The 230,686-nt window shown below is 48.2% G+C and carries 179 protein-coding genes, 1 tRNA gene and 1 pseudogene (2 of these 181 cut by a window edge); 97 read left to right on the forward strand and 84 right to left on the reverse strand.

Annotated features, from left to right (window positions below; all coding sequences use genetic code 11):
* Positions 1 to 497, forward strand: partial view of a 5-methyltetrahydropteroyltriglutamate--homocysteine S-methyltransferase gene (gene metE / locus ACJJJB_RS01990; protein ID WP_445365627.1) — the 3' end only. Its footprint begins 1,738 nt before the window's first position; only the last 497 of its 2,235 coding nucleotides appear in the window; the start codon falls outside the window, past its left edge; it ends in the stop codon at positions 495 to 497.
* Positions 498 to 594: 97 nt separating this feature from the next.
* On the opposite strand, the gene ACJJJB_RS01995 is transcribed toward metE, so the two are convergent.
* Positions 595 to 2,646: an amidohydrolase family protein gene (locus ACJJJB_RS01995; RefSeq protein ID WP_445365628.1), complete on the reverse strand. Its 2,052-nt coding sequence runs from the start codon at positions 2,644 to 2,646 to the stop codon at positions 595 to 597.
* A 205-nt stretch (positions 2,647 to 2,851) separates the two neighbouring features.
* Complete coding sequence (gene pepQ, locus ACJJJB_RS02000; RefSeq protein WP_444945572.1) at positions 2,852 to 4,153, reverse strand: Xaa-Pro dipeptidase; 1,302 nt, start codon at positions 4,151 to 4,153, stop codon at positions 2,852 to 2,854.
* Between the two features lie 83 nt (positions 4,154 to 4,236).
* On the opposite strand from pepQ, the gene purU reads away from it, so the two are divergent.
* The 4 genes from purU (at position 4,237) to ACJJJB_RS02020 (ending at position 11,033) form a co-directional block, all read left to right on the forward strand.
* Positions 4,237 to 5,076 carry a formyltetrahydrofolate deformylase gene (gene purU, locus ACJJJB_RS02005; protein ID WP_444945571.1) on the forward strand — a complete coding sequence of 280 codons (840 nt, stop codon included), beginning with the start codon at positions 4,237 to 4,239 and terminating at the stop codon, positions 5,074 to 5,076.
* A gap of 591 nt (positions 5,077 to 5,667) precedes the next feature.
* Positions 5,668 to 6,399, forward strand: coding sequence for an AraC family transcriptional regulator (locus ACJJJB_RS02010; RefSeq protein ID WP_020412128.1), 732 nt, complete (start codon positions 5,668 to 5,670; stop codon positions 6,397 to 6,399).
* Positions 6,400 to 6,792: 393 nt separating this feature from the next.
* On the forward strand, positions 6,793 to 9,600 hold the full coding sequence (locus tag ACJJJB_RS02015; RefSeq protein ID WP_445365629.1) for a TonB-dependent receptor: 2,808 nt from the start codon (positions 6,793 to 6,795) through the stop codon (positions 9,598 to 9,600).
* 101 nt (positions 9,601 to 9,701) lie between these two features.
* Positions 9,702 to 11,033 (forward strand): glycosyl hydrolase family 18 protein, encoded by a 1,332-nt coding sequence (locus tag ACJJJB_RS02020; protein WP_282951485.1) that lies wholly within the window; start codon positions 9,702 to 9,704, stop codon positions 11,031 to 11,033.
* A 252-nt stretch (positions 11,034 to 11,285) separates the two neighbouring features.
* On the opposite strand, the gene ACJJJB_RS02025 is transcribed toward ACJJJB_RS02020, so the two are convergent.
* The 9 genes from ACJJJB_RS02025 to argS all read right to left on the reverse strand — a co-directional run bounded on the left by ACJJJB_RS02025 (position 11,286) and on the right by argS (position 41,905).
* Entirely contained in the window at positions 11,286 to 11,630 is a 345-nt protein-coding gene (locus ACJJJB_RS02025; protein WP_157533367.1) for a hypothetical protein, read from the reverse strand.
* Between the two features lie 112 nt (positions 11,631 to 11,742).
* Positions 11,743 to 14,634, reverse strand: a complete 2,892-nt coding sequence (gcvP, locus tag ACJJJB_RS02030) for an aminomethyl-transferring glycine dehydrogenase (RefSeq protein WP_445365630.1) — start codon at positions 14,632 to 14,634, stop codon at positions 11,743 to 11,745.
* Positions 14,635 to 15,377: 743 nt separating this feature from the next.
* Positions 15,378 to 16,640 carry an MFS transporter gene (locus ACJJJB_RS02035; RefSeq protein WP_353376904.1) on the reverse strand — a complete coding sequence of 421 codons (1,263 nt, stop codon included), beginning with the start codon at positions 16,638 to 16,640 and terminating at the stop codon, positions 15,378 to 15,380.
* A 237-nt stretch (positions 16,641 to 16,877) separates the two neighbouring features.
* The gene (locus ACJJJB_RS02040; protein WP_445365631.1) at positions 16,878 to 21,149 is read right to left on the reverse strand and encodes a non-ribosomal peptide synthetase; all 4,272 of its coding nucleotides are present in this window, start codon (positions 21,147 to 21,149) and stop codon (positions 16,878 to 16,880) included.
* Positions 21,150 to 21,159: 10 nt separating this feature from the next.
* Positions 21,160 to 30,897, reverse strand: a complete 9,738-nt coding sequence (locus tag ACJJJB_RS02045; protein ID WP_445365632.1) for a non-ribosomal peptide synthetase — start codon at positions 30,895 to 30,897, stop codon at positions 21,160 to 21,162.
* A 3-nt stretch (positions 30,898 to 30,900) separates the two neighbouring features.
* Complete coding sequence (locus tag ACJJJB_RS02050) at positions 30,901 to 35,985, reverse strand: non-ribosomal peptide synthetase (protein WP_445365633.1); 5,085 nt, start codon at positions 35,983 to 35,985, stop codon at positions 30,901 to 30,903.
* Between the two features lie 1,480 nt (positions 35,986 to 37,465).
* Complete coding sequence (locus tag ACJJJB_RS02055) at positions 37,466 to 38,944, reverse strand: nucleoside hydrolase (protein WP_445365634.1); 1,479 nt, start codon at positions 38,942 to 38,944, stop codon at positions 37,466 to 37,468.
* Positions 38,945 to 39,119: 175 nt separating this feature from the next.
* Positions 39,120 to 40,007 carry a dTDP-4-dehydrorhamnose reductase family protein gene (locus ACJJJB_RS02060; protein WP_445365635.1) on the reverse strand — a complete coding sequence of 296 codons (888 nt, stop codon included), beginning with the start codon at positions 40,005 to 40,007 and terminating at the stop codon, positions 39,120 to 39,122.
* A 161-nt stretch (positions 40,008 to 40,168) separates the two neighbouring features.
* Positions 40,169 to 41,905, reverse strand: a complete 1,737-nt coding sequence (gene argS, locus ACJJJB_RS02065) for an arginine--tRNA ligase (RefSeq protein WP_445365636.1) — start codon at positions 41,903 to 41,905, stop codon at positions 40,169 to 40,171.
* Positions 41,906 to 42,022: 117 nt separating this feature from the next.
* On the opposite strand from argS, the gene sbcB reads away from it, so the two are divergent.
* The 4 genes from sbcB to ACJJJB_RS02085 all read left to right on the forward strand — a co-directional run bounded on the left by sbcB (position 42,023) and on the right by ACJJJB_RS02085 (position 47,012).
* On the forward strand, positions 42,023 to 43,492 hold the full coding sequence (gene sbcB, locus ACJJJB_RS02070; protein WP_445366257.1) for an exodeoxyribonuclease I: 1,470 nt from the start codon (positions 42,023 to 42,025) through the stop codon (positions 43,490 to 43,492).
* 111 nt (positions 43,493 to 43,603) lie between these two features.
* Complete coding sequence (locus ACJJJB_RS02075; protein WP_026304938.1) at positions 43,604 to 44,620, forward strand: aspartate carbamoyltransferase; 1,017 nt, start codon at positions 43,604 to 43,606, stop codon at positions 44,618 to 44,620.
* Positions 44,621 to 44,739: 119 nt separating this feature from the next.
* Entirely contained in the window at positions 44,740 to 46,167 is a 1,428-nt protein-coding gene (locus ACJJJB_RS02080) for an NfeD family protein (protein ID WP_020412144.1), read from the forward strand.
* 77 nt (positions 46,168 to 46,244) lie between these two features.
* Positions 46,245 to 47,012 (forward strand): slipin family protein, encoded by a 768-nt coding sequence (locus tag ACJJJB_RS02085; RefSeq protein WP_020412145.1) that lies wholly within the window; start codon positions 46,245 to 46,247, stop codon positions 47,010 to 47,012.
* Between the two features lie 158 nt (positions 47,013 to 47,170).
* Here ACJJJB_RS02085 and pgi read toward each other — a convergent pair whose 3' ends face one another.
* Positions 47,171 to 48,793: a glucose-6-phosphate isomerase gene (pgi, locus tag ACJJJB_RS02090; protein WP_020412146.1), complete on the reverse strand. Its 1,623-nt coding sequence runs from the start codon at positions 48,791 to 48,793 to the stop codon at positions 47,171 to 47,173.
* 316 nt (positions 48,794 to 49,109) lie between these two features.
* Positions 49,110 to 49,304: a hypothetical protein gene (locus tag ACJJJB_RS02095; protein ID WP_157533369.1), complete on the reverse strand. Its 195-nt coding sequence runs from the start codon at positions 49,302 to 49,304 to the stop codon at positions 49,110 to 49,112.
* A gap of 346 nt (positions 49,305 to 49,650) precedes the next feature.
* On the opposite strand from ACJJJB_RS02095, the gene ACJJJB_RS02100 reads away from it, so the two are divergent.
* Positions 49,651 to 49,800 (forward strand): hypothetical protein, encoded by a 150-nt coding sequence (locus tag ACJJJB_RS02100; RefSeq protein ID WP_020412147.1) that lies wholly within the window; start codon positions 49,651 to 49,653, stop codon positions 49,798 to 49,800.
* A gap of 24 nt (positions 49,801 to 49,824) precedes the next feature.
* On the opposite strand, the gene ACJJJB_RS02105 is transcribed toward ACJJJB_RS02100, so the two are convergent.
* Together ACJJJB_RS02105 and nhaC are read right to left on the reverse strand one after the other, a co-directional pair.
* Positions 49,825 to 50,868, reverse strand: coding sequence for a DUF3549 family protein (locus ACJJJB_RS02105; RefSeq protein WP_445365637.1), 1,044 nt, complete (start codon positions 50,866 to 50,868; stop codon positions 49,825 to 49,827).
* A gap of 19 nt (positions 50,869 to 50,887) precedes the next feature.
* A complete protein-coding gene (nhaC, locus tag ACJJJB_RS02110) occupies positions 50,888 to 52,354 on the reverse strand; it encodes a Na+/H+ antiporter NhaC (RefSeq protein ID WP_445365638.1) in 1,467 nt (488 codons plus the stop codon).
* 326 nt (positions 52,355 to 52,680) lie between these two features.
* On the opposite strand from nhaC, the gene ACJJJB_RS02115 reads away from it, so the two are divergent.
* From ACJJJB_RS02115 to ACJJJB_RS02140, 6 genes are all read left to right on the forward strand, one after another.
* Positions 52,681 to 53,850, forward strand: a complete 1,170-nt coding sequence (locus tag ACJJJB_RS02115; protein ID WP_282951473.1) for a 1-acyl-sn-glycerol-3-phosphate acyltransferase — start codon at positions 52,681 to 52,683, stop codon at positions 53,848 to 53,850.
* Positions 53,851 to 53,939: 89 nt separating this feature from the next.
* Positions 53,940 to 56,078 carry an ATP-dependent DNA helicase DinG gene (gene dinG / locus ACJJJB_RS02120; RefSeq protein ID WP_020412151.1) on the forward strand — a complete coding sequence of 713 codons (2,139 nt, stop codon included), beginning with the start codon at positions 53,940 to 53,942 and terminating at the stop codon, positions 56,076 to 56,078.
* A gap of 93 nt (positions 56,079 to 56,171) precedes the next feature.
* The gene (locus ACJJJB_RS02125; RefSeq protein ID WP_282951472.1) at positions 56,172 to 56,495 is read left to right on the forward strand and encodes a YqcC family protein; all 324 of its coding nucleotides are present in this window, start codon (positions 56,172 to 56,174) and stop codon (positions 56,493 to 56,495) included.
* A gap of 297 nt (positions 56,496 to 56,792) precedes the next feature.
* The gene (locus ACJJJB_RS02130; RefSeq protein ID WP_020412153.1) at positions 56,793 to 57,485 is read left to right on the forward strand and encodes an ATP-dependent zinc protease family protein; all 693 of its coding nucleotides are present in this window, start codon (positions 56,793 to 56,795) and stop codon (positions 57,483 to 57,485) included.
* 54 nt (positions 57,486 to 57,539) lie between these two features.
* On the forward strand, positions 57,540 to 59,072 hold the full coding sequence (locus ACJJJB_RS02135; RefSeq protein WP_445365639.1) for an inactive transglutaminase family protein: 1,533 nt from the start codon (positions 57,540 to 57,542) through the stop codon (positions 59,070 to 59,072).
* A gap of 9 nt (positions 59,073 to 59,081) precedes the next feature.
* A complete protein-coding gene (locus ACJJJB_RS02140) occupies positions 59,082 to 60,086 on the forward strand; it encodes an alpha-L-glutamate ligase-like protein (protein WP_020412155.1) in 1,005 nt (334 codons plus the stop codon).
* 79 nt (positions 60,087 to 60,165) lie between these two features.
* On the opposite strand, the gene ACJJJB_RS02145 is transcribed toward ACJJJB_RS02140, so the two are convergent.
* On the reverse strand, positions 60,166 to 61,326 hold the full coding sequence (locus tag ACJJJB_RS02145) for an acyl-CoA desaturase (RefSeq protein ID WP_445365640.1): 1,161 nt from the start codon (positions 61,324 to 61,326) through the stop codon (positions 60,166 to 60,168).
* Between the two features lie 677 nt (positions 61,327 to 62,003).
* On the opposite strand from ACJJJB_RS02145, the gene ACJJJB_RS02150 reads away from it, so the two are divergent.
* Positions 62,004 to 64,007: a hybrid sensor histidine kinase/response regulator gene (locus ACJJJB_RS02150; RefSeq protein WP_445365641.1), complete on the forward strand. Its 2,004-nt coding sequence runs from the start codon at positions 62,004 to 62,006 to the stop codon at positions 64,005 to 64,007.
* Positions 64,008 to 64,079: 72 nt separating this feature from the next.
* Here the strand turns inward: ACJJJB_RS02150 and ACJJJB_RS02155 are convergent, their stop codons facing one another.
* The gene (locus tag ACJJJB_RS02155) at positions 64,080 to 64,883 is read right to left on the reverse strand and encodes an inositol monophosphatase family protein (protein ID WP_445365642.1); all 804 of its coding nucleotides are present in this window, start codon (positions 64,881 to 64,883) and stop codon (positions 64,080 to 64,082) included.
* A gap of 134 nt (positions 64,884 to 65,017) precedes the next feature.
* On the opposite strand from ACJJJB_RS02155, the gene trmJ reads away from it, so the two are divergent.
* The 23 genes from trmJ (at position 65,018) to ACJJJB_RS02270 (ending at position 90,223) form a co-directional block, all read left to right on the forward strand.
* Entirely contained in the window at positions 65,018 to 65,809 is a 792-nt protein-coding gene (trmJ, locus tag ACJJJB_RS02160; RefSeq protein WP_445366258.1) for a tRNA (cytosine(32)/uridine(32)-2'-O)-methyltransferase TrmJ, read from the forward strand.
* A 105-nt stretch (positions 65,810 to 65,914) separates the two neighbouring features.
* Complete coding sequence (gene iscR, locus ACJJJB_RS02165) at positions 65,915 to 66,391, forward strand: Fe-S cluster assembly transcriptional regulator IscR (protein WP_026304944.1); 477 nt, start codon at positions 65,915 to 65,917, stop codon at positions 66,389 to 66,391.
* Between the two features lie 63 nt (positions 66,392 to 66,454).
* Positions 66,455 to 67,669, forward strand: coding sequence for an IscS subfamily cysteine desulfurase (locus tag ACJJJB_RS02170; protein WP_445366259.1), 1,215 nt, complete (start codon positions 66,455 to 66,457; stop codon positions 67,667 to 67,669).
* A 27-nt stretch (positions 67,670 to 67,696) separates the two neighbouring features.
* The gene (iscU, locus tag ACJJJB_RS02175) at positions 67,697 to 68,119 is read left to right on the forward strand and encodes a Fe-S cluster assembly scaffold IscU (RefSeq protein ID WP_020412162.1); all 423 of its coding nucleotides are present in this window, start codon (positions 67,697 to 67,699) and stop codon (positions 68,117 to 68,119) included.
* Between the two features lie 14 nt (positions 68,120 to 68,133).
* On the forward strand, positions 68,134 to 68,484 hold the full coding sequence (gene iscA / locus ACJJJB_RS02180) for an iron-sulfur cluster assembly protein IscA (protein ID WP_445365643.1): 351 nt from the start codon (positions 68,134 to 68,136) through the stop codon (positions 68,482 to 68,484).
* A gap of 126 nt (positions 68,485 to 68,610) precedes the next feature.
* Entirely contained in the window at positions 68,611 to 69,141 is a 531-nt protein-coding gene (gene hscB / locus ACJJJB_RS02185; protein ID WP_445365644.1) for a Fe-S protein assembly co-chaperone HscB, read from the forward strand.
* 78 nt (positions 69,142 to 69,219) lie between these two features.
* Positions 69,220 to 71,091 carry a Fe-S protein assembly chaperone HscA gene (gene hscA / locus ACJJJB_RS02190; protein ID WP_020412165.1) on the forward strand — a complete coding sequence of 624 codons (1,872 nt, stop codon included), beginning with the start codon at positions 69,220 to 69,222 and terminating at the stop codon, positions 71,089 to 71,091.
* Between the two features lie 50 nt (positions 71,092 to 71,141).
* Positions 71,142 to 71,480 (forward strand): ISC system 2Fe-2S type ferredoxin, encoded by a 339-nt coding sequence (gene fdx / locus ACJJJB_RS02195; protein ID WP_020412166.1) that lies wholly within the window; start codon positions 71,142 to 71,144, stop codon positions 71,478 to 71,480.
* A 28-nt stretch (positions 71,481 to 71,508) separates the two neighbouring features.
* Entirely contained in the window at positions 71,509 to 71,703 is a 195-nt protein-coding gene (gene iscX / locus ACJJJB_RS02200; RefSeq protein WP_020412167.1) for a Fe-S cluster assembly protein IscX, read from the forward strand.
* 203 nt (positions 71,704 to 71,906) lie between these two features.
* Positions 71,907 to 72,335, forward strand: a complete 429-nt coding sequence (gene ndk / locus ACJJJB_RS02205; RefSeq protein ID WP_282951468.1) for a nucleoside-diphosphate kinase — start codon at positions 71,907 to 71,909, stop codon at positions 72,333 to 72,335.
* A 63-nt stretch (positions 72,336 to 72,398) separates the two neighbouring features.
* Complete coding sequence (gene rlmN / locus ACJJJB_RS02210) at positions 72,399 to 73,517, forward strand: dual-specificity RNA methyltransferase RlmN (protein WP_020412169.1); 1,119 nt, start codon at positions 72,399 to 72,401, stop codon at positions 73,515 to 73,517.
* Between the two features lie 272 nt (positions 73,518 to 73,789).
* The gene (locus ACJJJB_RS02215) at positions 73,790 to 75,694 is read left to right on the forward strand and encodes a cytochrome-c peroxidase (protein ID WP_445365645.1); all 1,905 of its coding nucleotides are present in this window, start codon (positions 73,790 to 73,792) and stop codon (positions 75,692 to 75,694) included.
* Positions 75,695 to 76,296: 602 nt separating this feature from the next.
* On the forward strand, positions 76,297 to 78,243 hold the full coding sequence (locus ACJJJB_RS02220) for a cytochrome-c peroxidase (RefSeq protein WP_445365646.1): 1,947 nt from the start codon (positions 76,297 to 76,299) through the stop codon (positions 78,241 to 78,243).
* 368 nt (positions 78,244 to 78,611) lie between these two features.
* Positions 78,612 to 79,391, forward strand: coding sequence for a type IV pilus biogenesis/stability protein PilW (gene pilW, locus ACJJJB_RS02225; RefSeq protein ID WP_040628362.1), 780 nt, complete (start codon positions 78,612 to 78,614; stop codon positions 79,389 to 79,391).
* Positions 79,381 to 80,340 carry a RodZ domain-containing protein gene (locus ACJJJB_RS02230; RefSeq protein WP_445365647.1) on the forward strand — a complete coding sequence of 320 codons (960 nt, stop codon included), beginning with the start codon at positions 79,381 to 79,383 and terminating at the stop codon, positions 80,338 to 80,340. Before pilW ends, ACJJJB_RS02230 begins: the two co-directional genes overlap by 11 nt.
* Before the next feature lie 100 nt (positions 80,341 to 80,440).
* On the forward strand, positions 80,441 to 81,553 hold the full coding sequence (ispG, locus tag ACJJJB_RS02235) for a flavodoxin-dependent (E)-4-hydroxy-3-methylbut-2-enyl-diphosphate synthase (protein WP_020412174.1): 1,113 nt from the start codon (positions 80,441 to 80,443) through the stop codon (positions 81,551 to 81,553).
* A 57-nt stretch (positions 81,554 to 81,610) separates the two neighbouring features.
* A complete protein-coding gene (hisS, locus tag ACJJJB_RS02240) occupies positions 81,611 to 82,873 on the forward strand; it encodes a histidine--tRNA ligase (protein ID WP_445365648.1) in 1,263 nt (420 codons plus the stop codon).
* A gap of 70 nt (positions 82,874 to 82,943) precedes the next feature.
* On the forward strand, positions 82,944 to 83,657 hold the full coding sequence (locus ACJJJB_RS02245; RefSeq protein WP_445365649.1) for a YfgM family protein: 714 nt from the start codon (positions 82,944 to 82,946) through the stop codon (positions 83,655 to 83,657).
* Positions 83,657 to 84,820 (forward strand): outer membrane protein assembly factor BamB, encoded by a 1,164-nt coding sequence (gene bamB, locus ACJJJB_RS02250; RefSeq protein WP_282951459.1) that lies wholly within the window; start codon positions 83,657 to 83,659, stop codon positions 84,818 to 84,820. The genes ACJJJB_RS02245 and bamB overlap by 1 nt, the downstream gene beginning before the upstream one ends.
* Positions 84,821 to 84,961: 141 nt before the next feature.
* Entirely contained in the window at positions 84,962 to 86,356 is a 1,395-nt protein-coding gene (gene der, locus ACJJJB_RS02255; RefSeq protein WP_353376880.1) for a ribosome biogenesis GTPase Der, read from the forward strand.
* A gap of 139 nt (positions 86,357 to 86,495) precedes the next feature.
* Positions 86,496 to 87,959, forward strand: coding sequence for an NAD-dependent succinate-semialdehyde dehydrogenase (locus tag ACJJJB_RS02260; protein ID WP_445365650.1), 1,464 nt, complete (start codon positions 86,496 to 86,498; stop codon positions 87,957 to 87,959).
* 54 nt (positions 87,960 to 88,013) lie between these two features.
* Positions 88,014 to 88,703 carry a tRNA (N6-threonylcarbamoyladenosine(37)-N6)-methyltransferase TrmO gene (gene tsaA / locus ACJJJB_RS02265; protein WP_020412180.1) on the forward strand — a complete coding sequence of 230 codons (690 nt, stop codon included), beginning with the start codon at positions 88,014 to 88,016 and terminating at the stop codon, positions 88,701 to 88,703.
* A 698-nt stretch (positions 88,704 to 89,401) separates the two neighbouring features.
* On the forward strand, positions 89,402 to 90,223 hold the full coding sequence (locus ACJJJB_RS02270) for an MBL fold metallo-hydrolase (RefSeq protein WP_282951456.1): 822 nt from the start codon (positions 89,402 to 89,404) through the stop codon (positions 90,221 to 90,223).
* 376 nt (positions 90,224 to 90,599) lie between these two features.
* On the opposite strand, the gene ACJJJB_RS02275 is transcribed toward ACJJJB_RS02270, so the two are convergent.
* A complete protein-coding gene (locus ACJJJB_RS02275; RefSeq protein WP_445365651.1) occupies positions 90,600 to 91,388 on the reverse strand; it encodes a class I SAM-dependent methyltransferase in 789 nt (262 codons plus the stop codon).
* A 152-nt stretch (positions 91,389 to 91,540) separates the two neighbouring features.
* Here ACJJJB_RS02275 and ACJJJB_RS02280 point away from each other — a divergent pair, with 152 nt between their 5' ends.
* Positions 91,541 to 92,029 (forward strand): GFA family protein, encoded by a 489-nt coding sequence (locus ACJJJB_RS02280; protein WP_026304950.1) that lies wholly within the window; start codon positions 91,541 to 91,543, stop codon positions 92,027 to 92,029.
* Between the two features lie 83 nt (positions 92,030 to 92,112).
* Here the strand turns inward: ACJJJB_RS02280 and ACJJJB_RS02285 are convergent, their stop codons facing one another.
* Complete coding sequence (locus ACJJJB_RS02285; RefSeq protein WP_353376878.1) at positions 92,113 to 93,741, reverse strand: di-heme oxidoredictase family protein; 1,629 nt, start codon at positions 93,739 to 93,741, stop codon at positions 92,113 to 92,115.
* Between the two features lie 1,235 nt (positions 93,742 to 94,976).
* Between ACJJJB_RS02285 and ACJJJB_RS02290 the strand changes: the two genes are divergently transcribed.
* The 7 genes from ACJJJB_RS02290 (at position 94,977) to ACJJJB_RS02320 (ending at position 104,512) form a co-directional block, all read left to right on the forward strand.
* Positions 94,977 to 96,005: a glycosyltransferase family 4 protein gene (locus ACJJJB_RS02290; protein WP_020412185.1), complete on the forward strand. Its 1,029-nt coding sequence runs from the start codon at positions 94,977 to 94,979 to the stop codon at positions 96,003 to 96,005.
* 513 nt (positions 96,006 to 96,518) lie between these two features.
* Entirely contained in the window at positions 96,519 to 98,537 is a 2,019-nt protein-coding gene (locus ACJJJB_RS02295) for a protein-disulfide reductase DsbD family protein (protein WP_445365652.1), read from the forward strand.
* Positions 98,538 to 98,559: 22 nt separating this feature from the next.
* Entirely contained in the window at positions 98,560 to 99,180 is a 621-nt protein-coding gene (locus ACJJJB_RS02300) for a thioredoxin family protein (RefSeq protein ID WP_445365653.1), read from the forward strand.
* Between the two features lie 16 nt (positions 99,181 to 99,196).
* A complete protein-coding gene (locus ACJJJB_RS02305; RefSeq protein WP_245556662.1) occupies positions 99,197 to 99,700 on the forward strand; it encodes a protein disulfide oxidoreductase in 504 nt (167 codons plus the stop codon).
* Positions 99,701 to 99,877: 177 nt separating this feature from the next.
* Positions 99,878 to 100,696, forward strand: coding sequence for an MBL fold metallo-hydrolase (locus ACJJJB_RS02310; RefSeq protein ID WP_445365654.1), 819 nt, complete (start codon positions 99,878 to 99,880; stop codon positions 100,694 to 100,696).
* A gap of 93 nt (positions 100,697 to 100,789) precedes the next feature.
* Positions 100,790 to 101,482 (forward strand): aspartate/glutamate racemase family protein, encoded by a 693-nt coding sequence (locus tag ACJJJB_RS02315; RefSeq protein ID WP_020412190.1) that lies wholly within the window; start codon positions 100,790 to 100,792, stop codon positions 101,480 to 101,482.
* Positions 101,483 to 102,031: 549 nt separating this feature from the next.
* Positions 102,032 to 104,512, forward strand: coding sequence for a TonB-dependent receptor plug domain-containing protein (locus tag ACJJJB_RS02320; protein WP_445365655.1), 2,481 nt, complete (start codon positions 102,032 to 102,034; stop codon positions 104,510 to 104,512).
* 112 nt (positions 104,513 to 104,624) lie between these two features.
* On the opposite strand, the gene ACJJJB_RS02325 is transcribed toward ACJJJB_RS02320, so the two are convergent.
* The 32 genes and pseudogenes from ACJJJB_RS02325 to ACJJJB_RS02480 form a co-directional block, all read right to left on the reverse strand.
* Positions 104,625 to 105,083 (reverse strand): hypothetical protein, encoded by a 459-nt coding sequence (locus tag ACJJJB_RS02325; RefSeq protein ID WP_020412192.1) that lies wholly within the window; start codon positions 105,081 to 105,083, stop codon positions 104,625 to 104,627.
* 84 nt (positions 105,084 to 105,167) lie between these two features.
* A complete protein-coding gene (locus tag ACJJJB_RS02330; protein WP_444902094.1) occupies positions 105,168 to 106,709 on the reverse strand; it encodes an NADH-quinone oxidoreductase subunit N in 1,542 nt (513 codons plus the stop codon).
* Positions 106,706 to 108,283, reverse strand: coding sequence for an NADH-quinone oxidoreductase subunit M (gene nuoM, locus ACJJJB_RS02335; RefSeq protein ID WP_282951444.1), 1,578 nt, complete (start codon positions 108,281 to 108,283; stop codon positions 106,706 to 106,708). Before nuoM ends, ACJJJB_RS02330 begins: the two co-directional genes overlap by 4 nt.
* Positions 108,280 to 110,118 carry an NADH-quinone oxidoreductase subunit L gene (gene nuoL, locus ACJJJB_RS02340; RefSeq protein ID WP_445365656.1) on the reverse strand — a complete coding sequence of 613 codons (1,839 nt, stop codon included), beginning with the start codon at positions 110,116 to 110,118 and terminating at the stop codon, positions 108,280 to 108,282. The genes nuoM and nuoL overlap by 4 nt, the downstream gene beginning before the upstream one ends.
* A 1-nt stretch (position 110,119) precedes the next feature.
* Complete coding sequence (nuoK, locus tag ACJJJB_RS02345; RefSeq protein ID WP_020412196.1) at positions 110,120 to 110,437, reverse strand: NADH-quinone oxidoreductase subunit NuoK; 318 nt, start codon at positions 110,435 to 110,437, stop codon at positions 110,120 to 110,122.
* Positions 110,427 to 110,951, reverse strand: coding sequence for an NADH-quinone oxidoreductase subunit J (gene nuoJ / locus ACJJJB_RS02350; RefSeq protein WP_020412197.1), 525 nt, complete (start codon positions 110,949 to 110,951; stop codon positions 110,427 to 110,429). The genes nuoK and nuoJ overlap by 11 nt, the downstream gene beginning before the upstream one ends.
* A gap of 85 nt (positions 110,952 to 111,036) precedes the next feature.
* The gene (nuoI, locus tag ACJJJB_RS02355; protein WP_020412198.1) at positions 111,037 to 111,555 is read right to left on the reverse strand and encodes an NADH-quinone oxidoreductase subunit NuoI; all 519 of its coding nucleotides are present in this window, start codon (positions 111,553 to 111,555) and stop codon (positions 111,037 to 111,039) included.
* 40 nt (positions 111,556 to 111,595) lie between these two features.
* Positions 111,596 to 112,552, reverse strand: a complete 957-nt coding sequence (gene nuoH, locus ACJJJB_RS02360) for an NADH-quinone oxidoreductase subunit NuoH (RefSeq protein WP_444902093.1) — start codon at positions 112,550 to 112,552, stop codon at positions 111,596 to 111,598.
* A gap of 7 nt (positions 112,553 to 112,559) precedes the next feature.
* Positions 112,560 to 115,397 (reverse strand): NADH-quinone oxidoreductase subunit NuoG, encoded by a 2,838-nt coding sequence (gene nuoG, locus ACJJJB_RS02365; protein WP_445365657.1) that lies wholly within the window; start codon positions 115,395 to 115,397, stop codon positions 112,560 to 112,562.
* A 79-nt stretch (positions 115,398 to 115,476) separates the two neighbouring features.
* Positions 115,477 to 116,751, reverse strand: a complete 1,275-nt coding sequence (gene nuoF, locus ACJJJB_RS02370) for an NADH-quinone oxidoreductase subunit NuoF (RefSeq protein ID WP_020412201.1) — start codon at positions 116,749 to 116,751, stop codon at positions 115,477 to 115,479.
* On the reverse strand, positions 116,729 to 117,295 hold the full coding sequence (nuoE, locus tag ACJJJB_RS02375; RefSeq protein WP_282951440.1) for an NADH-quinone oxidoreductase subunit NuoE: 567 nt from the start codon (positions 117,293 to 117,295) through the stop codon (positions 116,729 to 116,731). Before nuoE ends, nuoF begins: the two co-directional genes overlap by 23 nt.
* Positions 117,296 to 117,435: 140 nt before the next feature.
* Complete coding sequence (nuoC, locus tag ACJJJB_RS02380) at positions 117,436 to 119,241, reverse strand: NADH-quinone oxidoreductase subunit C/D (RefSeq protein WP_445365658.1); 1,806 nt, start codon at positions 119,239 to 119,241, stop codon at positions 117,436 to 117,438.
* 47 nt (positions 119,242 to 119,288) lie between these two features.
* Entirely contained in the window at positions 119,289 to 119,936 is a 648-nt protein-coding gene (locus tag ACJJJB_RS02385; protein ID WP_282951438.1) for a NuoB/complex I 20 kDa subunit family protein, read from the reverse strand.
* A gap of 19 nt (positions 119,937 to 119,955) precedes the next feature.
* Positions 119,956 to 120,369 (reverse strand): NADH-quinone oxidoreductase subunit A, encoded by a 414-nt coding sequence (gene ndhC, locus ACJJJB_RS02390; protein ID WP_020412205.1) that lies wholly within the window; start codon positions 120,367 to 120,369, stop codon positions 119,956 to 119,958.
* Between the two features lie 417 nt (positions 120,370 to 120,786).
* A pseudogene (locus ACJJJB_RS02395) lies at positions 120,787 to 121,010 on the reverse strand (hypothetical protein).
* A gap of 579 nt (positions 121,011 to 121,589) precedes the next feature.
* On the reverse strand, positions 121,590 to 122,210 hold the full coding sequence (locus tag ACJJJB_RS02400; protein WP_445365659.1) for a class I SAM-dependent methyltransferase: 621 nt from the start codon (positions 122,208 to 122,210) through the stop codon (positions 121,590 to 121,592).
* A gap of 561 nt (positions 122,211 to 122,771) precedes the next feature.
* Positions 122,772 to 123,362, reverse strand: coding sequence for a TrmH family RNA methyltransferase (locus ACJJJB_RS02405; protein WP_445365660.1), 591 nt, complete (start codon positions 123,360 to 123,362; stop codon positions 122,772 to 122,774).
* A 794-nt stretch (positions 123,363 to 124,156) separates the two neighbouring features.
* The gene (locus tag ACJJJB_RS02410) at positions 124,157 to 124,360 is read right to left on the reverse strand and encodes a cold-shock protein (protein ID WP_020412212.1); all 204 of its coding nucleotides are present in this window, start codon (positions 124,358 to 124,360) and stop codon (positions 124,157 to 124,159) included.
* Between the two features lie 621 nt (positions 124,361 to 124,981).
* A complete protein-coding gene (locus tag ACJJJB_RS02415; protein WP_445365661.1) occupies positions 124,982 to 125,404 on the reverse strand; it encodes a GNAT family N-acetyltransferase in 423 nt (140 codons plus the stop codon).
* 18 nt (positions 125,405 to 125,422) lie between these two features.
* Entirely contained in the window at positions 125,423 to 125,911 is a 489-nt protein-coding gene (locus tag ACJJJB_RS02420; protein WP_445365662.1) for a hypothetical protein, read from the reverse strand.
* Positions 125,912 to 126,657: 746 nt separating this feature from the next.
* The gene (locus tag ACJJJB_RS02425) at positions 126,658 to 127,254 is read right to left on the reverse strand and encodes a hypothetical protein (protein WP_445365663.1); all 597 of its coding nucleotides are present in this window, start codon (positions 127,252 to 127,254) and stop codon (positions 126,658 to 126,660) included.
* Between the two features lie 817 nt (positions 127,255 to 128,071).
* The gene (locus tag ACJJJB_RS02430; RefSeq protein ID WP_445365664.1) at positions 128,072 to 128,638 is read right to left on the reverse strand and encodes a hypothetical protein; all 567 of its coding nucleotides are present in this window, start codon (positions 128,636 to 128,638) and stop codon (positions 128,072 to 128,074) included.
* A 126-nt stretch (positions 128,639 to 128,764) separates the two neighbouring features.
* The gene (locus ACJJJB_RS02435; RefSeq protein WP_020412217.1) at positions 128,765 to 129,247 is read right to left on the reverse strand and encodes a YcxB family protein; all 483 of its coding nucleotides are present in this window, start codon (positions 129,245 to 129,247) and stop codon (positions 128,765 to 128,767) included.
* A 2,746-nt stretch (positions 129,248 to 131,993) separates the two neighbouring features.
* The gene (locus ACJJJB_RS02440; RefSeq protein ID WP_445365665.1) at positions 131,994 to 132,440 is read right to left on the reverse strand and encodes an SF0329 family protein; all 447 of its coding nucleotides are present in this window, start codon (positions 132,438 to 132,440) and stop codon (positions 131,994 to 131,996) included.
* A gap of 107 nt (positions 132,441 to 132,547) precedes the next feature.
* Positions 132,548 to 132,946: a hypothetical protein gene (locus tag ACJJJB_RS02445; protein ID WP_353376851.1), complete on the reverse strand. Its 399-nt coding sequence runs from the start codon at positions 132,944 to 132,946 to the stop codon at positions 132,548 to 132,550.
* 808 nt (positions 132,947 to 133,754) lie between these two features.
* Entirely contained in the window at positions 133,755 to 134,099 is a 345-nt protein-coding gene (locus tag ACJJJB_RS02450) for a hypothetical protein (RefSeq protein ID WP_445365666.1), read from the reverse strand.
* A gap of 119 nt (positions 134,100 to 134,218) precedes the next feature.
* Positions 134,219 to 134,485 carry a hypothetical protein gene (locus ACJJJB_RS02455; RefSeq protein WP_445365667.1) on the reverse strand — a complete coding sequence of 89 codons (267 nt, stop codon included), beginning with the start codon at positions 134,483 to 134,485 and terminating at the stop codon, positions 134,219 to 134,221.
* Between the two features lie 714 nt (positions 134,486 to 135,199).
* Positions 135,200 to 135,952, reverse strand: a complete 753-nt coding sequence (locus tag ACJJJB_RS02460) for a hypothetical protein (RefSeq protein ID WP_445365668.1) — start codon at positions 135,950 to 135,952, stop codon at positions 135,200 to 135,202.
* Between the two features lie 26 nt (positions 135,953 to 135,978).
* Positions 135,979 to 136,620 carry a hypothetical protein gene (locus tag ACJJJB_RS02465; protein ID WP_445365669.1) on the reverse strand — a complete coding sequence of 214 codons (642 nt, stop codon included), beginning with the start codon at positions 136,618 to 136,620 and terminating at the stop codon, positions 135,979 to 135,981.
* Positions 136,621 to 136,701: 81 nt separating this feature from the next.
* Positions 136,702 to 136,995: a hypothetical protein gene (locus ACJJJB_RS02470; RefSeq protein ID WP_445365670.1), complete on the reverse strand. Its 294-nt coding sequence runs from the start codon at positions 136,993 to 136,995 to the stop codon at positions 136,702 to 136,704.
* A gap of 844 nt (positions 136,996 to 137,839) precedes the next feature.
* Complete coding sequence (locus ACJJJB_RS02475) at positions 137,840 to 138,577, reverse strand: hypothetical protein (protein WP_445365671.1); 738 nt, start codon at positions 138,575 to 138,577, stop codon at positions 137,840 to 137,842.
* 84 nt (positions 138,578 to 138,661) lie between these two features.
* Positions 138,662 to 139,123: a hypothetical protein gene (locus tag ACJJJB_RS02480; protein ID WP_445365672.1), complete on the reverse strand. Its 462-nt coding sequence runs from the start codon at positions 139,121 to 139,123 to the stop codon at positions 138,662 to 138,664.
* 934 nt (positions 139,124 to 140,057) lie between these two features.
* On the opposite strand from ACJJJB_RS02480, the gene csrA (ACJJJB_RS02485) reads away from it, so the two are divergent.
* Complete coding sequence (csrA, locus tag ACJJJB_RS02485; protein WP_282951427.1) at positions 140,058 to 140,246, forward strand: carbon storage regulator CsrA; 189 nt, start codon at positions 140,058 to 140,060, stop codon at positions 140,244 to 140,246.
* A 176-nt stretch (positions 140,247 to 140,422) separates the two neighbouring features.
* Here csrA (ACJJJB_RS02485) and ACJJJB_RS02490 read toward each other — a convergent pair whose 3' ends face one another.
* The 6 genes from ACJJJB_RS02490 to ACJJJB_RS02515 form a co-directional block, all read right to left on the reverse strand.
* Positions 140,423 to 140,815 carry an ABZJ_00895 family protein gene (locus tag ACJJJB_RS02490; RefSeq protein ID WP_211214902.1) on the reverse strand — a complete coding sequence of 131 codons (393 nt, stop codon included), beginning with the start codon at positions 140,813 to 140,815 and terminating at the stop codon, positions 140,423 to 140,425.
* 92 nt (positions 140,816 to 140,907) lie between these two features.
* Complete coding sequence (locus ACJJJB_RS02495; protein ID WP_157533377.1) at positions 140,908 to 141,366, reverse strand: hypothetical protein; 459 nt, start codon at positions 141,364 to 141,366, stop codon at positions 140,908 to 140,910.
* A 560-nt stretch (positions 141,367 to 141,926) separates the two neighbouring features.
* The gene (locus ACJJJB_RS02500) at positions 141,927 to 144,701 is read right to left on the reverse strand and encodes a valine--tRNA ligase (protein ID WP_445365673.1); all 2,775 of its coding nucleotides are present in this window, start codon (positions 144,699 to 144,701) and stop codon (positions 141,927 to 141,929) included.
* A 148-nt stretch (positions 144,702 to 144,849) separates the two neighbouring features.
* Complete coding sequence (locus ACJJJB_RS02505) at positions 144,850 to 145,674, reverse strand: hypothetical protein (protein WP_445365674.1); 825 nt, start codon at positions 145,672 to 145,674, stop codon at positions 144,850 to 144,852.
* Positions 145,675 to 145,698: 24 nt separating this feature from the next.
* The gene (locus ACJJJB_RS02510) at positions 145,699 to 146,121 is read right to left on the reverse strand and encodes a DNA polymerase III subunit chi (protein ID WP_445365675.1); all 423 of its coding nucleotides are present in this window, start codon (positions 146,119 to 146,121) and stop codon (positions 145,699 to 145,701) included.
* 110 nt (positions 146,122 to 146,231) lie between these two features.
* Positions 146,232 to 147,698: a leucyl aminopeptidase gene (locus ACJJJB_RS02515; protein ID WP_282951422.1), complete on the reverse strand. Its 1,467-nt coding sequence runs from the start codon at positions 147,696 to 147,698 to the stop codon at positions 146,232 to 146,234.
* Positions 147,699 to 147,887: 189 nt separating this feature from the next.
* Here ACJJJB_RS02515 and lptF point away from each other — a divergent pair, with 189 nt between their 5' ends.
* Together lptF and lptG are read left to right on the forward strand one after the other, a co-directional pair.
* Positions 147,888 to 149,024 (forward strand): LPS export ABC transporter permease LptF, encoded by a 1,137-nt coding sequence (gene lptF / locus ACJJJB_RS02520; protein WP_020412235.1) that lies wholly within the window; start codon positions 147,888 to 147,890, stop codon positions 149,022 to 149,024.
* Entirely contained in the window at positions 149,011 to 150,072 is a 1,062-nt protein-coding gene (gene lptG, locus ACJJJB_RS02525; RefSeq protein WP_445365676.1) for an LPS export ABC transporter permease LptG, read from the forward strand. The genes lptF and lptG overlap by 14 nt, the downstream gene beginning before the upstream one ends.
* Positions 150,073 to 150,078: 6 nt before the next feature.
* Here lptG and ACJJJB_RS02530 read toward each other — a convergent pair whose 3' ends face one another.
* From ACJJJB_RS02530 to ACJJJB_RS02540, 3 genes are all read right to left on the reverse strand, one after another.
* Positions 150,079 to 150,570 (reverse strand): RDD family protein, encoded by a 492-nt coding sequence (locus ACJJJB_RS02530; protein ID WP_020412237.1) that lies wholly within the window; start codon positions 150,568 to 150,570, stop codon positions 150,079 to 150,081.
* A gap of 76 nt (positions 150,571 to 150,646) precedes the next feature.
* Positions 150,647 to 151,135, reverse strand: a complete 489-nt coding sequence (locus tag ACJJJB_RS02535; RefSeq protein ID WP_020412238.1) for a hypothetical protein — start codon at positions 151,133 to 151,135, stop codon at positions 150,647 to 150,649.
* A gap of 419 nt (positions 151,136 to 151,554) precedes the next feature.
* The gene (locus ACJJJB_RS02540) at positions 151,555 to 152,250 is read right to left on the reverse strand and encodes a class I SAM-dependent methyltransferase (protein WP_445365677.1); all 696 of its coding nucleotides are present in this window, start codon (positions 152,248 to 152,250) and stop codon (positions 151,555 to 151,557) included.
* An 83-nt stretch (positions 152,251 to 152,333) separates the two neighbouring features.
* Here ACJJJB_RS02540 and ACJJJB_RS02545 point away from each other — a divergent pair, with 83 nt between their 5' ends.
* The 4 genes from ACJJJB_RS02545 to ACJJJB_RS02560 all read left to right on the forward strand — a co-directional run bounded on the left by ACJJJB_RS02545 (position 152,334) and on the right by ACJJJB_RS02560 (position 155,722).
* Positions 152,334 to 153,968, forward strand: a complete 1,635-nt coding sequence (locus ACJJJB_RS02545) for a GMC family oxidoreductase (protein WP_445365678.1) — start codon at positions 152,334 to 152,336, stop codon at positions 153,966 to 153,968.
* Positions 153,965 to 154,768 (forward strand): putative RNA methyltransferase, encoded by an 804-nt coding sequence (locus ACJJJB_RS02550; RefSeq protein ID WP_020412241.1) that lies wholly within the window; start codon positions 153,965 to 153,967, stop codon positions 154,766 to 154,768. The genes ACJJJB_RS02545 and ACJJJB_RS02550 overlap by 4 nt, the downstream gene beginning before the upstream one ends.
* A 74-nt stretch (positions 154,769 to 154,842) precedes the next feature.
* Positions 154,843 to 155,298 (forward strand): tRNA adenosine(34) deaminase TadA, encoded by a 456-nt coding sequence (tadA, locus tag ACJJJB_RS02555; protein ID WP_445365679.1) that lies wholly within the window; start codon positions 154,843 to 154,845, stop codon positions 155,296 to 155,298.
* Positions 155,285 to 155,722: an ion channel gene (locus tag ACJJJB_RS02560; RefSeq protein ID WP_445365680.1), complete on the forward strand. Its 438-nt coding sequence runs from the start codon at positions 155,285 to 155,287 to the stop codon at positions 155,720 to 155,722. Before tadA ends, ACJJJB_RS02560 begins: the two co-directional genes overlap by 14 nt.
* Positions 155,723 to 155,727: 5 nt before the next feature.
* Here the strand turns inward: ACJJJB_RS02560 and ACJJJB_RS02565 are convergent, their stop codons facing one another.
* Complete coding sequence (locus tag ACJJJB_RS02565) at positions 155,728 to 156,684, reverse strand: glycosyltransferase family 25 protein (RefSeq protein ID WP_445365681.1); 957 nt, start codon at positions 156,682 to 156,684, stop codon at positions 155,728 to 155,730.
* Between the two features lie 403 nt (positions 156,685 to 157,087).
* Between ACJJJB_RS02565 and ACJJJB_RS02570 the strand changes: the two genes are divergently transcribed.
* Together ACJJJB_RS02570 and ACJJJB_RS02575 are read left to right on the forward strand one after the other, a co-directional pair.
* Positions 157,088 to 158,290 (forward strand): multidrug effflux MFS transporter, encoded by a 1,203-nt coding sequence (locus tag ACJJJB_RS02570; protein WP_445365682.1) that lies wholly within the window; start codon positions 157,088 to 157,090, stop codon positions 158,288 to 158,290.
* 52 nt (positions 158,291 to 158,342) lie between these two features.
* Positions 158,343 to 158,993 carry an SGNH/GDSL hydrolase family protein gene (locus ACJJJB_RS02575; protein WP_353376838.1) on the forward strand — a complete coding sequence of 217 codons (651 nt, stop codon included), beginning with the start codon at positions 158,343 to 158,345 and terminating at the stop codon, positions 158,991 to 158,993.
* A gap of 80 nt (positions 158,994 to 159,073) precedes the next feature.
* Here ACJJJB_RS02575 and ACJJJB_RS02580 read toward each other — a convergent pair whose 3' ends face one another.
* Positions 159,074 to 159,577 carry a lactoylglutathione lyase family protein gene (locus tag ACJJJB_RS02580; RefSeq protein ID WP_445365683.1) on the reverse strand — a complete coding sequence of 168 codons (504 nt, stop codon included), beginning with the start codon at positions 159,575 to 159,577 and terminating at the stop codon, positions 159,074 to 159,076.
* A gap of 95 nt (positions 159,578 to 159,672) precedes the next feature.
* Between ACJJJB_RS02580 and ACJJJB_RS02585 the strand changes: the two genes are divergently transcribed.
* Positions 159,673 to 160,542, forward strand: coding sequence for a LysR family transcriptional regulator (locus tag ACJJJB_RS02585; RefSeq protein ID WP_020412248.1), 870 nt, complete (start codon positions 159,673 to 159,675; stop codon positions 160,540 to 160,542).
* 67 nt (positions 160,543 to 160,609) lie between these two features.
* The gene (locus tag ACJJJB_RS02590; RefSeq protein ID WP_445365684.1) at positions 160,610 to 161,401 is read left to right on the forward strand and encodes a nucleoside deaminase; all 792 of its coding nucleotides are present in this window, start codon (positions 160,610 to 160,612) and stop codon (positions 161,399 to 161,401) included.
* Positions 161,402 to 161,636: 235 nt separating this feature from the next.
* Here the strand turns inward: ACJJJB_RS02590 and ACJJJB_RS02595 are convergent, their stop codons facing one another.
* Positions 161,637 to 162,638, reverse strand: coding sequence for an AraC family transcriptional regulator ligand-binding domain-containing protein (locus tag ACJJJB_RS02595; RefSeq protein WP_282951408.1), 1,002 nt, complete (start codon positions 162,636 to 162,638; stop codon positions 161,637 to 161,639).
* A gap of 1,087 nt (positions 162,639 to 163,725) precedes the next feature.
* On the opposite strand from ACJJJB_RS02595, the gene ACJJJB_RS02600 reads away from it, so the two are divergent.
* The 4 genes from ACJJJB_RS02600 (at position 163,726) to ACJJJB_RS02615 (ending at position 170,501) form a co-directional block, all read left to right on the forward strand.
* The gene (locus ACJJJB_RS02600) at positions 163,726 to 167,031 is read left to right on the forward strand and encodes a DUF5060 domain-containing protein (RefSeq protein ID WP_444945528.1); all 3,306 of its coding nucleotides are present in this window, start codon (positions 163,726 to 163,728) and stop codon (positions 167,029 to 167,031) included.
* A gap of 156 nt (positions 167,032 to 167,187) precedes the next feature.
* Positions 167,188 to 168,192 (forward strand): alpha/beta hydrolase family protein, encoded by a 1,005-nt coding sequence (locus ACJJJB_RS02605; RefSeq protein ID WP_445365685.1) that lies wholly within the window; start codon positions 167,188 to 167,190, stop codon positions 168,190 to 168,192.
* A 586-nt stretch (positions 168,193 to 168,778) separates the two neighbouring features.
* Complete coding sequence (locus ACJJJB_RS02610; protein WP_444945526.1) at positions 168,779 to 169,585, forward strand: hypothetical protein; 807 nt, start codon at positions 168,779 to 168,781, stop codon at positions 169,583 to 169,585.
* A 19-nt stretch (positions 169,586 to 169,604) separates the two neighbouring features.
* Positions 169,605 to 170,501 carry a fatty acid desaturase family protein gene (locus tag ACJJJB_RS02615; RefSeq protein WP_444945525.1) on the forward strand — a complete coding sequence of 299 codons (897 nt, stop codon included), beginning with the start codon at positions 169,605 to 169,607 and terminating at the stop codon, positions 170,499 to 170,501.
* A gap of 121 nt (positions 170,502 to 170,622) precedes the next feature.
* Here the strand turns inward: ACJJJB_RS02615 and ACJJJB_RS02620 are convergent, their stop codons facing one another.
* A complete protein-coding gene (locus ACJJJB_RS02620) occupies positions 170,623 to 171,525 on the reverse strand; it encodes a LysR family transcriptional regulator ArgP (protein WP_445365686.1) in 903 nt (300 codons plus the stop codon).
* Between the two features lie 121 nt (positions 171,526 to 171,646).
* On the opposite strand from ACJJJB_RS02620, the gene ACJJJB_RS02625 reads away from it, so the two are divergent.
* On the forward strand, positions 171,647 to 172,267 hold the full coding sequence (locus tag ACJJJB_RS02625; protein WP_020412257.1) for a LysE/ArgO family amino acid transporter: 621 nt from the start codon (positions 171,647 to 171,649) through the stop codon (positions 172,265 to 172,267).
* Positions 172,268 to 172,433: 166 nt separating this feature from the next.
* Here ACJJJB_RS02625 and ACJJJB_RS02630 read toward each other — a convergent pair whose 3' ends face one another.
* Positions 172,434 to 173,555, reverse strand: a complete 1,122-nt coding sequence (locus ACJJJB_RS02630) for an acyltransferase family protein (RefSeq protein ID WP_282951400.1) — start codon at positions 173,553 to 173,555, stop codon at positions 172,434 to 172,436.
* Positions 173,556 to 173,950: 395 nt separating this feature from the next.
* Positions 173,951 to 174,793, reverse strand: a complete 843-nt coding sequence (locus tag ACJJJB_RS02635) for a DUF4396 domain-containing protein (RefSeq protein WP_445365687.1) — start codon at positions 174,791 to 174,793, stop codon at positions 173,951 to 173,953.
* A gap of 506 nt (positions 174,794 to 175,299) precedes the next feature.
* On the opposite strand from ACJJJB_RS02635, the gene ACJJJB_RS02640 reads away from it, so the two are divergent.
* Entirely contained in the window at positions 175,300 to 175,950 is a 651-nt protein-coding gene (locus ACJJJB_RS02640; RefSeq protein WP_445365688.1) for a class I SAM-dependent methyltransferase, read from the forward strand.
* A 216-nt stretch (positions 175,951 to 176,166) separates the two neighbouring features.
* Here the strand turns inward: ACJJJB_RS02640 and ACJJJB_RS02645 are convergent, their stop codons facing one another.
* Positions 176,167 to 177,192, reverse strand: a complete 1,026-nt coding sequence (locus ACJJJB_RS02645; RefSeq protein ID WP_445365689.1) for a patatin-like phospholipase family protein — start codon at positions 177,190 to 177,192, stop codon at positions 176,167 to 176,169.
* Positions 177,193 to 177,778: 586 nt separating this feature from the next.
* On the opposite strand from ACJJJB_RS02645, the gene ACJJJB_RS02650 reads away from it, so the two are divergent.
* A complete protein-coding gene (locus ACJJJB_RS02650; protein WP_445366260.1) occupies positions 177,779 to 179,722 on the forward strand; it encodes an aconitate hydratase in 1,944 nt (647 codons plus the stop codon).
* A 68-nt stretch (positions 179,723 to 179,790) separates the two neighbouring features.
* Here ACJJJB_RS02650 and ACJJJB_RS02655 read toward each other — a convergent pair whose 3' ends face one another.
* Positions 179,791 to 180,735 (reverse strand): alpha/beta fold hydrolase, encoded by a 945-nt coding sequence (locus ACJJJB_RS02655; protein ID WP_445365690.1) that lies wholly within the window; start codon positions 180,733 to 180,735, stop codon positions 179,791 to 179,793.
* Positions 180,736 to 180,913: 178 nt separating this feature from the next.
* Here ACJJJB_RS02655 and ACJJJB_RS02660 point away from each other — a divergent pair, with 178 nt between their 5' ends.
* On the forward strand, positions 180,914 to 181,633 hold the full coding sequence (locus ACJJJB_RS02660) for a helix-turn-helix transcriptional regulator (protein ID WP_445365691.1): 720 nt from the start codon (positions 180,914 to 180,916) through the stop codon (positions 181,631 to 181,633).
* Between the two features lie 409 nt (positions 181,634 to 182,042).
* On the opposite strand, the gene ACJJJB_RS02665 is transcribed toward ACJJJB_RS02660, so the two are convergent.
* From ACJJJB_RS02665 to csrA (ACJJJB_RS02685), 5 genes are all read right to left on the reverse strand, one after another.
* Complete coding sequence (locus ACJJJB_RS02665; protein ID WP_282951390.1) at positions 182,043 to 182,567, reverse strand: hypothetical protein; 525 nt, start codon at positions 182,565 to 182,567, stop codon at positions 182,043 to 182,045.
* A 137-nt stretch (positions 182,568 to 182,704) separates the two neighbouring features.
* The gene (locus tag ACJJJB_RS02670) at positions 182,705 to 183,178 is read right to left on the reverse strand and encodes a LabA-like NYN domain-containing protein (protein WP_445365692.1); all 474 of its coding nucleotides are present in this window, start codon (positions 183,176 to 183,178) and stop codon (positions 182,705 to 182,707) included.
* A gap of 608 nt (positions 183,179 to 183,786) precedes the next feature.
* A complete protein-coding gene (locus ACJJJB_RS02675; RefSeq protein ID WP_445365693.1) occupies positions 183,787 to 184,149 on the reverse strand; it encodes a hypothetical protein in 363 nt (120 codons plus the stop codon).
* 294 nt (positions 184,150 to 184,443) lie between these two features.
* Positions 184,444 to 184,764 (reverse strand): hypothetical protein, encoded by a 321-nt coding sequence (locus ACJJJB_RS02680; RefSeq protein WP_445365694.1) that lies wholly within the window; start codon positions 184,762 to 184,764, stop codon positions 184,444 to 184,446.
* A 564-nt stretch (positions 184,765 to 185,328) separates the two neighbouring features.
* Positions 185,329 to 185,517 carry a carbon storage regulator CsrA gene (csrA, locus tag ACJJJB_RS02685; protein WP_445365695.1) on the reverse strand — a complete coding sequence of 63 codons (189 nt, stop codon included), beginning with the start codon at positions 185,515 to 185,517 and terminating at the stop codon, positions 185,329 to 185,331.
* Positions 185,518 to 187,227: 1,710 nt separating this feature from the next.
* Between csrA (ACJJJB_RS02685) and ACJJJB_RS02690 the strand changes: the two genes are divergently transcribed.
* The 3 genes from ACJJJB_RS02690 (at position 187,228) to ACJJJB_RS02700 (ending at position 189,001) form a co-directional block, all read left to right on the forward strand.
* The gene (locus tag ACJJJB_RS02690) at positions 187,228 to 187,470 is read left to right on the forward strand and encodes a hypothetical protein (protein ID WP_353376823.1); all 243 of its coding nucleotides are present in this window, start codon (positions 187,228 to 187,230) and stop codon (positions 187,468 to 187,470) included.
* A 67-nt stretch (positions 187,471 to 187,537) separates the two neighbouring features.
* Positions 187,538 to 187,786, forward strand: a complete 249-nt coding sequence (locus ACJJJB_RS02695; protein ID WP_020412273.1) for a hypothetical protein — start codon at positions 187,538 to 187,540, stop codon at positions 187,784 to 187,786.
* Positions 187,787 to 188,326: 540 nt separating this feature from the next.
* Positions 188,327 to 189,001 (forward strand): DUF7822 domain-containing protein, encoded by a 675-nt coding sequence (locus tag ACJJJB_RS02700; RefSeq protein ID WP_445365696.1) that lies wholly within the window; start codon positions 188,327 to 188,329, stop codon positions 188,999 to 189,001.
* A gap of 633 nt (positions 189,002 to 189,634) precedes the next feature.
* Here ACJJJB_RS02700 and ACJJJB_RS02705 read toward each other — a convergent pair.
* From ACJJJB_RS02705 to ACJJJB_RS02720, 4 genes are all read right to left on the reverse strand, one after another.
* Entirely contained in the window at positions 189,635 to 190,207 is a 573-nt protein-coding gene (locus ACJJJB_RS02705; protein ID WP_444945514.1) for a hypothetical protein, read from the reverse strand.
* Entirely contained in the window at positions 190,204 to 190,827 is a 624-nt protein-coding gene (locus ACJJJB_RS02710) for an AHH domain-containing protein (protein WP_444945513.1), read from the reverse strand. The genes ACJJJB_RS02705 and ACJJJB_RS02710 overlap by 4 nt, the downstream gene beginning before the upstream one ends.
* 959 nt (positions 190,828 to 191,786) lie before the next feature.
* Positions 191,787 to 192,854 carry a hypothetical protein gene (locus tag ACJJJB_RS02715; RefSeq protein ID WP_445365697.1) on the reverse strand — a complete coding sequence of 356 codons (1,068 nt, stop codon included), beginning with the start codon at positions 192,852 to 192,854 and terminating at the stop codon, positions 191,787 to 191,789.
* A 541-nt stretch (positions 192,855 to 193,395) separates the two neighbouring features.
* Positions 193,396 to 193,482, reverse strand: a tRNA-Leu gene (locus tag ACJJJB_RS02720).
* Positions 193,483 to 193,660: 178 nt separating this feature from the next.
* Here ACJJJB_RS02720 and queA point away from each other — a divergent pair.
* From queA to secF, 4 genes are all read left to right on the forward strand, one after another.
* On the forward strand, positions 193,661 to 194,734 hold the full coding sequence (queA, locus tag ACJJJB_RS02725) for a tRNA preQ1(34) S-adenosylmethionine ribosyltransferase-isomerase QueA (RefSeq protein ID WP_282951379.1): 1,074 nt from the start codon (positions 193,661 to 193,663) through the stop codon (positions 194,732 to 194,734).
* Between the two features lie 14 nt (positions 194,735 to 194,748).
* The gene (gene tgt, locus ACJJJB_RS02730; RefSeq protein WP_445366261.1) at positions 194,749 to 195,867 is read left to right on the forward strand and encodes a tRNA guanosine(34) transglycosylase Tgt; all 1,119 of its coding nucleotides are present in this window, start codon (positions 194,749 to 194,751) and stop codon (positions 195,865 to 195,867) included.
* A gap of 206 nt (positions 195,868 to 196,073) precedes the next feature.
* Entirely contained in the window at positions 196,074 to 197,942 is a 1,869-nt protein-coding gene (secD, locus tag ACJJJB_RS02735) for a protein translocase subunit SecD (protein WP_020412283.1), read from the forward strand.
* A gap of 11 nt (positions 197,943 to 197,953) precedes the next feature.
* Positions 197,954 to 198,955, forward strand: coding sequence for a protein translocase subunit SecF (gene secF, locus ACJJJB_RS02740; RefSeq protein WP_020412284.1), 1,002 nt, complete (start codon positions 197,954 to 197,956; stop codon positions 198,953 to 198,955).
* Between the two features lie 156 nt (positions 198,956 to 199,111).
* Here the strand turns inward: secF and ACJJJB_RS02745 are convergent, their stop codons facing one another.
* The 3 genes from ACJJJB_RS02745 to pyrC form a co-directional block, all read right to left on the reverse strand.
* The gene (locus ACJJJB_RS02745) at positions 199,112 to 199,366 is read right to left on the reverse strand and encodes a PFL_1563 family small protein (protein ID WP_425411204.1); all 255 of its coding nucleotides are present in this window, start codon (positions 199,364 to 199,366) and stop codon (positions 199,112 to 199,114) included.
* An 84-nt stretch (positions 199,367 to 199,450) separates the two neighbouring features.
* Entirely contained in the window at positions 199,451 to 200,125 is a 675-nt protein-coding gene (gene rnt / locus ACJJJB_RS02750; protein WP_020412286.1) for a ribonuclease T, read from the reverse strand.
* Positions 200,126 to 200,216: 91 nt separating this feature from the next.
* Positions 200,217 to 201,248, reverse strand: coding sequence for a dihydroorotase (gene pyrC / locus ACJJJB_RS02755; protein ID WP_020412287.1), 1,032 nt, complete (start codon positions 201,246 to 201,248; stop codon positions 200,217 to 200,219).
* A 317-nt stretch (positions 201,249 to 201,565) separates the two neighbouring features.
* On the opposite strand from pyrC, the gene ACJJJB_RS02760 reads away from it, so the two are divergent.
* From ACJJJB_RS02760 to ACJJJB_RS02805, 10 genes are all read left to right on the forward strand, one after another.
* Complete coding sequence (locus ACJJJB_RS02760) at positions 201,566 to 202,786, forward strand: argininosuccinate synthase (RefSeq protein ID WP_020412288.1); 1,221 nt, start codon at positions 201,566 to 201,568, stop codon at positions 202,784 to 202,786.
* Between the two features lie 155 nt (positions 202,787 to 202,941).
* Positions 202,942 to 204,396 carry a cytochrome-c oxidase, cbb3-type subunit I gene (ccoN, locus tag ACJJJB_RS02765; protein WP_020412289.1) on the forward strand — a complete coding sequence of 485 codons (1,455 nt, stop codon included), beginning with the start codon at positions 202,942 to 202,944 and terminating at the stop codon, positions 204,394 to 204,396.
* 11 nt (positions 204,397 to 204,407) lie between these two features.
* Positions 204,408 to 205,025, forward strand: a complete 618-nt coding sequence (ccoO, locus tag ACJJJB_RS02770) for a cytochrome-c oxidase, cbb3-type subunit II (protein WP_282951378.1) — start codon at positions 204,408 to 204,410, stop codon at positions 205,023 to 205,025.
* 18 nt (positions 205,026 to 205,043) lie between these two features.
* Complete coding sequence (locus ACJJJB_RS02775) at positions 205,044 to 205,277, forward strand: CcoQ/FixQ family Cbb3-type cytochrome c oxidase assembly chaperone (RefSeq protein WP_020412291.1); 234 nt, start codon at positions 205,044 to 205,046, stop codon at positions 205,275 to 205,277.
* Entirely contained in the window at positions 205,277 to 206,185 is a 909-nt protein-coding gene (ccoP, locus tag ACJJJB_RS02780; protein WP_020412292.1) for a cytochrome-c oxidase, cbb3-type subunit III, read from the forward strand. The genes ACJJJB_RS02775 and ccoP overlap by 1 nt, the downstream gene beginning before the upstream one ends.
* A gap of 139 nt (positions 206,186 to 206,324) precedes the next feature.
* The gene (gene ccoG, locus ACJJJB_RS02785) at positions 206,325 to 207,743 is read left to right on the forward strand and encodes a cytochrome c oxidase accessory protein CcoG (protein ID WP_282951377.1); all 1,419 of its coding nucleotides are present in this window, start codon (positions 206,325 to 206,327) and stop codon (positions 207,741 to 207,743) included.
* An 85-nt stretch (positions 207,744 to 207,828) separates the two neighbouring features.
* Positions 207,829 to 208,353 (forward strand): FixH family protein, encoded by a 525-nt coding sequence (locus tag ACJJJB_RS02790; protein ID WP_020412294.1) that lies wholly within the window; start codon positions 207,829 to 207,831, stop codon positions 208,351 to 208,353.
* Entirely contained in the window at positions 208,350 to 210,794 is a 2,445-nt protein-coding gene (locus tag ACJJJB_RS02795; RefSeq protein ID WP_445365698.1) for a heavy metal translocating P-type ATPase, read from the forward strand. Before ACJJJB_RS02790 ends, ACJJJB_RS02795 begins: the two co-directional genes overlap by 4 nt.
* A 15-nt stretch (positions 210,795 to 210,809) precedes the next feature.
* The gene (gene ccoS / locus ACJJJB_RS02800) at positions 210,810 to 210,989 is read left to right on the forward strand and encodes a cbb3-type cytochrome oxidase assembly protein CcoS (RefSeq protein ID WP_020412296.1); all 180 of its coding nucleotides are present in this window, start codon (positions 210,810 to 210,812) and stop codon (positions 210,987 to 210,989) included.
* 3 nt (positions 210,990 to 210,992) lie between these two features.
* Positions 210,993 to 211,736 carry a sulfite exporter TauE/SafE family protein gene (locus tag ACJJJB_RS02805; RefSeq protein ID WP_445365699.1) on the forward strand — a complete coding sequence of 248 codons (744 nt, stop codon included), beginning with the start codon at positions 210,993 to 210,995 and terminating at the stop codon, positions 211,734 to 211,736.
* A 54-nt stretch (positions 211,737 to 211,790) separates the two neighbouring features.
* Here the strand turns inward: ACJJJB_RS02805 and nadC are convergent, their stop codons facing one another.
* Positions 211,791 to 212,645: a carboxylating nicotinate-nucleotide diphosphorylase gene (gene nadC, locus ACJJJB_RS02810; RefSeq protein WP_445365700.1), complete on the reverse strand. Its 855-nt coding sequence runs from the start codon at positions 212,643 to 212,645 to the stop codon at positions 211,791 to 211,793.
* Between the two features lie 485 nt (positions 212,646 to 213,130).
* Between nadC and ACJJJB_RS02815 the strand changes: the two genes are divergently transcribed.
* The 8 genes from ACJJJB_RS02815 (at position 213,131) to ACJJJB_RS02850 (ending at position 223,579) form a co-directional block, all read left to right on the forward strand.
* A complete protein-coding gene (locus ACJJJB_RS02815) occupies positions 213,131 to 215,515 on the forward strand; it encodes a DUF1631 domain-containing protein (protein ID WP_445365701.1) in 2,385 nt (794 codons plus the stop codon).
* Positions 215,516 to 215,682: 167 nt separating this feature from the next.
* Complete coding sequence (gene ampD, locus ACJJJB_RS02820) at positions 215,683 to 216,243, forward strand: 1,6-anhydro-N-acetylmuramyl-L-alanine amidase AmpD (protein ID WP_444902048.1); 561 nt, start codon at positions 215,683 to 215,685, stop codon at positions 216,241 to 216,243.
* Positions 216,244 to 216,381: 138 nt separating this feature from the next.
* Positions 216,382 to 217,257, forward strand: a complete 876-nt coding sequence (gene ampE, locus ACJJJB_RS02825) for a regulatory signaling modulator protein AmpE (protein WP_445365702.1) — start codon at positions 216,382 to 216,384, stop codon at positions 217,255 to 217,257.
* Positions 217,258 to 217,435: 178 nt separating this feature from the next.
* Positions 217,436 to 218,863 carry an aldehyde dehydrogenase family protein gene (locus ACJJJB_RS02830; RefSeq protein WP_282951371.1) on the forward strand — a complete coding sequence of 476 codons (1,428 nt, stop codon included), beginning with the start codon at positions 217,436 to 217,438 and terminating at the stop codon, positions 218,861 to 218,863.
* 107 nt (positions 218,864 to 218,970) lie between these two features.
* The gene (locus tag ACJJJB_RS02835) at positions 218,971 to 219,957 is read left to right on the forward strand and encodes a threonine ammonia-lyase (protein ID WP_020412304.1); all 987 of its coding nucleotides are present in this window, start codon (positions 218,971 to 218,973) and stop codon (positions 219,955 to 219,957) included.
* Positions 219,958 to 219,959: 2 nt separating this feature from the next.
* Positions 219,960 to 220,550 (forward strand): YbhB/YbcL family Raf kinase inhibitor-like protein, encoded by a 591-nt coding sequence (locus ACJJJB_RS02840; protein ID WP_020412305.1) that lies wholly within the window; start codon positions 219,960 to 219,962, stop codon positions 220,548 to 220,550.
* An 83-nt stretch (positions 220,551 to 220,633) separates the two neighbouring features.
* A complete protein-coding gene (locus tag ACJJJB_RS02845; protein WP_020412306.1) occupies positions 220,634 to 222,001 on the forward strand; it encodes an AmpG family muropeptide MFS transporter in 1,368 nt (455 codons plus the stop codon).
* 300 nt (positions 222,002 to 222,301) lie between these two features.
* Positions 222,302 to 223,579 carry an AmpG family muropeptide MFS transporter gene (locus tag ACJJJB_RS02850; protein ID WP_020412307.1) on the forward strand — a complete coding sequence of 426 codons (1,278 nt, stop codon included), beginning with the start codon at positions 222,302 to 222,304 and terminating at the stop codon, positions 223,577 to 223,579.
* 36 nt (positions 223,580 to 223,615) lie between these two features.
* Here ACJJJB_RS02850 and ACJJJB_RS02855 read toward each other — a convergent pair whose 3' ends face one another.
* Positions 223,616 to 224,032, reverse strand: a complete 417-nt coding sequence (locus ACJJJB_RS02855) for an MGMT family protein (protein WP_445365703.1) — start codon at positions 224,030 to 224,032, stop codon at positions 223,616 to 223,618.
* A gap of 228 nt (positions 224,033 to 224,260) precedes the next feature.
* Here ACJJJB_RS02855 and ACJJJB_RS02860 point away from each other — a divergent pair, with 228 nt between their 5' ends.
* Positions 224,261 to 225,214 (forward strand): DUF481 domain-containing protein, encoded by a 954-nt coding sequence (locus ACJJJB_RS02860; protein ID WP_245556663.1) that lies wholly within the window; start codon positions 224,261 to 224,263, stop codon positions 225,212 to 225,214.
* Positions 225,215 to 225,298: 84 nt separating this feature from the next.
* On the forward strand, positions 225,299 to 226,060 hold the full coding sequence (locus tag ACJJJB_RS02865) for an SDR family oxidoreductase (RefSeq protein ID WP_445365704.1): 762 nt from the start codon (positions 225,299 to 225,301) through the stop codon (positions 226,058 to 226,060).
* Between the two features lie 295 nt (positions 226,061 to 226,355).
* On the opposite strand, the gene ACJJJB_RS02870 is transcribed toward ACJJJB_RS02865, so the two are convergent.
* Positions 226,356 to 226,652: a hypothetical protein gene (locus ACJJJB_RS02870; protein ID WP_445365705.1), complete on the reverse strand. Its 297-nt coding sequence runs from the start codon at positions 226,650 to 226,652 to the stop codon at positions 226,356 to 226,358.
* A gap of 102 nt (positions 226,653 to 226,754) precedes the next feature.
* The gene (cfa, locus tag ACJJJB_RS02875; RefSeq protein WP_445365706.1) at positions 226,755 to 227,900 is read right to left on the reverse strand and encodes a cyclopropane fatty acyl phospholipid synthase; all 1,146 of its coding nucleotides are present in this window, start codon (positions 227,898 to 227,900) and stop codon (positions 226,755 to 226,757) included.
* 143 nt (positions 227,901 to 228,043) lie between these two features.
* Here cfa and ACJJJB_RS02880 point away from each other — a divergent pair, with 143 nt between their 5' ends.
* The 3 genes from ACJJJB_RS02880 to groL all read left to right on the forward strand — a co-directional run.
* Positions 228,044 to 228,514: an FxsA family protein gene (locus ACJJJB_RS02880; RefSeq protein WP_020412314.1), complete on the forward strand. Its 471-nt coding sequence runs from the start codon at positions 228,044 to 228,046 to the stop codon at positions 228,512 to 228,514.
* Between the two features lie 214 nt (positions 228,515 to 228,728).
* Entirely contained in the window at positions 228,729 to 229,022 is a 294-nt protein-coding gene (locus ACJJJB_RS02885; RefSeq protein WP_020412315.1) for a co-chaperone GroES, read from the forward strand.
* 48 nt (positions 229,023 to 229,070) lie between these two features.
* Positions 229,071 to 230,686, forward strand: partial view of a chaperonin GroEL gene (gene groL / locus ACJJJB_RS02890; protein ID WP_020412316.1) — the 5' portion only. Its footprint extends 25 nt past the window's final position; 1,616 of the gene's 1,641 nt are visible here — the first part of the coding sequence; its start codon is at positions 229,071 to 229,073; the stop codon falls past the right edge of the window.

Here is a 230,686-nt window from a genome sequence, read left to right on the forward strand (position 1 = left end):
TCGGTATTATTCAAATAGATGAGCCGGCTCTGCGCGAAGGCGTGCCCCTGAGAGAATCAGAACATGCAGATTACTTCTCGTGGGCGGTGGGTTGTTTCCGCTATACCTGCAGTGAAGTGAAAGCGGAAACGCAAATCCATACTCATATGTGCTACAGCAATTTCAATGCAATTATGGATGCTATTGTTTCCCTTGATGCGGATGTGATTACTATTGAATCTGCGAGATCTGACCTGCGCCTGCTCAGCGCTTTTGCCGACAAGGCCGGTGGTTACCCCAATGAAATTGGACCTGGCATTTACGATATTCACTCTCCCAATGTGCCGGATAGGGGTGAGCTGGTGGAGCGGCTTAAGAAAATTGCACAGGTGGTGCCAGTTGAGAGACTTTGGGTAAATCCGGATTGCGGCCTTAAAACCCGTAACTGGGCTGAGGTGGGGTCATCCTTGCTGAATATGGTAGAGGCTGCGCGTACTGTGCGTACAGAACTGGCTTAGTCAATTTATAAGTAGAAAAACCGGCAATCATTTGGATTGCCGGTTTTTTCTTTTCTGTTTTTTCCGCTTCTGTTTTTTCCGCTACTGTTTTTTTCGCTTATTCGGACTTGTTGGCTACTGTAGTAGTGTTATTTAATTCAAATGGCACTGAAGGGTGGAAAGGTTTAATACCCAAGGCTGTGTAAAGCTCATCTGGGCGATACATATTCTGCCCCTCGAGCACCAGTGCGGTGCGACGCAGCGCGGTAATATCCTCGAGAGGATTTCCCTCCAGTAAAACCAGGTCTGCATTTTTCCCCACCGCAATACTGCCAGTGTACTCGTCGGCCCCCATAACCTGCGCCGGTACCAGGGTGGCCGTGCGCAGCACATCAATATTGGGAATACCGGCTTTGGCATAGAGCTCCAGTTCACGTAACAGGGTAAATCCGGGGATGCCATCGGAGCCCGCGACCATAGTGACCTTGTGCTCGTGTAGCTTGAGCATCATGGCCAGCAGGGCTTCCGCTGAAAGGTCGTAGTCATCCCGGTGTTCCGGCTTCACATCCAGTTCGGCTCCAATAAAAGCGCGCTGGATATTCACTGGAAGGTGGTCGGTAATATCGGCAAATTCAGGATCTACTTTGCCCGGTTGGCGCAGTAACATCGAGCTGAATACGGTGGTGGTTGCGTCTACGACAGTGCCTTTCTTGGCTAGCTTATCCAGGAAAGCAGCCACTTCTTTGCTATCCAGATCCAGCTCGTGGGCGTGCTCCCCGATTTCTGTAAAGCGCAGTCTTTTACGGGTATCTATCTTGCCCATAAAATTCAGGAACAGCATATTGATATGCTGAATTTCATCAAAGCCCGCGTCCACTGCCTCTTCGGCGGTCATAAATGCAGGAATATGACCGGACAAACGCATACCATTTTCGTGGATATGCTTGGCTAAGGGAGCGATCCACTCGGGCTCCATTGAGCTGTAGGTTTTAATTTGCTGATAGCCGCGATCCGCGTACCATTCGACAATATCCTTGGCTTCTTCCAGGCTGTCTGCAGTCTTGCCCATACGCATGGCATTTTCGCTTTCCCGGTCCATAAAGCCCGCGCGGAATAGGTCGCCGCCAATGATTTGCTCTGACTCAAACATCCCTTCAATACGCATGATACTTTCATGGGTATTACCGATGTCGCGAACATTGACAATGCCAGCGGCCATATTCAGAACACCATCGGTAGGGGATAAGTGGGCGTGCATATCCCAGAGGCCGGGGATCAGCGTATGGTTACGGGCATCAATGGTGGTTGCCCCGTTGGCTTTGATCGGTTTTTTACTGATTTTTGCGATCTTTCCATCTTTGATCAGAACATGCTGCTTTCTCTGTAGTTTGCCAGATTCAACATCAACCAGGTTGACGTTGCTGATCAGGATGGGTTGGGTTGATGTGTGGGTATGTTTTTTGGCAATACCTTGCAGGTACTGGTCTGCGGCTGCGACTTGCCGGGTTTTCAGTTCTTCGAGGTGAGATTTATCCCAACCTTTGCGCAGGATGGCGAACCATCCCCCCTCATCGGAGGCAAATAAATCCCCATTTTCATCGTACCAGGCGAGATCTGGGGTAAAGCCCAGGCCACTTACGCCGTAAAGGTGGACCGTTTTCTTTTTCTCGCCTTGTTGCAGGGTCACTTTATCAAGCTTATGGAGGCGTGCTTTTCCCTGCGGCAGTAAATCAATATTTTGATCTGCATCGGCAATCAGTGCTTTTACCAATTGCGCCTGTACGGCAAGGGTGCTGTTCTTGGGAATATAAAATTGAGCTTCGGAAGTTTTTGCACTGCCATGTTCATCGGAACCTTTCCAGCGAGCGACACCATTTTCCAGGGAAAATTCTTCGCTGACTGGAGCACCAAATGGGCTGATCCCTTCAATGGATAGTTGCTCGGGCATTGCCGCCTCACCGATAGTGAAGCTCTCCTTGAGGTTTAGGCGGCGGTTATTCCAGCTGAGCTTTAATTCACCAGATACCTTTGCTCCATCCTGGTGAATAATTTCAGAGCCGGCAATGCCCTCTTTATCGTAAAAAATATATTCGATTGATTTTGCATAAGCGCTATTGGCTGCGGCTAGAACTGTGGCTGCGATAAGCGTTGCCAGTGTTTTTTTTCTCATGAATTGTCCCTTTTCTTGTTGTAATACCGGTGATGGACTTTGGCTTCTTTTGGGTGAGGGGGCAAGCAGCTTAGGGGCGCAAGCGGCGAGAGGAAAAGCGGGAGCGGTAGGGCGTTCTTTAATGTTTTAACTTTCGGAGTAACGTAAAGGTATTGCGAGAGCGCTTACCTGTATGCACTCTCACAATATTGCTTTAGCCTATGAACTAAGGGTTGCGAGAAAGGTTTTCGTTACCGGATGCGTGTACAACAATATTGTCTTCAATGCGCACGCCGCCATAGGGGCGGAAGCTGTCGACCTTATCCCAGTTAACCTCGGCAGCGAGGTCTGAGTCTTTTAGCTCTCCCAATAGGCTATCGATAAAGTAGAGTCCCGGCTCGATGGTAAATACCTGGTTCTCCTCGATAGTTCGGCTGGTACGCAGGAACGGGTACTCGGCCGGTGGGGGTGTCGTGCCTCCATCGGGGCCGGTCTGGTGACCGCCGACATCGTGTACCTGGAGGCCGAGGAAGTGACCCAGACCGTGTGGCAGGAATGGGCGAGTTAAGCCGGATTCCACAGCACTCTCGGCAGAGGTTTTGATAATGCCAAATTGGGCCAACAGCTCTCCCACGTTTAAGTGGCACTGGCGATGTAGTTCCGGGTAAGGCAGGCCAGGTTTGAGGCCGTCTACCAGCTGCAACTGCTTTTCATCCATAGCCGTTACCAGCTCTGCGAACTCATTATCGGCATAGGCGTAGGTGCGAGTGATATCAGAGCAGTAGCCATTGCAGTCGGCACCCGCATCGATCAGGAAGCTTTTCAATTGCGACTCAGGCAGGCGTTCAGTAGACAGGTGGGTGTAGTGCAGGATTGCAGCGTGTTCATTCAGGGCAACAATATTGCCGTAGGGCATACGGTTCTCGCCCTGGCCAGCAGCGCCCAGGTAGGCCTGGTTGATTTCAAATTCACTGGCGCCACTGCGGAAAGCCTGCTCGGCGGCGCGGTGCCCATTGACCGCAATACGGTTCGCCTCACGCAGGCAGGCGACCTCATAAGGCGTTTTATAAGCGCGGGCCCAGTGCAAGCGGTTGATCAGAAGCTCCGGATTTTCCTCCCCCAGTGACCAGCCTTGCAGCTTGTCGCTCTTACCGATAAAAGCAGCATTCTCTGGGCTCAGGAACGCCTGGGCATCGGCCGGCTTGCTCAGTAGCTCGATATCGTAGAAATCGCTCCAGAAGGTCTGGGGTGCCGGCGGTACATAGTGCCAAAAGTCTACTGGGCGGTAGAACAAAAGCTTTGGCTTTTGTCCGCGCTGATAGATAACCCAGCTGTGGGGATTGTCGGTAATGGGAACCAGTGCCTTAAAGTGGGGGTTCACCTTAAACGGGTAGTAGTTATCGTCCAGAAACTGCACCCTGGGAGCGCCACTGAATACGTTGAGGATTTCAAACCCGCTCTGCTCGAGGATTTCGTCGTAGCGGCGGCACAGGGTGGCCATATGATCGGCGTAAAGGTTTTTATCCATGTTCTCCCCAAAATGGATCGCTGAATCTATAAGACGGCATAGTGTATAGTCTGATGTCTGGATATTTGGCCTGAAATTCGACCATGGAAAAGAAGATACTGCTGACCGACTGCCCTGATGATAAGGGGCTGATCGCGAAGATTACCAACATTTGCTACAAGCACCAGCTCAATATCATCAAGAATGACGAGTTTGTAGACCGGGAACAGGGGCGCTTCTTTATGCGTACTGCCCTTGAAGGGATCTTCAATGATGCAACTTTCCTGGAAGATCTGGATATGGCCCTACCTCAAGGTGCTGAGCGGCGCCTGGTTTCGACAGAGCGTAAGAAACGCCTGGTGCTGATGGTTACCCGTGAGCCTCACTGCTTGGGGGATATACTGATGAAATGCTATTCAGGTGCCTTGGATGTGGAAATCACAGCAGTGATCGGTAACCACCCTGATCTGGCGAGCCTGGTACAAAAGTTTGATATTCCCTTCCATTGCGTGCCTGCGGAAGGGATGGATCGTGTGGCACATGAGCAACAGGTTGCTGCGTTGGTAGATGAGTACAACCCGGATTACCTGGTGCTGGCCAAATATATGCGTGTACTCACTTCTGATTTTGTAGCCCGCTATAGCGGTCGCATCATCAATATTCACCACTCCTTCCTACCTGCCTTTATTGGAGCAAAGCCCTACCAGCAGGCCTATGAACGTGGTGTGAAGATCATTGGAGCCACAGCGCACTTTGTTACTGATGACCTGGATGAAGGGCCGATTATTGAGCAGGATATCATTCATGTAGACCATGCTTACTCCGCAGAATCTATGGCAGATGCCGGTAGAGATGTTGAAAAGCTAGTACTTTCCCGGGCCCTGCAATTGGTGTTGCAGGAGCGGGTATTTATCCATGGGAATAAAACCGTAGTGTTTAAATAAGAGATGAAAAAGGGGGCTGAGAGGCCTTTTAGCTGAAATGGTGTATAAATTCAGAGGACAGAATGGGAATGAATAGTACCCGGATTCACAAATTTCCACCCAGACAGAGAACAATAACAGGTCTACTATTTTTTTTGTTGCTTTCAGCTTGTTCTAACCATGGGCCTATTCCCGGGATGGTGGAGTCTTTTCAAACTGAGATCGCCCCCAATGGCGCCAAGCGTTTTACATTCAGCATAAATCGAGAGCGACGTGATATACCTGCGCCTGTTGTGGCGAATACCAGCCCTCAGCGGCGAACGCAAAATGAGTCAGTGAGAAAAGTGGGTTCGACTCGTCGAGTTGAAAGTTACTTTGATTGGGCCCTTGAACAAAAGATGTTGGAAACAGGTTTTTGTACGCAAGGGTATTTTGAGATTGAACGTACTATTTCAGAGTATGGTGGTGAAGTGCGTGGAGAGTGTAGAGAAGGAGCGTTTTAGTGCTTTTTCTGACTTTCGTTCTCCAGATTAGGTTTATTGTTTAAAGAGGGCTTTTTAGTCAGTAGTAAAGCTTGGGTTTCGGTTAGTACTAAAAATGTAGATAAGAATAATGAAGTACGAATCAATTTTAGAGCAAGTCTCTACTCAGCAGATCATTGCAGTATTTGACCTTATATCAGATATTATTTTTTGGGTAAAAGATGAATCCGGCTATGTGGTTCATTGTAACCGGGAGTTTATTGAGCATGTCGGATGCAGGTCCTTGCATCAGGTAGTAGGCCGCTCAGATATGGACTTCTCCCCTTCTTATCTCGCTAAAAACTATATGCGTGATGATAAAAGGGTGATGGCAGGAGAGACTATTACAGATCGGCTGGAATTGAATATTGGTAAAACAGGCGAGTTAGTTTGGTTTACGACATCAAAACGCCCATTAAAGAGTGCCAGTGGAGAAATCATAGGAACCTATGGCGTAGCTCGAGATCTTAAAGAGACAGTTAAGACTCTCTCTAGAATGGACAAACTTAAAAGGCCAGTTGAATACATAAAAAATAACTATAGCCAGCCAATTGCAGTGGAGGATTTGGCAGAGGCCGCGAGTTTATCGGTGAGTGCATTAGAGCGGCGTTTCAAAAAATATCTGGATAAAACACCTATGCAATTTGTTCGGGAAGTCAGATTAGAGAACTCTCGCCGTATGTTAGTGGAAACGCAAAGCCCAATATCTGAAATTGCTTATCGGGTGGGATTTACGTCGCATAGTTACTTCAGTAGACACTTCAAAGGCATGTTTGGACAGCTTCCAGCAAATTATCGTGATGAAGTTCAGTCCAATATATAAAGATCAATTAAGCTGAGTACCCTCAGCGACTCTGGAGAGAGTATTGCGTTATCCTTTCCTGTTGAGTTGATAGCCGCCCATTTCATTCATTTCCGAAAATTCTATACCTAAGTTTGACATAGGTTTTTATTCCTAAAAACAAACAGTTAGCTGACTATTTTTGGCTTTTTGTGACTGTTTATTTTTTTCTTAAAATCTAAGACGCCGATTTTGTTTCATTAGTGTCCCAGTATTGATTACCTCTTCATCAGGGTTTTTTTTTAGGGTTTTAGTGCTCAACAAATGAACTGTCTTTTTGGGGTTTAGGGTCCCCTGACAGTTTTGCGTCAGCCCTCCACTTGGGGGCTGGCACTTTTTGAATCTCGGATAAAAAGAATAGAAAGTTGGGACGCTATGAAATCAATCAATAAGAATAGTCTAAACAAGGTTAAAATTCGGAGTAAGGGGCTTAAGCGCAAGACTATAGCCTCCGCTATTGTTCTAATCATTAGTAACATGGCTAATGCAGAAGAATCCTCCGGTGAGGATAAGCCGATAGAGCACATCGAGGTAATTGGCATCCTTGAAAGTAACACCAGAAACTTGGAGATCAAACGAGATTCCAATGCCATTGTGGATGCGATAACCGCAGAAGATGTAGGCAAGTTTCCGGACAAAAATGTTGCAGATTCACTTCAACGTGTACCGGGAATAACAATTACCCGCAGTGGTGGTGAGGGTAGTAGGGTTAGTATTCGTGGCACCAGTGCTGAGTGGACCTTGACCCAGTTAAATGGAAATTACATTGCAACCTCCGATGGAGGAGCACCATCTCGTAGCTTTAATTACACTTTGTTGCCTTCCAACATGATCAGCAAGGTAGAAGTCTATAAAAGCCCAGAAGCTAGAATTGATGAAGGGGGAATTGGTGGAACAGTTATTCTGCACAGCCGTAAACCTCTGGAAATGGAGTCTGGAGAGGGCGTTATTACGACTGAAACCACTTATTCAGATACCAATGAGCAGTGGGAGCCGCAGTATAGTGCTTTTTACTCCTGGAAAAATGAGAGTGAAACCTTCGGTATTCTGGCTGGCTATACCAAACAGGACAGAACTGTAACCTCTATTGAAAACTACGCGAGCCATTGGCGATTCCACTCAGACACGGTTGAAGGTGCCGAACGCCCGGCAATTGTTGACCAGGAAACTGGCGAAGTTTACAACAATGTTTGGGCGCCCAGGGCTATGGGTATTGGTAATCATGAGCAGGATAGGGCCAGGGATGGTTATCAAATTACCACTCAATGGCGGCCAACTGAGCGCTTGGAATTTTCTCTGAACTATTTCGGTTCCCAGTTGGGATACGATACCCGTAGTCAGAACCTCACCTTAGCTGAATGGAATGATAACCATAACCCCTACTTTGGCGTTGAGCTCGAAGGGGACACCGTAGTTACCTATGGCAACGGTGATAACGGCCTGCTAAATGCGAATAACTGGGGAGATGCTGATGTCAATGGTGGTGTCGAGGTAGAGCGAGGTTTAATGTCTCCGCAATTGACCGGGCAGGATAGCTACGGTGAATCAGAATCTCATACCTTCGACCTCGAAATTCTTTATGAAGGTGACTCTTACACAGCAGCAGTAAATATTGGACGAAGCTCTGCAAAAGGTGGTGTCTCCGAAAGAATCATGGCAAATATGGATGCACGTTATGGTTCCGTAAATAGTTGGCTGTGGTCTATTGCCGATGGGGAACCTAGCTACGAAATCTCTACAGATCTCACCTCGGATCAAGAGGCCTATCCATACTATGATTGGTTTAGTTCTGACGCTACCCAAAATCGGGACAGAGAAGATTATTATCAGCTTGACCTGGGGTTTGACACTAATTGGGGAATAGTCAACAAAGTCTATGTCGGTACTAAATATCGGGATCATGAAGCAAAGTCCCTAAGAGATACTTTCTTGTGGGATGACGGTATCTCGGATAACGGTGGTTATCGTGGGTGGTTGTCGGGTACAGAATGGTTCCACAACCCGGATTTTCATCCAGATACTTCGATCTTACTTGGTAGCGACGTAATCGATAATAGCGCAGGCGATACCGGGGCTATTAACTATCTACCTTTTGATATAGATGCGCTTAAAGCCTACGTGAGTGATAATTTCACCCGGACTGTAGTTCCTGTGTTATCCGGTACCTATACCATCGAGGAAAAAATATTTTCTCTTTATGCCCAGGCGGACTTTGAGTGGGAGGCTTTCCGGGGTAACCTTGGTGTCCGCTATGTTAATACAGACCTAACTACCTCGACATACGATGACATTATTGGTCAAGAGACAGATATTACCAGTGCAAATAATAGAAGTGCTGATAGTGAAAACTTCCTGCCAAGTTTAAATATTGCCTGGGATCTAACTGATGAGCTGGTATTACGATTTGCTGCAGCAAAAACTATGTCTCGAGTCAGTTATGCTGACTTGGGGCAGGCTGAGTCATATGGCCCTCCTGTAAATATAAATTCACCGGATTCTTGGACCGGACGTGGGACCGGTACTTCCGCAAATACTGGACTAGAGGCGATGCTTTCCAATCAATTCGACCTGGGAATTGAATGGTATTACCTTGATGGTTCCGCACTTGGAGCAACATTATTTAGTAAGGATATTAGCAATCTTCCTATAACTACAACTGAAGTCGTATTGCGTGAGCACAGTTGCTGTAATGGTCCCATTGAAGTCGATATGACTACAAAAACAGGAGGTGCTGAGGCAACTTCTAGAGGTGTTGAACTATTTGCACAACATGCGTTTGAAAGTGGTTTTGGTGTAATGGCTAATTATACCTACACTGACACTAGTACTTCGGGAGTATTTGTTAATGGTGTAGAAACTGAAGCAGAAATTCCTGGAACGGCAAAGCATCAATACAACCTTTCCGGTTACTATGAAAACGATTTGTATAGTGTACGAGCATCTTACAATTGGAAGGATGACCGGGCTGGAGGGCTTCATCAGGGATATAATTTGTACGACAAAGCCTATGGGCAACTTGATCTTAATGCCAGCTATACCTTTAATGAAAACCTCAATTTCACGGCATCTATTATTAATTTAACAGAGGAAAAGACAGAGGGGTTCTGGAAACAGGAAAACAGGATGACTTATTATAATTACTCTGGTCGCCGATTATATATTGGTGCAAACTATAAATTCTAACACCTCGTTGATCGTAGTATTGGGTGTAGAGCATACGCTCTACACCATTTTTTTAACTTGAGATGTTAGGCTATAAAATTTACAGAACTACATAATAAAAAATGAGAAAAGATATGAAGCAACCAACACGTAGAGCAATGCAAGCTGTTTGCGCCACCTTCCTATTTCAGGCTGGTGCATACGCAGATATTGAAGTGGTCAATTCGGATGTCTGTCCCTCGGACGCTACAACAGTAAGCTATTCTGAAGCGCTTAATTATCCTGATGAATTTTGTGGTCTTCTCAATAGTGGTGATTTAGTCGGCCTATCAGGTGGGGCTTCAATCGAACATCTGGGGGCCAATTGCCAATTGACGGGTAATGACAGTCGCCAAATAGCGAAGACATTATGTAAGTCTGAACCTTCAGCACCACATGTTGTGAGTGGAAGCAGTTGTTCATCCGATGCAGACCCGGTTACCTATCTTGAGGCACAAATTTATAAAGATGAGCTGTGTTCGGTTCTGGGGGACTGGGAAATTGCAAACCTTGCCGATAATGCCTCCATGGATGGCAGTGGATATGGGTGTGGTTCACGCAAGAATGAAATACGTGAGCTGGGCTCAACACTGTGTAAATCTGATACTCCTCAGGAAAGTGGATCTGCTCCGAAAGTTGCCTACATAGAGGTTAACAGTAATAACCTGGGCAATGCGGGCTGCTTTACAGAGAGCGATGGTAGTCAGTTGTTCGATATAGCTGTTATCTTCGCGGCAAATATTAATTACGATGGCCAGAAAGCTGTTTTGCATTTCAATAATCAAGTGTCAGACCTGCTCAATAACAATTTGAGTACAGTACAAGATTTACAAAACAAGGGTACGAAGGTGGTACTCAGCGTTCTCGGAAATCACCAAAATGCAGGTTGGTCCTGTTTTGCCGATGAGCAGTCCGCTGATGACTTCGCGCAGCAGCTCAAAGATGCCGTGGATCAATATGGGTTGGATGGTATTGATATTGATGATGAGTACTCGCAGTGCAGCCAAACCTATTCTGACTCCTTGGTAAAAGTGACTAGTGCATTACGAGAGAAGATGCCTAACAAAATTATTTCTAAAGCACTTTGGAGTGATACCGATGCTTTTCAGGCTGAATGGAATGGGAAGAAACTGGGCGACCAATTAACTTATGGTTGGGAGATGAGCTATTGGTTGGGCTCAAGCTGTACTTCACGAATTCAGAATTACTTAAATTTGGGGGTCGATAGATCCAAGTTGGGTGTTGGCGCTTCTACTGTGTTGAATACTGCTTCTGCAGCGAGCGCTTTAGCATCGTGTAATGAGAATAATAATCTTGGTGGCGGCACTATGATTTTTAATGTGACTAAAGATTCTAGCAGCTATCTTTCTACAGTATGGCCAGGTACTTCAGAGATCCCTAATTGCCTTAAGTGATTATATAAACCCTGGCTGAGAGCCCCGTGGGAATTGGCATTAGTCGATGAAGCGGGGTAGGTCTTAAAAAAATGGAGATTGAAAAGTAGTTCAAGGGAGTGAAAAAGGTGTACTCAATTATTGACTCTGGTATTTATTCTAAAATTACTATGTTGGGTCAATTGTCATTTCTTTGAGTCAAGCGGGGGTAGCCTGATATCTTTTTACGTTGGTAACAGCAGTGCTTCCCCTACTCAGTACTTAGAAACAACTTTACGAAGCCATTACTACCTTGCCTCCCTCACAGATGGCCCCATTGTTTGGCCGATCATACCAAAACTTAATTGGTATTCGAGCAGCATGAGCAGCTAGAACTACACTTTGAATTTGTTTAATGGACTCGTGAGTTACGCCTTGGGAGTTCCCTACTTCAATATAAATACGTTTGCCACTTCCATCTGTACATGCGGAATTAAAAGCTTGTGGAAAATTAATTTCCAGCCTCCCATCGGGTAGAACACCAACAGTTTCTGGAATCTGGTAGCTGGGCATAGCTACGCTTGCTAATGATGGACTTGATATAGCCAGGAAGGATAGACCGATCACAGTTTTCTTCACTTCAACTCCTTTTCGTGTAGCTTTATAGATTAGTAATTTTTGATTGTGCTTAATGATATAGAAAAGCGGGCATATAGCCCGCTTTTAAATCCACCTGTGAGAGTGTTGGATTTTACTCGGCGTAGCTCTCGATCGGAGGGCAGGAGCAGATCAGGTTGCGGTCGCCGTATACGTTGTCGATACGGTTGGCAGCCGGCCACACCTTGTGTTCTTTTAGCCACGCTGCCGGGCGCGCAGCGATATCACGGGAATAGCTGTGGGCCCACTCTTCGCTCATCACGTCCTCAAGGGTATGAGGGGCATTGTGCAGCGGATTGTCCTCTGGGGTGTATTTACCGCTGGTTACATCTTCCACTTCCTGGCGAATTGTTGCCATCGCTTCGATAAAGCGATCCAGCTCACCCTTGGATTCACTCTCGGTAGGTTCGATCATCAGGGTGCCGGCTACCGGGAAGGACATGGTAGGGGAGTGGAAGCCAAAGTCCATCAGGCGCTTGGCGATATCCTCTTCAGTGATACCGCTAGCTTCCTTGAGCGGGCGCAGGTCAACTAGGCATTCGTGGGCAACAAAGCCATTGGTGCCGGTGTAGAGCAGGGAGTAGTGCTCACCCAGCTTCTTGGCTACGTAGTTGGCGTTCAGGATTGCCATCTCAGTAGCCTGCTTCATGCCCTGCTTACCCATCATGCGGATATACATCCAGCTGATTGGCAGGATACTGGCGGAGCCCCAGGGAGCGGCGGAGATGGTGCCGTTATCCAGGTTGGTTTCCGGTACTTCAGTCACCGGGTGGGCCGCCAGGTAGGGCTTCAGGTGTTCGCCAACAGCGATCGGGCCCATGCCGGGGCCGCCACCACCGTGAGGGATACAGAAAGTTTTGTGCAGGTTCAGGTGGGATACGTCACCACCGAACTGGCCCGGCGCGGCGACGCCGATCAGGGCGTTCATGTTGGCGCCATCAATATAAACCTGGCCGCCAGCCTGGTGTACCAGGTCGCAAACTTCGCGGATACCTTCCTCAAATACCCCGTGGGTGGATGGGTAGGTGACCATCAGTGCGGCAACGCGGTCGCCGTGCTCTTCGATTTTGGCTTTCAGGTCTTCGATATCCACATTGCCTTTATCATCACAGGCAACCACAACCACTTTCATACTCACCATCATGGCGGATGCTGGGTTTGTGCCGTGGGCAGAGGCGGGAATCAGGCAGATATCGCGCTGGGTTTCGCCCTTCGCTTCGAAGTACTTCTTGATAGCAACCAGGCCAGCGTATTCGCCCTGGGAGCCGGCATTGGGTTGCAGGCTAACGGCATCGTAACCGGTACAGGCGGACAGCATCTGCTGGAGCTGGCGGAACATTTCCGCGTAGCCTTCCGCTTGATCTACGGGTGCGAAGGGGTGCAGCTTGCCGAACTCTGGCCAGGTGACCGGGATCATCTCGGCTGTGGCATTCAATTTCATGGTGCAGGAGCCCAGGGGAATCATGGAGTGATTCAGGGCGATATCCTTGGCTTCCAGAGACTTGAGGTAGCGCAGCATCTCGGTCTCGGAGTGGTAGGTGTTGAACACCGGGTGGGTCAGGAATTCAGAATCGCGCACCAGGGCGGCGGGTACACCCAGGGAGCCCTTGCTGGCAATTTCGCTGTCCAGAGTATGCAGATCGATGCTGTGTTCGGTGCCGATAAAGGCATTGATCAGGTCGGACACATCCTGCAGGGTGGCGGTCTCACTCAGACTCACACCCAGGGCGTCTTCACCAATTTTACGCAGGTTGATCTCAGCGGCCAGGGCGCGCTGGTAAATCTCTTCCTGCTTGGCGCCAACGGTGACATTCAGGGTATCGAACCAGCTGTCGTGGGCCAGATTGAAGCCTTCCTGCTGCAGGGCGGAAGCGAGAATATCTGCCAGGCGCTGGATGCGGGCAGCGATGGTTTTCAGGCCTTCGGGGCCGTGGTAAATCGCATAGAAAGCGCTCATTACCGCCAACAATACCTGGGAAGTACAGATATTGGAGTTGGCCTTCTCGCGGCGAATATGCTGTTCGCGGGTCTGCATAGCCATGCGCAGGGCACGCTTGCCTTTGCTGTCGACGGAAACGCCGATAATACGACCCGGTGCGGAGCGCTTGTAAGCTTCGCGGAAGGCGAAGAAACCAGCGTGGGGACCACCGTAGCCCATGGGGATGCCGAAGCGTTGGTTACAGCCAACAACTACGTCTGCACCCATATCACCCGGTGCTCTCAGGGCTACCAGGCTCATCAGATCTGCGGCCACGGTTACCAGGGCGTTGGCTTCGTGCACCTTGGTGATGATATCGGTCAGGTCGCGTACGCGACCGGTGCTGCCGGGGTATTGCAGCAGGGCGCCGAACAGCTCGGCGGGGATATCTTTCTCCACATCGCCGACAACGACCTCGAAGCCGAAGTGCTCGGCGCGGGTTTTAACTACGGCGATGGTCTGCGGGTGGCAGTCCCGGTCCACAAAGTAGACGTTGGATTTGTTGCGTTTGACCTGGCGCTTACACATGGCCATGGCTTCAGCTGCTGCGGTACCTTCATCCAGCATGGAGGCGTTGGCCAGTTCCATACCGGTGAGGTCCATAATCATCTGCTGGAAGTTCAGCAGGCCTTCCAGGCGGCCCTGGGCAATTTCCGGCTGGTAAGGGGTATAGGCGGTGTACCAACCCGGATTCTCCAGCACGTTGCGCAGGATCACATTGGGGGTAATGGTGTCGTGGTAACCCATACCAATAAAGGTGCGGTAGATCTTGTTGCGCGCCGCGATATCTTTCAGCTCTGCGAGGGCCTCCACTTCATTGATCGCATCGGCCAGATCCAGCTCATCGGTCTTGCGAATGGCTTCGGGCACGGTTTTTTCGATCAGCTCTTCGAGGCTGGCAACTCCGAGGGTTTCCAGCATGGCCTCTACCTGTTTGGCATCGGGGCCAATATGGCGATGGATAAAGGCGTCGTGTTGTTCCAACTGCTGCAGCGATGGTTGGGTCATAAACTTCGTTCCTGTAGTCGCAGGGAGTCGTCGCGGTGCGCTCGCGGTTAAAAATAGCACCTGGCCTCGGTACCGCTTTTCCTGTGGAAAGCCTCGGGCCTCCGCATTGCGGATAGGCGAGGGTAACGCTTGGGAGAATCGGTTTGCTGGCAGCCCCAGTGTTGCAATACGGAACCAGAGGGGAAGCCGGGCCATAGCGGCAGGCGCGCATCTTAGCAATCGGCGCGAGTAGGGGCAATCTGCGGGTTTTGGGCGGGGAAACTGCTAAATTTTGGCGCAAAAAGTGGGTTAAATCCTGTGAAATGGGGGCTGGGGAGATTTTGTTCTACATATGGCTGAGCAGATTTGAAGTCTGCCTATTTCACTATTAGGCCGCTCACTGCTAATGGAATGCTGAATGCCGTGCTTCTTCCCTACGTTTTTTCTTTTTTTCTCAATAAGCACACCATCTCAGCTCCTTCTACAGATTAGCCAACACCTTATTGAGAGCGACGTATCAGCCACCAAGAATTGCGATATGGGTGTAGTCAAAGCGACCATGGATGCCGCTTATGGAATGAGGCTTATATTAGATGTCGTTTAGCCCGGGTGCTGAATCTTTAAATCCACGAATGACCGGTTATCTGGGGTGAGATAGAGGAATGTTCAAAATAGAAAGAAGTTTTGACGATATAACCATCCTAAGGAATTCAATCGCTTTCCTGCAAGTAGGTAATCCCCCCGAAGGGGGATGAGACTGGACGCTAACCTTGCTCTATCATTCGCCTGTCTTTGGCTATTACTTTGGGGTTAAATTCCGGGCTCAAAAATATACAACTGCCACACAGCCCCATGGCTGCTAGCAATAACCAGGTATTGTTCAATCCCATTACGGCTGCGCCAAAACCACAAACCAGTGAACCAATAACACCGCCAAAGCGAGTTGTTAATGAAAAGATGGAATCAACAGTTGACCTGACTTCGTCCTCCACTGCTTCATGTTGTAACTGGGCAGAGGCAGAAAGCCCCAGACCGATACTAAAATTAAACAATAAGAATAAACTTACAAACAGTAACAAATCTCCAGACAGCGCCAGTAACATCACTAAAGATAATTTTATCAGGCTGGCTATCAAAAGTACTTTCCCCAATTGATGGTTCAAAAATTGAGTCATCCAGGTAGTAATTCTCGCTGACAGACTGCCTAATAGCATGATCAATGCCATTAATAATCCGTACAGCCAGCCCACGGACATATCGCCTGATAAGGCCTCTAAGCGTACCGGCCAATATTTTTCGATAGCACTGGCTATTGGAGTCAGTAATATAACAGTCAACAACAAGCGCCATAGTGATGGCGAGTAACAGGCTTTAATACCTAAACTGAGCTGGCTGGGTATTTGACTGATATTTGAAAGTCGAAAACGATCAAATACACGATTCTCTCTGATCTTTGTCTTGGTGAAGGCGAACAAGAGTAAACTACTTAGCAACGCCAAAAATATAAGTCCCCGATATAGATCCAGATCATGATGTCCGAAATATTCCCCACTTCCTACGACCAAGGCGCAGCATAGTGCACCTAGGGCTCCGATGAGTCCGGCACGAGTCGCGATACGCGCAAAACCCTCCTGTAGACTCATTGTACCTTCAGCTTGGTTAAAGCATTCTACAAACCAGGCATTTAAAGATCCTGAAAATAATGCCTGGCTAGCTCCCCATAAAAACATCGCCACCAAGGCTCCATAGAAACTTTGCCAAACCAATAGCACCACGTAACAAGTCATAGCCATTGTCAAAGAGACTAAGTATACCTTTTTCCGACCGATCTGATCCGCCAAGCTACCAGTAGGTAATTCAAAAAGCATCACTGACAACCCCATGACTGCCAGTATCATCCCCAGCTGCGGCATAGACATACCCATAGCTAAAAACAAAGGCGTTAATATAGGCAATATTAAATAGGTGGAGAAAAAACCCCATCCCATTTGAAATCCGTATAAACGGATTAATTCTATTCGCTTCATAAACCCATCCTAAGGAACCCCTGAAAAACTCTGTAATACCCCTGAAAGCCCCGGCGGATATCAGTTGTAGGGCAATCATACTTAATGAAACATATTCAAGTATTAGATAGATGTTGGAAATAATTTAGAGATTGACTGAATTTAAACATAATTTTAAGGCTCTACCAGAATCATAATTTCCTGTTTAGGGGAATTCGTACTCTGTAAAAGACGAATCCCCCCCTGGAAAAATCAGGTTTACATTTCTGTAGTTTGAGCTTCTGGTGCTAGATACGTTTGTTGTCCAGCAGATAATTTACGGTTAATTGCCATGGCTATAGTATTCAGCGTCTCATCTTCGATCATGACCCGCTCGTGTTTGGCTTTAATAGAAATATAATCGCAATTTAATAACAGATCTTTGAACCCATTTTTTGGTGTTGAGAAGCCCTTTTTAAATACGCCTTGAATGTCAATATAGTCATTGATCAAAGCAAGGGTTTGTGTCGGGGTTGCTTCATCAGAGACACTGCTACCTTCAAAGAAAATCGCAGGTCCGCCATAGGGTTGGAGTGATTTAACATATTCGGCATAAAATAGAAATGTATCAACCATTTCCGCTTCAAAACGGCCACATTCGAGTAATCTGGAATCTTGTTTTATAGTATCAATCATAGTTTGTTCTATGGTGATTACTACAGGATCAATTAAAAACAACATTTCAACTTGCTCCCCTAAAGCTTCCAGCTTTTGAGCAATACCGAGAGAAACCATGGCTCCTTCGCAGTAGCCCCCTAGAAAATATGGTCCACCCGGCTGCTTTTTACGTATCACGGCTAAATAGTAATCAATCAAATGGTTCAATCTAATTTGTCGACCGCTGTACACCTGTATGTTTTCCAATAATTGGACCGGACGATCGATATCAAGCTTTTCCACCAGTGGGATAAAAGTTTCTGGCCCTGCTGCCGCAGGAATCAAAAATAAACCAGTTTTATTACTATCACCATTGAAAGTCATAAATTTTCTAAACTCATTATAATCTTTCAAAAAGTCAACAATTTCATTTTCTGTGCAGGATGAAAAATTAGGTATAGATTGTGATTTTATCTTTTCTGCCAAGCCCCTAATGGTTGGTTGTTCATTAAGTAATTTAGGCGAAACCCGGATATTACTGCGACTACAGTGATGATAAACTTTAAGTAGCAATATTGAGTCTCCGCCTAAATCAAAGAAATTGTCAAGTACACCTATGGTCTCTACACCTAATAGCTTCTCCCAAATTAAGCACAACTCGCGCTCTAATTCATTTTCTGGTTCAACATATTCTGCTACGGTGGTAAAATTGGGAAGTGGCAGTGCGTTTCGATTTAGTTTTCCGCTAATTGTCAACGGCAAAACGTCAAGCAAAGTAAAGGTTGTTGGTATCATATAGGCAGGTAAGTGAACCGAAACAAAAGCTTTTAACTCATCAATAGTTGATTCTTGTTTTTCACTTAGAACCACATAAGCAGCAAGGTACTTATTCTCTTCTTGGCACCTGTCTATTACTGCCACCTGCTGCACCCTGGGATGTTGTGCAAGAACAGCTTCAATTTCACCTAATTCAATGCGATAACCCCGGATCTTCACTTGAGAATCATTTCGCCCCAAATACTCCAGCTCGCCATTAGGTAACCAACGGACTAAATCACCAGTTTTATAAAGTCGAGTATTAACCTCGTCCTCTGGTGAAATAAATGGATTTTTAATAAATTTTTCAGCTGTGAGCTCCGCCCTATTGAGGTACTCCCTGGCCAATCCTGCTCCCCCTATATGTAATTCACCCGGGGCACCGATAGGTAAAGGTTTTAATCTACTATTGAGAACATATGCCTTCATATGTTTTAAGGGCCGCCCAATGTTGGAACGGCTGGTATCTTCATCGACTGTCAGCTCTTTGTAAGTTGCAGTCACGGTTGTCTCTGTGAGGCCATACATATTTACCAGCCTAATTGACTTACTACCATTGGTATTCCACCACTCTTTAAGTTGTTCAATATTTAATTTCTCCCCACCCAAAATCACCAAGCGAAGTAATACAAGAGGTTCACCAGTGAACCTCAATGTATCAACCAGGGCATAAAATGCAGCCGGCGTTTGGTTTAACACCGTCACTTGCTCTTGCTGACACAGGCGGACGAATCCGGGAAGGTCCGTCTTGATTTCGGTTGTCGGTACTACCAGCTTTCCGCCTGTGGTCAGGGCTCCCCAAAGTTCCCAAACACTGAAGTCAAAGGTATAGGAGTGATATAAGACCCAGGTATCGTTATCATCGAAGCTCAAATCTGCCCGGGTGCTTTCTAACAGCCGCATCACATTTTCATGAGTTTGTAGCACTCCCTTAGGTTTGCCTGTCGTACCTGAGGTATAAATTACGTAAGCCAAATCTTGAGGCTCAATATCGCTGACAGGTATGAGGCTGACGTCATCAGCTAAGGGTACAGAAGCATCTGCAAATACTAATACGGGTGTTAGCTCAAGTTCGCCAGAGAGTGCCGTAAAGGTACCAGTGTATTTATTGTCGGTGATGACTATGGGTACTTCAGTATCCTGGAGGATATACAAGGTTCTGCTTGATGGGTAATTGGGAGAGATGGGTACGTATGCGCAACCCGTTTTAAGAATTGCAATAATACTAATCACCATTTCCATGCTATGATCGAGGAAAATACCGATCAGCGTGCCGGATTTAAGGTGCTCTCCATATGCTGATTGATAATCAGCCTGGAGCTTTAAAGCGAGTTGGTTAGCTCTATTATTTAATTGGTCATAACTTAACGTTTGCTGCTTAAAAGTTAACGCGGGTTTATCGGCAAATGACCTAGCCTGGATTTCAAACAATTGGTGAAGACATAAATTTTGTGGGGAGCATGGTGTGGTTTTGACCCAGTCAACCAACAAGGTTTTCCTCTCCTGTTCACAAATCAAGTCCATATCGGCAATAGGTTGCTGTACATCAGCAACTATCTCCGCCAGTATCCTTTGATATAAAGTGGAGAATCTAGTAATTGTCTGCAGGTCAAATAAACTAGTAGAAAAATTAATAAAACCGTCAAGTTCAACCTGCCCGTCATTAATATGTAAACTTAAATCAAATTTAGCAGGGGAATACTCTTGATTATACTGCATGCCCTCTTGTGATTCGTCATCTGAAAGTCCTTGGTTAAGCTCACTTAAGGACTGCTGAGTAAATGGAAGGTTTTTATCTTCTTCGCGGATCTTCGACGAGGTATTCTCTAGGCTGAATACGACCTGAAACAGAGGATGACGGGAAGCGTCCCGTTCCACATTAAGCAGTTTAACTAAGCGTTCAAAAGGTAGCTCCTGGTGAACTTTGGCCCCTAGAACAAGCTGATGAACTTTATATATCCATTGTGCAATTGTGAAGCTCTCATCTATTTCTCCCCTTAACGCTAATAGGTTAACAAAAAAACCTATCACGCCCTGAGTTTGTGCATGGTGACGATTTTCTGACGGTGTGCCGATAACTAAGTCTTTCTGGCCGCTTAAAGTCGAAAGTAACAGATAAAAACCGCTAAGCATTAGGCTATACAGTGTTGTCTTCTGTTCTCGGGCTAACAGTCTTAATTGGTGTGAAAGCTTTGTATCCAAAGAAAATTTCAAAATCTGCCCACGGTAATCGAGTTGGGGCGGACGTGGTCTATCTGTGAATAAATGAAGTGAGCTGTAACCATTCAGTTGCTCAAGCCAATAATTCTCTAGATTTCGTAATTCTTCTCCTTGTAAAAATGCTCTTTGCCATACGGCATAATCGCTGTACCGAATGTCTATCTGTGCGAGCTGTGGCTCCTGCCCAAGACAGTAAGAAGAATAGGCATGAGATAATTCGGTAAAAAAAATCTGTGCTGACCAGCCGTCAAATGCAATATGGTGCCAGACAAAAAGTACAAAAGCTCCTTGGGGAGAATCAAGTCGAATAACCCTAAACGGTCTTCCTTTGGCCAGGTCAAAGTCCTGCTCTATGGCTTCTTGCAGCCCATTTAACAGAGCAGCATTGTCCTTTTTTGATATACAGCGAATAGTTAAGGGGGTATCAAGGACCTGCTGGTAAGCATCACCATTTTCATGAAGGCGATAAATGGTGTTGAGTATGGGATGGCGCCTAACCATATACTGAATGGCGTCTACTAATGCCGGGTAGTTAATATCATCGGATAGTCGAATCAGGTGCGGGATATGATAGGCATTACTTCCTTGCTGCCACTGATGAATAAATAATAACCTTTCCTGGGCAAAACTAAGTTCAGACTTCTCTTCGGGTGTGGAAAATATTATCCTATTGATAAAGTCGCCTTTACTGTAAATATGATTAAATTTCAATAGGCGAGTTAATGACGATTTTTGCTCTTTGATTAACTCTAATAGATCGCTGTTCGATAAATCTTTTTTGCTGTTGAGGCGCAGTTGTTCTCCATCCAGCCAAATTGCGACTTGATTGGTTTTTATTTTGCTGATTAATTGATTCATTTTATTATCCCTATAAGACCATCTCAAATTCTTGAGTTTCGTCCTGGTTTGATGCTGCGTCTTGCTGTAACGAAGTACTTAATTTTTCAATTGTTTGATTTGCAAATAACATTGCTAGTGGGATGTCTATACCAATTATCTGGCGACTTTTGGCCCCAAGACTGATGGCTTTGATTGAATCTCCTCCGATACTAAAGTAGTTATCGCGGATACCAACCTGGTCCAATCCCAAGACTTGTTGCCAAACCTCGCATAACTGGCGTTCGAGTTGCGTACGTGGTGCCAGATAATCAGTCTGGGAAACAAGTTTGGGAGTTGGCAAGGATTTTTTATCCAGTTTACCGCTTAAATTGACAGGTACTTTATCAATCCAGTTAAAGCTTGTCGGAATCATATAGTCGGGCAATACCGATGTTAATGTAGCTTTTAATAGATCAAGATCTTTGGATTCCCCGGAATCTGGTACTAAATAGGCTGCCAAGTATTTTTGATTTTGATATTCATGATCCGTTACTACCGCTTGCTTAACTCCTTCCAGGTCATTTAAAGCCGCTTCGACTTCACCTAACTCAATACGGAAACCTCTAATTTTGACTTGTAAGTCATTGCGACCGATATAATCCAGCTCACCGCTGGGTAACCATCTGACCAGATCGCCAGTTTTGTAAAGTCTGGTATAACCTCTGGCTTTATCTTCCTCGTTGGCAAAGGGGTTTTTTATAAAACGCTCTGCTGTCAGTTGAGGTTGGTTCAAATAGCCCCGGGCAAGGCCGGCTCCGCCTATGTGCAACTCACCAACGGCCCCTATTCCTAATAACTGACCTGATTTATCGAGGACATAACTTTTGTTATTGGCGATGGCCCTGCCTATGGGGATCTGGTTGTCTTCTGATTGAGGTGGACAATGATATTGATGGCTGCTGATAGTCGCTTCTGTAGGTCCGTAGACATTAATGAGTTTATCCCCCAAATCACTGGCCAGCTTGGTTGAGGTCACTTCGCCACCCGAGATGACTCGCTTCAAGCCATGCTTTTCCCCAAGCTCCAATGCCAGTAGGAGACTGGATGGTGCATCCAGGTGAGTAATGGACTCTTGCTCAATCAACTGCTCAAGATGACTAAAAGACTGGATATCGGCTTGACTGATAATTACTAGCCGCGAACTACTAAGCAATGCGATAAATATTTGCTCTATTGAGGCATCAAAAGTGTAGTTAGCCAGTAATAACAGAGACTCATCAGAAGAAATCTCATACGCTTGTATATTATGCTGCATCAAATTTACGCAACTACGATGCTCAATCATCACACCTTTAGGCATGCCAGTGGTACCGGATGTATAAATCACATAAGCCAGGTCGGATGGTGATGTCAGCGCAGGTAAATTTTCTCCACTTATTGCTTCATTCAGAAGTAACTCTTGAGTTACACAGAATATGAATTCTTGACGTTCAAGACCGATGATTTTTCGGAGTTTATCCTCAATACTCTCTCCTGTCAGGATCATCGGGCATTGACTGTCAGATATGATATAACGCAGGCGCTGCTCGGGGTAATCTGGAGAAAGCGGCAAATAAGCTCCACCGGCTTTTAGTACTGCTAAAATAGCAATGACCATATCGATACCGCGTTCGAAATATAGTGAAATAAGGGTATCTGGAATTATCGATTGCCCGTAGGCTGATTGATATTGTTTTGATAGGATGCGGGCCAGGCGGTTGGCCCTTTCATTAAGTTGACGATAAGTAATCCGCTGCTGTTCAAAGATCAGTGAAATGTTATTTGGCGTTTGCAGGGCTTGCTGTTCAAATAAACCATGTAAGGTTTGTCCCTCAGGGAAGTCAATTCTAGTATTATTCCACTGACCCAGGATTAGTTGACGTTCAGTTTCACTAACTCGGTCAATCTGATCTATACATAACTTCGGTGTTGCCAACAAGCTTGTGAGTAGGTGTTGATACAGGTTGGCAATGCGAATGATGGTATTTTCATCAAAAAGGCTGATTGCATAATTAAAAGTTGCAGTAATTTCCTCACTACCATCATTTAAAAATAGACTTAAATCGAAAATTGCCGGTGAATAAAGAGAAGTTTCTCCATCAAGTTCAGAGGGTAAAAAAGGAAAATTTTCATTAACATTTTCTTTCTGAACAAAGCTCTGTACGCCGAACATGACTTGGAAAAGTGGGTGGCGCGAGGTATCACGTTCAACATCAAGTGCCTCGAGCAGGCGTTCAAAAGGCAGTTCCTGATGCACTTTAGCCTGAGTAACGGTCTGATGCACCTGGGCTATCAAATCCTTTACAGTCATTTTAGTATCAAGAATAGCTCTCAATACTAGAGTGTTCACGAAAAATCCAATCAAGTCTTGAGTTTGGGCATGGTGACGATTATCTGAGGGTGTGCCTACAAGAATATCTTCCTGCCCGGATAAGGTTGCGAGGCAAAGATAAAACCCAGTTAGTAATAGAGTATATAAGGTAGTACCTTCAGCTCTTGCAAAAGCGCGTAACTGCGCTGACATATTTCTGTCTAGGATAAAGTGATAGTGCTTACCTCTTTGATCAGCCTTTGGCGGCCGTGGATGATCTAGTGGCAGTGCCAAGGGTTCATAACCGGACAACGTTTTTTGCCAGTAATTCAGCAGATTTTCCAGTGTCTCACCTTTGAGATGGGCTCGTTGCCAAACAGCATAATCATGATATTGAATTTCCAGCGACGGTAATGATGCTTGCTGCCCCTCACAAATAGCATGATAGATTTGTGAAAATTCTTTAATGAAAATGCCAGTAGACCAGCCATCAAAAGCAATATGATGCCAAAGAATCAACAAGTATCGTTGTTTTCCTAACTGGTACATATGTAAGCGGACGGCACCCTCATGGTTTAGATCAAAAGGGTGATTATTTTCCCTTAGCAGGGCAGTCTTCAATTGAGCTTCATCATTAAGCTGGTGCTTGTTTATTTTTATCTCCCTGGGCTGAACTTCTTGTAGGCTGACACCATGTTTGTCAGTGTAATAGATACTGTTGAGTACAGTATGACGTCGTACTACCTCACATATTGCCCGTTCAATATTATTCAGCGATGCCTGCGGCTTGAGCCTGACTAAGTAGGGAATATGATATGTACTTGCCCCGGAGTCGAATTTCTCGATAAAGAATAAACGTTCCTGTGAAAAAGACAGGGGATAAGGGCCGACTTTTACCGAAGGAATTCTTAGTAGAGGCTTCTCCTCAAGCCCTTTGGAGAGGGCAGCAATATTTTTTTTCTCAAACAGAGTTGCTAGGGGAAGTTCAATACCTAATTCCCTGCGAATGGTAGCTATGAGTTGTACCGCATTGATCGAATGTCCACCGATTCGAAAAAAGTCATCCGCAATACCTACACGATCAAGTCCCAATATCTGCTGCCAGATCAGGCAGAGATTTTGTTCAAGATTGGTGCGGGGAGGGAGATAGTTATCATTTATAATCAATTGTGGATTTGGTAACGCACGATAATCCAGTTTTCCATTAGGGGTTAATGGCAACTTTTCTAGAAAAATATAGCTTTCAGGGACCATGTATCCCGGTAAATTAGTGGATAGAGTTTGCTTTATGGTTTCCGGTGAAGTTTTCTCTCTTGACTTAAGTACTATATAAGCAACTAATATTGTATTTTCTTCATGGTGAAAAGTAGTCACTAGTGCCTGTTTTACTACGTCAATTTCATGTAGGGCTGACTCGATTTCTCCTAATTCGATCCGGTAGCCCCGTATCTTAACCTGCTTACCAATGCGCCCAAGGTACTCTAAATTTCCGTCTGGTAACCAGCGAACCAAATCCCCGGTTTTATATAGCCGGTCATATCCCCTTTCTCTATCTTCATCACTGGCATAAGGATTATTAATAAAGCTCTTAGCTGTCAGCTCTTTCTGATTAAGGTAGCCGTGAGCAATACCTGCACCGCCAATATATAGTTCCCCGGAAGCCCCGACAGGCGACAGCTGGCCACTTTTATCTAAAACATACAATTTCTTATTATACAGTGGACTGCCAATAGGCAGTTTTCTCATCTTGGTATTCAAGTGACAAGCAGTAGCAAAAACAACCGTTTCAGTAGGGCCATAAACATGTGTGAACGAAATTTCAGGGTGGTCGTTAACTAGCTGGTGAAAAGTTCCTGCATTGGCCTTTTCTCCACCAAACAAAATATTTTTTACCTTCAACCCGTTTAACAGATTCTCTTTGGCCAAGACATTCAGTAATGCTGTTGTGATAAAAAATGAATCAATATGATGGCTATTTAGATAATTTATTAAGTGTATAGGAGATTGGATTACGTCCTGCGTAGCGAGATGCATACTACAGCCATTAAGAAAACTGTAAAATAAGTCAAATATAAAACCATCAAAAGCATAGGAGGACAAACTGGCTATATTGGTCACCCTGGAGGCTTCCAAATAACGATTATTACAAGCAAAGGCTGCTACTGCATTATGTGGCACTAAAACGCCTTTAGGCTTACCTGTTGTCCCTGAGGTATAAATCACATAGGCAAGATGATTGCTACCTGATGTTTCTGGTAAATTATCGTAATGATATTCGGCGATTCCCTTATCATCATCAACTACCAGAGTTGATGGGGCCTGGTACTCGCCAGCGTCAGATGCGGGTAGTGCCGATAAGCTCTGCTTATCACTCATTACTAACGAGACTTGGGCATCCTCCAGCATAAATTTGATACGTGCTTGAGGGAGGTCTGGAGCAATTGGCACATAGGCAGCTCCAGCTTTCAGCACAGCCAAAATGGCAACCACCATATCTGCACTACGTTGAAAACATAATCCTACTAGAGTGTTGGGTTGTATTGTCCCTGCGGCGCTGGCCCTATATTTATCTAAAAGCGCACGTGCAAGACGGTTGGACTTTTGATTAAGCTCCCGATAGCTAAATCTGTATTGCTCAAACACCAGGGCAATACGATCAGGTGTCTGCCTGACCTGTTGTTCAAATAATCCATGTATAGTGTCTCTGTCGGGATAATTAACCTGGGTATCATTCCACTGGTACAACGTTTTCTGCCGATCAGCTGCACTTAGCTTTTCTATTTGTGCTATCGGAAGGTCTGGCCGAGAAAGGAGACCGGAAAGCATTCTTTGGTAAAGGCTGGATATACGCACTATGGATTCTTTATCAAAAAGACTTACCGCATAGTTAAACCCCGCTGTAATTTCATCGCCACAATCATTTAGGGATAAACTTAGATCAAATTTTGCCGGTACATATAAGTTGCTTTCATCAACTAATTTTTCAGGAATGAAAGGTAATTTCTCGGAATCACTGATTTCCTGCCCATTATTCTGTAGACCAAACATTACCTGGAATAAAGGGTGGCGAGAACTATCTCGCTCTATCTTCAGCTCTTCCACTAGACGCTCGAATGGGAACTCCTGGTGTACTTTGGCCGAAGTTACGATCTGGTGCACTGTAGCGAGTAGTTCTTTTACCGACATTTCGGGCTTGATTACAACACGCAGAGCCAGGGGGTTAACAAAAAAACCGATCAAATTTTGAGTCTGGGCATGATGACGATTATCCGACGGTGTGCCCACTAAAATATCTTCTTGCCCAGACAGGGTTGTCAGGCATAGGTAGAATCCACTAAGAAGTACCGTGTATAGGGAGGTTCCTTGATCTCTTGCTAATGTTCGTAACTGTGCTGAGATTTGACTACCTAGAGTGAACCGATAGTATTTACCTCGGTGATCAGCCACTGTGGGTCTGGGGTAATCAAGTGGTAAAGCCAAAGGTTCATATCCGGACAAACGTTGTTGCCAATACTGTAGCTGCTTCTTTTGCTGCTCTCCTTGCAGATAGTCGTGTTGCCAGGCAGCATAATCACGATATTGAATATCCAGTTCGGGTAGGTGAGCTTCTCGCTTTTGACATATGGCTTGGTAAATTTCTGAAAGCTCTTTAATGAAAATCCCGCTAGACCAGCCATCAAAGGCGATGTGGTGCCAGAGTATCAGTAGATAATCCACTTCCCCTAATTTATATATATGAAGTCGAATTGCCCCTTCCTTTTCAAGGTCAAAAGAACGCATACACTCTTTTCTAATTAATAGCGTTAATTGTTTTTTATCCGCAGCTTTGTGCATTTGTAAAGTGACAGGAGTAGAGAGCACTTCTTGCCGACTAATCCCCGTGTTATCGGTATAATAGATACTGTTAAGCACAGTATGCCTACGAATCACAGCGTTTAGTGCTTGTTCAAGCTTGTCCAGCGATGTCTTGGGCTTTAGCCGGGTAAAATAAGGTATATGGTAAGCACTGCTTCCGGATTCAAATTGTTCAATAAATAGCAGTCTCTCCTGAGCGAAAGACAGTGGAAATGCGGTTGCATTTGAGCGTGGGATTGTCAAGAGTTCCTGTCTTTTTAATCCTGAAATCAGAGTGGCTATATTTTTTTGTTCGAACAAATCTTCCAGTGAAACTTCTATAGCCAGTTCTTGGCGAATAGTAGCAATTAGTTTCACTGCATTGATTGAATGGCCACCTATACGGAAAAAATCATCCTTAACGCCTACTTGTTTCAGCCCCAGTACACGTTGCCAGATCTGACACATCTGACTTTCTAGTTCGGTTCGGGGTGCAAGGTAGTTATCCTTAGAAATTAGTTCTGGGGTGGGTAAAGCACGATAGTCTACCTTACCGTTGATGGTTAGCGGGATCTGATCCAAGTAAGCATAGCTCTCCGGTAACATATACTCAGGTAAGCTAAGAGCCAATGTCTCCCGCAAGGCTTCTGATGAAATATCTTGTGCTAGAAGAGGTACTATATAGGCTATCAGTAAGGTACTACCCTGATGATGATAAGTTGTCACCAGTGCCTGCTTTACCGCTTCTATGTTGGTGAGCGCAGTTTCGATTTCTCCTAACTCAATTCGGTAACCCCGAATTTTAACCTGCTGTCCTATGCGTTCCAGATATTCCAAGTTTCCGCTGGGTAACCAGCGCACCAAATCGCCGGTTTTATATAGGCGATCATACCCCCTGCTTTTATCTTCATTATTGGCAAAAGGGTTATCGATAAAACTCTGTGCTGTCAGTGCTTCCTGGTTTATATAGCCTCGGGCGACTCCTGCTCCACCGATATATAATTCCCCTGGAGCCCCGATGGGTACCGGATAACCTTTTTTATTAAGTACGTAAGCCTTAACATTATTGATAGGGCGCCCTATACATCGATTATTATTTTGCTGATAAAAGTTCAGGCTTTGAATGGCTGTTACCGTAGCTTCAGTTGGTCCGTATTCATTAATAAGCTTGTCTTTCCAAATATTTACCAACTCCGGTGAACAAGATTCACCGCCAAATACCACTCTTTTTATTTGCTGTTTGTTTTTGATATCACCTAAAGTCAACAAATGAGCAGGAGATGCTACCAAGTGTGTAACCTGATGTTTGGCTAATAAGCCGATGATTTTTTCCGGTTGTTTTAATATTCCTCTTTCGGGTAATATCAACTTCCCACCATTCAACAGAGCCAAATAAAAGGGCTCAACTGAAGCGTCAAAAACATAAGACAACAGCCAAAGTACACGTTCTTGATTGTCAAAATTAAATGCTTCGCTTTGTGCTTTAATTAGATTAACAACGGATTTATGCTCTACCATTACTCCTTTAGGAGTACCGCTTGTGCCTGAGGTATAGATTAGATACGCCAGGTTGTTTCCTTGCGGACCATGACTTAGGTTTTCGATAGAATACGGCGCAGTTTCTACTTGGTTATCTACTGCAAGAAATAAAGGTGGGGTAGGGATTTCCTCGAGTAAAGAGCAGAGTTTATCTAGCTTGAAACTTTGACTTAATACCAGAGCAGATTTACTGTCTTCTAATTGAAATTTCAGACGTTTTTGAGGTGCATCACAGGCAAGGGGCAGGTAAGCTGCGCCGGCTTTTAGCACAGCTAATATCCCTATTACCATTTCCAGGCTTTGCTCAAAATATAGGGCAACGATAGTATCAGGTCTTATCGTATCTCCGTGTTTATTTTGATAGTTATGCTGTATTGCTCTTGCTAACCGATTAGCTTTTTCATTTAACTCTTGGTAAGTTAATTGTTGTTTTTCAAAACTAACCGCGATTGAATCATGATTTATTCGGGCTTGAGTTTCAAATAGATGTGATAAACTTAGCTCATTACCACCAGGTGAGCTTGTCTGATTCCAATCAATTAAAACTTTTTGGCGATCCCTATCTGACAAACTATCAAAAGTATTGATAGATCGTGAGGGCTGCTCCAGCATCTGTACCAAAATTTTTTGATAGACTCTACTGATACGAATAATACTGTCTTCATCAAATAGACTTACGGCATAACTAAATATACCTTTTATCTGGTTCCCACTGTCATCGAGAGTTAGACGTAAATCCGCTTTTGCAGGCGAATATAATGGGTTTTGAGGATCTGTTTCTACCGGGGTAAACGGCAATTCATATAGGTTTGTCAAACCAAAACTTTGTACCGTAAACATTACCTGAAACAATGGATGGCGGGACAAATCCCTTTCTACTTCCAGTGTATCAATGAGAGACTCAAATGGCAGATCTTGGTGAGTTTTAGCCGCAGAGACTACCTGATGTACTTGCCTGATTAATTCATCAGCTGTTATATCTGCATTTAACTTTACTCGTAGCGCCAGTGAGTTGACAAAAAAGCCAATTACGTCTTGGGTCTGGGCATGATGACGATTATCTGACGGAGTACCTATCAGGATATCTTCTTGCCCTGATAGGCTAGACAGTGTTGCAAAAAAAGCACTGAGGAGGACGGTATATAGAGTAGTTTCCCTTGTTTGGGCATAGTGCCGCAATTTCAAGGATAGTCCAGTCTCTAACGTAAAGTAGGTAACTTTTCCTCGGTAATCCATTTTTTTGGGGCGAGGGCGATCTGTTGGTAAAACTAAAAGTTCATAACCGCATAAGGTATTATACCAGAAAGACTTTAGCTTGGAGAGATTCTCTCCATTTAGGTAATCCCTCTGCCATTGGGCATAATCGCTATATTGGATAGATAGGTCTGGTAAGCGTACTTCCTGACTGTTAAGTAGAGACTGGTAGATGCTAGATAATTCCCGTAAGAAAATATCCATTGACCAGCCATCAAACGCAATATGATGCCACATAATTAGCAAATACAGCTTTTTATTGACCTCATAATATTTCAGGCGCATTGGTGGATCTTGCGACAGATCGAAGGGACGCACTATCTCATCTTTTACCGCCGGTAGTAACTTTTCTTCTGTGCTTAATTGGTTTGTCGAAATTTTAACAGGGTCAGATAATATCTGGCTGATATTCCGGTTATCAGACTCAATATAGACTGAATTGAGCACGGGATGGCGTATTGCCAAATGTGTAAAAGCACTTTGTAGAATATCTAATCGGGCATCTTGGTTCAATTGCACTAAATATGGAATGTGATATGCACAGGTTTCAGGCTGTAAACGTTCAATAAATAATAGTCGCTCCTGAGCAAAAGACAGGCGGTATTGTATGAGTTCCTCAAGCTTGGAAAACTTTTTCTGTGAGTCAATTTCTCTTTTTTGTAAATACTTAACTAACTGAGACTTTTCTGCTTTCAATCGTGTTAGTAGTTCTTGCGGTATTTCATCACCGCTACTTGCCAATTTAAGAATATCTCCACTGACCCATACAGCCAGTTTATTTTTCTTGAGTTCTTTTAATAACGCCAACATCAACTAAATCTCCATTACAAACTGATTATTAGCCGTAGGCTTATCAGCCAGCTTGGGAATGACCATGCTTTGCTGGTTTTTTAATGCAAGTGCTAATCTGGCAATGGTGCTGTGCTCTAATAGTAGGCGTAAGGGAATATCTATCCCGCTTAACTTTCGGCTGACAGCTGTGAGCTTTACTGCATTGATGGAGTTGCCACCGATACGGAAGAAGTTATCCTCAATCCCGACCTTGTCCAGCTTCAAGACTTCTTGCCAAACTGTACACAAATGTCGTTCAAGCTCATTTCTTGGCGCTTCGTAATTATGCTGCGTGACCAGTTCTGGCTCAGGTAACAGATTGGGGTCAAATTTGCCATTGATATTAAGGGGGATGACATCTATTAAATTATATGAATCAGGCACCATATAATTGGGTAGGCTCGATTGTAGAAATGACTTTATTGCGTCGCAATCCAATACTACATCATGTGTTGAAACCAAATAGGCTGCCAAGACTTGATTACCCTTTAACTCCCGTTTAATAACAACTGCCTGCTTTATTTCAGGGTGAGTGCACAAGGTGTTTTCGATTTCACTTGTTTCTATTCGATAACCACGGATTTTTATTTGGCTGTCGTTTCGGCCAAAATACTCTAGAGAACCGTCAGGTAACCAGCGGACTAAATCACCAGTTCTATATAATCTATCGTAACCTTTATCCAGATCTTCCTGTGTTGCAAAATAGTTGGGAATAAATCGCTGTTGCGTTAAGGTTTCTCTATTTAAATATCCGCGAGCCAGACAAGCTCCACCTATATATAATTCGCCAATAACACCAACAGGTGAATAATGTCCATATTCATTTAATACATAAAGCCTCACATTATCGATTGGTTTTCCTATGTTTATTTGGTCAGGTTTCTCTATTTTTTGCTGTGTCACACATACCGTGGCTTCTGTCGGGCCATATTCATTAAATGTGAACTCGGCAGGTAATACTGCTAATGGACTTAAATTGTCACCACCTGTGTGAACTAATGTTAATGTGGAATTCCTTAGTTCTTCCGCAATTTCATTGAGTATTGCAGTTGGAATAAATGCCTGGTTAATATTATTCTCATTGATATATGAAATTAGCCTTTCACTCTCAACTCTACATTCATCCGAGGCAACATGGAGTTCCGAGCCAGATAAAAGTGCTGGAAATATTTCAAAAACACTGGCATCAAAAACATAGTTGGAGAACTGCAAGATCCGTTTTTCAGTATTCAACTGATGACTTTTGATCATGTATTGAGCCAGATTTACTACACTTTGGTGCTCTATCATCACCCCCTTGGGTTTTCCTGTAGTGCCGGAGGTGTAAATCACATATGCAAGAGCTTTGGAATCTAGCTTAATAGCGGGAGATGCTGACGATTGAGTGAGTAGCAATTCAGGTATGTCAACAGAAATAAGTAATGGAATATTTTTAAATTCTGATAGTTTTTTATCAATCGCAGTAAAGTGGTGCCGTTGCGTTAGAATAATCGGAGCTTGACTGTCTTTAAAAATAAATTGAGTACGTTGCTCTGGGTATTCTGGAGAGATGGGTAAATAGGCTCCGCCAACTTTTAAAACGGCTAACATACTAATAATCATGTCCAGGCTGCGATCTAAATACAGCGCTACTATTGTATCTGGCATTAACTCATGGCCGGTTTGAGCTCGATACTGAGTGAGAATAACCTGGGCAAGTTGATTAGCCTTCTTATTAAGCTCCTGATAGCTGATAACACTATCCTGATACACCAGGGCTGTATTTTTGGGGGCTTTACTTACCTGGGATTCAAATAATTCAACCAAAGTTCTGCTCGCTGAATATTCGGTATCGGTATTATTCCATCTGGCAATCTGTTGATTCAGTTTAGCATCAGCTATATCCAAATCTGATATTTTACTGGCATCCCCCTGCAGGATTTGGGTCATTACTGACTTAAATGAGGCCATCATATTCTGAATAAACCAAGGGGCATGTCGTTCCTGATTGAACTCCCATAGTACGGTAACAGGATCGCCACTACCTTCCTGCCCGATCCTGGGTATAACCACAATATTTAAATCGAACTTTGCAGATTTGCTGCCGATGGCTTCGACCAATTGCATCTCTGAGATGCCAGGCAATGTCATTTTGGGTAATGGAGAATCATGAAAACTAAAACAGACCTGAAATAACGGATTTAATTCTTTAATACGTTCAGGGTTTACCAAATCAACTACAGTTTCAAATGGAAGTTCCTGATTTTTTTGTATTTCTTGTGTCGTATCAAAACATGTATGAATAAAATCATTGATTTCTTGTTTTGAGTTCTGTTTTATTCTCGCAACATTGGTTGCCACCATCATTCCGATAGTGTTCTCTACTCCTTGATAATTACGGTTCGCAGTGCCAGTGCCGACGCAAATATCGGTATCGCCGGAGTACCGAGATAATACTAAGTTGACGGCCGCCAACATAAAGGAAAATGGCGTTACTCCCTGTTTCTGACAATAATTTTGTATCTCATGCCAGAAATTCCGAGGGATCTTCATTTTTTTAGTGTCTCCTCCCTTTAAATCTCCCGTGGCGGTCTGAGGTAAATTGATTTTAGTTGGGGCATCTTTGAGCTTTTCATACCAGAATAGTTTCTGTTTTTCAGCTGCTTCGCTCGTTAGCCAGTTGTTTTGAAAAACAGCAAAGTCGGCGTACTGCCCAACATGATTAAGAGTTATATTTTTTCTGCCCTCGAGTCTTTGCTGATAGCAGGAGAATAAATGCTCAAGAAATATATTTGAGGACCAGCCATCATGGACAAGGTGGTATTCAATGTGAATAAGAATATGTTCTTTGTCTGTTAATTTTACTAATCCCCAGCGTACCAAAGGTAGTTGGGTAATGTCGAATACCTGATTCAGACCTTCTGCTATTAAATAGTCAACCTGCTGTTGAGCCTGTTGATAATTCATGGAGCTAAAATCATATCTGGCTAACTCAACCTGGTAGTTTTCATGGATGTATTGGCAGGGTTCTTCCAAAGAATAGGAGCTTCGGTAAATCTCATGTGCATCGACTACATCCTGGATAGAGTGAGCAAGAATGTCTGGATCGATTTCACCTTTTAGAATCAACTTGCTCTTTGCATGATATGCTCTATTTCCTGGGTTGGATTTTGTCAAAAACCATATGGCTCGCTGCTGAGAGGATAAAGGTGAAATAGTTCGATATTTATTATCCCTGGTATTGATACTGAAACCTTGCTGGCAGCGAGGTAATTCCTGCCAGATATTTTCAGGTGTGCGCTCTGTATAAATTAACTCAACTGGAATATTTACAGATATTTCTCTGGCGAGTTTTGAGCATAATCGAATGGCTGAGATTGAGTCGCCACCAGCGGCAAAGAAGTCTTCTTTCCATGCCAAAGGTAACGCTGTGTATTCATTTATCCAGGCTAGAAACGTCGCCTGTTCAGAATTAAGATTCACATCCACCATCGCAGATGTGTCGTGTGTTGCCATCGATAATAAAATCGATTTATCTATTTTTCCATTCTCTGTCAGCGGAAGCTCAGGTAGAATTAGAAAATGCTCAGGTACCATGTGAAGTGGCAAATGTGCCTTTAGGTGTGATGCGAGCTGTTGTATATCCAACGAGACTTCTCGCTTGAGTACTGCATATGCATGCAACGATTGTTTGTTTCCTGTATCGCTTACAAGTACACATGCCAAGGCAATGCCATTTAGAGTTTTTAGACAATTTTCAATTTCCGAAAGCTCTATTCGGTGGCCTCGTATTTTTACTTGCGAGTCATTCCTGCCTATAAACTCAAATTCGTCTCCTTGGAGGCGTCGAACTAAATCTCCTGTTTGGTATATGCGTTTATAACCGTCGCGGCTAATTTCCGATGGTAGTAAACTACCGCTGATAAATTTTTCGGCTGTTAATTCTGGTTTTCTCCAGTAGCCACAGGCAATGCCTGTACCGCCAAGATATAGTTCCCCAATATCTCCGATGGCCACCTGCTGTAAATTACTATCTAACACCCAGGCTTCGGTATTCTTTAACACTTTGCCGATATTATTTGCTGAATCCCCATGTGTAAAAAGGTGTGCGGTCGCGCAAACAGTAGTCTCTGTCGGTCCATAGGCATTGAATATTTTGCTTTGCCTGTTGAGCTTTTGCATCATATCTAGTGCCGGTGCTTCACCAGCAACAACAATACTTTGTAAGGAGTGAAGTTTTTCTTCCGGTAATAACGCTAGTAATGATGGTGGTAAAGTGGCAAACTGTATTTGATTGTCTCGGATTAGGATCGCAAGTTTATTGTGATCTTTACGTTCCTCCTCGCTAGCAATATAAATCGTTTGCCCCAAAAATAGACTGGCAAATATCTCAAATACACTGGCATCAAAAACATAAGATGCAAACTGTAATGTCCTTTGATAATTAGCTAGTGAAAACCTTTCAATTTGAGCCGAAGCGAGATGAAGGATATTCTGATGAGTGATCATGACCCCTTTAGGGTTGCCTGTTGTTCCAGAGGTGTAGAGTACATAGGCAAGATCATTAAGACAGTTCTTCTTAGCTTCACCTATTGAAGGGTCGGTTTCAGTAGTATCTTTAGTGTCGGAAAAGAGTAAAGTTGGCTGGTTATGAGATGAGTTGAGCCAGCTCGTCAGCTGAGCATCATGATGAGTTTGAGTTACAACCACTCTGGTTTTGGTATCCTGAAAAATATATAAAGCCCTCTCTCGTGGATACTCTGTAGAGATTGGAACATAGGCAGCTCCGGCCTTTATTACTGCCAACATGGCTATTATCATGTCCAAGCTTCGATCTAAATACAGTGCAACCAGATTTTCCTCTGAGTTTTCTTCTTTAGCCAGCGTGTGGCTAATTAGAGTCGAAAGTGACTTTGAGCGCTTATCAAGTTCTTGATAACTAATACTTATTCCTTGATATACAAGAGCTGTTTTATTTGGATTTATACTGATTTGCTTTTCGAAACAGCTATAGACCGACTGGGCTTTTGAATTGAAATTCTCGCTGTGAATTTTTGGTGAATTAAATATTTCATTGATTTCCATCATCAGTACTCCATTATTATTTTTTGAATTAAATTTGTATCAATTGCAAATGTTGAGAGGTTTAAGCTCGGGTGCTTTATCCGGTTTGTACTCTTCTTTAATGACTTTCAAATATTATAAATATGGCAGTTTTATGACTTTCTATATGGTGTATATGATCGATCAGGTCTGATAAGCCCCTGGATCAATAATTGCTTATTGCCTAATAAGCTAAGATTTCCATCTCTTGATGGACGGGGCGGTAGATGCTTTGGGTGGGGCTAAGTAAATTAATATCGAATATGAGAGGCGTGCGCCAACAAAAGATAGTTTTTCAAATAATTTAAAATAAATAATTTGAAGCGAAAGTCGTTGTTTAATTTGAGGCTGCTTATCTCTTGTTTGTTTAAAGTGAGATAAGAGTGAAGTAATAAATAGAGCTAGGCGTTGATGGTAATATACATTTTTCATAGTGCCGACTTCCATGTTTATCTGTCACTACAATCCTGCGCCAGGACGTTATCAGAAATAATTCTGCGTATCAACGGCAAAATACATTGAATGAATTTATGTTGAATTTATTAATGATTATTTGTTTGTTGGTACATTTATGAATAGCGGTACAAATCGTACTTTTTGTATGGTTATGACTTCATGCGTTATAAGTTGTAGAGGGTTGTATCATTATCAGGTGACATGAAATGTTTCATCTGGCGGTTTTAAATATGTATATATCCTTTTTACCCATATAGATGTGGGTTTGATAATACTATTTAATGGGTGATTCATTGCGCATTCACTGTGTAGGCTTGCTTAAATCTTTTCAGTTTAGTGATAGTGGATCATTTTCGATGAACAATCTGTGCTAACTATTGCTAGAAAGGTATTGAATATCGTATTCTGAAAAATTTTCCCCTCAAGTCCTTGTTGATTGTTGGTACCTATTTTTTAGGTTGGTCTTTTTCGACTTTATCGAATTGAGCAATTTGGATAAGTAGAAGGCTTTCTCGAATTCTTCGATAGTGATAATGCAATGTCTCAATAACGGATGATGTGGGCTTTCCTGCATAGTCACACTAAATGAGACTGAATAGCCTAATTTTTAGACAGATCTGGTCGTAGTGAAAAGTCCAAAGGCAAAGATGTTTATTTGTTTACTTAGATGAATTTAAAAATGAAAACAGCTTCTGAATTGTGCCGCTTAAAAGTATATGGAAATTTTAAAGTTGAGCTTGAGAAGAAGTGGGTGCATACCCGGCTCTGTCGGGACATTTTTTGACTAAGAAAAAATTGTCTTTGGTATTTGCATTAAATATTACTAAGGGTATCCCTATTTTCAGGGTTTATTAATTTATAGTTCGGTAAAATACCTGATCTCATGAAATCGTGTGGTGTAAGGGAGTATTGCTGGGTCTATAGTTTTGCCTAGGCAAAGGACCTTTTAATGCTTTTGCAGTTATTCTGCATTAAATTAAAAGGTTCCTTAATATTAAGACATCGTAGATTAGTGTAGTTTAGCCCGGCACCTAGGGCCCTTACGTGCACTATTAAAGCCATCACGCAGGCGCTCAATCATTGCTGTACGGGCGGCATCATGATTGATTCCCATAACCACATTAACTTCCAGCCCTTCACCGCTTTCAGTAATTGTGGTTTTACCCACGGTAGGGTCGAAGGTGATGGGGTCGTAGGGAGTCATACTGTCGGCCAGGCCGGCATTTAGCTGGTCTACTTCGATAAACCCAGGTACCAGGTCCATCTCCAGAGTTTCAGGCTCCAGCAGTACCAGTGCGGCGATAATATCCCACAGGCGGATGACGGCATCCATAGCGAAGTCACCATTACCTTGGAAATCTCCACCTTCAAATTCACGAATAGAGCTGAGAAGTTGAGACGTGTAGCAGGCTTCCGGCGTTGCGCGGCGTTTAGCCAGGGTTTCGATGGTGCTGCCCTGTACCTTGGCCATATCGGTAGAGTTGGTGGGTACCAGATAAGTTTCAATATTACTTTCGCTCAGGGCGTCAAAGGCCCACTGTGCACTCAAGGGGTCGAGCAGAATATTGAATTCCTGGTGGGTACTGAAGTCGCTGTCACAGCCGAAGCTTGGGTGGGAGAAAATATTGCCACCCAGGTTGCGAGATTTGTCGCCAAAGCAGGCCGCCTCGTGATCTGCAGTAAATGGCTGGTAATTTTCAAAGCCGCCACCCATCATAATAACGCGATCAATTTTATCCAGCTGCTCTTCGTTGGCTTTGCCAAGTACCCGGGCCAGGGTGGTGAGTTTGCCGGTGTTGAAAACTACTGGGGGCTTCTCCAGGTTATCCAGGGTGTCAAGAATAATATCCTCAGCTAGCTCGAAATTAAAGGAAACACCATTGTTGCCCTGGTAGCGATAGTGCGCCTGCTTTGCGCGTGGGATTAGATGATCGGTGCCATATAGGGTGGAGCCGTTGTCGCGCCAGGGGCCGGGCACATACTGGCCGTAAAGGTTAATCCCCATGGCGTTGCGGCGTTCCAGGTTCCAGGTGCCGGTGGTGAAATCCGAGGAGTTAGGCAGCTGATAATCATCGCGGCCTGCTACAGCTTTGTCGTCATTTACCGGAGTGCTGGAAGCCTTGCCATTAGCTCCGTAGGCGACCTCTTCAGTGGCAAAGTAGGCACCGCGAATTACTTTGGTATCGTTGTTGCCCAGCCACTCAAGTATGTTGTAAACCGTATTGGCTCCATGCGCTACAGTATTGAAGGAGTCTTCGACGACTGCCAGTTCCAGGGTATAGCGGGGGTCTTTGGCAATCAGCATCAGTGCCACGGCATCGTCAAAGTTATTGAAATCGCCAATCCAAATAATGGATTGGGCATCTTCGTTTTTGCTGGCCTGATACAGCTTATTACCGTGGTGGCCACTGTCTGCGTTGCAAGAAGCGAGTGTGGCAAGACTGCCCAGTAGCAAAGCCCCTGCAGAAAACCAGTGTTTTAATTTCATCAATTCTTCCCTAATTTTCGAATGGTTTAATCCTGGAACCCAATAGGTCTTCCATGATCTATTCGGTTGCCACTTTTGTAATACTCGTGGTTTATGTATTGAGATATTGCAAAAGAGATGCCGATTTTAATCGGCAGCGATACATCCCTGTTGAACCAATTGAAAACTGCCTACATCAATTTCCAATAAATGGCTTTAAATTTCGAGCCAGCTGTTGCTTTAATGGTTCCTTGCCTTGAATGCCTAAGTCTGTAAGGCGTGATTTATCCAGTTGGCAATTGTATGGGCGCGGTACAGAAAAATTGGGTTCACTATCTGCACTGATATGATCGGCCCTTAATTCGCAGGCTTCGGCAATAATGTGAGCGAGCTCATAGCGGGTGCAGGCGGTATCGCCGCTCCATTGATAAATGCCTTCAAACTTGGTGTTACAGCAAATTTTTAACAGACATTGCTCCAATACTTCTGCTACTTCCTCCACACTGGTGGGAAAGCGAACTGCCCAGTGGTCCAGTGTGACCGGTTTTTGTTCTCTCAGTGTATCCAGAAGGGCAGTAATACCGGATTCCTCCAGACAGGCGACGGGTCCAAACAGCCAGGGCAGTCTTAATACCCAATGGTTAGCGTTTTTCAGTACCGCTTCCTCTCCGGCTCGCTTGCTGCGGCCATAGAAATTTACAGGATTGGGGATGTCATCGGAACTGTAGGGTGCCGCTGTTCCATCAAAGACATAGTCGGTGCTGATATACACTAACTGTGCATCGATTTCGCTACATTGTTTTGCCAAAAGCTCTGTGCTGCTGACATTCAGTTGCCAGGCAGTATCTGGGTTTTCGGCACAGCGGTCTGGCCAGCGCTCGGCGGCACAGTGGATTACGACATCGGGCTTAATTTCTTGCAAGCAAGTTTTTACTGCGTCGCTATCAGATAAGTCCAGGTGAATGAGGTTTTCATCTACGCGGGAAAAAGCGGTACCAGCTACGGTAAAAGCCGGGTTGCTGTAAAGTTGTTTAAATACACTGCGGCCTAATAGGCCGGAGGCGCCGGTAATCAGGATTTTCACGGGTTACTTTCCTTTAATCAGGCCAGTGGGAGAAATGTGACCCTTATAGAGCAATTGATGATGCAGGATGGGTGGGCAGGAAGCGGAGAAAGCTTACCTGCTCAAGCTGCCCGGCTCGCCAACCTGCATATTTGCTGGAGGTGTGGCCGGGCAGGAGCCAATTACATTTGCTCCATCACCTCAATGCCGAGTAAACCGAGGCCAGTAGTAATAGTGCTGGCGACGAGGTTACACAGTTGAAGGCGGCTGTGCTTCTGCTCTTCGCTGACGCCTTTTTTCAGTACCGGGCAGGCTTCGTAGAAACTCATATAGGCACTGGCCAGCTCGTACAAGTAGGTGCAGAGTACGTGCGGAAAGGTATCTTTGGCTACCTGATCGAGTACCTCCCCAAATTGGCTTAGTTTAATGGCCAGGGCGCGCTCTTGAGGGCTCTCCAGGCTGATGTCGCCCTTGAGTTCGTTCGGCTCAATACCGGCCTTGCGGAAAATACTGCGGACACGGGTATAGGCATACTGCAGGTAGGGGGCTGTGTTGCCTTCAAAGCTGAGCATGGATTCCCAGCTGAAGATGTAATCGTTAGTGCGGGTTTTGCTCAGATCGGCATACTTTACTGCGCCGATGCCCACCTTACGCGCGATTTCCGCACAGGTTTTTTCATCCAGCTCAGGGTTTTTCTCGGCTACCAGTTTCTCTGCCCGCTCCACCGCTTCGTCCAGCAGGGCTGCCAGTTTTACGGTACCACCGGTGCGGGTTTTAAAAGGTTTGCCGTCATCGCCCATCATGGTGCCAAAGGCGCAGTGCTCAAGAGAAACGGATTCCGGCAGGAAGCCAGCTTTGCGTGAGGCGACGAAAGCCTGCTGTAGGTGCAGGGATTGACGGGCATCTACTACGTAGAGGATGCGGTCGGCTTTGAGCTGGTTGGCGCGATAGCGGATGGCTGCCAGGTCGGTGGTAGCATACAGGTAACCACCGCCTTTCTTCTGAATAATCATCGGGCTGGGATTGCCCTCTTTGTCGGCCATCTCTTCCAGGAACACTACGATAGCACCTTGGTCTTCTACGGCGATGCCGTTATCCAGCAGTTCTTTAACCAGCACCGGCAAATCGTCGTTGTACTGGCTCTCGGCGTAAACGTCCTCCTGTTTGAGGGTGACATTCAGCTTGGAGTAGATTTCTTCACAGTGGCTGATAGATATATCGATAAACTGCTTCCAAAGCTTCAGGCACTGCTCGTCGCCGCCTTGCAGCTTTACGACGTATTCACGGGCGCGGTCGGCAAAGCCTTCTTCGTCGTCGAAGCGCACTTTGGCTTCGCGGTAGAATACTTCCAGGTCGGCTAAGGCCACCTCTGCATCACTATCCGCCAGCTTGTCAGACAGGTGAGCCAACAACATACCGAACTGGGTTCCCCAGTCACCCATATGGTTTTGACGGATAACCTTGTGGCCCTGGAACTCCAGCAGACGCGCCAGGGCATCACCGATAATGGTGGTACGCAGGTGGCCCACGTGCATTTCTTTGGCCAGATTGGGGTGGGAGTAGTCGATAACTACGTTCTTCGGCTCTTCAACAGCGGCGATATTCAAACGCTGATCCCCATTCGCGGCCAACAGCTGCTGGCTCAGCCACTGCTCGCTCAGGTGGATATTCATAAAGCCGGGACCGGCGATCTCGACCTTTTCGATCATATCGCCTTTTTCAAGATGTTCCAGGATTTTGCTGGCCAGCTCGCGGGGGTTGGTACCGAGTCGCTTGGCTGCACCCATAGCGCCGTTGGCCTGATAGTCGCCAAATCCGGCTTTTTTCGCAGGTGCCACGATGGGGCCGCATTCTTCGGGGGTACCGGCGGCGAGCATGGCGGCCTGGAATTTATCGGAGAGGAGTTGGCGAATATTCATAGAGGGATATAGCTGTCTTAAATTCGTGGAAACGCCGAATTTTAATGGGCGGTGGCGGCTTTGCAACCAACCTTCGCTATAGAGAGGTTTAAATCTGGATGCAAGTGTCCAGACGGCATGGCGCTCAGTGGTATGATGCCGCCAAATTATGGAGGTACCGTGAGTTCTACCACACTTTATTGGCACGATTATGAAACCTGGGGTACAGACCCGGGGGCTGACAAGCCGGCGCAGTTTGCCGGTATCAGGACTGACGAAGAGCTGAATATCGTCGGCGAGCCGTTGATGATTTACTGCCGCCCCTCAGTGGACTGCCTGCCGCAGCCGATGGCGAGCCTGGTGACTGGAATCAGCCCGCAAAAGGCCCTGGCCAATGGCGTGCCGGAAATAGAATTTATCCAGCGCATCCTCGCCGAGCTGGGTGCGCCCGGCACCTGTGGGGTGGGCTATAACAGTTTGCGTTTTGACGACGAAGTTACCCGCTACACCCTGTATCGCAACCTGTTAGATCCCTATGAGCGCGAGTGGCGCTCCGGCAACAGTCGCTGGGATATTATCGACATGGTGCGACTCACTTACGCCCTGCGTCCTCAGGGCATCCAATGGCCGACCCGAGAAGACGGTGCGCCGTCCTTTCGCCTGGAAGAGTTGACCGCTGCTAATGGTATTGCCCACGAGGGTGCCCACGATGCCCTGTCGGATGTGCACGCCACGATTGATATGGCGAGACTGATCCGTAAGCAGCAGCCGAAATTATACGATTATGTATTCCGCCTGCGTCGCAAGCAGGAAGCTGCCAAGATGATTGATATGCGCGAGCGTCGCCCGCTGTTGCATATCTCCGGCAAAGTGTCTGCAAATCACGGGCATTTGACCTATGTAATGCCTTTGGCCAGCCATCCAGTTAACCGCAATGCGGTCATTGTTGCCAATCTGGCGATGGACCCCGAACCGTTGCTTAATTTGGATGCGGATACCCTGCGCGAGCGCCTTTACACTGCCCGCGACCAGCTTGGTGAGGGCGAACTGCCTGTGGGTCTGAAGTTGGTGCATTTAAACAAGTGCCCGGTTCTGGCCCCGGCAAATATGCTTGATGACAAGCGCGCCACTGAGTTAGGTATCGACCGCGCAACCTGCGAGGCGAATTGGCAGAAGCTCAAAGATGTTGACCTGACTGAAAAGCTACACAGCGTATTCCTGGATCGGGAGTTTCCCAAGAAAGATGTGGAGGCCGATTTATACGGTGGTTTCCTCAGTGATGCCGACCGCGATATCTGCCGTGAGCTCCACCGTGGGCTGGCTGCCCGAGGCCCCGAAGCGTTGGCCGGTGAAGTGCCTTTCAGTGACAAACGCCTGCCTGAGCTGCTGTTCCGCATGCGTGCGCGCAATTTTCCCGAGACCCTGTCTGAAGAGGAACATCAGCGTTGGCAGATCTGGTGTTTCCAGCGTTTAACTGACCCTACCGCTGGGGCTTCTATCACGCTCGAAGATTATTTTCGCCAGTTGTCCGATTTACGGATACAGCACCCGGAGCGGATCTCGCTGATTACCGAGTTGGAAAACTGGGGCGATAGCCTGCTCGCCTAATGTATCGAATCACGCCGGCGGTTATTCTTCCTCTGGGCTCTGCTGCAGTGCCCAAGTAGAATGCCGCTCGCGAACACCTGGCGCCCACAAGGCGCAACCACTGGAGTAACCATGGACTTTATCGGAGCCAATATTCTGTCCGTCAGCCAGTTCGAGCGTGCCGACATAGAGCGCGTGTTCGATGTGGCCGACGCCATGACCCCTTACGCCAAGCGCGAAAAAGTAACGCGCGTGTTGGAGGGGGCGATTCTCGGCAATATGTTTATGGAGCCGAGCACCCGCACTCGACTCAGCTTTGGCGCGGCTTTTAACCTTCTGGGTGGTACCGTGCGTGAAACCGTTGGAATTACCGCCAGTGCCATGGCAAAGGGGGAGTCCCTCTACGATACGGCGAGAGTGCTCTCTGGTTACAGTGATGTGATTTGCATGCGTCACCCACAGGAGGGCTCTGTGGCAGAATTTGCCGCGGCGAGCCGCGTGCCGGTGGTCAATGGTGGTGACGGTGCCAATGAGCACCCCACCCAGGCGCTGCTGGATCTCTATACCATCCGCAAGGAGCTGGCCGCCCACGGTCGCACTTTGGACGATTTCCGTATCGCTATGATTGGCGATCTCAAGCACGGGCGCACCGTACATTCGCTATGCAAGCTGTTGTGTCTGTTTGGCAAGGTGCAGGTGGTTCTGGTATCTCCGCCGGAGCTGGCTATGCCGGAAGGGGTGGTAGAGAAGCTCCGTACCATAGGGCATGATGTGACGGTCACCGATCAGCTGGAAACCTCTATTACCGATGTGGATATTGTCTATTCCACCCGCATCCAAGAGGAGCGTTTCGCCTCCCAGGAAGAGGCCAACCTTTATCGCGGTCGCTTCCGTCTAAATCGTGAAATTTTCACCCGTAACGCCCAACCAAATACGGTGATTATGCATCCGCTGCCCCGGGATTCCCGCGCGGAAGCCAATGAGCTGGATACGGACCTAAATGAGCACCCGAGCCTGGCAATTTTCCGCCAGACAGATAATGGCCTGCTGGTTCGTATGGCATTGTTTGCTCTGTTATTGGGGGTGGAAAACCAAGTGGACAAGTACGCCCGTGAAGTGAACTGGCACAGTCGCCGCAACCCGGTTTAATGCTGATTGGTTCCGTTTTCAGATAGCGCCGCTTTTTTCTGTTAATCTGATTGAGTTAGCCTGGCCAGTATTGATCTATCTGGTTCGGGTGCCTCTGCAATCGCATCAGGGAAAGGTGCATGTTGAATCAGATTTCGCCTGCGGTTTTCTCTCGCAGCGTCGCTTTTCTGGCGCTGTTTTTTTCCGTATTAATTTGTAAAAGTGCCGCGCAAGAAGGCGCTTTTCCCCATGTGGCACTTTTAACTATCGATGGCGCCATTGGCCCGGCTACTACCGATTATTTTAAGCGTGCCACAGAGGAAGCGGGAGAGCGGGGTGCAGAATTAATTATTTTGCACATCGACACCCCCGGCGGCCTTGATGCCGCTTCGCGCGATATTATCCAGCACATCCTTTCTTCCCCAATTCCAATTGCAACTTATGTCTACCCATCTGGCGCCCGTGCGGCCAGCGCCGGTACTTATATCCTCTATGCCAGCCAAATAGCAGCCATGGCTCCAGCTACCACCCTTGGCGCCGCTACACCGGTACAAATAGGGGGCCCGCCAGGAACACCCACTCCGGGAGGTAAGCCCCAAGAGAATGAAAAAAAAGAGGAAAAAGAAAAGGAAGAAGGTGACGAGAAAAGCGAAGAGGAAAAAGAGGAGAAGCCTCTATCCGGTACTGCGATGGAACGTAAGGTGGTTAATGATTCGGTCGCATTTATCCGGGGACTCGCTCAGCGCCATGGGCGCAATGCGGATTGGGCAGAAAAGGCGGTGCGCGAAGCGGCAACTCTGACGGCTTCGGAAGCACTTGAAATGAATGTGGTGGATATTGTTGCCAAAAATGATCAAGACCTGTTAAAGCAGATTGCAGGGCGCAAGGTCTCCCTTGACTCCGGCGAGATCACTCTATCAACAGAAATTGCGCAACTACCCATAGAAAATTATGAGCCGGATTGGCGCAATGAATTACTGGCGCTGATTACCAATCCGCAGGTCGCCTATATTCTTCTGCTTATTGGCATTTATGGCTTGATATTTGAAGGCTATAGCCCCGGAGCCTTTGTACCCGGAATTGTCGGAGTTATCTGTTTATTATTGGCATTTTACGCATTACAGGTCTTGCCAATTAATTATGCAGGCCTGGCCCTTATTATTGTTGGCGCACTGCTGATTGTTGCGGAAGTATTTATGCCCAGCTTTGGCGCTTTGGGTATTGGCGGGATTATTGCGTTGGTGATTGGCTCGGTAATGTTGATTGATACCGATGTTCCCGGCATGCAGGTCTCGAGAAAGCTGATTGGCGCAATTGCCGGAGTAAGCGGGCTCTTTTTGTTGACATTTTTCCTGGCTATCGGCCGAAGCTTGCGTACGCCGCGGGTGCCAGCTGACCAAGCCCTTGTAGGGCGCTCCGCGGTAGTTAGTGATGTCACAGAAACGGAGGTGCTGGTGCACCTCGATGGAGAGATCTGGAAGGCCCAATGTGAGACACCATTGGAGCCGGGGCAACGTGTACGGGTAATCGCACAGCACGGTTTACTTTTATATGTAGAGCCTGGTTAATTGTTTTGAATTTATCAACCTGTGAGCGTACTTGCATGCTTGCAGATTTCAGGTGGTGAGAACAGGGAGAGAGGAAAATGGTCAGTTATTTTATTGGTCTACTAGTGCTCGCGGTAGTGCTGCTGCTGATGTATGCCATCCGCATCCTGCGAGAATATGAGCGCGCGGTGGTATTTTTTCTCGGGCGTTTCCAAACAGTTAAAGGCCCAGGCCTGATCATTATTATCCCCATCATCCAGACTATGGAGCGTGTGGATTTACGCACCGTGGTAATGGATGTACCCACGCAGGATGTTATCAGCCGCGATAATGTCTCAGTGAAAGTTAATGCAGTGGTTTATTACCGCGTAATCAACCCACAGTCTGCAATTATCAATGTAGAATTTTACCACGAGGCAGTAAGCCAGTTATCCCAGACTACTCTTCGCTCTGTGCTAGGTAAACACGAATTGGATGAGATGCTTTCTGAACGCGATAAGCTTAATGTGGATATACAAAATATTTTGGATGAGCAAACGGATGCCTGGGGGGTAAAGGTAACCAATGTTGAAATTAAGCATATCGATCTCGATGAGAGTATGGTTCGAGCTATAGCTCAGCAGGCCGAAGCTGAGCGGGCGCGGCGCGCCAAAGTTATTCACGCAGAGGGTGAAGCCCAGGCGGCTTTGAAGCTCACTGAGGCGGCTGATCAACTTTCCAAAAATGCAAATGCAATTACCTTGCGTTATATGCAAACTATGATTGATATTGCCGGAGCCAATAACAGCTCAACATTGGTATTTCCGCTGCCGCTTGATTTGATTGAGCCGCTTCTTAAGCGAGGTTCACAGGCTGGTGGTTCCTAAATCTGGGGCCGCTTGCTTTTAGGTGTGTTATTATTTTTATAAGAACAGGTGTGAGAGGAATAAGGAAATTAACTGTGTAAAATCTAAGATAAATTAAAAAGGCCGCATTATAACCGCGGCCTTTTTTGTTGAGTAATACCTTTCTGCCCTAGGATTTTCTACAGTAGTTTTTCCATCAGAATACGGGTGGAACTATCCCAATCTTCCGGTACTTCGCTATCGGCCGCCTTATGAATTTTTGAACTCAGCTGTTTGCCAAGTTCCACACCCCATTGATCGAACGGATTGATACTGAGCAAGCAGCCGCCCACATAAACTTTATGTTCGTACAGCGCCAGCAGAGCCCCTAAGTGATGAGGGTCCAGCCTATCAAGGATCAAGGTATTACTTGGGCGGTTACCTGGGATTACTTTATGTGGGGCCAGTGCATGGGCTTCGCGATGGGTATAGCCGGCCTCTTCAAGTTCCTGGCGCGCTTCATGCAGGGATTTACCACGCAACAAAGCCTGGCTCTGGCTGATGCAACATGCCAGTAGCCAACGGTGCTGTTCATGTAATTTAGAAGTTGGCTCTTTCACCGCAATAAAATCCGCGGGGATCAGGTCGGTACCTTGATGTAGCAGCTGGTGAAAAGAGTGTTGGCCATTAGTGCCTTCGGTACCCCAGATTACACTGCCGCTCGGATAGTCCAGCGCTTGACCATTTTTATTTACGCTTTTACCCAGGCTTTCCATGTCTAACTGCTGCAACCAGGCTGGGAATTTTGCCAAACGTTGAGCGTAGGGCAGAACAACCTGGCTGCTGGTATTCCAGCACTGCCGATACCAGAATTGAATAAGGGCCATTATCACTGGCAGGTTATCCTGCAGAGAGGTATTGGCGAAATGCTGGTCCATAGAGTGAGCGCCTTGCAGCAGCTGCTCGTAAACTTCATAACCGCAGGCTAGAACGATCGGCAGGCCAATGGCGGACCACAGGGAATAGCGGCCACCCACCCAGTTCCACATTGGGAATATATTCTCAGGGGCGATGCCGAAGTCCTGTGCCGCAACAATATTGCTGCTTACGGCAACGAAATGTTGAGCAAGTTTCTCTTCATCACAGCCAGCAGCTACTATCCAGCGGCGCGCAGAGAGAGCGTTCTCGCGGGTTTCCAAGGTGGAAAAAGATTTGGAGGCGACGATAAACAGGGTTTCCTCAGGGTTAAGACCCCGAAGGGTATCACTGAGATCAGCACCATCCACATTCGCTACAAAGTGAATCTGGAAATCTTCCTTGTACCATGGGCTAAGTGCCTCCACTACCATGCGTGGACCAAGGTCAGACCCACCAATACCGATATTAACAATATGGCGAATTGGCTTTCCGCTGAATCCTCGCCAACTTTGGTTGTGGATATTTTTGGCAAATTGCCTCATCTGTGTGCGGCAGTCAGCCACTGCGCGTTCGTGATCATTTTGTGGTTCACCCTGGAAGCGCAGGGCAGTATGTAGGGCCGGGCGGTGTTCAGTATTATTGACATTGGCGCCGCTAAGGAGTGCTGAGATCTGATTGCCTAGATTCTGCTCTTCGGCGTAATCGAGTAGTAACTGGAAGGTATCCTTGCGTAGGTGATTCTTACTAAAATCCAGGTAAATACCTGCGGCTTCACAGCTAAAGTTTTTTGTACGTTGCGTATCGGTAGCGAACAGCTCACGCAGGGACCATTTATGTTGTTTAAAATGAGACTGCAATTGTTGAATTGCTGCGGCTCGGCTGAATGCCAAAGTTTCACTTGTCATGGTGATTGCTGATTAACTCTCTTGTGAGCGGTTTCTTATTGCGAATATCACACAAGCTTATGGTGCATGATTGAAAAAAGCGGGTAATGCTAACGCATTCCAGTCTGTTGGCTGGCGCCCGAAGCGTTACAGTGTATTACAGTGGATAGTTTCCGGTAAGAATGAACTGCTCAAAAGACAAATGCCGCTCGTAAAAGCGGCATTTGGTGGTGATTCATACTAAATAAAGCTTTTCAGAGTAGGTGTCTGTCAGCTCCGATTTGGTCAAAACCTCATTTAGTATGAATCACCACGCTGGTTCTGCTTGAAAGTGATTTTACTTCACCACTTTCATGCAGCGTACTCTATCCGAAGCCATCCAGCAGTCAGCATCTGCGGGGCAGGCCATTGAAAGAGGAATTTGTTCAGCGCCAGGAGGGCAGTAAGCTGGAGGTGCCGGAGGGCTACAGCAACCTGCTAGAACCAGTGCACTGATAATTCCGATTAAGTACTTGGCTGGAGTGAAATTCATCCCCTAACTCCTTTCCGTTGATGTAGACATTAGCATAGCCAATAAAACGTCACCTGTTGGTCAGCTTTGTAAAATGCTCTCTACAAAGATACCGCCTAGTTGAGTGTAATAGGCGCAGGGATTAAATAGCTGCCAAGATTAAAGTCTGGAAAAAAGTCGTGCCAATTTATTGTGTTTTGTGCTTTAAAAAGCGAGTTTTTTGCCAGTTTAGGGCGTGTTTAAATTAACGGGGTGTATTTATTTTTTTTGCTTCTTCCAAGTTGGAAAACTTGCTCAAAAGAGAGATTAATTTTAGATGGTTTTTTAATTTTATTTTGAGGGTTTGGGGAAAAGTGGCGGGAAATAAATGATGAAAGGGTGGTTGTTAAAGGAGGATGAAGCAGTGGGAATTGCTGGAAATTTACAACAAGTCTTCAGAGTGAGTCACTCTGTTAGAGGTTGGGAAGAGCTTTTTATTGGTTCATTTAGTGAATTGGTTGAGATATGGCAGCTTTAAAATTATAAAACCGCCGTATTTGAATCAATGAGTGGGTTTGGGCCCATGAAGAAAATTACCAAAGGTCTGAGCAAGGGTTTCTTCACGTGCAGGGTCACGTAATGCGATTAGCAGGGAGTTTCGTATCTGGGGAATGAACATTAAGTCCGATAGTAACAGGTTAAATGTGCTTTGATCTCCAGTGTGCGCCAAGTTGGTGAGCCAGAGCTTGGCCAGTTCTGGGTTCTCCAGATCAAGTGCGCAGCGACTGCCAATTGCTGCGAGTACTTCTTTGTTCCTAGCCGCGTTAGAGGATTGCAGCAGTTTTTGTAGGAACGACTGGCGCAGCCCTTTAGCTGGCGAGTTTGAGATACCGCGTGCGGCGGCGCAAACCACATTAAAGTCAGGCGTACTATCGGCGAGTAATGTATTGGCTCGAGTGATGATGGCTTCTGCCAGTTGATGGTCGATAGTTTCGTTTTCCAGGCAGTGGCACAAGCTGACAAATACTGGCGCAGCTATCTTTGAAATTTGGCACATAAGGAGCGCCTTTTCACTTTCCCAGTGAGCGGCAAGGTCAGCAATGCCCTGCAGTGCCAGGTTGTCCCAGCGGGACTCCTGCGGGTTGCGGAAGTAACTGAGTACCGTTTCATAATGAGCGCTGGGCTTGTGTTTCAACAGCAACCCGGTATGGGCATGAAATGCAGCCTGTCGCTCGGTAGAAGGGGTATAGAGAAGGCCGCTCTGTTGTAGCAATTGATCCAGCTGCGCTGCGGATTCAGCGGCAGGCCCCCTTAATTCCTGTGCCAGCGCACGCAGTAGACCATCGCGAGCCTGTAACCGTAATTTACCCTGTTCATCGAGAGGAAAACGCAGGAACCATACCGCTGGCTCGCCGCCTTCGGCGGGTTGCAGTAAAAGCCCGGTCCAAGCCTGGCGCAAGTAGGGGGAAGGCCAGGGCTTTTGACCCGCTTCAAAGGCTTCGGCTGTGGATTTGGATATAGACTGCAGGCGCCGGCCCAGGTCGAACCAGCGCAATTTAAAGTTAGCCTCTTCGATAAGGCTGCTCAGGGTACCGCTTTCACTCATGGGTGACTTATCTACTTCTTTAGGACGCAGTGGCTGCAATAGAGATGGGTTTTTGCTTAAAGTGCAACCAGCCGTATGCAATTGCCAGCAGCGGGCAGATGATATTGAACAGGGCGTAGGGCAAATAATTCCAGGTTCCAATACCGAGAGTTGCGGCCATAAAAGCGCCACAGGTATTCCACGGAATCAATACGGAAGTGATGGTGCCTGAATCCTCTAAGGTGCGTGACAGGTTTAGCCCGTGTAACCCCTTTTCCTTGAAAGCTTCGCGGAACATACGGCCAGGAATAATAATCGCCATATATTGATCGCCAGCAGCTAAGTTCATGCCAAAACAGGTGAGTACGGTGGAGGTCACTAGGCCGCCGACAGTTTTAACGAGTGATAAGACGCCAGTGACAATCACTTGCAGGAAGCCTGCGCGCTCCATGGCTCCACCGAAAGCCATGGCGGAGGTGATCAACCACACGGTATTAAGCATGCTACTCATACCGCCCTTCGATAGCAGTGCGGCCACGTTTTCATTACTGGAAGTGGACTTGTAGCCGTCGAACAAGCTGTACCAGGCGCCTTTAAGGGCTGCCAGGGCACCCTCTCCACCGCCCAGGCGGCGTGCGGCTTCAGGTTCAAAAATCAGGGCAATCGCACAGCCAACCAGGGAGCCGATGATCAGGGTAGGGAAGGCTGGGACTTTGCGCCAGGCCATGGCCAACAGCAATACGAGGGGTAATAAGCTGATAAGCGAGATCTTAAATTCGCTTTTTAGTGCGGCTAACAACGATTCGATATCACTGGCGGAGGCACTGCTGGCTTCAGAGGTGAAGCCGAGGAAAGCAAAAGCGATCAGGGCGATTGCGAAAGCCGGGATAGCGGTGGACATCATGTGGCGGATATGCTGAAACAGGTCATTTGACGTTACCGCTGCGGCCACATTGGTGGTGTCGGAGAGGGGGGACATCTTGTCGCCAAAATAGGCGCCTGAAATCACTGCGCCAGCGGTAACTTCCAGGGACAGGCCGAGGGCGCCAGCGATCCCCATCAGAGCTACGCCCAGGGTGCCGGCGGTAGTCCAGCTGGAGCCAATACTGAGGCCTACGACGGCACAGATAATACAACTGGCGGCATAGAACCATTGGGGGGAGAGAATCTGTACGCCGTAAAAGATCATAGAGGGTACAGTGCCGGCCAGTATCCAGCTGCCGATCAGGGCGCCCACTGCCAGTAGAATTAGAATAGCGCCAAAGACCAGGCCGATGCCGTGCAGCATGCCGCCTTCCATATCGTTCCAGCTGTGACCATTCTTCATACCCATCAGGGCGACCACACAGGCGCATAACAGCAACGCAATCTGGTTCGGGCCGTAGGAGGAATCGGCACCGTAGAAATAAACAGACAGGGATAACAGGGCGATCAGGATCCCTAGTGGGATCAGCGCATCCAGCAGGCTGGGCTTGCGCGGTTCATTATTGGGGCTGGCTTGAGACAAGGTGAACTCCTGCTTGACTGCGTGGCTAGTGCCGTTTTCGTTATCGTTGTTTTTGCCGTCGGCGACGGTTGATCCTCCTATTCTCTCGGCTTGGGGCGGTGAAGTCTACTTTGAATAGAGAACTGAACAGGAGGACCTTTTCACTGACTGACCCGTCTAAGCATGCTTTCATCACTCTCATCAGGTATCTGGTTGGGAGAGGTGCTAGCAGTTCGGCGAGGCTTCCGGTATGTTCTGCGCCGATTTCTTATCCCGGCTAGCCTTAGCCGCACAATAAAATGAGCCAGGGCCACTTGAAGTTAGCAGGTCCGGCAGGTAGTGATTTCATGAGAGCAAGTGAGTTAGACCCCGCTCAATTCGAGGATATGCGCCCCTATCGCGATGATGAGGTGCGCACTGTACTGGACCGGTTGATTGCCGATCCAGAAATGTCCCATGCCGTAGCGCATTTCCTGATTCCTAAGTTGGCGCGCCTTGAAGGTCCGCTGGCTTGGTTGGTACGTCAATTTCTACGCTTTGAATTCCGCAATGTACACGATGTGCGCGGCGTGCAAGCGATTGTGGATAAATACATTGACAAGGTGGTGAGCCGTACCACCTCTGGCTTGACTATCTCTGGGTTGGATACTCTGCCCAGGGATCGCGCCTGCCTATTTGTGAGCAATCACCGGGATATTGCCATGGACCCTGCCTTTGCGATTGTGTCCATGTATAAGGAAGGGCATGAGACCTCTCGAATCGCTATTGGCGATAACCTGCTCAGCAAGCAGTTTGCCAGTGACATTATGAAGCTCAATAAGTGCTTTACGGTCAAGCGCAGTTCCGGCAGCCGTCGCGAGAAGCTGGCAGCGGCGAGCCAGCTATCCAATTACATTTATTACTCTATCGTCAACGAAAACGAGCATGTGTGGATTGCACAGCGCTCGGGCCGTGCCAAGGATGGGTTGGATCGCACCAATCCGGCCCTCGCAGCCATGTTTGCAATGACCAAGGATCGGGATACGCCTTTTGCCGAGTTCTGGAAGAAGCTGCACATTGTGCCGTTGTCCATCTCTTACGAATGGGATCCCTGTGATGGCCAGAAGGCCAAAGAACTTTACGTCACTGAGCACAAGGAAGAGTATAAAAAGGCCAAGAATGAAGACCTTGCCTCCATCGGTAAGGGGGTTATTGGCCAGAAGGGGCGCGTTCATACCGCTTTTGGCACCCCGATCGAAGGAGACTTCGACGATGTAAACAGCCTGGCTGAAGAGATTGACCGCCAGATTGTGGGCAACTATGTCCTGCACCCCACCAATTTAATCGCCTATGAGATGCTTTATGGTGATGTATGTGGCTTGCCGGTGGGTTACCCATCAAAGCCATGGGATCCCAGGGATTACGAGGAAACCCGAGAGAAGTTCAAGACGCGTATGGCCAAAGTTGATGAGCGCTGGCGCGACAAAGCTATCCAGGCCTATGCCAATCCGGTGGTATCCCGTCTGGCATTTGAATGATCACTGGTTGGGTGGAGTGGTGGCGAGAGTGTGCTTAGTGGATAATAGCGCCCCTTGCGCCACTCACTAGCGAATAGATTCCACTTCCTGTGCTCAACGACAAACACAAAACCGCCATCCAGGCCGCCTATAGCCAATTCCTGTCCAGCCGTGGGCTTAAGGCCCGTTACGGGCAGAAGCTAATGGTGGCGGCCATCGCCCGTACGCTTGGGGCTATAAGCCAGAATGCCAGCGGCGAACGCGATGTGGAAAAGAGCGATGGTGAGCATATTTGTGTGGTTGAGGCTGGTACAGGTACGGGCAAGACAGTGTCCTATCTCCTCTCAGCTATCCCTCTGGCTCAGGCCCAGGAAAAGACCCTGGTGATTTCTACTGCCACTGTGGCTCTGCAAGAGCAGATTATCTACAAGGATCTGCCTGAAGTTGCTCGCCATAGTGGTCTGAAGTTTGAATACAGTCTGGCAAAGGGGCGAGGTCGTTACCTATGCCTGTCTAAGCTGGACCAACTACTTTCCAGTTTCTCCGCAAGTGGCACCGGTATTTCCCTCGGCCTCTATGAAGACGAGTTACCCCAAGTGGAAGCGGAGAGCATTGCCCTCTACCAGAAGATGACCGACAGCCTGGCAGCCGGCAGCTGGGATGGTGATCGTGATAACTGGGCAGATGCGATTGAAGCCGATGACTGGAGCCGGGTGACTACAGACCACCGTCAGTGCAGTGGCCGTCGATGCCCTCATGTAACTAACTGCAGCTTCTTTCGCGCTCGAGAGAATTTGGGCAAGACCCAGGTAATCGTGGCCAATCATGACTTGTTGTTGGCAGACCTGGCTCTGGGGGGGGGCGCTATATTGCCGCCGCCGGAAGAGACAATTTATGTACTCGATGAGGCCCACCACTTACCAGATAAAGCACTAAATCATTTTTCCCACCACAGCCGGGTTGGTGCCTCCACTGGTTGGCTGGACCAGGTCAATAAAGTACTGGGGCAAATGCTGGGGGAAATTGGTGATGGTGCGGAATTGGATCGCTGCGGTGAACAGCTGCCAGCGGTACTGACCTCGGCCAAACAGGGCCTTGAGCAGATGTGGCCCTTGATTGAGGAGTTGTGCGAATTTGAGGATGAACGCGGTAACACCACCCGCCACCGTTTTGAGGGCGGTGTGGTGCCGGAGACCATGGCACAGCTTGCAGAAAAATTGCGCGAGGATTTCGACGAGCTGGAGAGCTTGTTCAATAAAATGCTGCAAACAGCCCAGAGAATGCTGGAAGATGCACATTCACCTGTGCCGATTGTGGACTTGGAGCGCTGGTATCCACAATTGGGCAGCTGGTATGGCCGTGCCGAAGCCAACCTGCAGCTCTGGGCCAATTATGCCCGCCCCGATACTGGCGGTGCCTTGCCGCAGGCGCGGTGGGTAACCCTGGTGGACTGGGGTGGCTCTACTGATTTTGAGGTGTGCAGCTCACCGATACTCGCGGGTAAAGCTCTGGAGTACAGCCTGTGGCGACGTTGTTACGGTGCGGTGCTTACCTCAGCCACGCTGACCGCATTGGGTAAGTTTGACCGTTTGCGCATGCGAGCAGGTACCCCGGACAATGCCAGTTACCAAGTGGTACCTAGTCCCTTTGATTTCTCTCGGGCCACTTTGCAGGTTCCTGCCAGCGCAGTGGATGCAGGCAATGCAGACCGCCATACAGATGCGGTGATTGATGCCTTGCCGGAACTACTCAATGGCAGTGGTGGTTCTCTGGTGCTGTTTTCCTCTCGCAGGCAGATGGAAACTGTTTACGAGTCGCTGCCAGGCACCTGGCGCAATCGCATACTGATGCAGGGGCAGAAGTCCCGCCAACAGTTGCTGGATAGCCACCGAGAAATAATCGATGGAGGAGGTAACAGCGTTCTGTTCGGGCTCGCCAGTTTTGCCGAGGGGGTTGACCTTCCCGGTGACTACTGTCGCCATGTAGTGATTGCCAAGTTGCCTTTTGCCGTGCCGGATGACCCAATTGAGGCTGCACTGGCAGAATGGATTGAGGCCAAGGGTGGTAACCCCTTTATGCAGATTACTGTGCCCGATGCGGCCTTGAAGCTGGTTCAGGCCTGTGGTCGCCTACTGCGGGCTGAGGGGGATAGCGGTACTGTCACTCTGCTGGATCGGAGAGTAGTTACCCGGCGCTACGGTCAGGCAATACTTAACTCACTACCGCCCTTCAGTCGCCGAATCGAGTAATCTCTTATAAGTACTCCGACTTTCTCTGTCAGTGTGTGCGGGGTGCGTGAATCTTATTGCTGCGCAAATTGAGCAGCTCTGGTATTGGATGATATGCAAGCTATTTATTCTGAAGTTGCCGATCAATTATTGATTCTTGAGGCGGAGCTGCGCCGCATGGAGTTGTGGCAAAGTGAGCCGCCGCCGGCGGAGGCACTGGCCAGTTCGGAGCCATTTTGTGTTGATACCCTGACTCTGCCCCAGTGGTTGCAATTTATCTTCTTACCGCGCATGCGGGTGATGATTGAGCAGGAAATGCCGCTTCCCCGGGAGTGCAGTATTGCCCCCATTGCGGAGGAGTTTTTCAAGACCCGCGGTGGTGCCGAAGAGCTGATAGTAATCCTTGAGCAGATAGACCAGCGCTTACGGCTTGGCTGATACAAGTAGGAGCGATACCCATCTCTGCCTGCCGGGTGTCGCCACTTCCATTCCTCCATGTCTTTCTGATGCTGACTGTCTGTTGTCCCTATTTGGATTGCAAAGATCTGGCGCATGTCACATTGTGGCGCTTGCATAGCCCGGCTGGATGGAGATCCCTGTTCACTAGGCTCTGTCATAGGCTAATATCGACTTTTTGCTTGGCGTGGGGAGGAATTTCCCCACGTTTTACCGTGAACGCTGCTGAGACGGTATGGTCGGATTGAAATGCTAATGGGGCTAGAGGTAATCGTTAGGATGCAGAAATTTTCCCTTCTGTGGTTATTGGTGGCGGTCCAGCTTTTGGCGGGCTGCCAATCTGTATTGTATCCCGGTAAGGAGCGCACTCAACCGGCGTCAGTGGGAACACAGCAGACAGAGCCGCAGGGTGAATTGGTACAGTGCCCTGAGCCCGTGGAAGTGATTTGTGCCGAACCGGAAGTCAGGGTTGTTGAGAAGGTTATCGAACGAAGCGTTGAAAAAGTAGTCGAAGTGCCCGTTGCCAAGGACAAATTGGTGCTCGGAGCAGTGGAACAAGTCTCCGTTGAGCCCTCTGGCCTGGTAATAGAATCCATTGTCGATACAGGTTCACCGACCTCCACTTTGCGCGCCCAGGCGCTGACCCGCTTCGAGCGAGACGGCGAAGACTGGATCAGAATCCAGCTGACCAGGGCCGATGGTGATGGCAAGGCCAGGCCCGTGTCTGTGGAGTTGCCGGTCAAGCGGCATATCCGCGCTACACGGCTCGGTTTTCCCAGCCAGCGGCGTCCGGTGGTGGAAATGAACCTCACCGTGGGGAGTATCACCCATATGGTTGAGGTCAGCCTGACAGACGAGGGCGGCACTGATGTTTTGATGCTGCTGGGACGCAATTTCCTCAAAGACGCCGCAGTTGTCGATGTGAGCCGTCGCAATGTTCAGGGCCCACCCCAAATATCCGGGGGCAAATAGGCCGAGTTGAAAGTTAGGTTCCGATTGGAACCGTAGATTTACGGGGAAGGGCGAATGTCGCCGCGTGTCCAAGTTTATGTCATTGCGGCATTGCTCGCATTGATCGGAGCGGGTCTTACCGCATACAAACACTTCGAATTAGGTTTTCCACTACTGCCGGGCGAATACCGCACCGTTTGGACCATTGAGGCCAAAGTGGGCTTTGATGCGGAGGGTGGGCCTGTCAAGGCAGCCCTTACACTGCCCCGTGAGCAGCGCAATATGGAAATTCTTGGGGAGACATTCAGCTCTTCAGGTTTTGGCTTTTACATTGCCCGTGAAAACGATGAGTACCGGGCAATCTGGACACGCCGCTCGGCAGAAGGGCCCCAGTCCCTATTTTACCAGTTGGATGTTTATCAGACTCCCGGTGCTGCCCTTGAACAGCCCCTGAATCTCAGTACCGAAGTGCAGAAACCCTTCCTCGGTGCGCGAGAGCAAGAGGCCGTGCGCCTGGCTATCAATTCTTTGGTACAGCAGGCCCGTGAGCGCTCCTCCGATGTGGAATCTTTTACCACCCAGCTGCTGTTTGAGCTGAATGATGACGGCAACCAGGATCGCAACCTGGTCTTTCGTCATTATGCTGATAGCTCCCTGGTAGATGTAGCTCTATTGATGCTGGCTACTGCTGATATTCCCGCGCATCGAATTCGCGGTCTCTATCTTGAAGATGACCGGCGCCGGCTGACACCCGAGGACCTTCTAGAAGTCTACGATAGCAGGCGTTGGATCGTGTTTGAGCCCAACAGTGGCATGCCCGGTGTGCCGGAAAACTTTTTTATTTGGCAGCGTGGCGGCAAGAGCCTGCTGGACCTGGAGGGTGGGCGTAACTCTCAAGTGACTTTTTCGGTGATTGCCAATGATGTACCCGCACGAGATGTTTCCATGCGCAGTACCAGCCAGGATAAAGAGGCCCTGGTTGATTTCTCTATCTACAGCCTGCCCATTGAACAACAGAGTATTTTTAAACTGATTCTGCTGGTACCCGTAGGGGCCTTGGTAGTGGTGCTACTGCGAGTATTTGTAGGGTTGCGCACCTCCGGTACCTTTATGCCGGTGCTGCTGGCGATTGCCTTTATCGAGACCCAGCTGATTACCGGACTCTCCATCTTTGTGCTTATCCTGGTGCTGGGATTATGGGTGCGTTTCTATTTAAGCCGGCTCAACTTGTTATTGGTGTCGAGGATCGCCGCCGTAGTGGTAACGGTGGTGCTCATAATGGGAATGATCAGTGTGGTTAGTTTCAAGCTCGGTATCGAGCAGGCGCTGACAGTCACTTTCTTCCCAATGATTATTCTGGCCTGGACCATCGAGCGTATGTCAATCGTGTGGGAGGAAGACGGCCCCTATGAGGTGATTGTCCAGGCCGGTGGTAGCCTGCTGGTGGCAGTGCTGGCCTGGTGGGTGATGACCAATCGATATGTTGAGCACTGGACATTCAACTTCCCTGAACTGTTATTGGTGCTGTTGGGCTTTATTCTGGTGATAGGTAATTACACCGGTTATCGCCTCAGCGAACTGATGCGCTTTCGGCCTCTGGTCAGGTAGGAGGTTGTTATGCTTCACTTTTCGTTCAAGCATATGATCAATAAGGTACGCGGTGGTGTAGTTTCACCGCTGACCTTGAACGATATCGGTGTGCTCGGTATGAATGCGCGTAATATTAATTACATCGCGCGTTACAACGACCGTAAAAAATATCCCATCGTTGATGACAAACTGAATACCAAGCACGCCGCAAAAAAGGCGGGAATCCCTGTGCCTGAACTGATTGAGGCCTTTGAGACTCCTGCCAGTCGCAAGCGGGTTATGGAAGTGATTGACCCCCTTTGGCAGTTTGTGATTAAGCCGGCACGTGGATCCGGGGGCAAAGGCATCCTGGTGATTGCGGGGCGCAATGGTGACAAATACAAGAAAATTTCCGGCTCGGAAATCGAAGCATTGGATATTTTGCGCCACGTTAATAATATCCACAGCGGCCTATACAGTCTCGGCGGCAAGCCCGACCGGGTAATGGTGGAGTCTCTGGTGGATTTCGATCCGGTCTTCCAAAGCTACTCCTTTGAAGGCGTGCCGGATATCCGTGTGATTGTATTCCGTGGGTTTCCGGTGATGGCGATGCTGCGTTGCTCCACTCACGACTCCGATGGTAAGGCCAATTTGCACCAGGGGGCTGTTGGAGTTGGCATCGACCTGGCTACCGGAAATAGCTGTCACGCTGTGCAGCGGGGTCTACGGATTAATCGTCACCCGGATACCGAGGTGCATTTCGATCAGTTAAAAGTACCGGGTTGGTATGATCTGGTGCGTTTGGCGGCAAGTTGCTATGAAATGACTGATCTAGGTTACCTGGGTTGCGATATTGTCCTGGACCGTGCGCGGGGCCCGCTTCTCTTGGAAGCTAATGCTCGTCCCGGCCTCGCCATTCAGGTAGCCAATGGCGTCGGTCTGCGACGGCGCCTTAAGTTTATTGAGGAGCTGGATGAGGATATGCTCAATAAAAATGTGGATGAGCGGGTGGCTTTTTCTATGCGCGAATTTGCGGCTGACAAAGGGTTTTAGGGGGAGTCTTGCCACTTGAAAATTTTGATCCCGGCAATGCTAATGCTTGCCGGGATTTGTAAATGAAGCAGGCTGCCCTCTAGGTCGCTGTGAGAGGGCATAAGTGAAATTGATTCATCACCATCTTTAAGCGTTTACTCTGCATTTTTAGGGAATATTCTAATTCCCGGATTTTTGTCTGGATTTCTTTCAGTTCCCACCGGGGTGGGGGCTCTTGCCGCGCTTTATTATTTCGACGGATTTGTAAGTTGCTCCACTTGCTGTTTACGTCGGCAAGATGCTGTTCCTCCTTCGCTAGCCATTTTTGCCAAAACTCTCTGTATCGGGAGTCAGCCAGTCTCTGTCTGGCTTCTTCAAACAAAGTTGTGAGGTGTGCCTTATAGGCCTGAATCGTCGCTGTTTTTTTCAGATTTCGGGTAATACCGACCCAGCTCAGCACCTTGACCATCCACTTGGTTGGGTCGTACTGGTACCAGCGAATACCACTTCGATAGTCAATCTGGAATGTGTGATGGTAGTTGTGATAACCCTCACCAAAAGTAAACAGGTTGAGGAAGGGGTTGTCCCGTGCAGTGATGTCTGTGCGAAATGGGCGCTTTCCCCACATGTGTCCGAGGGAATTAATCATAAATGTGGTGTGATGATTAACGACTACACGCAATACCCCGGCAAGCAAAAACATACCAATAATATCGCCGGTCAAAGCTCCCAGTGCGATAGGTAGGCCGATATTCATTGCCAGGGTAATGGGTACGTAGTGGTTGAACTGCCACATAACGATCTTATCGCGTTTCAGGTCATTCACATTTTTGTAATCCAGGCGACCACTCGGGTAGTCGTGCATCATCCAATCGATATGGGAGAACCAGAAGCCGCGTTTGGCTGAATAGGGGTCTCGATCATTATCGTCAATGTGGCGATGGTGATGACGGTGGGCGGCACACCAGTTTAGCGTGGTGTTTTGCAGTGCAGCGGCAGTAAATAAGGCAAATAAAAGGCGTAATGACCAGTGTGCCTCATAACTCCGATGCGACCACATACGATGGTTGCCTGCAGCAACCGAAAAACTGCATAGGGCGCCGTACACGGCAAAAACAAGCCACTGATACCAATGGTAGCCATGGATCACACCATAGATAGGCACCGCAGTCAGCGCTAAAAAGCCGGTACTGGAAAAAAGTATTGTGGGAATCCAAAAGCATTTGCGTTTATCTGAGTTAACGGTAGAGGCTGTGCGCATGTTTTGTTCCGGTTCAAACTGCTCCAGGTAGAAATGGTGAAATTGACGCTCAGTTCCATGGAAAAATCTGCCTTGGAACCCCGCTTTATCGCCACCTTGTTAGTCACATTGATTCAAAGATAGTCGTTGAGCGAGTCGGAGGTTGGCGGTTAATTCCCAATCTGCTGGTTGATAGGCTGAGTTATGATTCCCAGTGGCGAGAGATGCCTAGAGGTTGGTATCTCACTTCAGTAAGTGTTATTCGGTAGGATCTGGTGCACTATTCTGGCGCAAAAGAAGAAGCTGAAGTCACTTATTGGTTCACGATTGTCAGGATATTAATTAAGGTGCTGGACTATCGGCCCCCGAGATATTGGAGTTTCAATAGTTGGCATGGCAATTGCTTTGACTAATTGTGCGGGAAGCATGACCCGCACTTCGGGAAGAATGCACGAGGTTATGGCAAACCGTCTCCTCTGAGTAACTTCCCGTTTTCTCTCATCATCGCTGATTACGGCCCCGCTTTGCGGGGCCTTTTTTATCTGTCACAGCATTTCCGTTTGAAACAATTCTTTAAGTTTGTGACCTCTTGTAGAATTCCCGCAGATGTTATTGCCGGGTGAATAGACGCCCTTTTTACTACTCGGTATAAATGACCCATTTCTACCGCAAGCGAATACCAACAAATTGAGCGCAGTGTGTCCGAGTCACAAGTTTCAGGCCAACCTCCCCTCCTATTCCAGCTGGCTACCTCCGATGAGCTGCACACTTTGGATGCTGCTCGGCTTACCCGACAAGCTGCGAACCTGCAGGGATTATTGCAGGATGTAGATTGCGGGCTGTGGGAGTGGCATTTGAAAACCGGTGCCCAGAGAGCCCAGGGAGATATTTGGCTCCTGTTTGCAGACAGCGCCCGCGGTGCATTGGAATCCCTTTGGACTGGCAGTGAGCTGCGCCAGGTCCATATAGACGAGCGCGATCGTATTTTTGCTTTGCGTGAGCAAATTAACGGTGTTGGTGGCTACTTTGATACTTGTTTCCGCGCTTATGATGTCTCAGGCCAGTTGCGTTGGCTGAGGGTATGGGGCAGGACGATTCACAGCAGTGATTCCAATGGAACAATCGCTATCGGCAGCTGTGCCGATTACAGTGAAGCCCTATCACAGAGCTATCTTTCAAACCTACCGGCTGAGCGTCCCTTACAGGCTCTCTCTGGTGTTGGCGATGGCTTGTGGGAATGGGATCTGCGTGCAGATGAGATGGTGTTAGACGATGCCTGCTGGAGCATACTCGGTTATGAGGTGAGCCCCATTCGCAGTATCGGGCGTTCGGCTGCGGCACAGTGGAAGGCCAGGGTGTTGTCTGAAGATGCTTCCCGGGTCGAGCAGGCCATGCAGGACCACGTGCGTGAGCGCCTTCCCCTTGATGTTGAATTTCGCCTGTGGCGTTCTGATGGAAGTATTGTCTGGGTGCGCTGCCGGGGTAAGGCCCAGCTCAACAGTCGCGGCCAGCCGGTACGGGTATTAGGTACCCTGCAGGATATCAGTGGTAGCCGCGAGACTTTATCGCGAGTGGAGCGGGAGCTACAGCAGCAGCGCGAAGAGAATGCGCATCGTGCAGATCTGCTTTTTAGTCTGAGTCACGAACTGCGTACCCCACTGAATGCGATACTGGGCTATAGCCAGATGGTGGAACTGGACCAGACCCTCAATTCGGACCAGCGGCAGAGGCTGGGAGAGATTCGTCGCGCCGGCCAGCATTTGTTGCACTTGGTTGGGGATGTGCTCGAACTGGCTCGTATTGATAGCCGGCGCCTCGGTCCGTCAATGGAATCCATTCGCCCTGCGGAGCTTGTAGCCGAGTGCAAGCGTCTCCTTGAGCCCCTGGCTGAAACTCGCCGGGTGAGCCTTGTTTTTGAGCCTCTGGGTTGGGAGTCCGCATATATTTGCGCGGATCCGGTGCGCTATAAACAGGTGGTTCTCAATCTCGCCGGCAATGCGGTGAAGTACAACCGGGAAAATGGTCGCGTCATTATCAACTTTGCCCCAGAGGCTGAAGGCTGGTTACGCTTGAGTATCCTCGATACGGGTAAAGGTATCCCACCGGAGCGGCGTACCGAAGTGTTCGAGCCATTTAATAGGCTGGGCGAGGAAAAAGGTCATATTGAGGGCACGGGTGTGGGGCTTGCGATTGCCAAGCGCTTGACCGAGGCCATGGGTGGGCGCATTGATTTTGATAGCCAGGAGGGGCAGGGATCGATTTTTTGGATCGAGTTTCCCATGATTGATGCTCCTGACGCGCTGATGTCTTTTTCTGCCCAGCCGGAGGTGCCATCACATTTGCCTGAGGGGCGCCTATTGCTTGTGGATAACCGCCCTACAGCTGCGAGCAGGTTGAAAGAAATGTTGAAAGATACCCCGCAGATCCAGTGCCTGGTAGCCACTGATGTTGTGGAGGCGATTTTTATTGCGCGAACTATGCATCCCGAAGTGTTGCTGTTTCACAGTGAACTGCCGGGTATGTCTGCGGCGGACCTGGTGCGTATCCTTGAGGAGGATATTTCCACTCGGTCGACGCGTTTTGTTTTGATTGGTGAAAATCCTACAGGGGAGAGTCACCCAATGTTGCCGGATCAATTCGATTTTGTGCAGCTTTCGAAAGTGCTGGCGGAGAGCCTTGTGGGTGCAGGCCGATCTACCTGAAATGCACTCAGGTTGTACTGAGGAAAAGTTGTAAATTACCCGACCATTAGCCGGGTAATTTACATCGCGGGGTTAGCGGATATCACCGAGGTGCTTGCCCACGATTTGTATCAGGGGCTTGAATACTTTGGGGGTGGCGCACACCAGATTGCCGGAATCCAGGTAGTCTTCCCCACCGCGGAAGTCGCTGATCAGGCCGCCTGCCTCTTTTACTAGCAGGGAGCCCGCGGCGATATCCCAGGTGTTCAAGTACATTTCCCAGAAACCGTCAAAGCGACCAGCTGCAACATAGGCCAGGTCCAGGGCTGCGGCGCCTGGGCGGCGGATACCAGCGGTCTGCCCGGCGATTTCTTTCAGGGCGGATAGGTAGGGGTCGATGTTTTCCAGGGCCGGGCCATTAAAGGGCAGGCCAGTACCGATCAGCGCTCCGCGCATGCCCTGGCGCGGGGATACCCTGATGCGGCGTCCGTTCAGAGCAGCACCGCGACCACGACTTGCGGTGAATTCCTCTCGTTTAATCGGATCCAGCACCACGGCATGTTCAATGCGACCGCGATAGCGGCAGGCGATGGAAATCGCAAACTGGGGTACGCCATGGATAAAGTTAGTGGTGCCGTCGAGAGGATCGATAATCCATTCGTAATCGGGTTCCGCACCCTCCAGCAAGCCGCTTTCTTCAGCGCGAATGCTGTGTTTGGGATAAGCCTTGCGAAGGTGATAGATGATCTCCTGCTCGCTGGCTTTGTCCACTTCAGTGACGAAATCGTTGCGCGCTTTCTCCTCGAATTTCATCAGGTCGCCGCGCTCCCAGGCCCGTTCGATCAGTTCTCCGGCCTTGCGCGCCGCGCGCAGGGCAATATTTAGCATGGGTTCCATAACTATTCCGCACTAAGTGGTTGAAGGGGTTAAAAAGCAGACTGCGAGTTGACCGCAGCGGACGCGATTGTAGGGATTCCCATCCATTTTTGCTACACTCGCGCGCCCCCATGACACCGATTTATTACTTCAGTATGGCCAAGTCCCCTTTAGATACGACTCCGCTCAATGCGCTCGACAATGTGCGCGTGGTTTTGGTTAACAGTGCCCACCCCGGTAATATCGGAGGTGCGGCGCGCGCGTTAAAGAATATGGGCTTGAGCCAACTTTACCTGGTGGCTCCGCGTGAATTCCCGGCGGCCAACGCAATTTGGCGCGCGGCGGGGGCGGCGGAGTTGCTGGATAGCGCTGTGGTTGTAGATACCCTGGAGGAAGCGGTAGCGGATTGTGGTCTGGTGGTGGCAACCAGTGCCCGAGAGCGCCGTATACCCTGGCCACTGCTGACCCCGCGCCAATGTGGTGAGCGAGCGGTCGCGGAGGCGCCAAACCACCCGGTGGCGCTGGTCTTTGGGCGCGAAGACCGTGGGCTTACCAATGAAGAGCTTCAGGCCTGTAACTTCCATGTACATATCCCGGCAAACCCGGAATACAGTTCCCTGAACCTGGCAACCGCTGTGCAGGTACTGGCTTACGAAGTGCGTATGGCCGCCTTGGAGGCCGAAAAGGGGGAGCCGCTGAACTATGCCGACTGGGATCGCCCCCCAGCCAAGGCCAGCGATATGGAACTGTATTTTGATCACCTGCAGGAGTCCCTCGGCGAGCTGGGCTTTATCGACCCTGACAATCCCCGTCAGACTATGACCCGCTTGCGTCGACTATTTAGTCGAGTGCGCCCTGATGATATGGAACTGGGTATCCTCCGCGGCATGCTGACCTCTATCCAGAATTACATCCACCGCACAGGAGGTAAGGGACGCCCCGACTAGGTAAATACCCGAGTTGGGCGGGGGGTTATATACTTGACTGTAGTGCTGGGTTATTCCATACTCGCGCCCCGATCGGAAAAGGCTGTACATCAGTTTGGAGCTGATATGCGTTTGACTACTAAAGGCCGCTATGCGGTCACCGCCATGCTGGATCTGGCGTTACACGCAGAGCGTGGGCCGATCAGCCTAGCGGATATTTCCAAGCGCCAGGGTATTTCCCTGTCTTATCTGGAACAGTTGTTTTCCCGCCTGCGCCAATCTGGTTTGGTTTCCAGTGTACGTGGTCCCGGTGGCGGCTATCGCCTGGCCCGTGACGGCGAAGAAATTTATGTGGCACAGATTATCGATGCGGTAAATGAATCTGTGGATGCCACCAGTTGCGGTGGCAATGCCGATTGCGCCAATGGCGAACAGTGCCTGACACACTATCTCTGGTCTGATTTAAGCGACCAGATTCACGGTTTTCTGAGTGGTATCAGCCTGGCCAACCTTGTGGCTCGTGCGGAGGTGCAGGAAGTAGCGCGTCGACAGGATATGCGTGAGACACCGGAAGAGCGCATCGCCGTACTTGGCGGACTATAAGTGCCGGCCCGGTTGGGGCCGGGACGGGGTATTAGAGATTTATTGAGCGGAAACGGTATGACTATGAAGCTTCCCATCTATCTGGATTATTCAGCTACCTGTCCGGTGGACCCGCGCGTCGCCGCAAAAATGGCGGAACAGCTGACGATGGAAGGCAATTTCGGAAACCCGGCCTCCCGTTCCCACCTGTTCGGCTGGAAAGCGGAAGAGGCAGTGGAAAATGCCCGTCGACAAGTGGCGGAGCTGATTAATGCGGATCCGCGTGAAATTGTCTGGACAAGCGGTGCCACCGAGTCCGACAACCTGGCTATCAAGGGTGCGGCCCATTTCTATCAGGGCCGTGGAAAGCACATCATCACCTCAAAGATCGAGCACAAGGCGGTGCTGGATACCTGCCGCCAGCTAGAGCGTGAGGGCTTTGAGGTCACCTATCTGAACCCGCGTGAGGATGGCATCGTTTATCCCGAGCAGGTGGAGGAAGCACTGCGTGAGGACACCATTTTGGTGAGCTTAATGCACGTCAATAACGAGATTGGTGTAATCAACGATGTTGCCGCGATTGGCGAACTGTGCCGTGCACGCAAAGTAATTTTCCATGTGGATGCGGCGCAGAGTGCCGGCAAGTTGCCGATTGACCTGCAGGAAATGAAGGTCGATTTGATGTCCTTCTCCGCCCATAAGATTTACGGCCCCAAAGGGGTCGGCGCCCTGTATGTTCGCCGCAAGCCACGGGTGCGCCTGGAAGCACAAATTCATGGTGGTGGGCACGAGCGCGGTATGCGTTCCGGCACCCTGCCCACTCACCAGATTGTGGGTATGGGTGAAGCTTTCCGCATTGCCAAAGAGGAAATGGCGCAAGAAGGAGAGCGACTGCTGGCCCTGCGCAATCGCTTCTGGAATCAAATCAAGGATATGGAAGAGGTTCATATCAACGGATCTGCGGAACAACGTGTGCCCGGCAACCTGAATGTCAGCTTTGCGTTTGTAGAGGGCGAGAGCCTGATTATGTCCCTGCGCAACCTGGCGATCTCTTCCGGCTCAGCCTGTACATCCGCCAGCCTTGAACCGAGCTATGTGCTGCGTGCCCTGGGTGTGAACGATGAACTGGCACACAGCTCACTGCGTTTCAGCTTCGGCCGCTTTACCAGCGAGCAGGATGTAGATACTGCTGCTACCGAAGTGCGCAAAGCGGTTGAGAAGCTGCGCGAACTGTCGCCTCTTTGGGATATGTACAAAGACGGCGTAGACCTGAACAAGATTGAATGGGCCGCTCACTAAGCGCGCGCAAGAGTTAGGAGAACAGTCATGGCCTATAGCGATAAAGTAATTGACCATTATGAACATCCCCGCAATGTCGGGCGAATGGATGACAAGGCGGACAACGTCGGAACTGGAATGGTTGGGGCACCTGCCTGCGGTGATGTGATGCGCCTGCAAATCCAGGTAAGTGAAGAAGGGGTCATTGAAGACGCCAAGTTCAAGACCTATGGCTGTGGTTCTGCTATTGCCTCCAGCTCCCTGCTCACCGAGTGGGTAAAAGGGAAGACCATTGATGAGGCAGAGCAGATCAAGAATACCGCTATCGCTGAAGAGTTGGCCTTGCCCCCGGTAAAAATTCACTGCTCGGTACTGGCGGAAGATGCGATCAAGGCTGCGGTGCGCGATATTCGTGAAAAGCGCGGTGAATCTGCCAATGCTGGTGAAGCAAAAGAGTCCGCCGCAGGTTAATTCTACTGGGCTATGTGCCCTACAGCAGTGAAGGTATTGTTTTGGCTATTACCATGACCGAGGCCGCCAAGGCTCACATCAAGAGTCAGCTGGCCAAGCGCGGCACAGGTATCGGTATCCGGGTAGGAGTTAAGACCGCCGGGTGCTCAGGCTTGGCCTATGTACTGGAATTTGTCGACTCGACAGAAGCCGAAGATGTGGTGTTCGAGCAGGACGATGTAAAGCTGATCGTCGACCCCAAAAGTTTGGTTTACCTCGATGGAACCCAACTGGACTTTGTCAAAGAGGGGCTAAACGAAGGCTTTACCTTCTCCAACCCTAACGTGAAAAATGAGTGTGGCTGCGGAGAAAGTTTCCACGTTTAATCGGAACTCGCCGCAGCGAGGCCGGGTGCACTGTGCATGCCGGCCTTTTTATTGGTCCGGTAGCGACTGCCGGGCGGGGGCGCCGCCGCCCAGTTTTTAAGGCCCAGTGCCGGTAGGTGAACTGAGATGGCAACCAACCTGACCCATTTCGAAATATTCGGGCTTGAGCCCACCTTTGAACTCGATCGCAACGCCCTGGCAGCGCGCTATCGGGAATTGCAGAGGGAATTCCACCCGGATAAATACGCTTCCAAATCTGAGCGTGAGCAGCTGCTGGCTATCCAGATGGCGGCACAGATTAATGAAGCCCACACCGTTCTGCGCGACCCGGTGCAGCGCGCCGCATATCTACTTAAGTTGGCCGGCGTGGAAGTACCGCCGGAGCAGACTACCGCCGATACGGAATTCCTGATGCAGCAGATGTTGCTGCGTGAACGCCTCGAAGAGGTACGGGAGCAACCCGATCCAGCCTCCGCCCTTGAAGAGCTTGCCGTTGAAGTGCAAGGCCTATTCCACAATGAGCAAAAGCAATTTGCTGAGGTTTTTGATGCTGGCAAGTTGGTTGAGGCCGAGGGCTCCCTGCGCAAACAACAGTTCCTGGTGAAGCTGCAGTCGCAGATTGAAGAACTGGAAGCCGATCTGTTCGGTGATTACTGAGCGACAATTGATAATAACTTGGGATATGGCACTGATTGTGCCGTGGCAACGCCACCCTGACGATAGAAGAGATTAGCAATGGCATTACTGCAAATTTCCGAACCGGGACAGAGCCCCGATCCTCACCAGCGCAAGTACGCTGTGGGGATTGATCTGGGGACCACCAACTCGCTGGTGGCGACTGTGCGTAGTGGTTCAGCAGAGGCCATCGCCGACGAGCAGGGCAGAGTGATACTGCCCTCGGCGGTACACTACGGCAGCGAGACTATCACCGTGGGTGCCAAGGCCCGAGCACGGGCCGCGCAGGACCCATACAACACCATGATCTCCATCAAGCGCTTGATGGGGCGTGGGGTGGCAGATGTCAAAAGTCTTGGTGAGCAGTTGCCTTACCACTTCGCTGACAGCGATGGGGGTATGCCTTCCATCGAAACTGCTGCCGGCCCGGTAAACCCGGTACAGGTATCTGCGGAGATTCTAAAAAAGTTGGCTCAGCGCGGCCGCGAGGCTCTATGCGGCAAGGATGGCGGTGAGCTGGATGGTGCGGTGATTACCGTGCCGGCATACTTTGATGATGCCCAGCGTCAGGCCACCAAAGATGCGGCCAAGCTGGCAGGTTTGAAAGTATTGCGTCTACTCAATGAACCTACGGCGGCGGCTGTGGCATACGGCCTGGACAGGGGCGAGGAAGGGGTTATAGCAGTCTATGACCTCGGTGGTGGTACCTTCGATATTTCCATTTTACGCCTGTCCCGTGGTGTTTTCGAAGTGATGTCGACTGGGGGTGATACCGCACTCGGTGGTGATGACTTTGATCGTACCATCGCTGCCTGGATAGCCGAACAGGCAGGTCTGGGTACGGACCTGGATGCCGCTACCCAGCGCCAGCTCCTCGATAGTGCCTGTGCGGCGAAAGAAGCCTTGGCCAATGCCGAACAGGCGGAGGTGAGCCAGGGAGATTGGCAGGGTGTATTCGACCGGGCAACTATGGCCTCACTGCTGGATCCCTTGATTGATAAAACCTTACGCGCTTGCAAGCGCGCTCTACGCGATGCTGCCATCGACGTTGAGGAGGTGCAGGAGGTAGTGCTTGTAGGTGGCTCTACCCGTACCCTGCGGGTGCGTGAGCGGGTCGAGAATTATTTCGGCCGAGCGCCTCATGCAGAAATAGACCCGGACCAGGTTGTTGCTATTGGTGCGGCCTTGCAGGCGGATATGCTTGTGGGCAACAAATCTGATGATGAGCTGTTATTGCTGGATGTGATTCCCCTATCGCTTGGAATCGAGACCATGGGTGGCCTCACTGAAAAATTGATCGCGCGCAATACGACGATTCCGGTGTCTAAGGCTCAAGAGTTCACCACTTTTAAGGATGGTCAGACAGCGATGGCTATCCATGTAGTGCAGGGAGAGCGGGAGCTGGTGAGCGATTGCCGCTCACTTGCGCGCTTTGAGCTGCGCGGTATCCCGCCGATGGTGGCAGGTGCGGCTCATATCCGTGTGACTTACCAGGTGGATGCGGATGGCTTGCTGTCAGTTAGTGCCGTGGAGAAGAGCAGTGGTGTCAGTGCAGATATCACAGTCAAGCCTTCTTACGGGCTTGAGGACAAGGATATCGCCCGTATGTTGCAGGATTCCTATACCCATGCTGCAGAAGATATTGCCCTGCGCGCCCTGCGTGAGGCACAGGTAGAGGCAGAGCGTACCTTGGAAAGCCTGCTAGTTGCACTGCGTGAAAATGGTGCTCAGTTGCTGCAGGAAAATGAATTAAACGAGCTGGAACTTGCTATGGAGGCGTTGCGTCTGGCCCATAACGGTGGCGATGCAGAAGAGATTCGTCGTCGTATGGAAGCTCTGAATAAGCTGTCGGAACCCTTCGCTGCCCGGCGAATGGATGCGTCGATTAAGCGAGCGATGCAGGGCCACAGCCTGGATGAATTCGATAAATAAGCGGCTGGGGCACAGCCCCGTCGGATTGAGACCATAGAGAGTCAGTACCCATGCCGAAGATTGTATTTTTACCCCATGCCGAAATTTGCCCTGAGGGTAAGGTCGTGGAAGCGGAGAGTGGTGTCAGCGTAATAGATGCAGCGCTGGCCAACGATATTGAAATTGAGCATGCCTGTGAGAAGGCCTGTGCCTGTACCACCTGTCATGTCATCGTACGCGAGGGTTTTTATTCCCTTGAGGAGCCTGATGAGCTGGAAGAGGATCTGCTGGACAAGGCCTGGGGGCTGGAGCCCGAATCTCGTCTCTCCTGTCAGGCCATCGTTGAGGATGAAGACCTGGTAGTCGAGATTCCCAAGTACACAATAAACCAGGTTTCGGAAAAGCACTGATCGGTGCGGGTATTGGGGGAGCCAAATAATGAAGTGGACTGACATTCACGATATCGCCATTGAACTTTGCGACACTCACGAAGAGGTGGACCCACTTACCGTTAACTTCGTCGATCTGCGTAACTGGGTAATGGCGTTACCGGGGTTTGATGATGACCCTGATCGCTGTGGCGAGAAGATCCTGGAGGCGATCCAGGCCGCTTGGATTGAAGAGCGAGAGTAGTTGAGTGGAGTTAACCGAGTATTGGTAATGGAGTACAAAAGTCGATCAATACCCCGTATAATCCGCCGGCCGCGAAATGCGGTGATCAAAATTTGAGTACCCCCGGCCCGGTGGGTACGGAAGGAATATCAGGAAAGAGCAACTGTGCAGGTTGCTCTTTCTGTATGTAAGTTCAGTAACGAAAAATCACATTGGAGATAACCATGGCCCTGGAGCGTACCCTTTCCATCATCAAGCCGGACGCAGTAGCCAAAAACGTAATCGGTGAAATCGAGAGCCGTTTTGAGAAAGCTGGCCTGAGCATTGTTGCCATGAAGATGGTGCACCTGTCCCGCGAAAAAGCTGAAGGTTTCTACGCTGAGCACAAAGAGCGTCCTTTTTTCAAAGACCTGGTTGATTTCATGACTTCCGGCCCGGTTGTTGTACAGGTTCTCGAAGGCGAGAACGCTATCCTGGCAAACCGTGAGCTGATGGGCGCTACCAATCCGAAAGAAGCTGCTGCTGGCACCATCCGCGCTGATTTCGCTGACAGCATCGACGCCAACGCAGTACACGGCTCTGACTCCGCAGAGTCCGCTGCCCGCGAAGTAAGCTACTTCTTCGCTGACGACGAAATCTGTCCGCGCGCTTAATTTGTGTGCTGAAATCGCACTGGTCCGTCTGGGCCGGTGCAGTTCTTCCCCGAGGTGAAATGAATGACCGCTGAGAAAACCAACCTGCTCGGCCTTTCTGTTGAAAAGCTGGCCGCCTTCTTTGAATCATTGGGCGAGAAGCGTTTCCGCGCTATCCAGGTTTTAAAGTGGATTCACCAAAACGGGGTGAGTGACTTTGCTGAAATGACCAATGTCAGCAAGGCACTGCGCCAGAAACTGGCAGAAGTTGCTGAAATTCGCGCTCCGGAAGTATTGGAGCAGTGGGATTCTGCCGATGGTACGCGCAAATGGCTCATTAAAGTTTCTGGTGATAATGCCATCGAAACCGTTTATATCCCCGATGGGGATCGCGGTACTTTATGCGTATCCTCCCAAGTGGGCTGCTCCTTGGATTGCAGTTTTTGTGCAACCGGAAAACAGGGCTTCAATCGGGACTTAACTGCTGCTGAAATCATTGGGCAGGTGTGGATTGCCTGTAAGTCTTTCGGCCAGCTACAGCCGAAAGGTCCACGCAAGGTAACCAATGTAGTGATGATGGGAATGGGTGAACCCCTGCTCAACTTCGACAATGTAGTCGATGCCATGAACCTGATGATGGAAGACAACGCCTATGGCATCTCCAAGCGCCGCGTAACCTTGTCTACCTCAGGTGTAGTACCCGCATTGGATCGCCTTGCGGATGTTACTGATGTAAGCCTGGCGATATCCCTGCATGCGCCCAACGATGAACTGCGCAATGAGCTAGTACCGATCAATAAAAAATATCCGATTGCGATGCTGTTGGATTCTGCTAAGCGCTATATCGACCGCATGCCAGACACCCATCGTAAGATGACCATCGAATATACGCTGATGCGCGAGGTTAATGATCGCCCTGAGCATGCTGAGCAACTGGCGGAACTACTGCGCGATGTGCCAGTAAAAATTAATTTAATCCCTTTTAATCCGTTTGAGCTTTCCGATTATCAGCGGGTGAGTAATAACGCTTTGCGACGCTTTCAACAGATTTTACTCGACAAAGGTTATACCGTAACCGTCAGAACCACTCGCGGTGATGATATTGATGCAGCTTGTGGTCAATTGGCAGGAAGTGTGAATGACCGGACCCGCCGCTCTGAACGCTATCGCAACGCTGAGCGCCCTGTCCGTATTGTTGGCTGAGTACCAATTTAACCTGAGTGTCTTGAGCTGGCGATTAGCTGGGATGCCAGGTGGTCCTAAAACATCTTCTTCCGATCTGGGTGGCTTAGAGCTGCAGTTTTGGTAGAAGATAGTTTTTAAATCTTTTATTCCTCTCTAAGTGGTAATTCCTCGCACGCCTTGCCTTCGATTTGGTGGTGCCTTTTTTTACTCCGCAGTCAACCAACCCGCAGGGTAACGCGTTAACAGTCCAGAACTTTTTAAAAAGTAGATGGAAGGGACTGTTAAATTATATGAACGTTCAGAAACTGGATTTAATGCTATTTTCCAGAGCCTTATTACGGCTTTTTTTTCTAACACTCGTTTTGATAATGCTTGGTTGTGGCTCGGGGTCGTCCGGTGGTGAGGATCGCTCGGTTCCGGATATTGTAGGGGGTGATCCCGATCCCGATCCCGATCCCGATCCCGATCCCGGTCCTGCAGAGGGAAGCTCACCTGCAGAATTGATTGGTCATGCTTACTCTGGAACTAGTATCGGCCTTGTCTGGGAGCGGGATGGTGAAACCTATTTCATCTATCGTAATGGAAAAAAAATAGCGGAAGCCAGCAATAACTTTTTTATCGACCAGAGCTTATCGGTAGATACTGAGTACGCGTACTCTGTCAATACCGTTGATGCGGCCAGCGAGCTGGAAGCCTCCCAGATCATCGTTAAAACATTAGTCAATGATACGAACGAGGGGCTGAATAACGGCACAGAAGATGATGTTTTAAATGAGCGTATATCCGCTTTTGAGGAATGTAAAAATGCTTCCAGTGCGGTGGACTTGCTCGAAGAAGACCTGGATAACTGTTTGGCAGCTATGCTCAAACTCAACCGTATGGCCCCTCTTGTCGAAGACATACGCGCTTTTGCCGCACGTGTTCGCAGTGAGCAGGAGCCTGCTTTGGTGGAGCTGGGAATGCGCCTGTTCCACAACAAATCCTTAAGTGCAAATCAAGATGCCTCCTGTTCGTCCTGCCATCATCCCGCGATTGGCTGCGGTGGGGATGACCTCTCAATGCCGGTGGGTATTAATGCTATAGATACCGCCCTGCTGGGGCCGGGGCGCTCAGATGGTGTTAACGAAGTACCTTTAGTGCCAAGGAACTCACAGGCTATTTGTAATGCCTCACTGTGGTCTCGGGGCCTGTTCTGGGACAATCGGGTTTCTTTAAGCCCTGATGGTGTCCTCAGAACAGACTCGAGAGATGTTACGAATAATACCGTCAATGCTGTAGGAACTGGCTCGTTGGCACTGCTTATGGCACAGGCACATTTTCCGGTAACTGCTCCGCCTGAGATGGGGGATATCACCGACTTTGGATATGATGATTCTGTTGATGAGAATTTTACTTCCTATCGCGAGGATATATTAGCAGCCAGCCTGGATACTGCAGCTTGGGGGGCCTTGTTTACTTCCGCTTTTGGTGATCCCGAGATAAATTTCAGCCGTATTGCTCAGGCAATTGCGGCTTATGAAGCCGTACAGATATTTATCGATAATCCATTTTTTGAATATGTCGAGGGGAATCTGGAGGTGCTCAACGCTGAAGAGAAGCGCGGTGCAATCACTTTTATGTCAAGAGATGCCGGTTGTACTTTCTGCCATAAAGGGGCTTTCTTTACCTCTGAGGCACTGATGGCTGCCAATTATCCTCAAATAGGCATAGGCACGGATGCAAGCGGAAGTGGTGCGGATTTGGGGGGAGAGGGGTCTTTGGGGCTTGGAGCCTTCCGTGCGCCTACTCTGCTAAATGTAACTATCACGGGCCCTTGGGGGCATAGCGGGCAATTTGGCACTCTGAGAAGAAATGTCGAACACTACAGCGACCAAGGAGCTTCCATCCTTAGATATTTTGAAAATAACGAGATGTGTGATCTTGACCAATTTAAAAATCTGCAGGATTGTCCGAGCAAGGTGGCTCCCAATGGTTTGGCTCACTCCCAAGATATTCTCGATGGGAACGATGGAGGAGGCATCAACCGTTTGACCGAAGACGAAATTGACTTTGTTGTGACATTCCTGGGTACGCTTACTGATCCGAATGCAGCGGATATCAGTTCCAATGAGATTCAGTTCCTGATACCTCCAAGAGATGGCGGCCCAGACGGTAAGCAGCTGGATGCAAAAGACCAGAGCGGAGAAATCTTATAAGTTTCAGTTAGATTTTTCCCGGACTGCATAAAATATTAAAAATAATATGGCGAGTATAGAGGGTATGGTTCCTACAGCTCTCTATGCTCAGCAATCATAGCAATCCTAGTATTGTAGAAGCAGCATGCTCTTGCGAATGGCAATTGTAAAAAATATCTACATTGACTGGTACTGCCATTGTGTCGGGCTCGGGTTAAAAATAACAGATAATTCTTGCCCCCGAAGATCACCTTAACCGCACTGACAGTTTGCGACCCCCTCAACAGAAATTGTCGGGTAAAGGCGCTAAATTGTTTACTCCTATGGCTGAAGCGACTGGTAGTTAAATAGCCAGGCTCTGTGGCCAGTTGGCCATCAAAGTAGAATCAGTTTTTTGTTAGCAACAATTGCCACCAAGGCAGTAGATATTGTTTTGGGTTTATTCAAACGGCCAAGGCAAGAGATAATTCAGATCTTTATCCTTTGAAATTAAAAAGGACTTTTGTTGAGTTTCAGCAAACCCTGGGGATGTTAGCTTTTGGTGCCGCAAGGGGCACTAGTTCGCTTATTGCCTGTCCAGAGCTTCTCAAATGAGGTTTTAGTGGCGGGGTCGGTCAGATTTTATGAAAGTTCATAGTAAAAATTCGAATGTATCGATCATGGTATTGCTGCGACTGTTGATCCTGCCACTGTTTGTGTTGGTAGCGGGTTGCAGCTCGGGCTCTTCCGGTGGGGATGACAATCCGTCCTCTGATCCAGTTGCAGATGGCAGTGGCGGAGATATAGGCACTGGTGGAGATGTAGGTGGTGATGGCGGCTCGGACACCAGTACAGGCGGTGATAATGATACTGGGGGTAGCTCCCAACAGGGAGGTGCTCCCGCAAAGTTAATTGCTAATGCTTTTTCCGGTACCAGTATCGGACTCTCGTGGGAGCGTGATGGGACAACCTATTCCATCTATCGTAACGGTGAAAAAATTGCTGAAACGAGTAATCACTACTTTGTCGACCAGGGGCTTTCGATAAATACAGAGCACACCTACACAGTGACTGCTGGAGACGTCGATAATGATAGTGACATCGCCCGGGTCAGTGCAAAAACCTTGCTGAACAATACCAATAGCGGGCTCAGCAGCGGCGCGGATATTGAGGTGGACAATGATCGCATTTCTAATTTTGCAGAGTGTAACAATGCACGCAGTGCATTGGATCTGCTTGATGCAGATTTGGATTCCTGCCTTCAGGCCATGCTTGAGCTGAATGGTATGGCCTCTCACTTGGAGGATATACGGGCATTCGCCGCCCGAGTCCGCAGTGAGCAGAGCCCCGCAAAGGTGGAGTTGGGTATGCGCTTATTCCACAACAAAAGCCTCAGCGCCAATAACGACACCTCCTGCTCGTCCTGCCACCAACCGGTTATGGGTTGTGGAGGCGATAACCTTTCTATGCCTATTGGAGTAAGCGCGCTCGATCCGGCTCTAGTGGGGCCGGGGCGGTCAGATGGTTTTAATGAAGTGCCTGTTGTGGCGAGAAATGCCCAACCGATCTGTAATGCCGCACTTTGGACTCGAGGGCTTTTCTGGGATAACCGTGTGGCAATTACAGATCGGGGGCTGAGAACAGACTCCCGCGATGTCAGTAATAATACCGAAGCGGCAGTGGGTATTGGTACCCTGGCTCTAATGATGGCCCAGGCACATTTTCCCATTACCGATGCTGCAGAAATGGGGGACATTACCCAATTCGGCTACGACAATACTATTGAAGGTGGATTTACCGCCTATCGCGAAGAGATAATTGCGGCAAATCTGGAGAGTGCCAGTTGGAACTCGTTATTCAGCGCTGCTTTCGGTGATCCTGAGATTAATTTCAGCCGTGTTGCTGAGGCTATAGCTGCTTATGAGGCAGTACAATTATTTATCGATAACCCCTTCTTTGATTATGTGGATGGTAATCCGGATGCTTTGGATAACGATGAGAAGCGCGGGGCTATTACCTTTATGGCGGGTAATTCGGGCTGCACTAACTGTCATGGCGGCGCCTTCTTTACTACCCAGGGGCTTAGGGCTGTAAGTTATCCACAAATAGGCGTTGGTAAGGATGCTAGCGGTAGTGGTGCCGATCTGGGTGGTAATGGTGCGGGTAGTTTTCGTATTCCAACACTACTCAATGTCGCCATCACAGGCCCTTGGGGACACAGTGGCCAGTTCGCCACGTTAAGGAGAAATATCGAGCACTATCGCGATCGATCAGGTTCCATTACCCGATATTTTGCCAACAGCGAAATGTGTGATTTGGAGCAATTTGTGGGGCTGCAGGACTGTGCCAATAAAGTGGCTCCCAATGGCCTGGCTCATACCCAGGATATTCTCAGTGGGAACGGCGGGGGCGGAGCCAATAATCTCAGTGATACAGAGATCGACCTGGTGGTGAAATTCCTTGGAACACTCACTGATCCGGATGCTGCCAATGCCAACTCTAATGCGATTCAGGCTCTGATGCCCCCTCGGGATGGTGGCCCAGATGGCCGGCAGCTAGAGGCGAAAGACCGCGAGGGCAACGCGCTATAAATGGGAGCCAGGAGAATACTATTCCGCAGAATATTATTAGCTCTGTGATATCCGCACTTTTTCTCTCCTGTAAGCCCGCGACAAGTCGGGCTTAGTAACTGTTAATTGGAATTCATTGGGGTTATGGAGCTGCAACGGGCTGTACTTTACGGCAGTATAGGGCCCGGGAAGCACAGGTTAGGGGTTACGACCGGTTGATGGGACGGCAAATAGTGACTGGGTTTGTGTTGAAAAATTAATCAGCCCTGGGCGTATAGCGAATTTCGGTTGACGGATGTAGCAGGTCTTACGCCGCCTAGCTGGGGTTGACTGCGCCCAAGGTGCTTCCGCTAGATGGACAGATAAAAAATAAATTTACAGGTGATGTTGTGTCTGCAAAATCTTTTGGCCTGCCGTTTTTGGGGCTGTTATTTACTGCTCTGTTGGGGGGCTGTGTAACGACTGGGTTGCCTGAGCGCCAGGAAGTGAACCTGGATAAGGCCCTGGAAACTCACGTGCAGTTGGGGCTGCGCTATCTGCAAAGCGGTGATAACCGTGAGCTGGCCAGGCGTCATTTCAATAAGGCTCTGGAATTAGGCAGGAAAAACCCACTAGCCCACCATGGCCTGGCTTTGTTATATCAGGCAGATGGCGAGCTGAAGGTGGCTGAATCCCACTTCAAGAAAGCCCTGCGTTATGGCGATAACTTTTCCATGGCGCGCACCAATTTCGGGGTTTTTCTCTATAAGCAGGAGCGCTACAAAGAGGCGCTGGAGCAGTTTCGCCACGCTTCAAAAGACCTGACCTATAACCGTCGCTTCTTCGCCCTGGTTAATTATGGCCGCACTGCCAGCCGACTGGGTATGCTGGAGGAGGCTGAACAAGCCTACACTCGCGCTTTGGCCCTGAATGCAAATCTACCTGTGGCCCAGCTTGAGCTGGCTGAGTTGAAGTTTGAGGCTGGCGATTATGCCGTGGCCAAGCAGTACCTGGATAAATACAGCGAAAATAACCGCCAGACACCGCGGTCCCTGTGGCTGGGTATCCGCATCGAAAAGGTGTTTGGGAATCGTGACAAGGAGCTCAGTTACGCGCTTGCCTTGAAGAATTTGTACCCGTACTCTGCGGAAACACTGAAATATCAGGAGTTGAGTGGTAATGACGGATAGTAGTTCCGCGCACCGCGATAGCGGTGAAGCCGTACCCCCGACACAAACGTCCCCAGTTTCTCCAGGTAGCATCCTGCGTGCAGCGCGTGAGGATGCTGGCCTGTCCCGTGAAGATTTATCCCGGCGCTTGTGTATTATCGATAACACGGTGGAATGGCTGGAAGATGATATTTTCGAGCGTCAGCCCGAGATAGTTTATGCACGTGGCTATATCCGCAATATCTGTAGGGAGCTGGGTGTTCCTTCAGAGCCAGTACTCACCGCCTATGATTCCGCACGACCTCAGCCGCAACCACGCAGTGAAGGCCGCCGTATAGAGGTGAAGGCCGATGCCCTGCGTCCTGCCCGTCGAAAGGGACATGGAGTGTTGGCAATATTGCCTCTGCTTGCTGCCGGGGGCGTCTTTTGGTGGCTCTATGGCGGTCCGGTAAATATTCCCTCTGTACCAATGCCAGTGGCACTGACGGAAGAAGTTTCCCAGGCTCCTGAGGAGATACCAGGGCAAAGTGCGGCAATTCTAAAGCAGGAAAACAGTGCAATAGAGCAGGGTGATTCTACTTTTGTATTGCAGGAAAGCCCTGTTGACCTCAATAGCGAGCAGATTGCCGTTGAGGCCCCCACTGTTGCTCTCGCGGCTCAGTCACAGGCGACTTCTGCCGAGCCCTTATCGGAGCTTCCCGCCGAAGTGGCGCAACTGGATCAGCAACTGCAAGGTGCCTTACGGCTCAGTTTTGATGAGGACTCCTGGATTGAGGTGAAAGATGCAGGTGGTGTAGTACTCTTAGCCGGAGTGCAGGAAGCGGGCACTTCCAAAGAGCTGGATGGGCGCGCACCTTTTGAGTTGATGCTGGGAAATGCCCGCGCGACCAAAGTGGTTTATCGCGAGCAAACGATAAATAGCGACCCTATTGGAAACCGCCGCACTCGACGCCTGATCGTTGGTGATTGAAGTGATTCCCTCAGTTTGGGCGCGAATACTGTAGGTTTGCGCCCAATCTCTCTATAATCTCCCCTCGATTTTTTAGCAGCAATACTGCCAGGTCAGCCCTATGCAATTTGAATCTCCCATTGTTCGCCGCAAGTCGCGCCAGATCATGGTAGGAGACGTACCGGTCGGAGGTGATGCCCCGATATCGGTGCAAAGCATGACCAATACTGAAACCTGTGATGTAGCCGCTACAGTGGGGCAGATCCAACGTTTGCAGAAGGCCGGTGCCGATATTGTGCGGGTATCCGTGCCTAGTATGGAGGCCGCTGAGGCCTTTGGGGAAATTAAAAAGCAGGCCGATGTACCGCTGGTTGCGGACATTCATTTTGATTACCGCATCGCCCTGCGCGTGGCCGACTTGGGGGTGGACTGCCTGCGCATTAATCCCGGCAATATCGGCCGAGAGAAGCGTATCCGCGCCGTGGTTGATAAAGCCCGCGATCTGAATATACCGATTCGTATTGGAGTAAATGCGGGCTCCCTGGAAAAAGATCTGCAGAAAAAATACGGTGAGCCAACGCCTGATGCACTGGTGGAGTCCGCCCTACGCCATGTGGATATCCTTGATGGTCTGGACTTCCAGGACTTCAAGGTGAGTGTAAAAGCCTCGGATATCTTTATGGCAACAGCTGCCTATCGCAAACTGGCCGAGCAAATTGAGCAGCCCTTGCACCTGGGGATCACTGAAGCCGGTGGTCTGCGTGCGGGCACGGTGAAATCTGCGATTGGCCTCGGTGCCCTGTTACTCGATGGTATCGGCGATACGCTGCGTGTGTCCCTGGCGGCGGACCCTGTTGAAGAGGTCAAAGTGGGCTGGGACCTGCTCAAAAGCCTGCGCTTGCGCAGTAAGGGTATTAACTTCATTGCTTGTCCCAGTTGTTCGCGCCAGAATTTCGACGTGGTGAAAACCATGAACGAGCTGGAGACACGCCTGGAAGATATCACTACACCGCTGGATGTGGCTGTGATCGGTTGTATCGTCAATGGTCCTGGAGAGGCGAAGGAGGCGGATATCGGCCTTACCGGCGGCACTCCCAGCCATGCTATTTATGTAGACGGTCAGCCGGATCGCAAATTTAAGAATGAGAACCTGGTGGATGACCTGGAACGCCTGATTCGTGACAAGGCTGCAGCCAAGGCTGAGCGCGAAGCGGATATCATCGCCAAGGCGTAGCGGGCTCCAGCCTGCAAGCACCATCCGAATAGTTGAGTTAAATATTAAGGAACAGCGTTGAAACAACTTCGCGCAATTCGAGGCATGAACGACCTGCTGCCGGAACAGTCCCCGGTTTGGCAGTATGTGGAAGCCACTCTCAGTGAACTTTTTACCCGCTATGGCTATAACGAGATTCGTACGCCCACGCTGGAGGCGACCCAGTTATTCAGCCGCGCGGTGGGTGAAGCCACCGATATTGTCGAAAAGGAGATGTACACCTTTGAAGACAAGAGCGGTGACAGCGTTACTCTGCGCCCTGAAGGTACCGCCGGTACTGTGCGCGCAGCGATTCAGAATAACCTACTGATCCAACCCCAGCGTTTGTGGTACTTTGGTCCCATGTTCCGCTATGAGCGCCCACAGAAGGGCCGCCTGCGCCAGTTTCACCAATTTGGTGTGGAAGTGTTCGGTATCGAAGGCCCGGATATCGATGCGGAAATGCTTATTATGACTGCGCGCCTGTGGCGCCAGCTGGGTATCAGTGAGCATGTGACCCTGCAACTCAATTCCCTCGGTAATTCAGACAGTCGTGCGGCCTATCGCGATGCATTGGTGGCCTATCTCAGCGAGCATCGCGAGCAACTGGATGAAGATAGCCAGCGCCGCCTCGAGCGCAACCCGCTGCGTATTCTCGATAGTAAAAATACGCAAACTCAGGAACTGCTCGCCGACGCCCCCTGTCTACTGGACTTCCTTGATGAGGAATCTACCGCCCACTTCACCCAGCTGCGCGCGCTACTGGATGCCGCAGATGTGAAGTATGAAATCAACTCTAAACTGGTACGCGGTCTCGACTATTACGGTAAAACCGTATTTGAATGGGTGACTGATAGCCTCGGTGCCCAGGGCACAGTCTGTGCCGGTGGTCGCTATGATGGTCTAGTAGAGCAGATGGGGGGGAAAGCCACTCCAGCGGTTGGTTTCGGTCTTGGGGCTGAGCGCTTGGTGCTGATGCTGGAAACCCTCGAAGTTCTGCCGGATAGCCTGGCGCAACAGGTGGATGCCTACCTGGTGGCGGTGGGTGATGTACAATCAGCCGCCTTAGCTGCTGCAGAGCAGCTACGGGACGAGCTGCCCTGGTTGCGCTTGCAGGCGCACTGCGGTGGCGGAAGCTTTAAGAGCCAAATGAAGAAAGCCGATAAAAGCGGTGCCGATTATGCACTGATTATTGGCGAGGATGAGGCCGCAAATGGTCAGATAACAGTGAAATACCTCCGTTCTGAGCAGCAACAACAGACCCTCCAGCTGAATGAGCTGGCCGCACTGTTACAGGGCTGATCAAAATACTCCGGGGGGCGGAGGCCCCCGTCGGGAAAGTTAGAAAACCACAGGAAAGGCGATTTACCCAATGTCTGAGCATCTTACCGAACAAGAACAAATAGAAACGCTGAAGCGCTGGTGGGCGGAGAACGGCAGGGGCATTGTTACCGGCGTGGTCCTGGCTCTCGCCGGCTACTTCGGCTATCAATGGTGGCAGGGTGACCAGCGCGGCAAGGCTGAAGCAGCTTCTGACCTGTATCAAAATTTTGTTGAGGCGGTATCCGCCAATAACAATCAGCCGGACAATAAACAGCTGACGACCGCAAAAACACTGGCGGAGCAGCTCAAGAACGAGTTTGGCAGTCGTATTTATGCCAGCCAGGCGTCACTGCGCTTGGCTGCCATCGCTGCAGATAACAATGATCTGGAAGCAGCTCAGCAACAGTTGCAGTGGGTGATCGATAATACCGAAGAGACTGCCCTGAAGCTGTTGGCCAAGCGCCGACTTGCCTCGGTAATCGCTGCGCGCGGTCAACCCGATGAGGCTCTGAAGCTGATAGAAGGCTCTGTGCCGCCAGCGTTTGCTGCTCTCTACTCTGAAACTCGTGGAGATATCCTGAAGCAAAAAGGGGATAATGCCGGTGCGCGTGCAGCGTATGAGAAGGCAATTTCTGAGTTGCTGCCGGAGCAGGCTGGTAGCACCCAACTGCTTCGCCTCAAGGCTGATAGCTTAGCAGTAGTGAGTGACGAAGCTGTGCAGGAACAGAATCGAAGTGAGCCAGCACCAGAGGGAGATGAGTAATGGGATTTCTCAATCGCGCTGCGGGGCGTACAGCTGCAGTAGCCCTGGCAATCGCCCTGGCTGCCTGTGCCTCCAACGATGAAAAGGAAGATGTCGAGCCGGTTGAGCTGGTGGATATCAATACCAGTGTTGAGCTGCGTGAGGTCTGGTCAGCGAGTATTGGTGATATCGATAAAAAGCGCTATGCCATGCTGCAGCCGGGTCTGGCTGATGGCAAATTGGTTGCGGCCAGTAGTGATGGTGAAGTTACCGCATTTGAACGCAGTACCGGCCAGCCTCTTTGGGAAACTGACCTGGATATCGAGTTAAGTGGTGGTGTTGGTGTCGGTCTTGGTATTGCGGTTGTAGTGGACTACCGTGGTCGGGCCATAGTGCTCGACCTGAACAATGGTGCAAAGTTGTGGAATTACCAGGTCTCTGGAGAAGTGGTTTCTGCCCCTGCGGTCGGTTCCGGGGTTGTGGTTCTGCAAACTGTCGACGGCAAGCTGGTTGGCCTGGATGCAGGTACCGGTGAAGAGCTCTGGAGTCATAATACCACCCTGCCAGTATTAACTCTGCGCGGTACTGCGGCTCCCGTCATCAGCGGTGGCTTGGTGCTCGCTGGCCTGGACAACGGTAAACTGATCGCCCTGGATGCCCGTGATGGCACTCCCCGCTGGGAACAGCGAGTTGCTATACCCCAGGGCTCCGCTGAGTTGGAGCGAGTTGTGGATATCGATGGCTCTCCGGTTGTGCGGGGTGATCTGGTATTTGCGGCGAGTTATCAGGGCAGGGTTGTTGCCCTGTCCAAAGATGGCGGCCGGGGCTTGTGGGCCCGCGACGCCTCCACACATCATGCGGTAGCGGTTGGTGGTGGCCATGTCTACCTTAGCAGTGTCTCTGGTAGTGTGTACGCCTACAATGTGGGCAATGGCCAGATTGTCTGGACGAACAATGAGTTGTTGCGCCGAGAGCTTAGCGGCCCGGCTTATTTCCAGGGTGTCATTGTTATCGGTGACTTGGAAGGTTACCTACATGTTCTCGATCCAAACACTGGACAGTTTATTGGCCGTGAGCAGGTAGATGGCGATGCGATTCGTATCCCCATGCTGGTGGATGGCGATCTATTGTTTGTCCTTTCGGATGACGGTGAGCTGGTTGCCCTGCGCCTAGCTCAGGGCTAAAAAACCTCAATATTGATGGTGGACAACTGTCTACCACTGGGCCTCAGGCCCGCAAAAGGAGCCTGCTTAGCAGGTGAATTGAAATCGCCCGCCTCGAGCGGGCGTTTGTATTTATTTATTAGGCTAAAAGCCAGAATTTGTATGCTGCCAGTAATCGCCCTGGTCGGGCGCCCCAATGTGGGCAAATCCACCCTGTTTAATCGTCTTACCAGGAGCCGTGACGCCTTGGTGGCCAACTATGCAGGTCTTACCCGTGACCGCAAATATGGTGAGGCGGAGATCGACGGGCGCAAAGTACTCCTGGTTGATACCGGTGGTATTAGCGGCGGGGAGGAAGGTATTGATGCTGCCATGGCGCAGCAATCTATGCAGGCTATAGAAGAGTCGGATATTGTCCTGTTCCTGGTGGACAGTCGTGCCGGGCTCACCCCTGCAGACCAAATGATCGCCGAGCGACTGCGTACTCGCTCCAAGCCCACTTTTCTTGTGGCCAACAAGGTTGATGGAGTCAACCCGGATATTGCCTTGGCTCCGTTCTATGAGCTGGGTATCGGTGAGCTGTTCCCAACTACTGCAACACAGGGGCGTGGCGTTCGCTCATTGATGCAAAGAGTGGTGGAAGATCTACCTGAGGTGATAGAACCCGAAGAGGTTGATGAGGCCACCGGGATCAAGATTGCTATCGTCGGCCGACCCAATGTGGGCAAATCGACCTTGGTCAATCGACTATTAGGCGAGGATCGTGTAGTTGTTTATGACCAGCCGGGAACCACCCGCGATAGTGTCTATATCAATTATGAGCGTGACGAGAAACCTTACACCTTGATCGATACTGCGGGAATCCGCCGGCGCAAGAACATTAAGGAATCGGTAGAGAAGTTCTCTATCGTAAAAACCTTGCAAGCGGTGGAAGATGCCAATGTGGTGGTTCTGGTGATTGATGCCCGTGAGGGCCTGGTGGATCAGGATATGCACCTTATGGGTAGTGTGATCCAGGCTGGGCGTGCCTTGGTTGTGGCTCTGAACAAGTGGGATGGCTTGGAAGCGGATCATCGTGAATACGTGAAAGCAGAGCTGGAGCGCCGCTTGCGCTTTGTTGATTTCGCCGATGTGCATTTTATTTCTGCACTGCATGGCACAGGTGTCGGTCATTTGTACGACTCTATCGAATCGGCCTATCAGAGTGCTACAGACAAACTCTCTACCAACCATCTGACTCGTATTCTCCAATGGGCAGTAAGTGAGCACCAACCACCATTGGTGCATGGCCACCGTATCAAACTGCGTTACGCGCACGCAGGTGGACAGAATCCGCCGGTGATTGTGATCCATGGCAACCAGACAGAGCAGGTACCGGCCCACTATGTGCGCTATTTGGAGAAGACCTTTCGCAAAGCCCTGGACCTGCAAGGGACTCCGGTGAAGATTGAGTTTCGTACCAGCGCCAACCCCTATGCCGATAAGAAAAACAAGCTGACGGACCGGCAGAAGGCTAAGAAGCGCCGTCTGATGAAGTTTGTGAAAAAGAAAAAGTAAGGCTTCTAGCGCCAGTCAATCCAAGTGTCGCAAATCCCCTCATAGTGTTGCACTTTGAGGGGATAATTACGGGTTAATATCCTAAGCAGTTGATTCCCATTGCAATGGGAATCGGGCAAGAGACCATAAGGAGATGGCGATGCTGGAGCTGAACAACCCTGCGCTGCTGCGCACCCAGTCTTACATCAATGGCCAGTGGATCGATGCCGATTCCGGTGCAACTTTTGATGTCATAGATCCGGCTACTGGCAAAGTTGTTGCCAGCATCGCCGACCTTGGGGGAAACGAAACACGTCGTGCCATTGAGGCTGCCGCTGCCGCGTGGCCGGCCTGGATGGGAACACCGGTCAAAGAGCGCGCCAGGATACTGCGTCGCTGGTATGACTTGGTTATTGCCAATACCGAAGATTTAGCCAAAATACTGACTGCCGAACAAGGGAAGCCCCTTTCCGAGTCATGCACTGAAATTGTCTACGGTGCCAACTATATCGAATGGTTTTCCGAAGAGGCTAAGCGTGTTTATGGTGATGTGATAGCACCGCCTGCCAGCGACCGCCGTATAGCAGTAATCAAGCAGCCGGTGGGTGTTACCTGTTCCATCACTCCCTGGAATTTCCCTAGTGCCATGATTGCCCGCAAGATGGCCCCTGCTTTGGCCGCTGGTTGCCCCTTTATTGCCAAGCCTGCTCAAGAGACCCCGCTCTCCGCACTGTCCCTGGCTGTGTTGGCTGAGGAGGCAGGTATTCCCGCCGGTATCTTTAATATTGTCGCTGGACAGAATGCACCGGCTATCGGTGCCGAGATGACTTCGAATCCCCTGGTGCGCAAGTTCACTTTTACCGGTTCAACCGCTGTAGGCAAGCTGTTACAGGCCCAATGTGCTCAGACCATGAAGAAAACCTCCATGGAGTTAGGCGGTAACGCGCCCTTTATTGTTTTTGACGATGCGGATCTGGATGAGGCGGTAAAAGGAGCCATCATCTGTAAATACCGCAATGCGGGCCAGACCTGCGTCTGTGCCAACCGGATTTTTGTGCAGGAGGGGGTTTATAAAGCGTTTTCACACAAGTTTATTGAAGCGGTCAATAAGCTAACCCTGGGCAACGGCGTAGATGACAAAACCGATGTTGGGCCCATGATTACTACCAAGGCCGTTAAAAAAGTAGAGTCTCTGGTGGAGGATGCCCTGCAGAAAGGTGCGCAGACCCTGGTTGCCGGAGGGCCCAGTTCTATAGGAGATCACTTCTATTCCCCTATGGTACTTGGTAATGCCACGGATCAGATGCATCTATTTAAAGAGGAGATTTTTGGGCCTGTTGCGGCCTTGTATAAGTTCTCCACTGAGGAAGAGGTTGTAAGGATGGCCAACGATACTGAATTCGGCTTGGCCTCCTACTTTTACTCCAGGGATATTGGCCGTGTTTGTCGAGTATCTGAAGCCCTTGAATACGGCATGGTGGGCGTTAACGAGGGCATAATTTCCAATGAGATGGCACCGTTTGGTGGAGTGAAGGAATCTGGCCAGGGACGAGAGGGGTCCAAATACGGTATTGAGGACTACCTGGAGGTAAAGTACTTGTGCATTGGCGGCATTGATAAATAAAAAACAGCAACTGGTTTAAAATGTCCGGCTCATTAATGGTTACTTGGAATTTCCATGGTTGTTGAGCCTATAGGGCGTGTACATTCCTGCTTTGGTGAGAAATTTGGTGTGCCCCGGCAGCCAATGCTTGCCGACGCCAGTCGTGCAAGTATTGAACTATTATCACCATTGAATGTAGCGGATGCGGTAGCGGGTCTGGAGGAGAATAGCCATATATGGGTGGTATTTCTGTTTCACCAGGCAGCTGGGCAGTGGTCTGCCAAAGTACGTCCCCCGCGATTGGGTGGTAATAAAAAGCTCGGCGTACTCGCTACCCGCTCACCATTTAGGCCAAACAATATTGGCCTTTCTGTAGTCCGTTTGGTAGAAGTGCGAACCTCACCAAAAGTTGAATTGGTTGTTGCTGGGGCTGACCTGGTAGATGGCACCCCGGTATTGGATATCAAGCCCTATGTGCCCTATGCCGATGCATTACCATCCGCAGAGAGTGCTTTTGCCGGTGCCGCTCCTGAATTGACCCCTGTGTTTATCCCCGAGGAGATTCTGCACCAGGCAAGGGAGTTCTGCGATGACTGGGGAACAGATTTACCACGGTTAATTGAACAAGTACTGGCCCAAGACCCCAGGCCTGCTTATCAGCGGACAGATCCTAAGCGTGTCTATGGGATGAAGCTGTGTGGTTTTAATCTTTGCTGGCGCTATACCGGGAAGGGAATAGAAGTGGTCTCCTTAGTTGCTCTGTAAGATGCCTTAAATTTTCTATCTTAGGGTGTCCCTATATGTCTGGTAAAAACAGGATATCCACTTTCAGTTATTTCAATGTAGCTGCCAGCGTTGGAGTCTAATATAAGTCCAATACATGAGTAATACTATGCGGAATCAATTTTACTTGGAGATAATTTGAGGGTGATTTTTAGGTTAACTTGAAAATAGGGGCCAGAATGTATGCAATCGTTTTCTAAAATTAGGTGCACAATTTTTAAAGGCACTTAAAAGAGTTCTTCGCGGTTTGAGTAAATAGCTTTCTAGGCGATTGTGGCAATAGTGAAATTATAACCGTAGCGGAAAATATAAATATTTATAAGGTTCTGCCTGGGAGTTTTTTCTTTTAGGTAAATATTTACCTATATGCTAATGGCTCGATTGTTTGGGTGAGGCCTGCGTGTGATTTACTTAAATCATTTATTTTTTGTCCCTTATAGAAAGGGGGTGTTCTTAAAAATTACTTTACACGAAAAAAATGCTCAAAAAATCATATGTAATAAGTCAACTCATGATGTGACTGTTCGGGCATGCTTTTTTCAAGTGTATCCAAAAGCATGTCGTTGGATTTCTCTGGTTACCTTTGAAGTAGTAATATGTCACGTATTTTCAGGGAAATTGCAATTTCCTCTTTACTATAACCACATAAGAATAGCGCTCATTGATTTAGAGGGTACCCCATGTCTGTACGTGAATCCTTTCGCTACCAGGATCTTGATGCGTTGCGAGTTGGCCGCTTTAATATGGGAGTCAACACCACTTTTGTTGTATATCGGCTGAATGGCACAGTGATTGACACAGGGCCCAGTAATCAGTGGCGCTATGTCAAACCTTTTATCCAAAGTGGTCCCATCAATCAGCTTTTGCTCACCCATCACCATGAAGATCATAGCGGTAATGCTGGACTTATCCACCGCCTGACCGGTGTCCAGGCTTTGGCTCCTGAGCAAACCATTAGTATTCTCAGGAAGGGGTTTCGCATACCGCCCATGCAGAAACTCTTCTGGGGTACTGCGGGCAAAGCAGAAGTGGCGCCGCTGCCCGGGAATATCTTTATTGGTAAAGAAAGAGTTGTACCTCTGTTTAGTCCAGGGCATGCTAAGGATATGACTTGCTATTTAATACCGAATCGCGGTTGGCTATTCAGTGCGGATCTTTATATTGCCAATTACCTCAAATTTTTGCGGATAGATGAGCATATCCCCACTTTACTGAAAAGTATTAAAGGGGTACTTGATCAGGAGTTCGACGTAATTCTCTGTCCGCATCGAGGAGTGGTAGAGAATGGGTGGAAGCAGCTTAATGAGAAATATGAATTCCTGCTAAACTTAACTGGTGATGCACAAAATTTACAAAAAAAGGGTCTGTCCCTGGAAGAAAGTACTTTGCGTCTGCTGGGTAAAGAGGGTTTGGTTAGCAAACTCACCGGTTATAATTTTTGCAAGAGAAACCTCATTGCTTCCTGTTTGAATGTTAATCTTGATGAAATGCCTCGATTTTAATGCCTCTCTAAGAAATTTTTAATGTCCTTAGTATAATAGTTTTTAGGTCGGCTTGGTTTCATTGACTTGATTGCCTTTGAGGGGTTAATTAAGTTGCTTTGGATTTAGGTGCGTAAAGGCCTCTACTGCTATTTTGATTTTTATAGTTGTTGGTTGGAATTATTTTCACTTCGCATACACTGGAGGTGGTCGGTGCTCAATATAGTAGTTTTGGATAGCATTGCACTGGGTATATGATCAATAATCAGTGAGGAGGGGTTATATCTGGTGTTGGTCGCAAGCTAGATGGTGGCAAGGTTTCTTGGGGCGCCAGGTGATGAATGAACGATATACCTTGTTTTTGGTCCGGAGTACTGTATGTAAATCTGTTTTTATATTATTTTTCTGCTTCAATAATAAATCTTTTGATTCTTATTCCTGCATTTTTGCGAGTCTTGGGCTCTATCTTTTTAAAATATTTACTCATGACTTGATGAGAAAACTTTTCTCTTTGCGGGGGCTGCAAATGTCTAAACTGGGGTACCCAAGATAAGAAAAACGCTGTGAGCGTGTCTCGGGTCCCAAAGTTTTCCACATGATGAATTTCATCAATCCTGGGTAGGTAAAATCCTGACCCTTCGATATAATTGCGCATTTCGTTGAGCGTATAGTGGTTGTAGGGATCGAGAAAACTCTCAAAATATGGTTGCCAGTCATTATCGTGTTGGAATTCGTATACTGTATCCCAGAAATTTTCATGACCAACCTGAAAACCGACCACAATCTTGCCATCTTCCTTTAAGTGCTTATAGAAGCCATCCCAGACCTTCTTCTGGTCTGCCACCCAATGTAGGCAGCTGAAGGAAAAAATAATGTCGAACTGCTCATTGAACTGAATTTCGTCGGCACTCATCTGCTCGAAGGAAAGATTGGGTATGCCAGTGTGGGCTTTGCGGGCGTGGTGAATCATATCTTCAGTGAGATCCACACCGATAATTTTACCATTCTCAAGGCGTTCGGCTAGATGATGGGTGATTCTGCCATCGCCACAGCCGACATCGAGAATGGCACTGGCCTTTTGATAGTTGCAACGTTGTATGGCTTCCATTGCATGGCGCCACTGCATGGCGGACGCCTTTACATATTCCTGAGCCTGCCATTTATCGTGTCTGATGGGCTTATCCATGGTTTTGGCACCCTGTTACTTATTCGGTGGGAGTTTCTCAGTCTAGCCCAAATACAATTACAGGAAGGGATAACCGCGAGTTGCTTTTCTGTCGGTAAAAGCATATCTGTAAATTAGACTTGATCAGGGATGAAATTTCAGGGAGGGATATCGTGAAACTTAAAGGTTCTTGTCATTGCCAGTCGGTGCAGTTCACCTTGAACTCCGAGCAACCCTATCCTTTCAATCGTTGTTACTGCTCAATATGTCGCAAGACTGCTGGGGGAGGGGGCTACGCAATAAACTTGGGAGGAGATTTCAATTCCATGAAGGTTGATGGCAAGGAATTTTTATCGGTTTATCAGGCTAGAGTAGAGTGCCCTGAGCGGAGTGAGGTTTTTGAAAGTCCAGCTCAACGCCATTTTTGTTCCAGGTGTGGCAGTGCACTTTGGCTCTGGGATCCACGTTGGCCAGAGCTGGTACATCCCTTTGCCTCAGCTATAGATACCGAGTTGCCTATTCCTCCTGAGCGGACCCACATGATGTTGCAGTATGCCAGGCCTTGGATAGAGCCAGATATTCACGAGAGTGATCAAAGCTTCGACGCTTACCCCGAGGAATCCCTGGCAGAATGGCACAAATGCCGTCATCTTAATGTGTAGGTCATTACCCAATGATGATATTAAATGAAGAGAGGCGGAGCGAGCCATTTGGCCGCCCCGCTTCATTGTGTTGTTCAGGCAAGTTATTCTGGGGCTAGGTAGAGAACCAGGTTATTGAGAAAGCTCAGAAGGTCGGCTTTTTCTGTATCACTCAATGCATCAAACTGTTCTTTACTGGATTGAGCTTCACCACCGTGATAGAGAATGGCTTCGGTCATCGTTGTTGCGCGTCCGTCGTGTAAGTAGGGGGCTGTAGAACCTACGCCCCACAAGTTTTCCGTTAGGAACACTGATGCGCCTACATTGCCCTCGTCGAACTCCTCCGCCATGGCCCTACCCATATCGTGCCGTTTAAGGTCGCCATATAGACGTACAATAGCCCCACCATTTTCAGATTCTTCAAATTGTCCCAGGGTTTGTCCTGAGGCGAGTTCCTGAGGGTTATCGAGAATATCAGTCAGTAGGTTGAACTGTAGTGAAGTTGTCGGCAGGCCGGCAATGTCTCCTGCTGGGTATGTCTCGTCACGGAAGCTGGCATGCTTGGAGGGCTCGTAAAATATTGGTGATGCCACTTCCATTTCAGGGCTGTGGCAGGAAGCACAGTCAATAGAATTAAAAATTACTTCACCGTTTTGAATGCCGGCAATATCAGCTTCGCTAAGTGGTAGACCGTAAGTCTCCTGTTCCTCTTCACTCAATGTGCTGATTACACTATTGAGTTCAAGCTTGGTAACGGGACGAGGTTGGGCGGCATTATAAATGGCCAGTGCAGTGATATCCCCAACACTGAGTTCGTTGGTTACTGAGTCAAAATCGCTATCGGCATCCCCCACCAGCTCTGTAGCTTGCATGCCAAGTTCCTGGTGAGCAGCTCCACGTACAAAGGCGCGGACATAACCCGTGAGCCCTTTCCACTCAAAAGGACGAACAACCAGGTCTGTATCAATGCCATCGAGATTATCGTAATTTACATTTCCACAGGAGACACTGATTTCACCAAAGTTAACCCCCTTGGTTATCATTTCCACTATATGACTTTCTCCTGAGTTACAACTTTCGGAGATGGCGTCGTCGCGTAGTGTATGCAGTTCCGTGGTCATTTCTTCAGCAACTAGCTGTACCGCCCCCATGCCAAAGAGGTGTGGCGATTGACGCTCGATAAAGCCTTTTTGTTTACGTTCCGGGTCCATACGGATCACATTGTCATTCACACCACCACCGCCATCGGCCACGGGTACATTGTGGCAACTAATACAGGAGTCACCATTTGGACCGGTGGTCCTGTGCGGTAGGATATTGGCCCAGGCCATGGGGCCTTTTAGATCCGGCCTTGGAAAACTGGTAAAGCGTTTACCATTGCCGACGTTGACCCCAACTCCGTCTAGGGCGTTGTAATTCATTTCGAACAGTTCATCCCCCTCCTCAAAGGCGTGCACATAGGCCTCTATGGGATCCATGGCTTCCAACTCCGATTGCTCCAGGTGGCCACCAAGGTGCCTCTCTACAGCACCGGCCTCGAGGATTTGCACAGTATTAAAGATTTCACTGAAATCAAAGGGCTGTTGCCGGGATGGTCTGGGTCCTTTTCTGGCATTCTTGGGAACTCGGTTTTTATCGTGTTTGGAACCAAAGTCAGCCAATATGGGTACCGGGGTAAACAATAGGGCTGATAGTGCCATTGAAATAGGTAATAGATGCTTTTTGGAAATCATTAACTGTATCTCCCGATTCTGATGAGACATGGATGGAGCGATTATGTCTATGCAGATACGCTTGATATGAGACTGAATTGACTACTTTCCTGTGGCTAAACAGTCAGCTATAGGAATAATTGCCTATTCATTGAAAATTTAAATTTTTCAGTCTCATTAGGTGCACTTTCATAGAACTAAAGTGCATCCATGCAGGCCTTGAAAAAAAAACGTTCGAGACCTTAGGCTTAAAAATCGGGAAATATAATTGAGAAGACCCATCTTTTGCCCAGGATTGATTATTACTTCCAGCCCAGGCTCCAACCCCGAATATTTATTTTTGCCCATAACCCGTTGCGTGCTTGCACAACGCTGTTGTAATTGTCTGACATGTCTTAGTTGTCATGTTTTGTCCTGTAGTTCCGTGATTCTGAATAAAATTTTCCAAATGTAAATCTTCAAGTTGGCAGTGAGTGGGGAGAATCTGTGAGGTGTGAATGCGAAATGTGTAAAAAATAAGGATGCAGGAAGCAGTGAGGGGATTGCTGGGAAGATTGTGGCTCACAGGTATCTTAGGCCTCAACATTTTGGCGTTCTTTCCTTCTTTTGGAAAGCTGTGAGCTAATTAAGGTGATTAGTGGTTTAGACTAGAAATCTGTTAAAACTGGAGAATGGCGTAAATTACATCAATGTGGCGTAAATTATTGCTTCTTTGACATATATTTCAATAAGTAAAGAGTGAGATAGTTTTACCTGTTCTGACTGCTATAGTTCCGGGGGCATGGTACATGCTCAAGGTTATCTAAATTATGGGATTTAGTGATTAATAAAGTTTGTTTGATTTATAAGTGTGTGAGATTTTCAGGCTGGTTGTGAAGTAGGGTAGCCCAACTGGAAGAGAGTTTTGCTTTGGTTTTATGAAAAAAAATAAAAGAAAGATTAGTTGAAAGAAAACACAGGCTCTTGAGCTGGTATATTAGAGGTATTGTCGCTCAATATCCAGTTTGGGTCTGTCTGAAGTGAGTTCGTTGGGGAAAGTGTTTTTATTATTGGAAGTAAGTTGCTGGAATAGATTCTGATACACAGAAAATTGAGCATCTAAAGATAAATAGGGAATTTCAGAAAATATGTTCGTAATTTTAATTGAAAAAATATCCTGTTTATATCACCGTTGTCTATTTGAAGTAGTGTCAAATAAGGGAGTGCAAGGTTTGAGTAGCAACTTTGTTGTATGTTGTAGTTAAGGAGTATCAGATATGAAGATATTAATCGCCACTGATACTTACCCACAGCAATTAAATGGTGTTTCCAGAGTTCTTGATAAGACTTATAAAGAACTCACCTTACGCGGGCATGAGGTTAAAATATTATCAGCTGATGATTGTATGGCCTTTCCATGGCCAGGATACCAGGAAATAAAAATTGCAGTTTTTCCTGGGCAAAGAGTAACCCGGATTGTGGATGAATTTTGCCCTGATGCTATTCATATTATGACAGAGGGCCCGGTGGGATGGGCGGTGCGAGGTTATTGTAAACAACGCGGTCTAAGATTTACTACTTCTTGGCTTTCCAGACTTTCAGAATATATATCAATCCGAGTAAAAATTCCTGTCAGCTGGTTACATAATCTTTTATTGCGGTTTCATCAGTCAGCGGCGCACACAATGGTAACAACAGATGGCATGGCATCTGAAGCTAAGGCTATGGGGATTACCAGGGTAAGACACTGGCGGCGTGGAGTGGAGTTGGATAAATTTCGTCCAGTAGAGTCGACAGTCTTCGATGGTTTGCCTAGGCCTGTTATGTTGAATGTGGGGCGTGTTGCCGTTGAAAAATCACTGGAAAAATTTCTCTCGCTTGAGCTTCCGGGAACTAAGGTTATCGTAGGGGATGGTCCCCAATTAAATATATTAAAAAGAAAATTCCCATCAGCAATTTACATGGGGGTTCGTGAGGGGGAGGCGCTGACAGAATGCTATAGCAGTGCAGATGTTTTTGTATTTCCCTCCTTAACTGATACTTTTGGCCTGGTTAATCTTGAGGCATTGGCCTGTGGTTTACCTGTTGCTGCTTACCCAGTTACTGGCCCAAAAGATATTATTGGTGATGCTCCTGTAGGAGTAGTGCATGAAAACCTGAAAGTGGCGATTGAGCGCGCTCTTTTACTTAAAGGAGAAGATTGTATTGCGCATGCCAGAACTTTTTCGTGGGATGTTGCTACAGAAGACTTTCTCTCCGGGTTGGTGCCTGTCAGGGTGGAAGAGCCGGTTGCTGTGGAGTTCTAGTTTTCATTCATACCACAGGGTGAATTTTTTCTAATTTAAGAGGCAGGTTTTCGGTAAATTTGATCTGTAGTGTTTAAGTATAAACTAATAGATCGGCCATTATATATGGTTAGACATTTACCATCTCAATCATTTGGTGTTTCAATTTTATTATATCGATCACATCACCTTGAGCTGCAATCTGTAAAACCTCGGTGTAATTTTCAATTATTTTTTGGATATAAGCCGTTATATTCGCTTGTACAGCATGGATCTCCTGGAATCTCAGGATGGCTATTAGGGCTTTATCGGTGTGCGAATTTGCTTGGCGTCAGAGAATTGATCATTCAAAATGATTAGAGAGGCTTAGGGGACGCCATCAATATCACAAGCAAGGAAATGTCCGCCATACACTTATAATGAGAACATACGACACCTGAGTCAGGTTATGTCATAGTTTGTGACTTAATCCCAGACTGTCGGAGTATGTGTTGTAACAATTCCAGGAACAATGCCGCCGAGGAAGCGACAATTGTGATTGATAGAAGAAATTTTTTAATAAATATCCTGGGTTTTTTACTACTGGCGGGAAGTACACATCTCATTGCCCAGGAAAGTATATCTGGAGACCATGTTACTGTTCGTTGGTTGGCGCCTTCAAGTTTTGTAGATCGAGCCAGTGAAAAAATCGGTTTCTACTTTGAAGTTGACCCTGGCTGGCACGTTTACTGGCGTAATCCCGGGGACTCGGGGGCGGCACCGCGATTCACCATAACTCCAAATGGAGCCGAGGTAGGGGCAATTGAGTGGCCATTCCCCTCTCGTCTCAAGATAGAGCACCTGACCAACCTAGGGTATGAAGGGAATGTCGCCTACCTGTTCGATTTAACTCCTGACAGGGGAGGCAAGGTAATTGCCTTAAGCGCCGAGCTTGAATGGCTTGTGTGCAAAATAGAATGTATTCCCGGGTTTGGCACTATGACCTTAACCCGCCCGGTATCAGATGAGACTCGCTGGTCTTCAGCGAACCTGGATTTGCGGAATCACTTTGCAAAGAGGGTTCCCCAGTCAAGTGTGTATAGCCCCTGGAAACCGATTTCTCTGGCGGCGCAGGGCAAAGATCGAATTCATCTTTTACTCGAGTCGGAAACGGCATCTAAAGCACCTAAAGTATTCCCCATAAATGGCGACCTATTTTCCGCGTCAAAGCCGAAACTTCAGCGGGAAGGAAAGACGCTGGATTATACTTTTGGGCGCCAACCTGGTGCTGCCTTGAGTGAATCTGCGGATTTTGTGTTAACGGATGGTACTCGTGCCTGGCGCCTGGATAGAGTTTCGTTTGGTACAGCAATGCCAGAAGCACAGTCGCGCCCTCTATGGCTTCTGGTCCTCGCTGCCCTAGCAGGTGGGATTATTTTGAATTTGATGCCCTGTGTTTTTCCCGTACTTTCCATCAAGTTATTGGGATTGGTAAACGAGGGCTATAGCGAGAGTGGCAGGTGGCGAGAGGGGCTTTTATATGGCGCTGGGGTGCTTACTACATTTATCGCTTTGGGAGTATTGCTTCTGGTACTTCGCTCATGGGGTGCGGCTATCGGCTGGGGGTTCCAATTGCAATCCGCTCCGGTGGTAATGGCGCTGATAGCACTTTTCTGGCTTATGGGTTTGTCGTTCAGTGGTGTCTTTGAGTTCGGGCACCGCCTGGTAAATCTAGCTGGCGTCAGCCGGGGGGGCTCTTTTGCAACTGGGGTGTTGGCTGTATTCGTAGCGGCTCCTTGTACAGGACCTTTTATGGGAGTTGCATTGGGTACCGCGGCTGTATTGCCGGCGGTTGAAGCACTGCTTATTTTTCTAGGATTGGGTATGGGTCTTGCCGCACCTTTTGTCTTACTCTGTGCCAGCCCAGTCCTTTTAAAGCGGTTGCCGAAGCCCGGTCCATGGATGGAAAAGCTGCGCCAATTCCTGGCTTTTCCTCTCTACGCGACTGTCATCTGGCTGCTTTGGGTGCTGGGGAGGATTCTGGGGGAAAGCGGTTGGTTAATCGGTGCCTTATTATTGTTGGCAGTTACTTTCACTTTATGGCTCGGATATAACTTTTCACGTATCGGCCGTATTATTGCATGGATATTGATGCTGACTTTTTTGGTGATTGGCTATTCGACCTTAACCCCGAAAGAGAAGACGTTTTCCAAGGTTGCTGCCGGTTGGCAGGAGTATGATCGCAGTTTATTGGATCAGGCCTTGGAAGAGGGACGCCCAGTATTTATCGACTACACTGCGGCATGGTGTATTACCTGTCAAGTGAATAAAAAACTAGTTTTGGATACGCCTGAAGTACAAAGATTATTCCATAAGAATAAGGTTTTGCTACTCCGTGCGGATTGGACCAGGCAGGACCCAGAAATCACAGAGGCTTTGGCTGCTTTGGGACGTAATTCTATGCCGGTCTACGCCTGGTATCCAGCTGGATCCAGAGAACCGCAGCTTTTGCCACAAATATTGCAGGAATCCATAATCGTCGATTTATTCAATGAAAAAAGAAAAACCAAATAGAAAAGGGCAACTGGTCATGGGTATGAAGATTATAAATAGCAGCCTCTTCTCGATAGGCTGCTTATGGTTTTTTTTATTGCTCTCATCCAGTGTGGCGGCAACTGCCGTACCGGGCGAAAAGGCGCCAGATTTCTTAGTTGCTGATGCTCAGGGGGATAAGCATTCATTGGCAGATTATGCGGGTCAATGGCTTGTAATTGAATGGTTTAACAAAGATTGTCCCTATGTAAAGAAACATTATGGCAGTGGTAATATGCAATTCCTGCAGAAAAAATATACTGAGCAGGATGTTAGATGGTTAACAGTTATTTCTTCCGCCGAAGGCAAGCAGGGATACCTGGAGCCGGCGGAGGCACTTAGTGTGGCCAAAACCCATAATTTAAGTGCCAGTAGACCTTTTTTATTGGATACCAGTGGTGAAATGGGGCGTGCCTTCGGTGCCAAGACAACACCACATATGTTTATTATTAATCCTGAAGGGAAAGTGGTATATGCAGGGGCAATTGATGACAATGACTCAGCAAATCCCTCAGTTATCGCCAATTCCCACAATTATGTCTCTGCTGCCCTGGATGCATCCCTCAAAGGAAAAGTCGTTCCACGGTCATCATCCAGGGCCTATGGTTGCAGTGTAAAGTATTAGAGAAGAGGTGGTAGAGGTGCGGGATCACTGGGTTCGGCTGGCGGGAAAATTTGCAGTCTTCGCCTTGCTTGCGATTCTGGTGACAACAGCAGTTGCTTACTATCAGCAGCGAGATGTACCAAAAGAGCAGGCACCTCCCCTTAAGGGGGAGTCACTTCACGGCAATCTCCTCGACCTTCAGCAGATGACAACCCAGGGACCGGTACTTATCTATTTTTGGGCAACCTGGTGCCCCTACTGTCGTATAGTTTCTCCAAAAATTTCTGAGTTGGCCCGTGAGCACCAGGTTATTGGTATCGCTATGCAGTCTGGGTCAGAGGAGGTGGTGGAAGAGTATATGCAGCGCTACAACTTAAAATTCCCCACGATCAATGACCCCGGAGGAGTTACCAGTGCCCTTTGGGGGGTCAGGGTTACACCGACTATGGTTATTGTAGGGAGTGATGGAAAGATAGCCTGGGTAACCAGCGGCACTACTACCAAGCTGGGACTGAAGCTGCGTTTGGAGTTGACTGAATAGCAGGCTTATTCTGGCTGGATTCGGTTTTTCTTTAGAGCGAGAGCCGGAATGTCGTCTGAAGAAAATTTGCTGATTTAACGATTTACTGCACTCCAAACAGGATAATCAGCAGGATGGCACGATATGCCTTTCCTGAGGTGAGATTTCAATGCCTACTTTCCATTGCCGGAGGGTTGTGTGTCGGTTATTGATTCTTTTGACTATAAGGACCTGGATGCACAAAGGGTTGGCAGGTTTGACTTTGGAATCAATACGACGTTTATCGTATATCGATTGAAGGACACCATTGTTGATGCTGGTCCCAGTAATCAGTGGAAATACGTGAAGTGGTTTGTTAAGAATAAGCCTTTCAAACAACTGTTGTTAACTCACCACCATGAGGACCACAGTGGTAATGCCGGCTCCATTTATAAACTTACGGGTATTCAGCCTCGGGCTCCCAAAGCAACTGTCGAAATCCTAAAGAGGGGTTTTCGCATACCGCCAATACAGCGTCTGATATGGGGGGCTGCGGGATTGGCTGAAGCTGCAGAATTACCGAAGGATCTGCGCATAGCTGGTGAGAAAGTAATTCCCATACCAGCTCCAGGGCATGCGAAGGATATGACTTGTTATCTGATGCAGGATCGCGGCTGGATTTTTACTGCGGACCTCTATGTTGCCAGCCATCTAAAGCTGTTGCGCAAAGATGAAAGTATCCCGACCCTAATGCAAAGTATCCGTAGGGTGCTTGAGTATGATTTCGAACTGATTCTCTGTCCGCATCGGGGAATGGTTGAGAATGGAAAAAAGCGTCTGCAGGATAAATATGACTATTTGTTGGAACTGTCCAGCGCAGCACAAGAACTCGGTCGACAAGGGCTGCCACTCAAACAGATTACCAAAAAGCTTCTGGGGCGCGAGAATTTAATGGGTTTGTTGTCCGGATATAATTTCAGTAAAAGAAATCTGATCGCTTCATGTATGGCATTTGATCCATCCAAGTATTCCAAATAGATTTCTCTTTAAGTATGAACGATAGAGTGTCTTGTGGGTGAGTCTCAGCCGTGTTAAAAAAATCAATCTTATAAAAGTATAAGGAATAGGAATTTGAAAAAGTTGGGATTACTCGGTGGTATGAGTTGGGAGAGTACCCAGACTTATTATCAATTGATTAATCAAGGGGTTAATCGTCAGCTTGGAGGACTGCACTCGGCTGAGATTATTCTATACAGTGTGGATTTTGCGGCAATTGAAAAATTGCAAGTTGCTGGAGAGTGGGAAGAATCAGGGCAGTTACTGGCCAGATCTGCTCAGAGGATCCAGGCGGCGGGCGCAGACTGTGTATTGATATGTACCAACACCATGCATAAAGTGGCCAGCCAGGTAGAGCTATCGATTAACATTCCGTTGTTACATATTGCCGATGCCACGGCCGAGGTTCTTGTCCAGAAGGGAATGAAAAAAGTTGGATTGCTGGGTACTGCATTCACAATGGAGCAGGATTTTTATCGGGAGAGAATCCAGAGAAAATATGGGGTAGCAGTTATTGTTCCTGAAAGCAGTGATCGAAAAAAGGTACATTCGATTATCTTCGATGAGCTTTGCAAGGGAGACTTGCGTGAAGATTCCAGAAAAGAGTATCTGAGAATTATTCAATCTTTGTCAGATAAGGGGGCTGAGGCTGTGATTCTTGGGTGTACTGAAATAGGCTTGTTGGTCACTCAGGATGATATCGAGGTTACTCTCCTTGATACTACTCAAATTCATGCGGCTAAGGCAGTTGAGTTTGCTCTTTCATAACTAAAAAGCCGATTGCAACGTTGAGAATTACTCAATTTAGTGCTGGGTGATTCTTAACTATTGCCCACTAATGTAATTTCTTTTCAGAACTTCACTCTCTTTAGGATGGCTTGTTTGATTATCGAATCAAATTATTCTGGTCTTGTTGATTTCGCGATTCCGAATAGAGGTTCATTCTTTTTTGTTCCATAACCGATTTAAATAAAATTTAAATTGATCCAGACATATGTCGGTTGTTACGAATGACATAAATGTCGATTTAATCAGATAAGGCATGATTTAAATTGTCAATATCTGTTATTTAGGTATTTTAATTTCTCATTTTTACTGGCACTTTCTATTTGTGTCACGCTTTTTGCAGTGATCATTAATGATGATAATCTTCGGTCGGTATACGAACTCCTGCAGTATGTTGTCCGTTGTAGTGGTGGTCAGCTTTAAATGTATTTTTTTCTAATAGTGATTTTTCGCTAGCAATATATTTTGAGTGTCAGGTAGGTTGGGTAGTTTGGCTAGGAAGATAAAACAGATAATTAACAGGGTAATTTCATGAAAGTAAACAAGAGGCGTTGGTTGGCATCTTGTAGCGCTCCATCGCTGTTGGCGATGGCGGTAGCTGCAGTGTCCAGCCCCGTTATCGCTGAAGATGCACTTATAGAGGAAGTAATCACAATAGGTACTCGAGTTGAAGGCCGCTCGGCTACAGACTCATCTGCACCGATTGATGTTGTCACTGGCGATGAATTTGTGAATCAGGGAGATGGCGATCTCAATAACCTGTTGCGCAACGTCGTGCCTTCCTACAATGTGAATGCTAAGCCAATCTCTGATGCTGCATCGATTGTGCGCCCTGCCAACCTGCGCGGACTACCACCGGATAGCACCCTGGTTCTGGTAAACGGCAAGCGCCGTCACCGAGCTTCTGTGATTGCTTTCCTCGGCAGTGGTGTATCTGATGGCGCCCAGGGGCCTGATATTTCAGCCATTCCCGCAATTGCCCTGAAGCAGGTGGAAGTCTTACGTGACGGTGCAGCTGCACAGTACGGGTCTGATGCCATTGCCGGTGTGATTAACTTCCAGCTGAAGGATGCTGCTGAGGGTGGCTCGGTGGAAGTCAAGCATGCGACTACTGCTGAGGGTGATGGTGATCAGAGTATGGTTGCCGCCAACTTTGGCCTGCCATTGACTGATTCGGGCTTTGTGAATTTCAGTATGGAGTATCGTGAGCAGGACTCTACTAGCCGAAGCACTCAGCGGGATGATGCTGCTCAGCTGATCGCCGATGGCAATACTTTCGTTGCTGACCCTGCACAAATTTGGGGGCAACCAGAAGTTAATGATGACACCAAGTTCTTTATCAACAGTGCTATTGAACTGAGTGATAAGGCGGAGGTATATGCTTTTGGCAATTATGCCAGTCGCTCCACAGACGGTGGATTTTATTTTCGTAACCCGGAAACTCGGTCAGGTGTTTACGCGGATGATGAGGGAAATCCACTGATCGGTGATCTCGATCCAACGAATGGTACCGATAGTTGTGAGAGCGTTTCGGTATCCGAAGCCCATGATTTAGATGAATGTTTCTCTTTTACGGAAATACTTCCCGGCGGCTTTACGCCTCGTTTTGGTGGTGATTTAGAAGATTATTCTATGGTCTTCGGCCTGCGGGGTGAATTTGCCAGTGGTATTGGTTATGACGTTAGCGCCAGCAGAGGGCATAACAAGGTAGATTTCAATATCTACAATACTGTAAATGCCACCATGGGGCCGGACACCCCAACTAAGTTCAGCCCTGGCGGTTATGCACAAACTGAGACAAACTTTAATATCGATCTCACTAAAGCTACAGAGATTGCTGGCAAGACATTGTATATGGCTGGCGGTTTTGAGTGGCGAGAAGAAGAATTTGAAGTTAATTTGGGAGATGAAGCCTCCTGGTACAAAGGCCCCTTAACCGAACAGGAATTTTCGATTGGATCAAATGGATTCCCAGGTTTTGGACCGGAAGTAGTGGGTACTTTTGATCGCGACAATATCGCGCTTTACACCGATTTTGAACTGGAGGCGACAGATAGCTTACGTCTTGGCGCGGCGCTGCGCTGGGAGGACTTCTCTGATTTTGGTGACACTTCTAACTTCAAGTTGTCTGGGCACTATGAAGTTAATGAGATATTGGCGTTGCGCTCTACAATCAGTACGGGTTTCCGAGCGCCTACGCCAGCCCAATCAAATATCAGTAACGTAACTACAGCCTTTACTGAAGGGCAACTTCAAAATAAAGGCACTATCCCACCCACTAATCCCATTGCTGAATTGAAAGGCGGTAAGCAATTACAACCGGAAGAGTCCGAGAGCTTTACTCTTGGCGCTATTGTTTCAGCTGGGGACTGGGAAGTTACCCTGGATTATTTCCAGATTGCCGTAAGCGACCGTATTACGCAGTCAGCTGACCAGAAGTTGAGTGATGATGAGCGTGCTCAGCTAGTGGCAGATGGCATTAGCGGCGCTGATTCTTTGGACTTCTTCCGCTTTTATACCAATGACTTTGATACCAAGACCCGTGGCATTGACCTGGTTGCGACTTACCCTCTGGGTGAGGCCACAGACCTGAGCTTTGCTGCAAACTGGACTGATACTGAAGTAACAGATTATAGGGAAGAGACGATTAGTGATATGCGTCTCAGGCAACTGGAAGATGGACTACCAAATGTTCGTGGTAATGCCACGATTAATCATGTAGGTGATGGCTGGCGCGGTCTAGTCCGACTGAACTACTATGGCAGCTACTGGGAAGCGCATCTGGATGACTACAGCTTGCCTATTGATGCTGGTGATGAGTGGACAGTAGATATTGAGGGTGCTTATGAGTTTAGTGAGTCTCTGTCCCTGATTGCGGGGGCTGAGAATCTGTTCAACAATTATCCCGATAAAAATCCCTGGTCTGGTGTTGCTGGCGCTGAATACCCAGAAACTGCGCCTATGGGCTTCAATGGTGCACTTTATTATTTACGTGCACAGTATGATTTTTAAAGTCAGCAGTGGTGTAGTTAAGCCCGTATAAATATTAGACTCAGTCGATTAATCGGTTGAGTCTAATAATCGGATTCTTATTAAATAAAAAGTCCACTGTAAAAATTAGCACTTACATATCCCAAAGGGAGTTAGTGGCCATTGAAAGGGTGATACGCTCTTTATCCTGGATCTGTTTGAGGTCTTCGAATATTTCCTTTACCTCCATTGACTCTATAGCTCCATAAACCGCCTCGTACAAGCTGGAGAAGTAACGGTCCACCTCACGGCCCATATTGTTAATTTCTTTGATTGTTGGTGGATTACTTAACGGTAGGTGGCGAATAAAGTCCTTTGCACTCTCCTCGTGGGTGTATTGCAGCCACGTTTTCATCACTTTTTGTTGCGCGACTTCGCCATAGTTGGCAAGGTTTCTGGCCATCCGTTGCTCATGCTCGAGCATGTGTTTCAATAATAGTTGGGTTCGGTAGTCGTCTGATTTCTCAAGCAGATCCTCATAGAGGCTCGCCATGTCCAGGTGAAATTTCTCAGCGTCTTCGATAATTTCAAATGCCTGTTTGAAAGTTTTCATAATTTTGCCCTTTGGTACCTGTTGGCTTTTTATTGGGCGGAAAAAACAGGTCGTGCGCTTGTACGGCCATACCCTTAAGTATCGTTATAGTGCATTTATCCAGTTGATCAAGAGTTGGGGAAATATACCAAATACAAGTAAAGCCCCAGTCAGAATAATTAATAGTAAATTCCCGGAGGTGGCGATTTGCACGCTTCCACTGGGTTCTTCGGTAACTATATTATCTCTTTGTACCATGATCAGTAGAAGGCGCAAGTAGTAAAATAGCCCCAGTGCACTACCAATAACTACACTTGCTAGAAGTATCCACAATTGCCCCTCTATACCAGCGGTGAAAATATAAAACTTGCCAATAAAGCCAATAGTTAATGGGATACCGGCAAGGGATAAAAGCATTGCCGCCATGCAGCCGGCGAGCCAGGGGGAGCGCCATAAGAGCCCCCGATAAAAATCGCACTGATATGGATTTTCTGAATTTAGAGTGGGATTTTCAGGGTATTCACCGTTGAGAACCTTCTCTTCAACTGAATCTGCAATTAGACCTACCACAGCGAAGGCACCTAAGGTGGTAATGATGTAAGCTACAAGGTAATAGATAACAGCTTCGGTGCCAAAAGTGCTTTTGCCGATAATAAATGCGACTATCAGGTAGCCAATATGGCCTATGGAAGAGTAGGCTAATAGCCGCTTGATATTAGTTTGCATTAGGGCCAGGAGATTCCCCACCAGCATACTGGCCACAGCCGCAATAGACAGCATATCAATAAGTACCTGGCTTTCATAAAGATCCAAAGTACTAAAAAAGCGCAATAGGAAGCCGATAACGGCACCTTTACCCACAGTGGCGATAAGCGCTGTAGTTGGTGTCGGAGCACCCTGGTAAACGTCTGGAGTCCAAATATGAAAAGGCACCAAGGATAATTTAAAGGCTACTGAAATTAGTAGGAGAGTAACTCCGGTTGCAAACAAAGTGGAAGTTTGTGAAAGCTCCGTCATGTGGGATGCTATTCCACTAAAGCTTAAGGAGCCGCTGGCACTGTAGATCAGGGCGATACCAAATAGCCCCAAAGCTGTGGATAAAGCGGATAGGAGCAAGTACTTAATTGCTGACTCTAGAGATTGCAGCTGCTCTTTTTGTGGGGAGAGGTCACCATTTACGGCAAATCCAAGCATAGGATATAAAGCCAGGCTGATCAGCTCGAGTCCGAGGAAGAAAGTAGCAAAATGGCTTGCGAAAACCAGGGTGGTGGCCCCTAGCATCGCCAGTAACAGGAGGATATAAAACTCCTCCGGATAACTGCCGGAATTTACTTTTGGGTTGCATCTCATGCGTAAGTAACTGTATCCCATGATAGATACAGCAATTGCTGTCAAGAGTAACAAAAGGGCGAAGAAAAGTGAGGTGTGGTCTACCAGTAACAGTCCAGTTACTTGGATAGAGCTGGCTCCAGTGGACAAGGTGCCAGCTACCCAGAAGCATGAAATGCCGGCGAGCACCAAAGTGATAATAGTGGTCGCTAGTGCTCCGACATGCCCTCGCCAGAATGATACCTGCAGCAAGAGAATGACAATTCCTGCACTTACTAACAATAGAGGTAGTATTCCAAATAGTTCCTGTGCATTCATGGAGACTTATCCCCTGTTGAAATTAGGATTTCCTGGCGCTGCGATTTGGAGGACAGGAGGTTTTGATCTGGAGCCACTGCTTTAATCTCGGCTATTGCCTGGGTAACAGTGGGTTCAGAAATATTAAAAATTGGCTGTGGGCGCAGCCCTATCACAACTAAAAGTAGTGCGAGAGACAGCAGGGCACAGGATTCTCGAAGGCTGAGGTCAGCTGTATCTCCACTCTCTGAAGGTGATTCAAACTGATTTCTCAGTTTCCCGAAGAAAACCCTCTGCATCATCAACAATGCGTAAAGTGCAGCCCCAATCAGGCCGATAGCGGCGAGTGCGGTGATCCAATGGTTACTACGGAAACTGCCCACCAGTACAGTAAATTCAGCAACGAAGTTCCCCAGCCCCGGAAGTCCGAGAGAAGCGATTGCGAAGAATAGTGCTACTGCTGACAATTTCGGCAGGATGGCCCAGACTCCGCCCAGCTGTTGCATATCCCGTGTATGCAGTCGATGCTGCAATGCACCAACAAGTGCAAAAAGAGCTGCGGTGCTCAAGCCATGTGCAATCATCTGCATCACGGCACCTTGCACCGCGATGGTATCCAGTGCATAGAGACCGAGCAGTACAAATCCCATATGGCTGACACTCGAGTAAGCAACCAGCCTCTTCATATCTCTTTGTGCAAATGCCAACATGGCGCCGTAGATAACACTGATTGCTCCAATAGTCATAGCTACCGGGGCGAATGCCATAGAACTCTCGGGAAACAATGGTAAGTTGAAGCGCAACAAGCCATAAGCCCCGGTTTTTAAGAGAATAGCTGCCAGTAGGATACTACCAGCGGTTGGAGCTTGGGTATGGGCATCTGGCAACCAGGTATGAAATGGTAATGCCGGTAATTTCACAATAAAGGCGATAAAGAACCCGAGCATCAGCCAGTAGGCGGCATTGGCTGTAAGTTCTGCGCCGAGCAACTCGTTGTAGTTGAAGGTAAGCTGGCCGGAGTTCCTATAGTGGATATAAGCCAATCCAACTATAGCGATAAGCATCAACAAGCTACTAGCTTGGGTAAAAATAAAAAACTTAATGGCGGCATAGATTCGCTTTTCATAACCCCATACAGCAATTAAAAAAAGCATGGGAATCAGCATGACTTCCCAGAAGAAAAAGAATAAAAAAAGATCAATAGCCGTAAAAACTCCTACAACTCCAGCAAGTGTCCAAAGAAAATTAAAATAAAAAAATCCACGACGAAAATTAATATCGTTCCAGGTCATGACCAGTCCAAAGATACCCATCGCTATCGTCAGGGTAAGCATCAGGAAACTCAGGCCATCAACTGCGAGATGAAAACTAATACCAAACCTGGGAATCCAGGCTGCTTGTAAGCTGTCCCACCATGGTCCACCTGACACTGATTGTGGAGTACCCAGATAAGACCAATAATTAACAAGAAGTAACGCTGCTAATAAGAGGCTGACCAAGCTAATCCAGCGCCCACCCTTTTGAAGATAGCGCTCAGAGAGCCAGGCAATGATACCTCCCGCAAATAGAATAATTATGATTGCCAGTAATGTCATAGGGCCACCAAGAGAGCGAGGAACAGAATGGAACCAGCTGCGAAAGTTGCCAGATACCAGCGTATCTGGCCATTTTGGGAAGAGCTGAGCAGGCTATTCAGTTGTTGGCTGAACGCGGCGGTGCCTTTATATATGCTATCGATTATGTCCTTGTGATTTAGACGTGCCAGGTTTCTAAATGGCTTGGCCAACAGGTTTTCGTAAAGCCAGTCAAAACCCCAGCCGCTAAACCAAAATTGCATAATCGGAGAGCGCTTTTCGCCAGTCTTTTGCTGCTGCCGAGAGAGTCCCCAAGCTATCACAAGCCCGATGAGTGGCATAGCAATGGCAATCCCCTCTACCCAGGCAGCTGGATGCTCCCATGTTTGTGTTCCAAATACTGACTGAAGTGGTGGCGCCAACATCCCACCAAAAAGCGCGAGCGTGGCGAGTATTGCCAAGGGCACACGCATTACTGTGTTATTGGCATCTTTGCAGTGGGATGAGGATGAACCTTCACTCCCTGCGAATACAAGGAAGAGAACCCGGAAACTATAAATTCCAGTGACCAGGGCACCTAAAATGCCGGCTAACCACAGACTGTTAAAACCGTCATGGAACTCCCATGCACGTAAAAGAATCTGGTCTTTACTATAAAACCCAGAAGTAAATGGCAGTGCCGCCAGGCAAGCGCATCCAATGGCGAAACAAATAAATGTAAATGGAATTCTTCGGTAGAGCCCACCCATGGTAAAAATATTCTGCTCATGATGCAGGCTTAGAATCACAGAGCCTGCAGAGAGAAATAGTAGTGCCTTGAAGAAGGCGTGGGTCATCAGGTGAAAGATAGCTCCAGACCAGGCACCTACGCCGAGTGCAAGGAACATATATCCAATCTGGCTGATTGTGGAATAGGCGAGTACACGCTTGATATCGCTTTGTGCAATAGCACTGAAGCCGGCCAGTAGCAGAGTTAGCGCGCCCACCACGGCAACAGCCGTCATTGCAGTCTCTGAGAGCATGTAGAGCGGATGCATACGGGCAATAAGGTAGACTCCAGCCGTCACCATTGTGGCCGCATGTATTAAGGCACTGACTGGTGTTGGGCCAGCCATGGCATCAGGTAGCCAAGTCTGCAGTGGTAGCTGGGCTGATTTACCAACTGCACCACCCAATAGCAACAGCGTGGCAACTGTGATTATTTGTGAATTTGCCCCGGAGCTATCTGCAGCGGAAATGAGTTGCGGGATATTGAGAGTGGAAAACTCAAAGAAAAGCAGAAACAGTCCAATGGCCATGGCGGTATCGCCAATGCGAGTGACGATAAATGCCTTTTGCGCAGCTGCGCCGTTGGCTGGATTTTTGTACCAGAATCCAATTAACAGATAGCTGCATAGACCGACTCCCTCCCAGCCCAAATAGAGTAAAACCAGATTGTCAGCCATTACCAGAATCAGCATGGCGCATACAAAAAGGTTCAGGTAGGCAAAGTAGCGGCGAAAATCTGGATCTTCACGCATATACCCTGCTGAGTAGAGGTGTATCAAAAATCCGACACCAGTAATAATCATCAGCATAACCAGCGTAAGCCAGTCTACATGAAAATTGAAACCCAGCTTCAAGTTATCTACCAGCATCCACTGCCAAAGGGCGATATTCACGACTTCCCCAGGGTTCTGCCAAAAGACAGTTGTCGCGACAATAGCGGTGAGTAGTGCGGAGATTCCGACACTGCCAACCCCGATAGCAGTGACAAATTTTTCTGAGGGTTCTTTTGAATAAAATAATGGGATAGCCACCAACAACAGGAAGCCAATAAGCGGTAGAAGTGGCACCCAGGCCAAAAGTCCCTGCATATTAACCTCTTAGTTCATTTAATTGGTCTATATCAACTGTGTGTTTGCGGTGGTAAAACTGGAGAACCAGCGCAAGAGCAATCGCTACCTCGGCCGCAGCAAGAGTAACCACAAAAACAAACATTACCTGGCCATCGGCATTTCCCCAGTGAGCACCGGCAACAACGAACATCAAAGCTGCGGCATTAGTGCATATTTCGACACACATCAACATAAAAATGATATTACGCCGCATCATTAATCCAGCAAGGCCCAGGCAGAAAAGGATCGATGCTAAAAGCACACCGGCCTCTAGCCCCGGTGCAGTTTCAAATGGCATTGTTTGAATCTCCCTGGTCAATTTTTCTGCGTCGTGCTAAATGAAAAGCACCGACCAAACCAGCGAGTAACAACATTGACGCCAGCTCTACCGCTAATACATAGTGGCTGAAAAGGGCAATTCCCACCTGTTTAGGGCCGATATAGTGAAAGGTCTGTGTAGATGATATCTGGCCACTACTGACCAATAGAATCAATTGAACCAGCAAGAGAGCAGATAGTATGGCAGGACCAACCCAGGTGGTGGGTTGGAGCCAGGCTTGTTCCTGCACAACCGTAGAGTCCCCTTGGTTGAGCATCATAATTACAAAAATAATCAGTACCATTATGGCGCCGGCATAAATGATTACTTCCAGCGCAGCTGCAAGAGGCGCACCGAACTGGTAAAAAATTACCGCCACGGCTAAAAGGGAAGTAACCAGGTAGAGCAGGGCATGCACGGCATTTTTATGAAAAATTACCATGATGGTAGAAATGATAGCGATCGCTGCAGTAAGGTAGAAAACAAAATTCATTCAAGCTCTCCCTCTCAAATTATTTTTATGTTTTCATTTGTAAGGCCACTTTCTCTGCAAGAAGGCCAGCTATATGACTGTTTCCTTACAGATTTAGACTCTTAATATTGATCGGTGCAGCTTCATTTTCAGCTTCACCTTTATCTTTCCCAGTGATGGCCTTGCCGGCCACCTGATAAAAACTGTAATCGTGATACTTTCCCGGGCCGTTGATCAGAAGGTCTTCCTTCTCATAAACCATATTTTGTCGATCGTATTCGCACATCTCAAAGTCAGGGGTCAGCTGTATGGCATAGGTGGGACAAGCATCTTCACAGAGGCCACACATAATGCAGCGTGAGAAATTGATACGAAAATACTCCGGCCTCCAGCGTCCATCTGGGTCTTCGGTTTTCTGTAAAGATATGCAATCAGGGGGGCAGGCTACGGCACAGAGATTACAAGCCACACAGCGCTCATCGCCATTGGGGTCACGAGTGAGAATGATACGGCCTCGATATCGTGGAGCCAGATACGGTTTTTGATCGGGGTACTGTACGGTGACATTACGCCGAAACAGGTGTTTGAAAACCAGCCACATACTGCGGAGTTGACTCGCGATCATGTATTTTCTCCAGCCAGTATTTCAGCAAAGAAGCTTGGGGCTAGGCAGTCCATAACAATACCCCCGCAGTGACAAGTAAATTAATCAATGCCAATGGCAACATTACTTTCCAGCCAAACTTCATCAGCTGGTCATAACGTGGGCGTGGCAAAGAGGCTCGAAGCAAAATAAAAATTGCCACCAGGATTGCGGTCTTCAGACAAAACCAGATAATGGGTGGTAGCCATGGCCCATGCCAACCACCTAGGAAAAGAGTCGTAATTAAAGCTGAGATAAGAATTACGGCCAGGTATTCGCCTACAAAGAACATCCCAAATTTCATACCGGAGTACTCGGTATGAAAGCCGGCAGTGAGCTCGTGTTCCGCTTCGGGTAGATCGAACGGGGTTCTCCGGCTCTCTGCAATACCGGCAATGAAGAACACAATAAAGCCGACAAATTGGGGCACGATAAACCAGCGTTCAGCTTGAGCGTTGACAATATCCCGCAGGTTAAAGCTGCCGGACATCATAACTACACCCATCAGGCTCAAACCCATAAAGACTTCATAGGAGACCGTCTGTGCTGCGGCACGTAACCCCCCGAGAAGGGCATATTTATTATTGGAGGCATATCCCCCAAGGATAATGCTGTACACCGCAATAGAGCTCATCGCCAGTACAAATAGTAAGCCAATATTAAGGTCCACCACGCCAATACCTGGGGACATTGGTACCACGGCGAAAGCAATCAGCATGGTGGCCATCACAACTGTTGGCGCCAGAACAAAGACCGGAATATCTGCAAAGCGCGGGATGAAGTCTTCTTTAAAGAAAAGTTTAATCATGTCGGCAAGCACCTGAAGGGTACCGAAAGGGCCTACGCGATTAGGCCCGGGTCTGTCCTGCCAAAAACCGAGTAGACGCCGTTCACCCCAGGTTAAAACTGCCGCGAGTATTACCGTGGCAATTAATACCCCGAAGATATTCAGCAGTGTTATCCAGATCGGTGTGCTCATTGCTCAATCAGTCCTCGGTTATTGCGGGGGCTTCTGCCGGCCGTAGTGACGCGTATCCAGGTAGGAGGGGAGATAAGGTTTCAAAATCTGGCAAACCATACGGTATACCCACAGTGCCAGAGGGAATTGTGGGGCTTATACGGACTTCTGCACGGTATGTCCCGCAGCTGGTCTCTAATTCAATCAATTCCCGTTGATGAATGTCGAAGGCTTTAGCATCTATATGGTTAACCATTACAAAAGGCGCCTCAATGACCTCGGAAATACCCATTGCCTGGTTACTAAGCTCTTCGGAACCAAATAGCCGATATAGCGGTAACATTTGTACATGGCTGGGATCAGCAGCCACTTCTGGAGGTGTGCTAGGTGCGGGCCATTCCGGCATAACCCGCCGAGGCCGTTCAATCCTGATGCCCGAGGGGCCGCCTCTGCGTTCACCACCAACCTCCTCCTGGAACTTGAATATCGATTGGTTGGAGTTCCACCCGGGCGACCAGATATTGGCTTGCAGCGGGGATCTGTTGGGATTGTGGATTCCCTCCATGCTGAAACTCATCGGAGCATCAGGGTCCTGAAGTGGAGGATTCTCTGAAACCTGTTTCTCCGCGTGTATTGCTGTGCGTCCACTGTAGCGGGCGCTTTGGCGCGCTACTTTTAGGCCATCAATACGGAAATCTTCATCGGGCCCGAGCGAGTCGAGAGCCTTAAGTACCGGAAATTCCCGTGCAATCGCATCGCTGAGGTCTGTGCTGTGCTGCCATTCGGCAATCGCTGACAGGTTAGCGGGTTTCTCTGTACAGAAATTTACCGCATCCATCAGCCAGCGCCAGCTTTCCTGGATAAATCCCTTGCCCTCGTAGACAGCATAGAAGCGCTGGGCCAATCCGTTATTATTGATAAATGTACCCTGGGATTCCGCAGTTGCCGAAGCTGGAAAAATCCAGTCTGCGCGCTTGGAAGTAGGGTTAAGAAGAGTATCCAGCAGGATAATTTCGTCAGCTTGTGAAAGTAATTGCTCGAGGGACTTCTTATCCAGGCGTCGATAGAGGTCATTCTCAAGAATCATCAGGGATGTAGGGATTTGATTGTCAGTATTTTTTTTCAGGCGTTCGAGTAACTCGTCAAGATTCCCTTTTCCATCATTAAAAAATTGGATAAGTCCTAAACTGTTGACCTCATCGCAGGCCAAATAGAGCATGGTAGGTTGTTTTTTGTAATCGCTTAACGCTGTGGCAACTTGGGCTGCGCTTTTGAGTGTATCAGCGTGTTTGCTCGATGTTCCCGAGATGATTAATGGCTTACTGGCACCGCGAAGTATTTCGGCTGTATGAGTAATCAATTCAAGTAGTGATGGTTCAAGGTCTGGAGACAGGCTTGTTGGATCAGAAATTGCCAAGGCGAGGTTACAGGCGAATGAAGCAACTTTTTCAGGTGATTCAAATAATGTATTAGAGGTTATTTTCTCTAAATTACTCAACTCTGTTCCAGCAAAAATAATCGGACTGTAATCTCCCTCCAGTTGCCTTACAGAGGAATCTTGCCACAGTGGAATTTTCAGTGATTTTGCTTGCTGTTTCTGCCGATTGCGTGCGGCCTGGCGAACAGCTAAGGAAATACGTGGTGCGGTATTGTATATATCCTCACCGAGAATCAGTATCGCATCGGCATTCTCAATTTCCGGTGTAGAGGGGCTTTGAATTCGATCATCTTGCTGGATGGTGCTCACCAGATGCAGAAGTTCTTGATCTCTTTGACTCAGGCCTGAGTAAAAATTATCAGAACCTACCAGTTTTCGTAGTGCGTAGTTATTTTCCAAAGAAGTGCGTGGAGATCCAATTCCAATCAGGTTTCTCTTACCTTGATTGGCCATTGCTATTTGTTCCGCCAAATGGAGGACCGCCTCTTGAGGGTTTATTTCCCGATGCAGACGGTCGCCTTTTTCCGCCGTAGAACTGATTACGTCCTCTTGGCGAACAGAGAGCACATTTTGGATACGAGTGGCACTGTTAATATATTCGTAGCCAAAGCGCCCCCGGTCACAAAGGAAATAGCCATTGATATCGTGGTGATAAAGGTTGGTGATCCGTCTCAATATCGGCTCATTACTGTTGCCGGATTCCCTGGCTCCAGGTGCAGTGTTACAGCCCACAGCACAATGCTCACAAACAGATGGAGCTGTCTGCAAATCCCACTTACGCACAAAGTGTGAGCTGAAGGTTTTGTCGGTAAATACGCCAGTTGGGCAGACCTCGACTAAATTTCCGCTGAAGCCATTTTCAAGCCTTCCCTCTTCCTGGCGGCCGAAATAGACCTGGTGATTTCTTCCAAGTGCTTGTAGGTCTTCTCCACCGGCATAATCATTGTAAAACCTGACACAGCGATAACAGGTTATACAGCGATTCATTTCATGGTTAATAAAAGGGCCCAGATATTGGTTGCGATGGGTGCGCTTGGTGCCCCGGTAACGTCGCATGGTATGGCCAGACATTTCTGTCATGTCCTGGAGATGGCACTCTCCACCCTCTTCACAGACCGGGCAATCGTGTGGGTGGTTGGTCATCAGGTCTTCGATAATACTGCCGCGAAACTCCTCCGCTACCTCATCCTTGACGCTATAAATACCGCCGTCACGGATAGGTGTCATACAACTCATAATCAGGCGGCCATGCTGGTCTTCACTATCTTTATATTCCATCATGGCGCATTGCCGGCAAGCGCCCACTGAACCCATTTCCGGGTGCCAACAAAAATACGGCACATTGAGCCCCAGTGTCAGGCAGGTGCTGAGCAGGTTCTGCTCACCGTCGACTTGGTATTTTTCACCGTCAATAGTGATGGTTGGCATCGCTAGTCCATTATTGTTGTATCGATATCAATTCAATTACTGATCTGATAGTGGCCTCTGCTGATGATATAAATTGAATTTATTCATAGGGGCAGCAATGGTTTTCTATGTGGTCGATAAAATCCTGCTCGAATAGTTTCAATGCACTTTGCAGTGGCTCGGCAGCCCCTGGAGCAAGGGCGCAAAATGTCTTACCGGGGCCAATACGCTGGCACTGCTCGCGCAGCAGATCTAAGTCTTCCGGTAAACCTTCGCCGTCCTCTATTCGTTGCAGTATTTTTACAACCCAGGGCAGGCCATCCCGACAGGGGGTACACCAGCCGCAAGATTCACGGGCAAAGAACTGGGAGAGGTTCAGTACCAATCCCACAGGACAAGTCTGATTGTCCAGAACAATGATTGTGCCTGTACCCATACGGCTTCCGGCTTTACCGATGACGTCATAATCCATCGGTAGGTCCAGATGCTCAGGCCCCAGAAAGTCCGTGGAGCCACCGCCGGGCAGGAACCCCCTTAACTCCAGTCCATCCTGCATGCCACCAGCATGTTTCTCGATTATTTCCCGGATAGGAGTGCCCATTGGAAGCTCCCATGTGCCGGGGTTGTTTACTTTACCGCTGACCCCGAAAACCTTGCTGCCAGCGTCCTCTCCTCGCCCTAGGCCTCGGTACCAGTCAACTCCAAGCTCAATCAGGTGGGGGATATTGCAGAAGGTCTCCACATTATTGACCACTGTGGGTTTACCCCACAGTCCGCTCACCTGGGGGAAAGGCGGCTTTGCTCTAGGAATAGCACGGCGTCCTTCCAACGCATTTAGCAATGCGGTTTCTTCGCCACAGATGTAATTACCCGCACTGCGGTGTACGAAGATTTCCAGGCTAAATTTGCTATCAAAAATATTACTGCCAAGAAAACCTTGCTCCCTGGCTTCTGCGATCGCGTTTTCCAGGCGCTCGGCAGCTAAATGGTATTCACCGCGAATAAAGATGTAACCAATAGAAGCACCTATGGCATAGGCGGCTATTGCCATACCTTCCAAAAGCAGGTGAGGATCGCGCTCCATAAGCAGGCGGTCCTTGAAGGTGCCAGGTTCCATCTCATCTGCATTGCAGACAATAAATTTTTGTTCGGGAGATCCTTCACCCCTGGGAACGAAACTCCATTTCAGGCCCGTATTAAATCCCGCGCCTCCACGGCCGCGAAGCCCACCATCCTTTACTTGCTCAATAATTTTATCCGGGGCCATGGTGTGAGCTTTACGCCAACCCCTATAGCCGCCATTTTCCAGGTAGCGTCCAAGATCCGCGGCGACATTTTGGTCGGTGACATTTTTAGTCAGGGGATTTGTCAGCATGGTATTTTTTCTTTTTATCAATGAGATCGTCGATGGCCGATTCATCGAGATTACGGTGCATTTCTTCACCCAGCATCAGAACCGGTGCTTTGTCGCAATCCCCCAGGCAAGGCGTTTCCAATAAAGTGAAGATACCATCTGCGGAAGTTTGTCCCGGTTCTATAGCCAGGGTTTCAGTAATGTGTTTTTGCAGACGGTCACAGCCCATAACCCAGCAACTTGCGCTCTTACAAAGATAGATAACTTCCTTTCCCACAGGCTGGCGGAAAATAAGTTGAAAATAGGTAGCTACACTTTCCAGCTCAGCAACGGGGATATCCAAGTAATTGGAGATAGCCTGGATAGTATCGTCAGAAATCCAGCGGCGATGCTTTTGTACAATTCTCAGGGCCTCCAGCCCCACAGAGGATTTGTTCTCGTAGTGAGAAGCCTCCCGATCAATTTCCTCTTTTTCCTCGGCTGTGAGAGGCCCGGAAAATTTGTCTGAATCCCTGTTGCTATGCTCCATTACTTCGATTGGTTCCGGTTCTAGTAAGCTGGACATATATGCATCCTCAGGCGAAATCGCGGAGGCATATGTGATTCACCTGTGTTGCACATGAACACTGTGGCACTGGCGAATAGAAATTTCCTACGCACTGGTCTCCTCCGCTGCGATGCGACCTGAGGCCGCGTATTTATTATTTACCTATCTACATCAGCCATAACAAAATCAATACTGGCAATAATTGCGATCAAGTCGGCAATTAGCAGCCCCCTAGACATCAGTGGAATCATCTGTAGATGCGGAAATGAGGGGGTGCGAATTCTGGTGCGATATGACGTAGTGCTGCCGTCACTGATAATTTGGTAACTATTTAGCCCTTTCGTCGCTTCTATTGGGAAACATACTTCCCCGGCAGGCATTACCGGCCCCCAGCTGTTATTAACAAAATGCTGGATAAGAGTCTCGATATCCTGCATGGTGCGCCCTTTGCGAGGGGGCGTGGTCAAGGGATGATCGGATTTATAGGGCCCTGAGGGCATATTCTCCAGGCACTGGCGAATTATTCTCAGGCTCTGCCACATTTCATCCACTCGCACCCGGCAGCGATCAAAACAATCCCCGCCATCGTAAGTGGGAATATCAAATTCGAATTGATCGTAGCCGCTGTAGGGTCTTTTTTTACGCAGATCCCACCCCAGACCTGTAGCGCGCAAGCCTGGCCCGGTGACACCCCATTCCATGGCTTCCGCGGTATTGTAGACGCCGATGCCTCTGGAGCGACGTTGTAACAATTTATTCTTGATAACCATGCCATCGTAGTCGCGCAGACGTGCGGGCATATAGGCGAGAAATTCCCGCACCATCTTGTCCCAGCCTTCAGGTAAATCTTGTGCAACACCACCAATGCGGAACCAGGCCGGGTGCATGCGCCCGCCAGTGATTGCTTCTACGATGCCAAATAATTTTTCACGATCAATGAACATATAAAAGACGGGAGACATCTGTCCCACGTCCTGGGCGAATGTGCCGAAAAATACCAAATGGCTGGAGATGCGGAAAAATTCGCACATCATTACCCGAATGACCTGGGCACGTTCGGGAACCTGAATTCCAGCCAGTTGCTCAAGGGCCAATACGTAGGGCAGGTTATTCATAACCCCACCTAGGTAATCGATGCGGTCTGTGTATGGCACATAAGTGTGCCAAGCCTGGCGCTCCGCCATTTTCTCAGCACCGCGATGGTGATAACCAATATCCGGCACGGCATCCACGATTTGTTCGCCGTCTAGTTGCAATGCTACGCGGAAAACGCCGTGGACACTGGGATGGTTTGGCCCCAGGTTGAGGAACATAAACTCTGAATCCTCATTGTGGCGAGCCATCCCCCAATCTTCCGGGCGAAACAGCAGGGCTTCCTGCTCACGTCGCTCCTTCTCCTCGGATAATGAGAAGGGGTCCACCTCTGTAGCGCGAGCGTGATGATCTTTCCGTAATGGATGACCTTTCCAGGTTGTCGGCATCATAATACGCTGCAAGTGCGGGTGGCCGTTAAAGTGGATTCCGAAAAGGTCCCATACTTCCCGTTCATACCAATTAGCGTTTTCCCAGATACTGGTAATCGATGGCGCAGACAAATGAGATTCAGGAAGTGCGATCTTAATACGAATAAACAAGTTACGGCTAAAAGAAAGCAGCTGGTAAATAAGGGTGAAATCACTGGCTGGTTGCTTTTCAGGACCCTCCCCACGATTAACCCGCAAGCGCTCATCAATAGCGCTGAGGTCGTACAGCATGGCAAAGGGGCGGGAAATATCCTGTTTGAGAAAGCTTAATAGCGGTATTAGGGATTCGGTATCGACCCACAGCGTGGGCATGTCATTGCTGTCAGGTTGCAGCCAATAATTATGCCGTTGATATTCACGGTTCAGGTCTTGCAAGAAAGCCCGGGCTTCTTTGCTATAGGGAGTCTCGCTGTGGACACTTTTTGCTATGACGCCTGTCATCGGGCATTCCGTTGTTATTGTGTTGTCTGTCAGCGGCAACAGTGTGGCTATACAGTATCTGGTGAGCGCAAAACATCTGCGCGCATGCGCTCCTCACGGTGCAGGTCACGTTGGCTTTGTTTGGGGATTTTCCTCGTACCCTGCTCATCCACCACCCAGCTAAAGCTGCGTCTCTCTGCGGCAACTGATTTTTGTAAAAGAGTAAGTCCCTGTAGCAGCGCTTCTGGTCGGGGTGGACAGCCCGGTACATACACATCTACCGGAAGGAATTTATCCACACCCTGTACAACGCTATAAATATCGTACATTCCACCGGAGTTGGCGCAGGAACCCATGGAGATAACCCACCGAGGTTCAATCATCTGTTCGTACAGGCGCTGCACTACCGGAGCCATTTTCAAGAATACAGTTCCGGAAATCACAATAAGATCAGCTTGACGGGGTGTAGCGCGAATAACTTCTGCGCCGAAGCGAGAAATATCATGACGGCTGGTAAATGCGGTAGCCATTTCCACATAGCAACAGGAGAGTCCAAAATTAAATGGCCACAGTGAGTTTGAACGACCCCAAGCGACAAGCTCTTCCAGTTTTGCAAGCAGGATATTTTTCTTTAGATCTTCGGCTATTGCACCATTTTCCGCTTGAGAAGAATCGGCGGCAATTACATCTTGGGCTTTGCTTAACTGCCAACGCATAGCATATTCCTATGAGTGTTTATTGATGATTTTCGCGATCAATCAGGCTCTTTTGATGGCCACCCCATTCCAGCGCACCCAGTCGCCAGAGGTATATCAGGCCCACCAGCAAGATCACAATAAACACGGTGGCTTCGATAAATCCAAGTAGTCCTGTTTCATAAAATGCAATAGACCAGCTAAACAGATAGATAGCTTCCAGGTCGAATACGATGAATAAAATGGCAACCAGATAATAGGCAACAGAAATACGTAATCGGGCACTACCTTGAGAAATAATGCCAGATTCAAAGGGCTCGTCGGTGGCGGGGTCTCTGCGCTTCTGGCCAAGGAAATAGGAAAGTCCCAGCATCAATACGATTAATGCAAGCACGGCCAGGCAGTAAACAATTAGTGGCCATACTTCCGGGTTGAACTCTTCTGGATAGTTCAACGTATTTCTCCCCGATTTTCTTCTGGGCCTGAGCCCGGGTTAACCACTGATACTGCGACGAAATTTACAGCGCAAAAATATTGAATGGGGATGCTTTCAGGCAAAATGAAAGCTGATTGAATAAGACGTTCTTATTCTCTGTTTATGGCTATATCTTGGGCGCTTCTATTATGGGCCCATACATATAACTGATCGTTCACTGTTTATAAATCGTTGCGCCACCAAGCGCCAGTACGGCCAAGGAACTTTTAATTCTTATATACCCCATTCTTATAAACGGTGATTCTGTAAAAATAAGCGTCAGGTGGAATTTTACGAAAATTGGGCAATAAAAAAGAGGGCTGAGCCCGATAGCCAGATGTTTATTGCATTGTAGGGATGAATGTAACTCCCACCTTTAGATCAAAGGTTACTCATTTACATCAGCTGCTGCTGTAGGCGCTCATGGGCACTTTTCATGTGGGTGAGTTTATCTTTTTCCTTGGCGACAACTTCAACCGGTGCTTTTCGACAAACTTCGGGTTATTGAGCTTACTTTCGACGCGAGGGAGATCCTTGGATAATTTTTCGATCTCTTTTTGCAAGTGTGTGCTTTCAGATTTGACATCAATCAGGCTGGCCATAGGCACCAGCAGTTCCATATCGCCCACCACAGAGGAAGCCGCTAGTAAAATCACGAGCTCACGAACAGAAACATCTTATAAGGTTTAGCCAAGAGGTGCGGTGGCCCAGGACACCGAAGCCATGTGGCCTAACGGGTAGAGTCAATGATGCAGTTGTGTAGTGAAAGTTTACGTTCTCACCTGGGGGATCTGCTTAACTTGCCGCTATGAAGCTGTCAGTATGGCCGCTGACTCATAACTAGGCCTAACCTGATAGCCACCATCGCGGGGATAGACATAAGTGGTGAGATATAGCAGCGCCTCGGTCAGTAATGATCAAGGCGATTAACCAGAAGGCAGCCGATGGCATAGTAGCCTAATGCCAGGATCAATATTTTGGATGCGGTGAAGGTTTGAACCCAAAATCCACGCGTTAGAAGGCAGGTCTAGCCTACCGATATGTTTCCAGTCGGATAAAGTTGAAGTAGCGCACTGCCATGACACTTAACTCAATTGAAGAACTGCTCAAGGCTATCGTTGGGCAGAGATGTATTACGGGTAGGAAACTGCCCATGGTGGACACGTATGATGGGTAGTATGAGGGACGGTAGCCAGAAACTACAGGCTACTCGCTTTAGATTTTTTTCTCGCTACGATGGAGAATATATGCCAATGATGCGGTGTACCATCTGTAGTTTCTCCTGAAAGGTCATGTTCAGTCCACTTTAATAACTCAAAGTTACTGAGGTGTTTTCTTATCTTCGATTCATTCATAACCAGAGTATCACTCCAAAATGCTTCCTTATCATACTCAGGCCCAGCCATTGTATCTTTTGGCCCTAGGAATGAACCGCAAAAGATCCCGCTTTCTGTCAAAGAGTTAGTTATTTTCAACCAAACTGACTCAAAATCTTTTTCAGGACAAAAGAAAAGACTGGCATCAGCAACTACCAGTGAGGACTCAGGATAATTGAAAGTATTAAAACTATCCCTGGATAGAATAACCTGCTCATCATCTTTGAATCGTTTACGACATCTAGATATAGATTCATTCTCGATATCAAAGGCATGAACTGTGAAATCATTACTGCGTAAATAAGCTATATCTGATCCTGCTCCACAGCCACAATCAACAGCAATCTTTCTTCCTTTTACTTCGCTAAGAGCAAAAATTAAATCTTCTCGAGTATCACTATGTTCTGTCGAGTCATAATAGTTGGAGATCTCTCTCGTTGACATTCCCTATCTCCGATGAGTAGAAATTCTAACGTCGCCAACAGCGGCCGAGCGTAGTGAGATCCAGACCCGAAGGGACGATGCTGTCTTTACTTGGTACGCCCAGCATGGGCGTAAACTAATGGGGCGAAAGTCCCCTGTAGGAAGATCAACATTTAATGCTAACTACTAGCGAATGGCAACTGCAAAACCGCGCGCTCTTGTAGGGAGGAAGCTGCTAGCAAGACTATGAGCTGACGAACAGAAACATCTTCTAAGGCTTAGCCTGAAGGCGCAGTGGCCAAGGGCACTGAAGCCGGGTGATCTAGCGGGTAGAGTCAATGATGCAGTTATGTAGTGAAATGTCACACTCTTATTTGGGGAGATCTGTTTAGTTTGCTGCGGTGAAGTTGTCAGCGTGGCCGCTGACTCGGAAGTAGCGCACTGCATGAAACTCTACTCAAATGAAGAGCTGTTCGACACTATCGTTGGGTAGAGATTCATTACGGATAGGGAACTGTCCATTGCAGGCTCGTACAATGGGTGATGTGGGGATCGGTAGCTAGAAACTACCGGCTACCAGATTTAGGTACCGCGGCGTGCCCGCTTGTATTTTTCCTGATACTCACGGCGCTGCTTAGTAATTTCATACAGTACAATTCCGGAAGTTGTTCCTAGATTCAGGCTTTCAATCATTCCAAACATTGGAATGGATACGCAGAAATCACTGTTTTCTACTGCCAAATCGCTTATACCTCGAGATTCGTTACCAAACCATACGGCTAATTTCGGCTGCGTATAATCAGCCTCATGTAGTATAAAGTTGTCTTTTCCTTTTACATGAGGAGAGGTGATGATGGAGGTGAATCTATTATTGGCCAAGTGGGCTAAGCACTCCTCTGTACTGTCAAATCGCTTTACAAAACTCCATTTTATTGCAGACACAGACGGTTTTGAAAGTGATTTTCTCTCTCTCATTTCCTGCCAATCATCAGGCAGTGAGTTACGCGGATCAACGATATATGTTTTCTCTACACCTAAAGCATTGACGTTTCTAATAACTGTGCCAATATTTTTCATATCTATTGGGCATTCGAGAACAGCAATTAGATTCTTACAACGGTATGGCTTAATTTCATCAGCTCTCTTTCGAGCTTCACTTTTCTCTAGTTCCATATTCTCGAAAATCTCAGATAGTTTGCTTGACGCCTGACGCTTAAAGCACCAGCAGCAAAACCAAAGCGGCGGTGGGGTGCCTTTATTTGGTACGCCCAGCATGGGCGTGAATTAATGGGGTGAAAGTCTCGTGTAGGTGGATCACCTTTTAATGAGTTCCATTAAATGCTAACTACTAGCGAATGGCAACTGTAACACCGTGAGGTCTTGTGGGGAGGAAGCCGTTAGCAAAACTACGAGCTGACGAACAGAAATATCCTATAAAGCTTAGCCTGGAGGCGAGGTGGGGAAGGTCACCGAAGCCGGGTGGCCTAGCGGGTAGGGTCGATGATTCAGTTATGTAGTGAAAGTTCAGGTTCCTATCTGGGGAGATCTGTGTAGCTGTCAGCGTGGTCGCTGACTCATAAATAGGCCCAACCCGCTAGCCACCATCGCGGGATGGAAAACAAGCGGTTGAACACAGCAGCGCCTCGGTCAGTAATGGCTGAGGTGATTAATCTAAAGTCAGTCGACGGCATAGTAGCCAAGTGCCAAGATTAATACCTTGGACATGGTGAAGGCCTGAACCCAAATTCCAGGATTTAAAAGACGGGGCTAGCCAACCGATATGTTTCCAGTCCGTTAAAGTTGAGGTAGCGCATTGCCGTGACAATCAACCCAAGACCTGCTCGACACTTTCGTTGGGTAGAGATTCATTACGAATAGGGAACCGCCCATTGCGGGCCTGCACGATGGGTGGTGTGGGGGCCGGTAGCTAGAAACTACCGGCTACCCGATTTATGCTGTTAACTATCTTACAGCGACTTTACATTGTTGGCGCACGGTCCTTTTTGCCCTTGCCCCACAACATATTCTACTTTTTGCCCTTCATTCAGAGATTTGAAACCACTCATTTGAATTTCTGAATGGTGAACAAATAGATCTTTGCTTCCATCATCTGGGGTAATAAAACCAAAACCTTTGTCACCATTGAACCACTTTACCGTACCTGTACTCATACTAAATATGACTCTTTTTGGGTGATTGCTGTTACCTATTTTCGTTATCACCATCACGAAAAAGGTTTCTTAACTATATTTACACATACGCCCAGCACACGGGCGGCCGAAACAGAGCGAAGCGGCGTACAGGCCGTCCTGCCCGTTTTTTTTGCTGGGCTTACGTGCTGCTGCTTGGTGCTCCCAGTATGGGCGGGAACTAATGGGGCCCATTAGATGCTAACTACTAGCGAATGGCAACTACAATACCGCGAGGTCTTTTGGGGAGGAAGCTGCTAGTAAAACTGCGAGCTGACGAACAGAAACATCCTATTAGTCTTGGCCTGGAGGCGAGGTGGTCAAGGACACGGAAGCCGTGTGATCCTGGGGTAGAGTCAATGGTTCAGTTGTGTAGTGAAAGTTCACATTCTTATCTGGGGAGATCTGTTTAGCTTGCTGTTGTGAAGCTGTCAGCGTGGTCGTTGATAGAGAAGTAGCGCACTGCCATGACACTCAACTCAAGTGAAGCGCTGCTCGACACTATCGTTGGGCAGAGATTTATTACGGATATGAACCGCCCATTGCAGACCCGCACGATGGTGGGTGTGGGGGCCGGTGGCTAGAAACTACCGGCTACCCGGTTTATATGACTGTAAGCGTCATTTGGTAAAATTTATCATCTTCGCTTTCTGTGACAAACCCTAGGCGACCATAAAGTCTATATGCTGGACTACGTTTAAATACTCGTAGATCAATGAACCCTAGTTGTTTTTGCCTTGCAAGCTCGGTTACCTTAGAGATAACTAAAGCGCCTAACCCTTTGTTTTGTTGATTAGATACAACTTGAATATCTCGCAGTTGACAGCGATTGTTTTCAAATGAGAGCCTAACAATCCCAAAAACTCCATCATCATTCACTACATCATAATTCTCAAGATTTTCAATTGCACTGCGTACATCTGATAAAGTCCAGTCAACGCCATACATGTCGTAGTACTCCTGCATGTTGGCAAGAGTAAGTTTTGCAGATTTATTCAAGTCTTTGGTTTTAATAAATTGCATCATTGGTCAAGTCATAACGTCTCAAACACCGGGCGTCGCGACAGTGGCGTCCGAATGATTTGACTTATTGGAAGTGAAGTGGTCAGCAATTTGAGCTTCCACTTCTTTTCTACAAATCTCAATTACTTTATCGCCCACCTTGTCACTGAATGAAGATTTAAATATGCATTGAATAAAAACGCCTTTTTCACCAGAACTAAAAGACACATTTTTGTAGCGAAGACCTAAAAGATTACTTAAATCTTGATCTTGGAGCTCTACAACTTCTTTTTGAATTTGATGATGTAAATTGCCATTCCAGACAAGATTAGCTATGACAGGGGCGGCCTTGAGGTTCTCCTCATGATTCTGGCCTCCCTCAATTTGAATAGTATAATTCTTTGAAGTGGATACTTCGCAAGCACCAAGAAAAAGAACGGTTATTAATAAAATGGCCCTCATTTGAAACTCCTTACCTCTAATGCCTAAAGCACCTGTGGTAAAACCAGAGCGAAGCAGCGGTTTTGACATCGGGTGCCTTTACTTGATGAGCCCAACATGAGTGTGGACTAATTGGGGTGAAAGTCCCATGTAGGAGGATCACCGTTTAATGGTTTCTATTAAATGCGAACTACCAGCGAATGGCAACTGCAGCACTGAGAGGTCTTGTGGGGAGGAAGCCGCTAGCAAAACTACGAGTTGACGAACAGAAACATCCTATAAGGCTTAGCCTGGAGGTGCGGTGGCCAAGGACACCGAAGCGGGGTGATTTAACGGGTAGGGTCAATGATGCAGTTGTGTAGTGAAAGTTTACTCTCCTATCTGGGGAGATCTGTTTAGCTTGCTGTTGTGAAGCTGTCAGCGTGGCCGCTGATTCATAAGTAGGCCCAACCCGCTAGCCAACATCACGGGGATAGAAAAAATGGTGGAACACAGCTGCGCCTAGGTCAGTAATGGCCGAGGTGATTAAACAGAAGTCAGCCAATGGCGTAGTAGCCTAATGCCAAGATGAATACCTTGGATATGGTGAAGGCCTGAATCTAAAATCCACAAGTTAAAAAGACTGGGCTAGCTTACCGATATTTTTCCAGTCGGATATAGTTGAGGTAGCGCACTGCCATGAGACTCAACTCAAATGAAGAGCTGTTCGACACTATCGTTGTGTAGAGATTCATTATGGACAGGGAGTCGTCATTGCGGGCACACAAGAGGGGGGGTGTGGGGGCCGATAGCTAGAAACTGACGGCTACCTGATTTAAGTGATGAAACATGCAAAACTAAATAGTATTTATGTTAATCTTCTTAACATATATTAATTCACAAGCTCCTTTTCCAGTATCTTCACGAGTTTGGGAACTTTCCCAATACCAATTATCAGTGGTAGATTTTACGTTTACCAAACTCCCTGATATTTCTATAATATCTCCCTTACGAATTTCATCAATGAGGCCTTCTATAGCATCGTTACCAGGAATGAGGTGCATATTAGCACTATGGGTTTCAATTTCTCTTCTAGGTATTGGAAATGAGTCTACCCGCCACCAATAAAATCGACGTGATTGTGATATCTTAATTTTTTCTAGGACACTCTCATCAGACATATTTCCCCAACCTAATACTAAATCAGTAGGTGAAAGCTCTGCTTCTCGACCAGTATGATAGTTTTTCTTGGATAGTACTTTTGCTTTAATTCTAAATTCTGCAATTTCCGTAATATTGTATTTTCCATAACTGAAACCAAAAATCGAGTCAATTTTCTCCTGCTGCGGTAGCTCAGGTGCCATTACTCCAGGCCCAAACGACACTTCAGCTGAGTGGTTGTAAAATTTCCAAATTCCACCAACTATCAAAACTAAAAAAAGTGCTTTTTTCATATTTATCTAAGATTCACATAACGCTTAAAGCAAGCGCGCATTTATGCGTCGCCTTACCTTTTTTGGTGCGCCCAGTATGGGCGTGGACCAATGGGGTGAAAGTTCACACTAGGAAGATCACCATTTAATGGGTTCCATTAAATGCTAACTACTGGCGAATGGCAACTGCAATACCACGGGGTCTTGTGCGGAGGAAGTTGCTAGCAAGACTACGAGCTGGCGAACAGAAACATCCTATAAGGCTTAGCTTGGAGGCGAGGTGGTCAAGGATACCGAGGCCGTTTGATCTAACGGGTAGAGTCAATGATGCAGTTGTGTAGTGAAAGTTCACGTTCTTATCTGGGGAGGTCTATTTAGCTTGCTGCTGTGAAGCTGTCAGCATGGTCGCTGACTCATAAGTAGGCCTAACCTACTAGCTGCCATCGTGGGGATAGACAAAAGTGGTGGAACACAGCAGCGCCTCGGTCAGTAATGATCAAGGTGATTAAACAGAAGTTAGCTGACGGCATAGTAGTCGAATGCCAAGATTAATACCTTGGACAGGGTGACGGTCGGAACCTAAATCTATGAGTTAAAAGATAGAGCTAGCCTACCGATATGTTTCCAGTCAGATAATATTGAGGTAGCGTACTACCATGACACTTAACTCAAATGAAGAGCTGCTCGATACTATCGTTGGGTAGAGATACACTACGAACGCCCAGACCGCCAGCCTAAGCCGTGGGACTTTTTATTATGCAACAATGAACTTAGTGAATGCATAAGAAAAAGGCCTGTGGTGTAGGGCTAGTGCATTGTCTTGTTATGTATTTTCAAGTCACCTGACCAGCGACCAACCTTTCTTTCTAGCGCTCTCCGTACAACTCATTCCTATAGCTTGAGAAATAATGCTACATGGATGTGCGAGCTGGAATATTTTTCCGTTTTCGATAGTAACCCTACTTTCTAACCTAGTGCCCATGTATATGCTTTCGAAGGCAAGTCTTTTTCGTCTTTGAATCCTATTTCCATCTTTATCAATAAACTCTAATACTTTCGGTGCCCGATAGTAATCAATAGAACTTTCTTCAAGAGCATCTACAAACTGATCAATATTGATTTCTTGAAATTTCACTTCCTCTTCTTCGCCGAAATCAGAATATTCAAATTCCTCACCAGATAAAGAACCCGTAATAGCATCCACCAAATCATTGTCGAACCAAATTACCCATCCTCCATAGCCCCAAATGTTGGCCTCCATAAATTCGTCAATCTCTTCACTTGTTGACGAGCTAGCCCATCCTTTAGGCTCTCCAATCTGGCGAATAACTTCAGCTTTGGTAGCTCCTGGGTGTATACCCATAAAGTCACCATCATTCAGAAATTTTAATATTTGAAGTTTCATTTTTTCTATACACTCTTACACATAACGCTTTGCCAACGGGCGACCCTGTAGGGTCGTCGCGTTTGGGCAACTTGTTATGTATTGTATTATCTGCACTGTAGGCACAATTTTAATTTCTTATTGAAATCAATGTTTACCCTTAATCTTGGTTACTATCTCATTAATTAATTCAGCAGGTAATAACGATTTAGACAAGTACTGCTGCCCCCCAGATTTAGCTACCAAAATAAGCCCTAAATCGGTTTCAATAATACGCTCGATATCTGCCCATGACAGAGCTGTTATCGTATAAGGATTCTGTGTCTGGATTCCATCCTTATCTATGGTTAATTTCACTTCACTACCGGCACTTTTCCCAAGCATCTGCCGTGCTAACCACCAAGCTCGTCGAAATCGAATGTGAATCAGTTCCAGCACGCCTAATGCAATTAACGTGCAACTTGCGATCTTAGGTTGCTCAGTAAATAACAGTAATCCCGCACCAGAAGATAATAATAATGTAGGAAGAAGATAATTTGGCTTGACGTTTTTCCCATAGGGGAGAGACTGATCATAACATTCGGCAAGGTAATCTCTAGATAAAGTAAATTGAGTATTAAAAGGCTGCATAAAAACAACTTATTGTGTCTGGTTAATTTGTCGTAGCACTACAGTGAGTGTCAGGATGATTCTTTAAGCTGATGTCAATTACGCCACATCTCTCATAAGGCCTTGACTTAGCCCCAGATAACGCCTTTAACAACGGCAAATTACGGAATCGAAGGCGTAGTAATTTGTCCGCTTGCCTAATTTTGGCACGCCCAGCATGGGCGCGGACTAATGGGGTGAAAGTCCCGTGTAGGAAGATCACCGTTTAATGGGCGCCATTAAATGCTAACTACCAGAGAATGGCAACTGCAATACGGTGAGGTCTTATGGGGGGAAGCAGCAAGACTACGAGCCGGCGAACGGAAACATCCTATAAGGCTTAGCCTGGAGGCGAGGTGGCCAAGGATACCGAATCTGGGTGATCTAACGGGTGGAGTCAATGATGCAGTTGTGTAGTGAAGGTTCACGTTCTTATCTGGGGAGATCGGTTTAACTTGCTGTTGTGAAGCTGTCAGCAGGGCCGCTGACTCATAAGTAGGCCCAGCCCGCTAGCGACTATCGCGAGGATAGACAAAAGTGGCGGGACACAGCGGCGCCTCGGTCAGTAATGACCAAGGTGATTAAACAGAAGTCAGCCGATGGCATAGTAGCCTAATGCCAAGATTAATACCTTGGATACCGTGAAGGCCTGAACCTAAATCCATGAGTTAAAAGACAGGGCTAGCCTACCGATATGTTTGCAGTCGGATAAAGTTGAGGTAACGCACTGCCATGACACTCAACTCAAACGAAGAGCTGCTAGACACTATCGTTGGGTAGAGGTTTATTACGGATAGGGAAGCGCCCATTGCGGGCCCGCACGATGAGTGGTGTGGGGGCCGGTAGCTAGAAACTACCGGCTACCCGATTTATGCATTATTTTGACATCAAAACCAAAAGAGCTGCTAAAACTGCAGCACAAAAAGGTTTTGCCAGTTCTCTACCAGCAACTAATTATTCGCGATCCACTCCTGTCCCTTTAACCCATACGAAATAATACTCGATGAAAAACCAAATCGGAGGGGCGAAAATCCAAACTCCTAAAATAACGTGAATATATTTGTATTTTTTAAAACTTCCAAATAAATAGGACAGTCACCGATCTTGTTTGTGAATGACTGTCCATGTTGTTTTGTGAACTTCCCTTAAAGACTTCAAACCATATGATTGTTACTGGGCAGTCCGTAATGAGCTGGTCGATCACAGCAAGCCACCCACCGAAAACGGTCAGACCACCAACAGAATGACCAGGAGACGTACTCAAAATTGTGTCCGGCGGTTTCCCAATGGATCAAGACTTGAGGCTCACCAGCATCAGGTACCGAACACCACAGTCCTCCATCGCGTATAAGCTGAGTTTCATCAACGTCGCCACGTTTGATATTCCGGCTCTCAACAGCATTAACATTTCTAACAAGCTTGAATTTAATTATGTATCTTGTGTTCGCGGTAATAGGCGATTCAAACCCACTGGTAGAGAGGTAGAATTGTCCCGCTGGTTTGGTATGGCCTTCCGCAAAATAACGATCGTTAGTGCCGTGGTAGAACAGTTGATCTGAGTAAAATTTTACGCTCATAAGTATTACACCTTTGAACAGTAAATAGAAAATTATGGTATATGGTAGCCAACCATAGATACAAGGTATAAGAACTTTAACCGCTATATTTCTCTACTTCAATGGGGGCCGCCAGTTTGAAATTTGCTGTAAAATACAAACGTTATTTACTTTTGAATCTTTATCTTGACGGGTTTCAAACTCGCCAGATTGATAGTTCAGCGTCGTATATCCCACACCTGCTTTTTGTATTTAACCATTCAATTTTCCTCTATTTAATTCGAGTACTTAGTGTAATGCATAAGAGTGTTGAAAAATATTATCATTACCACCATGAGGAAATTGGTTTATTTAATGTGTTTTTACATGACTCCTCAATAACCCGCAGCTGTAACATAGCGAAGCGGATTGTAAGCTGTCGGGCGCCGAAGGCACGTAATTCATTGACTGGTACACCCAGTACGGGCGTGGACTAATGGGGTAAATGGGGTAAAAGTCCCTTGTAGGAGTATCACCATTAATGGGTTCCATTAAATGCTAACTATTAGCGAATGGCAACTGCAACACTATGAGATCTTGTGGGGAGGAAGCCGCTAGCAAAACTACGAGCTGGCGAACACAAACATCCTATAAGGCTTAGCTTGGAGGGGAGGTGGCCAAGGACACCGAAGCCGGGTGATCTAACGGGTAGAGGAAATGATGCAGTTGTGTAGTGAAAGTTCACGTTCTTATCTGGGGAGATCTGTTTAGCTTGCTGCTGTGAAGCTGTCAGCGTGACCGCTGACTCACAAGTAGGCCCACCCCGATAGCCACCATCGCCAGGATCGACAAAATGGTGGGATACAGCAGTGCCTTGATCAGTAATGGCTGAGGTGATTAAACAGAAGTCAGCCGACGGCATAGTAGCCAAATGTCAAGATTAATACCTTGGACATGGTGAAGTCCTGAATCCAAACTCCATGAGTTAAAAGGCAAGGCTAGCCTGCCGATATGTTTCCAGTCGGTTAAAGTTGAGGTAGTGCACAGCCATGATACTCAACTCAAATGAAGAGCTTTTCGACACTATCGTTGGGTAGAGATTCATTACGGATAGGGAGCTGCTCATTGAGGGTCCGCATAATGGGTGGTCTGGGGTCCGGTAGTTAGAAGCTACCAGCTACTAGCTACCAGATTCAGTGCTTTTCTAGCCGCGCCTCAATTACTTTCAATGCTGCCCTATTTTTTGTTTTCCTCTTTAGCTCAGGTAGGCGTCTTAAACCTATACGCTTATCTGAAGCTCGAAATATGTTAATCAACCCCCAATGGTCATTTTGAAAATTCTTTGACATCAGCTCATCTTTTGGAGTGTCAATATACTCTCGTATTAGATTGGAAATATCTGGAACATCACTGCCATAAGGATACCACTTAGTATTTACTCGTTTAGGATGATTCTTCCCAATAAAATCTCTTGGGTAGTCCCAGATTATCTCCTTGCCTAATGTAATCCAATATCTAGGAATATCGGTAGATCCCATTTGTGAATCTATTCTATAGGCTCGGCAATGCAATTGCAGATCAAGTCCATCTGCTCGCAGCAAATAAAATTCCTTCTGCAGTTTACTCCAAGGTCTTCCCATTACTTATATCTCTATAGTACTAACGTCGCCAACACGAACCGAAATGGAGCAGCGAAGCTTCGGAATGTAGGTCCAGCCAGCTTTTCTGGCGATCGTACCTGGTATTGCTATAACTTACCTGACACATACTTTGAGCCTAGGTAAAAAAACACTGCGCTAAATAATAATGGGACAAATAAACTAAACCAATAATACCCACCCAATACTACAGACAGAATACCCTCCATTTGAACAGCACCCAGCCTGACAGTAATCAAAGCCAACAACACTAATGCCGACACCAATGATATTTTAAGCTGAGAGGACGACAAATTTGCCAAGCCTATAAAGATACCAAACAACGCCCCTTTTATAGCAAAACTTGTAGAATCCATAGGCCAGCACCCATATTCTGATTGTTCGCAGGGATGATGAAACATCACATGCGAAGAACCATAAATCATGTCTCCTACGAAAAAAGCTAACCAAGGAAACAAGATTACAAACAAGTACTTTATGTAGGTCACAGAGCCCTCATGAGTTATAACGCTGCCAGCATGGACCGAAATGAAGCAGCGAAGCTGCGGAATGTAGGTCCAGCCAGCTTTGCTGGCTATCGTGCTTCGCCTTAGTACGCCCAGTATGGGCGTGGGCTAATGGGGTGAAAGTTTCCTGTAGGAAGATCACCATTTAATGAGTTTCATAAATGTTAACTACTAGCGAATGGCAACTGCAAGACCGTGAGGCTTGTGGAGAAGAAGCCGCTAGCAAACTATGAGCTGGCTAACAGAAACATCCTATAAGGCTTAGCCTGGAGGTGAGGTGGCCAAGGTCACCGAAGCCATGTGATTTAGCGGGTAGGGTCAATAATGTAGTTGTGTAGTGAAAGTTCACGTTCTTATCTTGGGAGATCTGTTTAGCTTGCTGCTGTGAAGCTGTCAGCGTGGTCGCTGATTCATAAGTAGGCCCAACCCGCTAGTCACCATCGCGGAGATAGACAAAAGTGGTGGAGCACAGCAGCGCTTCGGTCAGTAATGGCTGAGGTGATTAAGCTGAAGTCAGTCGGCGGCATAGTAGCTAAATACCTAGATTGATACCTTGGACATGGTGAAGGCCTGAACCTAAATCCACGAGTTAATAGACAGAGCTAGCCTGCCGATATGTTTCCAGTCAGATAAAGTTGAGGTAGTGTACTGCCATGACACTCAGCTCAAATGAAGAGCTGCTCGACACTATTGTTGGGTAGAGATTCATTACGGATAGAGGACCACCCATTGCGGGCCCGCATGATGGGTGGTGTGGGGGCCGGTAGCTAGAAACTACCGGCTACCGGATTTATGAGTTTCGGTATTCACCTATTACCTCGATTTTCCCAACAATATTTCTATTAAGATCTTCCAGATCTTCAGCGGGCACCCACCATTCAGTATGTGACTTAGCACCCACGCATTTTATGGGGTATTTTTCCATGAAGGACTTAACCACTTCAAATTTGGTTACGTAGCGTGCACCGAAATCGGTGATATTCCACTGTGTTAAGGCAATGGCATATTCTTCGTTTGTAACCGGATAAAAAATTGGTTGTTCTGGCAAACGAGGGGGCCATTTTTTATAGCCCGATTCCTTAACCAGTTCTAACTCTTTTTCGCCGGTGGGCCTATAGCAAGTAACAGTTTCCATGCTTTAAATCTCAGTACTCATAAGGTTTGCTAAAGGGCAGCCGAAACACAGTGTAGGCTGTCCCGCGGAGGCTACGCTTTTTGCGGCCAGAGTGTACTTGTGCAACTTGTTATACGGCGTTACTCGAAGCACCTCTTTAATAAATAACCACATACCCAGGCCAAACCAAAAAAGATACCTATTATGGCAAGTAGGCCAAAACTGGCACCGACTAGCTCGAAGGTAAACTCTTTATCCGTAGATACAAGTTCAGTAACTAGCGCACCGAATATAGCTACACCGAAAATACTGAAGGCAATGAGACCAATTAGCATAGAAAAGAACACCAAAGGCTTTTGTAGTCTCTTAAACTGGATACCTAAAAGTATTGCTTCTATTAATCCCATAGCTAAATCTTGGTTGCCTTGTAACGCCTCAAATACCGGTGCAGATTTGACTTGGTACGCCCAGCATGGGCGTGGACTAATGGGGTGAAAGTCCCTTGTAGGAAGATCACCATTTAATGGGTGCCATTAAATGCTAACTACCAGAGAATGGCAACTGCAATACGGTGAGGTCTTATGGGGAGGAAGAAGCTAGCAAGACTACGAGCTGGCGAACGGAAACATCTTATAAGGCTTAGCCTGGAGGTGAGGTGGCTACGGACGCCGAAGCCATGTGATCTAACAGGTAGAGTCAATGATGCAGTTGTGTAGTGAAAGTTCACTCTCCTATCTGGGGAAATCTGTTTAGCTTGCTGCTGTGAAGCTGTCAGCGTGGTCGCTGACTCATAAGGCCCAACCGGCTAGCTATCATCGCGGGGATAGTGAAAAGTGCTGGGACATAGCAGCGCCTCGGCCAGTAATGACCAAGGTGATTAAACAGAAGTCAGGTGACGGCCTGAACCTAAATCCACGAGTTAAAAGACAGGGCTAGTCTACCAATATGTTGCCAATCGAATATAGTTGAGGTAGCACAGTGCCATGACACTCAGCTCAAATGAAGAGCTGCTTGAGACTATCGTTGGCTAGAGACCCATAACGGATAGGAGTTGCCTATTGCGGGCCCGCACGCTGGGGGCCGGGGTAGCTAGAAGCTACTGGCTACCCGATTTAAACTTTTCATACTAGCGGGACATCCCCTGATTTCAACGGTGCGACTATTGTTGGTTTTCTATCAGCTTTAAAGTCAAATCTATTTTGGTGGAAAGGCAGAGCCCAGAATTCGTCGATTGTTTGTTTATAAGGTTCTTTCAAATTATGTATGGTCATTTTGCCAAGTGGGTCATCTGGCCTATGAGCATGGAGCCGATATATAAATACGAAGTCTCGTAGATCTTCAATATCTAAATGAAAACCATCAATTGTTGCCAATACAGTTTTATAACCATCTCCATAGTTGGCTATTTTTTCTTCGGTATGCCGAGTGACATCCATAAGGTGTCCTCGCGCGGATTGATATAGATGATAGTTGCCTCCGTTCATATAAAGCTTATTATTCTTGGTGATGTATTCATGCGGGATTTTCGTATTACGCATCTCTGGATGTGTACACTTTAGTTCTATCAGATAATTGCAACTTTTTGTTTCAGCCAGGAGATCACAGTCTTTTCCTTTTGGATCGATACCCTTTGGTTCATAAGTAATCTTCACGCCCTCCTTAGTATTAAGGAGAAAGCACATTACCTTTAACTCAAATACATGATCCTGAACTTGCCTATAGGTAACAGACTTATTAGCAATACCATTGGTGAGTTGATTAAACCTCTTAAGCCAAGAGTTAAATTGGTTCACGCCCTCACATTGCTTTATAGCCACTTCGATTTGGTCTTTGAAAGACCGAGGAAACCTAATAAGTCGATCTAACTGCTCCATACTTTTTCCTTGTAGAGCCTAATGTTTCAATCGGTCGGAGTGCCAGCGATCGGTTGTATTGACTTGTTATTCAATGTTTCAATCATTTCTTCATTCGCTCTATTTCTATCTATTCGAAGCTTCTCAAGCTTATTTTTCTTATCTACCATGTACTCAACGATATCCCAGCTCGACATTTGATTTTTCGGTATATTGTACTGCTTTCTAAGTTTCTTCGTGATTTCAGCGGCTTTGAGTCCAAGAGTAGAGTATTGAAACTGCCGTTCTTCAAAACCCTCGAAAAATTCTGGAGGACATGCTACATGCTCAAATGTGCTTGATATGTCTCTGTCAGCCTCCTTCACTAAACTTGGAAAGTATAGTATTTCGTACATTAGCTTCGGAGGGAAAGATTTCCAATTCACATCTTCTAACTCTATATCTAGCTCTGGAGTTTTTACTTGTACACGATGGAATCCATCTTTGTCTGGTTGTCCATGATATAGCCCGTTATCCCCAACTACAGCAGCACAGCCATCCATAAAGGATTCAAAGATACAGATTATTCTTATTGCAAGATACTCTGCTTCCTTCTTGCGATCTTGGTGCGCTGTGAAAATGTCTTTAACGAAGTTTAGAAGGAAACCTAAGACAACACCAAACAAGCCAATAACTATCTTCTCATTCATATATCTAACTCATTGCGAGGATGTACTACATAAGGCCGCGAGTATGGGCGCAGCTTTAGTTGAGCCCAATGCCTTGCTTTACTAAATGTTTTTGAACTGAATTTCATAGGCCTTAACCTGTTCTGGAAAAAGCTCCCCATACTCAGGATATGAAATACCTACTAAATCTATTAGTGCCTCATCTAAATCGGGGTAAGCCATAATTTGGCCACTAGAAAATTGCAAAGGTTTATCACTAGCATTGACGATTTTAAAGAGCCCATTTAGCTCAAGGCGATACTCATCCTCAGATTTTGCGCCACCCAACTGAATAAGTAGCTCCGAAAATGACTGAATACTGCCATGCTCTTTGAGCTGGCCAGAAACACTACCCATCGGCGGGTCGCCGCTTTCTAATGTGGACTTTGCTATACACTTATCCCTATAAAATACTCTGTACATCTGCCTTACACTTAACGTCCGTATTTGCGGTTGGTTTGGATTGCAGAGGAAAACAAATCCGACAATATGCGCTTAGTATGCCCAACATGGGCGTGAACTAGTGCGGTGAAAAACCCTTGTAGGAAGATCACCATTTAGTGAGTTCCATTAAATGCTAACTACTAGCGAATAGCAACTGTAATACCGCGAGGTCTTGTGGGGAGGAAGCCGTTACAAAACTATGAGCTGCGAACAAAAACATCCTATAAGGCTTAGCCTGGAGGCGAGGTAGTCAAGAACATCGAAGCCGGGTGATCTAACGGGTAGAGTCAATGATGCAGTTGTGTAGTGAAAGTTCATGTTTTTATCTGGGGAGATCTGTTTAGCTTGCTGCTGTGAAGCTATCAACGTGGCCGCTGACTCATAAATAGGCACAATCCGCTAGCTACCATCATGGGGATAGGAAGAGTGATGGAACACAGCTGCGTTTCGGTTAGTAATGATCAAGGTGATTAAATAGAAGTCAGCAGGTGGCATAGTAGCCAAATGCCAAATTGAATACCTTAGACAGGGCGAAGGCCTGAGCCTAAACTCCACGAGTTAAAAGACACGGTTAACCTACCGATATGTCTCCAGTCGGATAAAGTTGAGGTGGCGCACTGCCATGATACTCAATTCAAATGAAGAGCTGCATGATAGTGTTGTTGGGTAGAAATTTATTACGGATGGGGAGCCGCTCATTGCGGACCTCCTCGATGGGTGGTATTTGGGTTGAAGGCTAGAACTGCTGCTATCCGATTTAGGCATAAGGGTTCCATGCTACTTCACAAGCGAGATATTCTGACAGAACAACCCGAATTATTACCCCATTGATATCGTCAATTGCCAGATACCGATAGCGTCCAACCTGAACATCTACCCAATCATTCACAATTACTTGCACATGCTTGTGTTCACCTGATTCTTCTTCCAAAGTCAATTCAGCAGTAAACATACGTTGCATGTTTCTCGAACCTATTTCGCCAAGGAGTTGTTGGATATGTACAGCATCAAACCCTTCTCGAGCATCTTGCGTTAATGACTCTAAAGCGCCACACCAGTAGTGTATTGGTTCATCTTGGCAAGGCTGGCTTAACTCGAACGCCGCATGACCTCTAGCTAGCTTTAGCATCACATTTTTAACTCGCTCATGCTCCGGATGAAATATAGTTCTGCCATTAGAAGTAGATTTTGCGGCATCTATCCGTGCTTTTAACGCAGGAGCGCGTTTCATTGCTCGAGCAACAGAAGGCCGGCTTATTTCTTCTGGATCTGTTGATCCAGCAAGTGCTGATTCAAGTAAGCACACAAGGTATTGCTCATCTTTAGAAAACCCCTGATTGCAAGTCTTGCAAGCACCTACTACAGGCAGATTTTCAGGATAAGGCGCATCTAACAAAATTTTGGACGGTACATGATCTCTTGTGTCTGCTCTCGCCCCACAGAAGATGCATTCATTGATGAGTCTCTCATCTGCTAAATCTAGGAGTTGATCCATACTAATTGCCTAGCGCCGCCAGTGGAGACAGCCGGAACAGAGCGAAGCGGCGAGTAGGTGGCCCTGCTGGCTGGACTTGTATGGTTACCTTTGCTCAATGAGCTTGATAAACCTACCTTGAACATATTTCTTAAAAATAATACCCATTGCAGCATTTAACAGCTCTAAATTGCCTTTATCAATACTGTCTAATATTTGAGAAACTTCGGGGATAAGGTCTAACCCTTTATCTTTAATTACGATTACGGCTTGATCTTCTGATTTGGGATATTCTTCAGGTTCCAATTCCTCGTATTGATTTACCAGCATACAAAGAATGTAAATTAAAGCAGCCTCTCGAATAAATGTTTCATCAACCCCGAGTGAAACACCTTCGGATTCAATTACTTTAAGATCTAACAGATCCCAACAGGAGAAGCTGTCAAATAACCAATATGATGTTTGACCGCAAGAAAAGTCCCCTTCTTCTATTAATTGATAATAAAAGAAGCTCGCATACATCATGGCTTCTCGCCCAAATTCGCAATTGGATTCATCGACAATCACTAAACTTTCCTTGGCAACCTAACAGCGTATTCAAAAGCAGCCGCATTATATCACCAGTCAATATATCCCAGGGGGAGAAAACCCCTTTAAGCCAGAAAAAAATAAATCAGAATGTTAGCCTGCACCGGTGGAGAATTACTCTAGTGGATATATTGCGGCTGCAATATATCCTCGTATTTCTCTGCTTTTGATCATAAACATAAACCGTTTGAAATCAAAAGGTTAGCGTTTTTTTTGCTGTGGATATGCGAGGCTGCTCTTGATCTTTGGTATTGATAGCGGATGAAAACAACAAAGTGTATATAAAAGCAGCAAGGTGAAGCCGTTAGGGGTGATCTATTGTTTCTGGGTTCCAATGCGAAAGGCAGTGAAGAGTACCAACTTTAACAACCATTTTTATACACAACCGAATTCTTCAAAGCGTGAGCAACCAAAAATATAGGCACAAAAATAATCTTATTGGATTTTATTCAGTTTGTTTTAGTGTCAAAGCTGCGTAAAATCGGTGGATATTTATCGATATTTTGGTCCTCATTGAACAGCCTACTAAAGGCCGATGACCAAAGAGGTTCGAGAGAATCAAGAATTTTCTAAAAGAACCATTCCCTCAAAGGAGAACGGTAGCGTGACGTAAGAGTAAGTAAAAGGCGCTGACCCAAGGTGGTGGAACACCAGGGGCCAGCTAACCAAATTGATAACCCAAGTATCAAAATGGCTATATGGATCATACGCTAGAAACCCGCTCGTCTTCAATAAAGTGGAGTTCATTCAGTAGTTTGGGGCATGTTCCCTGGCTCTGGAAGCGTTGCGTCTGCCTTTTCTACCTCTATGCCTACCGTTCTCGCGCTCCACCTAATACTTCCTTAAAAGTTACTTTCAAATCCTTCCATTAAGGGAGGTCTACGTATGGTTTGAGTATTCATAGGAAGCAATTATGTTGATCTTAAAGCGCCGGACGGGTGAAAACTTACGGATTGGAGCTAACGTCTCAATTACGGTATTGGAAGTTAAGGGTAATCAAGTAAAGATAGGCATACGTGCTCCCAAATCCCTACCCGTTCACCGTGAGGAAATCTATAGACGTTTGCAAAAGGAGCCGGTGTTGGGGGATGGAGGTGGTTGAGATTTCGGAACGCGCGAAGCAAGCGCGCGCATTGGCGTGTTCAGTCCGCCGGGTGTGTTAATAAGAGCGTTAACGCTGCTAGTAGGGGAGGCAAGACCAAAGCGAAGCGGAGGTTTGATATCCCTCTGGCTGGTCTTGTTAACTCTCTATGATGCCTTGTTTAAGTAGTGATTTTTTTACAACCCCTGTAAAGAAATAGATAACGACTGCATGAATAGCTCCGATAATCGCAACTGAGAACAAAGAACTGAACCGATTGCTTCATGACCAGATTCGGAAAGTACGGCAGCTCCGAAAATAGCTTGAATAACCACGTTAATAGTGATAAACCCCATCACTACCCTGGTTTTTTCACTTTTATTGAAATAGCGGCGATTCTTATTAGCAAAAGAAGAACATACCCAAAATATCGAGCCCAATAATATTCCGATATTTACGCCGCTATTACTGCCAACGCCAAAGTAGTTAAGTGTAAATCCTACGAGGATAACCAGTATTATATAAGTTAAAGCAAACTGGGTTAATACTCCTCGAATGCTTATTACTTCTCCTTGTGTAGTGTAGTTAATGCCAACTACTACTGCGTAGTATGCTGGCGGGCTTTTTGGAACAAAAAGCGTGACACTTTACGGAGTTAGATTGATGGTTTTTGTTAGGCTTATCACAACTCGAAACAGTTCGTTTCATTACCTTGTACCCATTGAAAAACTGATTTTGTAGCAGTTTCCCATTTCTTCGAGTCATTGAGTAAATAAACCTTTATATTTGTTGGACAGGCGTCTGTTTTATAAAGTTCAATTAACTGCAAAAAACCACTGTTAACAGGATTAATATGTTCGACGGTTACTTTTGCATTGGCTTGATCTTTAGAAATAGTACCTGCTATTTGGTTCTTTGCTGTCACAGGAATAAATACGCCACCCGCAGGCATGATTAAGCTATCAGCCCCACCGTGACACCGCGCAGTATTTGAGGCTATAACCTCATACGCTTCAGCTAAAGGTGCATCTATGCACTTTTCTACAATTTGATAGTGATTGTTTCTCAACTCTTGTTCTGTTTTTGGGATACTCACGCACCCCGTACAAACCAGTAATATCCCAAATAATGAAAGTCTCAAGTGCTTCCCCATGTAAACCTAACCTTTATATAGTAATCATTCTGACCATTATTATCATGATTACCATCCTGGAATCAATCTAACGAAGAAGTGCGTAAGAACCTTGAGGGATCAATAAAGCACATACAAGCCAGAACTCTTGTCCCAAATTCAAAAATAATTACTTTGGTTACTATCCCCAATGAATAGTCTTTCTATAACTCACTGTTAGACCGAGAGCTTCAATCAATCAGGCTCTTTTTAAAAAATAACAGTAAAACCGATCAAAAATCATGCTGATTTCTTATCAGGCATTTAGGAGGGTTGAAAAATGGAGCGGTGCTTGAAGCGTTTTAGCGCGCTTTAAGTCGTATACCACTTCGGTAAAGCTGTTTTTGGAGCTGACAAACCCATAAGCGATGTAGGTACATTGAGCGCATACTCATGTTCTGAAGTTGATAGAAAATCGAAAGACATTAGGGCTAGAAAGGGTAGTTTGATTTATATCAAAAAAAGAAAAGGGGGCAGAGCCCCCTTTTTAAATCAGATCCGCTCTTTATCGGAGCAGATTACCAGAACCATTAAAGGTTACTGATTTCCTCAAGTTGCTGTTGCAGACGCTCGTGAGCACCTTTCATTTCCGCGAGCTTGTCCTTCTCCTTGGCAACAACGGCTTCGGGGGCTTTGTCCACAAACTTGGGATTGTTGAGCTTGCCTTCAACTCGTGCGAGTTCTTTGGAAAGTTTATCAATCTCTTTTTGTAGACGGGCGCTCTCGGCTTTAACGTCGATCAGGCCAGCCATGGGTACCAGCAATTCCATATCGCCTACCAGGGCGGTGGCGGAGGCTGGTGCAGCTTCTCCACTTTCCAGCCAGGTGATTTCTTCGAGGCTGGCTAGTTTGATCAGCAGGCTGCGGGCTTGCTCCAGCAGTTCTTTGTCTCGGCTGGAACCGCCGCGCAGGATCAGTGGGATTTTCTTCGCTGGGGAAATATTCATTTCACCGCGAATATTACGCACGCCTTCAATAACCTGCTTCAACCAGGCAACGGCCGCTTCCGCTTCTTCGTCGATCTTGCTGTTATCTGCTTCCGGGTACTGCTGCAGCATAATGGTGTCACCGTTGGAACCGGCGAGGGTTTTTACACGCTGCCAGATTTCTTCAGTGATAAATGGCATCAGTGGGTGAGCCAGACGCAAAATGGTTTCCAGTACGCGGATCAGGGTGCGGCGGGTGCCTTTCTTCACTGCGTCGGAGGCGTTGTCGTCCCACAGTACCGGTTTGGACAGCTCCAGGTACCAGCTGCAGTACTCGCTCCAGACAAAGTCGTACAGGGCCTGGGAGGCGAGGTCGAAGCGGTAGGTGTCCATGGCTTCGCGTACGGTGATTTCGGTGCGCTGCAGCTGGGAAATAATCCAGCGGTCGGCGATGGTCAGTTCATAGTCGCTGCTGTTGTCCTGGCCACAGTCCTGTCCTTCGCAGTTTTGCAGCACGTAGCGGGAGGCATTCCAGATCTTGTTACAGAAGTTGCGGAAGCCTTCGATACGGCCCACATCAAACTTGATGTCGCGGCCGGTGGATGCCAGTGAGTAGTAGGTGTAGCGCAGGGCATCGGTACCAAAAGCAGAGAAGCCTTCGGGGAAGTCCTTGCGGGTTTGCTTTTCGATCTTCTCGCGCAGGTGCGGTTGCATCATGCCGGAGGTGCGCTTGGCTACCAGGCTCTCCAGGTCGATACCGTCGATCAAATCGATTGGATCGATCACGTTGCCCTTGGATTTGGACATCTTCTGGCCGTGGTTGTCGCGCACCAGGCCGTGCACGTACACGGTGTTAAACGGTACTTCCTTTTTGAAGTAGAGGGTCAGCATCATCATGCGCGCGACCCAGAAGAAAATAATATCGAAGCCGGTGACCAGTACGGAGCTGGGGTGGAAGGCTTTCAATTCTTCGGTATCTTCTGGCCAGCCCAGGGTGCCGAAGGTCCACAGGCCGGAGGAGAACCAGGTGTCGAGTACGTCGTCGTCCTGGCGCAGGCTGATGTCGGCGCCCAGGTTGTGCTTCTCGCGCACTTCCTCTTCGCTGCGGCCAACGTAGACTTTGCCTTCGCTGTCGTACCAGGCGGGGATGCGGTGGCCCCACCACAGCTGGCGGGAAATACACCAGTCCTGGATATCGCGCATCCAGGAGAAGTACATGTTTTCGTAGTTTTTCGGTACGAACTCAACGCGGCCATCTTCAACAGCGGCGATGGCTTCATCGGCCAGGGGCTGGGTTTTTACGTACCATTGATCGGTGAGCCAGGGCTCGATCACGGCGCCGGAGCGGTCTCCGTGAGGGACCTTGAGGGTGTGGGGCTCTACTTTTTCCAGCAGGCCGAGGGCGTCCAGGTCGTCGACAATCTGGGTGCGCGCGGCAAAGCGCTCCATGCCCCGGTATTTTTCCGGCACTGCGTCGTTCAGGTGGGCGTCGGCATCGAGGATGTTGATCATCTCGAGGTTGTGGCGCTGGCCCATCTCGTAGTCGTTGAAGTCGTGGGCCGGGGTGATTTTTACACAGCCGGTGCCGAATTCACGATCGACGTATTCGTCGGCAATAATCGGGATTTCGCGATCCGCCAGGGGCAGCTTGATGGTCTTGCCAATCAGGTGCTGGTAGCGCTCGTCTTCCGGGTGTACGGCTACGGCGGTATCGCCGAGCATGGTTTCCGGGCGGGTAGTGGCGACCACCAAGTGGCCAGAGCCGTCGGAGAGCGGGTAGCGGAAGTGCCACAGGTGACCCTGCTTCTCTTCGTTTAATACTTCCAGATCGGAGATCGCAGTGTGGAATTTCGGGTCCCAGTTCACCAGGCGCTTGCCGCGATAAATCAGGCCGTCTTCATACAGTTTGATAAAGACTTCCTGCACCGCTTTGTAGAAGCCGTCGTCCATAGTGAAGCGTTCGCGGGACCAGTCGGGGCTGGCGCCCAGGCGGCGCAGCTGGCGGGTAATGGTGCCGCCGGACTCTTCCTTCCACTCCCAGACCTTCTCAATAAACTTGTCGCGGCCCAGGTCGTGGCGGGATATGCCTTCGGCGCCCAGCAGGCGCTCTACCACCATCTGGGTGGCGATACCGGCATGGTCGGTGCCCACTTGCCACAGGGTGTTGTCTCCCTGCATGCGGTGGTAGCGAATCAGGGCGTCCATGATGGACTCCTGGAAACCGTGGCCCATATGCAGGCTGCCGGTGACGTTCGGCGGCGGGATCATAATGCTGTAGGGCTTGGCCTCAGTATCCCCGGAAGGCTTGAAGTAGCCGTTCTCCTCCCAGGTTTTGTACCACTGCTGTTCGATGGCGTTGGGCTGGTATGTTTTGTCCATGCGGGCGGGAAACCTTGTGTTTAACTGACTGCGTGCACAGCGTTTTGGCTCAGGATAGTCTGGTGCTTGCTCGGGCTGCGCGGAAAAAGGGGGGAATTATACCGCTGGGGTCTGGTGGGCAAAAGGCAGGTTTTGCCTGTATTGGTAATCAGTCCCAGACGCCCAGCTCGTCGACGACTTTTTCTATCTGTGCGCGCAACCGCCTCTCCAGTTGTGGCAATTGCTGTGCAACTAACTGTTCGATCAGGGCCTGGCGCTGCCGTTCCTTCTCGGTTGGCTCCAGCTGGTCGGCAGGCTCCCCTTCTTCAGTAATGGCTTGGGCCATTGCCAGGGCCTGGGTGCGTGTACCTGCGCTGGTGGGGTCTACCGGCTCTGGACTTTGGGCATCCTGGTCTACACCGGTGGGAACCTTGCCACCAGTGAGGCGCGCACGAATATGGGCAGGCAAGAAAGGGTTTTCCTGGGCGGGGCTGCTCTCTACCTGAGCTTGCTTCGCAGTTTCAGTTATCCCTCTGCCAGTCGCTTCAGGATCTGTCACCTCGGTTTCAGTCTCAGTTGGGGGCAATTCCTGTAGTGGACGCAGCAATGCCAGGTCAGACTCAGCTAGCTGCATTTCGCACTCTGAAGGGGCAACTTCTTCCACCGGCGAGAATAGAATAGGCAGATCCGCCGTATCCAGGGCATCCTCCTCTATAGTAGGGGCTGATTGCTGCTGAGACATAGAGTCTGTTGATGAAGGGAGGTCCGATGGTGGCTCGGCAGTAAGGGTGGGGACCTCTACCTGGGATCGGGGCTCTGGTGTCTGTTGGGGAGTGCCTTGCCCGTGAGGGCCGGCTACCTGATTGAGCAGGGGAATTTCGTCCAGGTCGTCGCTATTAAGGAGGTCGTGCAACGAACTGAGCTCGCTGAGCAATTCGCTGGGCTGCTTGCGTTGTTGTCCGCGCTGCTTGTGTTTGTTCTTTCGACCGGACATAGCGGTAGTGAGTAATTACATGCCTTAGTTGATCTTATGGGATTGTAACGGATATCCGCGATCACGGAAGTGACCAAATCGTAATCGTGAACGCTGCAGTGTATCTGGATGTTGTACAACTATCTCCGCAAGGCGCTCAAAGCGGCTGAACCACTTGGGCACTTTGCTACATAAATTAATCAGCAGTCCATGGTGAGTTCCCGGATCTTCCCCGCTATTAATTTCAATGGCTGAGTGCTGCTCTTCGCTTTGAGCACCATGTGGGAGAAAGCTGTCTTCGCGAAAAGTCCACAATAGCTGGTCGATCTGGCTGGCGTGGTCCCGGTTATCGACGGCAACCAGCACGCGCAACCCACTGCGGTAAGCCTTTTCCGCAAGGCGACAGGCGAAAATATCCGCTTGTTGGGGCTGATCGGATGAAAGGATATAAAAGTCGATTCGAGTCATCGAGGGCGCCGGTGAAATTCTTGTCCATGCAGAAAAGACAGACGGCCCCACCGGAGCCGTCCTATCAGCTACCCACCGTAAAGTGGGCGGCTATTGTGCGCGTTTAGCGCTTATTTGCCCAGGAGGTATTCAACTAGTAGTGGAACCGGGCGGCCTGTAGCGCCTTTGGCGGCGCCAGACTTCCAGGCACTACCTGCGATGTCCATATGTGCCCAGTTGTAATCCTTGGTGAATCGCGCCAGGAAGCATGCGGCAGTAACAGAGCCCGCCTCGCGGCCGCCAATGTTTTGCATATCGGCAAAGTTGGAGTCCAGCGAGGGTTGATATTCATTCCACAGAGGCATTTGCCAGGCGCGGTCTCCGGTAGTCTCGCCGGCCTTGATCAGCTCTTTAGCGAGCTTTTCGTTATTGGCATACAGGCCTGTTGCATGGTGACCAAGGGCAATAACACAGGCACCAGTCAGGGTAGCGATATCAATAACAGCACGGGGTTTGTACTTGCCGGCATAAGTAAGGGCATCGCAGAGTACCAGGCGGCCTTCGGCATCGGTATTCAGGATCTCGATGGTTTTACCTGACATTGAGGTCACAATGTCACCGGGCTTGCTGGCGCCGCCACTGGGCATGTTCTCTGCGGCAGCAACCATGCCCACAACATTGATCGATGGCTTCAGCTCTAATAGTGCATTCATCACGCCGAAGACACTGGCAGCACCACCCATGTCGTACTTCATTTCATCCATAGCCAGGCCGGGCTTGATGCTGATGCCGCCGCTATCAAAAGTGATGCCCTTGCCGACCAGTACAATCGGCTTGTCACTGGCTTTACCACCTTTGTAGTTCATGGCAATCAAGGCCGGCGGCTGGTCGCTCCCCTTGGCAACACTCAGCAGGGCACCCATGCCCAGGGCTTTCATTTTCTTTTCATCAAGGACCGTGGTAGTGAGTTTTGTGTGTTTTTTGGCCAATGCACGAGCTTCACTTGCCAGGTAATTGGGGGTACAGATGTTGCCTGGCATATCGCCCAGTTCACGGGCTACATTACTACCGATTGCTTGGGCTGCCCCGATATCGATTCCAGATTGAATAGATTTGAGTTGCTTTCGCTCCAGGCCGTGTACCGTGAACTTGCTCAAGGGATAGGGCTTTGCGTCAGTCTGGCACTGGGTGAAGCGGTAGGTGGCAAGTCCGGCTGCCATTGCAATTTGCTGTGCTTGCCAGGACTTGTCTGCACCGTCTACATCCAGTTCACACAGATAAGAAGTGGCGTCCTTGAACTTTTTAGCCGCTGTAGCGCTGGTCGTGGCCAGCTTGCGGAATTCAGCCTGGGTGAGAGCACCCTTGCCGGCACGAACGACCAGTACGCGATCACTGGGACCTTCGATCAAGTCAATCAGTTGGGTGCTGCCTGGCTTGGTGCCGAGGTCACCGCGCTTGAGGATTTTGCCAATCACTCCCCCGGTGAGTTTATCTAGGCTTTTTCCACTGTGGGTAAGGCTGTTTTTGGCATCTGCCGAAATAATGGAGCAGGCTGTGCGCTGTTTGGTGATATCCAAAACCTTGGCGGAGAACTGCATTTTTAGCTTTCCTTAAAATCTGACAAAAGATTGCATGGCTCTGAGCCGAGACATAGCAAGAATTTTTAGTGATAATGCGTCGCACAAGTTTAACCTGCCCGTCTTTGGAATGCTGTAGTCGGTGGGAAACTTGTTCATTTTGAGTCCAGATTTCATCACACCGCTGTCACCAAGGAATACGTTCGCCCTGTGATTATTTTCCGCTACCTCTGCCGTGAGCTGCTGTTTGCCACGCTGGCAGTCAGCGCTGTTTTACTTTTAATGGTGATGAGTGGCCGATTTGTTAAATACCTGGCGGAGGCTGCCGCGGGTGATATCTCGGCTAATATTCTTTTCTCCCTGATGGGGTTCCGTCTGCCGGGGTTCCTTGAACTTGTGCTGCCCCTGGGGCTTTTCGTTGGGATACTGCTCGCCTACGGTCGCTTGTACATTGAGAGTGAAATGACAGTGTTGCATGCCTGTGGTTTCAGCGAGTGGCGACTGCTGATGTATACCCTGGCTCCAGCATTGATGGTGGCTCTGGTCGTGGCTTCCATGAGCTTGTATTTCTCTCCTGCAGGTGTGGCACGCTCTACTAACTTGCTCAATATTGAGAAAGCCCGCAACGAGTTCGACCACCTGATACCAAAGAAATTTATCTCCACCAGTGGCGGTCGAGCAGTCTATTACGCTGAGTCCCTTAGTGAGGATAAGTCCACAATGCAGGATGTTTTCCTGGCTGAGTTGGGTGCGACTGAGGAGGAGACACAGGCAAACCATCAAGTGGTGACCCGTGCGCGCGAGGGTGTGCAGCAAGTCGACCCTGAGACAGGGTTGCGTTATTTGGTGTTGCGCGATGGTTATCGTTATGCAGGGGTGCCTGGGCAGCGTGAGTACAGGCAGATGGAGTTTGACACTTATGAGGTGCTGCTCGAGGTTCCTCAATTGCGCAATCGTTGGCGTGACCAGATGGAATCAGCACCCACCTTGCAGCTATTAAAGAGTGATGACCCCAAAGAGAAGGCATTCCTCTACTGGCGCTTCAGCCTTCCAGTTTTAGTGCTAGTGGTCGCCGTGTTGGCTGTCCCTTTATCCCGAACAAACCCCCGGCAGGGGCGCTTTGCCAAGATGATCCCTGCGATCCTCCTTTACCTTATATACCTGGTAACTCTGCAGGGCGTTCGTGGTGCCATTGAGGACGGCAAGTTTGCCAACCCCTCTGTGATTTGGCTGGTGCATCCGCCGTTCCTATTGATCGGTTTGTTGTTGCTGGCTATGAGGAACTGGCGGCGCAAACCCAAGTTGCGCCCAGAGGGAGTAGGGGAGGCGACAAATGCTAAGGCTTGATCTGTATATTGGTCGAACCATAGCCCTGGCAGTGGGTGCGGTACTTCTTGTTATCCTCGGGCTGGATATTGTATTTGCCATTGTCGATCAACTGGGAGAATTCAAGGAAGGCTACGGCTTTGCGGAGGCAGTGCAGTATGTTTTGTGGAAGCTTCCTGCACGGATTTATGAGCAGTTAGGTTTTTCCGCACTGGTTGGCTGTATGGTTGGCCTGGGGACTTTAGCCGGGACCAGCGAGTTGACGGTTATGCGCGCTGCTGGAGTATCGATCGGGCGTATTGCCTGGGCTGTGATGAAGCCGATTATCCTGCTGATCCTGATCGGTTTGGCACTGGCCGAATTTGTTATTCCCAAGACAAATGTCATTGCTGAGAACAACCGTGCCCGCGCGCTCGGAGAACTGGAGGCCACCGGTCTGGAGAGTGGTCTTTGGCTGAAAGACAGCGGGGAATTTGTGCATTTCAACGCGGCCCTGCCGGATGGCGAACTATACGGAATAACCCGCTATCACTTTGACAGTGATCAGGAGCTTAAACGCGTAGAGTTTTCTGAGCGTGGGCAGTTCGAAGGGGATAAATGGCAGTTGGAAAACAGTCGTATTACCAGCTTTTCAGCGGAGAATACCCAGAGTGAACTGGTACCAGCCAGTAGCTGGAATGCCGAGATTTCCCCAGAGCTTTTTGCGCTCATTGTACCGCTACCCTCAGACCTATCCCCGAGAGATCTCTGGTCCTATGGTACCTTTCTCGATCGCAAGGACGAGGATTCCAGTCGCTACTGGCTGCAGTTCTGGAAAAAGCTTTTGCAACCACTCACCATTGCCAGCCTGGTGATGGTAGCGATCTCCTTTATCTTTGGGCCTTTGCGCGAGGTAACCACGGGGTTACGGGTTTTTACCGGCATTATTGTCGGTATTGTTTTCCAGACAGTGCAGGATATGCTTGGTCCATCTTCATTGGTTTTTGGCTTCCCACCACTACTGGCCGTGGTGGTGCCCATAATTCTGTGCTTCATAGTGGGGTGGTTACTACTTAAGCGCGCCCGCTGAAGCGAATCACTTTTTCTTTTTGGGCAGTAGGCGCACCTGGGACTCAGATATCAGGTCGTGCCAGCTGGCCTTATCAGACCTGGCCCAAGCGGAAAAATAGCCGAGGCCAAGGCATGCCAATGATATTGGTGCCACTACAGCACGCAGGATACATTGACGCCATGAAAGCTGGACGCCATCGGGATTGGCTACGATGAGACGCCAGGCGCGCATACCAACAGTTTGCCCAGCCACACGCCAGGACCAAAAAAAGTATCCTGCGATGACCGCAACTGCACCCAACTGGTAAATCGGGCCGCCCACACAAGGACTGTAATCCATGGCTTCCGGCTGGCAGTTGAGACCTCCAATTGCCGATGCGACAGGTAAGGCGACGAAGCCATAGACCATCATTAGCCCCATCAGGATCAGCAAATCGTACATCAGGGCCGCAAGGCGCCGTCCAACACCGGCTATAGGTAGTTCTGGGAAGGTAGTTGGGGTATTTGAGGTACTCACGGCAATCTCCGCCAAATTCAGATGGCGGAGATTCTAACAAACCTGAAGCTATGCAAGGAAAGGCCGCTTGCCAGTACTAGAATTCGTACTCGAAGGAGACTTTGAATTTGTCGTTTGAGAGGCTAAACCCATAATCGACAGAGTTGCCAATCTTACCGCGGTTGGTGGTATAGCGCAGTAGGCTGTTCCGGGCTGTGCGTTTATTACGTTGCTTATAGGTCTCAAAACCCATTTTCAGGATTTTGACCAGGGCCTTGCCTCCGGTAGTTGGTCGGTGTTCAGAAGGGTAGGTATGCATCTTCAGCCATTGGTAGTTAAGACGCCTCTGCGTACTGTTCATGGAGTTGTTGCGGAGGAAATCTGCTGCTTGGAGAAGGTCTGCATTGCCCATAGCGAAGGCGCTATCGGAGAAGTAAAGATTGCCGGATTGTAAATTGAGGGCCTGTTGGGAGTCGGGGATAAATAAGTCATCAGCGGAGCAGAAGCAGCAGGCGGGAAGCAGGAGCAATCCCACAGTTGTTGGTAAGGTCTTTCCCTGTCTGATTCTGAAGTTGCAGAGTACCATTCGATTTACCCCAGGGTGTTACTTCTCATCGGGACGCCGTAAGCGGTCGTTAAATTTATTATGGGACACCCAAATCAAAGCGTTATCCCTTATAAAATAGGCGGCTCTTACAACTTCACTTACTGGACAGTCGGGGATTGACGGTTAATTTTCTGCAGGCCGCATTAACTGGACACTTTTCCATTTTTGTCCAAGCAGTCGCAGATGTGAGCAGCAGGACGCCAATGTTTTTTTATTATTTTTTTGATATTGCCAGATTAATGCTAATGAAAAATTGATCTTGAGTTATGGGTCAATATCCATGGGTCTACCAAGACCCAGATCGGTTAAAACCGCAGCTTGGCGTGATAATTTTCTATACTGAACTTTTAATGCCACTTTTCCACAGAGAGTGAGTGTTGGCTTGTTTGCTCAGGGCACTACAAAGTGGTTGTTAGCCGGCCGCACAATATAAGTGAGGCTGGAAGTCCTGTTGTGGGATTGAGGGGCTCCTTCAGGGAGGGCAGTACCAGGTTATTTTGGGTAAACAGATCAACCCAGCTTGATATGGTGCGGAAGTACCAGGGTGCGGCCTCTTCGAAATTCCCTTCGATCCCTTCCCAGGTGCCGGGTCTCCAGCCATCTGTGTAATCCTGCTCTCCGCAAGAAATCAAAGGATGTAATGTCTGGACCAGCAAGTGGCCTCCAGGGTTGAGTAGGCTGCCAGCTTTCTGGAAAAAAACCTCCGTTGCCGATTCACCGATCAGCGAGAAGTTACACACCACCAGGTCAAACTTTTGCCCCAAGGCTTTCGTGTCCAGATCTTCATAGCTGGTTGTCAGGAATTGTTGATAATTCCCGCTGCGATGCTGTGCCTCTGTAATGAGTTCGGCTACGGCATCAATACCGTAGACATCAATATTTTTAGCTGCCAAGTTGCGGGCCAACCAGCCTTCGCCACAGCCCACATCTAGGACATTTGTAGGGTTGTGCGCCAAAATAGCTTCGATAATGGCGCGGTTGGTGATTAACTCCCGACTGGGAATAGCCGCTCGATCAATAACATTCACCCACTCCCCAGCATTTTTGTGCCAGCTTTGCAGGATTTTATTATCACTGAACTCGTAATCCTTCACCTTTGATCCTTTTCGTCTATGTAATTTCTTTCTGGTTGAGTGTACCGTCATGACAAATCCAGCTGCAAAGGTGCTGAGGTCCCATGTCCACTCAAATGGTGTTTGATTATGTGATCGTAGGTGCCGGCTCCGCCGGCTGTGTATTGGCTAACCGTTTGAGTGCTGATGAGCAACATCGGGTCTGCCTGCTGGAGGCGGGCCCTCCAGATCGCAGCCCACTGATCTCCATGCCCCTGGGGATAGGTATGCTGCTTTCCGGGACCGGTTACAACCTTCATCACTTTACAGAACCCCAGGAACACCTGCACGAACGGCGCCTGTTCTGGCCTCGTGGTCGCACCCTGGGTGGCAGTAGTTCTATTAATGCGATGGTTTATATTCGCGGTAATGGTGCAGATTATGATGCCTGGGAAGCTGCCGGCAACCCGGGCTGGGGTTGGCGTAGTATGCTGCCGTATTTCCTTCTGTCTGAAGGTAATGAGCGTGGCAGCGATGCCCATCACAGTGGCTATGGTCCGCTTTCAGTTAACGATCTGAAATGGAAGACTGAGTCGGGACAAGCATTCCTGCGGGCAGCACAATCTGTCGGGCACAGGTTAAATGATGATTTTAACGGCAGCCAGCAGAGTGGAGTCGGCTTTTACCAGGTAACCCAACGTCATGGGCGCCGCTGTTCTGCCGCTGCGGCTTATTTGCATCCAGTCAAGAAACGTCCCAATTTAAGGGTATTGACCCGCAGCCCGGTAGCGCGCCTCATGTTGAAGGGCGATCGGGCAGTGGGGGTGGAGTTGCTCAACGGCAAAAAGATCCTGGCAAATAAGGAGGTTTTACTCTGTGCTGGGGCGATTCAGTCTCCGCACCTACTATTACTCTCAGGTATTGGCCCCCAGGAGGAACTGCGGAAGTTTGATATTCTGCTGCAGAATCACCTGCCTGGGGTAGGGAAGAACCTCCAGGACCATTTGGATATTTCCCAGGTAGTGAAAACCTCGGCCCCAATCACTTTTGCAAATGACTTGTGGGCGAAACTGAAGCACGCTACGCGCGCGCCTGAGTGGTTCTTCCTGAACCGCGGGCCATTAACCAGTAATGTTGCTGAAGCTGGGGGCTTCGCCAGTTCAACCTTGGCTAATGGCTGCCCGGATATACAGTTTCACTTCACTGCAGTGCCATCTTTTGATCACGGTCTTACTAAACAATCTGGGTATGGTTACACGATGCATGCATGTGCATTGCGCCCTAAAAGCCGTGGGGAAATCACCCTCAATACTGAGAACCCCAAGGCGCTGCCGAGTATCCAGCCAAATTACCTAAGCGAACCAGATGATATGCAGGTGATGGTGGAATCCTTCGAGATGTCTCGGGACATCATTAACCAGGAAGATTTGCTGCGCTATCAGAAACGGTTGTTGTTGCCCGATCAAAAGCTCACCAACAAGGCTTCTATCAAGCACTATATTCGTCAGCATGCCGAGACAATTTATCACCCGGTGGGAACCTGTAAGATGGGCAATGATGATCTTGCGGTGGTCGATGCTGAGCTAAAAGTGCATGGTGTAGATGGACTGAGAGTTGTGGACGCCTCCATAATGCCCACCCTGATCAGCGGCAACACCAATGCGCCGGTGATCGCTATTGCAGAAAAGGCGGCGGATCTGATCTTGCAGCGTACGCCGCCATCAATGATGAAGAATACTCAAGTTCAGGAAGTTGAATGATTTGGCAATGTCCTCTCTGTGCAAAGCCGTTGACGCTGGGAAAAGAAACCTGGCACTGCAGTAACCGGCACAGTTTTGATCGAGCACGGGAAGGTTACGTTAATTTGTTACCGGTTTATCGCAAGCGTCGTAAGGAACCGGGAGATTCAGCTGAGATGTTGCGCGCGCGGCGCCGATTTCTCAAGGCGGGTTATTACCGCCCATTAGTAGATGCAATTGCAGCGCTGTTGCCACCGAAATCAGGTCGTAAACTCTTGGATATTGGCTGTGGAGAGGGATATTACTTACGCCAACTGGAATCCGCTGGGTGGCATGGTCATGCCCTGGCTGGTGTGGATATTTCAAAGTCCGGTGTGCGTATGGCAGCTAAATCTGATAGTGGCGCCCAGTTTATTGTGGCCAGTAATGTCAACCTGCCGGTATCCTCGAATAGCGTAGATGACTTGCTACGCATTTTTGCGCCGGCCCCGGATGAAGAAATGCTGCGGGTGTTAAAAGTGGGGGGGCAGCTGTTGGATGTTTCACCTGGACCGGACCACCTCTGGACCCTAAAAGGCCAGCTATATAAAGAGCCACGTAAACACCCTGCGCCAAAATTGGTTGAGGAACTTTACCCTGAGGTGGATATGCGCTGTTGCTTTCCTTTTAAGTTGCAGGGGCACGAAGCGATTACCGATTTTCTCGCCATGACCCCCTTTGCCTGGAAAGGCTGCCGAGAGGCCCGTGCAGAATTGGAGCAACAGGACAGCCTGGTTCTGGAAGCCGACTTTATTGTGCGCCGCTTTATCAAGCGTAAGTAGGTTTTACTTAGGGTAGCGAAATGATTTCTCCCATGGCTGCAGCTCGGGTTGATAGAAGTAACTAGAAGAGATTTATGGCAACACCAAAAGACTATGCATTTATGCGCAGGGCCCTGGAATTGGCGGAACTTGCCGCAGAGAGGGGTGAGGTGCCTGTTGGAGCAGTGCTGGTTCAGGATGGCAAGGTTATTGGCGAAGGCAGCAATCGTCCCATCGGGAATTGTGACCCCAGTGCCCATGCGGAAATAGTGGCGCTGCGTCGAGCTGCTGAAGGTAAACAGAACTATCGCCTGCCCAATACAACGCTTTATGTAACGATAGAGCCCTGTACCATGTGCTTCGGTGCCCTGGTTCACGCTCGCGTCAACCGGCTAGTGTACGGTGCCACCGAGCCCCGGGCGGGCGTGGTGGAGAGCCAGTTAAAGTTAGGGGAGGCAGGTTTTTTCAATCATAAGATCGCCGTAGAGTCTGGAGTGATGGCGGAGGAAGCTGGAAAACTGGTGCGCGAGTTTTTTCATGTTCGACGCTGAACTGGCTTTTGCATTCCTGGTGAACAGCATCATTGTGGCAATTGTCGTGCTGATTCACCATGAGGTCCTCAACGCTCTGGTCCACTTAGGGCGCTGGTTGCCTGTCCGGCATAATTTCGCCATAGTAATTGGAGTATTTGGAGCCCTCCTGGCTCATGTAGCAGAAATCTGGCTGTTTGCTTACGGTTACTACTTTATGGTGAATTCGCCTTATTTTGGGACTTTAGTGGGCAATTTTAATGGCAGCCTGCTCGACTGTGCTTACTTCTCCTTTACCACATATACCTCTTTAGGCTTTGGGGATATCGAACCCTTGGGGCACTTGCGCTTTACTGCAGGGCTGGAAGCGCTGACGGGGTTGGTTATGATCACATGGACGGCTTCATTTATGTTCCTGAAAATGCAAAGAGTCTGGGATATTTAAACTGATTACAACTTCATTCTCGCAGTGCGACCAGGCCTCTGTTTCGGTTTTTGTGCAGGATAGAAGGCCTGGTAATGCCGCAGTAAATAAATATGTCTCTCGACACTGCGCCACAATTTGCCAAATGGATGTACCCAATAGAGCCAGCGCACAACTTTTGCTCGTCCCACATTCGACTTTACGATGCTTGAGGTGTGCGCTGTTTCCCAAAGCAAATGAGGCTCTACACCATACAGTTTCAGATCAAACTGCCAGAAGTGATCAAAGACTTTATCAATCGGCTCGAAAATACGATTGGCATGGCCCAGGATCTTTTCCATACCCTTACGGTTAAGCAAATACCCTTGGGCACCGCACCAGCCGCGTTCAGGGCGAACCAGCTTGTGAATGCCGTCATTCAGTGTCTTGATAATCTTGCGTTTGCGCACTTTAAGCCCCATCAGCCGGATCATTTCAACTTCTTCCGGTAGGCGCTCAAGCTCGGCCAGTATTTTGCCAAAATCCGGCTCCAACTGTACATCATCTTCCAGGATGCAAACCCGGTTGAGACCGGTTTGGTAGGCGAGACGGATAGTGCGCAAGTGGGCTAAGTAGCAGCCAATTTCAGAGTTTTTAAGTGCGCATAGGTGGCGCCAACGGGTTGTACGATTGCAAAGGACTTCATCACCTTCAAACCTGGGAAGGGCAGAGCGTCCATCGACACCGCTGACTAAAGCGGTTCGCAGTCTTTGGGACTTAAGGGTTTCTAGAAGGTTATAGACGGTTCCTCCCTCTGGGTGGAGGCTGATAATCCAGCAGGGAGTTTGGGCTATAAAAAGAGGGATCTTCTGCGGTTTGCGCTGCAGCCTGGGGCGAAGACTAAGCGGAAGGCGCCGTTTTAGGCGGTGTTGGGGGAATAGAGGTTGCCGTAAGCGGACGGGCTTGGTCACAACTACAGCAGGGCTCTCAATTTCGACGTACACATAGACTCCCAACCCCCAGAGGGAGAAAAGTGACCGTAACTAGAAAGCTTCTGCATAACGTTAACCTCAGTCACTGCAAGCAAACTGGTAGTGTTGGCAAAGCCTTACTTCCATTTAGGCGATCAAGTGGAGAATGGTTTTCTCAATGGATATTAGTGATCGACTAAAAAGTCAGAGCATTACATGCACCGTTACAGCTGGATGGTGCTAGGCCTAAAATAAGTTGCCTTCTAGTCTGAGTGGGTGATTGATTTTCCTCAAAGTGCAAGGGAGGCTTTGGAATGAAAACAGAGCAACAAAAGTGCTAAAGGGAATATGCAAACCCATTTGATATTGGCCAAAAACTATTGGCAATAATTGTTTGATACCACATAAGAATTTTATAGGTACTACGGAAATTTATATGAAGTCAGATTTAATTAAGATGGCGCTGATTCTTGGGCTATTGAGCTGCGTTGGCCCAGTCGCTATCGATATGTATTTGCCGGCATTGCCGGATATTGCAGCAAGTTTTGGTGCCCCTATTGAGGCAGCACAGTACACCCTGATGTCTTATTTCATTGCTTTTGGAGTTTGCCAGCTTATTTATGGGCCGGCTTCGGATATGTTTGGGCGCAAGCCCCCCCTGTACTTCGGGCTACTTCTTTTTACCCTTGCATCAGTTGGCTGCGCTGTGGCCCCGACCATTGAATCGCTAATAGCTTTGCGCTTTTTGCAGGGAGTAGGTGCTGCTTCAGTAATGTCTATTCCACGAGCGGTTATACGTGATCATTATACCGGTGCTCGTGCGACCCGCTTGATGACTACAGTAATGCTGGTAATTTCTATCTCCCCGATGCTGGCGCCGCTGATTGGCAGTATCTTAATAGTACCCTTTGGCTGGCGCAGTGTTTTTATCCTGATTGCCCTGTTAACCCTCGCCAGTCTACTTTTGGCTGTAAGCAGTTTACCGGAGACGCTTGAGCGAAAGCATCGTGTTCCATTCCAGTTCAGTGCCATGTTGGGGGCTTTTTCTACACTTTTACGCGATCCGGTTTACATGGGATTGACTTGCATAGGTGGCTTGGGCATTGCCAGTTTCTTTTCCTTTCTTGCTACGGCTTCTTTTTTGTATACAGGGTTTTACGGTCTTACTCCGACAGGGTTCAGCCTGGCGTTTGCTTTAAATGCCCTTGGTTTTTTTGTTTCAAGTCAATTTGCTGCAAATCTTGGAATGCGTTTTGGTTCAGTAGCAGTGGTGAAGTGGGCCACTGCCGGTTTTGCCATAAGTTCTCTTGTGATGTGCGCTGTGACTTTTGCCGGTTTTGATGAGTTTGTTTTATTAGTGGCAATGCTACTGGCGACCAACGTGTTTCTCGGCCTGGTAATCCCCACTTCAATGGTGCTTTCCCTTGAGGAGCATGGGCCTATTGCAGGCACCGCTGCAGCGTTGGGCGGAGCCCTGCAAATGTTACTGGGTGCATTGTCGATTGTGTTAACCAGTCTGGTATTTGATGGTACTCCCCAGCCTCTGACCGCTGCAATCGCAACTTGTGGTGTGGCCGCATTGGTAATATCTCGGTTGACCCTACGCGGTATTGCGCACCTGGCGGTACCCTCAAGCTGAGGAGCTCATTAATCCGATAGGTTTTTTAGTGGCTCAATGGAGTTATGTAACAATGGAAAATGTATTGGTTTACTCTGACAGTGTTTCCTGGGGCGTCATCCCTGATACCAGGAAGCGTATGGCTTTTCACTTGCGTTGGCCTGGAGTACTTGAGCGAAGCTTGAATGAAAAAGGCTGTGACGTGCGGGTGATAGAAAACTGCCTGAATGGTCGTAAAACAGTGTGGGATGATCCGTTCCGGGAGGGGCGGAAGGGGGTTGATGGCCTGGCGCAAGTGATAGAAATGCACTCACCACTAAAGTGTGTTCTGTTGATGTTGGGAACCAATGATTTCCAGGATACTCATGATAATAAAGCCTGGATGGCCGCTCAGGGGGTGGCAAAGTTGGTGTCAGTAATCAGACAAGCACCCATTGAGCCCGGCATGTCGATTCCTAAAATATTGATTATTGCTCCATTGGCTATCAATAACCCCAAAGGTATTATCGGCCATAAATTTGCGGGGGCTGAGCAGCGCTGTAAGGACTTTCCGGCAGAACTGGAAAAAGTATCCCGGGAGCTAGGCACCCACTACCTGGATGCCAACACTTTAGTCAAGGTTAGTGATATTGATGGTATTCATCTCGATGAAGACCAGCATTCCATTCTTGGCCAGGAAGTTGCTGATTACCTGCGGAAAATAAAAGTCTTAAGTTGGCCCTAGAGGTATACTTCCCAAATAGAAAAGGGCACCGGAAAATCTCTGGTGCCCTTTTCTAACCCAAGCTTTTAAGATGTACAGTATCAGGTGTAGGCACCGCTACTATAGATCAGCTCGTAGCTATGGCTGTAGAGTTCCAGGATATTTCCGAAGGGGTCTTCCATATAAATCATGCGATAGGGTTTCTCTCCCGGATAGTAATACCTGGGCTTGGGCATGCGCTTTTTACCACCGGCGGCGACTATCCTTTCAGCCAGCTCTTCAAGGTTTGGGTCCTGCACGCAAAAGTGGAATATACCAGTCTTCCAGTATTCAAAATTATCTTTTGGGTTTTCCTGATTAGGAAACTGGAATAGTTCTACTCCGATACGGTCACCGGTTGACAGGTGGGCAATGCGAAAGCTACCCCATTTGGCCCCAAAGACATCGGTGCACATCTCGCCAATAGCGCTATGATCTTCATTGATTTCCGTTGGCGGCATAATCAGATACCACCCCATGACCTCTGTGTAAAACTTAACAGCCGCTTCCAGGTCTGGCACCGATATGCCGAAGTGAGAAAAATTTCTCGGATAAACATTCTTCATTGGTGGTTCTCCAAAAGTTACGTCCGTTTCTAAGTTACTGTGGATAATCCATTACGTATAATTATGATTTGTGATTATTTTGAGTAATTTTTGTAATGATAAATCCTGTGTGGCTGCGCAGTTTCTGTGCATTGGTAGAATTGGGCAGCTTTACCAGAACGGCGCAGCACCTGCACATGACCCAGTCTGGCGTCAGTCAGCACTTGCGTCGGTTAGAGGACTTTCTAGGGCTATCTCTGATCCAGAGGAATGGAAAGCAATTCACCCTTACCCAGGCGGGTGAAAAGTTATATATCGAAGCCCAAGATATCGTCGATTCTCTCTCTACACTGGGTCAACGCCTTAGTGAAGATCCGGCTTATGAAGGGCAAGTGAGAATCCAGTCTCCCGGTAGTGTCGGGCTAAAGCTATACCCCAAATTACTGAATTTGCAGAAGACATACCCGAAACTCACCATAGACTATCGCTTCGCCCCTAATAGTGGCGTAGAAGAATCCATACTTGGATACAAGGCGGATATCGGGTTTATGACCACCCCCTCGACGCTGACGGAAATAGCAAGCCAGCCCGTGGGGAGGGAGGAGCTACTTTTGGTGACCCCTGCGTCAGTTAAGAGGTTGAGTTGGCACTCATTGGTACAGCTCGGATACATCGGCCACCCAGATGGCGCCCATCAGGCGGGCTTGTTGCTGGGCGCCAATTATCCCGACTTTCAACATGTGGATATGTTTGCTCTTAAGGGATTTTCGAACCAAATTAGCTTGATTCTAGAACCTGTCAGTATGGGCTTGGGTTTTACTGTACTGCCTGCCCATGCAGTAAATGCATTTAAGAATTTCGGGCAGATTAAACCCCATCGCTTGGAGCACTCTATCAGTGAGACTTTGTTTCTGGTTACCCGCCGCCACAAAGTGATGCCGGCGCGGATAGAAACTGTGATTGCGCTAACCAAGGAATGGCTTTAATCAATTGGAACGCCTCGGGTATTGTATGTTGCGTTTTATCTCATATTTGTTTTTCGGAATGCTTGCCTTGAGTGCGAAAGCTGAGTTAATACCCAATTCACCTATCCAGCAGGAAAAAGACGAGATATTGATGTTGCTCGCATACTCGGTTGCTTACTTGGATTGGGTGGATCCAAAAGAAAAGCAAAAGCGAGGGTACAATATTGCAGCGGTCCTGTATGACAATAAGCAGGACAAAATTTTAGGAGTGCAGCGCAATGCTGTTGGCTTGTGTCGCGATAAAACCCAACATGCTGAAGTGCGAGTAATGCAGCAGTGTATTGGTAGTAAGTGCAGGGGTAAAGAGACTGATTACCTGGCTGATACTACGATTTATAGCACTCTGGAGCCCTGTATGATGTGTGGAGGTATGATGATTTTTCTTGAAGTTTCCAGGATTGTTTATGGTCAGTCAGATCCGAATTTTGGGAAAAATATCGAAAGACTAAAGCAGGATTTTAAATCCAACTGTGAATATAAAATTGAGTCGAAGGAGCATGTGGAAAATATCTGTAAGATAGATATTCCCGCAACCTATAGAGCCAGGAATATTTCTTCTGGGCCATCTACTTTGCTACAGAGAGCACAGCTTGAAGGGGCATTTTTCAGTTATCGTTTGTTATTTGGTAGTGTAATGACAGATTTTCTTATGAGTGCAGAAGCGAAGAATATTTATCGCACTGCCCACCAGCGTTTAATGGAGTTCAAACCTAAATATCAAGCAAATAATATTGTGCTGTCTGAGAGCCAAAAACAGTTGAAGCAATTAAAAAATACTCAGGGAGATATTGATCGATGTATAGTGGGGGAGCTGCGCTAACACTAACATGATATAATTTTATCTGAAAAATATTGGAGTGTTTACTCCAGAACAATCAGCTAAACTGTTAAGGGAGCGAGTGATATAAGCCAAGCCATAGCTATATACTCGCTAATAGTATTTGAACTCACTGTAATATTAACGGCCAGATCTTTAGAGTTTAAATAAGCTCATCTTGGTGGAAAATATATTGATTTACTTATTGCCTGGCTTGTCTGAATATTGACTTATTTGATCAAGTATTTCTCCAGCGTTTATAGGATTCTTCATATGCAACAACCGTTGAGAATCCCAATGCTTTTGCAATTTGCATTTTATCCATGGATTGGATATCCAGTGAATTCAACTTCTCCCTCCGAGCTAAATCCAGTATACGCCTGAAAGAAGTGTTTTGTGCATTTAGGCGAATCTGCAAGGAGCGCTTATTAACTTGTAGTATATCTGCTAAAAAATCCAGACTGGCCGCACCCTCAGGTAAGTAATCTTTGATAATATCTTTGCATCGATTAGGTAGAGACTCATCTGATTTCATCTTCTGGAGCTGTTTTTTGGCAGCCAGTTTATTGAAGTCAAGAGAGGGTTTCCCTGGACTGCATAATTGTTTATCAAGTATAGAATTATCAAAACTGATGCAGTTTTTTTGATGTCCAAATTCAATGGGAACATTAATCAATGATGGTGCACTGTTCATCAATTCAGAATTATGATGAGTGAAGTGAATAACTGGGTGGCAGCTTTCATAATCGACAACAATATCTGAAATTAGTTTGAAGATGATTCCAATATTCAATTCGACTTGTTGTGTAGTGAATGGTGAAAAGCTGGGAATTAAAATATCAAAGCTGGAGCGCTCAGCCCCCTCACTGAATAATCCCTGATAGCCTTGCGTGCCAAGTTGCTGGAATTGCGTGCCAAGGCTAACAAGATGGCGAACGGTAGGGCAAGCCATTAAGACATGCGCAAATGCCTGAATGCTGGAAATTGATACATCTAGACCGGTACGAAACGCTATGGTGTTATCACTGAAGTAGTTGGATACTTCTTGAAGTGCTTGCCCTGTCAATCTTACTGGTACACGATGTTGTAAGTTCTGTAACTTAGCGTAATGATCACCATATATATTCTTTAACTTATCTCTTGGAAACCCCAAGTTTTGCCAGTATTGCACGTGACGATAAGTGGATGTTGCCAACCCTGTTGGCTCAGAAGCATAAAGTTCCTGGATGTTGGTAGTCATACTAAATTTTTGTACCGCTAATAATCTATTAAGCCAGTCATTAAATGATAAATAGATTGTTTGTGAATTTCTTAAGCTAATTTATAAAGTAATGCCATTATACTATGAATTTAACACTCAAAGTGTGAGATTGAACTAACTTTTTCTGACCAACAATTTGAATTTAGTAAGACAAAGTTCCCTCTGCGCTTACGAGTGATAACCTTTTTACTGTGCTGGTGGGAATGTACCCATTTTTTTAGTGAATTTTGGAAAACAATTGATGTCTCAATTTGTCTCATCAGCGAGGATGTAACTAACATAGGGTTTTTATATATTTCTCTAGCATGGAAATGGTTACTCCATTAGAGCGCCATCCCAAAGCTTTTGATGATTTTTGAAAGGCCGAGTTATCAGGATAAGTCATCATCGCAGTCAGAATAAAAAATTTTTCTAGCGAATGTATGTTTTGAGTAAAACATAGAGCCGTCCAGGGCATTGTTACTATTTATTATCTTTATCTGACACCTGGCTTTTTCTGGATGGATCATTTCATTTATAAGTTAATAATATAAATCTATAGATAGGTAGTGCTACTTTTAATTGGTCCATGTACAAATGATATCTCAATATTAAAATAAATTTTCCTTTATTTAACTGGTGATTAAGTGGGTTCTGAGTGCAAGCTTACAGTTTTAGAATATTTATCATGAGTTTTTAAAAATAGAAATAACCTGATGGGTTGATAATATTTTATAGTTTTTTCGATATTTTAGCTTCTTGGGACTTACGGAGTTATTAGTTCTATTCAGGATTTTTTTGTCGATCCCTTAATCTCTTTAGGTTTTCAATAAGGATAATCTGGATATTATTAAAATAGAGGTAGTTCAAAACTGCCTTACTATAAAACACGAAAAAAATTACTCTTTTTCGTCAATCTATAAGCTGTGGAACTAGTCCTGACTGCATGTGACTGAATTCACGGTCGGTATGTATCTGCGCGATTTAGTATCTGGCCAGTGCTGCATGTTGTAGCCGATTTCTATATGGCCATTTAATTCTGTAATTAGCAAATAATTGTTTGCTTTTAAAGTAGAGAATAGTAGAAATGAATAACAGTAGCTTGCCTCTGGCACTTCTGATTACCGCTGCATTAGCTGGTTGTGGTGGCGGTTCGTCATCTGGTGAATCCGACGATGAGACCACGCCCCCTTCGGCAAATTCTGATATACCGAACCCAGGAAACGGATTAGTAATATCGTCTTTCACCTTGGTCAATTCACAGGGCAACTCGGATATTGTTTCACTAACCGATGGTACAGACATATATCTAAGTCAGGTTGGAAGTCAATTAAATATTAGAGCAAATAGTGATCAGGCAGAGAGTGTGGTATTTGAGTTAACAGGGGCTCAGACACACAATATGATTGAAAACGCCTCACCATATGCTCTATTTGGTGATGATCAGGGTGATTTTAATCATTGGACCCCCGTAGTCGGAACTTACACCCTTACCGCTACACCTTACTCCCAGGATGATGGGGTAGGTTCTGCCGGAACCAGTGCCTCAATTACATTTACTGTAAAACAGAACGATGGAACCGACCCGACAGATCCGGACCCAGATCCGACGGATCCTCCGGGGCCTGTCGACCCGGATGATATCGGCCATAGTGAACATTGTACTGTTTCCGGTACGCTGGAAAAGTGGCACCGAATAACGATTACTTGTGATGATTTGTATGCATCAGAAAATAATGATGCTACGTTTACTGATTATCGATATAACGTGACATTCACACAAGGTGACTTGTCCTACACAGTGCCTGGTCATTTCGCTGCTGATGGTAATTCGGCCAATACGGGTGCTACTGAAGGAACAAAATGGCGTGCCTACTTTTCACCGCCAACTTCAGGTAAATGGTTCTTCGATGTATCTATGAGACAAGGGAGCCAAGTTGCAGTTGATCTAGATACAAATGCAGGCAATGCTGTTTCATTTGATGGTGAAAATGGTTATTTCCCGGTATTGCAATCCACAGCACCTGAGCTTGATATGAGGAGTAAGGGGTTACTTATACATAAAAAAGGAACCCGCTACTTACAGCATTTGGGGGATAAGTCAGTATATATAGAAGGTGGGATGGATAGCCCAGAAAACATTTTTGGTTATTCAGACTTTGATAATACAGAAAAACACTACAACGTAAATTCCTGCAAAGGTATATTACACAATTTTGAGCCCCACCTTGATGATTGGAATAATGGAGATCCCACCTGGAAAGACAGTAAAGGAAAAAGCCTTATTGGTTTAGTTAACTATATAGCTGAAAAAAATGTCAATGCAATTTACATTATGGCAAACACCGAAAGTGGTGATGGTTGTGATGCCCACCCTTGGGCAGTATATGATGGTAACCATCGGGCGTTTGATGTCAGTAAATTAGACCAGTGGGAGGTCGTAATGGATCACATGACCAGTAAAGGTATGTTGATTCACTTTATGACACAGGAAACAGAGAATAATAAAATTCTGAATAACGGTGACTTAGGGCTTGAACGCAAACTATATTATCGGGAGATGATTTCCCGTTTTGGTCATCACCCTGCACTGCAATGGAATATGGGTGAGGAGACTACTCTTAGTCAAGAGCAACACAAGGCAATCGCTCAATACTTAAAAGACGTGGATCCCTACGATCATCCCACTTTACTCCATACTTATGGTGGCCAATGGGATCAGCACTATCGACCATTGTTGGGAAATAGTAATTTTGATGGACCGAGCATTCAGATTGGTAATATTCCTAGTGATGCAAACCATCGTAACGCGCCATATCAGATGAGCAGAAAATGGCTGGCTGAGTCCCAAACTAATAACCATCTTTGGTATGTTACCTTCACTGAAGCTTCCGGCGGGCAAGCGCCTGTACCTTATTCTGAGGTTACCCAAGTTCAGAGGGTCAATTGGATGTGGGGCAGTGTTATGGGAGGCGGAGCAGGATTTGAATGGTACTTAAAGAACCCTGGGGCTGGCCACGCGTATGACCTAGCAGTAGAGAACCTGAGAGAGTTTGATAACCATTGGGAGCAAACTGGCCACTTTGTTAAATTTTTCAACGATATTCTGCAAAACCAACTTGAAGTTAATTTACACAGTTTAAATGTGGATAATGAAGTAACTTCAACCAATAACGATTGGGTACTTTCAGATAGCGGTAATGCCTATTTAATTTACTTGCGCGAAGGTGGTACGACCAATATTGAGATTTCAAATGAGGATACCTATAAGGTTTACTGGTTCAATCCAAGAAGCGGCCAGTTGACTCTGGGTAATCAACTTGACGGAATGGGTACTCATAGTATTGGCACTGCCCCAACAGAAGCTAATCAGGACTGGGCAGTAGTAATCAAAGCGGAAGGTATAAACAGTAATGTTCACCCGGATATTGTAAAAGTTATACCAATTAACCCTGATGATGTTTTACTCGAACCTCAAACTAGTTGGATGGATAGCTACTCTATTGGTGATCAATGTTTTTGTGAGTCAAATTTTGACCACAATGTTGCCGATATTATGGTCTCGACAGACCATGGAACAATGACGGTTAAAGAAGCTTGTGACCTAATTGGCCCGGGTCCAGGATCGGCTGGCCGTCCCAAGTACAATGATATTCAGTGTGGTAACGGCCCGGCAAATGATGCTGGTGATGAAAACTACTGTCCTGGCCGTGTGGATATAGGTAAAGAAGGATGTGGTCATATCGGTCCGATTTGGAATTTTGACAAGTTAAATCCAGATCAACCTAAAGGTGACTACACAGAACAAAATGGTCTGGTAATTATGGAGGCTGAAAATACTGATTCAAATCTAGATGAGTGGGTAAAGAAAAATAATATTGGCGGTCATACAGGCAATGGATATCTTGAATTTAATGGCAATACACCACTAAATGGCCCACCTAAATCACCCCTAGAATATACTTTCAATATTACAAGGAGTGGCCTGTATTATTTGCATCTGCACGCTGCAAAAGAAAACTTAGTGTATGAGGGTGAATTTCGTACAGATCTGGCAAATGATGCTTATTTTCGACTTGAAGGAAATTATGAGGCGGGACCTAATGCCGGTAATAGTCATGGTAAAGATGCCCCTCTGGAACTATTGAAAAAAGATACAAAGTTCTTTGGTGGAGAACACAATAAATTTGTCTGGGAATCTGGCAATCATTTAGATCCTGGTGGTCATAACAATAAACGTGTTGCCGTTTATAAGCTAAACGCAGGCGAAACGTATAAACTGGTGATGTCAGGCCGCTCGCAGAAATTTAAGGTAGATAGAATAGTTTTTCGGCATATTGATGTACCTGAATCTGATGCAGAGAATATAAATAATCCAGAAACCGTTGAGTAGTAACTGTTGCAGTGAGAGCCATGGATGGCTCTTTCGGCTGGATCATTATAGTTGTTCAATTGGGGACTACTTCATTGCTAAAGGTAGTAACTAAGGCTGTATGAGGCTTGGGTCGCCATGGATCATTAGATTATAAAAGTACACTATTGGTGAATAATGAAACTTCAAATAATAAAAAATTTATTTTGGTTGTCGATTGCTTTTAATTCTTTCCAGTCTCAAGCTTTCGAGCCAAAGTCGGATTTTTCGGTGAATTTAGAGCGGGTTCGGTATTGCCAGAATTTTTGGTGCCTCAAACAAGACACTTTATCTGAGTATAGAGCCTGGGAGGTAGAGGGCGTCAGTAATAGCCGTCAGCTTCATACTCAGATTGCTAGAGTACGAAACCCAGCACGCGATAATGTAAGAAACTTGGTATTTATTGCTTCGGGACAACAGCCACCAGGAAATGGTGTCGAAAGCTCTGTGACAGGCCAGAGAACTGGATTTAAAAAAGACTGTGGTATATTAAAAAAATCTTGCTCTCGCAGCATAGATGGCCGTTCACTTGCTCGGCAGTTGCTAGATTCAGAGCATTTCCCAACAGATGCGACCTTTTTGGCGATTGCTTTTGATACGCAATTTAATCAGATGATTGGTAGTAATGAGAAGTCTCGTATAGAAAGGGCATACCTCAGTTGGCTAAAGTCAAAGGCTTATGCCTCCAATCTTGAGACTATTTACTTGGCGGGTTCTTCTCGTGGTGGTTGTCTCGTTATGAGACTGGCGAAAGCTATGCGAGCTGATCCAGATTTTCGTAATATTCGAACTGTTGTCCACAGTTTTGATGGTGTTTGTAAATGGACTCAAAATGAGTTGGGATTAACTTCTTCATATCATCGTAATCCCATGAATTCTAGCTACTTAAGCTATTATACTGACCTCCATACACAATTTCCTTATAAAGATAATTTATACCTTCGGCAGTTGACTGGTGGGGCTGAGGTCATTGAATTATCTGGGGTTCACTCTTTTGCTTATACAGCTCAAGATACTGACTTAGGGTGGTATTCACAGAGATGGGTAAATTTGGATCATACTACCATCGGTCGAGACATGAGTCAGGACGTGAGGAATCAAACAATAGTACCCTTTTTACAGCACTTAGATGATGTGCTTTAGTTTTAGAATATTTTTTATCCACTTACCTTTAGGCGTTGGTAGCTACTAAGCCACGGCCATGATAACTACATTGAGTAGTTATCATGGTGGCTACACTCTTTTTCTAATCTCCAGCAGTGAATTTTCTTATTTGAAAGTATATTTTGTATGCTTTTCATTCCTATTGCTAAAAAATTTGTACTCACGTATGGAGTGATCTAAGCAGAAAATTAAAGCATTGTTAGCATGAAGATATTGGAAGTAATTGAGTCACTTCTAAATAATGTTTATGTCAATCAGGCCCTTTTTGCTTAGGGCTTGGTAGTTTTCTATTGAGAAAGTGCGCTTATAAATCGGGTTTTCAAGCCCTTTAGGGGATGGCGATTGCATCTACTTATGGGTGTACTCTTAGTAGTTCAGTTTCTAAATGAAAATGGATGACACTACTCGATACATACCAAACAATAGGCACAATAGAGATACATTAAATTGAGGTTGAATTAAGTGACTTTTTTCTAATATACATATTACACAATATTGTATGATTGGGTTTTCTCTGTAATATTACACAAAAAGGAAAATAGGGACTATTGTCGTAATATTCACTATGTATCAGTTTACTTATGAGCCCACTCCAAAAAATGTTCTGTTGGATCTAATGGGTGTTAATAAACGACATGAGCTGACGACTAGCCAGCTGGGTTATATATCTGATGCATTTGATATTTCTATCAATAATCTGCGGGTAACATTAAATAGATTGGTCGGTGCCGGTCTGATTACTCAGAATGGGCGAGGCATGTACCGTTTAACGGAAAAGGCTCTGGCCAAACGAGCTTTTATTAACCGTTGGCAGCAAAATGCCTTCCACTATGATAATTGGGATTATCGCTGGCTCGCCTGTCATTTGCCCAAAGGTGTATCGCGTGCGGTCCGCGCAAAATCAATACTGGTACTTGAATGGTATGGCTTTGCTGCTGGTCTAGATCACCTATGGGTGCGCCCGAACAATTTAATCATCAATCATGCGGAATTGACCCTAACCCTGATAAGGCTTGGTCTCGAAGAGAGTGCTCATTGCTTTGTGTTGCAGGACGTACCGGACATATTAGTTAGTCACTGGGCGCACCACTTATGGGATATCGAACGGCTCGATAGTGAATATGATGCTCTTATACATTCGCTTGAAAGCAGCCTTACATCCCTGGCAGCAAAGTCTGTTAGTGCTTCGTTGCATGAAACATGTCGCTTGGGTGGTGAGGCGATCCACCGTTTAGCGGTCGATCCTTTACTACCAAAAGTTATTAGGCCACAAAAGAAGTATCAGCAACTAAAGAAAATTGTACGTAAATATGATCGTGTAGGCCGCAATATTTGGCTGGAGCAACTGCAGAAATTAGGTGTTGACACATAATCAAAAAAGGTACCCCGCGATGAATATTCCTGTGAGTAAAGAAGAGGTAAAGCCATTTCTGGAGCGCAGTGATGCCAAAGCCTGGTGGGTAGTAGTCAGCACTTGGCTCGGAATAATAGGTATTTTCGTCGTGGCAGCACTACTGCCACACTGGTCAACTTACATTATTGCAGTATTCTTACTAGCGGGGCGGCAGCAAGCTTTGGCGGCTATTATGCATGAAGCGGGTCACAAAACACTTTTCGCAACTCGCTCCTATAATAAATTTGTTGCCAAATGGTTGTCTTCACCATTTTTATTGATGGATGGTGAAACTTATATAAAAAGCCACATGCTTCATCACCGGAGAGCAGGGACAGATCAAGATCCAGATCTACAGAACTATAAAGATTACCCCGTGACCAAATTGAGCTTGGTGAGAAAGTTTACCAGGGATTTTTTGGGGATTACTGGTTTAAAGGCTAATTTATACTTATTTCTAAGTGGACGAGATCTATTAAGCAGAAAAAAGCGGATTAATTTTCAGTTAACACGTGGTTTATTTGTTAACGGTGTTATGTTTTCGATGTTATGGGCTTTTGGCTTTCCACAGCTTTATATATTATGGGTTATAGCCTACCTCACCGTATATATGGCTATTATACGGATGCGCCAGATCGCCGAACACGCAGGTGTTAAAGACCTCTACCATCTGGAACCTAAATATAATACACGTTCGGTTCCAAGGGGTATCTTGGGATTACTGTTTGTTAGCCCCACTGATGGTCTGAGTTACCACTGTGAACATCATGCATTTATGGCGGTCCCCACATATAACCTCAAAGCGCTGCATAAATTGCTGAAGGAGCGCGGTTATTACGATGATGTTGAGTTGGCCGATAATTACCTAGGTGTTTTGAAGCAGGTGGTAAGGTAAGGATTAGCGACAGCTAAATTTTCACTTGTACGTTGTTTCTCACCAATTGTATTCCCCCTAGAGCTGACTAAAGGCCATAGTATTGATGATAGTTACCTCGATAAAGCCCGGCACCGGTCTCTCACTGGTGCAGGGCCTTGTGAGCAAACTTTGCAAGGGTATTGGTAATTTGCTTGATCAGAGAGGATTTTAGATTCCATACATGCCAGTACAGCGGAATTTTCAGATGTTGATCTGGGGTGAGCTTTATCAGGGTGCCCCTTTTCAGTAAATCGGCAACTTGAATATCCGGTGCCATTCCCCATCCAAGTCCTAAAGTCAGGAAGTTGAGAAAGCCCTTTGAGGATGGGATTTCGTGTGAGGGATACTGTCCTGCCTCAATTCCCCAAAACTGCTTAAGATAACGGCTCTGTAACTGGTCTTTGTAATTGAACTCGACGGCAGGAGCATAGCGAAATTCATCCACATCTACCGGATCGGAGAAGTACTGCTCCTTGAAGGCCTGAGTGCATACCGGGTAGTAGGCCATATGTCCCAGTAGCAGGGACTGGCATCCCTGCAGATTACTGGTTACAGAACTAACACAGCCGATAACTTCACCGTTCTTCAGTAATTCATGGGTGGCATCCTGGTCATCTACCTTCAGGTCTACGAGCAGGTGCTGTGAGCGGATCAAGGGTGTGATGGCTTTTAAAAACCAGGTATCCAGACTGTCCGAATTGAGGGCAATGCGCACCTTGTTTTGGTTGCTATAGCGGGTCTTGCTACCCTCTGGATCGATATCCTCCAGCAGCTCATGTTGCAGCAGGTTCATCTGTTGGTAGTAGCCCATTACTTTCAGGCCGGCTTCCGTTGGACGTAGGGGGGTAGACCTGATCAGCAGGGCCTGACCAATCTGTCCCTCCAGGGCTTTGATACGCTGGGACACCGCAGATTGGCTTACATGAAGCAGTGATGCGGCCTTGTCAAAGCTCTGCTCCTCCACCACAAAGGCGAACGCCTGTAGTTGCTTAAGATCTAGCATAAGATTTTCTTATGATGGCTCAAAATAATTAAATTTACTTATTCTAGCGCCCCTCTTAATCTCTCGCCACTTCCCAGGTCCGCAGGCCCGCGGACAAGACTCAATAGCTACAGGAGGCACCGTGGTTTCGGGTTTGTTACTGGCCCCTATGACAAAGGGCTTTATCACCACTATCAGTTTGATCATGGCGATTGGCGCGCAGAATGCGTATCTACTAACGCAGAGTATTCGTCGCCAGTATCACTACAGTATCGCCGCGCTGTGCGTCTTGATGGACATTGTTCTGATCACCTGTGGTGTTTACCTCGTATCACACCTGGCCCAAGCGGAAGGCAACTGGATGGTCTGGTTGACCTGGTTGGGAGTGGCCTTCCTGGTTGGCTACGGCGCTATGGCATTTCGCTCCGCTTTAACCAATAAAGGGCTTGAGGACAAGAAGGAATGGGTTAAATCGAGACGCTCGGCTCTGATCACCGCGGTAGCGCTGACCCTGCTAAACCCCCATGCCTATGTGGATACCGTAGTGCTGATCGGGTCGGTCGGTGCCCAGTATGCCGGGGAAGGTACTCTGTTCTTCGTGATTGGTGCCTGCAGTGCCTCGGTACTCTGGTTCGCGCTGTTATCAGTAGGTGGCAGTATGATGCAACCGCTGTTTAAGAATCCGAAGACCTGGCGTGTACTGGATGTTCTGGTGGGTATTATGATGTGGTCGATTGCGGCAAGTCTGCTTTGGGCTAGCTAATTTTACAAAAAGTTATCAATCGATGTGAAATTGGGGTCTACCGATTTATCTCGTAGGCCCCTATATAGGCCCTTATAGAAGCTAGACCAGTTTCAACTCCAGTGAAGGGGCACAGTTGTATGGGCCTTCACTAAATATACGGTTTTTCAGAGTATTGGTGAATGGGTTACGTTCTTATGGCAACCTTCTCACTTTCTTGTTGTTGGGCACTCTCCGCATCTTGAGCACTGGTACTTAAAGAGCGCCCCAACTTGACAAATGGCCTTTCAATAAGCCAGTAAATCAAGGTTGCCAGCGCTATACTGGCCAATGTTGTTACAGACAGATAAACGGATAAAGGGAAGCCTGAAAAAACTTGGCCCCAAGGCTGGGATATAGACCATTTCATCACGTATATCATGCATAAGTGAAATAAATAAATGGAATAGCTGATTGTTCCCAGGGTGGCGAAATGTCGTATGGAATTTAAAGGTAATGATATTACTGAGAGGAAAATACCCAGAGCAATCAGGTGCGACAGTCCAAAGCGAACGGGCTCACTACTAATGGAATTACCGAAAAGGTGCAAGCTTAGCACCAGTATAGGGATAGAGAACGTTGAAGCTATAGCCAATACAGCATAGCGATGAAACCTCTTGGTCTCAAAACAGTAACGGAGTAAGGCTCCACAGCACATTACGGCTATACCATAAGGGATATAAGTGATTGTTACCGGTAGTTGTAGCTGTAAAGCTGGTGAGTGTTCGAAAAGCTGTAGACAGATAAATAAAGACAGCGTCGCCCAACAAAGCAATAAAAGGTTCTTTGGATTCCCTAGTAGTTTAAGGGCAAACATCATTGCACATAGTAAGTAGAAAATAAGCTCTGCAGTAAGGGTCCAGTATAACTTCTGCACATTTTCAAAGCCCAGGAGTCCTTGCAGCATAGTGGTATTTGCCAGGACAGCTACTGGCGAGAAAATGTGACCAGCAAATAACCATGTAAAGCTAACTGCGATAATGAGAGAAACCCAGTACGTAGGGTAAAGTCGAAAGAAGCGTCGTATAGCAAAGCACTTTAGAGGGCGATTCGCTTCAAGCAGACTATGAGGAATTACATAGCCAGATAACAAAAAGAAGCAGAGAACACCTATTCTGCCAAAATCCAACTGGCTAATAAAATTAGCGAGGTCTGTCCCATGCAGGGCAATATTAGGTATTTGAATGAATACTTCGCTACTATGCTGCCAAACAACCAAAAGGGCTGCCAGTCCACGTAGGGTATCAAGATTAAGTAAGCGCTTACTCATGGTTGACAGCCTCTATCCCTGGCCAATCGTAAGAAGTTGAACACTTCTTGTTACTACTCTATTACTATTGCCATAAAATGAATTGGCTAAAAGCCAATCAAAAGGCTTATTTTGGTAACTACTTTCCTTTGATACTACCATAAATCAACAAGATGTAGCTCTGTCCAATTTTTTCTTATTGAATGATTATGAGGTTCTCCGATGACTCTTTTTTGCGAAAGAGTTAGTGATAAGAATCAAACTTCTAATCTGATGAATATATTGATAAGTATGTCTCTGACGAATCAAAATTTTCCTTTCGAAATTAAAAAAGAGAAAGTGATGTATGAAAAGAGATCATTTCTTATAACAATATCTTTTCAGCCAAATTTTTAAAAAATGTGGGTCTTTGTTAATCAAAATCGTAGGGGTACAAACTGATTCGTTATTAGAATTGTAAATAGAAGAAAAATAAGGGTGCACGCTACCCAAGTGATTGCAATTGAAAGAGGCAGGGTGCGCATTTTCATACCATGTTCTTTATGGTTCTTATCGGTGGGATGGCTTTCAAGCGAGCAGTGTCCTAAATGAGGTGCAGGCCCATCCCGCCCTGGTAAAGTCATACACCCATGTTTCAAGTGGTTTTTAACCAAGTAATAGTTAATAGGGTAAGCGATTATTCCACCGACGATAGTTGCAAGGCTCATTCGGAACCAAAATGTGGCATTTGTGGGTTCTTCTGATCCGGGCCATAGCGAAGCCAGTATTACCATAGTTGGAATCATTCCTCCCATCACCATATTCATAGAAACAGTCTCGGCGAAGAATGTTTTACGTACAGCTTTTAGATAGCTTCCCTGATACATACCACGCATCATCAGTGCTTGGAAAATAAAGAGCCCGCAGATAAAACCGGCAATGTATTCAATAGTGGCATCCCAGCCATTAGTGAGTCCGAAAATAGGAACTATTGATGCTGCAATCACGATTCCAGTTGCATCGCCAGCCAGGCAATGCATCTCACTGTTTACGCTTTGCTTCCATGTTGCCCAAGTAAAAGCATCGTGGGCGCCAGGAAAAGGCCGACGACAAGTAAGAAGATAGAGTATTAATCCGACAACACCGGTATATACCACCACCAATATCCATGCCATACGTTGTACCCAGCTGGTCGGCGCATTGGTGATGGAATCCCAAACGACAAAGACCACACTTATAGCCGCGAAAATAAACCAGACAAGCATAGCGCCATTTAGCATGCCAGATTCTCTTTAAGGATTAGGCTGATATCTAGTAGTTTAATGGATAGTTACCGGTTTTTGAGAATTTGGATGGGTATTGGCTGTATCCATTCGAAGTTACATATTTATATATCGCACTTACTTTTTCAGGACTATAGTGCAGCAAGATAATCTTGGAAGATATTAGGGTAATACTTGAAGTACTTCAATTGATATAGAGTTATATTTACCTAATTGATCCACCAAATAATTTGGCTTAAGCTTGATCTATTGAAGTTACGTAAGATTAGCTGCTTTTACACTTTGATTTGACCTGGGCTCGTATATTGTTGCTTGGATCATGTTTAGAGAAATTTGATGGTGAGTTATGTGAACAACGCAATAACAGGTTAAAAAATTGTTTGGACGCTAAGCGGCGATGTAAAAAGCAATCGAAAAACTGCTGTTAATTTCTAAATTAATTGCAGTTGTAAGTACATAAGTGCTATTTATGTGCTCTACAATTGGTACTAAATGGAGAATAAATGTCTAAAGATCCTAAACTGGTCGCTGAACAGCTAAGGAAGCCATCTGGTGCTTTAGCTTCAGATACTGCACTGCAGATGAACAAGGCTAATAAAGCAACGAACCTGGCTGCACTAGAATTGCTTAATGTGGTAGATCATGACCATATTCTTGAGATTGGGCCCGGCAATGGCAAGTTTGCAGTAGATGTGCTCCGTAAAGGCTCCAGTATTCGCTATACGGGAATCGATTGGTCCAGTGAAATGGTTGCGAGCGCGAAAACTCTCAATTCTAAACACATTGAATCGGGACAGATGGACTTTAAAGTTGGAACCTCGGAGAGGTTGCCGTTTGCCGACAGCCAATTCGAGAAGGCGATTACTGTCCACACCGTCTACTTTTGGGAATCTCTCAAAAAACATTTATCTGAAATACGCAGAGTACTGGTACCTGAAGGGAAATTTTGTTTAGCTTTTGGTGATAAGTCTTTTATGCAGAGTTTGTCATTCACACCGTTTGGGTTTCAGCTTTTTGATGAAAGCGACATTCGAACTCAATTAATTGAAGCTGGCTTTAGGGTTCTATGTTGTGAAAAGCATATTGAATATGGAGAGAGCAATACTGGTGATCGAGTAGAAAAATTAATAAATATTATTTTATGTGAGGCTTGAGCCGAAAATTATATAGGGTTACAAAAAAATTTGGTGTTGCTGCTGATTGTTTCGGGTATGATTTCAATGAAAATTTGGCAATGAAGCCTCAAGCACAGAGTTGGTATGTTTTGAGCAGTGGTAAAGTCCATGAAAAGGTTGTTAACGCTTGGTCTCTATTTGATAGAGTACTTGAATGATTACTTATTGGCTTAGCTAATTTTGTGTTGATAGGTATCAGTATCCTTGCTCATATTGATGAATATCTTGTGTGTTCAGCAATGTCCGAGCAATGTCATCCAGTAATTTATCATAGTGCTTTGCATTTCTTTCACCAGACTTCTTCAATTCTTTCAAGTTTTTGGGGGATGCATCATCCAATGCGGGATTAGCATCATATAGATCTGGCTGAATTCGGAAGTACTTTGTATTTTCTACAGTAGATGAAATTTGTTTCAGATAATAATGCGTCATTTGGGCTCCGCCACTCAGTGCGATATCTATCGCTGGTCTCGCCCAGTTAAAAATGCCCCAATTTTTGACTTCTTTGTATTTGTAGCTTATTAGCTGTTTACCAGTGCCAAGAGATACAATAATCATATCCTTAATACCACCCACACCGCTAAACTTAATGGCCTCTGAGTAGGCACATAATGCAGGGTCACTGGCTACCATACCGCCGTCTACCAGGATATATTTTTTGTTAACTGGCGGCAGCGAATAAATACGTGCAGGTTCAAAGTAGGTTGGTGCGGCAGTACTGCCTCTTAGTAAATCTCTTACCAAAAAATCTTCATCTCTTATTATGGCGCAGTGTTGCCTAAAGATAACTTGCTCGCGCTTTTTAATATCATAAGAAATGAAACAGGTGGGTTTTAATAGTTTGCTTAGCTTTGTTTTACCAAAATACCTCTTTAATATCTTTTCCAGTTCATGTGTAGAGTATTTTTCTTCCTTAAGTAGTCTCAGCTTGTTCAGGTAAGGCCAGATTCCAGTATCAAACACCTTACCTCCTTCTTTAAGGTAAATATTTACCGCTTCCCGGGCTGAAAATTTGGGCCTTCCCTCCTTGTTTGGACAAATATAGGCCGCGCCTAATATAGCGCCAGTGCTTGTTCCTGCAACCAGATCAAAAAAATCTCCTATTCTGGCGTCGGGATTGCCTGATTTCACTCTCAGCTTGTGTTCAAGAGAAACCAATATCTCACCAGGCAGTATGCCTCTTATCCCCCCTCCATCAATAGATAGGATTCTGATCGCCACTGTTCACTCTCCTAGTCTTTACTAATTGTGTGCGATTCTAGAAAGATAGCACTAGGATCAACAGTTAATGCTTTAAATATCAGAGGTGACTACTGCATATCGAAAGAGTTTGTCGGTACAAAAAATCTTCTTTTTAGCAGTATTTCTGTATGAATAACAGGAATGTATAAATTTTAAAGAAGGTTGGTGCATGCACATAAACGGGTTGGTGGGCAACTATCAGCTTCTTTAAAAGCAAAAAATTTACGCTGACTTTTATAGTTACAGTAAAAATCTTAATAGTTCCTTATTGTCCTCAAGGAATGTACAGCCACAGATTTATCCACAAAACGTGAGGCTGTTGGATATGATCACTTGTTTATTAAAAGGCAAAACAAAAGACCATTATTCATGGCAGGTTTGGAATAGCGCGTTTTCCTATTTTATGAGGCTTAAGGTTATCGGTCCCGTCGCTTAATTAACCATGCAAGTACAGAAGGGTATTTAGAGACACATAGTAACTATCTTAGGTCGGACTACAATGATCAGGGCTAAGAAGCGCCGCAGGTGGAGCTTCCCAGATTAAGGAAGGGTACCCATTATGGCTATGAACCTCGCACATAAACTGATCAAGAGCCATCTCGTGAGCGGTTCATTGGAACCCGGTAGTCCAATAGAGATAAAGATTGATCAGACGCTGGCTCAAGATGGCACCGGCACTCTGGTAATGTTAGAGCTAGAGTCGCTTGGTTTATCGCAAATCAAGACTGAGCTTTCCGCACAGTATGTAGACCATAACCTCCTACAGACGGACTTCAAAAACGCTGATGATCATCTGTTCCTGCAAAGCGCCTGTCGCAAGTTTGGACTTTGGTTCTCACGTCCCGGTAATGGTGTAAGCCACCCGGTACATATGGCTTGCTTTGATATCCCCGGAAAGACGTTACTTGGCGCCGATAGCCATACATGTGCAGCCGGCTCTATGGGCATGCTGGCCATTGGTGCTGGTGGCCTACAGGTGGCCATGGCTATAGCTGGCGTTCCCTTCGCGCTGAAAATGCCGAAAGTGCTCGGCGTAAAGCTTGAGGGTGAATTACCGCCATGGGTCAGTGCCAAAGACATAATCCTGGAAATGTTACGCCGGCAAACAGTGAAGGGCTGTGTGAATAAGATTGTCGAGTATCACGGCCCAGGCCTCGCCAATCTGACCGCGATGGACCGCCATGTGATCGCCAATATGGGGCAGGAGATGGGTACCACTGCCAGTGTCTTTCCTGCCGATGAAGCTGTGAAAGCCTTTCTCAAACAACAGCACCGAGAAAGCGATTATGTAGAAATGAAAGCCGATGAGGGTGCGAGCTATGACGAAGAGGATACTATCAATTTATCTGATCTTGAGCCGCTAATCGCCTGCCCATCCAGTCCAGATAAAGTGGTAACCGTACGTGAGGTGGCGGGGCGCCCTATTTACCAGAGCTATATTGGCTCTTCCGCTAACCCGGGGCTGCGGGATTTCGCCATACCAGCGCGTATTGTCGCAGGTCGTCGTTTAGCCGACGATGTCTCTTTTGATATCAACCCAACCTCGCGCCAATTGCTCGAAGAGCTTAGCCGGAGTGGCGATCTCACAAAACTACTTGAAGTTGGTGCGCGCTTGCACCAAACAGGCTGTGGCGGCTGTATTGGTATGGGGCAAGCTCCCGCCACTGGCCGTATCAGCCTACGAACTGTGCCACGTAATTTCCCCGGTCGATCCGGCACAGCAGATGACCAAGTCTATTTATGCAGCCCTGAAACTGCCACTGCCAGTGCACTGAAGGGCGTGATCACCGATCCTCGTGACCTGGACATGGACTATCCCAGCTTTAGTGAGCCGGAATATCTGCCAGATATAAGACCATTACTTCAACCACCCCAAGAAATCCCTGTAGCAGTTGAGCTGATTAAAGGTCCGAATATCAAACCGTTACCAAACTTTGAAAAGCTTCCGAACATCTTAACGGGCCCTCTATTACTGAAAGCGGGTGACAACGTCTCTACGGATGAAATACTGCCTGCCGGAGCGGAGATTTTACCTTTGCGCTCAAACATACCCGCCATTAGTCGCTATACATTTTCCCGTATCGATGAAAACTTTTACCAGCGGGCAATGAAATTGAATGGTGACTGTTTTGTTGTTGGTGGTGAAAATTATGGGCAAGGCTCCAGCCGTGAACATGCAGCGGTATCTTCACGGTTTCTTGGCGTAAGGTGCATAATCGCAAAAAGCATGGCTCGTATCCATCGCCGTAATCTCATTAATTTTGGTGTGCTGCCACTGCTTTTTGAGAACTTTGATGATTACGACCGACTTGAGCAAGATTCAATTCTTGAGATTGACAAGCCAATAGCACAATTGAAGTCAAACAATTCTGTAAAGCTTTTGATTAAGTCATCTAGCGAGACTATTAATCTGCGCAGTGACCTGTCAGCGGATGAAATCGAGGTGCTAGAGGCTGGTGGCATGATTAATCAAGTACGAGAAAAGTATCTGAGTAACGGGAAATCGTAGATTTTACTACATCCATAAATTACTCAGATAATTTCAGAGATATTTTTTATATCAAATGGGCTTTTGCGCTAAGTGGCATCCTGTTGCTCTAGCCACTTTAAAATTATCTGATTTGTTTCTTCAGGTTTCTCCTGTTGAATCCAATGGCCGCAGTCGAGGCTGATTATATCAACATTGGGAACGAATTCTTTTAGGTTTTGGGCTTTGGGAATCAAGTCTCGATCGCCGTAAATCATGAGTGCTGGCTTTTGAATGATTGGGTCTACATCTGCCAAGATCTGCCAATTGCGATCAAGATTTCTGTACCAATTTATACTGCTCATGAACCCTGTTTTCTCAAATGCGGAAATAAAAACAGCCAGTTCTTTATCACTCATTAAGGGCTCGCCAAGTGGCGTTTCTGCTCTGGCGAGATCGATCATCATCATTCCAGGCTCTGGTGGTGCTGGAGCTACGTTCTTGCGGAATATATTGCGAAGGAACTGTGAAGTATTTGCGTCTAACACAGTGTCCGCGATGCCTGGCTGTCGGTTAAAGTGAACAATGTAATAGTCGCTTCCTAGAAATTCCTCCATAAACTCGACCCAAGGCTTTTCTGTGCGAGCCTGGTAGGGTAAGGCCATATTTATAACTTTATTTACCCGGGTTGGATGTAATAGCGCAAGCCCCCAAACCACCATTGCCCCCCAATCATGGCCGATAAAGGTAGCATCTTTGTATCCATAGTGGTCAAGCAGTGCGACGAGGTCATCCGACAAGTTTTTAATGTCATAGTCAGTTACGTCGGCAGGACGGGATGAATTGCCATAACCACGCTGGTTTGGAACGATAACGTGGTAGCCGGCTGCGGCAAGTACTGGCACCTGATGGCGCCAAGAATAGGCATGCTCTGGCCAGCCGTGACAAAGCACAATTGGGTTTTCCGTACTCTGCTGGCCTGCTTCAAAGACTTCTAACTCAACGCCGTTGATTGAAATAAGAGTGGGCTTAGGGAAATCGGTTAGATTAAACAATTTATTTCTCCTTTCTTGGATGGCTCAAGTAACGCCGCATATACCGGATGGACCCTTTCTTTCCCTTGGGATTACGGGTGTGCGTTGCAATTTCAGAACTCCTTTGCTGAAATGAACGGCCATAGATTAAAATCCAATGGTGCCAAATAATGTCACCATTTAATCATATTCTTACAAAATGAGTGTTCGCCTTCGACAAGACGCCATCGTGCGCAGCCTTCGCCGAAATGGTACTTCTACGATTGCTGACCTAGCAGAAGAGGTCGGTGTATCCAGGCGTACAGTGTTGCGTGACATTAGCGCACTGCGCGATGAGGGCTTTGTTATTCATTCTGAACCCGGTCCTGGGGGCGGCCTGCAACTAGACCCGCAATCGGTTCAAACCACAGCGCGTCTCTCGGTTGCCGAAGTCTTTGCTCTTCTTATCAGTGTTGCATCAATGCGTGCGGCTGGGAATTTACCTTTTTCAGGTCTTGCAGATGCCGGCCTTGCCAAAATAGAGAAAGCTTTGCCACCGGACAAAGTGCGTGACTTACGCCGGTTTTTGGACTGCTTATATATCGGTAAGCTTTCACCGCAGGTAGACATCTCAAATATCCAAGAGATGGAGCCCGCCCTGCTACCCACTTTTGAGGCAGCTTTTCTCCAACGGCTACAACTAAGTTTCCAGTACTGTGATGCAAAGGGGGCTGTAACCAGCAGGGTTGTTGAGCCACAAGCTATGCTCATTTTACCACCACTATGGTATTTGGTAGCTTGGGATCCCGCACGCAAAGACTTTCGTCATTTTCGAATGGACAGAATCAGTAAGCCGGAATATCTTGAAGGCAAAACATTTCGGCGCCGACATGTATTATTCGAAGATAGTGTCTCCCCAATTCGCCATTTATCTCGCTAATCTTATTCGTTATGAAAGACAAAATGGTGTCTTAAGCCAGACTCATTTTGCCAGAGCTAAGTGAGATATCGATATAAAATGGGTGTATTAATACTCACCACTTAAAATATATTTCAATATATTTTGTCGATTGAGGTCGCTAGAAAATAATTAGTAGCTGTGATTATACCAGCTCATGATTAAGTTAATCGAGTATCAGTAACGAATTTGCAAGGGCATTTATATTGAGTTATTTACATACACCAATATCTTTATTGGTTGCTTTTTCCTGCTATCTAATTCCGCTTCGCGGTTGATGATCGGGAAATAATACGAGATTTTTAATAGATGTAACCTGATTAAAGTAGGGGGTTTGTTCAGGGTTCTCTGTATCTATGCTTAATCGGTCAACGACTGCCCAATCACGCGGCTATGGAGCTTGTGCCGGAATCTTATAGATCACATATTGGCGCCCACGGTACTCTATACCTTTTGATAGATAAAGCCATCTAGATACGGCGACTTCCATGGGTTTGTCCCACGCTTTGTTTGAGGAACCTTCGATCTTTATTTTTCTGGGAATGAGTCCTCTACCTTCTGATTTCGGAATCTCTGCTAATTCAAACGAAACCACTATACATGCTGGTAAGTACTTGCCATTACCTTTAGGAAGCACAGGTATGGTCTTTATTGTTGGCTTGGCCTTAGATTCTGGTATATCAAGATCTAAGTTTGGGCAAACATCTACATTCTCAGTTGCTTGAGTAACCATGGAGAAGAGGATTAAACCTGTAATCAGTAAATTCTTCACTTTGTTAGGTCCTTGACTAGAGCGTACTAATCGGTAGTCTGTATGAAGCCAGCTGGAAGTACTTTTTCTTTGTCCTCCAGGATAGAGTTTTATCCTTAAATTACAAAATTGGAAAGGATGTTGCTTTGAGCGCAATTGTTTCAAATGAGTTGCTAATCATATGTATATTTCACATTGACCAGTTATCGCTTGATGTAGCGTATTAGCCCTCATTAAGAAGAAAAGAGCGCAGTAGATGACTACAGGTGCATATGAGAGCCATCTACTGTTTTAGATAGTAATTAGAGTAACAGCTTATTTTCAATTGGGGTGAATTTACTCGCTGCATTAACCAAAGAGGCAGCTGTCAACTCTGGTACGCCATATACTTCAACTTTCTTGCCTCGGTCTAATCTAAGGTTATGAGCAAGAATGTCAAAGTCACCATCTCCCGAGACTAAAACTATAGTATCTACCAGGTTTGAGTATTCTATGGCGTCAATAGTTATCCCTACATCCCAATCACCCTTGGCGGAGCCATCGGACCTTTGCGTAAAGGGTTTTAATTTCACTTCAAAACCAATAGATCTCAAGATATTTTGAAATTCATACTGTTTTCTATCGCCACGGTCGATGGCATAAGCCGCCGCCTTAACCACTTCTCTTCCACTCGTCACTTCGGACCAAAACTTATTGTAATCAAAGTTTCGTTTATAGATTTGCCTGCATGTGTAATAAACATTTTGCACATCAACAAGTATGGCAATTTTTTCCATTTGAGAATCCAGTAATATTGAGAGGCCTAATACACAAACAGCGATATGACCTGCGGCCTCTTTTGTACACACTTTATGCTGCTAGCTTTTCATATTCAAGTGACAATTTTTTACCAAGGCCTGGGTATAGCTACTCTCGGCTATCACGCTTGGCTACTTGGAATAGGGTGCCTGTCCTGATATTTATGCTGATACCCTTATAAGGTATCCAATCTAAGCGTATGAAATTGCTACTGCCATTAGAGAGTGCAGTATCGAGAAGTGAGATGTCACTTACCCGCTGGTCAGCAACTCTTAGGTAATACACTGGCTAAATTCAATCACCCTATTTGAGTATCCGCGTGAGATTCTACATAGGGAGTGTGAAAGTGCCTCTCAGCGATTTTACTCGTAAAATTGCCGAGTTACATAAGGTGATTCTGTTGGGTGACTTAACGGGGAGGTGGGTGCATCTGATAATGTAGATAGCCTCAAATGACCGATGCTATTCCGAAGCTAGAGGCCGCGAGTGCATCGATTCATGATCTAGTTTGTCAAGCTACTGTCTGGTTAGCACTATTCAACGATTAAGAGCAGCCTCTCATAATCATTTGCAGTTGTATGAACAATCAAAACTCGAGCTTTGCTACATGCATATTGATTCTAATTGTAGCTCCTCTATTTCCAAGGTTATTACCGGATTTATACTTTAGATTTCTAGAATCAGTAACAACTGAAGAGGCCCCACCATCTTTTAACGCTTGGTGTAGATCTTGTTGAGAAATCTTTGGATTAATATTGGCGCTATACACATGGAGATTGACTTCATTATTTATACCGAAGTGTCTGCATGCTTCCATGATAGCTTCAGTTGTTGCTCTATATAAATCTTTATTTAGCTTCACCAAGAGGCTGAGTTCCAGGCTTGCTTCCCCCTCAGCATTCAGATTTTTGACATAGACATTGCTAAGAATATCCCTTGGCTCAATCATATAGAACTGAGAGGCTACGGTTACTGCATCAATAATATGATGCGGGTTAGTACCATCTATACCAAATATCCATATTTCATTATCAATTAAAGCCGCCTCTTTTATGCTCGTTTTAAGGCGCGGATAAATGGTGAAACATTGACGGCGTACTTAGTTTTCCAGACTGATAATGAATCAAAAGCAGTACGAAGAACATACTGTCACTCTTGTATTCCATTTAAGATTAGTGTTGCATCAGTTTATATTTGCTAGCCTGACTTCCCTCGGCTATTGTCATTGCTCTCTTTGACACAATTAATCATCCAATGAAAGCTCTGATGCAAAACAGCCGAATACGATCTCCCCAGTCTGCTTGGCTTCCTCATAGGACTCCTTGGTCTCGTAATCTTCATCAGCTTCTGTATCCCACTGCTGGCTATCATATGTAGCTACCCTGGAAACCTCCTCCACTAACATGAAGTCTTCTTCAAGTGCGGCGGTCAATCGAGCTACAGCATTTTCTCTAGATTCGTCCGGAACAATAGAGCGACCAAAATAGAAAGTGCTACCATCTTGGGGTAACGAGCTTTGTGGCAAAACTTTTACTTTAGTATCAATTACCCAGAAAATAGACATATACATCCCTCTTGATATTGCAGGTGTGGAATTAAAACACCAAATAGTACATAAATTATCTAGTGATATTTCAACCAGATCAATAACATCCTCTTGCAGCTTGGGATTTATATATATCAAATTTATTCAATTATCCTTGCCGCTAGGCAGTCTCATCGTTTGTAGCATTGGGGTCGAATACCTTAAAAAAGTGTTTAATCAATAGGCCCTGCCTGTAGATAAAAAGCGGAGTATATTTGCCATTGGTTGCCAGAGTGGTAGCAATCCGTGGCCCAATGAAAGTGGCAGAATCAGCAAAAGAGTTCCGTCACCGTTATGAACCGGATATATTTAATTGATCACTGAATATAAACCTGATGATCGCTCGCATGGTAAACTACCCCCTGTGGGTGCCCGCGTTGCGGGCTTCTGAGGGGCGTAGTCTCAAGGCCAATGTTTCCCTTCCTGGGTGTATACTGGTAAGGAATATCCATTGGAATCTAATACAGAACTATAAAACCGTAGAGCTATTCTCTATGGAAGTTAGATTCATGGAGTAGCCGCGTTACAGAAAGAATCCGCCTCTCAACGATCTTCACTCTCTATCTCTCGTTCTTTCTGGATGCGCATATAGATTTCTTCACGGTGAACGGGCAGGGATTTGGGAGCCTCTATCCCCATTCTCACATGATTGCCTTTAATATCCAAAACTACGATTGAGACGTTTGCTCCAATCCTGAGGTTTTGGCCAATCCGACGAGTTAAAATTAACATATCCATTTCCTATTGATACTTAAACCATGGGGAGACCTTCCGCTGTGGGAAAGCTAAGAAAGTGACGTTTTTAGGCAGTACAAGGTGGGGCGCGGGAACGATAGGCGTAAAAGTAGAAAAGGCGGATACAACGCTGCCAGAACCTGAAAAAGCCTTTCAAGTTACTGAATGTGCTCCACTTTATTGAAGACGAGCGGGTTTCTAGCGTATCATCCATTACAGCCATTTTGATAGGTTGCTTATCAATTTGGTTAGCTGGCCCCTGGTGTTGGTAGCACCTTGGGTCAGCGCCTTTTACTTACTTTTATGTCACGCTACCGTTCTCCTTTGCGAGATTGGGCCATATAGAAAGTTTTGAGCCTTTTGATTCCGAGTTATTCGCTAATATAAGCTTGCTCAGTTATGGCCCAAAATACCGATAAATATCTATTTACCTTACGCATTTTTGACACTGAAAACAATCTTAATAAATTCCAATAAGATCATTTTGGTGCCTATCTTCCTATATGCATTTGCTATTGCACGGTTTGTAGATTATTGGCCTGATCCAGGCTTGATTACTACTGTTAGATTTACATTCGGAAGAGGTTGGGTGGACCAAGATAACTGGAATCAGTAATCTAAATTTTAAATGCACTCCATGATTTATTGGGTAGATAAGAATTTATAGAATCTATTGCATAGCTTCTATACTGCTGGGCCAATTTATGGCTGCTTGCTATGCAACTAGATTGTGTTCTGCGTTTAATGAGGTGTTTAGTGGTTAGCTAATTAAAGTATTCTTATTTCAATTCTAAGTTACCGAAGCTAAAAGATCGGAGAAGGCTTATTCAGCTGCTCAGTTTAAAGTGATGATCCAGCGGATGTTTTCACTTACGAACATTTTAAATATGGAAGAGTTGAGTAATAGAGAGATAGAAAACTGATTGTTGAAAGTCAAACAACCAATCAGAAAATTGAGTACTTTGGGTAAAGACTGCTCCCTGTTTGGTGCAAAATGTTGGAAATATGATTTCCGCCTTTTTCAGAGCAAGAAATTAATGGTATCGAACAACAGTACAATATTTTTCTACCGCAGTAATTTCGAGACTTTTTACTAGAGATTGGCATTGGGGAAGTCGGCTGCGGTATTGAATTTATGTTGGTAATTCATGGCCCCATCGTAGGGAAGTGTGGATAACCCGGAGCTACCGTGAACCACAGTCATTCTCTATCAGCTATCTGGGTTAGTATGAAGCTGGCTGGCTAATAGTCTTCAGATGTTAGAGGCACAGCATCCACTTTTAAAGACTGACCGCCAAAGCACCTCCAGATGATTAAAGTCAATCCTTTGAGCCTGATAGTCAACTAGACCCACATCTACGAGTATATCTACTCCGAACGCCAGAGCGGATTGGACAATCTGGTCCATGCACTACTTACTGCTGATTCTTTGGTTAACGCCTATCTGATTATTATTTGAGCAAAAGAGATCGCTGATCAAATTTTGTACTGTACATAGTGGATAACCTGATAAAGGTAACCAGCGCTATTACCGCCATTGTGGCGGAGTACGCGTACCGCACTACAGACAGCGACAACCCGATAATGACCAAAATGCCGGCTAGGCCGGGGCTTCACTGGGTAGAGGGGCACGCTGGCTATCTTGACAGGTCCTGAGCCCTGTATCATATACTGTATGAGTATACAGTATTGTGCTTGGAGGTAGTCATGGGAACCAAAAACATCATTTTCGACGGAGAGCCGATCCGGATATGCCGCTATCGGTCGGACTATGACAACCGACCAATGTACGCCATCTGCATCCTTAACTATACAAAGTACGTACGCAGCTTTTCGGTTTCTGTGGGTGTGAATTTGCGTGAAGAACTGGAGCTGACACTAAGGCAGATGCGGGAAGTTGAGCGCAGTATGGCTTGGTTGGAATCAGAATTTAATGAGTTGAGTGCTTAATCTGGGTCGCTCTAAGCACTATTGAATGGCTAGCGGATGGCCAGGGAAACTTAACCGGAGAAAGGACATGGGAAGAACGATCAATAGGTTTGCAATCTTTGCCGAGCGTATTCATTTAATGAATGGCGGTGCAAAAAGTTTTAGAGGCTCCGCTCCAACTGATGAGGCGGCAATGGAGCTAGCAGCGGAAATTGCTAAATCCGAGAAAGCGGAGTTTTATTCCTGGCTGCAAATCCTTGATATTGTAACTGGGAACTATACCGAGTACTCAATCAAGAGAGGTGGTGTACTGGAGGAGAGGGAGTGCCAAGAATAACAAGTGCTTGCTAATTAGGGGGTGCTGCCCTCGTGACAGTCTTAGACTCGATGAATAAGGAGAAGGGGTGCGAGCGTATCGGAAAAGGTGATTGCTGGATTATAAGAATGGTGAGAGTCTTTTATAGTTTAAGCTAAGGCAGATCCTGGTTTGAAACAATTCTGGATGAATAGCATTGGTTACCAATGGTTAAGTTAACTGGTTCTGCAGCGATGCGGTTAGATAAATTCAGAGTAGTAATTGATTAAAATCAATTCGATATTGGAAAAGTGCTTTACACATAATGAGAAACATAGTGGTGGTAGAATGTAGATCCTATAGTGTTAGGGTATTTGTGGATATCTACAATTAACACACCTGATCGGGTTTTATGAGCAGGTTGCTGGCTATTAATAACCAATCGACTGCGTGTTTACAGAAAAATAATTTCACTTTCGGCTTGCTCTACTCAGGAAGTTGCCATCTAATAGTTTGCATATCCAGAAGGGGCATAACGCGATAAAGCTATGCTGTTGCTGGTATTTATAGGGAGTATCAAAAATGGCAAACCGTTCTTATCTTTACAGTCTTAGCAACCAACCAAAATCCTACTCAGACCGCCCCGACACTATCTCGGGCTTATCTGAATGGCCATACAATATCCCCTTCACTTATCGTGTGCTCATGTCTGGGAACCCAAAACTGTGTGCATCACTGGTATCAGATGGCTTTGATAATGATTCGCCCGATAATAAAACTCAGCTTTATGCTATCAGTAGTGACTTTGAGACAGGATTCGCGCGGTTAAAAAAATTTATTGAGGTTCTGCGAGTGATCGGGAAAGAGATTGATGGCCTGCAGGAATCAATGCTTAATGAAACATTAGAATTTCTTGAAGAACATAAGGATAGTTATCTACTACTTGAGACTATCGAGCTGGACTGCATGGATGAAAGTGAGGAAGCAGTCCTGCGTGGCTACGTTGAAGGCGAAATTAGCGCTTGCCGTGAAGCTGGATCTGCGATTGATGCGCTGCCAGAAGACCCAGAGGTAGCTGCTGGTATTGTAATAAATGCAGCGAAAAACAAGTCAGAGGCTGCCCCAAGTGCATTTTACGGCCTCCAGTTCAATGATAAGTTTGACGATATTGAGAGTGAGCCACCTTTAGGTCTGTACTGGAGTGATATTCTTTATTATGAATTAGAAAATAAAGAGGAATTTGAGGAGGCTCTTTGATAAGTGAGTGGGGGGCTTTAACTCCTTGAGTAGAAAACTTTAGAAGGGACCTTCTGCCACTTGTGTAGCTATCAGGCCTAGGAGATCTTTAGATTGATGTCCAAATTTCTGTAGAACAATAGCGTCACTTCGGGGCGATCATAGAGGGGGCGGTTATCTTTCAAGGCACATACTCAACAAAGGAAATATAGAACTTTCTAAATTTCCTTTACTTTTCCTTGATCATGCACCCAATGATACAAAGGGAAGGTGGCTGTATTTTTAAGTGATTCCATTTTATTGCAGGCGTGGAGGCCTGATAGTGATGTCGAAATGCGCTAAGTGGAGGAAAGAAGGCACTGGCAATCGCACAAACCATATACCCAGCATTTTTTAGCAGAGAAATACCATACCGCCCCAGCTAAACCTCTAAAGTAGTATTCATAGTTTTGATTTAGATAGGGCCGGTGCTTTGGTGAAATATCCAGCGGCTAAAGGGTAGGAGGAGTATTTCGGGAAACAGTAACTTGCTTCCTAGTATCTAGATATCAACTGCTCCAACCTATTAGCAATAAATAGTGCTCTATATGAAAGGGTAGAATCTTCAGTCCAGTTAAGTGCTCTCCGCCTACAAGCAGTCATAGTTTTTACAGTTTAATGCGTACTTCTCATACCTAACTCTTCAGGGAATGGATTACCTACATCAATAGAGAAGTTAATGCCTGTAAGATTGTTACTTTCAATAATGTTTTTCAGTTCGTCATTACAAAAGTAACCATTAAAGTCAATTTCAGCCTTAAAGATTGAAATTTCTTCTATATTATTTTCGTTAAATTCAATTGAAAATCTGTCATTCAGGGGGTCATGAATACTAAGCTTCTCATCTGTTTTTACTGTTGTTAAGCCGTTAAAAATATACCCTTTTTTACCTTCAAATGTTATGGGTAAAAACTCCCCAAATTTTGAAAGCTTATCTTTTAATAGGTTGTATGCTTTTTCGCTAAGAAAAAGTTTGCCCACATTTAAGGAAATATCAGGAATTTCTTTTTTCTTTCCACCAAAAGCATCATCAAAACCAACTTCCATTGGTTGCCATTCATTTTGGTATGGGAATGGCCTTTCATCCATGTAGAAGTCGGTATCTTCCCCAAGGGCTTCGCGGGCTTTGTCACCGTCAAAGGTAACCATTAAATAGTCTTTAATGTTTGGGTGAATACGATAAATCAAGGCTGATACTCCTTTGAGGCTGGAAGCATCACGTAAGGAGGGAAGGAACTTGTTTTTAATGAATTTTCAATCATTGAAAGTTGAAACCTTAAATGGCTTTGATCTTTTGTTATTGACATTTTGATATAGCTGGAAAGCCAGAAGTAATAGTTATTTCTGTGTATTCGGCTGTGCGGAACTGCATCTTTTAAACTCCTTGGCATTAACATCTTAGCAGCGGTGTTTTCCGGTAGCCAACAACCATTATCGGGATCATCAATTCTAAGTTTAAATTTTGCCAATACAGCTCTTAATGTGACCGCTTTGGGGTGTGCCCCAGAAACAATGGCATGAGCATGGCATTTGGGGTGGGGCTTGGAATCATTAGATAAGGCCATCCTTTCGCCAAGGTTTTGCGAGATGTGAGCTTCCTTCTCTAATTCAGAACGGCTCATACCTAAGCCATCCAATATATAGCCAAGCATTTTCGCTATTCCATCCTCAACTTGCCCGACTACCAAAACGGCATTCAAATCTGCCTCTGTAGGGTTTTCCTTATTGGAAAATTTTTCAATGGCTAATTCTGTGCGACTCTTAAAAGCATGAGGCTTTTCAAGAAGGAGTCCGTGTGGAGGTAGCATAATCAATTATTCCGTTAATGATTAAGGTATTGTCAGATTATATCTTACTATTTTGTAGTGCAGTTGATAATTTGAGGCAGATTTGAAATGTCAATCAATTGGGACGATTGTTATATATTCCGGCTGGAAGAACTTCTATTGTCGAGATAATTTTAACGATAATGAGACCACGATTGAGAGCAGTATCACAAAATCAAGGAGCGGTAAGGTCCGCTTTTGTTGGTGGCTGGAGTGGAATTTAAACGCGCACGATGATGCATATCATTGTATTTAGAAGCCATCAGAGTTACCCAAACACTAAACAACTTCTATATAAATCAATATTTTGCCTGAAACTTGAACTCCTCTGTGATCCACCAAGGTTTTTCCGTTGACAATGCTCGGCCCAATTAGGACTTTCCGCTAGTCGCCACCCTGGTAATGGGCAGAAGCCAACCCAAGAGGCGGCAATTAATGGGTACAAGAGCAGTGCGGATGGGTTGTGTGTTAGCCTTGGGATGGTATTGGGATGAAATAGTATCCTTGAAATGGGCACACGCTGGAATGTGCCTATTTTCTATGGTTTTATTAGTATGTATAGATACCATCGATTTTAGGGTAGGTTTTTCCATTATATTCAATACAGTCTCTTACCCATACATCTATTTCTTTGTTAGACATTTTGGAAGCTAGTAATGCACTATATAATTCTGAATGAGAAGGATTCTCCTTTTCTAGAATCAAATAATTAGAAGCAGAACAGTTATCTGGATTGTCCCAGGAACCATTTTCCCTAGCAACTAAAAGTAAGCCATTTGAACTGCCATTAAATAAAAAAGATATTTTTGCTTTACCACTATGGCCTGACGAATAAGCATCTAAGCTAATAGTGATTGATACTGATAAAATAAATAAACGAATGAATATTAAATAATCCCAATTATGTTTACTGCTGATAATGGGGGCGAAGAGTAGCGAGATTAGGTTACTACTTCGGAGGTGGATTGCTTGGTTACTCTTTTTCCTAGCTCTACGGTGTTTGCATTATTGGGATCAGAAAAAATATAGTTTAGAGCCTCATTTCCTTTTCTTAACTGGTCATGATGCTTCAAGTTTTCTATTCTTCCGTAAAGACTGCCTATACCATTTGTATTCTCGGAGACTCTTTCCTCACTCGCTGACAAACCTAGCAGTCCATTAACAGTGATGGCGAACGTATCTTGAATTATGTTTAGATTTACACCGGCTAGACCATATTTTTCATAGCTCCGTATCGCCGAAATATTTAAGAGTTGATAAAGTTCCTTTATCTTGTTGATCTGATTTTCGATTTCCTCAATTGAGACTTGCCCAGCGTTAATGAAACTCGTCTCTGCGTCACTGAGGCTTCTTAAGATTTCCATTGCCTTAAGTAAGCTGGACTCTCCTTTGCCTTCGTTTCCTAGTAATATTTTAAAGTTGGAGATGCGGCTATTAGGGAAGCATGCTTTATATAATTCTGTCTTATCCGTGAAAGCAACCCTCTGATCTTGCTCTATTCGTCCGAGTAATTTTTGGTATCTCTCATTATGATCTAGGTAATTTGAATAGGAGCTGTTTCTTTTTTCGTGTTCCCAGAGGCGATTACCATGGTTAATTTGTTTGGCCGTTTGTTCGCTGCGAAAAATTAAGGCAATTATACCGAGTATTGCTAATAACCCTGTGCATAATTTAATGACCGGTGAGAAATATGAAAGTAGATTTTTAATGCCACCTATTGAAAGTTGCACTTCATACTGAGGGCTGCTTCCCAATGTTTGGTATGCAAGAATGCCGCTAATGATCAGGGTTGCTAAGAATATTGTTATGGCGCTGAAAAATAGTAGGTCAGTAAATAAAGAATATTCCCATAGGGACGGTTCGTTATCATCTGCTTTATTTTCATTCTTAGGGAGAAAACTTTTAAACTTAATGTGTGCTGTCTTTATCATTTTTTTTATTACCCTGTACACCATGAAGCAGGCTACAACGAGCGCAATAACAAAAATCGCTAACCTTAATAATGACATGGCTACTATCCTTGTGATTTGTTATCCAGCGAAATTCTATCACTCCAAGAAGATGCACCAAAACCTGTAGCAGGCATCGACCACACACCAATCAAATTTCAATTCCCTTCAAAGCTTCTTGAAGCAATCAAAACAATCAATTCCCCCCAGGCCCCGTACTTTTTAAGGCGTTCAGACGCGATTGATTAAAAAACATACCGTAAAAAATGTCGCCGGTCACTCCTCCCCACGCCTGCCGATTTTGGGCGTTCTTTTAGTTGGTGAAATTGAGAATGGCGACTGGCTGTGAGCTGGTGCGGGCTCCAAGGCAAGTTGGCTTTTCACACAATGAAGAGTTTTGAAGAGAATTGAAGAAGAGTTTCATCAAAGCCGGGGGCGGATATCTGGTGTTCACAGCTGGGCCAAATGCGGACCAAAAAATTTCTGCGTGGACACAATGTGGACACTCTGGGGAATTTAAGCGCCACTTCTAAAAAAATAGGAGGTGCTGAATCGGAAATGAAAAACCCGCGAAAGCTAGGGCTGACGCGGGTTTGAGAGATGGTACCAGAGGCCGGACTCGAACCGGCACGCTTTTAAGGGCGGGGGATTTTGAATCCCCTGTGTCTACCAATTTCACCACTCTGGCACTTTCGCTGCTCGACCTTGGGGTCGGTGCGAAGAGGGCGTGATTATAGCAATGCTTTGGCCGGGGTCAACCAGTGATTTCAATGACTTACGGCATTTTCTGTCGCGCCAGTTAACAGCTCCTAAAATTTCCTATAACCTTCGCGACCTCTCCATAGTTTCTAGATTTCCAGGATTCCATGCAGCGTCAGGACTTTGACTTTCATCTGCCCGATGAGCTGATCGCCCGCGCGCCTACTGAAGAGCGCCGCGGCAGCCGTCTTTTGTGTCTGGATGGGCCCAGCGGGGCCATTACACATCGGCAGTTCCCAGATATTCTCGATCAGGCACAGGCAGGTGACCTGATAGTCTTCAACGATACGCGGGTGATTCCGGCACGTTTGTTCGCGCAGAAGGAAACCGGCGGTAAGCTGGAAATCCTGGTGGAGCGGGTGCTCAATGAGACGGATATCTGGGCCCATGTGCGCTCCAGTAAGTCTCCCAAACCCGGTTCCAGCATCGTTCTTGAAGACGGTACCCGTATAGAGGTTACTGGCAGGAAGGATGCGCTGTTTGAGCTGTCCTTCCCCAAAGAAGAGGGCGTGCTGGCGATTTTGGATCGCCTCGGCCATATGCCGCTGCCTCCTTATATTGATCGCGAAGACGATGCCAGCGATCGCGAGCGCTACCAGACGGTATACGGCCGCAACGCAGGTGCTGTGGCGGCGCCGACGGCGGGGCTGCACTTTGACGATGAAATGATCGGCGCGCTGCGGGATAAAGGTGTCGAGGTTGTGTTCGTTACCCTGCATGTGGGTGCCGGGACTTTCCAGCCGGTGCGCGTGGATAATATTTTTGAGCACCAGATGCACAGCGAAGTGCTGGATGTTTCCCAGGAAGTGGTGGATGCCGTAGCCGCTTGCCGTGCCCGAAATGGCAGTGTGATTGCGGTGGGTACCACCAGTGTGCGCGCACTGGAAAGTGCGGCGCGCGGTGGCGAATTGCAGGCCACGGTGGGGGAGACGGATATCTTTATTTATCCCGGCTATGAATTTCAGGTTGTGGATAAGTTGGTCACCAACTTCCATCTGCCGGAATCCACCCTGTTGATGCTGGTGAGTGCCTTCGCGGGGTACCAGCATACGATGGCCGCATATAAAGCTGCTGTTGAGGAGCGTTACCGTTTCTTTAGTTACGGCGACGCCATGTTTATTACCCGCGATCCCAATGCCAAAAAAGAAGAAGTCGCACCAGCGAAAGGAGATACCCAGTGAGCCGCGAATGTTTTATGCAGTTTGAAGTGGATAACACTGATGGCAAGGCCCGTCGTGGCCGTTTGCGTTTTCCTCGCGGTGTGGTGGAAACCCCGGCGTTTATGCCGGTGGGTACTTACGGCACTGTTAAAGGTATGTTGCCGAGAGATATCGAGGGCATTGGTACACAAATTATTCTGGGCAATACCTTCCATCTGATGCTGCGCCCGGGTACCGAAGTGGTTAAAGCCCATGGCGACCTGCACGACTTCACGCAATGGTCTGGCCCTATCCTCACCGACTCCGGCGGCTTCCAGGTATTTAGCCTGGGTGAGCTGCGCAAGATTACGGAAGAGGGGGTTTCTTTCCGTTCACCCATTGATGGCAGCCCGGTATTCCTGGACCCGGAAGAATCCATGCGTGTTCAGCGGGACCTGGGTTCGGATATCGTGATGATCTTCGATGAGTGCACGCCTTATCCGGCCACTACCGATGAAGCGCGCAAGTCTATGGAGCTGTCCCTGCGTTGGGCGGAGCGCTCCAAGAAAGCCCATGGCGATAGCCCGTCTGCGCTGTTCGGCATTGTGCAGGGCGGTATGTACCCGGAATTGCGCGATGTGTCCCTGCGCGGCCTCACTGAGATTGGTTTCGATGGCTATGCCATTGGCGGCCTGTCGGTGGGTGAGCCGAAAGAGGAGATGATCAAGGTATTGGATCACCTGGCGCACAAGATGCCGGAAGACAAGCCGCGCTATCTGATGGGCGTGGGCAAGCCGGAAGATATTGTTGAAGCGGTGCGTCGCGGTGTGGATATGTTCGACTGTGTCATGCCCACGCGCAATGCGCGCAACGGCCACCTGTTTACCTTTGAAGGTGTGGTGAAGATCCGCAATGCCAAGCATCGCCATGATACGGGCCCCTTGGAAGAAGAGTGCGATTGCTACACCTGTGAAAATTTCTCCCGCGCTTACCTGCATCACCTGGATCGCTGTGGTGAAATTCTCGGTGCGCAGCTGAATACAATTCACAATCTGCGCCACTACCAGCGCCTGATGCAAAAGCTGCGCGATGCGATCGCCGCCAATGAACTGGAGGCGTATGTCGCGGAGTTCTACCGCGGTCTGGGCCGTGAGGTTCCAGCGCTAGAGGCCTGATAGCGCCGTACTTTTATCCTATCTGGGGCACAGTCGATCGCACGATTGTGCCCCTGTCATTTGTCCGTTCATCCGATCCCCGTATAATCAGCCCCCACTTTTATTGGGGGCGGTGTACCTTGCATTCTGCGTATACTGCCCGCATATCCAGGCAAATTGCCAAGATTTACCGGCCCTCGGGGTCACACTAGAACAATGAGAACAGCATGAATCGCTACCCGATCTGGAAGTACTTTCTGATTCTCGCGGTTGTGGCCTTTGGCCTTATCTACGCCGCGCCCAATCTCTATAAGCCGGACCCTGCGGTGCAGATTTCCGGGCAATCCAGTGCCATGGTGATGGATGAGAATGTCCTCACCAAAGCACAAAAGGCCCTGGATGAATCGGGGATTGCGCACTTTGGCGGAGAGGTGGGCGATAAGGCGATATTGATTCGCCTCGAGTCCCAGGATGAGCAGTTGCCGGCCAAGCGCGCGATTCAGGAGGCCCTGGGCCACAGCGATTACGTGGTTGCCCTGAACCTGGCTTCCACCACGCCTCAGTGGTTGAGCGATATTGGCGCAAGCCCGATGAAGCTGGGCCTCGACCTGGCTGGCGGTGTGCACTTCCTGATGGAAGTGGATACCAACACCATCGTAAAAACCAATATGGAAGGCTATGCGCAGGATGTGAAAACCAAACTGCGTGAAGCCAAGGCCCGTTACCGCAGTGTTGACCTGATCGACGATCGCGAAATCGTCGCCCGTTTCCGCAGTGATGAACTGCGCAACCTGGCGCTCTCTACCATGCGTAAGGAATTCCCGCAGCTGCAGCTGCGCGAATCCGGCAGTGGTGAGAACCTGGAGATCCGTGCCACCCTGTCTGAGCAGGAGATCAAGCAGCTTGAGGACTACGCGGTTAGCCAGAACCTGACCACCCTGCGCAACCGGGTGAATGAGCTGGGCGTGGCAGAGCCGATCGTTCAGCGCCAGGGGCGCAACCGTATCGTTGTAGAGCTGCCCGGTGTGCAAGACACCGCCGAGGCCAAGCGTATTATCGGTAAGACCGCCAACCTCGAGTACCGTATGGAAGCCCGCCCCGATGAGCTGGTTACCAACAAAGAGTACTTCGAGTACCGCAGCGAGCAGACGCAGCAGATGTACGGCGGTGCCTGGCTCGAGCGCAAGATTATTATCAAGGGTGACAGCGTTACCAACGCTCGTGTCGGCTATGACGAGAGCGGCTTCCCCCAGGTAAATATCACCCTCGACTCCCGTGGCGGTGAACTCATGCACCGTGCCACCTGGAAAAATGTGGGCCGTCGTATGGGCACCCTGTTTATCGAGACCCGCTTTACCCCGCAAACCAAGATCGATGCGGAGGGCAACGAGATCACCGAGCAGATCAGGACTGAAGACAAGAAGATTATCAGCCTGGCTACCGTGCAGAGTGCCCTCGGCAAGCAGTTCCGTGTTACCGGCCTGGACAGCCCCGCAGAGGCCCAGGAACTGGCCCTGCTGCTGCGCGCCGGTGCCCTGGCAGCTCCCATGTATTTTGTGGAAGAGCGCGTGATTGGCCCATCTTTGGGTGCCGATAACATCAAGGTGGGTATTCAGTCGGTAGAGTACGGCTTGTTGGCGGTACTTATCTGTATGCTGATTTCCTATCGCGTATTTGGTCTGGCTGCGAACCTGGCCCTGGCAGTCAACCTGATTCTGCTGGTGGCGGTGATGTCGATTCTCGGCGCTACCCTGACGCTCCCGGGTATTGCCGGTATCGTTCTGACCGTGGGTATGGCGGTGGATGCCAACGTGCTGATTTTCTCGCGAATACGGGAGGAACTCAGGAATGGGATGCCTCCGCAATCGGCGATTACCGCCGGCTTCGATAATGCTTACAGCACCATTGTGGATGCGAATATCACCACCCTGATTGTGGCGGTTATTCTGTACGCTATTGGTTCCGGTCCGGTTCAGGGCTTCGCGGTAACCCTGTCCATCGGTATTCTCACCTCCATGTTCAGTGCCATTATGGGTACCCGTGCAATCATTAACTTGTTCTACGGCGGTCGCCGTGTACAGAAACTCTGGATTTAAGGAGACTGGCCATGAGTGAGACCAAAGTGGAAAACGGTAAGATCACCGAGTACATGGGCAAGCGCGTTTATGACTTTATGCGCTGGCGCAAGATTGCCGCGGTTGTTTCTGTCATCCTGGTACTGGCATCGATTGGCATACTGGCGGCCAAGGGCCTGAAGTTTGGCCTGGACTTCACCGGCGGTACCCAGGTTGAAGTGGGTTACGAAGTTGCGCCGTTTATTAACGATGTGCGCACCCAGCTGGAAAATGCTGGCTATGATGGCGCTACGGTAGTGAACTACGGCTCCGAAACCGAGCTGATGATCAAGCTGCCGCCGGAGGTAACTGAAGAGGAAACCCAGATCAGTGCTACTGATCAGGAAGCTGTTACACCGATTGGCGACAAGGTGGTAGAAGTGCTGCGTGCAGGCAGCGATGGTACTGTCACCCTGCGCCGTGTGGAAATGGTGGGTCCTCAGGTAGGTGCCGAGCTGCGCGATGATGGCGGCTTGGGCATGCTGGTGGCTCTGGCCCTGGTGATGATCTACGTGGCCCTGCGCTTCCAGTACAAGTTCTCCGTTGGTGCCGTAGCGGCATTGGGGCACGATGTGATTATCGTGCTGGGCTTCTTTGCCCTGCTGGGGCTGGACTTCGACCTCACTGTACTGGCGGCGGTGCTGGCGGTGATCGGTTACTCCCTGAACGATACCATCGTGGTATCTGACCGTATTCGTGAGAACTTCCGCAAGGTGCGCAAGGCTGAGACTGAGGAGATTATTAATATCTCCATTAGCCAGACTCTGGGCCGTACCTTTATGACCTCGTTCACGACCTTGCTGGTGTTGTGGGCGCTGCAGTTCTTCGGCGGGGAGCTGATCCACAACTTCTCCCTGGCGTTGATCGTCGGTGTGGTTGTAGGTACCTACTCTTCTGTGTATGTGGCAGCAAACGTGCTGATGGGACTGAAGATCTCCAAAGAAGATCTGATGCCGCCAGTGAAAGAGGGTGCTGAGCTGGAAGAAATGCCCTGATCCAGGCTAACCCTTAAATTAAAAAGGCCGCTTTAAAGCGGCCTTTTTTGTGCTCCCGGTTTCTCAGTCACCATTAATCAAGTGTAATTAAGTGCTGAAGTCGGGGCCTTTTGTTGGGCTAAATTGGGCTAATTAGTGAAGCCAGTTACGAGCGGTTTAGCTGCGAGGCTTCTTACCCAGGGTGATGTGCTTGGGGCCGGAGGTGTTGGTCTGGCCGCTCACACCCTTGGGCACCTGCTCAATCTCGCCACCCTTGGCCAGGAAAGCCTGCACCTGCGCTTCAATGCTCTCGCTGGTCTCTAACGGAGCGCTCTGCTTGCGACTGGAAGACGAGGATGCTTTTTTGGCCACGATAACTATCCGGTTTATGGGTTGGCCGGACATCATACATTGTTTTGAACAAAAAATCACCCAAACGCCTAAGCGCTGCACATAGCGGTCAGTTTGCCGCCGGGTGCAGCGGCACGGTGTGTCACACAGAGGTAATTTCTGGGGCTATTCCACTTCCTGCTCTGCAGGTGCCTCGGTAGCCAGTGGCCAGCCGCCCATTTCCCGCCACTTGTTTACGATTCCACAGAACAGGGTTGCGGTTTTCTCCGCATCGTACTCTGCGGAGTGGGCGCAGCTATTGTCGAACTCGATACCTGCGGCCTGGCAGGCTTTGGCCAGAACCGTTTGGCCATAGGCGAGCCCGGCGAGACTGGCGGTATCGAAACAGGAGAAGGGATGGAATGGGTTGCGCTTGATTCCGGTCCGCTCAACGACGGCGTTAACAAATCCCAGATCGAAATGGGCATTGTGAGCAACCACGATGGCGCGGGTACAACTGTGTTTTTTCACCGCACTGCGGATTTTGCGGAACAGCTCTGGCAGAGCAATTTCTTCAGGCCAGGCATCGCGATCGGGGGACTCCAGGTCGATACCGATAAAATCCAGGGCCGACTGCTCTACGTTGGCGCCCTCAAATGGTTCCAGGTGGAAACTGTGGGTCTCATGGGGGACGAGGTTGCCCTCCGCATCCATATCCAGAATAACCGCCGAAATCTCCAGCAGGGCATCGGTACGCGCGTTAAAGCCGCCGGTTTCCAGGTCGATAACAACCGGCAGGAAGCCGCGAAATCGCTGGGCGAGGGGGCTCTTGGGTCCTGTTGGTTCTTCCGCGGGGGTCACTTTGGGTCCTTGTAAATCTCAATTGTGCCGGGGTTGCTTGGACCCGGGCATGAGCGGGCTTGCTATTGGCCCGCAACAGTTCAAACCGGAATTATACGAGTTTCCAGTTCAGGGTTTCACCGGCATTCAGGGGTATCAGGTTCTCACCGCCCATATCCAGGCTTTCCGGCAGGGTCCACGGTTGTTTGACCAGGGTGATGGTGTCCTGGTTGCGTGGCAGACCGTAAAAGTCGGGCCCGAAATTACTCGCGAAACCTTCCAGCTTATCCAGCTTGCCGGCGCGCTCAAAAGCTTCGGCGTACAGCTCTATGGCGGAGTAGGCAGTGTAACAACCGGCGCAGCCGCATTCGTGTTCTTTTTTATGGTGAGCGTGGGGGGCCGAGTCGGTGCCGAGGAAAAATTTCGGGCTGCCGCTGGTGGCCGCTTCGATCAGAGCTGACTGGTGATCGCCGCGCTTGAGGATTGGCAGGCAGTAGTAGTGCGGGCGAATACCACCAACCAGCATATGGTTGCGGTTGTACAGCAGGTGGTGGGCGGTAATGGTCGCGGCCACACCATCGCGGGCATTCTGTACAAACTCAGCGGCATTCGCAGTGGTAATGTGCTCAAAAACCACTTTCAACGTGGGAAAATCTTCCACCAGGCGCGACAGGGTTTTCTCAATAAATACCTGCTCGCGATCGAAAATATCGATATCGTTGGTGGTTACCTCCCCGTGCAGCAGCAGCTTCATGCCGCAGGACTGCATTTCCTCCAGGGCGGGGTAAATATTGGCGATGTCGGTTACCCCGGAATCGGAATTCGTGGTTGCTCCGGCAGGGTATAGTTTTGCTGCGATCACACCGGCAGCGTGCGCCTGGCGGATTACTTCGGCATCGGTCTTATCGGTCAGGTAAATAACCATCAGCGGCTCAAAAGCGCGGCCGGCCGGAATATGCGCGCGGATACGCTCGCGATAGGCCAGGGCCATATCGGCGTTGGTAACTGGTGGTACCAGGTTGGGCATCACTATTGCGCGGTGAAATTGTTGGGCGGCATCGCCTACTGTGCGTTCTAAAGCGGCGCCATCGCGCAGGTGAATATGCCAGTCGTCAGGGGCGCGAAGAGTGATTTGCTCCGTCATGGTACTCCGTGGTCTTGGACGCTGTAGTGAGTCGTTGTGCGGCGCGCATGCTACCCGATGCGGGGTGAAATTGCGATGCACAAAAGGGTTAAAAATTAATCAATTGTGTCTACAAGTGTCTTGGCGCTAGTCGATTGCGAGCTGAGGCGCTACAATCGCGCCCCGATAAACAGTGTGGGTATTATTGTGCCCATAATACCGACCCTGGGTATACCTCCAAGAATAACTCCCCCAGACCGACATTAATTCGCGCAGAGGCGATCCATATCGCCGTGCCTAATGTTGTGACGGCGTGTTCCCGGCAGCAGAGGATAGCAATGAGCAAAATCGAGAAGGTAGTACTGGCATATTCCGGCGGACTGGATACGTCGGTAATTGTGCGCTGGCTGCAGGAAACTTACGGTTGTGAGGTGGTAACTTTTACCGCTGATATCGGCCAGGGCGAGGAAGTGGAACCCGCCCGAGCCAAGGCTGAGGCCCTGGGTGTAAAAGAAATTTATATCGACGACCTGCGCGAAGAGTACGTGCGCGATTTCGTCTTCCCGATGTTCCGTGCCAACGCGATTTACGAAGGTGAGTATTTGCTGGGCACCTCCATCGCGCGCCCGCTGATCGCCAAGCGCCTGATCGAGATTGCCAACGAGACCGGTGCCGATGCTATCTCCCATGGCGCCACTGGCAAGGGCAACGACCAGGTGCGTTTCGAACTGGGTGCCTATGCGTTGAAGCCAGGTATCCAGGTAATTGCTCCCTGGCGCGAGTGGGACCTAAATTCCCGCGAAAAGCTGATGCAGTATTGCGAACAGCATAAAATTCCGGTGGATTTCTCCTCCAGCAAAAAGAAATCCCCTTACTCAATGGATGCCAACCTGCTGCATATCTCTTACGAGGGCGGCAACCTTGAGGACCCATGGGCGGAAGCCGAGGAAGATATGTGGCGTTGGAGTGTCAGCCCCGAAGCTGCACCAGAAGAGCCGACCTATATTACTTTGGGCTTTGAGAAGGGGGATCCCGTTTCTATCGACGGTGAGCGCTTAAGCCCTGCTACTTTGCTTGAGAAACTGAATAAGTTGGGCGGAGCCAACGGCATTGGTCGCTTGGATATTGTGGAAAACCGCTACGTGGGAATGAAGTCCCGCGGCTGCTACGAAACACCTGGCGGCACCATTTTGATGAAGGCGCACCGCGCCATTGAGTCCATCACGCTGGATCGCGAAGTGGCTCATATGAAAGATTCCCTGATGCCGCGCTACGCTGAACTGATTTATAACGGCTACTGGTGGTCACCGGAGCGCAGCATGCTGCAGGCTGCGATCGATGAATCCCAGCTGGTGGTTAACGGTGAAGTACGCCTGAAACTCTATAAGGGTAGTGTGAGCGCAGTGGGCCGCCGTTCTGCGGACAGCCTCTTCGACGAGCGTATCGCTACCTTCGAAGACGATGCCGGGGCCTACGACCAGAAAGATGCAGAGGGCTTTATTAAGCTCAACGCCCTGCGTCTGCGGATCGCCGCCGGTAAGGGAAGAAAATTGATTTAGTTGATTTAGATCATCCTTGGCTAGTGCGGGGTGCGCTTAAATCCTTATCTGGCCAATAAAGTGACAGCTGTGTTTGCGCATAGCTGCCGCAGACCATGCGGTGGGCCAGTCCCGCTCAGTGGAACCGATTTTAAAAAAGCAACGGAAGTTTAAACATGACGACAACGGTGGCAAAGACCGGCCCTGTGCCGGACTATGACTACAATATCGTGCGCCAGTTCACCATCATGTCCGTGGTCTGGGGCATTTTTGGTATGGGCATGGGCGTATTGATCGCGGCCCAGCTGGCCTGGCCAGAACTCAATGATTTCTGGCAGCCCTTCTCGCACTTTGGGCGCTTGAGGCCATTACACACCAATGCGGTAATTTTCGCCTTTGGTGGTAGTGTTCTGTTTGCCACCTCTTACTATGTAGTGCAGCGCACCTGTCAGGTTCGCCTGTGGGGCGGCTGGCTGATTCCCTTTACTTTCTGGGGATGGCAGGCCGTTATCGTGGCAGCGGCTATCACCCTGCCGATGGGCTTCACTTCCACTAAAGAATACGCCGAACTCGAGTGGCCGATTGATATCCTGATCGCCCTGGTTTGGGTGGCCTACGCGCTGGTGTTCTTCGGTACCATCATGAAGCGCAGAACCTCCCACATCTACGTGGCGAACTGGTTCTTCGGTGCTTATATCGTCACTATTGCTGTACTCCATATTATTAATAATTTGGAGATCCCGGTTGCTCCTTTCAAGTCTTACTCTATCTACTCAGGCACCAAGGACGCAATGATCCAGTGGTGGTATGGCCATAACGCAGTAGGGTTCTTCCTGACTGCTGCCTTCCTGGGGATCATGTACTACTTCGTACCTAAGCAGGCGGGCCGTCCGGTTTATTCCTACCAGCTTTCTATCGTGCATTTCTGGGCCCTGATTTCCCTGTACGTATGGGCTGGTGGCCACCACCTGCACTACTCAGCGCTGCCTGACTGGGCCCAGAGCCTGGCGATGGTAATGTCCCTGATCCTGCTGGCTCCATCCTGGGGTGGTATGATCAACGGCATCATGACCCTGTCCGGTGCTTGGCACAAACTGCGCACCGACCCGACCCTGCGCTTCCTGGTGGTATCCCTGTCCTTCTACGGTATGTCCACCTTCGAAGGCCCGATGATGTCCATCAAGACTGTAAACGCCCTGTCCCACAACACCGACTGGACTGTTGGCCACGTACACTCCGGTGCATTGGGCTGGGTTGCCATGATTTCTATCGGTGCTCTCTATCACCTGGTTCCAGTGCTCTGGAAGCGTCGCGAAATGTACAGCACCAAGCTGATTAACGCGCACTTCTGGCTGGCTACTGTAGGCACGGTACTGTACATCGCTGCTATGTGGGTGAACGGTATTACCCAGGGCCTGATGTGGCGTGCATTCAACGCTGACGGCACCCTGACCTATAGCTTTGTGGAAAGTGTGGTTGCGAGCCACCCAGGTTATGTAGTGCGCTGGTTGGGCGGAGCCATGTTCCTGCTGGGCATGCTGCTGATGGCTTACAACGTTTACCGTACGATCACCGAGAAGGTAAACGATGCCGAAGCCGATAACACCGTTCGAGCTGTACCGGCGGCATAGGAGAGCAGACCGTGAAGAATCATGACATCGTAGAAAAAAATATTGGCTGGATGATCTTTTTCATCATTATCGCCATTAGCTTCGGCGCTCTGGTGGAGATCGTTCCGCAGTTCTTTACCAAGGCGAACTACACGCCCCTGCCGGGCCAGAAGCCGCTGACGGCATTGGAGCTGGAAGGCCGCGATATCTATATCCGCGAAGGCTGTCACGTGTGTCACACCCAGATGGTGCGCCCGCTGCGCGCTGAGGTGGAGCGCTATGGACACTACTCTATGGCCGAGGAATCCGTGTACGAGCACCCCTTCCTGTGGGGCTCCAAGCGTACCGGTCCCGACCTGGCTCGTGTAGGCGGCCGTTACTCCGATGAGTGGCAGCGCGCTCACTTGTACAACCCGCGCAGCGTTGTACCCGAGTCCATCATGCCGGCCTACCCTTGGTTGTTCGACAATGTAGTTACTGGCAATTACACCGCGCGCAAGATGGAAGCACTGCGTCTCGTCGGTGTGCCCTACACCGATGAGGACATCGCCAACGCCTCCAAGCCTTTCGAAGGCGGCAAGGTTAAGGAAATCGATGCTCTGGTCGCTTACTTGCAACAGCTGGGTACCCTGGTTACCCAAAAACGCTAATAGCGAGGAAGGAAACTCGTGACTATCGAAACATTGCGGGAAATCGGACTGGTTTTGGGATCAATCGCCTTTCTGGCTATCTGCTGGTGGGCCTTCTCTCCGAAGCGCAAGAAGCGCTTCGAGGAAGATGCCAATTTGCCATTTGCCGATGAAGAGCAACAGGCCGATAAGGATGAGTCGGCCGCTCAGAAGGATGAATCCAAATCCGGGCAAGAGTCCGGGACTGAACGAAAACAGGGGCAGGACAAGTAATGAGTACATTCTGGAGTGTGTGGGTAATTGTACTCACCCTCGCCAATCTGGCGTTGATTACCTGGGTGTTGTTCGCCAACCGAAAAGTGGCAGTTGACGACCAGGCAGAACCGGAAAACAAAACCACAGGCCACGTGTACGACGGCATTGAGGAGTACGACAACCCTCTGCCCAAGTGGTGGTTCATGCTGTTTATCGCCACGCTGGTGTTTTCAGCGGTATACCTGGTGATCTACCCAGGAATGGGTAACTTCAAAGGCCTTGGTGGTTGGTCATCTGTCGGCGCGCTGGAAGCTTCCCAGGCTAAGGCCCAGGAGAAGTTCGACGAGCAGTTTGGCATTTATCTCGATATGCCCATTGAGGAAATCGCCCAGAGCCCGCAGGCACTGAAAATGGGTTCCCGTATCTTCGCCAACAACTGTGCTGTATGTCACGGTGCGGATGCCGGCGGTAACTTCGGCTTCCCTAACCTGACCGACAACGCCTGGCTTTACGGCGGTACCCCGGAGAAAATCCTGGAAACCCTGTACAACGGCCGTCAGGGCATGATGCCTCCGCAAGGGCCGGTGATTGGAGAAGAAGGTGTTAAGAACGCCACTGAGTATGTTCTCTCCCTGAATGGCCTCGAGCATGACAAGGCTATGGCTGCGGAAGGACAGAAGGTCTTCAATACCGTGTGTATGGCCTGTCACGGTATGGACGCCAAGGGTAACCAGCTCCTCGGTGCGCCAAACCTGACCGATGACCTGTGGCTGTATGGCAGCGATCGTGCGCAAATCCAGCACACGATCCGCAGCGGCCGTAGCAATATGATGCCCGCGCAGAAAGATAAGCTGCGCGAAGACAAGATCCGCTTAGTAGCGGCCTATGTCTACAACTTGTCCAAACAGGACGAGGAACAGCAGTAATCGAATAAGGCCCGGCTATGCTGGGCCTTATTTTTTTGGAAGGAACTCCGGGTGCTGCAGGGACGGAGATAAAAGCCTCATACATAAGTGGCTGACTGTGCCCGCGTGCAGATAATGCCCGTGCGAGAGTGAGGTTTTTGTGAGTGACTTGATTCCCACCCGCGAAGAGCAGGAAGGTAACGGTGAAGTTCGCTACCGCATGCTCTACGAATCGGATGACAAAATTTATATTCGCCATATCCGTGGTATTTACACCCGGATTCGCAAATATACCGGCCTACCGTTACTGTTGGCTTTCTTCTTTATCCCCTGGATTAATATCGACGGGCGCCAGTCTGTCTTCTTCGATCTTCCCACCCGCCAGTTTCATATCCTCGGTACCACCTTCGGCCCACAGGATGGCTTCCTGCTAGCCTGGTTGCTGATTATTGCTGCCTTTGCCCTGTTTGCCGTTACCACCTGGATGGGGCGGGTCTGGTGCGGTTTTACCTGTCCACAGACTGTCTGGACCATGATGTTTATGTGGGCCGAGCGAGTTTGTGAGGGCGATCGCAACAAGCGGATGAAGCTCGATAAGGCCCCCTGGAACGCGGAGAAAATCCTGCGTAAAGGTGGCACCCACGCTATCTGGCTGCTGATTTCTCTCGCCACAGCTCTGGCTTTCGTTGGTTACTTCTATGGTATCCGCGACCTGGTGGTAGACCTCGCGACCTTTGATGCCCATCCGCAGGGGGTCTTTTGGGTCGCCTTCTTTACTTTTGCCACCTACATGAATGCGGGCTTCCTGCGTGAGCAGGTGTGCAAGTACATGTGCCCCTATGCGCGCTTTCAGTCGGTGATGTACGACCAGGACACTCTTGCGGTCTATTACGATGCACAGCGCGGCGAGACCCGTGGTCCACGCAAGAAGAACGTGGACTACAAGGCCGAGGGTATGGGTGACTGTATCGATTGCTACTGGTGTGTGCAGGTATGTCCTGTGGATATCGATATTCGCGATGGCATGCAGTATGAATGCATTAACTGTGGTCTATGTGTTGACGCCTGTAACAGCGTCATGGACAAAATGGGTTATGACCGCGGCCTGATTCGTTTTACCTCAGAAGACGAGTTGGAGACCGGAAAGACCAATTACCTGCGTCCGCGCCTGTTTGGTTATGCCATTGTCCTGTTGGCAATGGTTGGCTTGTTCTCCCATCAGGTGGCTACACGTAACCCGATTGAGACTGAAATTACCCGCGATCGCGGTGCGCGAATGTACCGAGTATCCCAGGGACTGGTGCAGAATGTGTATACCGTGAAGATCAGCAATATGGATCAAGCGGCACATGAGTTCACTATCCGTGTGGAGGGCAACCCGAATTACGATTATTCGGTTCGCAAGCCGCGTACGATCTACCTGGAGGCGGGGGAGATTTTCCCGGTACCGATCCGGGTGAGTGTGCCCAAGACACAGTTGAAAGAGAGCAAGCACGATATCGATATCGTAGTGGAGGCTGTCGATAACCCTGAGCTGGTCGACAAGCACCGAACGGTATTTATTGGTCCCAAGCAGTAGACGGGACGCCGTTCCCGTTGCAAAGTACGGGCCCGCCCAGGTGGGCTCGACTTTTCTGCATAAAACGGTAATTTTTGGTAACGCGATGAATGAACCAACCTCGAAACCCTGGTATCGGGAATTCTGGGCCTGGATGGTCCTGGCACCGCTGATTACAGTGCTGGTAGTGTCCTCTATCACGGTTTCTATAGCTGTGCGCCACGCTGACGATGAGGTCAGGGACACTTATCACAAAGACAGCCGTATGTACCATTTTTCTGCTGAGCAGGACCAGCGGGCCAAAGCCCTGGGATTGGCGGCGATGGTCCAGTTCCAGCGGGGCGATCGCGGGGTGGTTGTCGAACTGAACGGTAATACCGAGTATCCCGAGAAGCTGTTGCTTACCCTCAGCCACCCGCTAGAGGAAGATCTGGATCAGCATATTGTGTTATCCCAGCTCTCCGTTGGGCGCTATTCAGGCTCTGTGCCCGTGGATTTGAACAATCGCTGGTATCTGCGCCTGATGCCTGAACTCGATCCTGAGCTCCACAAAAACGCAGAGTGGCGTCTTAAGGGAGAGATTAATTTCGATCTGGGTGAGGCGGCGCCCCTGAACGCTGCCAGTCGATGACATCCCCCTGTTATCACTGCGGACTTCCGGTCCCTGCCGGTAGCAACCATTCGGTTGTTATTGAGGGGGCTGCACGTGATATGTGTTGCCCCGGCTGTGAGGCCGTGGCGACGGCCATTGTTTCCGGTGGCCTGGATGGCTTCTATCGCTACCGGGAAAAGCAAAGTGACCGCCCGGAACAGGCCCAGCCGCGGGACCGCTGGACCGCCTACGATCTCCCCGAAGTACAGCAGCAGTTTGTTCACGACTGGGATGGCGGCAGCAAGATGGCGGCGCTGCTGATCGGTGGTATTACCTGTGCCGCCTGTGTGTGGTTGATTGAAAAGCACCTGGGACATTTGGCGGGGGTTGGAAAGGTCTCAGTCAATGCCAGTACCCAGCGTGCCCAGATTGTGTTTGATCCTGAGCAGATTAAACCGAGCCAGCTTTTTGAGGCGTTGGAGCGCATTGGCTATCGCCCGGCTCCGGCCACCGCTGCCAACCGGGAAAATGTAATCCAGGCCGAACATCGGGCAGCCCTGCGCCGCCTTGGGGTTGCGGGCCTGGGTACCATGCAGGTGATGATGTTCGCTATCGCCCTGTACTTTGGCGCTGGTAGCGATGGTGTCGGTGAGTTTGAGCGCTATTTCCGTTGGGTGTCGCTATTGGTAGCGACACCAGTGGTGTTCTATGCGGCGCGCCCCTTCTTTAGCGCAGCACTGCGCAGCCTGCGCGCCCGTCACCTGAGTATGGATGTACCTGTCTCCATCGCTATTGGCCTGGCCTACGGTGCCAGTTTCTACGCCACGGTATTTGGCACCGGCGAGGTGTACTTCGAATCCATCTCCATGTTCACCTTCTTCTTGCTGCTTGGGCGCACGGTTGAGATGCGTGCGCGTCATCGTGCTGGGCTCGCCAGTGGCGGCCTGGCCCAGCTGCTGCCGATGACTGCAGCCAGGTATCAAGGCGATGAAGTGGTTCATGTACCGGTGGCCGCTTTGGTGGCTGGCGACCGGATTTTGTTGCGGCCCGGCGACACGATTCCCGCTGACGGCGAAGTGCTGGAAGGGGAGAGTGGCGTGGATGAATCGCTGCTCAGTGGCGAATCCGCCCTGCAGCAAAAGCTCGTGGGCAGTCCTGTGTATGCAGGCAGTGTCAACGGTGACTCCAGCCTGACTGTGTGTGTGACCGCAGCCGGCCAGTCTACAAGGCTGTCTGCCATCGAGCGTCTGGTGGAGCGCGCCCAACTGGATAAGCCGGCCCAGGTGGCCCTGGCAGACCGGGTCGCCGGTGTTTTTGTCGGGGTTGTATTGCTGGCGGCTGTGGGGGCCTTCGCGGTTTGGTGGCAGCTGGACCCGAGCAGGGCTTTCTGGGTAGCTCTGTCTGTATTGGTGGTGACATGCCCCTGTGCTTTGTCCCTGGCGACACCGGCGGCGCTGGCCTCAGCGACTTTGCGATTGCAGGAACTGGGGCTCCTGGTGGCCGGTGGCAGCCTTCTGGAAACACTGCCGCGTATCAGTCGCGTTGTGTTCGATAAAACCGGCACCCTAACTCGCGGTGAGCCGCGCATCCTGGAAATTCAATTGATGCGCGATGGCTGGGCCGAACAGCGGGTTAAGGATGTAGCTGCAGCCCTGGAATCACAGACCCACCACCCCTTGGCCCGTGCATTTCGCGCTTGGCGCGGCAACCTTACAGCGAGCAAGCTGAAGGTGCATACCGGTCGCGGCCTGGAGGGGCAGATCGAAGGGGTTGATTATCGCCTGGGCCGTGCCGATTTCGCTGCACCTGAAATACTGGCGCAGCCGCAGGGTGAGGGGCAGTGGTTGCTGCTTGCTGATGGAGACGGCCCTATCGCCTGGATCGCCTTGGGGGATAAACTGCGTGAGACAGCTCGGGATGCGGTACATCAGCTCGAAAAACTGGGCTTGTCGGTAGAGTTACTGAGTGGTGATCAGTCCAACGAGGTTCAGCGCCTGGCCTCGCAGGCTTCCATTGCCCACTTCCGTGCCGGTGCTTCACCGGAAGACAAGCTCTCCCATATGCAGCAGTTACAGGCCGGTGAAGAGAAGGTCCTGATGGTTGGCGATGGGCTCAATGATGTCCCGGTACTGTCGGGAGCGGATGCCTCGGTGGCGATGATGTCCGCTGCGGACTTGGCTCAATCCCGTGCCGATGCCATCTTGCTGAATGGTGACCTGCAGGTGCTTCCCCAGGCAATTTCCCTGGCGCGCAAATGCCGCCAGATAGTTCGGCAAAATCTGGCCTGGGCCCTGGGTTACAACGCCATTGCACTACCGTTGGCGGTTTGCGGCCTGGTACCGCCCTGGGCTGCGGCCATTGGTATGTCGGCCAGTTCGCTGGTGGTGGTTCTTAACGCCTTGCGCCTGTCCCGTGCCAATGCGTCGACGGAAAGTGCGGACAGCTCGGTGCCTGGTATGCAGGCACACCATGCAAATTAAAGAGAGGAGTGAATTGTGGACAGTCTCTATTTCCTGATCCCTATTGCAGTGGCCTTGGTTGCCTTCGCTGTAAAGCTCTTTTTCTGGGCGGTAAATAACGGCCAGTACGATGACCTCGAGACTGAGGGCCGGAGAATACTGTTTGAGGATGACGTGCAGAATCAGCCCGCAGCGGATTCGGACAAGGAGAAGTAACCAGTGGGAGATTGGGGGTTTTTGGCGGCTGCGCTCGCCATCGGGTTTCTGGGCAGCAGCCACTGTATTGGTATGTGTGGGGGTATCTCGGGTGCGCTCGGAATGGCGGTGCCCGGCAAGCAAACAGCTTGGGTACAGCTCGGCTCATACCAATTGGGACGTCTCGGTAGTTATACGTTAATGGGGGCGCTCGCTGGCGCTTTGGGTGCTGCGATTATTCCTGCCCTGACGCCGCTGCGCTTCGCTGCGGGCATTATGCTGATCGTTATGGCGCTCTATGTGGCCGGTATCTGGCGTGGGCTGGTATGGCTGGAGAAGGGTGGCAGCTATTTATGGCGCTATGTGCAGCCTCTCTCTGCGAAATTGTTGCCAGTTCGCTCTGCGGGGCAGGCGGTTGCCCTCGGTTCCCTGTGGGGCTGGTTGCCCTGCGGCCTGGTTTACAGTGCGCTGACCTTTGCACTGGCTCAGGGCAGTGCTGAGCGATCGGCCTTGGCGATGTTTGCTTTTGGTCTCGGAACCTTACCGGCCATGCTGGCCACCGGTGCTGCGGCTGTGCAAGTGCGCAATATTGTGCAAAAACCGGGAGTGCGTCTGGGTTTTGCAGCGGCTATTTTATTGTTTGGTATCTGGACTATTTGGGGAGCTCTTGGCCATGGGGGCCACAGTGACCACGGCAATCATGGGGAAATGGGGGCGATGGAAGCTCCGCAGGCAGAAGAGCAGGAGCACCACCACCATAATCACTGAGTTTTGAGCTGGCGCCGTTTTGACGCGGCGCCATTAGCCGACACCGGATAAAAACTAAAAATCAATTCTCAGGGAGAGGTCGATCGCGCGCAGGTGCTTGGTCAGGCTGCCGGAGGAGATGTAGTCGACATCCAGAGCTGCCAGCTTCTGAATCCGATCCCGGTCTACACTGCCGGAAATCTCTATTTTGGCTTTACCTTTGGCCAGGGATAGGGCGGAGCGAGTGTCTTTGTCATTGAACTCATCGAGCATGATTACATCGGCACCGCTATCCAGTGCCTGCTGTAACTCTTCAATGGTCTCTACCTCCACCTCGACCAGTGCGCCGGGTTTGATAGCCCTGGCCTGGGAGACAGCTGCATTAATACCGCCGGCGGCTGCGATATGGTTTTCCTTAATTAAAAATGCGTCGTAGAGGCCGATGCGATGATTGTGGCAGCCGCCACACAGCACGGCATATTTCTGGGCACTGCGCAGGCCTGGAATGGTCTTGCGGGTATCGAGAATCTTAACTTCAGTCCCTGCAGCACGGTTTGCGAATTCCGCTGCAGTAGTTGCCGTGCCGGATAGTGTCTGTAGAAAGTTAAGGGCGGCGCGCTCACCAGTCAGGATTGCGCGGGCATTACCCTCCAATTCAAACAGCACTGAATCTGCAGCAACCCTGTCTCCATCTTCAAAGTGCCAGGTCAGTTGCAGGTCTTGATCGAGCTGGCGAAAAACCTCTTCTACCCAGGCGCGTCCGCTCAGGGTGCAATCTTCCCGGGTGATTACTCGCGCACGGGCACTGCGCTCCGCTGGGATCAGCTGGGCGGTGATGTCTCCACTACCGACATCTTCATCGAGCGCGGTGTGCACGGCCCTTTTCAGGTCGGTCATGATGTTTGGGATCGCGGAGTCTTGTGGGTGCATTGGAGGACCTCGATAAAAAAGCGCGGGCAGTTTACCAAAACAGACTGGATTTGGGTTGCCTGGGGCATTTACTCGATTTTTACTGGGTTAAATCCTCGGGTAGCAGCTGGCCCTACATTTCGCTGTGACAAGCGTCTCAAATATGTCGCTAAAGTGTGTAAACAGGGAGGGGAACGCGAGTAGAATCGACGGGGTGAGAGAAAAGCTCACTGCGGGAGCCGTCGCCAAATTCGCTAGTCAAATTGACTGCATTAATGCGTTTAAAACCTGAGCAAAATCAAGTGGTTGTTGGATTTTCGGGTGCATTATCTCGAGAGAATTTTACCAGACCTATCCCCGCATGTTTTTAAGCCTTGAGGCCGCCTATTGAAGTGAGCAGCGAGGTGAACAAATGGGACTGGTGATTTAGACGGCCTATCCGGCCGACAAGATTTCAGCCAGCAAGTGCGCAAAACGCCGGATGGCATGCGAAGGACTTCTTGGAAATGAGTGAATCCAGCAAGGTAGTTTCCCTTTCAGAGAAAAGTGCGGGTCGACATGGTACTTCTATGGGTAAGCCCGCAGTCCTGCCCTCGGCGGTTGTGCTGTTAAAGGAAAAAGCCAGCACCCAGTTGTTTGAGCGTGTCAAAGCGCTGTTTGGGGCGGTGGATGATTCACTGTTTGCGATGGCGGAGCGTGCTCACGGCCAGGAAGAGCAGGATGGTCTGTTCCAGGCATTGCGCCTGCTGAGAGTAGAGCGCCGCAATGTCGCTGAGCGCTTCGTCAAAAACGTGCAGCGCGCTTTCCAGATCCGTCAGGAGGAGCCGTCGGAACCCGCTTTTGCCCAGGACAATCTGTCATTGGTTCACAATGATGACCTGGAGCAGCTGGTGGCCGCGGATACCATGGTGGCCAATGCCAAGCGAGATTTTGCCGAGCCGCTGACCGAATTATGCCTGCGCCTGGATACCCTCTACGCCGTTAAGGTGTATGACAAGAACAACCCTCTCGGCCCCGATGTGATCTGCGATGCATTTGTAGATGCAATTCAGGAGCTGGATCTCTATATCCGCGCGCGCCTTACGTTGCTCAAGAAATTTGAGCAAACAGTTATGCAGCAGCTGCGGGGTTTTTACGAATTCTGTAATCAGCTACTTGTAGAGCAGGGCGTGTTGCCCTCACTGCGGGAGCAGCAGCGCGCAGCGCGACAGCGCTCGGCTTATCCGGCAGGGCGTGGTCCCGGCAATCCGGGTGCAGCTCAGGCCGCTGGAGTTGGCAGCGCTGGGGATGGTGCTGCCCAGGCCGCACAGGGAGTACCTGTCAGTGGTCACTTTGCCCCAGGGCTCGTACCCGCTACGGCGGGTATGACACCCATGCCCGCTGGGGATCTGCTCACACATCTGGGAGCTTTGCAAAGTGGGGCTCATTACCAGGATGCCGGTGCAGCCCAATTGTTGAATGTTGGCGATCTGCTGCAGCAGCGCCTGGTTGACTCCAATCAGGCAGCTTCGCTGGCAAAAGTGGATAGCGATGTAATCAAACTGGTGGAAATGCTGTTTTCCTTTATTTTGGAAGATCGCAGTCTCGCCACACCGATTAAATCCCAGCTCGGCCGTTTGCAGCTGCCACTGCTCAAGGTTGCGATTGCCGATAAGTCGTTTTTTAGTAAAGGTGGCCATCCCGCACGCAAACTGTTAAATGAGCTTGCCGATGCTGCCACTGGTTGGCAAGCTCCAGACAATTTCGAGTCCGACCCTCTATACAGTGAAGTCTCGCTGATCGTAGAGCGGGTTCTCAGCGAGTTCGATCAGGACATCAATATTTTTGCCACGCTTCTGGAGTCTTTGCGCGAGTTTATTATTCGCGAACGCAAGCGCGCGGAAATGCTGGAGCGCAGGGTTATAGATGAGGCGGATGGCCGGGCAAAAACCCAAGCCGCGCGCGCTCGTGTAGCAGCGGTAATGGATGCCCTGGTAGCCGAGAGAGACCTGCCGCCTGTGGTACAGGATTGGCTGCAAAAGGTTTGGAACAATGTTTTATTCCTCACTTGTGTGAAAGAGGGCACTGAAAGCGAGGCCTGGAGTCGCGATGTGCGCACAGCCCGCGACCTGGTGTGGAGTGTGCAGGCACTAATGCCGGATTCCCGTAAGCAGCTCCTGAGCTTGTTGCCGGTTTTGCAGGAGCGTTTGCGCGAGGGTATTGAAGCTCTCTCCTACAACGCCTTTGAGGCGCGCGCCATGTTTGCCGGTTTGAAGGAAGTTTATCGCGAGCGTTTTGCCCTCGCGCAGCGCCTCACCGAGGAACGCGAACTTCAGGTTAAAGAGCAGGTGGCCCGCGAGGTTAAGGCGGCTACTTCGGTGGATCATTTGGCGGAAGTGGCCGAGGTTCAATCCAGTGAAACTCTGCCGGTAGAGGCCATAGCTCCCGAAGCTGGCGAGCCGCAACCGGCCGCTGATGATAAAGACGAACCGGTAACCGAAGAGACCGCTCTGTTGCAGGAAGTGGCGGTGCCGCAAATGGAAGAGCTTGAGCAGGCGGTTGCCCAGGCGGAGTTAGCGGCATCTTCTGCGGAGCAGGAGGGCCTTGCTCCTCTCGATGAGGCGGACCCCCACTGGCAGATGACCTTCCGCCTCGCCCAGGGGAGTTGGTTTGAGTTGAAGCGCTCTGATGAGGAGCAGTTCCGCTGCCGTTTGGCAGCGGTTATCCGCGATATTGACCAGTTTATTTTTGTGAACCGCAACGGTGCCAAGGTAGCGGAGTTCGGCCGATTGGAGCTGGCTCATGTGCTGCGCTCAGCGCAGCTGTTGCCCCTTGATGACGGTATGTTATTTGAGCGTGCGCTGCAGTCGGTTATTGGCAATGTGCGCAAAAAACGCAGCGAACAGCGCTGATCTGCCTGTTTTAGCTCCCCTGTCCCGGCAACTATTGCCGGGGGCCCACTTCTGTCGCGATACGTCTCTAAACCGATTGGCATATCGATCAACGCTTCCATAGAATGGTAACTGCCAAGGCCCTGAGTTCATTTGGGGTGGTAGTTTGCTGGAACGGAGATCGCAGATTGAAATACCAAGTGGAATCTGGCTGGCTATCCGGTGCGCGCCGGGTGCCCAGTCCTCACTGCAACAGCCGGCCCGACGACTGCCCCGTGGACCTTTTGGTCGTTCACAGCATCAGCCTGCCACCCGGGCAGTATGGCGGGCCTTATATCGATGCGTTTTTCCTTGGGCAGCTGGATATTGATGCCCATCCCTATTTTGCCGAGATTGCGGCTCTGCAGGTTTCTGCACATATCCTTATTGATCGGGATGGTATCGTCACCCAGTATGTGCCCCTTGACCGGCGCGCCTGGCATGCGGGTAAGTCGGAATTCAAAGGGCGCACCAACTGTAATGACTTTTCTATCGGGATCGAGCTTGAAGGCTTGGATACGGATATTTATACCGATGCCCAATACCATGCCCTGGCAGAGGTGAGTGCGGCCATTATGCTGGCTTATCCAGCCATCGGCGTGGACAGGATAGCCAGTCACTCTGATATAGCGCCTGGACGCAAGCTGGACCCGGGCCCCGGCTTTGACTGGGAGCGCTACTTGAATGAGCTCAATAAGCTCGTTGAGTGAAACTTCCACTTCGCGGTGCTGGTGTATCAATCCACATCGCCTTTAAAATTGAACTGCCATTGTGTGAGGTTCGCCTACTTGTTTAGCAGACCCAGGGTGGCGCATCATGATTCAACTATGGGCTGACGCGGTATCACTATGACTCTGCTAATCGTTTTATTCACTTTGGCTCTGGTGCAAATCTGGGGGTCTGGTGCGCCTTTGCACCGCGATGGCTGGTTTGATAAATGGTGTGAGCGACTCTCTAAAGTGCCGCAACTGCAATCGAATGGCGGCTTGTTGCTGGGGGCCAGTATTCTGCCACCGGTGCTGCTGATTGCGGTGGTGATGGTAATTGCAGAATCCAACTTTGGAGGCTTGGGAGCGCTTTTACTTGGGGTGCCACTGTTACTTTATTGCCTGGGACGAGGCAATTTTAACGAGATTGTAAGCGTTTACCTGCGCAGCTGGTATCGGGGCGACTTAAAGGGGGCTGAGGAAGCTGCGGCCCCTTTTCTACAGGATATCCACGAGACTCCGGCAGATGGCAAGTGCCTGCATGAACAGGTCTTCCGCGGTGCCGCTTACAGTGCCTTCGAGCGCCTCTTTGCCGTTCTTTTCTGGTTTATTTTGCTCGGGATACCGGGTGCGCTGCTATTTCGTTTGAGTGCTCTCTATGCAGAGCGCGCTCGCGGGACACAGTGGCAGGCAACTGCAGCCCGCTGGCTTTGGTTACTGGAGTGGTTGCCGGTAAGGATCATGGGGCTCAGCTTTGCGATTGTGGGTAATTTTGCCGGTTGCTACCGAGCCTGGCGTCAGTGTCTGATGTGTCGTGAGAGAGATACGGCACAGGTGCTCGAAGCCTACCTGGAAGGGGCGTTAGGAGGAATTGACGCCAGTGAATGCAGTGCCAGTGCAGATCTTTCACAAGTCCAGCGTCAAAGTGGCGCGGAAATAGAGGGACTGCAGTCCTTGCTTTCCAGAACCCTACTGTTGTGGGTTACCGTGTTGGCCCTGACGGTTTTGTTCGCCTGATTTTTTGAAGTTATTCAGAGCTGAAATGAGTAAATTATTTTTTAACTGAATTACAATTTGGAAAAATTTCCCAGTAATTGCTTGACTTTTAACCATCCTCCCAGATGATTGCGCCCGCTATCGCACTCCGGAGATTACCGGGTAGCGGGATGCTTATACTCAGTGGAGGAAGTAGGGTTTGAATGTTTCATTACTGGAACCGCAAATGCTGTCAGATCTCAGTGCTGCAAATGGTAGGGACTCCGCGGCGTTAGTCGCTGGACTAAGGGCATATTTTCGCAGTGGAAGTACCCTTGAGCTGGCCTGGAGGCGTCGCCAATTAATTCAGCTGCGCAAAATGCTCTCGGAGAATGAGGCGCGCTTTATTGGGGCCTTGAATGAGGACCTGCATAAGGCTCCCCAGGAAGCTTACCTGACTGAGATTTCGTTTCTCTATAGTGATATCGATCATACCCTCAAGCACCTCAAAAAGTGGGTACGCCAGCGCAAGGTTTCCTCGCCACTTCTCACCCAACCTGCGAAAAGCTATATACAGCCAGAACCCCTTGGGGTGATATTGATTATTGGCGCCTGGAATTATCCCCTTCAACTATTGCTGTCGCCTCTTGTGCCTGCCATAGCGGCGGGTAACTGTGCAGTGGTCAAACCGTCGGAATTATCCCCTGCGGTTTCTCATTTGATCGCTGAGTTGTTGCCCAGATACCTGGATAATGATGCCTTCGCCTGTGTTGAGGGAGCTGTGGCAGAGACCACGAGCCTTTTGGAGCAGCGCTGGGATCACATCATGTACACCGGCGGTGGTCGGGTAGCCAGGATTATTATGGGGGCAGCAAGTAAGCACTTAACTCCGGTTACCCTGGAGCTTGGCGGCAAAAGCCCCTGTATTGTGGCCGATGATGCAGATATCGATATTGCCGCGCGGCGTATAGCTTGGGGGAAATTTACCAATGCGGGGCAAACCTGTATTGCACCGGATTATGTACTGTGTACCAAGCACACCGCGGACCGTCTTGTCCCTGCTATCCAGCTGGCGGTAAGGGAGATGTTTGGGGACAGCCCCCGTCAAAGCAGCGATTATGGACGGATAATCAATACCCAGCACACATTGCGTTTGGCGGACCTCCTCGGTGATGGTGAGGTAATTTTTGGTGGGGATGTCGATGTGGATAGTTGCTACATGGCGCCAACCCTGATGCGCTGTGTCAATCTGGAGTCCCCGGTAATGCAGGAAGAGATTTTTGGTCCCTTGCTGCCGGTAGTTGAGTTGGATGACTTCGGAAAAGTGGAAGCGTTTGTTAATGAGAGGGAAAAGCCGTTAGCGCTGTATATTTTTACCCGGAGTGATGCCATCGCTGACCGGGTGCTTTCCCGCTGCAGCTCCGGTAATGCCTGCGTGAACGATTGCATGATGTTTATGCTGGCCCAGGATCTGCCATTTGGAGGAGTGGGAGCCAGCGGTATGGGCTGTTACCACGGTGAGCATGGTTTCAGAACTTTTAGCCACTACAAAGCCGTGATGAAACGCAAAAATATTCTGGATGTTGACCTGCGTTATGCGCCGTACACCAATCGAAAATTTAAGTGGTTGAAAATACTGCAGCGATAGAGTGGCCAAAAATATTTAGCGAGATATGGGCGAAAAGGGAATTTTGCTGGTTTTTTAGTGGCTTGAGTTGGTACATTCAGTCGTAAATTAAAAAGACCAACAGAGCTATGCCCTCGGACCCCAATGACCTGCCTACCAGTGCTGATGTTTTTTGCGCGGCACAAACAGTCTCCGGAACTGTCCATCGAACTCCCTTGATTCGCTCCCAGCTTCTCAATGAGCTGGGTGGCGCCAATCTTTGGTTTAAATGTGAGCACTTGCAAAAAGTGGGTGCGTTTAAAGCACGTGGAGCTGCAAATGCACTTTCCCTCTTGCCTGAAGGAGCTGAGTTGGTGGCGACCCACTCCTCAGGCAATCATGGCGCGGCGTTGGCATGGGCTGCTGCGGAGCGGTGTTTGCCCTGTATTGTTGTAATGCCAGAGACGGCGCCCGATATGAAGCGCATGGCTGTGGAAAGTTATGGCGCAACAATTGTTACTTGCGGTCCTACCCTGGCAGACCGTGAAGAGGCTCTGCAAAAAGTGGTGCAAGAGACAGGGGCCCATGTAGTGCCGCCCTATGACGACAGCAGGATTATTGCGGGGCAGGGCACGGTAGCTCTAGAGGTTGTTCAGCAATGTCGGGAGCAGGGTTTTACTCCGGATGTGATTGTGGCCCCTGTGGGTGGCGGTGGCCTGCTCGCAGGCACTGGGCTGGCAATAGCGGCGTTGGCTCCAGATGTATTGGTAATAGGCGCAGAGCCCGCTGGCGCGGATGATGCGCAGCGATCTTTGCGTGGCGGTGTTCATATCACTACCCAGCAGCCCCATACTATTGCCGATGGCTTGCGTACAACGCTTGGGCACCGAAACTACAGGGTGATTCGTCGCACTGTGAGAGATATTGTGACGGTTTCTGAAAGTGGTATTGTGCGGGCAATGCAACTATTGTGGACTCGCACCAAGCAAATGGTTGAGCCCTCAGCTGCCGTGGGGCTCGCAGCTGTGCTCGAGCACGGAGCGCGTTTTCGCAACAAGAATGTCGCAGTTGTATTGACCGGTGGCAACATGGATCTGGGCAAGGTTTCAAGCCTGTTGGCCAGTGTGGAAGAGTAACAATGAGAGTGTTGGATATGAACCTAGGATTTCGCCGCATAAAGTACAGCAAAATTGCCAGTTTCTTTGCAGCGACAATATTTTCTTTGATGGCTGTTGCCTCCCAGGCCGGGCAGTTGACACTGTCTTCTACGTCTTTGAAACCCGGCAAAAAAATGCCATTAGCTCATGTATATGCCGGCTGTGGCGGGGAAAATGTCTCTCCGCAACTGAGCTGGGAGGGGGCCCCCGAAGGCACTAAAAGTTTTGCGGTGACGGTTTATGATCCCGATGCACCGACAGGCAGTGGCTGGTGGCACTGGGTGATTTTTAATATCCCTGCTGACGTAACCAGTCTGCCAGAGGGTGCTGGAGACCTGAAGAACGGCCTGATTCCCGAAGCTATTCAGGGGCGCAATGACTATGGAAATCCTGGATATGGTGGCGCCTGCCCACCCAAAGGGCACGGCGACCATCGCTATCGCTTCCGTGTATATGCCCTGAAAGTGGATTCCCTGCCGTTAGATGAAAATTCATCTCCCGCCAAGGTGGGCTTCAATGTGAATGCCAACAAGTTGGCCGAGGCAGAGCTCGAGGTTCTGTGGGGCCATTGAGTTAGGTAGCTTTTTGGGTGCAGACATATTGCCTGCGCTCTTTCTTTATGGCCGGCAATAGGGCTCAAAGGGGAAGATTGAATATGTCGCGGCAGCAACTGACATGGGGGCAAGCACTTGGAGCTTATCTGAAGCCCCGTGTAATCACCATGTTTTTCCTCGGCTTTTCTGCCGGCCTTCCGCTTTTACTGGTCTTCTCAACCCTGACTGCCTGGCTGCGCGACTACGGTGTTAGCCGCACCGCTATAGGCTTCTTTGCCTGGGTCGGAATTACCTTTTCAATAAAGGTGCTCTGGGCTCCCATCATTGACTATTTACGGTTGCCTTTACTGACCAAAAGCCTGGGAAAACGGCGGAGCTGGATGCTGGTGTCCCAAGTGGGCGTTGCCATTGGCTTGGTGGGTATGGCCAGCGTGGATCCCCAGCTGTCCTTGTTGCAAGTAGCTCTGCTCGCTCTGTGGGTTGCATTCTGCTCGGCTTCACAAGATGTGGCTATTGATGCCTACAGAATTGAAGCCATGGATGAAGACTACCAGGGAGCTATGGCGGCTAATTATGTGTTTGGTTATCGGGTTGCGATGCTGATTGCTGGGGCTGGGGCACTATTTATTGCAGATTTGTTCAGTTGGTCTGGCGCCTACCTGGCAATGGCCGTTTTGATGGGGGTGGGTGTGATCACCACTTTGTTGATCACAGAGCCCGATCACTCGAAGGTTAATAAAGAGGCTGACGTACTGCAGAGTGAATGGGAGCAGCGCCTGTTGGGGAAGGGCGAACACAGTCGCTTGAAGCAGTGGTTTGTTCGTGCTGTCGCCTGTCCCTTTATTGAGTTCTTCCAACGCAATGGGCGCTTTGCTTTTGTTTTATTGCTGTTTATCGGTATTTTCCGCCTAAGCGATATTGCGATGGGGATTATGGCCAATCCCTTCTACTTGGATTTAGGCTTTTCCAAAACAGAAATTGCAGAAATCAGTAAGCTGTTCGGATTCTTCTGCACTATTCTCGGCTCCTTTCTAGGTGGAGTCCTGGTGGTGCGCTATGGCATTTTGCGCCCGCTGATACTCGGGGCGGTAATGGTTGCCTGCACCAACTTACTGTTTGCCCAGCTTGCACTGATTGGTCCGGATAAGGCATGGCTGGCCCTGGTGATCAGTGCCGACAACATCAGCGGCGGTATTGCTAATGCGGTCCTTGTCGCTTACCTGTCGAGCCTGGCCAATAAGGCTTATACCGCAACCCAGTATGCCTTGTTCAGCTCTCTGATGACGCTGCCGGGTAAATTTATCAGTGGTTTTTCCGGTATGGTGGTTGATGCTCAGGGTTACGCCCATTTCTTTATTTATGCTGCCTTAATGGGAGTTCCGGCAATTTTACTCTCTATCTATTTCTGGCGGCGTGAACAGCGTGAATGGCATCTGGAAGAACCGCAGCCAGACTCACGCGCGACCTGAAGAGAGCCATTCCAGGGTCTAATTTTATTGCTGGCATACAGATCTGCTTTATGACAGAAGCTTTCCTGTGTGCCGGTCACTCATCTCGTTTCTACGCCCCCGGATAATTCCTCATCAACGGGCATTTTCTCCGACTTGTGTCTATGGTGGTTGTATTACTCCTCCGCTCGAAACCTGTAATGGTTATTGGTTTTTTATAGAGATAAGGGAGGGGTTTTGGTGTCACTTATGGCTGTTAGCTGGGATGTCTAAGAGCTGTAGTTTTCAAGAATGATAATCAGCAATTAAAAGCGACAAACTATGGCCCACGAAACGGTTCGGGAGGCGGTATTCAATCGGCGTATGCTGATCTGTATCGGTACCGGATTTTCCTCAGGAATGCCACTTTTTGTCCTGATTCAACTGGTGCCTGCCTGGTTACGTTCTGAGGGAGTAGACCTGGCTACCATCGGGATTTTTGCCTTACTTGGTCTGCCCTACACATGGAAGTTTCTGTGGGCTCCATTAATGGAGCGCTTTGCTTTCCCGATTTTAGGGCGTCGTCGTGGTTGGATGCTCGTAATGCAATTGCTGCTGATAGTCTTTATTGGCGGCTTAGGTATGTTCAATCCGCAGTTCAATATATGGACAATTGCCACTTTATGTTTTGGTGTGGCTTTTTTTAGTGCCAGCCAGGATATTGTCCTGGACGCCTTCCGTCGGGAAATATTGCCGGATCATGAGTTAGGTCTCGGTAATTCCTTTCATGCGAATGCCTATCGAGTAGCGGGCCTGATACCGGGTTCGCTCAGTTTAATCCTGTCGGATCATTTGGCCTGGGACCAGGTTTTTTGGATAACTGCAGCTTTTATGTTGATCGCTGTATTTATGACCTTGATGGTTTCAGAGCCCCAGCACCCGGCTGCGCCACCAAGGACTTTGCGCGAGGCTATCGTGCTGCCATTTGTCGAATTTTTTAACCGCAACGGCGTAAAGCACGCAGTATTGGTGCTTGCTTTCATGTTCCTGTACAAGCTCGGCGATAATATGGCCACTGCATTGGCGACACCCTATTACCTGGATATGGGGTACACCAATACGGATATTGGTATTGTGGCTAAAAATGCCGGTCTCTGGCCCGCCGTGATTGGGGGATTTCTCGGCGGCCTATTGATGGTGCGTATTGGGATTAATAAGTGTCTGTGGATCTTTGGAGTTATCCAGCTCGTATCCATTTTTGGCTTTATGATTTTATCTGAGGCTAATGGGGATCTGGTGGGCACACCGGGTTTTAAGCCGAGCCTGTGGCTACTGGCGATAGTGATTGCTTTTGAGTATCTGGGGGTTGGTCTTGGTACTGCAGTTTTCATCGCTTTTATTGCCCGCACAACCAGCAAATTACACACGGCTACCCAATTCGCCCTGTTTACTGCGTTAACCTCGTTACCCAGGACCTTTGCCAATGCTTCAACAGGGTATTTGGTTGAGTCTGTGGGGTGGACGAACTTCTTTCTTCTGTGCGCCGCGTTGGCAGTTCCGGGGATGTTACTGCTCTTTTATGTCGCGCCGTGGAATGGTGATGCAGCGGAGGAAGCCTGATTACTACCGCCTAAACTTGTACAGCTCCTTTCGGGGTTATGGTCTCCAGCGATACTTGGCCATGTCCACCCGCCCCTTTAACAAGGTAATCCCTTCTTTCTCCAGCCGCTTGCGTTGGCGGGAAGCCCCGGGTTCGGGTAATGAGATTCTTCCCTGGGCGTTGATTACCCGGTGCCAGGGTAATTTGGTGTCTTTGGGTAGTTTCCGTAATGTCTGACCAGCTAGTCTGGCGGCTCTTGGATAGCCGGCCATTTCGGCGAGATCTCCATAAGTGACGACCCGGCCTGTTGGTATTGAGGCCAAAACCCGGCATATTCTGGCGAGAGCGCTGCCTGGTGTTTCTGGGCCGGTGGTATTGGTCTCTACAGGCACAAAAGCCTCATTTCTTAGTGGTTTATTAGATTTAGCCGCCAGTTTGCCGTATTTGTCTGCAAATAAGCTATAAAAAAGCACGGATTAAAGCCGGGGTATCATACTGAGCCGTTACAAAATAGGTAGCATTGGCGTGCCACATTTATGACAGTTGTGGCATTATTGCCGATTGAATAGGGCTTTCATCACAGTTTTCATCGCAAGCTCATCCAGAAACTTCAAGGTTCTCCTGTGGTTCTATCGACACAAATTCCCCGGATTTTTGCCAAAACTCTCCTTTGCCTTGCACCCTTACAGGTTTTTGCGGGTGTGCTCACCCTTGAGAATGGTGATCGCATTCAGGGGGAGCTGGTGCTTGTAGATACTGAACAAGTGGTATGGAAATCTGAGACCTTCGGTGAAGTTAAGGTCGATAAATCCAAGGTTGTATCCATGGATGTGGATACCGATCTCAAAGTTGCCGGGCGGGATGAGCCATGCACGCTGGCAGGGCACCGCCAGGAGCAGTGGGAACTCTACTGCGCAGAGGGTGGAGGTTGGTTGATCGACTTTCCTGGAGTGGAGCGTGCTGAGCCCTATCCACACTTTGTCAGTAATCCAATGACATTCAAGGGTAATGTGAGTGCGGGCGGCGTTTTTGAATCCGGGAACCGTGAGCGTGAGGACCTGGATGCAAATGTTAACCTGGATGTGCGCCATGGGGATTTCCATCACCTGGTCGGCGCCCTTTACCAGAATCAAGACAGTGAGGATGATGGCGCGCTGGAAAAATACCGGCTGACTTATGACCTGCGCTGGATTTTTGCAGAAAAGTGGTTTGCTGCAGCAAATACCGCCTGGGAGCATGAAGAGGCGCGGAACTTGGACCTCGGCACAACCATGGGTCTGGGTCTTGGTTACCTGTTTTATGACACAGACAAAACAGCATTTTCACTGGAAGGCGGTGTTAGTAGCCTGCAGGAAGATTTTATTGATACGGAGCTGAGTGAGAATCAGGACGACCAATATGTGGCAGGGCGTGTCGCGCTGAATTACCGTTATAAATTTTCCCTGGGCCCGGAAATTTACTTTGACCAGGAAACCCTGCAGTCTTTCGATCACAGTGATGACTACCAGGCAAATGCCAAGGTGGGGGTGAGAACACCACTGGTTGAAGGAGTGCTGATGGAAATTGGCTACCAGTGGCAGTACGACAACACACCATCGCTGGAAAGTGAAAAAGAAGATACCAAAGTAACCGTTGGTGTTGGTTACCAGTGGTAATAGCCTGGCGGCATTCTCCCAACTTTGCCGGAATAACAGGCCTTAGAGAAATAAAATCTAAAAAATACTAATGAGGAGTGCAACATGCAGATTGCCGGCAGTATTGTGGCGATTACCGGTGCTGGCCAAGGGCTGGGAAGAGCAATGGCCGTTTACCTGGCGGAGCGCGGGGCCCGTTTGGCATTGATTGATGTCAACGAAGAGGGGCTAAAGGAAAGTGTTTCTGCCTGTGAACAGCTCGGTGCCGAGGCGCGAAGCTATGTGATCAATGTCGCTAATGAGGAAGAGGTAGATAAAGGCTTCCTCCAGGTCGCAGAGGATTTCGGTGGTCTGCAGGTGTTGATTAATAACGCCGGTATTATGCGCGATGGCATGTTGCTCAAGTGTAAAGAGGGCAAGGTCACTGACCGTATGTCACTGTCCCAGTGGCAGTCTGTTATTGACGTAAACCTGACTGGGGTATTCCTTTGTGGCCGTGCCGCAGCCGGAATTATGGCGGAAAGTGGCAAGGGTGGAGTGATGGTGAATATCTCCAGCCTGTCTCGTGCCGGCAATATGGGACAGACAAACTATTCCGCCAGTAAGGCTGGTGTTGCTGCCATGACGGTAACCTGGGCCCGCGAGCTGGCTCGTTACGGCATGCGCGTAGCTGCAATTGCTCCCGGTTTTATCGGCACTGATATGGTTGCGCAAATGCGCCCGGAAATCCTGGATAGTCTGGTTAAGCAAGTGCCATTGAGACGCCTGGGTGAGCAAGAGGAAATTGCCTCAACCGTGGCGTTTATTCTGGAGAATGACTATGTAACCGGTCGAGTTCTGGATATCGACGGTGGTGCACGTATTTAACGATTCAGTAGCGTGTTATCAGATGAGGGTGAACTTTGTTCGCCCTTTTTTATTTCCCTTTCAGTAATGATTTTAAGATTTATCTATCCCTTCCTCGCATATCTTGTGTTGAGAGTCTTTCGATAAAACAGGTATACAAACAAGGAAATAATGAGCCAGGCCAGGATGGATGCCACTTCGTGAAATACTGTTTGTTCTAAAGATAAGTGAAAATCCCGCAGCGCAAAGCCTTTGATTTGTGCCGACCAGGCATACAGCATCTTGCACATATGCAGTGCCCACCATGGTCGGCCTGTTACTTGTGGTCGGAAAAAAACGTATAGACATCAAGCCCCATAAAAACCAGCATTAATGCGGATGGAGCCAGGTAAATATTGGCATAACTTGGGTGTTTACCAATATCGTAAAGAAAAACCTGGAAATAGAATACTGCGACCCAGGCAGCTATGGCAGCCAGTATCCAATCGATAATATTGAAAGTGATTCTGCCATCATTGGAGTGCTTGGTTCTCGGCCAAATTCGATAGGCAGAAAATATGGAGTAGCTGAATATACTGATCAATTCCAGTAATAAAAGGTCTGGGTGAAGCATTGATAGTAGTAGAGCTAAATCACCGCCACTAATTGCTCCCCCAGACTTTTGAAACTCTCAATGTTGGAAGAATTTGAAGTCTTCAATCAAGAATTTCTTACCCTAGCAAATACGTTCCACACCATCGGTTCTATTTTTCGATAACATCCACTGCCATAACTGCATTCTGCGAACTCTAAAGGATGCCGCGCATAACAGAAGGTAATAACGCCACATACGATAAAAGCGTCGACCATAGCGATCGGCGAAGCGAGGCCAATTACGTTCAAAATTATCATGCCAGGCCATCAGGGTTTTATCGTAATCGGGGCCAAAGTTATGTAGATCCTCACAGGTCAGTAGCTCCTGAGCTGCCAGAGTGATTTGACTGGCGGCAGGTATTTCTCCATTGGGGAAAATATACTTCTCAACCCAGGGGTCGGTAGGTGCGGGTTTGGATTTACCAATAGTGTGAAGTAGTAAAATGCCGTCTTTTTTCAAACAGCGTTTTGACACCTCCATAAATGCGCGGTGGTTTTTTCGTCCTACATGCTCAAACATTCCCACGCTGGCAATTCTGTCAAAGGGTTCATTGAGTTCGCGGTAATCCTGAAGGTGCACGGTGATCGGCAGGTTGGCATAGCGCTCGGCGACGTAGGCTCTCTGCTCACGGGATACTGTAACCCCGACACACTCTACCTGGTATTTCTGTGCCGCATAACCGATGAGGCTTCCCCACCCGCAACCGATGTCTAATAACTTCATTCCTGGTTCAAGCTGGAGTTTGCGGCAGATAAGGTCCAGTTTTGCTTCCTGGGCCTCATCTAGGGTCTGGGCCTCCTTCCAATAACCACAGCTATATGTAAGGCGGCTATCGAGCATGGCGGCGTAAAACTCATTACCTAAGTCGTAGTGGTGCTCACCGACCTCGAACGCCCGGCGACGACTTTGCAGGTTGAGCAAGCAGCTGCGTATATAGGGGAAGATATGACGCCAGTTCTTGAAGTGACGGCCCAAGTCGGAATCTAGAATACGGTAGATGAACTGATCTATGGCCTGTACATCCCAGTCCCCGCGCATATAGGTTTCCCCCAACCCCATACTTTGGCGGGCGACGATCTCATCAAGTGCCTCTTCTCGATGGAGCTGGATATCCCAGGGGCGGTCACCGTTAATACGGATATCGGCCTCGGCTAAAATATCATCAACAAAGTGGCGGCTTCGGCCTATGGCTGGTGCCTCTATGGCATCTTGCTGCTCGCTTGCCATTCAAGTCTCCCTCTCTCCTGGTTAGCGTGGGGTCGATTATGGCGCCCTTGAATAATTTGCCTCCCCACTCCATTTAATACAGCATGTCGAAAATATCCCCAGCCCCGGATTAGCCGTGGGCTGTTAGATCAGGAATCCTCTCTATGCGTCCCTTGCTGCTGCTTCTATTTATAGCTCTACCTGTACTCGAATTGTGGGTATTGATTGCCGTAGGGAGTGAAATCGGCGCCTTGCCCACCATCGGCCTGGTGTTTCTAACGGCTATCATCGGCGTGACGCTGCTACGTCGCCAAGGGCTCTCTACCCTGGCAAGGGCCCAGGAGAAGATGCGCACTGGTGATATTCCCGCCCAGGAGATGGTAGAAGGTATCTTTCTCGCCGTCGGCGGTGTTCTGCTGCTGACCCCCGGCTTCATTACCGATATTCTCGGTTTCGCCTGCCTGATACCGGGACTGCGCCAGTTATTACTGGGGCGGTTACTTCGCCATGTCACTATCGTTCGACCAGGTGGCCCCTTCCAACCGAATGCCTCCAGACGTGGCCCCGATATTATCGAGGGAGAGTACTCACGGGATGAGCGGAACTCCGTTGAGCACAAGCGCCACAAAGACTGATTTGGTTGAATAGTGCACACTTTTACACTTCAAACGGCACTTTTATAGTTTTTTCACTTTAGGGTGTTGAAATCTATTCTCCCGCCCATAGATAGGGATCAACTGAGAATTAAGCCCCGCCTCTGAGGACCAGAGAGGGGTGAGGTTACCGGCCCGATGGGCCTGTACCGCCAATGTTGGAAAACCTTAAAACGACTCAATGGAGAACTTATCCATGAAAATTCGTCCTTTACACGACCGCGTCGTAGTACGCCGTAAGGAAGAAGAAGCGATGTCAGCTGGCGGTATCGTGCTGCCAGGTGCTGCCAAAGAAAAGCCAAACCAGGGTGAAGTGGTAGCCGTGGGTGAGGGCAAGCAGCTGGACAATGGCGATGTGCGCGCACTGTCTGTGAAGGTAGGTGACACGGTTGTTTTCGGTCGCTATGCCGACAGCAATACCCTCAAGGTGGAAGGCGAAGAGCTGATCATCATGAGCGAAGGTGATATCTACGGCGTGTTGGAAGGCTAAGGCCAGCCTTTAACTTTACTCGCAAAAAGAATTTGAGGAATAAGAATCATGGCAGCTAAAGACGTAATTTTTGGTGACGACGCTCGTCAGAAAATGCTGAAAGGCGTAAACATCCTGGCAGACGCTGTAAAAACTACTCTGGGTCCTAAAGGCCGCAACGTAGTTCTGGACAAGTCCTTCGGCGCTCCTACCGTAACCAAAGACGGTGTTTCCGTAGCGAAAGAAATCGAGCTGAGCGACAAGTTCGAAAATATGGGCGCACAGATGGTTAAAGAAGTTGCTTCCAAAGCTTCTGACACCGCTGGTGACGGCACCACCACCGCTACTGTTCTGGCTCAGGCTATCGTAACCGAAGGTCTGAAATCCGTAGCCGCTGGCTTCAACCCAATGGACCTGAAGCGCGGTATCGACAAAGCGGTAACCGCAGCAGTTGACCACATCGCTGGCCTGTCCACTCCTTGTGCCGACACCAAGTCTATTGCTCAGGTAGGTACTATCTCCGCTAACAGCGACGAGAGCGTTGGTACCATCATCGCTGAAGCCATGGAAAAAGTTGGCAAAGAAGGTGTTATCACCGTTGAAGAAGGTTCCGGCCTGGAAAATGAGCTGGACGTAGTAGAAGGTATGCAGTTCGACCGCGGCTACCTGTCTCCTTACTTCATCACCAACCAAGAGAACATGACTGCCGAGCTGGACAATCCGTTCATCCTGCTGGTAGACAAGAAAATCTCCAATATCCGCGACCTGCTGCCCCTGCTGGAGCAAGTAGCTAAAGCCTCCAAGCCGCTGCTGATCATCGCTGAAGACGTAGAAGGCGAAGCGCTGGCAACTCTGGTTGTAAACAGCATGCGCGGCATCGTTAAAGTTGCTGCTGTTAAAGCACCTGGCTTCGGCGACCGCCGTAAAGCCATGCTGCAGGACATCGCGATCCTGACTGGCGGCACCGTGATTTCTGAAGAAGTTGGCCTGGAGCTGGAAGGTACCACTCTGGAGCACCTGGGTACTGCTAAGCGTGTCACCCTGTCCAAAGAAAACACTGTAATCGTTGACGGCGCTGGCAATGTTAAAGACATCGAAGCTCGCGTTAGCCAGATCCGTGCACAGATCGAAGAGTCCTCTTCCGACTACGATAAAGAGAAACTGCAGGAGCGCGTAGCCAAGCTGGCTGGCGGTGTTGCGGTAATCAAAGTAGGCGCCGCTACTGAAGTGGAAATGAAAGAGAAGAAAGCCCGCGTTGAAGACGCCCTGCACGCTACCCGCGCCGCAGTAGAGGAAGGCGTAGTACCTGGCGGTGGTACCGCTCTGGTTCGCGCTACCCAGGCTATCTCCGTAACTGGCGACAACGAAGACCAGAACCACGGCATCGCTGCAGCTCTGCGCGCTATGGAAATGCCTCTGCGTCAAATCGTTTCCAATGCTGGTGACGAAGCTTCTGTAGTTGTTGACAAGATCAAGCAAGGCGAAGGCAACTTCGGTTACAACGCTGCTACTGGCGAGTATGGCGATATGCTGGACATGGGTATTCTGGACCCAGCAAAAGTAACCCGCTCTGCTCTGCAAGCGGCAGCCTCTATTGCTGGCCTGATGATCACCACCGAAGCCATGGTTGCAGAAATCCCGGAAGAGAAGCCGGCTGCTCCTGACATGGGCGGTATGGGTGGAAT

Source organism: Microbulbifer variabilis, from assembly GCF_052468405.1.

Bases quoted from the DNA above. Each gene is read 5' to 3' on its own strand.
- ACJJJB_RS02630 (WP_282951400.1), bottom strand. From the start codon at position 173,555: ATGAGTAAGCGCTTACTTAATCTTGATACCCTACGTGGACTGGCAGCC.
- argS (WP_445365636.1), bottom strand. From the start codon at position 41,905: ATGAATATTCGCCAACTCCTCTCCGATAAATTCCAGGCCGCCATGCTC.
- ACJJJB_RS02865 (WP_445365704.1), top strand. From the start codon at position 225,299: ATGCAGATTGCCGGCAGTATTGTGGCGATTACCGGTGCTGGCCAAGGG.
- csrA (WP_445365695.1), bottom strand. From the start codon at position 185,517: ATGTTAATTTTAACTCGTCGGATTGGCCAAAACCTCAGGATTGGAGCA.
- ACJJJB_RS02440 (WP_445365665.1), bottom strand. From the start codon at position 132,440: ATGGGAAGACCTTGGAGTAAACTGCAGAAGGAATTTTATTTGCTGCGA.
- ACJJJB_RS02085 (WP_020412145.1), top strand. From the start codon at position 46,245: ATGGTCAGTTATTTTATTGGTCTACTAGTGCTCGCGGTAGTGCTGCTG.
- ACJJJB_RS02850 (WP_020412307.1), top strand. From the start codon at position 222,302: ATGGCCCACGAAACGGTTCGGGAGGCGGTATTCAATCGGCGTATGCTG.
- nuoK (WP_020412196.1), bottom strand. From the start codon at position 110,437: ATGCCATTTGAAACTGCACCGGGGCTAGAGGCCGGTGTGCTTTTAGCA.
- ACJJJB_RS02430 (WP_445365664.1), bottom strand. From the start codon at position 128,638: ATGAAACTTCAAATATTAAAATTTCTGAATGATGGTGACTTTATGGGT.
- ACJJJB_RS02055 (WP_445365634.1), bottom strand. From the start codon at position 38,944: ATGAAATTAAAACACTGGTTTTCTGCAGGGGCTTTGCTACTGGGCAGT.
- purU (WP_444945571.1), top strand. From the start codon at position 4,237: ATGGAAAAGAAGATACTGCTGACCGACTGCCCTGATGATAAGGGGCTG.
- ACJJJB_RS02325 (WP_020412192.1), bottom strand. From the start codon at position 105,083: ATGAAAACTTTCAAACAGGCATTTGAAATTATCGAAGACGCTGAGAAA.
- cfa (WP_445365706.1), bottom strand. From the start codon at position 227,900: ATGGCAAGCGAGCAGCAAGATGCCATAGAGGCACCAGCCATAGGCCGA.
- fdx (WP_020412166.1), top strand. From the start codon at position 71,142: ATGCCGAAGATTGTATTTTTACCCCATGCCGAAATTTGCCCTGAGGGT.
- iscR (WP_026304944.1), top strand. From the start codon at position 65,915: ATGCGTTTGACTACTAAAGGCCGCTATGCGGTCACCGCCATGCTGGAT.
- ACJJJB_RS02405 (WP_445365660.1), bottom strand. From the start codon at position 123,362: ATGGAACTAGAGAAAAGTGAAGCTCGAAAGAGAGCTGATGAAATTAAG.
- ACJJJB_RS02155 (WP_445365642.1), bottom strand. From the start codon at position 64,883: ATGGAACCCATGCTAAATATTGCCCTGCGCGCGGCGCGCAAGGCCGGA.
- ACJJJB_RS02460 (WP_445365668.1), bottom strand. From the start codon at position 135,952: ATGGAGCAGTTAGATCGACTTATTAGGTTTCCTCGGTCTTTCAAAGAC.
- ACJJJB_RS02285 (WP_353376878.1), bottom strand. From the start codon at position 93,741: ATGATTTCCAAAAAGCATCTATTACCTATTTCAATGGCACTATCAGCC.
- ACJJJB_RS02290 (WP_020412185.1), top strand. From the start codon at position 94,977: ATGAAGATATTAATCGCCACTGATACTTACCCACAGCAATTAAATGGT.
- ACJJJB_RS02840 (WP_020412305.1), top strand. From the start codon at position 219,960: ATGAGAGTGTTGGATATGAACCTAGGATTTCGCCGCATAAAGTACAGC.
- nadC (WP_445365700.1), bottom strand. From the start codon at position 212,645: ATGCACCCACAAGACTCCGCGATCCCAAACATCATGACCGACCTGAAA.
- nuoE (WP_282951440.1), bottom strand. From the start codon at position 117,295: ATGTCCAGCTTACTAGAACCGGAACCAATCGAAGTAATGGAGCATAGC.
- gcvP (WP_445365630.1), bottom strand. From the start codon at position 14,634: ATGACCCAACCATCGCTGCAGCAGTTGGAACAACACGACGCCTTTATC.
- ACJJJB_RS02220 (WP_445365646.1), top strand. From the start codon at position 76,297: ATGAAAGTTCATAGTAAAAATTCGAATGTATCGATCATGGTATTGCTG.
- nuoI (WP_020412198.1), bottom strand. From the start codon at position 111,555: ATGATCGCGAGTCAACTCCGCAGTATGTGGCTGGTTTTCAAACACCTG.
- ACJJJB_RS02215 (WP_445365645.1), top strand. From the start codon at position 73,790: ATGAACGTTCAGAAACTGGATTTAATGCTATTTTCCAGAGCCTTATTA.
- tsaA (WP_020412180.1), top strand. From the start codon at position 88,014: ATGGTTGTTGAGCCTATAGGGCGTGTACATTCCTGCTTTGGTGAGAAA.
- ACJJJB_RS02575 (WP_353376838.1), top strand. From the start codon at position 158,343: ATGGAAAATGTATTGGTTTACTCTGACAGTGTTTCCTGGGGCGTCATC.
- queA (WP_282951379.1), top strand. From the start codon at position 193,661: ATGCAGCGTCAGGACTTTGACTTTCATCTGCCCGATGAGCTGATCGCC.
- ACJJJB_RS02885 (WP_020412315.1), top strand. From the start codon at position 228,729: ATGAAAATTCGTCCTTTACACGACCGCGTCGTAGTACGCCGTAAGGAA.
- rlmN (WP_020412169.1), top strand. From the start codon at position 72,399: ATGACCGCTGAGAAAACCAACCTGCTCGGCCTTTCTGTTGAAAAGCTG.
- ACJJJB_RS02620 (WP_445365686.1), bottom strand. From the start codon at position 171,525: ATGCTAGATCTTAAGCAACTACAGGCGTTCGCCTTTGTGGTGGAGGAG.
- ACJJJB_RS02560 (WP_445365680.1), top strand. From the start codon at position 155,285: ATGTTCGACGCTGAACTGGCTTTTGCATTCCTGGTGAACAGCATCATT.
- ACJJJB_RS02470 (WP_445365670.1), bottom strand. From the start codon at position 136,995: ATGGGTAGTGTTTCTGGCCAGCTCAAAGAGCATGGCAGTATTCAGTCA.
- ACJJJB_RS02535 (WP_020412238.1), bottom strand. From the start codon at position 151,135: ATGGTACTCTGCAACTTCAGAATCAGACAGGGAAAGACCTTACCAACA.
- ACJJJB_RS02010 (WP_020412128.1), top strand. From the start codon at position 5,668: ATGAAGTACGAATCAATTTTAGAGCAAGTCTCTACTCAGCAGATCATT.
- ACJJJB_RS02835 (WP_020412304.1), top strand. From the start codon at position 218,971: ATGCCCTCGGACCCCAATGACCTGCCTACCAGTGCTGATGTTTTTTGC.
- ACJJJB_RS02275 (WP_445365651.1), bottom strand. From the start codon at position 91,388: ATGGATAAGCCCATCAGACACGATAAATGGCAGGCTCAGGAATATGTA.
- ACJJJB_RS02815 (WP_445365701.1), top strand. From the start codon at position 213,131: ATGAGTGAATCCAGCAAGGTAGTTTCCCTTTCAGAGAAAAGTGCGGGT.
- ACJJJB_RS02105 (WP_445365637.1), bottom strand. From the start codon at position 50,868: ATGAGTGAAAGCGGTACCCTGAGCAGCCTTATCGAAGAGGCTAACTTT.
- ACJJJB_RS02710 (WP_444945513.1), bottom strand. From the start codon at position 190,827: ATGCTACCTCCACACGGACTCCTTCTTGAAAAGCCTCATGCTTTTAAG.
- der (WP_353376880.1), top strand. From the start codon at position 84,962: ATGCTGCCAGTAATCGCCCTGGTCGGGCGCCCCAATGTGGGCAAATCC.
- ACJJJB_RS02660 (WP_445365691.1), top strand. From the start codon at position 180,914: ATGAGTGTTCGCCTTCGACAAGACGCCATCGTGCGCAGCCTTCGCCGA.
- ACJJJB_RS02690 (WP_353376823.1), top strand. From the start codon at position 187,228: ATGGGAACCAAAAACATCATTTTCGACGGAGAGCCGATCCGGATATGC.
- ACJJJB_RS02450 (WP_445365666.1), bottom strand. From the start codon at position 134,099: ATGGAAACTGTTACTTGCTATAGGCCCACCGGCGAAAAAGAGTTAGAA.
- ACJJJB_RS02615 (WP_444945525.1), top strand. From the start codon at position 169,605: ATGAATATTCCTGTGAGTAAAGAAGAGGTAAAGCCATTTCTGGAGCGC.
- ACJJJB_RS02080 (WP_020412144.1), top strand. From the start codon at position 44,740: ATGTTGAATCAGATTTCGCCTGCGGTTTTCTCTCGCAGCGTCGCTTTT.
- ACJJJB_RS02545 (WP_445365678.1), top strand. From the start codon at position 152,334: ATGTCCACTCAAATGGTGTTTGATTATGTGATCGTAGGTGCCGGCTCC.
- ACJJJB_RS02410 (WP_020412212.1), bottom strand. From the start codon at position 124,360: ATGAGTACAGGTACGGTAAAGTGGTTCAATGGTGACAAAGGTTTTGGT.
- ACJJJB_RS02760 (WP_020412288.1), top strand. From the start codon at position 201,566: ATGAGCAAAATCGAGAAGGTAGTACTGGCATATTCCGGCGGACTGGAT.
- ACJJJB_RS02600 (WP_444945528.1), top strand. From the start codon at position 163,726: ATGAATAACAGTAGCTTGCCTCTGGCACTTCTGATTACCGCTGCATTA.
- ACJJJB_RS02675 (WP_445365693.1), bottom strand. From the start codon at position 184,149: ATGATTGAGCCAAGGGATATTCTTAGCAATGTCTATGTCAAAAATCTG.
- ACJJJB_RS02035 (WP_353376904.1), bottom strand. From the start codon at position 16,640: ATGAAGCGAATAGAATTAATCCGTTTATACGGATTTCAAATGGGATGG.
- ampE (WP_445365702.1), top strand. From the start codon at position 216,382: ATGACTCTGCTAATCGTTTTATTCACTTTGGCTCTGGTGCAAATCTGG.
- ACJJJB_RS02475 (WP_445365671.1), bottom strand. From the start codon at position 138,577: ATGGATCAACTCCTAGATTTAGCAGATGAGAGACTCATCAATGAATGC.
- hscB (WP_445365644.1), top strand. From the start codon at position 68,611: ATGGCAACCAACCTGACCCATTTCGAAATATTCGGGCTTGAGCCCACC.
- ACJJJB_RS02300 (WP_445365653.1), top strand. From the start codon at position 98,560: ATGAAGATTATAAATAGCAGCCTCTTCTCGATAGGCTGCTTATGGTTT.
- ACJJJB_RS02650 (WP_445366260.1), top strand. From the start codon at position 177,779: ATGAACCTCGCACATAAACTGATCAAGAGCCATCTCGTGAGCGGTTCA.
- ACJJJB_RS02125 (WP_282951472.1), top strand. From the start codon at position 56,172: ATGCAAGCTATTTATTCTGAAGTTGCCGATCAATTATTGATTCTTGAG.
- ACJJJB_RS02230 (WP_445365647.1), top strand. From the start codon at position 79,381: ATGACGGATAGTAGTTCCGCGCACCGCGATAGCGGTGAAGCCGTACCC.
- ACJJJB_RS02140 (WP_020412155.1), top strand. From the start codon at position 59,082: ATGCTTCACTTTTCGTTCAAGCATATGATCAATAAGGTACGCGGTGGT.
- ACJJJB_RS02145 (WP_445365640.1), bottom strand. From the start codon at position 61,326: ATGCGCACAGCCTCTACCGTTAACTCAGATAAACGCAAATGCTTTTGG.
- ACJJJB_RS02425 (WP_445365663.1), bottom strand. From the start codon at position 127,254: ATGAAAAAAGCACTTTTTTTAGTTTTGATAGTTGGTGGAATTTGGAAA.
- ACJJJB_RS02510 (WP_445365675.1), bottom strand. From the start codon at position 146,121: ATGACTCGAATCGACTTTTATATCCTTTCATCCGATCAGCCCCAACAA.
- ACJJJB_RS02130 (WP_020412153.1), top strand. From the start codon at position 56,793: ATGCAGAAATTTTCCCTTCTGTGGTTATTGGTGGCGGTCCAGCTTTTG.
- nuoJ (WP_020412197.1), bottom strand. From the start codon at position 110,951: ATGAATTTTGTTTTCTACCTTACTGCAGCGATCGCTATCATTTCTACC.
- ACJJJB_RS02695 (WP_020412273.1), top strand. From the start codon at position 187,538: ATGGGAAGAACGATCAATAGGTTTGCAATCTTTGCCGAGCGTATTCAT.
- pyrC (WP_020412287.1), bottom strand. From the start codon at position 201,248: ATGACGGAGCAAATCACTCTTCGCGCCCCTGACGACTGGCATATTCAC.
- tadA (WP_445365679.1), top strand. From the start codon at position 154,843: ATGGCAACACCAAAAGACTATGCATTTATGCGCAGGGCCCTGGAATTG.
- ACJJJB_RS02670 (WP_445365692.1), bottom strand. From the start codon at position 183,178: ATGGAAAAAATTGCCATACTTGTTGATGTGCAAAATGTTTATTACACA.
- ACJJJB_RS02570 (WP_445365682.1), top strand. From the start codon at position 157,088: ATGAAGTCAGATTTAATTAAGATGGCGCTGATTCTTGGGCTATTGAGC.
- ACJJJB_RS02550 (WP_020412241.1), top strand. From the start codon at position 153,965: ATGATTTGGCAATGTCCTCTCTGTGCAAAGCCGTTGACGCTGGGAAAA.
- ACJJJB_RS02040 (WP_445365631.1), bottom strand. From the start codon at position 21,149: ATGAATCAATTAATCAGCAAAATAAAAACCAATCAAGTCGCAATTTGG.
- hscA (WP_020412165.1), top strand. From the start codon at position 69,220: ATGGCATTACTGCAAATTTCCGAACCGGGACAGAGCCCCGATCCTCAC.
- ACJJJB_RS02465 (WP_445365669.1), bottom strand. From the start codon at position 136,620: ATGAATGAGAAGATAGTTATTGGCTTGTTTGGTGTTGTCTTAGGTTTC.
- pepQ (WP_444945572.1), bottom strand. From the start codon at position 4,153: ATGGATAAAAACCTTTACGCCGATCATATGGCCACCCTGTGCCGCCGC.
- ACJJJB_RS02870 (WP_445365705.1), bottom strand. From the start codon at position 226,652: ATGCTTCACCCAGACCTTTTATTACTGGAATTGATCAGTATATTCAGC.
- ACJJJB_RS02505 (WP_445365674.1), bottom strand. From the start codon at position 145,674: ATGTCCGGTCGAAAGAACAAACACAAGCAGCGCGGACAACAACGCAAG.
- csrA (WP_282951427.1), top strand. From the start codon at position 140,058: ATGTTGATCTTAAAGCGCCGGACGGGTGAAAACTTACGGATTGGAGCT.
- ACJJJB_RS02580 (WP_445365683.1), bottom strand. From the start codon at position 159,577: ATGAAGAATGTTTATCCGAGAAATTTTTCTCACTTCGGCATATCGGTG.
- ACJJJB_RS02100 (WP_020412147.1), top strand. From the start codon at position 49,651: ATGATGAAAGGGTGGTTGTTAAAGGAGGATGAAGCAGTGGGAATTGCT.
- ACJJJB_RS02455 (WP_445365667.1), bottom strand. From the start codon at position 134,485: ATGGGATTAATAGAAGCAATACTTTTAGGTATCCAGTTTAAGAGACTA.
- lptG (WP_445365676.1), top strand. From the start codon at position 149,011: ATGCTAAGGCTTGATCTGTATATTGGTCGAACCATAGCCCTGGCAGTG.
- ACJJJB_RS02700 (WP_445365696.1), top strand. From the start codon at position 188,327: ATGGCAAACCGTTCTTATCTTTACAGTCTTAGCAACCAACCAAAATCC.
- ACJJJB_RS02845 (WP_020412306.1), top strand. From the start codon at position 220,634: ATGTCGCGGCAGCAACTGACATGGGGGCAAGCACTTGGAGCTTATCTG.
- ACJJJB_RS02640 (WP_445365688.1), top strand. From the start codon at position 175,300: ATGTCTAAAGATCCTAAACTGGTCGCTGAACAGCTAAGGAAGCCATCT.
- iscU (WP_020412162.1), top strand. From the start codon at position 67,697: ATGGCCTATAGCGATAAAGTAATTGACCATTATGAACATCCCCGCAAT.
- ACJJJB_RS02610 (WP_444945526.1), top strand. From the start codon at position 168,779: ATGTATCAGTTTACTTATGAGCCCACTCCAAAAAATGTTCTGTTGGAT.
- ACJJJB_RS02050 (WP_445365633.1), bottom strand. From the start codon at position 35,985: ATGATGGAAATCAATGAAATATTTAATTCACCAAAAATTCACAGCGAG.
- ACJJJB_RS02415 (WP_445365661.1), bottom strand. From the start codon at position 125,404: ATGATGCAATTTATTAAAACCAAAGACTTGAATAAATCTGCAAAACTT.
- ACJJJB_RS02320 (WP_445365655.1), top strand. From the start codon at position 102,032: ATGAAAGTAAACAAGAGGCGTTGGTTGGCATCTTGTAGCGCTCCATCG.
- ACJJJB_RS02135 (WP_445365639.1), top strand. From the start codon at position 57,540: ATGTCGCCGCGTGTCCAAGTTTATGTCATTGCGGCATTGCTCGCATTG.
- ACJJJB_RS02605 (WP_445365685.1), top strand. From the start codon at position 167,188: ATGAAACTTCAAATAATAAAAAATTTATTTTGGTTGTCGATTGCTTTT.
- secF (WP_020412284.1), top strand. From the start codon at position 197,954: ATGAGTGAGACCAAAGTGGAAAACGGTAAGATCACCGAGTACATGGGC.
- ACJJJB_RS02075 (WP_026304938.1), top strand. From the start codon at position 43,604: ATGGACTTTATCGGAGCCAATATTCTGTCCGTCAGCCAGTTCGAGCGT.
- ACJJJB_RS02635 (WP_445365687.1), bottom strand. From the start codon at position 174,793: ATGCTAAATGGCGCTATGCTTGTCTGGTTTATTTTCGCGGCTATAAGT.
- bamB (WP_282951459.1), top strand. From the start codon at position 83,657: ATGGGATTTCTCAATCGCGCTGCGGGGCGTACAGCTGCAGTAGCCCTG.
- ACJJJB_RS02680 (WP_445365694.1), bottom strand. From the start codon at position 184,764: ATGTCTATTTTCTGGGTAATTGATACTAAAGTAAAAGTTTTGCCACAA.
- nuoG (WP_445365657.1), bottom strand. From the start codon at position 115,397: ATGCCAACCATCACTATTGACGGTGAAAAATACCAAGTCGACGGTGAG.
- trmJ (WP_445366258.1), top strand. From the start codon at position 65,018: ATGGCCAAGTCCCCTTTAGATACGACTCCGCTCAATGCGCTCGACAAT.
- ACJJJB_RS02115 (WP_282951473.1), top strand. From the start codon at position 52,681: ATGAGAGCAAGTGAGTTAGACCCCGCTCAATTCGAGGATATGCGCCCC.
- ACJJJB_RS02330 (WP_444902094.1), bottom strand. From the start codon at position 106,709: ATGAATGCACAGGAACTATTTGGAATACTACCTCTATTGTTAGTAAGT.
- ACJJJB_RS02435 (WP_020412217.1), bottom strand. From the start codon at position 129,247: ATGCAGCCTTTTAATACTCAATTTACTTTATCTAGAGATTACCTTGCC.
- nuoC (WP_445365658.1), bottom strand. From the start codon at position 119,241: ATGACAGGCGTCATAGCAAAAAGTGTCCACAGCGAGACTCCCTATAGC.
- secD (WP_020412283.1), top strand. From the start codon at position 196,074: ATGAATCGCTACCCGATCTGGAAGTACTTTCTGATTCTCGCGGTTGTG.
- ACJJJB_RS02270 (WP_282951456.1), top strand. From the start codon at position 89,402: ATGTCTGTACGTGAATCCTTTCGCTACCAGGATCTTGATGCGTTGCGA.
- sbcB (WP_445366257.1), top strand. From the start codon at position 42,023: ATGGCGCTCAGTGGTATGATGCCGCCAAATTATGGAGGTACCGTGAGT.
- ACJJJB_RS02020 (WP_282951485.1), top strand. From the start codon at position 9,702: ATGAGAAAAGATATGAAGCAACCAACACGTAGAGCAATGCAAGCTGTT.
- nuoF (WP_020412201.1), bottom strand. From the start codon at position 116,751: ATGCTGACAAATCCCCTGACTAAAAATGTCACCGACCAAAATGTCGCC.
- ACJJJB_RS02045 (WP_445365632.1), bottom strand. From the start codon at position 30,897: ATGTTGGCGTTATTAAAAGAACTCAAGAAAAATAAACTGGCTGTATGG.
- ccoN (WP_020412289.1), top strand. From the start codon at position 202,942: ATGACGACAACGGTGGCAAAGACCGGCCCTGTGCCGGACTATGACTAC.
- pgi (WP_020412146.1), bottom strand. From the start codon at position 48,793: ATGACAAGTGAAACTTTGGCATTCAGCCGAGCCGCAGCAATTCAACAA.
- nuoL (WP_445365656.1), bottom strand. From the start codon at position 110,118: ATGCAGGGACTTTTGGCCTGGGTGCCACTTCTACCGCTTATTGGCTTC.
- iscX (WP_020412167.1), top strand. From the start codon at position 71,509: ATGAAGTGGACTGACATTCACGATATCGCCATTGAACTTTGCGACACT.
- ACJJJB_RS02880 (WP_020412314.1), top strand. From the start codon at position 228,044: ATGCGTCCCTTGCTGCTGCTTCTATTTATAGCTCTACCTGTACTCGAA.
- ACJJJB_RS02170 (WP_445366259.1), top strand. From the start codon at position 66,455: ATGAAGCTTCCCATCTATCTGGATTATTCAGCTACCTGTCCGGTGGAC.
- ACJJJB_RS02400 (WP_445365659.1), bottom strand. From the start codon at position 122,210: ATGTCAACGAGAGAGATCTCCAACTATTATGACTCGACAGAACATAGT.
- ACJJJB_RS02420 (WP_445365662.1), bottom strand. From the start codon at position 125,911: ATGTCAAAACCGCTGCTTCGCTCTGGTTTTACCACAGGTGCTTTAGGC.
- ACJJJB_RS02015 (WP_445365629.1), top strand. From the start codon at position 6,793: ATGAAATCAATCAATAAGAATAGTCTAAACAAGGTTAAAATTCGGAGT.
- ACJJJB_RS02245 (WP_445365649.1), top strand. From the start codon at position 82,944: ATGTCTGAGCATCTTACCGAACAAGAACAAATAGAAACGCTGAAGCGC.
- ACJJJB_RS02795 (WP_445365698.1), top strand. From the start codon at position 208,350: ATGACATCCCCCTGTTATCACTGCGGACTTCCGGTCCCTGCCGGTAGC.
- ACJJJB_RS02385 (WP_282951438.1), bottom strand. From the start codon at position 119,936: ATGCGTTGGCAGTTAAGCAAAGCCCAAGATGTAATTGCCGCCGATTCT.
- ACJJJB_RS02095 (WP_157533369.1), bottom strand. From the start codon at position 49,304: ATGAATTTCACTCCAGCCAAGTACTTAATCGGAATTATCAGTGCACTG.
- ACJJJB_RS02715 (WP_445365697.1), bottom strand. From the start codon at position 192,854: ATGTCATTATTAAGGTTAGCGATTTTTGTTATTGCGCTCGTTGTAGCC.
- ACJJJB_RS02585 (WP_020412248.1), top strand. From the start codon at position 159,673: ATGATAAATCCTGTGTGGCTGCGCAGTTTCTGTGCATTGGTAGAATTG.
- ispG (WP_020412174.1), top strand. From the start codon at position 80,441: ATGCAATTTGAATCTCCCATTGTTCGCCGCAAGTCGCGCCAGATCATG.
- ndk (WP_282951468.1), top strand. From the start codon at position 71,907: ATGGCCCTGGAGCGTACCCTTTCCATCATCAAGCCGGACGCAGTAGCC.
- ACJJJB_RS02790 (WP_020412294.1), top strand. From the start codon at position 207,829: ATGAATGAACCAACCTCGAAACCCTGGTATCGGGAATTCTGGGCCTGG.
- nuoH (WP_444902093.1), bottom strand. From the start codon at position 112,552: ATGAGCACACCGATCTGGATAACACTGCTGAATATCTTCGGGGTATTA.
- ACJJJB_RS01995 (WP_445365628.1), bottom strand. From the start codon at position 2,646: ATGAGAAAAAAAACACTGGCAACGCTTATCGCAGCCACAGTTCTAGCC.
- ccoP (WP_020412292.1), top strand. From the start codon at position 205,277: ATGAGTACATTCTGGAGTGTGTGGGTAATTGTACTCACCCTCGCCAAT.
- tgt (WP_445366261.1), top strand. From the start codon at position 194,749: ATGCAGTTTGAAGTGGATAACACTGATGGCAAGGCCCGTCGTGGCCGT.
- nuoM (WP_282951444.1), bottom strand. From the start codon at position 108,283: ATGACATTACTGGCAATCATAATTATTCTATTTGCGGGAGGTATCATT.
- ACJJJB_RS02595 (WP_282951408.1), bottom strand. From the start codon at position 162,638: ATGACTACCAACATCCAGGAACTTTATGCTTCTGAGCCAACAGGGTTG.
- ACJJJB_RS02515 (WP_282951422.1), bottom strand. From the start codon at position 147,698: ATGCAGTTCTCCGCCAAGGTTTTGGATATCACCAAACAGCGCACAGCC.
- ACJJJB_RS02500 (WP_445365673.1), bottom strand. From the start codon at position 144,701: ATGGACAAAACATACCAGCCCAACGCCATCGAACAGCAGTGGTACAAA.
- ACJJJB_RS02260 (WP_445365650.1), top strand. From the start codon at position 86,496: ATGCTGGAGCTGAACAACCCTGCGCTGCTGCGCACCCAGTCTTACATC.